Source organism: [Clostridium] scindens ATCC 35704, assembly GCF_004295125.1.
In the GTDB taxonomy this organism is placed as follows: Bacteria; Bacillota; Clostridia; order Lachnospirales; family Lachnospiraceae; genus Clostridium_AP; species Clostridium_AP scindens.
The window spans coordinates 3,143,928-3,374,613 of the sequence record NZ_CP036170.1; the positions used below are offsets into that span (position 1 = coordinate 3,143,928).

Annotated in this window: 215 protein-coding genes, 5 tRNA genes, 3 pseudogenes, 1 riboswitch and 3 other annotated features (2 of these 227 only partly in view); of the genes and pseudogenes, 42 read left to right on the forward strand and 181 right to left on the reverse strand. The window is 48.5% G+C overall.

Going from position 1 to position 230,686, the window contains the following annotated elements; translation table 11 throughout:
- The 9 genes from HDCHBGLK_RS16180 to HDCHBGLK_RS16220 form a co-directional block, all read right to left on the reverse strand.
- Positions 1-188: the 5' end (the start) of a sodium:solute symporter family transporter gene (locus HDCHBGLK_RS16180; RefSeq protein ID WP_039909671.1), read on the reverse strand. 1,342 nt of this gene lie to the left of the window's left edge; only the first 188 of its 1,530 coding nucleotides appear in the window; its start codon is at positions 186-188; the stop codon falls past the left edge of the window.
- Positions 189-645: 457 nt separating this feature from the next.
- On the reverse strand, positions 646-1,122 hold the full coding sequence (locus HDCHBGLK_RS16185; RefSeq protein ID WP_004606708.1) for a methylglyoxal synthase: 477 nt from the start codon (positions 1,120-1,122) through the stop codon (positions 646-648).
- 71 nt (positions 1,123-1,193) lie between these two features.
- A complete protein-coding gene (locus HDCHBGLK_RS16190; protein ID WP_004606707.1) occupies positions 1,194-2,066 on the reverse strand; it encodes an NAD(P)-dependent oxidoreductase in 873 nt (290 codons plus the stop codon).
- Positions 2,067-2,098: 32 nt separating this feature from the next.
- Positions 2,099-2,764 (reverse strand): LbetaH domain-containing protein, encoded by a 666-nt coding sequence (locus tag HDCHBGLK_RS16195; protein WP_004606706.1) that lies wholly within the window; start codon positions 2,762-2,764, stop codon positions 2,099-2,101.
- Between the two features lie 21 nt (positions 2,765-2,785).
- Complete coding sequence (locus HDCHBGLK_RS16200) at positions 2,786-4,825, reverse strand: DNA topoisomerase (protein ID WP_004606705.1); 2,040 nt, start codon at positions 4,823-4,825, stop codon at positions 2,786-2,788.
- Positions 4,826-4,843: 18 nt separating this feature from the next.
- Positions 4,844-6,958 carry a polyphosphate kinase 1 gene (gene ppk1 / locus HDCHBGLK_RS16205; protein WP_004606704.1) on the reverse strand — a complete coding sequence of 705 codons (2,115 nt, stop codon included), beginning with the start codon at positions 6,956-6,958 and terminating at the stop codon, positions 4,844-4,846.
- Positions 6,959-7,178: 220 nt separating this feature from the next.
- On the reverse strand, positions 7,179-8,264 hold the full coding sequence (gene asd, locus HDCHBGLK_RS16210; protein ID WP_004606703.1) for an aspartate-semialdehyde dehydrogenase: 1,086 nt from the start codon (positions 8,262-8,264) through the stop codon (positions 7,179-7,181).
- 18 nt (positions 8,265-8,282) lie between these two features.
- The gene (argH, locus tag HDCHBGLK_RS16215) at positions 8,283-9,662 is read right to left on the reverse strand and encodes an argininosuccinate lyase (RefSeq protein WP_004606702.1); all 1,380 of its coding nucleotides are present in this window, start codon (positions 9,660-9,662) and stop codon (positions 8,283-8,285) included.
- Between the two features lie 78 nt (positions 9,663-9,740).
- A complete protein-coding gene (locus HDCHBGLK_RS16220) occupies positions 9,741-10,349 on the reverse strand; it encodes an epoxyqueuosine reductase QueH (RefSeq protein WP_004606701.1) in 609 nt (202 codons plus the stop codon).
- 136 nt (positions 10,350-10,485) lie between these two features.
- On the opposite strand from HDCHBGLK_RS16220, the gene HDCHBGLK_RS16225 reads away from it, so the two are divergent.
- Positions 10,486-11,253, forward strand: a complete 768-nt coding sequence (locus tag HDCHBGLK_RS16225) for an ABC transporter ATP-binding protein (protein WP_004606700.1) — start codon at positions 10,486-10,488, stop codon at positions 11,251-11,253.
- A complete protein-coding gene (locus HDCHBGLK_RS16230) occupies positions 11,246-12,043 on the forward strand; it encodes an ABC transporter permease (protein WP_004606699.1) in 798 nt (265 codons plus the stop codon). The genes HDCHBGLK_RS16225 and HDCHBGLK_RS16230 overlap by 8 nt, the downstream gene beginning before the upstream one ends.
- Before the next feature lie 87 nt (positions 12,044-12,130).
- Here HDCHBGLK_RS16230 and HDCHBGLK_RS16235 read toward each other — a convergent pair whose 3' ends face one another.
- A complete protein-coding gene (locus tag HDCHBGLK_RS16235; RefSeq protein WP_004606698.1) occupies positions 12,131-14,797 on the reverse strand; it encodes a translation factor GTPase family protein in 2,667 nt (888 codons plus the stop codon).
- A gap of 263 nt (positions 14,798-15,060) precedes the next feature.
- Between HDCHBGLK_RS16235 and HDCHBGLK_RS16240 the strand changes: the two genes are divergently transcribed.
- Positions 15,061-15,133 (forward strand) — tRNA-Thr (locus tag HDCHBGLK_RS16240).
- A gap of 139 nt (positions 15,134-15,272) precedes the next feature.
- On the opposite strand, the gene HDCHBGLK_RS16250 is transcribed toward HDCHBGLK_RS16240, so the two are convergent.
- The 21 genes from HDCHBGLK_RS16250 to HDCHBGLK_RS16350 all read right to left on the reverse strand — a co-directional run bounded on the left by HDCHBGLK_RS16250 (position 15,273) and on the right by HDCHBGLK_RS16350 (position 33,706).
- Positions 15,273-16,154 (reverse strand): mechanosensitive ion channel family protein, encoded by an 882-nt coding sequence (locus tag HDCHBGLK_RS16250; RefSeq protein WP_004606697.1) that lies wholly within the window; start codon positions 16,152-16,154, stop codon positions 15,273-15,275.
- A 17-nt stretch (positions 16,155-16,171) separates the two neighbouring features.
- The gene (pgeF, locus tag HDCHBGLK_RS16255; protein WP_004606696.1) at positions 16,172-17,005 is read right to left on the reverse strand and encodes a peptidoglycan editing factor PgeF; all 834 of its coding nucleotides are present in this window, start codon (positions 17,003-17,005) and stop codon (positions 16,172-16,174) included.
- 24 nt (positions 17,006-17,029) lie between these two features.
- Positions 17,030-17,386, reverse strand: coding sequence for a YraN family protein (locus HDCHBGLK_RS16260; RefSeq protein WP_004606695.1), 357 nt, complete (start codon positions 17,384-17,386; stop codon positions 17,030-17,032).
- 18 nt (positions 17,387-17,404) lie between these two features.
- Complete coding sequence (locus HDCHBGLK_RS16265; protein ID WP_004606694.1) at positions 17,405-18,064, reverse strand: ribonuclease HII; 660 nt, start codon at positions 18,062-18,064, stop codon at positions 17,405-17,407.
- Complete coding sequence (gene lepB, locus HDCHBGLK_RS16270) at positions 18,057-18,626, reverse strand: signal peptidase I (RefSeq protein ID WP_009249299.1); 570 nt, start codon at positions 18,624-18,626, stop codon at positions 18,057-18,059. Before lepB (HDCHBGLK_RS16270) ends, HDCHBGLK_RS16265 begins: the two co-directional genes overlap by 8 nt.
- Before the next feature lie 38 nt (positions 18,627-18,664).
- Entirely contained in the window at positions 18,665-19,513 is an 849-nt protein-coding gene (gene ylqF / locus HDCHBGLK_RS16275) for a ribosome biogenesis GTPase YlqF (protein WP_004606692.1), read from the reverse strand.
- Between the two features lie 11 nt (positions 19,514-19,524).
- A complete protein-coding gene (gene lepB, locus HDCHBGLK_RS16280) occupies positions 19,525-20,118 on the reverse strand; it encodes a signal peptidase I (protein ID WP_004606691.1) in 594 nt (197 codons plus the stop codon).
- 64 nt (positions 20,119-20,182) lie between these two features.
- Positions 20,183-20,530 carry a 50S ribosomal protein L19 gene (gene rplS, locus HDCHBGLK_RS16285; protein WP_004606690.1) on the reverse strand — a complete coding sequence of 116 codons (348 nt, stop codon included), beginning with the start codon at positions 20,528-20,530 and terminating at the stop codon, positions 20,183-20,185.
- Between the two features lie 95 nt (positions 20,531-20,625).
- Positions 20,626-21,360: a tRNA (guanosine(37)-N1)-methyltransferase TrmD gene (gene trmD / locus HDCHBGLK_RS16290; RefSeq protein ID WP_004606689.1), complete on the reverse strand. Its 735-nt coding sequence runs from the start codon at positions 21,358-21,360 to the stop codon at positions 20,626-20,628.
- A gap of 47 nt (positions 21,361-21,407) precedes the next feature.
- On the reverse strand, positions 21,408-21,914 hold the full coding sequence (gene rimM / locus HDCHBGLK_RS16295; RefSeq protein WP_004606688.1) for a ribosome maturation factor RimM: 507 nt from the start codon (positions 21,912-21,914) through the stop codon (positions 21,408-21,410).
- Positions 21,915-21,982: 68 nt separating this feature from the next.
- Positions 21,983-22,213, reverse strand: coding sequence for a KH domain-containing protein (locus HDCHBGLK_RS16300; protein WP_009249300.1), 231 nt, complete (start codon positions 22,211-22,213; stop codon positions 21,983-21,985).
- A 24-nt stretch (positions 22,214-22,237) separates the two neighbouring features.
- The gene (gene rpsP, locus HDCHBGLK_RS16305; RefSeq protein ID WP_004606686.1) at positions 22,238-22,483 is read right to left on the reverse strand and encodes a 30S ribosomal protein S16; all 246 of its coding nucleotides are present in this window, start codon (positions 22,481-22,483) and stop codon (positions 22,238-22,240) included.
- A 65-nt stretch (positions 22,484-22,548) separates the two neighbouring features.
- Positions 22,549-23,898: a signal recognition particle protein gene (gene ffh / locus HDCHBGLK_RS16310; protein ID WP_004606685.1), complete on the reverse strand. Its 1,350-nt coding sequence runs from the start codon at positions 23,896-23,898 to the stop codon at positions 22,549-22,551.
- 1 nt (position 23,899) lies between these two features.
- Entirely contained in the window at positions 23,900-24,244 is a 345-nt protein-coding gene (gene ylxM / locus HDCHBGLK_RS16315) for a YlxM family DNA-binding protein (protein ID WP_009249302.1), read from the reverse strand.
- Positions 24,245-24,464: 220 nt separating this feature from the next.
- Entirely contained in the window at positions 24,465-25,358 is an 894-nt protein-coding gene (locus HDCHBGLK_RS16320; RefSeq protein ID WP_004606683.1) for a S8 family peptidase, read from the reverse strand.
- A 19-nt stretch (positions 25,359-25,377) separates the two neighbouring features.
- Entirely contained in the window at positions 25,378-26,088 is a 711-nt protein-coding gene (locus tag HDCHBGLK_RS16325) for a response regulator (RefSeq protein ID WP_004606682.1), read from the reverse strand.
- A complete protein-coding gene (locus HDCHBGLK_RS16330; protein ID WP_004606681.1) occupies positions 26,085-28,775 on the reverse strand; it encodes a sensor histidine kinase in 2,691 nt (896 codons plus the stop codon). Before HDCHBGLK_RS16330 ends, HDCHBGLK_RS16325 begins: the two co-directional genes overlap by 4 nt.
- 19 nt (positions 28,776-28,794) lie before the next feature.
- Positions 28,795-29,400: a potassium-transporting ATPase subunit KdpC gene (gene kdpC / locus HDCHBGLK_RS16335; RefSeq protein ID WP_004606680.1), complete on the reverse strand. Its 606-nt coding sequence runs from the start codon at positions 29,398-29,400 to the stop codon at positions 28,795-28,797.
- A 23-nt stretch (positions 29,401-29,423) separates the two neighbouring features.
- Positions 29,424-31,496 (reverse strand): potassium-transporting ATPase subunit KdpB, encoded by a 2,073-nt coding sequence (gene kdpB, locus HDCHBGLK_RS16340; RefSeq protein ID WP_004606679.1) that lies wholly within the window; start codon positions 31,494-31,496, stop codon positions 29,424-29,426.
- 12 nt (positions 31,497-31,508) lie between these two features.
- The gene (kdpA, locus tag HDCHBGLK_RS16345) at positions 31,509-33,251 is read right to left on the reverse strand and encodes a potassium-transporting ATPase subunit KdpA (RefSeq protein ID WP_004606678.1); all 1,743 of its coding nucleotides are present in this window, start codon (positions 33,249-33,251) and stop codon (positions 31,509-31,511) included.
- A gap of 50 nt (positions 33,252-33,301) precedes the next feature.
- Positions 33,302-33,706: a hypothetical protein gene (locus HDCHBGLK_RS16350; protein ID WP_004606677.1), complete on the reverse strand. Its 405-nt coding sequence runs from the start codon at positions 33,704-33,706 to the stop codon at positions 33,302-33,304.
- Between the two features lie 197 nt (positions 33,707-33,903).
- Here HDCHBGLK_RS16350 and HDCHBGLK_RS16355 point away from each other — a divergent pair, with 197 nt between their 5' ends.
- Complete coding sequence (locus tag HDCHBGLK_RS16355) at positions 33,904-34,539, forward strand: J domain-containing protein (RefSeq protein ID WP_004606676.1); 636 nt, start codon at positions 33,904-33,906, stop codon at positions 34,537-34,539.
- A 72-nt stretch (positions 34,540-34,611) separates the two neighbouring features.
- Positions 34,612-34,872, forward strand: a complete 261-nt coding sequence (locus HDCHBGLK_RS16360; protein WP_004606675.1) for a hypothetical protein — start codon at positions 34,612-34,614, stop codon at positions 34,870-34,872.
- Positions 34,873-34,944: 72 nt separating this feature from the next.
- On the opposite strand, the gene HDCHBGLK_RS19065 is transcribed toward HDCHBGLK_RS16360, so the two are convergent.
- On the reverse strand, positions 34,945-35,088 hold the full coding sequence (locus HDCHBGLK_RS19065; protein ID WP_004606674.1) for a hypothetical protein: 144 nt from the start codon (positions 35,086-35,088) through the stop codon (positions 34,945-34,947).
- A 130-nt stretch (positions 35,089-35,218) separates the two neighbouring features.
- Between HDCHBGLK_RS19065 and HDCHBGLK_RS16365 the strand changes: the two genes are divergently transcribed.
- Together HDCHBGLK_RS16365 and HDCHBGLK_RS16370 are read left to right on the forward strand one after the other, a co-directional pair.
- Positions 35,219-35,716, forward strand: coding sequence for a hypothetical protein (locus HDCHBGLK_RS16365; protein WP_004606672.1), 498 nt, complete (start codon positions 35,219-35,221; stop codon positions 35,714-35,716).
- On the forward strand, positions 35,709-35,993 hold the full coding sequence (locus tag HDCHBGLK_RS16370) for a hypothetical protein (RefSeq protein WP_004606671.1): 285 nt from the start codon (positions 35,709-35,711) through the stop codon (positions 35,991-35,993). Before HDCHBGLK_RS16365 ends, HDCHBGLK_RS16370 begins: the two co-directional genes overlap by 8 nt.
- A gap of 93 nt (positions 35,994-36,086) precedes the next feature.
- Here HDCHBGLK_RS16370 and HDCHBGLK_RS16375 read toward each other — a convergent pair whose 3' ends face one another.
- Together HDCHBGLK_RS16375 and HDCHBGLK_RS16380 are read right to left on the reverse strand one after the other, a co-directional pair.
- A complete protein-coding gene (locus HDCHBGLK_RS16375) occupies positions 36,087-36,563 on the reverse strand; it encodes an acyl-CoA thioesterase (RefSeq protein ID WP_004606670.1) in 477 nt (158 codons plus the stop codon).
- Entirely contained in the window at positions 36,560-37,054 is a 495-nt protein-coding gene (locus HDCHBGLK_RS16380) for a hypothetical protein (RefSeq protein ID WP_004606669.1), read from the reverse strand. Before HDCHBGLK_RS16380 ends, HDCHBGLK_RS16375 begins: the two co-directional genes overlap by 4 nt.
- 159 nt (positions 37,055-37,213) lie before the next feature.
- On the opposite strand from HDCHBGLK_RS16380, the gene truA reads away from it, so the two are divergent.
- Complete coding sequence (truA, locus tag HDCHBGLK_RS16385) at positions 37,214-37,951, forward strand: tRNA pseudouridine(38-40) synthase TruA (RefSeq protein ID WP_004606668.1); 738 nt, start codon at positions 37,214-37,216, stop codon at positions 37,949-37,951.
- Between the two features lie 96 nt (positions 37,952-38,047).
- On the opposite strand, the gene HDCHBGLK_RS16390 is transcribed toward truA, so the two are convergent.
- The 6 genes from HDCHBGLK_RS16390 to garR all read right to left on the reverse strand — a co-directional run bounded on the left by HDCHBGLK_RS16390 (position 38,048) and on the right by garR (position 45,136).
- The gene (locus HDCHBGLK_RS16390; RefSeq protein ID WP_004606667.1) at positions 38,048-38,797 is read right to left on the reverse strand and encodes a DeoR/GlpR family DNA-binding transcription regulator; all 750 of its coding nucleotides are present in this window, start codon (positions 38,795-38,797) and stop codon (positions 38,048-38,050) included.
- A 70-nt stretch (positions 38,798-38,867) separates the two neighbouring features.
- Entirely contained in the window at positions 38,868-40,271 is a 1,404-nt protein-coding gene (locus HDCHBGLK_RS16395) for a GntP family permease (RefSeq protein ID WP_004606666.1), read from the reverse strand.
- Between the two features lie 29 nt (positions 40,272-40,300).
- Positions 40,301-41,299 (reverse strand): 4-hydroxythreonine-4-phosphate dehydrogenase PdxA, encoded by a 999-nt coding sequence (pdxA, locus tag HDCHBGLK_RS16400; protein WP_009249310.1) that lies wholly within the window; start codon positions 41,297-41,299, stop codon positions 40,301-40,303.
- 34 nt (positions 41,300-41,333) lie between these two features.
- The gene (locus HDCHBGLK_RS16405; RefSeq protein ID WP_004606664.1) at positions 41,334-42,638 is read right to left on the reverse strand and encodes a four-carbon acid sugar kinase family protein; all 1,305 of its coding nucleotides are present in this window, start codon (positions 42,636-42,638) and stop codon (positions 41,334-41,336) included.
- 145 nt (positions 42,639-42,783) lie between these two features.
- A complete protein-coding gene (locus HDCHBGLK_RS16410) occupies positions 42,784-44,208 on the reverse strand; it encodes a four-carbon acid sugar kinase family protein (protein ID WP_004606663.1) in 1,425 nt (474 codons plus the stop codon).
- Between the two features lie 40 nt (positions 44,209-44,248).
- Entirely contained in the window at positions 44,249-45,136 is an 888-nt protein-coding gene (gene garR, locus HDCHBGLK_RS16415) for a 2-hydroxy-3-oxopropionate reductase (protein ID WP_009249311.1), read from the reverse strand.
- Positions 45,137-45,478: 342 nt separating this feature from the next.
- On the opposite strand from garR, the gene HDCHBGLK_RS16420 reads away from it, so the two are divergent.
- Positions 45,479-46,123: a GntR family transcriptional regulator gene (locus tag HDCHBGLK_RS16420; protein ID WP_004606661.1), complete on the forward strand. Its 645-nt coding sequence runs from the start codon at positions 45,479-45,481 to the stop codon at positions 46,121-46,123.
- Between the two features lie 221 nt (positions 46,124-46,344).
- On the opposite strand, the gene HDCHBGLK_RS16425 is transcribed toward HDCHBGLK_RS16420, so the two are convergent.
- Positions 46,345-46,749 carry a secondary thiamine-phosphate synthase enzyme YjbQ gene (locus HDCHBGLK_RS16425; protein ID WP_004606660.1) on the reverse strand — a complete coding sequence of 135 codons (405 nt, stop codon included), beginning with the start codon at positions 46,747-46,749 and terminating at the stop codon, positions 46,345-46,347.
- A gap of 20 nt (positions 46,750-46,769) precedes the next feature.
- Positions 46,770-47,627, reverse strand: coding sequence for a patatin-like phospholipase family protein (locus HDCHBGLK_RS16430; RefSeq protein WP_004606659.1), 858 nt, complete (start codon positions 47,625-47,627; stop codon positions 46,770-46,772).
- A 178-nt stretch (positions 47,628-47,805) separates the two neighbouring features.
- On the opposite strand from HDCHBGLK_RS16430, the gene HDCHBGLK_RS16435 reads away from it, so the two are divergent.
- Positions 47,806-49,440, forward strand: coding sequence for an ABC-F family ATP-binding cassette domain-containing protein (locus HDCHBGLK_RS16435; RefSeq protein ID WP_004606658.1), 1,635 nt, complete (start codon positions 47,806-47,808; stop codon positions 49,438-49,440).
- Between the two features lie 89 nt (positions 49,441-49,529).
- Here the strand turns inward: HDCHBGLK_RS16435 and HDCHBGLK_RS16440 are convergent, their stop codons facing one another.
- Genes HDCHBGLK_RS16440 through HDCHBGLK_RS16450 form a run of 3 tightly spaced genes read right to left on the reverse strand, consistent with a single transcriptional unit; the run spans position 49,530 to position 51,739 of the window.
- Positions 49,530-50,051 carry a hypothetical protein gene (locus tag HDCHBGLK_RS16440; protein WP_004606657.1) on the reverse strand — a complete coding sequence of 174 codons (522 nt, stop codon included), beginning with the start codon at positions 50,049-50,051 and terminating at the stop codon, positions 49,530-49,532.
- A gap of 25 nt (positions 50,052-50,076) precedes the next feature.
- Positions 50,077-51,081 (reverse strand): tryptophan--tRNA ligase, encoded by a 1,005-nt coding sequence (gene trpS / locus HDCHBGLK_RS16445; RefSeq protein ID WP_009249617.1) that lies wholly within the window; start codon positions 51,079-51,081, stop codon positions 50,077-50,079.
- Between the two features lie 22 nt (positions 51,082-51,103).
- Positions 51,104-51,739: a histidine phosphatase family protein gene (locus HDCHBGLK_RS16450; protein ID WP_009249618.1), complete on the reverse strand. Its 636-nt coding sequence runs from the start codon at positions 51,737-51,739 to the stop codon at positions 51,104-51,106.
- 113 nt (positions 51,740-51,852) lie between these two features.
- Here HDCHBGLK_RS16450 and HDCHBGLK_RS16455 point away from each other — a divergent pair, with 113 nt between their 5' ends.
- Positions 51,853-52,332: an S-ribosylhomocysteine lyase gene (locus HDCHBGLK_RS16455; RefSeq protein WP_009249619.1), complete on the forward strand. Its 480-nt coding sequence runs from the start codon at positions 51,853-51,855 to the stop codon at positions 52,330-52,332.
- 82 nt (positions 52,333-52,414) lie between these two features.
- Here the strand turns inward: HDCHBGLK_RS16455 and HDCHBGLK_RS16460 are convergent, their stop codons facing one another.
- The 11 genes and pseudogenes from HDCHBGLK_RS16460 to infC all read right to left on the reverse strand — a co-directional run bounded on the left by HDCHBGLK_RS16460 (position 52,415) and on the right by infC (position 67,970).
- Positions 52,415-52,663 (reverse strand): acyl carrier protein, encoded by a 249-nt coding sequence (locus HDCHBGLK_RS16460; RefSeq protein ID WP_004606653.1) that lies wholly within the window; start codon positions 52,661-52,663, stop codon positions 52,415-52,417.
- Complete coding sequence (locus HDCHBGLK_RS16465; protein ID WP_004606652.1) at positions 52,664-54,316, reverse strand: AMP-binding protein; 1,653 nt, start codon at positions 54,314-54,316, stop codon at positions 52,664-52,666.
- Positions 54,317-54,335: 19 nt separating this feature from the next.
- The gene (locus tag HDCHBGLK_RS16470) at positions 54,336-55,862 is read right to left on the reverse strand and encodes an HD domain-containing response regulator (RefSeq protein WP_004606651.1); all 1,527 of its coding nucleotides are present in this window, start codon (positions 55,860-55,862) and stop codon (positions 54,336-54,338) included.
- A gap of 24 nt (positions 55,863-55,886) precedes the next feature.
- Complete coding sequence (locus tag HDCHBGLK_RS16475) at positions 55,887-57,704, reverse strand: histidine kinase N-terminal 7TM domain-containing protein (protein WP_039909656.1); 1,818 nt, start codon at positions 57,702-57,704, stop codon at positions 55,887-55,889.
- Positions 57,705-57,708: 4 nt separating this feature from the next.
- On the reverse strand, positions 57,709-65,064 hold the full coding sequence (locus HDCHBGLK_RS16480; RefSeq protein WP_130574626.1) for a non-ribosomal peptide synthetase: 7,356 nt from the start codon (positions 65,062-65,064) through the stop codon (positions 57,709-57,711).
- A gap of 88 nt (positions 65,065-65,152) precedes the next feature.
- On the reverse strand, positions 65,153-65,509 hold the full coding sequence (gene crcB, locus HDCHBGLK_RS16485) for a fluoride efflux transporter CrcB (RefSeq protein ID WP_004606648.1): 357 nt from the start codon (positions 65,507-65,509) through the stop codon (positions 65,153-65,155).
- Positions 65,506-66,045: a cysteine hydrolase family protein gene (locus HDCHBGLK_RS16490; RefSeq protein ID WP_004606647.1), complete on the reverse strand. Its 540-nt coding sequence runs from the start codon at positions 66,043-66,045 to the stop codon at positions 65,506-65,508. The genes crcB and HDCHBGLK_RS16490 overlap by 4 nt, the downstream gene beginning before the upstream one ends.
- A gap of 77 nt (positions 66,046-66,122) precedes the next feature.
- A pseudogene (locus HDCHBGLK_RS20115) lies at positions 66,123-66,771 on the reverse strand (TrpB-like pyridoxal phosphate-dependent enzyme); the annotation flags it as partial.
- Between the two features lie 85 nt (positions 66,772-66,856).
- On the reverse strand, positions 66,857-67,213 hold the full coding sequence (gene rplT, locus HDCHBGLK_RS16500; protein ID WP_004606644.1) for a 50S ribosomal protein L20: 357 nt from the start codon (positions 67,211-67,213) through the stop codon (positions 66,857-66,859).
- 32 nt (positions 67,214-67,245) lie between these two features.
- Complete coding sequence (gene rpmI, locus HDCHBGLK_RS16505) at positions 67,246-67,443, reverse strand: 50S ribosomal protein L35 (RefSeq protein ID WP_004606643.1); 198 nt, start codon at positions 67,441-67,443, stop codon at positions 67,246-67,248.
- 32 nt (positions 67,444-67,475) lie between these two features.
- The gene (gene infC / locus HDCHBGLK_RS16510; RefSeq protein ID WP_004606642.1) at positions 67,476-67,970 is read right to left on the reverse strand and encodes a translation initiation factor IF-3; all 495 of its coding nucleotides are present in this window, start codon (positions 67,968-67,970) and stop codon (positions 67,476-67,478) included.
- A 343-nt stretch (positions 67,971-68,313) separates the two neighbouring features.
- Here infC and HDCHBGLK_RS16515 point away from each other — a divergent pair, with 343 nt between their 5' ends.
- From HDCHBGLK_RS16515 to mscL, 3 genes are all read left to right on the forward strand, one after another.
- Positions 68,314-69,669: a sodium-dependent transporter gene (locus tag HDCHBGLK_RS16515; RefSeq protein WP_004606641.1), complete on the forward strand. Its 1,356-nt coding sequence runs from the start codon at positions 68,314-68,316 to the stop codon at positions 69,667-69,669.
- Positions 69,670-69,906: 237 nt separating this feature from the next.
- Entirely contained in the window at positions 69,907-70,776 is an 870-nt protein-coding gene (locus tag HDCHBGLK_RS16520; RefSeq protein ID WP_004606639.1) for a LysR family transcriptional regulator, read from the forward strand.
- Positions 70,777-70,896: 120 nt separating this feature from the next.
- Positions 70,897-71,337: a large conductance mechanosensitive channel protein MscL gene (mscL, locus tag HDCHBGLK_RS16525; protein ID WP_004606638.1), complete on the forward strand. Its 441-nt coding sequence runs from the start codon at positions 70,897-70,899 to the stop codon at positions 71,335-71,337.
- A gap of 298 nt (positions 71,338-71,635) precedes the next feature.
- On the opposite strand, the gene HDCHBGLK_RS16530 is transcribed toward mscL, so the two are convergent.
- The 22 genes from HDCHBGLK_RS16530 to HDCHBGLK_RS16635 form a co-directional block, all read right to left on the reverse strand.
- The gene (locus HDCHBGLK_RS16530) at positions 71,636-72,499 is read right to left on the reverse strand and encodes a DegV family protein (RefSeq protein WP_039909654.1); all 864 of its coding nucleotides are present in this window, start codon (positions 72,497-72,499) and stop codon (positions 71,636-71,638) included.
- Entirely contained in the window at positions 72,480-73,901 is a 1,422-nt protein-coding gene (locus tag HDCHBGLK_RS16535; RefSeq protein WP_004606636.1) for an MATE family efflux transporter, read from the reverse strand. The genes HDCHBGLK_RS16530 and HDCHBGLK_RS16535 overlap by 20 nt, the downstream gene beginning before the upstream one ends.
- Before the next feature lie 181 nt (positions 73,902-74,082).
- Positions 74,083-75,444, reverse strand: coding sequence for a spore germination protein (locus tag HDCHBGLK_RS16540; RefSeq protein WP_009249629.1), 1,362 nt, complete (start codon positions 75,442-75,444; stop codon positions 74,083-74,085).
- 115 nt (positions 75,445-75,559) lie between these two features.
- Positions 75,560-76,078, reverse strand: coding sequence for a dCTP deaminase/dUTPase family protein (locus HDCHBGLK_RS16545; protein WP_004606633.1), 519 nt, complete (start codon positions 76,076-76,078; stop codon positions 75,560-75,562).
- 108 nt (positions 76,079-76,186) lie between these two features.
- Positions 76,187-76,960, reverse strand: coding sequence for an ABC transporter ATP-binding protein (locus HDCHBGLK_RS16550; RefSeq protein ID WP_004606632.1), 774 nt, complete (start codon positions 76,958-76,960; stop codon positions 76,187-76,189).
- Positions 76,953-77,834 carry an ABC transporter permease gene (locus HDCHBGLK_RS16555; protein ID WP_004606631.1) on the reverse strand — a complete coding sequence of 294 codons (882 nt, stop codon included), beginning with the start codon at positions 77,832-77,834 and terminating at the stop codon, positions 76,953-76,955. The genes HDCHBGLK_RS16550 and HDCHBGLK_RS16555 overlap by 8 nt, the downstream gene beginning before the upstream one ends.
- Positions 77,835-77,858: 24 nt before the next feature.
- Positions 77,859-78,875: an ABC transporter substrate-binding protein gene (locus tag HDCHBGLK_RS16560; RefSeq protein WP_009249630.1), complete on the reverse strand. Its 1,017-nt coding sequence runs from the start codon at positions 78,873-78,875 to the stop codon at positions 77,859-77,861.
- Between the two features lie 131 nt (positions 78,876-79,006).
- Positions 79,007-79,251, reverse strand: a binding site (T-box leader).
- A gap of 65 nt (positions 79,252-79,316) precedes the next feature.
- Positions 79,317-80,702, reverse strand: a complete 1,386-nt coding sequence (locus HDCHBGLK_RS16565; RefSeq protein ID WP_009249631.1) for an alanine/glycine:cation symporter family protein — start codon at positions 80,700-80,702, stop codon at positions 79,317-79,319.
- 404 nt (positions 80,703-81,106) lie between these two features.
- Positions 81,107-82,003, reverse strand: coding sequence for a tyrosine-type recombinase/integrase (locus HDCHBGLK_RS16570; RefSeq protein ID WP_009249632.1), 897 nt, complete (start codon positions 82,001-82,003; stop codon positions 81,107-81,109).
- A 113-nt stretch (positions 82,004-82,116) separates the two neighbouring features.
- Complete coding sequence (locus HDCHBGLK_RS16575) at positions 82,117-82,374, reverse strand: hypothetical protein (protein ID WP_004606627.1); 258 nt, start codon at positions 82,372-82,374, stop codon at positions 82,117-82,119.
- A 28-nt stretch (positions 82,375-82,402) separates the two neighbouring features.
- A complete protein-coding gene (locus tag HDCHBGLK_RS16580; RefSeq protein ID WP_004606626.1) occupies positions 82,403-83,260 on the reverse strand; it encodes a bifunctional 5,10-methylenetetrahydrofolate dehydrogenase/5,10-methenyltetrahydrofolate cyclohydrolase in 858 nt (285 codons plus the stop codon).
- 16 nt (positions 83,261-83,276) lie between these two features.
- Positions 83,277-83,900 carry a cyclodeaminase/cyclohydrolase family protein gene (locus tag HDCHBGLK_RS16585; protein ID WP_039909668.1) on the reverse strand — a complete coding sequence of 208 codons (624 nt, stop codon included), beginning with the start codon at positions 83,898-83,900 and terminating at the stop codon, positions 83,277-83,279.
- A gap of 34 nt (positions 83,901-83,934) precedes the next feature.
- Positions 83,935-85,341, reverse strand: coding sequence for a dihydrolipoyl dehydrogenase (gene lpdA / locus HDCHBGLK_RS16590; RefSeq protein WP_004606624.1), 1,407 nt, complete (start codon positions 85,339-85,341; stop codon positions 83,935-83,937).
- A 12-nt stretch (positions 85,342-85,353) separates the two neighbouring features.
- Positions 85,354-86,793 carry an aminomethyl-transferring glycine dehydrogenase subunit GcvPB gene (gene gcvPB, locus HDCHBGLK_RS16595; protein ID WP_004606623.1) on the reverse strand — a complete coding sequence of 480 codons (1,440 nt, stop codon included), beginning with the start codon at positions 86,791-86,793 and terminating at the stop codon, positions 85,354-85,356.
- Positions 86,794-86,796: 3 nt separating this feature from the next.
- Positions 86,797-88,107, reverse strand: coding sequence for an aminomethyl-transferring glycine dehydrogenase subunit GcvPA (gcvPA, locus tag HDCHBGLK_RS16600; protein WP_004606622.1), 1,311 nt, complete (start codon positions 88,105-88,107; stop codon positions 86,797-86,799).
- Positions 88,108-88,128: 21 nt separating this feature from the next.
- A complete protein-coding gene (gcvH, locus tag HDCHBGLK_RS16605; RefSeq protein WP_004606621.1) occupies positions 88,129-88,509 on the reverse strand; it encodes a glycine cleavage system protein GcvH in 381 nt (126 codons plus the stop codon).
- Positions 88,510-88,539: 30 nt separating this feature from the next.
- Positions 88,540-89,628 carry a glycine cleavage system aminomethyltransferase GcvT gene (gene gcvT, locus HDCHBGLK_RS16610; protein ID WP_004606620.1) on the reverse strand — a complete coding sequence of 363 codons (1,089 nt, stop codon included), beginning with the start codon at positions 89,626-89,628 and terminating at the stop codon, positions 88,540-88,542.
- A 552-nt stretch (positions 89,629-90,180) separates the two neighbouring features.
- Complete coding sequence (gene metA, locus HDCHBGLK_RS16615) at positions 90,181-91,101, reverse strand: homoserine O-acetyltransferase MetA (RefSeq protein WP_004606619.1); 921 nt, start codon at positions 91,099-91,101, stop codon at positions 90,181-90,183.
- A 5-nt stretch (positions 91,102-91,106) separates the two neighbouring features.
- Positions 91,107-92,486: an AI-2E family transporter gene (locus HDCHBGLK_RS16620; RefSeq protein ID WP_009249637.1), complete on the reverse strand. Its 1,380-nt coding sequence runs from the start codon at positions 92,484-92,486 to the stop codon at positions 91,107-91,109.
- Between the two features lie 104 nt (positions 92,487-92,590).
- Positions 92,591-92,911, reverse strand: coding sequence for a DUF1540 domain-containing protein (locus HDCHBGLK_RS16625; protein WP_004606617.1), 321 nt, complete (start codon positions 92,909-92,911; stop codon positions 92,591-92,593).
- Positions 92,912-92,984: 73 nt separating this feature from the next.
- Complete coding sequence (thrS, locus tag HDCHBGLK_RS16630) at positions 92,985-94,910, reverse strand: threonine--tRNA ligase (RefSeq protein ID WP_004606616.1); 1,926 nt, start codon at positions 94,908-94,910, stop codon at positions 92,985-92,987.
- Between the two features lie 34 nt (positions 94,911-94,944).
- Positions 94,945-95,370: an acyl-CoA thioesterase gene (locus HDCHBGLK_RS16635; protein WP_009248566.1), complete on the reverse strand. Its 426-nt coding sequence runs from the start codon at positions 95,368-95,370 to the stop codon at positions 94,945-94,947.
- A gap of 137 nt (positions 95,371-95,507) precedes the next feature.
- Between HDCHBGLK_RS16635 and HDCHBGLK_RS16640 the strand changes: the two genes are divergently transcribed.
- Both HDCHBGLK_RS16640 and HDCHBGLK_RS16645 read left to right on the forward strand, forming a co-directional pair.
- The gene (locus HDCHBGLK_RS16640; protein ID WP_039909242.1) at positions 95,508-96,689 is read left to right on the forward strand and encodes an IS91 family transposase; all 1,182 of its coding nucleotides are present in this window, start codon (positions 95,508-95,510) and stop codon (positions 96,687-96,689) included.
- A gap of 35 nt (positions 96,690-96,724) precedes the next feature.
- The gene (locus HDCHBGLK_RS16645; RefSeq protein ID WP_004607984.1) at positions 96,725-96,919 is read left to right on the forward strand and encodes a hypothetical protein; all 195 of its coding nucleotides are present in this window, start codon (positions 96,725-96,727) and stop codon (positions 96,917-96,919) included.
- A gap of 557 nt (positions 96,920-97,476) precedes the next feature.
- Here HDCHBGLK_RS16645 and HDCHBGLK_RS16650 read toward each other — a convergent pair.
- Positions 97,477-98,184: a YdcF family protein gene (locus tag HDCHBGLK_RS16650; RefSeq protein WP_004605195.1), complete on the reverse strand. Its 708-nt coding sequence runs from the start codon at positions 98,182-98,184 to the stop codon at positions 97,477-97,479.
- A complete protein-coding gene (locus tag HDCHBGLK_RS16655) occupies positions 98,184-98,690 on the reverse strand; it encodes an SEC-C metal-binding domain-containing protein (RefSeq protein ID WP_009248567.1) in 507 nt (168 codons plus the stop codon). Before HDCHBGLK_RS16655 ends, HDCHBGLK_RS16650 begins: the two co-directional genes overlap by 1 nt.
- A gap of 90 nt (positions 98,691-98,780) precedes the next feature.
- Here HDCHBGLK_RS16655 and HDCHBGLK_RS16660 point away from each other — a divergent pair, with 90 nt between their 5' ends.
- The gene (locus tag HDCHBGLK_RS16660; protein ID WP_009248568.1) at positions 98,781-98,999 is read left to right on the forward strand and encodes a hypothetical protein; all 219 of its coding nucleotides are present in this window, start codon (positions 98,781-98,783) and stop codon (positions 98,997-98,999) included.
- Here HDCHBGLK_RS16660 and HDCHBGLK_RS16665 read toward each other — a convergent pair.
- The 3 genes from HDCHBGLK_RS16665 to HDCHBGLK_RS16675 all read right to left on the reverse strand — a co-directional run bounded on the left by HDCHBGLK_RS16665 (position 98,969) and on the right by HDCHBGLK_RS16675 (position 101,168).
- Positions 98,969-99,154 (reverse strand): hypothetical protein, encoded by a 186-nt coding sequence (locus HDCHBGLK_RS16665; protein WP_004605192.1) that lies wholly within the window; start codon positions 99,152-99,154, stop codon positions 98,969-98,971. The two genes, HDCHBGLK_RS16660 and HDCHBGLK_RS16665, sit on opposite strands and share 31 nt — an antisense overlap.
- A 204-nt stretch (positions 99,155-99,358) precedes the next feature.
- Positions 99,359-100,639 carry an adenylosuccinate synthase gene (locus tag HDCHBGLK_RS16670; protein ID WP_009248569.1) on the reverse strand — a complete coding sequence of 427 codons (1,281 nt, stop codon included), beginning with the start codon at positions 100,637-100,639 and terminating at the stop codon, positions 99,359-99,361.
- Positions 100,640-100,739: 100 nt separating this feature from the next.
- On the reverse strand, positions 100,740-101,168 hold the full coding sequence (locus tag HDCHBGLK_RS16675) for a hypothetical protein (RefSeq protein WP_004605190.1): 429 nt from the start codon (positions 101,166-101,168) through the stop codon (positions 100,740-100,742).
- Between the two features lie 83 nt (positions 101,169-101,251).
- On the opposite strand from HDCHBGLK_RS16675, the gene HDCHBGLK_RS16680 reads away from it, so the two are divergent.
- Positions 101,252-102,376: a serine/threonine protein kinase gene (locus HDCHBGLK_RS16680; protein ID WP_004605189.1), complete on the forward strand. Its 1,125-nt coding sequence runs from the start codon at positions 101,252-101,254 to the stop codon at positions 102,374-102,376.
- A 76-nt stretch (positions 102,377-102,452) separates the two neighbouring features.
- On the opposite strand, the gene HDCHBGLK_RS16685 is transcribed toward HDCHBGLK_RS16680, so the two are convergent.
- Complete coding sequence (locus HDCHBGLK_RS16685; RefSeq protein WP_004605188.1) at positions 102,453-102,779, reverse strand: helix-turn-helix domain-containing protein; 327 nt, start codon at positions 102,777-102,779, stop codon at positions 102,453-102,455.
- A gap of 158 nt (positions 102,780-102,937) precedes the next feature.
- On the opposite strand from HDCHBGLK_RS16685, the gene HDCHBGLK_RS16690 reads away from it, so the two are divergent.
- Complete coding sequence (locus HDCHBGLK_RS16690; RefSeq protein WP_009248570.1) at positions 102,938-103,468, forward strand: DUF5067 domain-containing protein; 531 nt, start codon at positions 102,938-102,940, stop codon at positions 103,466-103,468.
- Between the two features lie 65 nt (positions 103,469-103,533).
- Here the strand turns inward: HDCHBGLK_RS16690 and cls are convergent, their stop codons facing one another.
- Positions 103,534-105,096, reverse strand: a complete 1,563-nt coding sequence (gene cls, locus HDCHBGLK_RS16695) for a cardiolipin synthase (protein WP_004605186.1) — start codon at positions 105,094-105,096, stop codon at positions 103,534-103,536.
- A gap of 164 nt (positions 105,097-105,260) precedes the next feature.
- Here cls and HDCHBGLK_RS16700 point away from each other — a divergent pair, with 164 nt between their 5' ends.
- The gene (locus HDCHBGLK_RS16700; RefSeq protein WP_004605184.1) at positions 105,261-105,575 is read left to right on the forward strand and encodes a hypothetical protein; all 315 of its coding nucleotides are present in this window, start codon (positions 105,261-105,263) and stop codon (positions 105,573-105,575) included.
- Positions 105,576-105,637: 62 nt separating this feature from the next.
- Here HDCHBGLK_RS16700 and pdxR read toward each other — a convergent pair whose 3' ends face one another.
- The 24 genes and pseudogenes from pdxR to HDCHBGLK_RS16815 form a co-directional block, all read right to left on the reverse strand.
- A complete protein-coding gene (pdxR, locus tag HDCHBGLK_RS16705; protein WP_004605183.1) occupies positions 105,638-107,035 on the reverse strand; it encodes a MocR-like pyridoxine biosynthesis transcription factor PdxR in 1,398 nt (465 codons plus the stop codon).
- Between the two features lie 8 nt (positions 107,036-107,043).
- Positions 107,044-108,711 carry a glutamine--tRNA ligase/YqeY domain fusion protein gene (locus HDCHBGLK_RS16710; RefSeq protein ID WP_004605182.1) on the reverse strand — a complete coding sequence of 556 codons (1,668 nt, stop codon included), beginning with the start codon at positions 108,709-108,711 and terminating at the stop codon, positions 107,044-107,046.
- A 142-nt stretch (positions 108,712-108,853) separates the two neighbouring features.
- Positions 108,854-109,030: a hypothetical protein gene (locus HDCHBGLK_RS18695; RefSeq protein WP_004605181.1), complete on the reverse strand. Its 177-nt coding sequence runs from the start codon at positions 109,028-109,030 to the stop codon at positions 108,854-108,856.
- Entirely contained in the window at positions 109,005-109,127 is a 123-nt protein-coding gene (locus HDCHBGLK_RS20120) for an NUDIX domain-containing protein (protein WP_233440704.1), read from the reverse strand. The genes HDCHBGLK_RS18695 and HDCHBGLK_RS20120 overlap by 26 nt, the downstream gene beginning before the upstream one ends.
- 112 nt (positions 109,128-109,239) lie before the next feature.
- Positions 109,240-109,413: pseudogene (locus tag HDCHBGLK_RS20125) on the reverse strand (MATE family efflux transporter); the annotation flags it as partial.
- A gap of 151 nt (positions 109,414-109,564) precedes the next feature.
- Positions 109,565-109,637, reverse strand: a tRNA-Thr gene (locus tag HDCHBGLK_RS16725).
- 81 nt (positions 109,638-109,718) lie between these two features.
- Entirely contained in the window at positions 109,719-110,330 is a 612-nt protein-coding gene (locus HDCHBGLK_RS16730) for a sigma-70 family RNA polymerase sigma factor (protein WP_004605178.1), read from the reverse strand.
- Between the two features lie 29 nt (positions 110,331-110,359).
- Complete coding sequence (gene rlmB / locus HDCHBGLK_RS16735; RefSeq protein WP_004605177.1) at positions 110,360-111,112, reverse strand: 23S rRNA (guanosine(2251)-2'-O)-methyltransferase RlmB; 753 nt, start codon at positions 111,110-111,112, stop codon at positions 110,360-110,362.
- A gap of 12 nt (positions 111,113-111,124) precedes the next feature.
- Positions 111,125-111,571 (reverse strand): Mini-ribonuclease 3, encoded by a 447-nt coding sequence (locus HDCHBGLK_RS16740; RefSeq protein ID WP_004605176.1) that lies wholly within the window; start codon positions 111,569-111,571, stop codon positions 111,125-111,127.
- Positions 111,556-112,962 carry a cysteine--tRNA ligase gene (gene cysS, locus HDCHBGLK_RS16745; protein ID WP_004605175.1) on the reverse strand — a complete coding sequence of 469 codons (1,407 nt, stop codon included), beginning with the start codon at positions 112,960-112,962 and terminating at the stop codon, positions 111,556-111,558. Before cysS ends, HDCHBGLK_RS16740 begins: the two co-directional genes overlap by 16 nt.
- Positions 112,949-113,662, reverse strand: coding sequence for a serine O-acetyltransferase EpsC (gene epsC / locus HDCHBGLK_RS16750; RefSeq protein WP_004605174.1), 714 nt, complete (start codon positions 113,660-113,662; stop codon positions 112,949-112,951). Before epsC ends, cysS begins: the two co-directional genes overlap by 14 nt.
- Positions 113,663-113,729: 67 nt before the next feature.
- Positions 113,730-113,968 (reverse strand) — a binding site (T-box leader).
- A 72-nt stretch (positions 113,969-114,040) separates the two neighbouring features.
- Complete coding sequence (locus HDCHBGLK_RS16755; RefSeq protein ID WP_039909271.1) at positions 114,041-116,122, reverse strand: sensor histidine kinase; 2,082 nt, start codon at positions 116,120-116,122, stop codon at positions 114,041-114,043.
- Positions 116,094-116,801 carry a response regulator transcription factor gene (locus HDCHBGLK_RS16760; RefSeq protein WP_004605172.1) on the reverse strand — a complete coding sequence of 236 codons (708 nt, stop codon included), beginning with the start codon at positions 116,799-116,801 and terminating at the stop codon, positions 116,094-116,096. The genes HDCHBGLK_RS16755 and HDCHBGLK_RS16760 overlap by 29 nt, the downstream gene beginning before the upstream one ends.
- Positions 116,802-116,837: 36 nt before the next feature.
- Positions 116,838-117,482 carry a DUF374 domain-containing protein gene (locus HDCHBGLK_RS16765; protein WP_233440706.1) on the reverse strand — a complete coding sequence of 215 codons (645 nt, stop codon included), beginning with the start codon at positions 117,480-117,482 and terminating at the stop codon, positions 116,838-116,840.
- Positions 117,406-118,674, reverse strand: a complete 1,269-nt coding sequence (locus tag HDCHBGLK_RS16770) for a glycosyltransferase (protein ID WP_009248578.1) — start codon at positions 118,672-118,674, stop codon at positions 117,406-117,408. The genes HDCHBGLK_RS16765 and HDCHBGLK_RS16770 overlap by 77 nt, the downstream gene beginning before the upstream one ends.
- Before the next feature lie 47 nt (positions 118,675-118,721).
- Positions 118,722-119,231 carry a DedA family protein gene (locus HDCHBGLK_RS16775; RefSeq protein WP_009248579.1) on the reverse strand — a complete coding sequence of 170 codons (510 nt, stop codon included), beginning with the start codon at positions 119,229-119,231 and terminating at the stop codon, positions 118,722-118,724.
- Between the two features lie 436 nt (positions 119,232-119,667).
- Positions 119,668-120,690 carry a GNAT family N-acetyltransferase gene (locus HDCHBGLK_RS16780; RefSeq protein WP_004605167.1) on the reverse strand — a complete coding sequence of 341 codons (1,023 nt, stop codon included), beginning with the start codon at positions 120,688-120,690 and terminating at the stop codon, positions 119,668-119,670.
- Positions 120,691-120,851: 161 nt separating this feature from the next.
- The gene (gene ispF / locus HDCHBGLK_RS16785) at positions 120,852-121,397 is read right to left on the reverse strand and encodes a 2-C-methyl-D-erythritol 2,4-cyclodiphosphate synthase (RefSeq protein WP_004605166.1); all 546 of its coding nucleotides are present in this window, start codon (positions 121,395-121,397) and stop codon (positions 120,852-120,854) included.
- 3 nt (positions 121,398-121,400) lie between these two features.
- Positions 121,401-121,796 (reverse strand): hypothetical protein, encoded by a 396-nt coding sequence (locus HDCHBGLK_RS16790; RefSeq protein WP_004605165.1) that lies wholly within the window; start codon positions 121,794-121,796, stop codon positions 121,401-121,403.
- A 187-nt stretch (positions 121,797-121,983) separates the two neighbouring features.
- A tRNA-Met gene (locus HDCHBGLK_RS16795) sits at positions 121,984-122,057 on the reverse strand.
- A gap of 21 nt (positions 122,058-122,078) precedes the next feature.
- A tRNA-Val gene (locus HDCHBGLK_RS16800) sits at positions 122,079-122,151 on the reverse strand.
- Positions 122,152-122,284: 133 nt separating this feature from the next.
- Positions 122,285-123,619 carry an NADP-specific glutamate dehydrogenase gene (gene gdhA, locus HDCHBGLK_RS16805; RefSeq protein WP_004605163.1) on the reverse strand — a complete coding sequence of 445 codons (1,335 nt, stop codon included), beginning with the start codon at positions 123,617-123,619 and terminating at the stop codon, positions 122,285-122,287.
- A 284-nt stretch (positions 123,620-123,903) separates the two neighbouring features.
- Positions 123,904-127,662 (reverse strand): phosphoribosylformylglycinamidine synthase, encoded by a 3,759-nt coding sequence (locus HDCHBGLK_RS16810; protein WP_039909270.1) that lies wholly within the window; start codon positions 127,660-127,662, stop codon positions 123,904-123,906.
- Positions 127,663-127,753: 91 nt separating this feature from the next.
- A complete protein-coding gene (locus tag HDCHBGLK_RS16815; protein ID WP_039909269.1) occupies positions 127,754-128,461 on the reverse strand; it encodes a TIGR01906 family membrane protein in 708 nt (235 codons plus the stop codon).
- Positions 128,462-128,557: 96 nt separating this feature from the next.
- Between HDCHBGLK_RS16815 and HDCHBGLK_RS16820 the strand changes: the two genes are divergently transcribed.
- Positions 128,558-129,448, forward strand: coding sequence for a LysR family transcriptional regulator (locus HDCHBGLK_RS16820; RefSeq protein WP_174722025.1), 891 nt, complete (start codon positions 128,558-128,560; stop codon positions 129,446-129,448).
- Between the two features lie 24 nt (positions 129,449-129,472).
- Here the strand turns inward: HDCHBGLK_RS16820 and HDCHBGLK_RS16825 are convergent, their stop codons facing one another.
- The 4 genes from HDCHBGLK_RS16825 to HDCHBGLK_RS16840 all read right to left on the reverse strand — a co-directional run bounded on the left by HDCHBGLK_RS16825 (position 129,473) and on the right by HDCHBGLK_RS16840 (position 134,628).
- Positions 129,473-131,854 (reverse strand): ATP-dependent DNA helicase, encoded by a 2,382-nt coding sequence (locus HDCHBGLK_RS16825; protein WP_004605159.1) that lies wholly within the window; start codon positions 131,852-131,854, stop codon positions 129,473-129,475.
- 64 nt (positions 131,855-131,918) lie between these two features.
- Positions 131,919-132,686: a TIGR03915 family putative DNA repair protein gene (locus HDCHBGLK_RS16830; RefSeq protein ID WP_004605158.1), complete on the reverse strand. Its 768-nt coding sequence runs from the start codon at positions 132,684-132,686 to the stop codon at positions 131,919-131,921.
- Positions 132,664-133,992 (reverse strand): putative DNA modification/repair radical SAM protein, encoded by a 1,329-nt coding sequence (locus tag HDCHBGLK_RS16835; protein ID WP_174722019.1) that lies wholly within the window; start codon positions 133,990-133,992, stop codon positions 132,664-132,666. Before HDCHBGLK_RS16835 ends, HDCHBGLK_RS16830 begins: the two co-directional genes overlap by 23 nt.
- A gap of 93 nt (positions 133,993-134,085) precedes the next feature.
- A complete protein-coding gene (locus HDCHBGLK_RS16840) occupies positions 134,086-134,628 on the reverse strand; it encodes a TetR/AcrR family transcriptional regulator (protein ID WP_009248587.1) in 543 nt (180 codons plus the stop codon).
- A 163-nt stretch (positions 134,629-134,791) separates the two neighbouring features.
- Here HDCHBGLK_RS16840 and glgB point away from each other — a divergent pair, with 163 nt between their 5' ends.
- A complete protein-coding gene (gene glgB, locus HDCHBGLK_RS16845) occupies positions 134,792-136,579 on the forward strand; it encodes a 1,4-alpha-glucan branching protein GlgB (protein WP_009248588.1) in 1,788 nt (595 codons plus the stop codon).
- 63 nt (positions 136,580-136,642) lie between these two features.
- Here the strand turns inward: glgB and HDCHBGLK_RS16850 are convergent, their stop codons facing one another.
- The 7 genes and pseudogenes from HDCHBGLK_RS16850 to HDCHBGLK_RS16880 form a co-directional block, all read right to left on the reverse strand.
- The gene (locus HDCHBGLK_RS16850) at positions 136,643-137,476 is read right to left on the reverse strand and encodes an Mrp/NBP35 family ATP-binding protein (RefSeq protein WP_009248589.1); all 834 of its coding nucleotides are present in this window, start codon (positions 137,474-137,476) and stop codon (positions 136,643-136,645) included.
- A 32-nt stretch (positions 137,477-137,508) separates the two neighbouring features.
- Entirely contained in the window at positions 137,509-137,886 is a 378-nt protein-coding gene (locus tag HDCHBGLK_RS16855; RefSeq protein WP_004605152.1) for a RidA family protein, read from the reverse strand.
- Positions 137,887-137,888: 2 nt separating this feature from the next.
- Positions 137,889-138,839, reverse strand: a pseudogene (locus tag HDCHBGLK_RS16860) (ornithine cyclodeaminase family protein).
- A 1-nt stretch (position 138,840) separates the two neighbouring features.
- Entirely contained in the window at positions 138,841-140,244 is a 1,404-nt protein-coding gene (locus HDCHBGLK_RS16865) for an MATE family efflux transporter (protein WP_039909266.1), read from the reverse strand.
- A gap of 124 nt (positions 140,245-140,368) precedes the next feature.
- Positions 140,369-142,528 (reverse strand): glycogen debranching protein GlgX, encoded by a 2,160-nt coding sequence (glgX, locus tag HDCHBGLK_RS16870; RefSeq protein WP_130574628.1) that lies wholly within the window; start codon positions 142,526-142,528, stop codon positions 140,369-140,371.
- 16 nt (positions 142,529-142,544) lie between these two features.
- Positions 142,545-143,168, reverse strand: coding sequence for a response regulator (locus HDCHBGLK_RS16875; protein WP_004605147.1), 624 nt, complete (start codon positions 143,166-143,168; stop codon positions 142,545-142,547).
- Entirely contained in the window at positions 143,165-144,253 is a 1,089-nt protein-coding gene (locus tag HDCHBGLK_RS16880; RefSeq protein ID WP_039909265.1) for a sensor histidine kinase, read from the reverse strand. Before HDCHBGLK_RS16880 ends, HDCHBGLK_RS16875 begins: the two co-directional genes overlap by 4 nt.
- 146 nt (positions 144,254-144,399) lie before the next feature.
- On the opposite strand from HDCHBGLK_RS16880, the gene HDCHBGLK_RS16885 reads away from it, so the two are divergent.
- The 3 genes from HDCHBGLK_RS16885 to HDCHBGLK_RS16895 are packed head-to-tail and all read left to right on the forward strand — an operon-like array spanning position 144,400 to position 147,629.
- Positions 144,400-145,329, forward strand: a complete 930-nt coding sequence (locus tag HDCHBGLK_RS16885) for an ABC transporter ATP-binding protein (protein ID WP_004605145.1) — start codon at positions 144,400-144,402, stop codon at positions 145,327-145,329.
- Positions 145,330-145,339: 10 nt separating this feature from the next.
- Positions 145,340-146,482, forward strand: a complete 1,143-nt coding sequence (locus HDCHBGLK_RS16890; protein WP_004605144.1) for an ABC transporter permease — start codon at positions 145,340-145,342, stop codon at positions 146,480-146,482.
- The gene (locus HDCHBGLK_RS16895; protein WP_004605143.1) at positions 146,469-147,629 is read left to right on the forward strand and encodes an ABC transporter permease; all 1,161 of its coding nucleotides are present in this window, start codon (positions 146,469-146,471) and stop codon (positions 147,627-147,629) included. Before HDCHBGLK_RS16890 ends, HDCHBGLK_RS16895 begins: the two co-directional genes overlap by 14 nt.
- Before the next feature lie 28 nt (positions 147,630-147,657).
- On the opposite strand, the gene dnaJ is transcribed toward HDCHBGLK_RS16895, so the two are convergent.
- From dnaJ to HDCHBGLK_RS16930, 7 genes are all read right to left on the reverse strand, one after another.
- Positions 147,658-148,848, reverse strand: coding sequence for a molecular chaperone DnaJ (gene dnaJ, locus HDCHBGLK_RS16900; protein ID WP_004605142.1), 1,191 nt, complete (start codon positions 148,846-148,848; stop codon positions 147,658-147,660).
- A 101-nt stretch (positions 148,849-148,949) separates the two neighbouring features.
- Positions 148,950-150,836 carry a molecular chaperone DnaK gene (dnaK, locus tag HDCHBGLK_RS16905; protein WP_004605141.1) on the reverse strand — a complete coding sequence of 629 codons (1,887 nt, stop codon included), beginning with the start codon at positions 150,834-150,836 and terminating at the stop codon, positions 148,950-148,952.
- 39 nt (positions 150,837-150,875) lie between these two features.
- Entirely contained in the window at positions 150,876-151,586 is a 711-nt protein-coding gene (gene grpE / locus HDCHBGLK_RS16910) for a nucleotide exchange factor GrpE (RefSeq protein WP_009248597.1), read from the reverse strand.
- Between the two features lie 17 nt (positions 151,587-151,603).
- Positions 151,604-152,647: a heat-inducible transcriptional repressor HrcA gene (gene hrcA / locus HDCHBGLK_RS16915; RefSeq protein ID WP_004605139.1), complete on the reverse strand. Its 1,044-nt coding sequence runs from the start codon at positions 152,645-152,647 to the stop codon at positions 151,604-151,606.
- Between the two features lie 186 nt (positions 152,648-152,833).
- Positions 152,834-152,998: a hypothetical protein gene (locus tag HDCHBGLK_RS16920; protein ID WP_174722020.1), complete on the reverse strand. Its 165-nt coding sequence runs from the start codon at positions 152,996-152,998 to the stop codon at positions 152,834-152,836.
- The gene (locus HDCHBGLK_RS16925; RefSeq protein WP_009248599.1) at positions 152,977-153,960 is read right to left on the reverse strand and encodes a lipoate--protein ligase; all 984 of its coding nucleotides are present in this window, start codon (positions 153,958-153,960) and stop codon (positions 152,977-152,979) included. Before HDCHBGLK_RS16925 ends, HDCHBGLK_RS16920 begins: the two co-directional genes overlap by 22 nt.
- A gap of 188 nt (positions 153,961-154,148) precedes the next feature.
- Positions 154,149-154,442, reverse strand: a complete 294-nt coding sequence (locus HDCHBGLK_RS16930; protein WP_004605136.1) for a hypothetical protein — start codon at positions 154,440-154,442, stop codon at positions 154,149-154,151.
- Positions 154,443-154,607: 165 nt separating this feature from the next.
- Here HDCHBGLK_RS16930 and HDCHBGLK_RS16935 point away from each other — a divergent pair, with 165 nt between their 5' ends.
- The 3 genes from HDCHBGLK_RS16935 to HDCHBGLK_RS16945 all read left to right on the forward strand — a co-directional run bounded on the left by HDCHBGLK_RS16935 (position 154,608) and on the right by HDCHBGLK_RS16945 (position 157,360).
- Positions 154,608-155,339 carry an ABC transporter ATP-binding protein gene (locus HDCHBGLK_RS16935; protein WP_004605135.1) on the forward strand — a complete coding sequence of 244 codons (732 nt, stop codon included), beginning with the start codon at positions 154,608-154,610 and terminating at the stop codon, positions 155,337-155,339.
- A gap of 1 nt (position 155,340) precedes the next feature.
- A complete protein-coding gene (locus HDCHBGLK_RS16940; protein ID WP_004605134.1) occupies positions 155,341-156,186 on the forward strand; it encodes an ABC transporter permease subunit in 846 nt (281 codons plus the stop codon).
- Between the two features lie 121 nt (positions 156,187-156,307).
- Positions 156,308-157,360: a helix-turn-helix domain-containing protein gene (locus tag HDCHBGLK_RS16945; protein WP_004605133.1), complete on the forward strand. Its 1,053-nt coding sequence runs from the start codon at positions 156,308-156,310 to the stop codon at positions 157,358-157,360.
- On the opposite strand, the gene HDCHBGLK_RS16950 is transcribed toward HDCHBGLK_RS16945, so the two are convergent.
- A complete protein-coding gene (locus tag HDCHBGLK_RS16950) occupies positions 157,357-158,025 on the reverse strand; it encodes a Crp/Fnr family transcriptional regulator (protein ID WP_004605132.1) in 669 nt (222 codons plus the stop codon). The two genes, HDCHBGLK_RS16945 and HDCHBGLK_RS16950, sit on opposite strands and share 4 nt — an antisense overlap.
- An 84-nt stretch (positions 158,026-158,109) precedes the next feature.
- Here HDCHBGLK_RS16950 and HDCHBGLK_RS16955 point away from each other — a divergent pair, with 84 nt between their 5' ends.
- Positions 158,110-158,703: an ATP-binding protein gene (locus HDCHBGLK_RS16955; protein ID WP_004605130.1), complete on the forward strand. Its 594-nt coding sequence runs from the start codon at positions 158,110-158,112 to the stop codon at positions 158,701-158,703.
- A 22-nt stretch (positions 158,704-158,725) separates the two neighbouring features.
- Here HDCHBGLK_RS16955 and HDCHBGLK_RS16960 read toward each other — a convergent pair whose 3' ends face one another.
- Genes HDCHBGLK_RS16960 through HDCHBGLK_RS16975 form a run of 4 tightly spaced genes read right to left on the reverse strand, consistent with a single transcriptional unit; the run spans position 158,726 to position 161,947 of the window.
- Positions 158,726-159,076, reverse strand: coding sequence for a metal-sensing transcriptional repressor (locus HDCHBGLK_RS16960; protein ID WP_004605129.1), 351 nt, complete (start codon positions 159,074-159,076; stop codon positions 158,726-158,728).
- Positions 159,077-159,102: 26 nt separating this feature from the next.
- Complete coding sequence (locus HDCHBGLK_RS16965; RefSeq protein WP_004605128.1) at positions 159,103-160,419, reverse strand: replication-associated recombination protein A; 1,317 nt, start codon at positions 160,417-160,419, stop codon at positions 159,103-159,105.
- A 32-nt stretch (positions 160,420-160,451) separates the two neighbouring features.
- On the reverse strand, positions 160,452-161,174 hold the full coding sequence (locus tag HDCHBGLK_RS16970) for a tRNA threonylcarbamoyladenosine dehydratase (protein ID WP_004605127.1): 723 nt from the start codon (positions 161,172-161,174) through the stop codon (positions 160,452-160,454).
- 32 nt (positions 161,175-161,206) lie between these two features.
- The gene (locus HDCHBGLK_RS16975) at positions 161,207-161,947 is read right to left on the reverse strand and encodes a polysaccharide deacetylase family protein (RefSeq protein WP_004605126.1); all 741 of its coding nucleotides are present in this window, start codon (positions 161,945-161,947) and stop codon (positions 161,207-161,209) included.
- Between the two features lie 126 nt (positions 161,948-162,073).
- Here HDCHBGLK_RS16975 and HDCHBGLK_RS16980 point away from each other — a divergent pair, with 126 nt between their 5' ends.
- Positions 162,074-163,456: an MATE family efflux transporter gene (locus HDCHBGLK_RS16980; RefSeq protein ID WP_004605125.1), complete on the forward strand. Its 1,383-nt coding sequence runs from the start codon at positions 162,074-162,076 to the stop codon at positions 163,454-163,456.
- Between the two features lie 51 nt (positions 163,457-163,507).
- Here the strand turns inward: HDCHBGLK_RS16980 and HDCHBGLK_RS16985 are convergent, their stop codons facing one another.
- Together HDCHBGLK_RS16985 and HDCHBGLK_RS16990 are read right to left on the reverse strand one after the other, a co-directional pair.
- Positions 163,508-164,077: a flavin reductase family protein gene (locus HDCHBGLK_RS16985; RefSeq protein ID WP_004605124.1), complete on the reverse strand. Its 570-nt coding sequence runs from the start codon at positions 164,075-164,077 to the stop codon at positions 163,508-163,510.
- 41 nt (positions 164,078-164,118) lie between these two features.
- Positions 164,119-165,765 (reverse strand): putative manganese-dependent inorganic diphosphatase, encoded by a 1,647-nt coding sequence (locus HDCHBGLK_RS16990; protein ID WP_004605123.1) that lies wholly within the window; start codon positions 165,763-165,765, stop codon positions 164,119-164,121.
- Between the two features lie 176 nt (positions 165,766-165,941).
- Here HDCHBGLK_RS16990 and HDCHBGLK_RS16995 point away from each other — a divergent pair, with 176 nt between their 5' ends.
- Positions 165,942-166,625: a S1 RNA-binding domain-containing protein gene (locus tag HDCHBGLK_RS16995; RefSeq protein WP_004605122.1), complete on the forward strand. Its 684-nt coding sequence runs from the start codon at positions 165,942-165,944 to the stop codon at positions 166,623-166,625.
- A gap of 110 nt (positions 166,626-166,735) precedes the next feature.
- Here the strand turns inward: HDCHBGLK_RS16995 and HDCHBGLK_RS17000 are convergent, their stop codons facing one another.
- The 6 genes from HDCHBGLK_RS17000 to HDCHBGLK_RS17025 form a co-directional block, all read right to left on the reverse strand.
- On the reverse strand, positions 166,736-167,155 hold the full coding sequence (locus tag HDCHBGLK_RS17000; protein ID WP_009248603.1) for a C-GCAxxG-C-C family protein: 420 nt from the start codon (positions 167,153-167,155) through the stop codon (positions 166,736-166,738).
- 14 nt (positions 167,156-167,169) lie between these two features.
- The gene (locus tag HDCHBGLK_RS17005; protein ID WP_039909263.1) at positions 167,170-169,089 is read right to left on the reverse strand and encodes an NAD(+) synthase; all 1,920 of its coding nucleotides are present in this window, start codon (positions 169,087-169,089) and stop codon (positions 167,170-167,172) included.
- A gap of 18 nt (positions 169,090-169,107) precedes the next feature.
- Positions 169,108-169,983, reverse strand: a complete 876-nt coding sequence (hslO, locus tag HDCHBGLK_RS17010; RefSeq protein WP_009248605.1) for an Hsp33 family molecular chaperone HslO — start codon at positions 169,981-169,983, stop codon at positions 169,108-169,110.
- Between the two features lie 15 nt (positions 169,984-169,998).
- Positions 169,999-170,757, reverse strand: coding sequence for a class I SAM-dependent DNA methyltransferase (locus HDCHBGLK_RS17015; RefSeq protein ID WP_009248606.1), 759 nt, complete (start codon positions 170,755-170,757; stop codon positions 169,999-170,001).
- 138 nt (positions 170,758-170,895) lie between these two features.
- The gene (locus HDCHBGLK_RS17020; RefSeq protein ID WP_004605117.1) at positions 170,896-173,172 is read right to left on the reverse strand and encodes a methyl-accepting chemotaxis protein; all 2,277 of its coding nucleotides are present in this window, start codon (positions 173,170-173,172) and stop codon (positions 170,896-170,898) included.
- Between the two features lie 16 nt (positions 173,173-173,188).
- A complete protein-coding gene (locus HDCHBGLK_RS17025; RefSeq protein ID WP_039909281.1) occupies positions 173,189-175,300 on the reverse strand; it encodes an efflux RND transporter permease subunit in 2,112 nt (703 codons plus the stop codon).
- Positions 175,301-175,495: 195 nt separating this feature from the next.
- On the opposite strand from HDCHBGLK_RS17025, the gene HDCHBGLK_RS17030 reads away from it, so the two are divergent.
- A complete protein-coding gene (locus HDCHBGLK_RS17030; protein WP_004605115.1) occupies positions 175,496-176,095 on the forward strand; it encodes a TetR/AcrR family transcriptional regulator in 600 nt (199 codons plus the stop codon).
- Between the two features lie 183 nt (positions 176,096-176,278).
- Here the strand turns inward: HDCHBGLK_RS17030 and HDCHBGLK_RS17035 are convergent, their stop codons facing one another.
- The 13 genes from HDCHBGLK_RS17035 to HDCHBGLK_RS17095 all read right to left on the reverse strand — a co-directional run bounded on the left by HDCHBGLK_RS17035 (position 176,279) and on the right by HDCHBGLK_RS17095 (position 188,175).
- Positions 176,279-176,608, reverse strand: coding sequence for a cupin domain-containing protein (locus tag HDCHBGLK_RS17035; protein WP_004605113.1), 330 nt, complete (start codon positions 176,606-176,608; stop codon positions 176,279-176,281).
- A gap of 78 nt (positions 176,609-176,686) precedes the next feature.
- Entirely contained in the window at positions 176,687-177,712 is a 1,026-nt protein-coding gene (locus HDCHBGLK_RS17040; protein WP_039909279.1) for a branched-chain amino acid aminotransferase, read from the reverse strand.
- 116 nt (positions 177,713-177,828) lie between these two features.
- Positions 177,829-178,341: an acetolactate synthase small subunit gene (gene ilvN / locus HDCHBGLK_RS17045; protein ID WP_009248609.1), complete on the reverse strand. Its 513-nt coding sequence runs from the start codon at positions 178,339-178,341 to the stop codon at positions 177,829-177,831.
- Between the two features lie 16 nt (positions 178,342-178,357).
- Entirely contained in the window at positions 178,358-180,079 is a 1,722-nt protein-coding gene (gene ilvB, locus HDCHBGLK_RS17050; RefSeq protein WP_009248610.1) for a biosynthetic-type acetolactate synthase large subunit, read from the reverse strand.
- 63 nt (positions 180,080-180,142) lie between these two features.
- Positions 180,143-180,412, reverse strand: a binding site (T-box leader).
- A 41-nt stretch (positions 180,413-180,453) separates the two neighbouring features.
- Positions 180,454-181,659: a glycosyltransferase family 4 protein gene (locus tag HDCHBGLK_RS17055; RefSeq protein ID WP_004605109.1), complete on the reverse strand. Its 1,206-nt coding sequence runs from the start codon at positions 181,657-181,659 to the stop codon at positions 180,454-180,456.
- Positions 181,656-182,147: a dihydrofolate reductase gene (locus tag HDCHBGLK_RS17060; protein ID WP_009248612.1), complete on the reverse strand. Its 492-nt coding sequence runs from the start codon at positions 182,145-182,147 to the stop codon at positions 181,656-181,658. Before HDCHBGLK_RS17060 ends, HDCHBGLK_RS17055 begins: the two co-directional genes overlap by 4 nt.
- A gap of 26 nt (positions 182,148-182,173) precedes the next feature.
- Positions 182,174-183,022, reverse strand: coding sequence for a thymidylate synthase (gene thyA, locus HDCHBGLK_RS17065; RefSeq protein WP_004605107.1), 849 nt, complete (start codon positions 183,020-183,022; stop codon positions 182,174-182,176).
- A 124-nt stretch (positions 183,023-183,146) separates the two neighbouring features.
- Positions 183,147-183,428, reverse strand: coding sequence for a DUF2325 domain-containing protein (locus tag HDCHBGLK_RS17070; RefSeq protein ID WP_004605106.1), 282 nt, complete (start codon positions 183,426-183,428; stop codon positions 183,147-183,149).
- A gap of 33 nt (positions 183,429-183,461) precedes the next feature.
- Positions 183,462-184,058, reverse strand: a complete 597-nt coding sequence (locus HDCHBGLK_RS17075) for a DUF3793 family protein (RefSeq protein ID WP_004605105.1) — start codon at positions 184,056-184,058, stop codon at positions 183,462-183,464.
- A 144-nt stretch (positions 184,059-184,202) separates the two neighbouring features.
- Positions 184,203-184,634 (reverse strand): MarR family winged helix-turn-helix transcriptional regulator, encoded by a 432-nt coding sequence (locus HDCHBGLK_RS17080; RefSeq protein ID WP_004605104.1) that lies wholly within the window; start codon positions 184,632-184,634, stop codon positions 184,203-184,205.
- 90 nt (positions 184,635-184,724) lie between these two features.
- Positions 184,725-185,246 carry a folate family ECF transporter S component gene (locus tag HDCHBGLK_RS17085; RefSeq protein ID WP_004605103.1) on the reverse strand — a complete coding sequence of 174 codons (522 nt, stop codon included), beginning with the start codon at positions 185,244-185,246 and terminating at the stop codon, positions 184,725-184,727.
- Positions 185,247-185,319: 73 nt separating this feature from the next.
- A riboswitch (THF riboswitch) is annotated at positions 185,320-185,421 on the reverse strand.
- A 56-nt stretch (positions 185,422-185,477) separates the two neighbouring features.
- The gene (locus HDCHBGLK_RS17090; protein WP_004605102.1) at positions 185,478-186,884 is read right to left on the reverse strand and encodes an MATE family efflux transporter; all 1,407 of its coding nucleotides are present in this window, start codon (positions 186,882-186,884) and stop codon (positions 185,478-185,480) included.
- Between the two features lie 4 nt (positions 186,885-186,888).
- Complete coding sequence (locus HDCHBGLK_RS17095; protein ID WP_004605101.1) at positions 186,889-188,175, reverse strand: homoserine dehydrogenase; 1,287 nt, start codon at positions 188,173-188,175, stop codon at positions 186,889-186,891.
- Positions 188,176-188,338: 163 nt separating this feature from the next.
- On the opposite strand from HDCHBGLK_RS17095, the gene HDCHBGLK_RS17100 reads away from it, so the two are divergent.
- The 6 genes from HDCHBGLK_RS17100 (at position 188,339) to folK (ending at position 192,711) form a co-directional block, all read left to right on the forward strand.
- Positions 188,339-188,411, forward strand: a tRNA-Gly gene (locus HDCHBGLK_RS17100).
- A gap of 206 nt (positions 188,412-188,617) precedes the next feature.
- Positions 188,618-189,910 carry a bifunctional folylpolyglutamate synthase/dihydrofolate synthase gene (locus HDCHBGLK_RS17105; RefSeq protein ID WP_004605099.1) on the forward strand — a complete coding sequence of 431 codons (1,293 nt, stop codon included), beginning with the start codon at positions 188,618-188,620 and terminating at the stop codon, positions 189,908-189,910.
- 48 nt (positions 189,911-189,958) lie between these two features.
- Positions 189,959-190,519: a GTP cyclohydrolase I FolE gene (gene folE / locus HDCHBGLK_RS17110; RefSeq protein ID WP_004605098.1), complete on the forward strand. Its 561-nt coding sequence runs from the start codon at positions 189,959-189,961 to the stop codon at positions 190,517-190,519.
- Positions 190,516-191,028, forward strand: coding sequence for an HD domain-containing protein (locus tag HDCHBGLK_RS17115; RefSeq protein ID WP_004605097.1), 513 nt, complete (start codon positions 190,516-190,518; stop codon positions 191,026-191,028). Before folE ends, HDCHBGLK_RS17115 begins: the two co-directional genes overlap by 4 nt.
- Complete coding sequence (gene folP, locus HDCHBGLK_RS17120; protein WP_004605096.1) at positions 191,025-191,849, forward strand: dihydropteroate synthase; 825 nt, start codon at positions 191,025-191,027, stop codon at positions 191,847-191,849. The genes HDCHBGLK_RS17115 and folP overlap by 4 nt, the downstream gene beginning before the upstream one ends.
- Positions 191,850-191,898: 49 nt before the next feature.
- On the forward strand, positions 191,899-192,711 hold the full coding sequence (gene folK / locus HDCHBGLK_RS17125; protein ID WP_004605095.1) for a 2-amino-4-hydroxy-6-hydroxymethyldihydropteridine diphosphokinase: 813 nt from the start codon (positions 191,899-191,901) through the stop codon (positions 192,709-192,711).
- Positions 192,712-192,749: 38 nt separating this feature from the next.
- On the opposite strand, the gene aspS is transcribed toward folK, so the two are convergent.
- The 10 genes from aspS to scfA form a co-directional block, all read right to left on the reverse strand.
- Complete coding sequence (gene aspS / locus HDCHBGLK_RS17130; RefSeq protein WP_004605094.1) at positions 192,750-194,543, reverse strand: aspartate--tRNA ligase; 1,794 nt, start codon at positions 194,541-194,543, stop codon at positions 192,750-192,752.
- Between the two features lie 36 nt (positions 194,544-194,579).
- The gene (hisS, locus tag HDCHBGLK_RS17135) at positions 194,580-195,851 is read right to left on the reverse strand and encodes a histidine--tRNA ligase (protein ID WP_004605093.1); all 1,272 of its coding nucleotides are present in this window, start codon (positions 195,849-195,851) and stop codon (positions 194,580-194,582) included.
- Positions 195,836-197,293, reverse strand: coding sequence for a coproporphyrinogen dehydrogenase HemZ (gene hemZ / locus HDCHBGLK_RS17140; RefSeq protein WP_009248620.1), 1,458 nt, complete (start codon positions 197,291-197,293; stop codon positions 195,836-195,838). Before hemZ ends, hisS begins: the two co-directional genes overlap by 16 nt.
- Positions 197,294-197,305: 12 nt before the next feature.
- Entirely contained in the window at positions 197,306-197,926 is a 621-nt protein-coding gene (locus HDCHBGLK_RS17145) for an MBL fold metallo-hydrolase (protein ID WP_004605091.1), read from the reverse strand.
- Between the two features lie 5 nt (positions 197,927-197,931).
- Complete coding sequence (locus HDCHBGLK_RS17150; RefSeq protein ID WP_004605090.1) at positions 197,932-200,277, reverse strand: RelA/SpoT family protein; 2,346 nt, start codon at positions 200,275-200,277, stop codon at positions 197,932-197,934.
- A 39-nt stretch (positions 200,278-200,316) separates the two neighbouring features.
- A complete protein-coding gene (locus tag HDCHBGLK_RS17155; RefSeq protein WP_004605089.1) occupies positions 200,317-200,841 on the reverse strand; it encodes an adenine phosphoribosyltransferase in 525 nt (174 codons plus the stop codon).
- Between the two features lie 89 nt (positions 200,842-200,930).
- Positions 200,931-202,691, reverse strand: coding sequence for a single-stranded-DNA-specific exonuclease RecJ (recJ, locus tag HDCHBGLK_RS17160; RefSeq protein ID WP_004605088.1), 1,761 nt, complete (start codon positions 202,689-202,691; stop codon positions 200,931-200,933).
- 84 nt (positions 202,692-202,775) lie between these two features.
- The gene (locus HDCHBGLK_RS17165; protein ID WP_004605087.1) at positions 202,776-204,950 is read right to left on the reverse strand and encodes a protein translocase subunit SecDF; all 2,175 of its coding nucleotides are present in this window, start codon (positions 204,948-204,950) and stop codon (positions 202,776-202,778) included.
- Positions 204,951-204,985: 35 nt separating this feature from the next.
- Positions 204,986-206,380 (reverse strand): thioether cross-link-forming SCIFF peptide maturase, encoded by a 1,395-nt coding sequence (gene scfB, locus HDCHBGLK_RS17170; protein WP_039909278.1) that lies wholly within the window; start codon positions 206,378-206,380, stop codon positions 204,986-204,988.
- 119 nt (positions 206,381-206,499) lie between these two features.
- Positions 206,500-206,643 carry a six-cysteine ranthipeptide SCIFF gene (gene scfA / locus HDCHBGLK_RS17175; RefSeq protein ID WP_004605085.1) on the reverse strand — a complete coding sequence of 48 codons (144 nt, stop codon included), beginning with the start codon at positions 206,641-206,643 and terminating at the stop codon, positions 206,500-206,502.
- Positions 206,644-206,881: 238 nt separating this feature from the next.
- On the opposite strand from scfA, the gene gap reads away from it, so the two are divergent.
- Complete coding sequence (gene gap / locus HDCHBGLK_RS17180) at positions 206,882-207,901, forward strand: type I glyceraldehyde-3-phosphate dehydrogenase (protein ID WP_004605084.1); 1,020 nt, start codon at positions 206,882-206,884, stop codon at positions 207,899-207,901.
- 150 nt (positions 207,902-208,051) lie between these two features.
- Here the strand turns inward: gap and HDCHBGLK_RS17185 are convergent, their stop codons facing one another.
- The gene (locus HDCHBGLK_RS17185; RefSeq protein WP_004605083.1) at positions 208,052-208,426 is read right to left on the reverse strand and encodes a TIGR04086 family membrane protein; all 375 of its coding nucleotides are present in this window, start codon (positions 208,424-208,426) and stop codon (positions 208,052-208,054) included.
- A 53-nt stretch (positions 208,427-208,479) separates the two neighbouring features.
- Positions 208,480-209,028 (reverse strand): stage V sporulation protein T, encoded by a 549-nt coding sequence (spoVT, locus tag HDCHBGLK_RS17190; protein ID WP_004605082.1) that lies wholly within the window; start codon positions 209,026-209,028, stop codon positions 208,480-208,482.
- A 178-nt stretch (positions 209,029-209,206) separates the two neighbouring features.
- Between spoVT and HDCHBGLK_RS17195 the strand changes: the two genes are divergently transcribed.
- Positions 209,207-209,653 (forward strand): GatB/YqeY domain-containing protein, encoded by a 447-nt coding sequence (locus HDCHBGLK_RS17195; protein ID WP_009248622.1) that lies wholly within the window; start codon positions 209,207-209,209, stop codon positions 209,651-209,653.
- Positions 209,654-209,886: 233 nt separating this feature from the next.
- Here the strand turns inward: HDCHBGLK_RS17195 and HDCHBGLK_RS17200 are convergent, their stop codons facing one another.
- From HDCHBGLK_RS17200 to pth, 3 genes are read right to left on the reverse strand one after another with little or no spacing between them, the layout of a single operon-like run.
- Positions 209,887-210,957, reverse strand: a complete 1,071-nt coding sequence (locus tag HDCHBGLK_RS17200; protein ID WP_004605079.1) for a peptidyl-prolyl cis-trans isomerase — start codon at positions 210,955-210,957, stop codon at positions 209,887-209,889.
- A 51-nt stretch (positions 210,958-211,008) separates the two neighbouring features.
- Positions 211,009-214,353 (reverse strand): transcription-repair coupling factor, encoded by a 3,345-nt coding sequence (gene mfd / locus HDCHBGLK_RS17205; RefSeq protein ID WP_004605078.1) that lies wholly within the window; start codon positions 214,351-214,353, stop codon positions 211,009-211,011.
- 3 nt (positions 214,354-214,356) lie between these two features.
- On the reverse strand, positions 214,357-214,941 hold the full coding sequence (pth, locus tag HDCHBGLK_RS17210; RefSeq protein ID WP_004605077.1) for an aminoacyl-tRNA hydrolase: 585 nt from the start codon (positions 214,939-214,941) through the stop codon (positions 214,357-214,359).
- A 140-nt stretch (positions 214,942-215,081) separates the two neighbouring features.
- Between pth and HDCHBGLK_RS17215 the strand changes: the two genes are divergently transcribed.
- Entirely contained in the window at positions 215,082-215,516 is a 435-nt protein-coding gene (locus HDCHBGLK_RS17215; RefSeq protein WP_004605076.1) for a hypothetical protein, read from the forward strand.
- A gap of 33 nt (positions 215,517-215,549) precedes the next feature.
- Here the strand turns inward: HDCHBGLK_RS17215 and HDCHBGLK_RS17220 are convergent, their stop codons facing one another.
- The 3 genes from HDCHBGLK_RS17220 to sigG all read right to left on the reverse strand — a co-directional run bounded on the left by HDCHBGLK_RS17220 (position 215,550) and on the right by sigG (position 217,348).
- Positions 215,550-215,813, reverse strand: a complete 264-nt coding sequence (locus tag HDCHBGLK_RS17220; protein WP_004605075.1) for a hypothetical protein — start codon at positions 215,811-215,813, stop codon at positions 215,550-215,552.
- Between the two features lie 33 nt (positions 215,814-215,846).
- Positions 215,847-216,494, reverse strand: coding sequence for an HAD family hydrolase (locus HDCHBGLK_RS17225; RefSeq protein ID WP_009248623.1), 648 nt, complete (start codon positions 216,492-216,494; stop codon positions 215,847-215,849).
- 77 nt (positions 216,495-216,571) lie between these two features.
- Complete coding sequence (sigG, locus tag HDCHBGLK_RS17230) at positions 216,572-217,348, reverse strand: RNA polymerase sporulation sigma factor SigG (protein ID WP_004605073.1); 777 nt, start codon at positions 217,346-217,348, stop codon at positions 216,572-216,574.
- Positions 217,349-217,974: 626 nt separating this feature from the next.
- Here sigG and HDCHBGLK_RS17240 point away from each other — a divergent pair.
- Positions 217,975-219,597: a Na/Pi cotransporter family protein gene (locus HDCHBGLK_RS17240; RefSeq protein WP_004605071.1), complete on the forward strand. Its 1,623-nt coding sequence runs from the start codon at positions 217,975-217,977 to the stop codon at positions 219,595-219,597.
- Between the two features lie 75 nt (positions 219,598-219,672).
- Here HDCHBGLK_RS17240 and HDCHBGLK_RS17245 read toward each other — a convergent pair whose 3' ends face one another.
- The 10 genes from HDCHBGLK_RS17245 to HDCHBGLK_RS17290 form a co-directional block, all read right to left on the reverse strand.
- Complete coding sequence (locus tag HDCHBGLK_RS17245; RefSeq protein ID WP_004605070.1) at positions 219,673-221,283, reverse strand: MBL fold metallo-hydrolase RNA specificity domain-containing protein; 1,611 nt, start codon at positions 221,281-221,283, stop codon at positions 219,673-219,675.
- 50 nt (positions 221,284-221,333) lie between these two features.
- A complete protein-coding gene (gene sigE, locus HDCHBGLK_RS17250; RefSeq protein ID WP_039909257.1) occupies positions 221,334-222,074 on the reverse strand; it encodes an RNA polymerase sporulation sigma factor SigE in 741 nt (246 codons plus the stop codon).
- On the reverse strand, positions 222,040-222,867 hold the full coding sequence (locus tag HDCHBGLK_RS17255) for a sigma-E processing peptidase SpoIIGA (RefSeq protein WP_004605068.1): 828 nt from the start codon (positions 222,865-222,867) through the stop codon (positions 222,040-222,042). Before HDCHBGLK_RS17255 ends, sigE begins: the two co-directional genes overlap by 35 nt.
- 354 nt (positions 222,868-223,221) lie before the next feature.
- Positions 223,222-224,463, reverse strand: coding sequence for a cell division protein FtsZ (gene ftsZ / locus HDCHBGLK_RS17260; RefSeq protein WP_004605066.1), 1,242 nt, complete (start codon positions 224,461-224,463; stop codon positions 223,222-223,224).
- Positions 224,464-224,600: 137 nt separating this feature from the next.
- Positions 224,601-225,371, reverse strand: coding sequence for a cell division protein FtsQ/DivIB (locus HDCHBGLK_RS17265; RefSeq protein WP_004605064.1), 771 nt, complete (start codon positions 225,369-225,371; stop codon positions 224,601-224,603).
- A 39-nt stretch (positions 225,372-225,410) separates the two neighbouring features.
- A complete protein-coding gene (locus tag HDCHBGLK_RS17270) occupies positions 225,411-226,427 on the reverse strand; it encodes an FtsW/RodA/SpoVE family cell cycle protein (protein WP_230104879.1) in 1,017 nt (338 codons plus the stop codon).
- A gap of 85 nt (positions 226,428-226,512) precedes the next feature.
- The gene (gene murD, locus HDCHBGLK_RS17275) at positions 226,513-227,865 is read right to left on the reverse strand and encodes a UDP-N-acetylmuramoyl-L-alanine--D-glutamate ligase (protein ID WP_004605062.1); all 1,353 of its coding nucleotides are present in this window, start codon (positions 227,863-227,865) and stop codon (positions 226,513-226,515) included.
- Between the two features lie 10 nt (positions 227,866-227,875).
- On the reverse strand, positions 227,876-228,832 hold the full coding sequence (gene mraY / locus HDCHBGLK_RS17280) for a phospho-N-acetylmuramoyl-pentapeptide-transferase (RefSeq protein WP_004605061.1): 957 nt from the start codon (positions 228,830-228,832) through the stop codon (positions 227,876-227,878).
- 66 nt (positions 228,833-228,898) lie between these two features.
- Positions 228,899-230,623, reverse strand: coding sequence for a peptidoglycan D,D-transpeptidase FtsI family protein (locus HDCHBGLK_RS17285; protein ID WP_004605060.1), 1,725 nt, complete (start codon positions 230,621-230,623; stop codon positions 228,899-228,901).
- Positions 230,624-230,685: 62 nt separating this feature from the next.
- On the reverse strand, position 230,686 holds a 1-nt sliver of the coding sequence (locus tag HDCHBGLK_RS17290) for a peptidoglycan D,D-transpeptidase FtsI family protein (protein ID WP_004605059.1). Its footprint extends 1,847 nt past the window's final position; a 1-nt sliver of its 1,848-nt coding sequence is all that appears in the window; its start codon lies off the right edge, out of view — the gene reads right to left on this strand; only part of the stop codon is in view: it crosses the right edge, with 1 base visible at position 230,686.

Here is a 230,686-nt window from a genome sequence, read left to right on the forward strand (position 1 = left end):
CCGGCATATCCGACAAACACAACCGCAGAGAAATATGAAGTACCATAAGCAAATGCTGTGAGCCACGGCCCAACAGAACGCCCTCCCAGCACGAATCCGTCTACGCTTCTTGCATGCTTCCTTGAATAAAGCCCTACCGCCACCATAACAACAAAAAATACAATCAGCAGCATCAACTTAATACCCATAATCTTTCCCTCACCTTTCATTCCAGTCTATTCGCCGCTTTAAACCGTTGCGCTTTAAAGCACTAAAGTTTAATGCCTACTTAGAATACCACACCCCAATCCCCCCTGTCAATACCAAATTAACTATTCTCCTCAGATTTCCTCCAATTGAATTTCCTGGAGGCTGTAGAGGTCAGGTCTTAGGAGGATGCACCCCGGCCTATTTTCGTCGAACAAGCCTTGAACTTTGTTACTGAAAATACAGCCCAAATATAGAATGGGGATTTTGCATCAGGCAAAATCCCCAAGAGCCTCTGAGATGGGAAATAATCAAAATTTCCTATCGAATAGACTCGGTTTCTATATTTAGGCTGTATTTGAAATTACAAAGTTCTGGCGAAGAGAGTCGAAGGCAGGCCGGGGTGCACCCTCCTAAGACCGTCCATCTACCGTCTCCCCCAATTCAATCGCCAAAATATTACTTCATCTTCTCCACCCGCTCCTGGATCGTCTTATTGAAATTCTCCACCCTGCGGCTGTAAGTATCATTCATAAACTTGGAATTCAGCATAAAGTCCGCGGTAGCCAGGTTGTTGGCAATCGGGATGTCATATACGACTGCGATTCTAAGCAGAGCCTTGACATCCGGGTCGTGAGGCTGGGCCTCAAGAGGATCCCACAGGAAGATCATGAAGTCAATCTGGCCTTCCACGATCTTGGCGCCAATCTGCTGGTCGCCGCCCAGCGGGCCGCTGTTGTATCCTTTGACCGGGAGGCCTGTCCTCTCCGCGATCAGTCTGGCCGTGGTGCCGGTTCCGCACAGAAAGTGGCTTTTTAGCACATCCTTATTCTTGTCGCACCAGTCTACCAGTTCCTTTTTCTTGCCATCGTGGGCTACCAGTGCAATATGCTTTGCTTTGCCTATTTCAAATGTTACATAATTATCTTCTAACATGTTATCACTCCTTTCATCGTGTACGTCTCTATCTTACTATACTTTCCCGGGCATTACAAGAACAGCGCCTCTTAGGCCTGGGATTCCTCATAGTATTTCATCAGGGCCTGGGTGCCCAGATCCCCGTAGCCTTCTGCCTCCAGTTCTTCATAGTTGGCCAGCACCTGGCTTAATACATCCAGGCTTAACTCGCTCATATTGGCTTCTGTAAGAGCCAGCTTCATATCTTTGATAAAATGCTTCATGAAGAAGCCTGGCGCATAATCCTCAGCCAGTATCTTCGGTCCGAAGATATCCAGCTGCTTGCTTCCCGCCGCCCCTGTAGAGACGGATCTAAGGACGGTTGGAAGATCCAGCCCCTTGGCTTTTGCATAGGTAATAGCCTCGCACACGCCGGAAAGGGTTCCCGCAATCATGATCTGATTGGCAAGTTTGGCATGTTGGCCGCAGCCCGCCTCTCCTTGATAGTTGATATTCGTGCCCATTGCCTCAAATAAGGGCCGGCAGGCTTCGTAATCTTCCCTCCGGCCGCCTGCCAATATGGACAAGGTTCCGGCCTTTGCTCCGGTATCCCCGCCGGTTACCGGGGCATCCAGCACATGGAATCCCTTTTTCGTCCCTGCTTCATATATCTTCTGCGCCAGCATCGGGCTGGTGGTCGTCATATCAATCAGGTAGGTCCCTTCCCTCGCGCTGTCTAAGATATTGCCTTCGTCAAAATAGACTTCTTCCACATCTTTCGGGAATCCGACTATGGTAATCACTGCCTCGCAATCTTTAACACATTCGCTGATCGATTCATGAAAGGCTGCCCCTTCGCTGATTACATCTTCCACCTTTGACTTGGTGCGGGCATAGATATGCAGTTCAAAGCCTGCCTTCATCAAATTTCTCACCATAGACTTGCCCATAATGCCTACGCCGATAAATCCTATTTTCTTCATCTGATATCCTCCTGTCCGAAAGGACGCTTATCTTATATCTTCTCCACTACTTCTCCCTGCTTCTTGTATATGCTCCCGGCCGGAACGTAGCCTCTTACGCTGGAAAGCGGATAGATATTGGTGCACTTCCCGACCACGCTTCCCGGATTGAGGACGGTTCCGCATCCGACTTCCACCTCATCCCCCAGCATAGCTCCGAATTTCTTGATTCCCGTCTCGATATTTCCATCCGGAGTCTTTAGAACTACCAGTTTCTTGTCTGATTTTACATTGGATGTGATGGAGCCTGCGCCCATATGGGCCTTATATCCCAGAATGGAATCTCCTACATAATTATAATGGGGAACCTGCACCTTATTGAACAGGACCACATTCTTAAGTTCTGTAGAATTTCCCACAACGGCGCCTTCGCCGACAATGGCATTTCCACGGATAAAAGCGCAATGCCTGACTTCCGCGTCCTTGCCGATGATTGCCGGGCCATGGATATATGCAGACTCAAATACCTTGGCTGACTTGGCGATCCACACATCTTCTCCCACCTTGTCGTATTCATCTTCCGGCAGGGCGGCCCCCAGTTCCAGGATGAAGCTGCTGATCTTCGGAAGCACCTCCCAGGGATACTCTACCCCTTCAAACAAGTCCTTTGCGATGGTTTCCTCAAGTGTGTACAAGCTGGCTACTGTTAATTCCTTCATGCTGCTTTTGTCTCCTCTCTGCTATTTAGATTCTTTCTTTGCTGCCTTCTTTGCCTGCGCCGGCTTCTTGTAAAACTGCGCGGTCCTGTCGTAGCAGGAGCGCAGCTGGCTCTGGTTATACAGGCCCTTGACCCCCTGGGTCCTGCTTACGATAAAATGCCTGAGTTTTTCCATATATTCATCCGGCGTGATCTCTCCTTCTGCAACGTATGTAAGCCCTTTCTCCCAACTGGCTGTCAGTTCCGGGTTCAGAAGCGACCGAATGGAGTTCTCCACCACGTCAAAGATCATCTCTCCCAGCATGGTAGGCGTCACAATCTGCGTCTTCTTATTCAAGGCAAGATATTTGTTATGGAAGAGTTTCTTTAAGATCTCGCCTCTGGTGGCGCTGGTTCCGATGCCGCTTCCTTTGATCTGGGCGCGCAGTTCCTCATCCTCGATCAGCTGCCCCGCATTCTCCATTGCCAGAATCAGCGATCCTGAATTGTAACGCTTCGGCGGCGACGTCTTCCCTTCTTTAATATCTAATGACTGGACCTGGAGAATCATGCCCTTTTTTAGGGCCTGTATTTTCTCAAAAAATGCCGTGTCCGTATCCTTTTCTCCGTTTTCCTCTTCTGCCTCCGCTTCGCTTTTCTTTGCCTGGGGAAGTCCTGCCACTTTCAGGTATCCTTCTTCTGCCAGCACCTTAAAATTGGAGAAAAAGGATTCTTCCTTGATCCCGGTCACAATGGCCACCTTCTGATAGACGGCCGGAGGATAGAAGATGCAAAGGAAACGCTTCACGACTACGTCATAGACCTGGCTGGCCAGATGGTTCAGAGAGCCCAGGGCATTAATGCCCTGGCCCGTAGGAATGATCGCGTAATGGTCGGTAATCTGCTTATCATTGACATATCTGGTCTTTTCAAGGCCCTTGTGGCTTCCCAGGGCCACAATATCCTGAAGGAACGGTACGGCCGGCCCATACTTCATAAGCCCATTCAGATTCTTATGGATCTCTTTTGCCACTGCCGTTGACAAGACTCTGGCATCCGTCCTGGGATAGGTGACCAGTTTCTTCTCGTACAATTCCTGTACGATGCGAAGCGTCTCGTCCGGACTGATCTTAAAACGCTTGGAACATTCATTCTGAAGTTCCGCCAGGTTAAATAAAAGCGGCGGGTTCTTCTTTTCCTTCTTCTTCTCAATGGATACGATCTGGCACTGGATGGGCTTCGGATCACTCAGATACGTGATCAGCTGTTCTGCTTTCTCCCGTTCTTTAAAGCCGTTTTCTTTGTAGAGGTCAAACGATTCAAACCATTTTGATCCCTTTACGGCCCTCCATTCTCCCTCAAAACTCTGCCCCGTCTCGCCAATCGTGCTGATCACCCGGTAGAATGGCGTCTCCACGAATTCTCTGATCTCCCGCTCTCTTCTGACCACCATGCCAAGGACGCAGGTCATGACCCGGCCCACAGAGACGACGGAATAATTGGTATGAAGATAATTGGAAATGCTGTTCCCATACTTCAAGGTAAGGAGCCTTGAAAAATTAATTCCCATCAGGTAATCTTCCTTTGCCCTCAGATATGCGGAAGCTGAAAGATTATCATATTCATCCAGGTTTTTTGCCTCCCGGATTCCCCTTAATATCTCCTCCTCGGTCTGAGAGTCGATCCAGACTCTCCTTCGCTCTTTACCATGGACTCCTGCCTGCTGCTCCACCAGACGGTAGATATACTCTCCCTCTCGTCCCGAGTCGGTGCACACGTAGATGGTGTCCACGTCTTCCCTGTTTAAAAGTCCGGCAACGATCCGAAACTGCTTGGACACTGCCGGAATCACTTCATATTTGAATTCCTCCGGTATAAAAGGCAGAGTCTCCAAACTCCACCTTTTCAGATTTGCATCATATTCTTCCGGATAGCTCATCGTTACCAGATGCCCTACGCACCAGGTAATGATGGCTTCCTCTGACTCCAGGTATCCGTCTGCTCTTCTTGTCTTTATCTTCAGTGCCTTGGCAAATTCCTGTGCCACACTGGGTTTCTCAGCAATATAAAGTGATTTCCCCATAAATATAATCTAACTCCTTTATCTCTTAAAGAACGCTCTGAGCCACGCTCCAATCGACTTTTCCTTTACAGGCGCGCTTCGCTTTGCGTGGATTGCTTCTTCCATGAACACTGCCTGCGAATCGATTGGCGGCTTTTCCTCGTCTTTCTTGCAAAACGTGCCGTCGCTTTGAAGCACTCTTGCCTTCACATTGTCACTAAGCATGACCCTCATATAGTGGTTGATCTGGCGCCTGATAATCTCATCAAGCACCGGGCATGCCACTTCGACGCGTTTCTCCGTATTTCTCGTCATCATGTCCGCAGAACCGATATAGATCTTCTGCTCTACGCCAGTACCGAAACTGAAGATACGCGGATGTTCCAGAAAGCGTCCTACCACGCTCATGACTCTTAAGTTGTCCGTGTATCCCGGTACTCCTGGAAGTATACAGCAGATTCCCCTTACAATCAAGTCTACTTTTACTCCCGCCTGGGATGCCCTTGCCAATTTCTCAATAAAATCCACATCCGTCAGCGAATTCATCTTCATCACGATACGGCCGGACGTTCCCTTGCGGATCTCCTCGTCCATAAGATAGAGCACCTTCTGCTTCAGGCTTGTGGGCGACACGATCAGGTGATCATAGATTCCATTCAGGTTGCCTATGGACATATTCTTGAAGAATTCCGCCGCATCCTTTCCGATCGTCTTGCTGCCCGTCATCAGGCACAGGTCCGTATAAAGAGCCGCCGTCTTCTCATTATAATTGCCGGTACCTATTTGGGTGATATACTGGATCTCATTCCGGTTGCGGTATGTGATCAGACAGATCTTTGAATGCACCTTATATCCCTCAAATCCATAGATGACCCTGCATCCTGCCTCCTCCATCCGCTCAGACCAGTCGATGTTATTCTGCTCGTCGAATCTTGCCCGAAGCTCGATCAGCACCGTCACCTCTTTTCCATTCTCTGCCGCGGCACATAGATATTCTACCAGCCTGGCCTTCTTAGCCAGCCGGTATATGGTAATCTTGATGGTCAGCACATTCGGATCTGTGGACGCCTCCTTGATCAGGCGCAGGAAGGGATTCATGCTCTCATACGGATAGAACAGCAGGATATCGTTCTTTTTCACCTGCTTCATGACGCTGCCTTCCTGCACATGGGCGGAATTCTGTGGTGAAAATGGGGAATAGATCAGGGAGCGCTTCATGGAATCCGGCAGATTCCCGCTGATCGCAAACACATAATCCAGCTTCATCGGCATCTTGGTCCTGAACACCTGGTTCGGCTTGATGTTGAACTTGTCGCAGAAATACTTTTCCATATCCGGGCTGAACTTTTCTGCCACCTCCAGACGCACCACCGCCATCCTGCGGCGCTTATGCAGCGTCTCCTTCATAAGATAGCGGAAGTCGTCGCTGACTTCCAGCGCTTCATCGTCCGGCGCGATATCCGCATTCCTGGTTACGCAGATGTAATTGACATCCGACACTTCATACTGTCCGAACACGATATCTACGTATTCCATCAGTACTTTTTCCATACGGATATAACGGATATCATGGCCCGGAAGATAGAGGATATCGGAGACAAATTCGGGTACCGGGACAATGCCAAGCATCGTCTTTTCCTTGATCTTGTCCTTATATCTGAGGCTGGCGGTCACATACAGCGCCTTATTAAGCAGGTGGGGAAACGGATGGTTCGCATCCACGATCTGCGGAGATAGAATGGGAAGAATCTGCTCCTTAAAGTATTTTTTCACGTATTTCTTCTCGGACTGCTCCAGTTCTTTAAAATCCAGTCCGCATACGCCATATGGATGCAGCTGCTTCTTAATGTCTGCATAAGTCTTGTCCCGCTCTTTGTAGAGAGGGGCTACTGCTTCGAATATCTTATCCAGCTGCTCCCTTGGAGTCATGCCGGAACGGCTGTCCACTGTGTTCGCATCCGTCTGCGCCATGTCGAATAGGCTTCCGACGCGGATCATAAAGAATTCATCCAGATTACTGGTGAATATCGCGACAAATTTCATCCGCTCCAGAAGCGGAACTGTCGGATCCTGCGCCTCCTCCAGAACCCTCTGGTTGAACTTAAGCCATGACAGTTCCCTGTTCTGCGTATAGTTTAAGATATCTTCCTTCATAATTTACACCCTCTTTTCCTATCATCTCATTCGTATGCCTCTATCATACCAGACAACAGGCTCTCCTTTATTAGATATAAGTTAAACTTTGGTAAATCCTTCAAAAATTTAGTCTGCGCATAATCTTTGTTTTATTTTAACACTAACCGGCATTGTTGAAAAGGGAAAAAGGAACCCGGATGCCTGCGCAAAAGGCCTCGGATTCCTTCTTTCTCTATCTTTATTTGCTCTTGATATATCCCTTTGCCGTCAAAGCCTCTGCGCAGAGCACTGCGCCGCCTGCCGCGCCGCGGACTGTATTATGGGAAAGGCCGATAAACTTGTAGTCATAGATCGTGTCTTCCCTGAGACGTCCGATAGACACTCCCATGCCGTTCTCATAGTCTACATCCAGCGTAACCTGCGGACGGTTATCTTCCTCCATATAGCGCACGAACTGCTTGGGTGCGCTTGGAAGATCGGCCTCTTGCGGAAATCCCTTATAACTCGTCAATTTCTCAATCAGCTGCTCTTTGGTCGGCTTCTTCTCGAAGTTAATGAACACGGCAGCCGTATGTCCGTTCAATACAGGAACCCGGATACACTGGCAGGTAATCTTTGGAAGCTGTGCTTTTACGATCTGGCCATCCTCTACTTTGCCAAGTACGCGAAGCGGCTCCTGCTCGCTTTTTTCTTCTTCTCCGCCAATAAATGGGATGATATTCTCTACCATCTCCGGCCAGTCCTTAAATGTCTTTCCGGCTCCCGAGATTGCTTGATAGGTAGTGGCAACCACCTCCTTGGGGCCAAATTCCTTCCATGCAGCAAGACATGGGGTATAACTCTGGATGGAGCAGTTTGGCTTGACTGCGATGAAGCCGCGCTCTGTTCCCAGACGCTTCTTCTGAGACTCGATCACATCAAAATGCTCCACGTTAATCTCCGGCACTACCATCGGAACGTCTGGCGTCCAGCGGTGAGCACTGTTGTTAGATACGACAGGGGTCTCTGTCCTGGCATAGGCTTCCTCAATTGCCTTGATCTCTTCCTTGGTCATGTCAACGGCGCTAAATACAAAGTCAACCGTTTCCGCCACCTTTTCCACTTCATTTACATTCAGGACAATCAGGCTTTTAACGCCTTCCGGCATCGGAGTATCCATCTTCCAGCGTCCGCCTACGGCCTCTTCATAAGTCTTTCCTGCTGATCTCGGGCTTGCAGCCACCGTAACGACTTCAAACCATGGATGGTTTTCTAGCAATGAGATAAAACGCTGTCCAACCATACCTGTTGCTCCTAAGATACCTACTTTTAATTTCTTTTCCATCGTCAATGTCTCCTTATCTTAATATTCCTCCATGTACTTTTTATACATGGCCAGTGTCTCTTCCATTGCCATCCTTCCCGGCGCCCCGGTCGTGATTCTCTTGTTCACGCAGGTCTCCAGGCTGATCGCATCGTATATATCTTTTTCAAAGGCCGGACAGATCTTCTGGTACTCTTCCAGAGGGAGTTCATCCAGCGCGATCTTTTTGTCAATGCATGTCAGTACCAACTGTCCTACAATGCCGTGGGCATCCCTGAAAGGCATCCCGTGATTCACCAGGTAATCAGCGGCATCCGTCGCATTGGTGAACCCATGTCTTGCACTGTCCTTCATGCGCGCTTTATTAAACTGCATGCTCCTTAGCATCCCCGCAAATAATGTCAGGCACCCCTTCGCAGTGTCTATTGCGTCGAACGCCCATTCCTTATCTTCCTGCATATCCTTATTATATGCCAGCGGAATTCCTTTCATAGTCGTAAGAAGCGCATTCAAGGCCCCGTATACCCGGCCGGTCTTGCCGCGGACCAGTTCCGCGATATCCGGGTTCTTCTTCTGGGGCATGATGCTGCTTCCCGTGCTGTAAGCATCATCAATCTCTACAAACTGGTATTCATTGGAATTCCAGATGATCACTTCCTCCGAGAATCTGCTTAAGTGCATCATAATGATGGAAAGGGACGACAGCAGTTCCAGAAGATAGTCCCTGTCGGACACTCCGTCCATGCTGTTTAGCGTAGGGCCTTCAAATCCCAGAAGCCTTGCCGTATATTCCCGGTCCAGCGGATATGTAGTCCCTGCCAGCGCGCCTGAGCCCAGCGGACACGTATTCATCCTCCGGTACAGGTCTGTCAGCCTTTCATGGTCTCTTTTGAACATCTCGAAGTATGCCCCCATATGATGGGCCAGCGTAATCGGCTGAGCCTTCTGCAGATGGGTAAATCCCGGCATGTAGGTATCAACATTCTCTTCCATAATGGTCAGGATTGCGAGCAGTATCTCTTCCACCAGATTATCCAGCATATGTACTTCATCTCTTATATAAAGCTTCATATCAAGAGCCACCTGGTCGTTCCTGCTCCTTCCGGTATGCAGCTTCTTGCCAGGCTCGCCAATCCGGTCGATCAAGGTAGCCTCCACAAAACTGTGGATGTCCTCATATTTGTCTGATATGACGAGTTTGCCCTGCTCCACGTCATCCAGGATGCCTTCCAGTCCCTCGATGATCTTTTCCTTCTCGATATCCGTAAGGATCCCTTGTCTCGCAAGCATCATCACATGCGCGATGCTGCCCCGGATATCCTGTGCATAAAATCTCTTGTCAAATGATATTGATGCATTAAAATTGTATACTAACTGGTCTGTTTCTTTTGTGAAACGACCTCCCCACAACTGTGCCATATGGATTTTCTTCCTTTCGTATTGAATCGTTGTCTACGATTTTATCATATTTCTGCATAAATTCAAACAATTATTGCATTATTTTACATTTCTTATGGAAAACTCGCATCCGCAGTAGTCCTGCCTGTAGAGTCCGAATTCCTTCGACAACTCGATGGAACGCTTATATCCGTTCCTTTTTTTGAAGTCTGACTGCAGGTATTTCACACCGTATTCATTCGCAAGCCTGGTTCCGATCTCGTTTAAACGGTCTGCATTCTTAAGCGGGCTGATGCTCAGCGTAGTCGTATAATATTCAAATCCGCCTTCTTTTGCAATCTTTGCCGCTTCCCGAAGTCTTAGCTCGTAGCACTTCAGACAGCGCTCGCCGCCTTCTTTCAGATGTTCCATTCCCCTTGCCATCTCATAAAACCGTTCCTTATCATAGTGCCCGGCAATAAATAATACCGGACGCTTCACCTTCATCTCGCCGATCAGCATCTGCTGCTCCAGTATCCTCTTGGTATATTCGCTCTCTGGAAATATATTGGGATTATAATAGAAAACCGTGATATTAAAATAGTCGCTCAGATATTCCAGCACATAACTGCTGCAAGGCGCGCAGCAGCTGTGCAGCAATAGGCTTGGCACTTTCTCTTCCTTTTTCAGGCGTTCGATCAGCCTGTCCAGTTCCTTCTGATAATTCATCCTGCCCCATCCCCTTGATAGTTCTTGGTGTTGTACTTATGAATTATAACTTCTTCTTACTATTCTGACAAGTGCAATCCGTCACTAATTCCCCATATCCACATAAAATAGTATATAGTCATTACAGGAGGTTCCTATGGAACAAGTATTAGAATTAAAACATATCCATTACGCCTACCATAACCTGGAAGGAGAAACGCCTGCTCTTATCGACATCTCCTTTGCATTGAACAAAGGGGAGTTTGTATCCATAGTAGGACCTTCCGGCTGTGGCAAATCTACACTTCTTTCTCTGATCGCAGGGTTGATCACTCCGGAAAAAGGCCTGATAAAAATTAATGGCAAGTACTTAAGAGAGAGTACCACGAATGTAGGATATATGCTTCAGCATGACGAACTCTTTGAATGGCGCACGATCTACAACAACGTAGTACTGGGGCTTGAAGTACAACACATGCTCACGGCCAGAACCCGGCAGCGTGCCCATGAACTTCTGAATGTCTATGGCTTGAGCCAGTTCGAGAATGCCCGCCCGTCCGAACTGTCCGGCGGCATGCGCCAAAGGGCCGCTCTCATCCGGACGCTGGTTCTGGAGCCTGACCTTCTGCTTCTGGATGAGCCTTTCTCTGCCCTGGATTATCAAACCCGGCTGAATGTAGGCGATGACATCGGACAGATCCTCCGCCAGGAGAAGAAGTCTGCCTTGCTGGTGACTCATGACTTGTCGGAGGCAATCTCTCTGGCTGACAGAGTCATCGTCTTATCGGGCCGGCCGGCTACCATCAGGCAGACGATCCCGCTCATATTCGATCTGGATTCCGATACGCCCCTGAACCGCAGGAACGCTCCGGAATTCAAGACCTATTTCAATCTCATCTGGAAGGAGCTGAACACCAATGAGTGACCTATCTGCAGGACAGAAAAAATACCTTCTCCAGCATAAGAAGCATAAAAGAATTGTCTGTGTTTCCAGGATACTGATTCTTTTAAGTTTCCTTTTTATCTGGGAATTCACTGCTAATGTGGGGATCATAGATTCTTTTATCTTCAGCAGCCCTTCTAAGATTGCGCTGTGCTTCTGGGGCATGGTGCTGGATAAAAGCATCTTCCTCCATATTGGAGTCACATTGTATGAGACCATCGTCAGCTTCCTGCTCGTAATTGCCATCAGCATTCTGGTGGCAGTTACGCTCTGGTTCAGCAGCAAGCTCTCCGAGATCCTAGATCCCTATCTGGTAGTCCTGAACAGCCTGCCCAAATCGGCGCTGGCGCCACTCTTAATCGTCTGGCTGGGGGCTACCAAGACTACCATTATCGTGGCCGGAATGTCTGTGGCGATCTTCGGCAGCATCCTAAGCCTTTATACCAGTTTTACCATCGTAGACCCAGGAAAGATAAAGTTAATCTATACCTTAGGAGGAAGCAGGTTCCATGCCCTGACCAAGGTCGTTCTCCCCAGCACGATTCCTACCATTATCAGTAATATGAAAGTCAACATCGGTCTATGCCTGGTAGGCGTGATCATCGGAGAATTCCTGGCGGCAAGAGATGGGCTTGGTTATCTGATCATTTACTCAAGCCAGGTCTTTAAAATGGATTGGCTGCTGATGTCCATCGTTCTGCTCTGCATTATGGCAATGGGGTTGTATTCGCTGATAAACCTTCTGGAAAGAATCTATCACAAGCGGGTATGACTTTGTTGCAAAGAGGGCGTTCTATGGCAAGGCGGCAAAAAAGCAGCTGCGGTTTCCCGCAACTGCCATACATATTAAATCGCTTCCTCATTCCAGCGTATCTTCGTTACGCATTCTGTCCACATATTCTGTCATCTCATCCGATGCCCCATCAAAAAGATAACGCTTTCCTTTTGAAGTCTTTTCCAGATGTTCTTCCCGCAGTTCTTGTTTTGCCAGTAAGATCTCGTTTTGCAGGCCTTGTGCCGATATCCGGTGTCCGCCCTGTCCCAATATGATCACCTGTTCCAGCGCATCTGACGTGGCAACGGTAACATGGTGCCTGCGTCCGATCTTGTGCGCCGTCTTCTCAATATACTGGTCCGCCGTCTCTGCTTCCTTCGTGTACACTACATAGATATTATGGTACTTGAATATGGTACCAGGATTTCCCTCCACCTTATAGGCATCAAATACGAGAATCAGCGTCATCTTCCGGAATCCCTGGTAATCGCTTAAGATATCCATCAGCCTGTCCCTGGCGCTCATGATATTGTCTTCTGCCAGTTGCTTTAGTTCCTCCCAGGCAAAGATAATATTGTACCCGTCTACCAGCAGATATGCTTCCTCATCTTCTGCTTTTTTCTTTCTGCCTGTACTCTGTCCGGAATGATAGCCTTCCGGGCTTGCTGCAATCTTCCTTCGCTGCGGCGCGCTCTTACGTCTGATGGGACCATACGTGCGCTCGAATATCTCCTTTAGTTCTTTCTCATCCCCTATGAAATCCCTGGATTCTTGTCCGGCTGTGTGCGGCGCGCTCACTGCAGCTTCTTGCCTTTGCTTTTCTCCCTGCGGCTTCCAGCCACTGTCCACATGCATCAGTTCTTCCACCTGATCCCACCTTGCCACATATCCTGCCCCATGAGCACAGAATACAGAGCCTGTAGGATTATCAAGGTCGCTCTCCGAATCATAGCCGATCGCTTCGATCACCTCTTTTGCATTGGCACATGGGGAATATCCTTTCAGCATGCAAAAGAGCCTCCCTCTGCCCCTGGTGTAAGATATGACTTCCGTCTGATAGTCCCGCATTGCAGCGACGGGGGCGCTGCCGGACAGCACTGACATATCTCCTTCCTTAACAGGCGGCTCAAAACGCCCGTTCATTCTCTGGATATCCGCCATTGCCCGGCCCACATTCTCCGTAGGCACTTCCAGGCGGAACGTATAGTAGGGCTCCAGCAGGATGCTCTGCGCCTTCTTAAGCCCCTGGCGCACAGCCCGGTATACCGCCTGCCTGAAATCCCCGCCTTCCGTATGCTTCTGATGGGCCTTGCCTGCAATGAGCGTTATCTTCATATCCGTGATCGCCGATCCGGTAAGCACGCCCAGATGCTCCTTTTCCTCCAGATGGGTTAAGATCAGCCTCTGCCAGTTTCCGTCCAGCTGGTCAACACTGACCTCGGAAGCAAACACAAGTCCGCTTCCTTCTTCCAGCGGCTCCAACAGAAGGTGGACTTCCGCATAATGGCGCAGCGGCTCGAAGTGCCCTACGCCTTCCACCGGGTAGCCTATGGTTTCCTTGTAGACGATGCTGCCCGTATCAAATTGCACGGCCATCCCAAAGCGGTCCCAGATCAGCCTTTTTAATACGTCTATCTGGACTTCTCCCATCAGTTTCGCATGAATCTCACCCAGCCTTTCATTCCAGACGATATGAAGCTGGGGCTCCTCTTCTTCCAGCAACTTAAAATTCCTGAGGCTGGCCTGTACATCGGCATCTTCCGGCAATACGATCCGATACGTCAATACTGGCTCCAGCACCGGCATATCCGATGCCTTCTCAATTCCCAGTCCCTGTCCGGGATAGGTGGTATCAAGCCCGGTAACCGCGCACACCATGCCCGCCTCTGCCTCCTGCGCCAGTTCATGCTTATTCCCGGAATAGATGCGGATCTGATCGACTTTGCTTTCCCCGATCACATCCTTTACCTTTAGTCTTCCTCCCGTGATCTTCAGATACGTCAGCCTGCTTCCCTGGCTGTCCCTTGCAATCTTATACACCTTAGCCCCGAATTCGTCCGGATATTTCTTTGCTGTTGTAAATGTCGCAAGCCCTTCTAATAATTCTTCCACCCTGGATAATTTCAGGGCAGAGCCAAAATAGCAGGGGAATACTTTCCGCTCTTCGATCAGCCTGGCAATGGCCTTCGTCTCAAGATGTCCGTCCGCCAGGTAATGTTCCAACGTCTTCTCATCGCACAGCGCCACCTGCTCGTAAAAATCCTGCTGCGCCCCTTCCTGCCCAAAGTCTATACACTCTCCGCCAAACCTGGCGTTAATCTGTTTCATAAGGCTATCCCGGTCTGTCCCTTCCTGATCCATCTTATTGATAAATAGGAAGGTTGGAATCTTATACCTATCCAGGAGCCGCCACAGCGTCTCTGTATGCCCCTGGATGCCGTCCGAGCCGCTGATCAATAAGAGGGCATAGTCCAGCACCGGGAGCGTGCGTTCCATCTCCGCCGAAAAATCCACATGCCCTGGGGTGTCCAGAAGCGTTATCTCTATATCGCCCGCCTGAAATACCACCTGCTTGGAGAAGATGGTAATCCCTCTCTCCCTTTCCAGTTCAAACGTATCTAAAAAAGCATTTCCATGGTCTACCCTGCCAAGTTTCCGCAGGCTGCCGCTAAGGTACAGCATTCCTTCCGACAGCGTGGTCTTCCCTGCATCCACATGGGCCAAAATACCTAAAACAATTTTTTTCTTCATCTATCTGTCTTCCCTGCTTGCTAGTTTATATCGTATTTCTTTCATTGACGAATCATAATAGTAAACGTGATCTTCCTTATGCCATTATCATAAGTCATAATAACTAATTTATTATAGTCTTTTTTTTATGCCCAAGTCAATATTCTTACAATTTTATCAGACATTTCACTCAAAAAACTAACTTTTAAACTTTTAAAAAAAGTTCTTGCAAATATTGTAAAATTCGTTATAATATTATTTGTGGCTGTTATGAAACGGCACATGCTGGAATAGCTCAGTCGGTAGAGCACTTCACTCGTAATGAAGGGGTCGTCGGTTCAAGTCCGATTTCCAGCTTTTTAATCAAAAATAGCGCTAGTCTTAAAAATCAGATTATTAAATGAGTTGATAAATGAATAGTTCTTCATTTATCAACTCGCTTTTTTTGCTTATAAGCCTTCCAGTTCTTTCATTTCCATTCCTGAACGGATGCATCTCAATTCCCTTTTGGCATATGGACCGTCAGTTGCGGATATGGTATCTCCACGCCATGCTCGTCAAGCGTCAGCTTGATGGTCTCCAAAAGCCGCCATTTGGTGGGCCAGAACTCCTCATTCTTCACCCATGCCCTGGCGCCAATTACGACGGCGCTGTCTGCCAGATCATCTACGAACACCACGATCTCATCATCTTTCAGGATGCTCTCGTCCTGGCGTATAATATTTTCAATCAGCATCTTCGCCTTTTTAAGGTCTGCGCTGTAGGAAATGGATAGTTTAAGGTCCAGCCGCCTTTCATCCTTTGCAGTGGCATTGGTAAGGCTGTTGTTGGTCAGCATTCCGTTGGGTATCACGATCGTCTTATTGTCGATGGTGCTGAGTTTTGTATAGAATATCTGAATTTCCTTGACGGTTCCTTCTTTTCCATTGGAATCCTCAATGATGTAATCTCCGACTTCAAATGGCTTCAAAAGCAGTATCAGCACGCCGCCGGCAAAGTTAGACAGGCTTCCCTGGAGGGCAAGACCGATAGCCACGCCGCCGGATGCGATCAGCGCTGCCACAGATGTGGTATCTACGCCGAACTTGGACGCAATGCTGAATATGAGCAGAAAGTATAATGCGAATTTTAACACGGAATCCACAAACTGCTCTACGCCCTTATCCGCGCTGGATCTCTCGATGGAGCGCCTTACGATCTTGCGTATCCATTTGATCAGAATCCGGCCGATGAAGAAGAATACCAGGGCCAGAAGAACCCGGATTCCAAAGCCGATCAGCGTTGGGATATTGTCTTGTATATATTGGGCAAAACGGCTGACTTCTTTCACCGTCTGCTGGGTCACTTCAGCAACTTCGTTGGTCGTCTCTGTTGTCATATTTATCCTCCTTGTCTCTACTTTAAGGCAAGAAATGCGCTCAGATTGCCCCTTTTCTCTCCTGTAGCCCGATGCGAGAACAGAACCTCTTGATTACAATGGGTGCACAGATTGGTAACTGCAAGATTCTCTTTGCGGATTCCTGCTTCCAGGAATACCTCTTCGTTGGCCCGCCACAGGTCCAACTGGTACTTTCCATTTTCTTTTCTATAGAACAGCCGGGGCCAGACTGCTTCATTAAAACTGTCTCGGAATCTGTCAATTACATCCTCGCTGACTTCATAGCAGTCCTGACAGATGGATGGACCGATGGCCGCAACGATGTCTTCCGTCCTTGAGCCATATTCCCTCATCATAGCCTGCACGGTAACCTTTCCTATCTTGCCCACCGTCCCTCTCCATCCGGAATGGCTCAGGCCGATGGCCTTTTTTACCGGATCGACCAGAAAAAGCGGAACGCAGTCCGCGTAGAAGGTTACCAGGCAGATCCCCGGCACATTAGTCACCAGTCCGTCCGTTTCCATAAATCTTCGCCCTCTGTCTTCAGCTTGGACCACTGCCACATTGGTGGTGTGGGTCTGATGCGTGTAGGTCATATCCTCCGGCTGCACGCCGATAGCCGCCCCAATTCTGCGCCTGTTCTCAGCTACCGCTTCAGGGTCGTCGCCCCTGGTGGTGCTGATGTTCATGGTAGCGCAACTGCCTGTGCTGACTCCTCCCAGTTTTGTCGAAAACCCATGCTTTACTGCGCCGGTTCCCTCAAGCAGCGGGTAGGAAAGGTATGGAACCCCATTCACCACATTCTCATCAAATATATGTTCTTCATTCTTATAGGTTAAGCCTAATCTCATGATTTTATCCTCTTCCTTGTCATGCTAGCCAATATAGTCAAAAGCATTCTTGTATAAAGTAATCTCGTCTCCTTCTATGCTGACCACGTCAAAGCGGCATTCGATTCCCTGAAGCCCCTTAGCGGCAAGGTAGTACAGGGCGCATTTTGAGATAATCCTCTGCTTCTTTTCGTCCACGGCCTCGGCCGGATGTCCGCTTCCCGGGCCGCCGCGGTATTTTACCTCGCAGAATACGAGGCATTTTCCGTCTCTTGCTATAATGTCAATCTCGCCCATCCTGCACCGGAAGTTATACTCCTGTATTACATATCCTCCGGCTTCCAGAAAAGCGCCGGCCTTTCTTTCATATTCCGTGCCGATCTTTCGTGTATTGAATCCCATGCTGCCGCCTTCTTCTTGCTATACAAAGTTCTTAATAAATGTAGCCCTGTGGATCGGGGAGGGCCCTAATTCCCTAAGCCCCGCGATATGCGCCTTGGTCCCATATCCTTTATTGCTGGCAAAGCCATAGCCCGGAAGTACCTGGTCATACTCCACCATCAGCCTGTCCCTAGTCACCTTTGCGATAATGCTGGCCGCCGCTATGGATACGCTCTTAGCGTCTCCTTTTATGATGGGCACCTGCCGTATGGAAACCTGCGGGATGGTAACGGCATCGTTCAGCAAAAGATCCGGCTCTACCTTAAGATTAGAGATTGCCATCCGCATTGCCTCATATGTTGCCTGAAGGATGTTGATCTCATCGATCCTTGCCGAGCCTACAATTCCGATGCCTGTGGCAACCGCCCTCTCCATAATCTCCTCATACAGCGCCTCCCGCTTCTTTTCCGAGAGTTTTTTGGAATCATTCAGATACAGGATGGAACCATCTTTAGGCAGGATCACCGCGCCTGCCACAACCGGCCCTGCAAGCGGCCCCCTTCCTACTTCATCAATTCCGCATATATACCGGCACGCCCCGTATTCCTTCTCGTATACGCTCATAGCCTCGGTGCGCGCCAGTTCCTTTTCCAGCCTCTCCTGCTGCTTTCTAAGCCTTTCCTCTTCCCGTTTATTCATGCTTGATCACTCCCATTTTGTCAAATGGATAGATGCGGATCCAGGCTCTTCCCATCAGATCCTTCCTCTTCAGGATTCCAACGCTTGGGTCCCTGCTGTCAGAACTGTGGTTCCGATTGTCCCCCAGGACAAAATACTCATCCTCCCCCAGGGTGATTGGCTCGGCAGCAATTCCCGCCGCCTCCATCACTTCCGTGCCATAGATATCGCCGACAAGCTGTTCGCCGTTGATATACGTATATCCGTCGATTACCTGGACCGTCTCTCCCGGAAGTCCGATGATGCGCTTGATATAGTATGTATTTTCCTCATACTTATAGGGAAATACAATAATATCATACCGCTTCGGCTCCTTGAAATGATAGGTCAGCTTATCTACGATCAAGTTGTCTCCATTGCTCAACGTCGTCTCCATGGATGAGCCGCTGACTCTCGTTCTCTGCCCTACAAAGGTGATAATCAGGTAAGTAAGGCCAATGATAATCAGTATATATAGAAGCCATCCTCCCAGTTCCCGGAAAATGCTTCTTTCTTTCGTCTCTTCTCTTGTACGTCTTGCCATCTGCTGCAATCCCCTTTCTGACTCCTCACTAGATTCTATCACACTTCCTGTGGATATTCCAGTGTAAGCCTTCCCAGTTTTCCATTCCGGAAATCATCCAGCAAAAGAAGCGCCGCCTTTTCCGTGTCCAGCTCGCTGCCCTTCAAGAGACAGTTTCTGCTTCTTGCGATGCCGGCAAGCATGACATAGGCGTCGTCTGATGGTTCCACGCTGTATTTTTCTTCCAGTACGCCCGGATAATTCGCATTCAGGAACTTGATCAGCTCGGCTGCCAGTTCTTCCGTATTCAGGATTTCGTCTTTGATAGAGCCGATAAAGGCCAGCCTTAATCCAACTTTCTGGTCTTCAAACTTCGGCCAGAGGATTCCCGGCGTATCCAGAAGTTCTACCTGCTTATTCAGGCGAATCCACTGCTTTCCCTTGGTTACTCCCGGCTTATTGCCGGTCTTTGCGCAGGCTTTCCCCGCCAGCGCATTGATAAAGGTGGATTTTCCCACATTGGGAATACCCACCACCATGGCCCGTACCGGACGGTTGAGGATTCCCCTCTTCCGGTCCCGTTCCATCTTCTCTTTGCAGGCCTCCTGGATAACACCCTGGATGGACTTCAATCCGCCGCCTTTTTTGGAGTTCAACTTGACAACGAAGAAGCCCTTCTCCCTGAAGTATTCCGCCCAGGCATCGTTCCACTTGTCCTCCGCCAGATCGGCCTTATTCAGAAGAATCATCCTCGACTTGTTCTTCCCCAGTTCATCAATATCCGGATTCCTGCTGCTCACCGGAATCCTGGCGTCCACCAGCTCGATCACCAGATCAATTAATTTTATATTCTCCTGCATCATACGCTTTGCTTTTGTCATATGACCCGGATACCATTGAAAATGCATACATTATCTCCTTATCTGATCAATCCAAAACTTTTCTTCGGGGATATGGTAAGCCATGCTTTCCCATATATATACTCCCGCTTTACATTGCCCACATCCGCATTCCTGCTGTCCTCGCTGTTTTGGCGGTCATCCCCCAGCACAAAATACTCGTCTCCTGCCAGATGTATCTTCTCGTTGGCAATTCCCACATCATCTATATCCGTCGTCTTGTAATCCTCTTCCAGCTTTTCCCCGTCAATATATATCCGGTTCTCGATAATCTCAACCGTCTCTCCGGGAAGCCCTACGATTCTTTTAATGTAATAGTGGGCATTTTCATTCCCCTTGGGCTTGAATACGATAATATCGCCTCTTTTGGGAGTCGTGGCATTGTATACGATACGGTTCACAAGGACGACATCGCCATTATGAAGCACTGGGTTCATAGAATCCCCTACGGTGCTGACTCTCTGGCCGAAATACCACACAGCCACGAAAGCCAGAAGGCATACAATGGCAATCTTGAATATCCAGATTCCGACAGCCGGAAGATATTCAAGGTTGATGCGGATTCTTTTTCTTCTTGGCCTTGAAAATCCCAGGCCCTTTCTTCTTCGTCTCATATTTTCCCCTTAAAACAGAAAAAGGACAATATACAATATGTACTTGTCCTTTTCTCATCGTCTCTTATTTTACTAATTCTTTTACTTTGGCTCTCTTGCCCACACGGTCTCTTAAGTAGTTCAGTTTCGCTCTTCTTACCTTACCTCTTCTAACTACTTCAACTCTCTCAACGTTTGGTGAGTGTACCGGCCAAGTCTTCTCAACACCGATTCCGTTAGAATTCTTTCTTACGGTAAATGTCTCTCTTGATCCGCCGCCCTGTCTCTTCAGTACGGTTCCCTCAAATACCTGGATTCTCTCGCGAGCGCCTTCTTTGATTTTGCCGTATACCTTTACCGTATCTCCAACATGGAATTCCGGAGCCTGCTCTTTTAACTGCTCGGCTTCAATATTCTTAATAATATCGTTCATTCTGTGTGACCTCCTTATTTACTTGGATGTTCTTAATACATGCGTACTAGAGGACCATCTCTCTCTTCACAACATGCTATAGTTTATCATATTTATTAATCTATTGCAAGACTTTTCTTGGCGATTTCCAGTTCTTTCTCTGTCAGATTAGCCTTCTTTAACAGATCCGGCCGGTTCTTTGCCGTGCGTATGATGGACTGTTCCCTTCTCCATGCTTCGATGTTGGCATGATGCCCGGAGAGAAGTACCTGAGGCACCTGCTTCTCATGCCATATCTCCGGCCTTGAGTACTGGGGATACTCCAGCAGATTATCCTGGAAACTTTCGAATTCCGCAGACACGTCATTGTGCAGTACTCCGGGAACCAGCCTTGAGATGGCATCTACCATTATCATTGCCGGCAGTTCGCCTCCGGTCAGCACATAATCGCCTATAGATACGTAATCCGTCACGATCTCTTCCAGTACCCTCTCATCGATGCCTTCATAATGTCCGCACAATAGCACCAGCTCTTCTTCCCTGGCATACTCCTCGGCCATCGTCTGGCAGAACGTCCTGCCCTGGGGGGACAGATACACGACTCTCGGACGCTTCCCGCTTTTCTGGCAGATTGCCTCATAGGTCTGATAGACCGGCTCCGCCTGCATCAGCATCCCTGCTCCGCCTCCATAGGGATAGTCGTCCACGCTGTTGTGCTTATTATACGCATAATCCCTTATATTAACCGCATCAATGCTTAGCAGTCCCTTTTCTATCGCCCTGCCGGTAATGCTGGTGTTCAGGCCATTCATTACCATGTCAGGAAATAACGTCATAATATAAAAATGCATGTTTCTTATCTCCTTAAATCACTACGTCTATGCCTTTGGCGGCAGGCTTACACAAGGCCTGCCATCACATGAATTTTCATCAGCCTGCCGGGGATGTCCACATCCAGGATACACTCCTTGATCGCCGGAATCAGCACTTCCCCGCCATCAGCCCGCCTGATCACATAGACGTCATTGGCGCCTGTCTCCATTACATCCTTAAGCGTCCCAAATTCCTCTCCTTCATCCGTAATGACCTTCATGCCGATCATATCTGCAATGAAATATTCGTCCTCTTCCAGTTCCACCGCGTCTTCGCGATTTACAAAAAGCGGGCATCTCTTATATCTTTCTACGTCGTTTATATTATCAATGCCTTTAAACTTCAGGATGACAAACTGTTTAAAAAATTTCACCCCTTCAATTTCCAAAGACAATGTCTCTTTCCCTGTATCCAGCATCACATCCTTCAGTTCCCTGAACCTCTTCGCATCATCCGTGGTCGGAAATACTTTGACCTCTCCGCGGATTCCATGCGTAGACGTAATGACGCCTACCTGTAATAACTCTTCCATATGAATCTCCTCTTTCCGGGACGAATAAGGACAGGCCTGTCCCCAAGTCTGTCCCTCTCATATTCGTATTAATCCATGATATCTACGATAACTTTCTTATCTTCCTTCGCAGCCGCTGCCTTTACCACAGAGCGGATTGCTTTGGCGATACGTCCCTGCTTCCCAATCACCTTGCCCATATCGGAATCGGCAACATGTACTTCCAGGATCATCGTCTTCTTATCCTCACGCTCATTAACAACAACGCTGTCAGGATCGTCGACTAACGCTTTCGCGATAACCTCAACTAATTCTTTCATATCGTGCACCTCCAAAGGCATGTCTTATTTCTCAATGCCAGCTGCTTTAAGAATCTTGCTTACTGCTTCTGTAGGCTGTGCACCATTGCTTAACCACTTCTTAGCTGCTTCCTCGTCAACCTTGATTGCGCTAGGATCACAGTTCGGATCGTAAGTACCGATCTCATCGATGAACTTGCCATCTCTTGGTGATCTGGAATCAGCAACGATGATTCTATAGAAAGGAGCCTTCTTCTGTCCCATTCTTCTTAATCTGATTTTTACTGCCATAGTATTTCACCTCCATAATATTTTTTCATTATCTATATAACGCGCGCCTGCGCGGTATACCAACTTTAGAACGGCAGGCGGAACTTTCCTTTTCTGCCGCTTTTTCCCACCATCTTCATCATCTTCTTCATCTCGCCGAATTGCTTGACCATCCGGTTGACTTCGCTGATGTCTACCCCTGCTCCTCTTGCAATCCTGTGCTTTCTGGAAGGATTCAGAAGATCCGGATTCCTTCTTTCCTCCGGCGTCATGGAATAGATCATGGCCTCCATCCTTGCCATATTCTTCTCTGCCTGGGCCGTCTGGTCTTCGTCCAGATCCTTCATCTTGCCCATGCCTGCGCCCAGCGCTGGCATCATGCTCATGATGCTGCCAAGGCCTCCCATGTTCTTCATCTGCTTTACGCTTTCCAAATAGTCTTCAAAATCGAACTGGGCTTTTTTCAGTTTCTGGGACATCTGCTTTGCTTTTTCTTCATCGATCTCGGCCTCCGCCTTCTCGATCAAAGTGAGCACGTCTCCCATTCCCAGAATACGGGATGCCATCCGATCCGGATAGAACTGTTCCAGATCAGAGAGTTTCTCTCCCATACCTACATATAGGATCGGCTTTCCGGTAACTGCCTTTACAGACAGCGCCGCGCCGCCCCTTGTATCGCCGTCAAGCTTGGTGACGATGACTCCGTCTACGCCAATCTTTTCATTAAACTCTTTGGCCACGTTCACCGCGTCCTGTCCTGTCATGGCATCGATCACCAGGATTGTCTGATGAACGTTCACCGCTTCCTTGATCTCTGCCAGCTCCGCCATCATATCTTCATCAATATGAAGGCGTCCGGCTGTATCCAGAATCACGATCCGGTTGCCGTTTTTCTGTGCATGCTCGATCGCCGCTTTGGCAATGTTGGACGGCTTATGGCTCTCGCCCATGGCGAACACTTCCACGCCCTGCTTCTCGCCATTAACCTGTAACTGCTTGATCGCCGCCGGTCGGTATACGTCACAGGCCACCAGAAGAGGGTTCTTACCCTTTACCTTATATTTCCCTGCCAGTTTGGCAGTGGTTGTCGTCTTTCCAGCTCCCTGAAGGCCCGCCATCATGATGACCGTGATGGCGCTTCCCGGCTGAAGCGCGATCTCCGTAGTCTCGGAGCCCATCAGCTTCACCAGTTCCTCGTTGACAATTTTAATCACCATCTGGCCCGGATTCAGTCCGTTCATCACGTCCTGGCCTATGGCCCGCTCCTGAACGTTCTTAATAAAATCCTTAACAACCTTGAAGTTGACGTCCGCCGCAAGCAGCGCCCTCTTGATCTCTTTGAGGGCTTCCTTTACATCATCTTCGGTCAGTCGGCCTTTACTTCTTAAGTTCTTGAAAATGTTCTGAAGTTTTTCTGTCAAACTGTCAAATGCCATTTTACAACTCCTCTATGATCTCGCCGGATATCCTGCGGATCTTCTCTATAATGTCATGGATATCGCTTTCTTGATATCCATCCAGCAAATCGTCAATCTGCTTCACCTTATCCTTGACAGCCACGAATTTTGCTACCAGCTGCAGTTTATCTTCGTAGTCCTTAAGCGTCTGATTGCATCTCTTGATCAGGTCATGCACGCCCTGGCGGCTGATGCCTGCCTCTTTTGCAATCTCTCCCAAGGATAGGTCTTCCAATACGAACTGTTCATAGATCTCCTTCTGATGCTTGGTCAGAAGTTCTCCATAAAAATCGTATAGCAATGCCTGTTCTAATATCTCATTCATTTTCTCACCTGTGTTATCATATAACAAAAAAATAAAGGTGTCAAGTATTTTTTCTTGACACCCCGTAAACCTTTTTATTAATTGCTTCCGTCTCCGGCTGCATGCCGCCGCCCCAAGACTTCCTCCTTTTGAGCCGTCGATATTGGCAAGCGGCACATCCTCGTCCTCGGAAGTCACCAGGCCGTTATCGTCTTCGTCATCTGTCTGGATCCCGTTCGCCTCATTTTTCTTTCAGCAGTCTCTCTACATTCAGAATTCCCCATCCATAGAAGGGCATCTTCTTTCCAGCCTTATCGCACCGCTCCCTCAGCAGCAGTTTAATCTCTACATTTCCCGCATCTGGATATTTGGACAGGTATAAAGCAATCGCCCCTGCCACTATTGGCGTTGCCATAGACGTCCCGCTTTTCATAACATAGGGCCTTCGATCCTTCGGATAACCTGCATTGCAGGACATAATCTGATAGCCCGGCGCCACCAGGTCAGGCTTTACGATGCACTGCTGCGTGGGACCAAGTCCGGAGCAGTTATTCTTTACCTTGGAATTACCCATTGCCCCCACGGTAATTACTTTCCGGCTGTTTCCGGGTACTGCCACCGTCCCTTCTCCCGGCCCGTAGTTACCGGCAGACACCACTACCGCAATACCCGCATCCCACAATTGCTCCACTGCATGCAGCAGTTCATTCTCCTTAGGCTCCTCCAGGCCTGTCTTTGCTCCCACCGATAGATTCACCACATGGATGCCATATTTAAGCCGGTTCTTAAAGATCCACCGGATTCCCTCCAGGATCTGCCGAATGCTCCCCTCCCCGCCTTCATCCAGAACCTTGACGATAACCAGCCTGGCCTTGGGTGCCATCCCCCCATAGAGGCCTCGATAGGCGCGCCCGTCCCCCGCCAGGATTCCTGTCACATGGGTCCCATGGCCGCTGTCGTCATATAAGCCATGCCGTCCGTTCACGCAATCCTTAAACCCTATGACCCTTCCGGTAAAGTCGGGGTGCATGGCAAGCCCTGTGTCCAGTACGGCCACGCATACGTCTCTGCCATTATTCATTGCTTCTATCGTATCACTGCACCAATAATGCACTGCCTGTTTCACATGATTCATGTTAAAATATCCTTTTTTATCAGGATATTCGAATCATCCGGTATCCGACACCAATATGCGTCTGAATATATTGGGGGTGGTTCTTGTCTTTCTCTATCTTCTTTCGAAGAGAAGCCATATAGACTCTTAAGGAAGACCTATCGCTCTCAATGGCATTGACCCATACTTTATCCAGGATGAACTGATAAGTAAGCACCTTCCCCACATTTTTTGCCAGAAGGCATAAAAGGCTATATTCCAAAGGCATAAGATGAATCTCATGATCTCCGATAGATACCGTTCCCGCACCATAATCAATCGTCAGTTCGCCATTATGGAAAATGCTTGCATTTCCCTCGTCCTTCTGCATCAGATATTGGACGCGCCGAAGCGTTGAGCGCAGCCTTGCCAGCAGTTCCTCTACGCTGAAGGGCTTCGTCAGATAATCGTCCGCCCCTGCGTCTAAGGCATCCACCTTGTCATGATCATCGCTACGGGCGCTGATCACGATAATCGGAGCCACGGACCAGGTGCGTATCTTCTTGATCACGTCCACGCCGTCCATATCCGGAAGTCCCAGATCCATCAGAATAATGTCCGGGCTTCCAGATGCCGCGGACATGACTGCCTGATTCCCATTGGCAGCAGCCATATACTTATAATTCTGCGATTCCAGCGTCGTCGTAATCAGGTTCCTTACAGGAGCGTCATCCTCCACCACCAGAATATACGGTTTTCCATTCGTCATCATAACTTTACATCCTCCACTTTCAGTTCAAACCGGAATATGGTTCCCTGGGGCACATTGTCATATACCTTGATCTTACTTCCATGGGCACCTACAATGGCCTGGCAGAGTGTAAGGCCAAGCCCCATGCCCCTCCTGCCGTCCGCCACGGAATGATTGACGGTATAGAACATGCGGAACAGTTCTTCCTTCTGGTCATCAGGAATTCCAGGTCCGTTATCTGAGACGGAGATGACCGCCCGATCCCCGAACCGCTTCGCCTTAATGCTGATTATGGAAAGCGGCGGCGTGTACTTGATGGCATTGTCCACCAGATTGATGATCACCTGCATCATCAGCCTCACGTCTACCCTGACCATCAGGAATTCATCGCAGTCCACTTCAATCTCCTGCTCTTTTCCCCTGCGGTTCACATGCCTTAGAGCCTCCATGATCACATCTTCCATGATCTCACCCTGTAGGTTCAGTTCCATGGAGCCATTCTCGATCCTGGTCACCGACAGTAGATTCTCAACCAGATTGATCAGCCACATGGAGTCATCGTAGATATCCTTATAGATCGCGTTCTTCTGCTCTGTTTTAATCTGCTCTCCATTTCCCAGCAAGGTCTCCGCATTTCCGGAAATGCTGGTGAGAGGCGTCCGCAAATCATGGGAAATGGACCTTAGAAGATTGGCTCTTAACTGCTCTTTCTGCAGTCTTACCGCGGACTCCTTGCTGGAGAGCATCCATTCCTCCTTCTCAAGGGCAAATGCGCACTCATTCAGAATCGCCCCCATGATCCCCTCTTCAAAAGCCGGAATCTCCCGCCGCTCCATATCGATTCCTACCACCGCGAAGACCTTGTCCGTGCTGCGCACCGCCATGCACAGACATCTGGCTCCGGGGAGGGTCTGCGTGGTATATCCGGCATGCTTGTTATTGCGGTAGCTCCACTGGGCTACTGCAAGTTCCGTATCATCCAGAATCTCTGGTGCATCCTCATGAACCTTATAGACAATCGGTGCATTATCTTTCTCCGGTTTTCCCAGATAAAAGTAAATATTCCGCTCCAGAAGCATCCCCAGCTGTTCCGCCGTCTTCGCGGCAATGTCCTCCAGTGTGGATGCGTCCTGCAGCTTCCTGCTGGTTTCCAGCAGGATCTCTGTCCGATACGCCTTGCGGGCATTCGATCTTGCGTAATCCTTGACCTTGCGGGTCAGCGTAGAACTGATAACCGCTGTAATAAACATGACTCCGAAGGTGATCAGATACCCCGGATCATTGACTTGAAGCGTCCGAAACGGCTCTGTAAAGAAAAAATTGAATACCAGGATACTCATCACGCTGGCAATAGCTCCCCAGATCTGCCGGCTGGCAAATATTGCGCAGGTCAGCACGCTCAGCATATACACCATGACGATATTCGCCGCGCTGAATCCAAATATACGGTTCAGGGCAAACGCTGCGATCGTGGAACCTGCAAGGCTTGCTATGCAGATCATCAGATCTTTTCCGGTATTCTTTCTGCCCTTAGCCTGCTTGCGTTTCTTCTTCCCTTTCAGGTACTTTTTATCATAGGCGTCCGGAATCAGGAAGATCTCCAGGGAGGGTGCCTGCCTGCTCAATTGCTCCGAGAAACTGTCCCGGATAAATAGCATTCTACGCTTGGTATACGTCCTTCCAAGCACCAGCTTGGAGACCCGGGATACCTTGGCATATGCTCCGATCTCTTCCACGATATCGCTTCCATAGGAAGTTACCACCTTGGCGCCCAGCTGTTCAGCAAGCCTGGTATTCTCATTTAACTGCCGGATATCTTCCTTGGTCATGCCGGAAGCATCTGGCGTCTCCACATACAAGGCGGTAAACTTTCCGTGGAATGCCCCGGCCATCCTTGCCGCCTGACGGATCACCTTCTGGTTGGAGGGAGACGGCGACAGGCAGATCAATATATGCTCCACCGTCTCTGCGCCCCCGTTGGATATGGCTTCCTGGGCCAGATTCACCCGGTCCGCCATTCTACGCAGGGCAATCTCCCTTAAAGACACCAGATTCTCTTTCGTGAAAAAATGGTACATGGCCCGGCTGGCCTGCTTCTCCCCATAGATCTTTCCCTGCTTCATGCGCTCCAGCAGTTCTTCCGGCTCGATATCCACCAACTCCACCTGGTCAGCCTCATCGAACACGGAATCGGGAATCCGCTCTCTTACCATAACGCCGGTTATACCCGCGATGGAATCGTTCAGGCTCTCCAGATGCTGTACATTGACGGTTGTATACACATTTATGCCTGCTCTTAAGAGTTCCTTGATATCCTGGTAGCGCTTCTCATGCCTTGAGCCGGCTGCATTCGTATGGGCAAGTTCATCCACCAGCAGAATCTCCGGCTTTCTTATTAGCGCCGCCTCCAAATCGAATTCTTTCAGTTCTATATTATTATAGGAAATCTTCCTGGGCGGAAGCATCTCAAGCCCTTCTGTGAGAGCCATGGTCTCCGGCCGGGTATGCGGCTCGATATATCCCGCCACCACATCAATCCCCGATTCTTTCGCCTTATGCGCAGACGACAGCATGGCATAGGTCTTCCCTATGCCTGCTGCGTATCCGAAAAATATTTTTAGTCTCCCTTTCCGTTTCTGCTCCTTCTCGCTTTCCATGATCTGCTTCAGGAACAGATCGGGATTTCTCTTATCTTCATATAAGCTCATCTTTTCCACCGCACCTATCTTACTTCAAAATGCCATCCAATGCAAGGTTGACTTCCAGCACATTGACCGTGTTCTCTCCAAAGATGCCTAAGAATCTGCCTGTCGTATACTTGTCAATGATCTTCTCCACCTCTTCTTCCTGCATATCCCGCTCTTTTGCGATCCTTGACACCTGGTACTTAGCTGCATCGGCGCTGATATGAGGATCCAGGCCGCTCCCCGAATTTGTGACCAGATCTACCGGAATGCTCTCCTCCTTCGCGTCTGGATTGGCCTTCTGAATCATGGCGATCCGTTCCTTCACTTGTTCTTCATAGTCCTGGCTTGCCGGTGATTTGTTGGAGGGACCTGCGTATATCGTGGCATTTCCTTTTTCATCCGTGAAGGTCTCCGTGTTCGTGCTCATGATACGTCCCCACATATATTCCTTGCCTGTAAATTCCTGCCCCAGAAGTTCGCTTCCATACTTGACCCCGTCCACTTCTATGATACTCCCATTTGCCTTGTCATGAAAGAGCAGCTGGGAAATTCCGGTAACCGCCAGCGGATATAGAATCCCACACAATATAGTAAATGCCGCCAGGACTGCCAATGCCTTTCCTGTTACTGATCTTAATATTTTCATATAACCCACACCTCTTTCTTCATTTATACCAGGAATCCTAATGCCACAATCAGCATATCAATCACTTTGATACACAAAAATGGCGCAACGATGCCGCCTGCTCCATAGACCAGAAGGTTCCTTCTAAGCAGTTTTCCTGCTGATACTTCCCTGTACTTGACGCCCTTAAGCGCCAACGGGATCAATGCGATGATAATCAGCGCATTGTATATGATTGCCGAGAATATGGCGCTCTGCGCGCTGTGCAGATCCATGATATTAAGCGCGGCCAGTCCCGGATACACCCCCATGAACAGAGCCGGGATAATGGCGAAATATTTTGCAAGATCATTGGCAATGCTGAACGTTGTCAGGCTCCCTCTCGTCATGAGCAGCTGTTTTCCAATTCGCACGATATCGATCAGCTTCGTCGGCGAGGAATCCAGATCTACCATATTGCCCGCTTCTTTTGCAGCCTGGGTTCCGGTATTCATGGCAACTGCCACATCTGCCTGTGCAAGCGCCGGCGCGTCATTCGTCCCATCTCCGGTCATTGCCACCAGATGCCCCTTCCTTTGCAGTTCCCGGATCATATCCAGCTTGCCCTCCGGCGTGGCCTGCGCCAGGAAATCATCCACGCCTGCTTCTGCTGCGATCGCCGCTGCAGTCATCGGATTGTCTCCGGTGATCATCACGGTCTTAATCCCCATCTTTCGAAGATCTGCAAACTTCTCCTTCACGCCGGACTTAATGATATCTTTTAAATAGATGACTCCGATTACCAGATGGTTCTTTGCGACGACCAAGGGCGTGCCCCCTTTTCCCGCAATCCTTTTCACAACATCTTCGCACTCTTTGCTGAAGATGCCTCCCCCTGCTTCCACATATTTTTTGATTGCCTCTGCAGCCCCCTTGCGGATTTCCATTCCTTTTGCATTGACGCCGCTCATGCGGGTCTTGGCGGTAAATGGGATGAATTCCATCTCTAAGTCCTCAAGATCCCTCCCGCGTATTCCAAATTCATCCTTGGCGAGAATGACAATACTGCGGCCTTCCGGTGTCTCATCCGGAAGCGAGGACAACTGGGCAGCGTCAGCCACCTCCAAAACGGTGTGGCCGTCTACTGGAATAAATTCGCTGGCCTGCCTGTTTCCAAGCGTGATGGTCCCTGTCTTATCCAGAAGAAGCGTGTCTACGTCCCCGGCCGCCTCAATGGCCCGTCCGCTCATAGCCAGCACGTTTGCCTCGTTCAGCCTGCTCATTCCCGCAATACCAATGGCGGACAGCAATGCGCCGATGGTGGTTGGAGCAAGGCAGACCAGAAGAGCGATCAGCGAAGTGATGGAAGTCGGATTCTCAATCCCCGCCTGATCTGCACAGAACAGGGAGTACGCGTACAGCGATACAGTAACCAAGATAAAGATGATCGTCAGGGCAATCAGGAATATCTCCAGCGCGATCTCATTGGGCGTCTTCTTTCTGGATGCCCCTTCAACCATTGCAATCATCTTGTCCAGGAAACTCTCTCCGGCCTCGCTGGTGACACGCACTACGATCCAGTCTGACAACACGGTGGTTCCTCCTGTTACTGCGCTTCTGTCGCCGCCTGCCTCCCGGATTACCGGCGCCGACTCTCCTGTGATAGCGCTTTCATCGACGGATGCAGCACCTTCGATGACTTCCCCGTCTGCCGGTATCTGCTCTCCGGCCTTGACGATAACCAGTTCCCCTTTCTTAAGGAACGCAGACTTTACATCTTCCACCTTTTCCTTCTTTGTAATGGAAGGGATCTTGTGGGCCGTCACATCTTTCTTGGATGCCCTTAAAGCGTCTGCCTGGGCCTTTCCTCTTCCTTCGGCAATCGCCTCCGCAAAGTTAGCGAAAAGGACAGTGAACCACAGGATGATCGCCACTCCGAAGATGAATCCTGCCGGCGCATCCTGGATTCCCACGAGTGACAATACAAACAGCCCAGTTGTCAGAATTGCTGAGACGTATACCAGGAACATGACCGGATTCTTCGCTTCTGTCATCGGCGATAGTTTTATGAATGAATCTTTGATGGCTCTTTTTATCATCTTTCCATCTGCAAGACTGGTTTTTTTTACTTTTTCCATACTTAATGCCTCCTACCCTATCATCTGTAAATGTTCTGCGATCGGCCCCAATGAAAGCGCCGGGAAGAAACTCAATGCTCCAACCAGCAGAACGATGAAGATCAATAATCCTACGAACATCGCATTGCAGGTTGACAAAGTGCCTGCTGTCGTCGCTACTTGCTTCTTCCTTGCAAGGCTTCCCGCAATGGCCAGCACTGCCATCATAGGCACGAATCTCACCAGAGCCATTATAAGCCCCAGAGAGATATTGAGAAATGGCGTATCTGCGCCAAATCCCGCAAATGCCGAACCATTGTTGCCCCCGGCTGATGAGTAGGCGTACAGTATCTCGGATAATCCATGTGCGCCCGTATTATTCAGGCTATCCAGATTCTGCGGAAGAACTGCGGCAATACCGCTTCCGATCAATATGGCTACCGGCGTGGCAAGGCATATGACGCAGGCCATCTTCATTTCAAAAGGCTCGATCTTCTTGCCCAGATATTCCGGCGTCCGCCCTACCATAAGGCCTGCTATGAAGACGGTCATGATGGCAAATCCAAGCATGCCATATAATCCGCAGCCGGTACCTCCAAATACGACTTCTCCAAGCATCATAAGAAGCATGGGAATCGCGCCTCCTAAAGGGGTATAAGAATCATGCATGGAGTTGACGGATCCATTGGATGCAGCCGTCGTAAATACCGCCCATGTAGAACTGGCTGCGATTCCGAACCGGGATTCTTTTCCTTCCATGTTACCGCCGCTCTGTCCATCTGTCGCCTCAATATTGACCTGCCCGTCTGCCATAAGCTGCGGCGTCGCATTCTGCTCGGCTATGGCAACGCCTGCAAGCGCCAGCACCAGCATGATCGCCATAGCCGCAAAAATGGCACGGCCCTGCCGCCTATCCTTCAACGCCTTTCCGAAGGTGAAGCATAATGAAACCGGAATCAGCAGGATGGAGATCATCTCCAGCATATTTGAAAAAGGCGTAGGATTTTCAAGCGGATACGCCGAATTGGTTCCGAAGAATCCTCCTCCATTGGTTCCCAGCTGCTTGATGGCAACCTGGCTGGCCGCCGGTCCCATCGGAACGGTTGCCTCCGTTATCTCTTCTCCATCCTCTGCCCGGACCGGTTCCAGAAGCCGGACCGTCTCATATTCCTTCATATTCTGAACGACTCCCTGAGAAGCCAGGCCCACGGCAACTACAATGGACAACGGAATCAGAACATATAATACGATTCTGGTAAGATCCGCCCAGAAACTGCCAAGCCCTTCCTTCTTCACTTTAATGAATCCGCGGATCAGTGCGAACAGCACTGCGATTCCTACAGTTGCGGATACAAAGTTCTGCACCGTAAGTCCGGCCATCTGTGAAAAGTATGACAGGCCAGTTTCTCCGCTGTATGCCTGCCAGTTGGTATTGGTCACAAAACTGACGGCCGTATTGAATGCAAGATCCGGACTCATACCGGGAATCTTCTGGGGATTCCAGGGCAGGAACCCCTGGCACATCAGAATGGCGAACAGCAGAAGGAAACTGAAGATGCTGAACATCCCAACGCTTGCCGCGTATTTCTTCCAATTCATCTGTTCATCTTGGTCCACCTTAAGTATCTTGTAGATGAGATTCTCCACCGGGGAGATAATTTTGCCAATCCATACTTTCTCTCCATTCATAACCTTTGCTATGTAGCCCCCCAGCGGGATGGCCAGGGCAACAAGTATTACAAGGTAAAGTACATATTGGATAATTGAATTTGTCATTTTTTTCTTTCCTCCTACAGCGTATTGCTTATATAGCAGCTATTTCTGTCCTATGCCGCCTGGACCTTCTTTTTGACCGTCCTCAGGCGTCTCAGAAAAAAACCGGATTTCTCTAAAAGGGTGGGCCGCCTCTCTGTCAGGCAGTCATCCGCCGTATAGGCCGGCTTAACATCCTTTTCGCTGTCATAGAGGGAATAGGCATCTATATTCTGGCTTGCTGGCATGAATGTCGGATCCAGCGACCATGCCGCGCGGAAATGCCGCATTGCATCGGGATGATGCCCCTGGCTCTCCAGCACGATTCCCAGCAGGTTATGGGGTACCGCGCTGTTGGGGTACCGTTCCATATATCTTGGGATCAGTTCCATACAAGAATCCCAGTCCTTTTCTTCTACATATTTTTTCACCTTCATGCATAGGTCTGTCATCACTTCGTCATTCACTTGCTTTTTCATATCGATTACCTCCTGATATCTTATCTTCCTTTCCTTAATCTCAAGATAGCATGGAGCATATAAAATGGGTGTTAAAGGGATGCCCGTTCGTATTAAAATGAAATTAAAAGATTTCTTTGAAATAAAATTGATTTATTGCCGGATTTGTCGTAAGATAATTATGTTCTAGGTCCATGTATTGATAAGGGGAGGATATAATGGAGAACAAGAATTATTATGATATTTTAGGGGTATCTGTGAAAGCCACGTTGGATGAGATTACTGCCGCCAAGAACCTTCTAGCCAAAAGATACCATCCTGACGTAAATATGAAACTGGGAGTTGACACGACGGAGCAGATGCAGGAGATCCTGGAGGCCTACCGCATCCTTTCAGATCCCAAGAAACGTTCCGAATATGACAGGGAGATTACCGGACGAACAGCTGTCATGCAAACCTTCGACCTGCGTAATGAGGAGGAACCCGAGGAGGATTGTGCCCCTACTTTTGTTACATACTGGAAGGCTGCCAGCGCGCTGTACGATATTATTGTAGAAAGCGACGCCCTTTTCAAGGAGAAGGACCGCTCCAGCCGGCTCGCCCAGCTGTCCATGCAGGCTATCAAATACGTCATCTTGCTGCGCGGCGCCAGCATTCCGGAAAAATACTGGCATCCTGATATTATGAACTGGCTTCTTTTCACCTGGTATAAAAACCGAAACCTTACCATTGCCTATCTTCTCACGCTTTACGATGACTATGTAAAAGAGAAAGTCCCGGTGGTTGAAAAGTTAAGGCTGCAGAAGAATGCCTTCCAGTTCCAGCACTCTGTAAAACGGCTGGTAAAATATTAAGTCAAATCATCTCACACATTGAAACCCCTCGCATATTATGTACTGTAAATATCATAAACGGAGGATTTCAATATGAGCGATTTAAGTGCTACGAACTGTGGATGTGGCTGTGATTCTGTAGGAAGAGGAGGAGACTGTGGGTGTGGCTTTGGCAACAACAGCTGTATCTGGATCATCCTGCTTCTTTGTTGCTGTGGCGGCTTCGGCGGCAACGGCAATGGATGCGGATGCTGCAATGACAGCTGTATCTGGATCATCCTGCTTCTCGTTTGCTGTGGCGGCTTCGGCGGCAACGGCAATGGATGCGGATGCGACTGCGGATGCGGATGCTAATCCTTTTCTGACTTAAAAAGAACCCTGCCTATAGGATTTTCCTATGGGCAGGGAAAAAGGAGACGGAGTATATCACTCCGCCTCCTTTCTTTTATCCTGATGTGAATTCTTTGACTCATCCTCTTTGAGTTTCTCTTCATCAAGACGTTTCTTCAGCATGCATTCCTCATCGATCTCGTACACCGCATTTCCTTCAATGATTAATTTCCTATTCATGGGCCTGTCTCCTTTACATACTTCATTCCTACCTTATAATATATGGAAATCTTTATATTTAGTTTGGGCATATTTCATAAAACCCATTCTCGTAACATATATATTTACAACGTTATTTTAAGGAGTGCCTATGGAACGAAAACCACCGAAGCCGATGACCCCTTTTGACAGCATGGTCACGCCGCCTTATCTGTATTCTTTAAAACTGCTGCTTCCATACACTCCCCAATCCATGCAGCGTTTTATGGCAATCTATATAAAGTTCCTGGAATTAAGGCACACTATGGAATATTTCCACGGATTTTCCTCCCACGGCCCTTCCTTTAGAATAATAGATGAACTGAAGCCTTTCATGGAACCGGGAGAAAAAGAAATGATGGAACAGATGGAAGCCATGATGAATATGATAGAAATGATGCAGGGAATGCAGGAAATGTCCGAGGCTGCTTCCCAGAATACGGATGGCTCCGCAAGCCAGGGCTTTGGCGCCTTTAATCCCATGGATCTGATGAAAGGCATGCTAAGTCCCGACCAGCAGGAAATGTTCAATACGTACAGCAGCATGTTTGACGAAGAAATGAATCAAGCCAATTCGGACAATCAGAAAGGAGAATCAGACAATGAATGATTGGATTAACCATCCCGCAATGAAGAATATCGACCCGGTGAAGCTGGAACTGATCAAGACCGCGTCCAAGCAGACCCAGGGCAAGTCAGGCAAGTCCCTGGCTCCCGTGATGATGGCGCTGATTACCAGCGCCAACAAAAAAGGCGTCCGTTTTACCCCTGACGAGATGTCCCTGATCATTGCCGTTCTCAAAGAAGGAAAGCCCAAAGAAGAACAGGATCAGATTGAGAACATGGTAAAGATGGTGACCACCTACATGAAAAAGGGCGGCGTCTAGGCAGTGTCCTGATACCACCGGGCAGCCCCGCCGCTTTCCAAGCATTTCAAAAAAAAGCAAGGCGTGCAGTTTATACGCCTTGCTTTTTTATATCTAGAAGCCTTCTTCTTTTCTCATCATACGGATTTCGCGTCTTTTTTTTGCTCTCTCCCACTCTTCCCGCTCTTCGTCAGTCTCCAGTTCAAGCCTTGGAACCTGGGTCGGCTTATCGTTTTCATCCAGTGCCACCATTGTAAAGTAAGCATGGTTAATTGGCGTGCGCTCCCCCTCCAGGGACTCCTTATAGGTATCCACCTTGACTTCCATGGAAGTATTCCCCACATATGTCACCTTCCCAATGATGACTACCACGTCTCTTTGGTAGGCGCCTCTTAGGAATCTTAAGTTATCAACAGAGGCGGTGATCACGTTCATATGGGTATGCCGTTTTCCCACCAGTCCGGCCACCTCGTCAATCCACTGCATCAGCATGCCCCCAAACAGGCGGCCTGCCGCATTCAGGTGGTTAGGCCGGACCATATGAACGGTCTGCACCATTGTTTCTGATACTTTTTTACTCTTTATACTCATTTATGACACTCCAATCCATATACTTTGGCAAGTTCCATGTATTCCTGCAGATTTGCTTCATCTTCGCAGAATATCGGAAATTTCAAATCATAGTTTCCCCACAGCATCGCTTTTTTATCAGCAAAATAAAATGTTGAAAACAGCCAGTTTCTGGCCGTGGCCACAACAAGAAAGTCCAGCATCCTTTCCTCTTCCAGCGGATAATATACCTGTCCGTCGGATGCTTGGAACGCTTCTGCCATTTTAAGCTGCGGCCCATTAAGGCATGCCCGGAATCTTTCCTGGGACTGCGCATCCAGGACCGGATAATAGAAGTCCGCAAAAACTGCCCCCTCATTTACGCTGTATAGTCTCCTGATGAAAACAAGCATATCAGATTCGTTATTTGCAGATATAATAGCGCTTCTGTATAACGCAAATGCCTCATCCAGCTTCCCGGCATGCAGGCATCCTGCCTCCAGCAGTTCTTCCTTCGATATTGAATGTACCATGACTTGCCCTTCCCTACTGTTTCCTACAATTTCTTTCTATTCTTTTCTTGCCAGGCTCTTTCATTATAGCACAAGATTTGATATACTTAAATTAATTTTATGTACTTTCCATTGTACAATTCTACAGATAGATGACACATAATCAAAGGAGAAAAGCGTATGAGGAACATCAAATTAACGATAGAATATGACGGCAGCCGCTACCAGGGCTGGACACGCCTTGGCAAGGAAGAATCCAATAATACGGTATCCAACAAGATAATAGAAGTCTTAAGAAAGATGAGCGGCGAATATCTAATCGAACTGAACTGCGGATGTCGCACGGAAGTAGGCGTCCATGCCTATGCCCAGATTGCCAATTTTAAGACGGAGTCCAAGATGGATGTCCTGGAGATCAAGCATTATCTGAACCGCTATCTTCCCATGGATATCGCTATCACGGAGGTTGAGGAGGTTCCGGAACGTTTCCACGCCCAGCTCAATGCCGCCTCCAAGACTTACGTCTATCGCATGACCATCGATGATGTCCCCAGTGTATTTGACCGGAAGTACACCTACCACTGTTTTAAGATACCTGACAAGCGGGTGATGCAGCAGGCCGCCATGCTTTTAATCGGAACGCATGATTTCAAGAACTTCTCCACCGCGAAGAAGAGCAAGTCCACGGAACGCCAGATATTTGAGATCGAGGTATATGGGGATACGGAGGAGATGCAGATTCTGATACATGCGGATGACTTCCTGCACAATATGGCGCGCCTCATCATAGGCACGCTGATGGATATCGGCTTTGGCACCAGAAGAAAGGAAGATATCGAGGAGATTTTCGCGGGAAGACAGCTGGCAAGCGCCCCCTGCGACCCAAAGGGACTTTATCTTCAGGAAGTCGCCTATTAAGGCAATCATAATAACGCCGTAACCGTAATCATCAGATTTACGGTTACGGCGTTTTGTCGGCTTACTGTCTAAGCCTCTGTCACTTGCGCCAAATATTTATTTTGCCTCAATAATTACGGCATTCATATGTTCCAGTCTTTCCAAATCTGCTTCGGCAAACTCTTTGTCTGTAATAACAGCGCTGTAATCTCCTAGAGTATTGATTCTTGTCATTGCCTGTCGTCCAAACTTGGATCTGTCTGCCGCCAGATAGGATTTTCTGCACTGTCTGGGCGTTTCCCTCTTTAGCCACATCTTATCTATCGTAGGAGTCATCACTTCAAAATCTTCATTGATGGATGCCGCGCCGAAAAAGCCCGCATCGAACTTAAAATCCGCCAGCATCTGGGTTGCATAATGTCCAAACATGCTTCCGGTAGATTTCTGTACACTGCCGCCACAGATAAAAAGTTCCGCGTCGCTGTCCTTAATAAGCCTGGCGATCTCCAGATCATTGGTAACGATCAGGATTCCTGGGATGTCTTTGATCAGTCTGGCGATCTCATAAGTCGTGGTCCCCGCATCCAAGAAAACCGTATCTCCTTCTGAGACATACGAAAAGCAGCATCTTGCAATCTTCTCTTTTTCTTTTTTATGGCTGGTCAGCTTATCCTCATAGGTAACTTCCTGCTTTGCCATCGCCCCTCCGTGGCATCGCTCTATTCTGTCATCCTGCTGTAATTTTACCAGATCCCTCCGAATGGTCATTGGGCTGACACTGAGTTCCTTTGCCAGTTCATCTACATGGACGCTTCCCTTCTTGCGGATGACATCCACAATCCTGGACTGCCTTTCTGCTGCAAGCATAGCCCCACTCCTCTCTTCAAAAGCAAATATACAGCGGAAGACTCTCTCCCGCTGTATCTATATTACTCTATTACATGAAAATATTCAATATTAATACTTCCACTACGCCGACCGCCCAGGCAACCGTAGATGTTAAAGACCATATTGTCAGCTGGTCTTTTGCCTCGCTTACTCCAAGCGTCCTGTTGACCACCCAGAAATAACTATCATTAAAGTATCCAAAGAACAGGGAGCCCACGCAGCATGCCACCGCGCCCAGCAGAGGACTTACGCCTGCCGCGATCACGATCGGGGCAGAGATGCTTGCGGCTGTTGTCATAGCGACCGTGCCAGAACCCTGGATGAAGCGCATTGCCGTTGAAATCAGAAGCGGAAGGATGATGATCGGAATCGCCGTCTTTGCAAGGCCTTCTGCCATATATGTACCAAGTCCGGAATCCTTGATGATCTGTCCAAGGGCTCCGCCGCCACCGGTAACCAGCATGATGATACCTGCAGACATCATTCCTCGTTCCATCTCCGTTACCGCCGTATGCCGATCCAGCTTCCTTCCCAATGTAAAGATTGCCACCAGAAGTCCAAGCCCTACCGCGATAATCGGCTGTCCAAGGAAAATGAGGATTTCCATAAATCCTTCTGTCTTTCCAAGTGCGCTGGCAACCGTATTGATCAGAATCAGCACGATAGGCACGATCAATGGCAGGAATGACTCTAATGTTCCAGGAAGTCCCTTTACATCCATTGAGAATGCATTCTCGTAATCCGGCTCCTGATAAGGAAGTTCTACGATCTCTCCCTCATCATTCGGAATCCGGTAATATTTCTTAGAAAGATACAGTCTCGCATAAGCGATACATGCAATTGCCATCGGAAGTGAGAGCACCAGTGACAGGAGGATAAATTTTCCTACATCAATGTCAAAGATTCCGCAGACTCCCAGCGGCCCCGGTGTCGGGGGAACCATGGAATGCGTGATGACAAGGCCCGCCGCAAGTGCGACTCCAAGCCCGATGATGGACTTCTTTGTTGCCTTTGAAATCGCTTTTGCGATAGGTGCAAGTACTACAAATCCTGAATCGCAGAATATCGGGATCGATACAAGGAATCCAGTCAGAGCTAATGCTTCCTCTTCCCTTTTCTTGCCAAATAACCTCAGAAATGTATGAGCCATTCTTTTTGCAGCTCCTGTTGCTTCAAACAACTGGCCCATCATAACGCCAAAGCCGATGATAATGCCAATGCTTCCCAGCGTTCCTCCAAAGCCGGTGGTAATGGAATTTACGATTCCAAAGGCCTTGCCATCTTCCAGCGTAATAGTGGAAAGCGGCATTCCGCCGACAATCCCAACGATAACTGTACAGATAATAAGTGCCAGAAACGCCTGTACTTTTGTTTTTAATACTAAAAATATCAGGATGGCAATACCGATTGCCAGTCCAACCAACATTCTTTCCCCACTAAGTCCGTTTACCATATTCGTTCTCCTCTTCCTTCATTAAAGAATTACTTTGTAAAATTTGGTGCGTATTTCGCCGCCAACAAGATGGCCTCGATCATGCTGACAGCGCTTACAATTCCTTTTCCGGCAATATCAAACGCTGTTCCATGATCCACAGATGTCCGAAGGATCGGCATTCCATTAGTAATCGCAATCGTTCTTTCAAAGTCAAGGGTTTTCGTTGCAATATGCCCCTGATCATGATAGAGGGACAATACGCTGTTATACTTGCCCAAGGCTGCCTGATGGAAGACCGAGTCCGCCCCAATAGGCCCGACTACATCATATCCTTCTGCTTTAAGTTCCTCGACCGCCGGAGTGATCTCATTAACTTCTTCCCATCCAAACAGACCATGCTCTCCACTATGCGGATTCAGTCCTGCGATTGCCATTGTCCCGTCCGTTACGCCCAGCCTCTTCAAGGCTTCCAGGCACCGTTTTACATAATCCTTGATTCGTTCTTTCGTAATCATATCCAGCATCTCTCGCAAGGATACGTGCCTGGTCAGGAAAAACACGCGCATTCCATTCGTCTCAAACATGGTCAGAGGATCCTCGGTGCCGGTAAGGGCGCCAAAAATCTCTGTATGGCCGATGTAGTTGATTCCGCCTGCGCGCAAAGACTCCTTATTGATTGGCGTGGTAGCGACAGCATCAACCTTGCCGTCATTTGCAAGTTCAATACTTTTTGCAATGTATTCATAGGCGGCCTTGCCGCACATTCCATTGACCTTGCCAAATTCAAAACCGGCCATATCAACATTGCCTAAGTCGATCAGATTGAGGATTCCCTCCCGGAAGTCTCCTTCTTTCGGCTCGTTGATAACATGGACTCTAAGATCCGCTCCTGTGATCTTAATGGCATTTTCCACGATCGTCTTGTCGCCAACGATAATGCATCCTGCCACATCCGCCACTTCTTTTGAAGCGACTGCCTTTGCGACAATTTCCGGCCCGACCCCTGCCGGATCCCCAATTGGTACTGCGATTAATGATTTTTTCATAATTCTTCGTCCTTTCATTGATAAAATTCAGATTCTATATATACAGTTTTTCTTTCAGATAGGTAATACATTGATTGATCGCATCCCGCCCGCCCTGGCTTCCGCCTTTGGTAATGATATGCACGCCTTCGAACTCTCCTTTCAGGAACTGTCCATAAGCGGCCAGCGGCAATACTTCATCCATCAGGCTCAGGCCGGCAGTCTTAAATCTCTGGCACACGGCAACTGTAACATCTCCGCCGCTGGTATAGAGCCCCTTAAATGCAGGCTCCGCCTTGAATATCCTATAAGTAATCTCTGCAAAAGCACTGTTAATTATTCCTGTCACGGTATCAAGGGTGCATTTGTCGCGTTCCATATATGGCTTGAAATCTATCCGGTTCTCAGGATAGATGCCATCGCCCGTCACGGTACATACCACATTCTTGTCGCATTCTTTAAGGATGGCTTCTGTTGCCCGGACAATTTCCTCCTCTCTTCTTTCCTGCCCCTCCAGCAATTCCTTCGTATTTACAAATACATTGTGGGTTCTCTGGGAGAGCCAGAGTTCTTCCATCTGTACCTTTGTATTTGGATTGACGCTACCCACCACAGCAAGAATCCTATTCTTTTCTTTCTTCTTGGCAGGCACGATCAGTTTTCTGGATAGCGTAGCTGTAAATACGCCGGGATCAACCGCCACAGTCTTTAATTTGCTGGTAATTACAGCATCTGCGATCAGATCCAGATCCTCCTGGGTCACACAGTCCAGAACCAATATCCTGCTTCCTTCTGACACGAGTTTATTCATCCGGTCAGCCAGATAGTGTTTTCCATGCATCATATCCCTCATCATTATGGAAGATACTTTGTACTTGCTTTGCTGTGCAAACAATACCGCCGCCTCGGATATCGTGACCGGGGTCTTCGGATCAAGAGCAATATCCGTCTTATGAAGCGGCATCCCATTGACCAGCATATATCCTCCGATTACGACTCTGCCTGAGGATGGAAAGCAGGGCGCAACGATAGCCACATATTCCTCCCCCAGACAATCCAGCATGGCATCCGTCTCGCTGCCAAGATTCCCTCGCAGCGTACTGTCAATACGCTTTGAATACACCTTGACATCCTTTCCCTTCAGCAGATTGCACACGTTATGTACCCGGTTGTACGCGATTGTCGGCTCCACTCCCCGGCTGTCCGTGGGATAGAGCACGCAGTCGCAGTCCGTCAGGGTTGACAGTTCAATCCGTTCCGTATTCATTACCGTGTAGGCTTTGTAGTTCATCTTCTTCAGAAGTACTCCGGTGGCATTCGCTCCTGTTAAGTCATCTGCTATTACAACACATTGAGGCATCAACTAGCTCCTTTCACATAACAAATGTTCTTTTATGTTTATATTGTACTTCCGATGTTCGTTTTTGTCAATTTAATCTAAATTTTATCAATATTTCCGTAAAAGCGCACAATAAAAACTGTTCGTTTATGTTCATTATGAACAATTACTTAATCATCAATACTTCAACCGCTTCTTTCAGCGTAGTGATTTCTCCTACGTTTCCCGGGAAGATTACATACGGAGTCATAGGAAACTTGCTTTCCTGCCCTGTCTGCCACACAGGAATCCCCGGCTTTATCTGTCCCAGCACATTGGCCTTTTTTACTGCAAGCGCTTTGGTTCCTACATCGCTGGATGTAATTCCTCCCTTTGCAATGACAAAGCTTGGCGTAACGCTTAAGCGGCCTACTAACGACTGGACTGCATCAGATATTTTTACAGAGAGCCGAAGCTCGTCTTCTTTGTCTCCGGTGTCAGCGGTGATCAGAGCGCGGCTTGTGTAGCAGCATACTGTCTTTCCTTCCCTGATGCATGCTTCTTCCTGGTCAAGACATCTTTGCACTTCTGCTTCAAATGCCGCGTCATCTTTTACAAGTGTGGCATCCAGTTCAATAAATTCAATGCCGTCCAGTTCTTTTAATGCCTCCACCTGTTTTGTCGTCTTGTCCGTATGGGAGCCTACGACTATGATTCCTCCCTTGTCCGTTTCCCGGACTACCATTTGGCCTCTGGTAAGAAGAGGCTGATCTGTAACCGCGCCCATTACCTTAACAATGGCTGCCGCTGTACGGAACATGAAGACTTTTCCTTTTGCCATTGCCCGGTAAAGCGCTGTGCAGAATACTTTTACATCCGCATAACCAACAGCATTTACCACGATCTTATTAAAATCCTTGACAGCCATCAGCTGCGCTTCAATCTTATCAATATCCATATTGTGGATATCTTCCAGGGATATGCAGGTTACATCCGCAGCCTTATATGCCCCTTTCGTCTTTTCCTCCACATATTCCGGCACGGTCGCAGCCGTATAACCGAAAGTCTTATCCTTTGCAAATTCTGTTTCATTGGCTGGAATCAGTTTCTCCCCATATTTGACATAATGTACGTTTTCAACCGTATATCTTCCTCCTTCTTTAAAGAATGGACAGAGAATCTCTCCGTCGATCGTCTTGCCCGTGTTCTTCTCATATTTATCCTTCAGAAGTTCCGTCTCCAGCGGATAATGGCCGCGCAGCGTGCTGTCGCTCCGGCTGATGAATATATATTCCTTCCCGGTCTCTTTTGCAACCTGGTCTACCACTGACGCGATCTCATTGTGGGCCTTCGTTGTCTGCTCTACCGTAAACCCTCTTGAGTTGGTCAGGACATAGAACAGGCTGTTCTCCTCGTCAAACCCCTGCCGGATGCTGTCTTTATCCCAGTTTGTGTAGACGGAGATATCATGAACCGTCTGCACGCCTGTCGGGTCGTCATCCAGCACCACAATCTTCTTATTGCTTGCCTCGATCTCTTTCTTTAACAGGCCGTCAATATAGGCCTCATCAATTTTCTTATATGAGGTCAATGCCTCTGCTCCAATTGACATATCTGTATCCTCCCGCTGCTACTATCTTAGTCCTATATCTTTAGTCGAATTTCTTTACTTCAACGTCTGCCAGTTTCTCAAAATACTGTACGATGCCGGCATGGTCATCTTCCATATGTCCATGGATTTTTAATGTCTGGAGAATCTCATAGAGTTGAGCGGTATATGGTATCGGTACATCCACCGCATGTGCGGTATTTACCACATTCTTAATATCCTTATGGTTAATTCGGATTGGACCGCCCGGCTTGAAATTGCGCTCTACGATCATCGGGATCTTAGCATCCAGAACCGCGCTTCCTGCCAGCCCGCCCCGGATCGCTTCATATACTTTCTGTGGATCTGCCCCTGCCTTGGCTGCCAGTACGAAAGCTTCCGATACAACGGCGATCGTATTATTTACGATAATCTGATTGGCAAGTTTGGTAACACTGCCGCTTCCGGAACCGCCGATTAACAAGGCAGAAGAGCCCAGGATATCAAAGTATTCTTTCAACGCCTGGAAATCTTTCTCTTCTCCTCCTGCCATAATCGCAAGTGTTCCCGCGACCGCTCCCGGCTCGCCTCCGGATACCGGTGCATCTATGAATCCGACGCCCTTCTCTTTCAGCCTAGTATAGCATTCCTTAGATTCTACCGGCGTAACCGAGCTCATATCGCATACAATGCTGCCCGCCTTTAAAGTAGACGCAACTCCGCCCTCATCAAAAAGAATCGATTTCACGATATCGCCGTTTGGCACGATTGTGAACACCACGCCGCATTCTGCCCCGATCTGCGCATATGTACCTTCTTTCGCACCGGCAGCCACAACGTCGGCAACAGCTTCTTTGTTCAAATCCGCTACCATCAGGTCAACGCCTGCCTTCACCATATTCTTTGCCATAGGCCTTCCCATAATTCCAAGTCCGATAAACCCTACTTTCATTTTCCTCTTCCTTTCTTTGTGTTCATTATTGTTCACATTGAAGCAATCTGTTCATTACTTCTGTTCTTATCTCCACTCTACTACATACCGGTATACCGGTCAAGTCCTTGTTTTCTTTTCTCTGTTTTAACAGTTTTCAGTCTTTATTTTTGTACATTCTGCATATAATCCTCCTTCCCCATTTGTTATTTTTTTAACATTTTATACAATCATTTTCAATTGCCTGTATCACTGTCTATTGACCCGTTTCTCTGTTTGTTGTATGATATTTACAGACTTTAGAAATGTATTTTTTACACTCATTTCGTTAAAAAAATGTTTATTATAACTTAAGGAGTACTTATGATACCGTTAAACGAACAAGCATACCAGCATCTTCAGAATCTCATTATAACCAACAGGCTTTCCTATCAGGAAATCTATTCAGAAACCAAATTATCAAAGGAACTGGGTATATCCCGTACTCCGTTCCGGGATGCCATCCATCGGCTGGCCCAGGAAGGCTATATTGATATTATCCCAAGCAAAGGCTTTATGCTGCACCAGTTGAGCCGCAAGGATGTCAATGAGACATTCCAGGTACGTTCAGCCCTGGAATCTTACTGTACCTTGCAGATTTCCAAGACTTTCCAAAGCCGGAATGCGAAGAAATTATTTAAGGAATTGGATGGGATTATGGAAAAACTGAAACGCGTACTGGATTCTACCCAGTCTATTAAAGAATTCTGCGAGTACGATTTCCAGTTCCACACGAAAATCATAGAGTATCTTGACAATGAACAGTTCTGTTCTATTTACAATACCTTCATGTACCGGATGCGGAGACTTGCAGAACTCTCCCTCTCCCATAAAGGAAGAATGAAAAATACTTATGAAGAACATCTTGCAATACTGAACGCCATGAAATCAGGCGATACAGAGAATATCTTTGATGTAACCTTAAAGCATATGGAAACTCCAAGAGGAATTAACTTGGAGGATCTATAAAAAAGGGAAGCCATCCTATCTGGCTTCCCGGAGTTCCTTCACATACAAACTATGTCATATTGGGGGAATTCCTCCTTAACAAGCCAGGCGAATACGCACAGTCGGTATGTATGCTCTGCCACGCTCTCCTGTCACCCGCCGGAGATCCAGGAATGCCGCGTGCGGCACTTTAATTTTTCTGCAAGCGCCAGAAATTCTGATAATGTGCGATAATCCATCTTCTATCCCTCTATAATCTTGACATAGAATGTACGGTTTCTGGGTCCGTCAAATTCGCAGAAATACACATCCTGCCAGATGCCAAGCACCAGTTCTCCGTCATGCAAGATCAAAGTCTGGGACGCCCCCATGAAGCTGGTCTTAATATGCGCGTGGGAATTGCCTTCCATATGCTGGTAATACCGCGTCCTGGTAGGAAATGATTCTTCAAGTCCATACAGCATGTCATGCACGACATCCGGATCCGCGTTCTCATTAATGGTAAATCCCGCCGTCGTATGGGGAGAATAGACAACGACAATTCCTTCTGATATGTGACTCTTTTTAATATCTTCCCGGATCATATTGGTAACTTTGGACATCTGCTGGGAATCGCTTGTCGCTATGTGGTGTTCGTAGAGATTCATCTTCTTTCCTCCTTGTTCTGCTAGGCTTCCAGGTATTCTATCAGCGCCTTGTATTCTTTCTTCATAGTCTTATAGCCATGCTCATAGAAATGCATCAGCGTATCATAATCCTTCTCAAGCCTTGACACCGTAGGGATCAGCGGCCTGAGCACGAATATTCTTCCTTCTTCCTCCAGCCGTTCCACCAGTTCCATCTGCCTGTTATACACATGGTTGCGCCGTATGGTGGTGCGCACCAGATTCGGATACTTCTTATAGGCTCTCCGGTACAGATTGGCTACCGCCTTCGTGGTAGGCTTCTTGCGGTATCCCGGATTCCTGGTCAGGATCAGAACAATCTTATCATTTCCTTTCTCCAGCGCTCTTTTAATCGGAATCGAATCCGCCAGCCCTCCGTCCAGATAGGGAATACCGTCCACATTCACGATGGGGGATACAAGCGGCATGCTGCTGGAGGCCCGGCACAGTTTCATAAGCCTGTCTCTGTCGCCCTCTTCCTTCATATATTCTGCCCGTCCAGTCTCACAGTTCGTAGTCACGATCTCGCACTCCATCTCCGAGGCAAAATAAGTATCAAAGTCAAAGGGAAACAGTTCATTGGGATACTTGTCAAATACCATATCCATATCTAACAGGCTCTTTTCCCGTATGAACTTAGTAAATCCATAATAATAGCTATATTCTTTCTCCTTGTGTATCATGCAGTCCCTGGTTCTGCCGGGCTGCTTTGAAACATAGTCCACTCCATTGCAGGAGCCGGCCGATACGCCGATCACATGGGACAGATACAAATCCTGCTCCATCAGATAATCCAGGGCGCCTGAAGTAAACACTCCCCTGGTAGCCCCTCCCTCAAGTACAATCGTTGCTGTCGTCATAATTTTATACCCCGCTTTCTTACTTGCTATTATATACCCATTTTCATAAGAAATGAAACTGTATCTTCTCCAAATCTCTCAATTTCCGGAAATTAATTGCTATTTTACATGATATTTGTTAAGATAGGCTGGATATATAATATGAAAAGATCAAATATATAAGGAGCATACAGATACTATGATCAGTACAAGCAATGTGACGCTACGGGTCGGCAAGAAGGCCCTGTTTGAAGATGTTAATATCAAGTTTACCGAAGGAAACTGCTATGGCCTGATTGGCGCCAACGGCGCGGGAAAATCTACCTTTCTGAAGATTCTCTCCGGACAGCTGGAGCCAACCAAGGGCGATGTCATCATCACGCCGGGGGAGCGTCTGTCTTTCCTCCAGCAGGATCACTTCAAGTATGACGAATATCCCGTCCTGGACACTGTAATGATGGGAAACGCCAGGCTTTATGAGATTATGAAGGAAAAGGAAGCCATCTATGCCAAAGAAGATTTCTCAGATGAAGATGGCATAAAAGCCAGCGAGCTGGAGGCGGAATTCGCCGCCATGAACGGATGGGGGGCAGAATCCGATGCCGCTACTCTTCTGAATGGCCTTGGCATTTCCACGGAATATCACTATGAGATTATGAAGAATCTGAATGGCCCGGAGAAGGTCAAGATCCTTCTTGCCCAGGCACTGTTCGGCAACCCGGACATTCTGCTTCTGGATGAGCCTACCAACCATTTGGATCTGGACGCCATCGCCTGGCTGGAAGAATTCCTGATCAATTTTGAGAATACAGTCATCGTCGTATCCCATGACCGGTATTTCCTGAACAAAGTCTGCACCCAGATTGCAGATATTGACTATGGAAAGATCAAGCTTTATGCCGGAAACTATGACTTCTGGTACGAATCCAGCCAACTTCTGATCCGTCAGATGAAGGAAGCCAACAAAAAGAAGGAAGAAAAGATCAAGGAACTCCAGGAATTCATCTCCCGGTTCAGCGCTAATGCTTCCAAGTCCAAGCAGGCGACTTCCAGAAAGCGGGCTCTGGAGAAGATCCAGTTGGATGACATCCAGCCATCCAGCCGTAAGTATCCGTATATCGACTTCCGCCCGAACCGCGAGATCGGCAACGAAGTCCTGTCCGTAGAAGGACTCAGCAAGACCATCGACGGCGAAAAAGTGCTGGATAACCTCACTTTTACCCTGAACCGTGAAGACAAGGTAGCCTTCGTTGGAAGCAATGAGCAGGCCAAGACCACGCTCTTCCAGATTCTTACCGGCGAGATGGAGCCGGATGAAGGAACTTATAAATGGGGCGTCACCACATCCCAGGCCTACTTCCCGCTGGACAGCGGAGAAGAATTTGAAAATGAGTATACCATCGTAGAATGGCTGACCCAGTACTCTGAGATCAAGGACGTAACCTACGTCCGGGGCTTCCTGGGACGTATGCTCTTCTCAGGGGATGACGGCGTCAAGAAGGTAAAGGTACTCTCCGGAGGCGAAAAAGTCCGTTGCCTTCTGTCCAAGATGATGATCTCCGGAGCCAATGTGCTACTCTTGGACGAGCCCACCAACCACTTGGATATGGAAGCTATCACGGCGCTCAATAACGGGCTGATCAAGTTCCCGGGTGTGATTCTGTTCACCTCCCATGACCATCAGATCGTGCAGACCACTGCCAACCGTATCATGGAGATCGTGCCGGGCGGCAAGTTGATCGACAAGATCACCACTTACGACGAGTACTTGGAAAATGACGAGATGGCCAGAAAGAGACAGACCTACACCGTCCAGAGCGAGGAAGACGATTAGGAATCAGAAAATTCACTATGCGGAAAGGCCGGATGAGAGGGCATAATATTGCCATCTCATCCGGCCTTGATTTATCTTTCTTATAAGTTCTATCTTCCTAGCCTCTCCTTCAGCATCTTATAGATCCGGTCAAACTCCCGCTGCATCCCGTCTCCTTTGACAGCGGATATGATCTCATGGCGTTTCCCCTGCCAGTCTGTAAGGAAGAGCACCTTTTTTACCTCTCCCTGGATCCCTACCTCCACCTTTTCCATATCTGCAAAAGCGTAGATAAATATGTCATCTTTATAAACCAGAATATAATCTCTGGCGATGATAACATGGCAGTCCGAAAATTCTGCCACGTCGGGAGCGATAAGCTGGCGGAAGAACTCTTCTTTATCCTCGATCTGATCCAGTTTGCCTTTCAACTCGCTCCTGGCTTTTATATTCGTCATTGCAAGAAACGCTCCGCCCACTGCCAGAATAACCGTAATTACAATATTGGAAAACAGGCAGATAAAGGCCACTGCCAGAAGGCTGCCCCAGACAATCATGCCCGTCTGCAGCCTCTTGGCCCTCTCCTGAATAAAATCATAGTATTTCTGCTCGCCTGCCGTCTGAATTCTCATCGTAGCACCCCTCTTTTCTGCCTGCCTAGCGAATTCGTTCCGGGAAGCCGATCTTCTTGTGGACTTTCCGCAGGGTCTTATTAGCGAAGTATCCTGCTTTTTCCGCATTCTCCTTAATAATTCCGTCAATATACGCCTTGTCTTTCTCAAGCCTTGCCACTTCGTCCTGCAGAGGCTTCAGCACAGACACTACTGCCTCTCCTACCGCCATCTTGAAGTCTCCATATCCTTTTCCATCGAACTCTTTTTCTACTTCTTCTGCCTTCTTGCCGGTACATGCGCTGTAGATATCAATCAGATTCTTGATTCCCGGCTGCGTATCCCGGTATAGAACCTGGGCCTCGGAATCCGTCACGGCGCGTTTGCACTTGCGCATGATGGTATCCGGATCATCCATCAGATAGATGCTGGCATTGGGATTCTCGTCGGACTTGGACATCTTCTTGGATGGTTCCTGAAGGCTCATGATTTTCGCGCCTACTTTTCCGATGTATGCTTCCGGTACGGTGAATACATCCCCATAAATATTATTAAACCGTTCAGCAATGTCTCTTGTGATCTCAAGATGCTGCATCTGATCCACTCCTACCGGCACCACATCCGCCTGGTATAGAAGAATGTCCGCGGCCATAAGCACCGGGTAGGTGAAAAGCCCGGCGTTGATATTATCCGCATGCTTTGCCGACTTATCTTTGAACTGGGTCATCCGGTTCAGTTCTCCCATATAGGTAAAGCAGTTCAGGATCCACGCCAACTCTGCGTGGGCGGATACATGCGACTGGTAGTAGATGCAGTTTTTCTTTGGATCAAGCCCTGCCGCTATATAGAGCGTAAGAAGCGCTCTTGCCCTCTTTCTCAAAGTGGCGGGATCCTGTCTTACCGTGATGGAATGCATATCTACAACACTGTAGAAACATTCATATTCATCACTCAGCGTAACCCAGTTCTTCAGTGCCCCCAGGTAGTTGCCAAGCGTCAGATTCCCGGTTGCCTGCATGCCGCTAAATAATACTTTCTTATCGTTAATCATCTTCTCTTCCTCCATGTCTTTTCTATTCTTCCCATGGCTCTATCTCATCGTCATAATAGGCCACATTCTCTGATATGATCCGGGGTATGCCGTCCGTCACTTCCACTTCCGTCACGGCACAGTTCTTGTGGACTCCCACGCCCCAGTACCTGGACAATTCCTCGCCCCGGATATTGTTCAGCAGGCCAGCCAGCGCTGCTCCATGAGTCGTGATTAATATGTTGCTCGACTGATACTGTCCTCTGCCGCAGATATCCTTTAGGAACTCGCCGGTACGCTCTCTGACATCTATAAAATCTTCCCCGCCGCAAGGGGCTTCATAGTGCACAGGATCATCAAAGAACCTCCGAAACTTCTCCGGCAATTCCCAGTTGCTCTTTGAGCAGCATTTGCCCTCATAATCTCCAAAGGACATCTCGATAATTCTCTGATCCTCCAAAATAGGCGTCTTTCTGCCTTCCAGAATCAGTCTGGCCGTCTCCTTTGCCCTGCCAAGCGGGCTGGTATAGCATACTTCAAATGGAATGCCCGACAGTCCCTTTGCCGTCTTCCTCGCCAATGATCTTCCAAAATCATTGAGCGGAATGTCCACCTGGCCTTGAATTCTCCTCTTCTTATTCCAATCCGTCTCGCCATGCCTGACAATATATAACTTCATCATATGCCTCCTTAACGTACCTTGTTAGTATATCATACCTTCGAATGTTTTTCATAGTAAATTCACGTCAAAAATGCTATAATAACAACGAAAAAGAAAAGGAGCGTGTAGTTATGGAAAAAATCACAAGTTTTACAATAGACCACCTTCGCCTGGTTCCAGGCGTGTATGTATCCAGGATCGACTATGTAGAAGGCCATCCGGTGACCACCTTTGACCTGCGCATGACCAGCCCTAATGACGAGCCGGTGATGAACACCGCTGAAGTCCATACCATAGAGCATCTGGCAGCCACATTTCTTCGCAACCATGAAGAGTATGCAGACAGGACGATCTATTTCGGTCCTATGGGATGCCGGACCGGATTCTATCTGATTCTGTCCGGGGAGTATCAGTCCCAGGACATCCTGCCTCTCATGAAGGAAATGTTTGCATTCATAGCAGGCTATGAAGGAGATGTTCCAGGTGCCAGCGCCAGAGACTGCGGCAATTATCTGGATATGAATCTTCCAATGGCAAACTATCTGGCCCGCAAGTATCTGAATGAAGTACTGGAGAGCATCACCGAAAACCAACTTCATTATCCCGAATAAAAGAACTGCGGCGAAGCAGGCCGGATGTCAATCATCCTTGCCGCGCTTCGCCGCAATTTTATTATGCAGCACTGCTCTTATCTCAGTCTTTCGCCTCCATTAGGCCGTGGTCAATAATATAGCGCACCACATCTTTCACCTGAACCATATTCTTAACGTCCCGTATATCGATCTCCTTATCGCATCTGGCCTCAAACGCACAGACCATGTTAGCCAGATCCATGGAGTTAAATGCCAGATCATTGACAAATTCCGTGTCCATGGTAAGATTGTCTATGCCTGTGACTTCGTAGACCACCTCCCGGAGGACCTCCAATACTTTTTCCTCCATCTATCCCGTCACCTCCCTGCGTTTTTTCTTCTGAATGGATGTCTTTTTAAATTCCGACTCTGTAAGCTTGACTGACTGGATCCTCTTATAATCAGGAAGCCGGTTATTCAGTTTTGTAATTTCCTCCTGAACCTGTTCCAGCAGCTGGAAGGTATCATTCGTGTCAGCCCGTTCCTCATCAATGCAGATGAGCGCGGACAAGGTGACATCGTCTATGGCGTTTCCGGCCGATGCCCCATATACCATGACTTCCTTGACCAAAGGAATCTCCTGGATATATCCTTCCAGTTCTTCCGGCACAACCTTCTTGCCATTGCTGAATACAATCAGGTTCTTTTTTCTTCCGCAGATATGAAGATAGCCTTTTCTGTCCTTGTAGCCGATATCTCCCGTATGGAACCACTCATCGGTAAAACTCTCCTCTGTCAGTAGGGAATTCTTATAATATTCTTTAAAGACAGATGGGCCTTTTACCAGAATCTCTCCGTCATCCAGCCGGATCTGCGTCTGCGGAATCGGAAATCCCACAGAAGCGGGGTTATTCTTTTTATTCATATTGCTGCCTATGAGCGGGCTGCATTCTGTAATTCCATATCCCTGGTAGACTCCGACACCGTACGCCTGCAGTTCTTCGGCAACCTTGACGCTTAACTGGGCGCCACCGCAGGGGATAAACTTAAGGTTCGGCCCTACCAGCTGCTCCAGCGCCTGCTCCTGATACGGACTGCATGGAAGATGCATTTTCTTCCTTCTCGTATACTTTTCAACCGCCTGCATCGCCTGTTCCCTGGTACCGGCAATTTCCTGGCGCCGGTGCACTTCTTTCAGAAGATTTTCCATAATCATCGGCACTGCAACCAGTGTATCCGGCTCATAGAGCCTTAGATCCCTCATCAGCGTCTTAAGCCCAGTATTCATGCAGATATCCGCCCCCTGTGATATCCCGTCCAGCACTCCGCACACGAGGGAGTAAGTATGATATAGAGGCAGCGGATTGAACAGCCGCTCTCCCACCTTCACCAGCGACTGGGTATGGCAGGCATTGAACATCATGTTGTACTGAGACAGCACCACCGGCTTGGATACGCTGGTGGTTCCTGACGTATAGACGATAGCCAGCGGATCGTCTTTTTCCACTTGCGGGCAGAATGAAAAGTCTTTCCACTGATTCTTCTTTTTCAGTTTCTCCCCTTCTTTAAGCAGGTGGTGATAGGAATTCTCTGCTCCTTCGCCGCGCATGATGACATACTGCATCTGGCTTTCCTTAAATACATCAAGGAATGCCGCATCCACAAACACGCAGCAGGCATCCGCAAATTCCGTCATTGCCAGAATCTCATCCCCGGCCTGGTCTATGTCCACTGCGATGGCTACGCCCCCAATGCAGCCTACTGCGCAAAAGACAACCACCCATTCATAGGAATTCTCCCCTACGATGGCCACGTGCTTCTTGGCCAGTTTCTTCGTCAATAGCGAACCGGCCAATGCCCGCACGTCTGCTACGAATTCCTCGAACTTCACACTGTGCGCCTGTCCTTTTAAGTCATAGGTGGTGATTACGCTTTTTCCACGGTGCCTCTGTTCTACATCCATCAGGCACTGGGGCAGCGTCTGGTATTCTGTTACCTGGTTATAAATGATTTTCTGTCCCATATTCTTTCCTCTTTATCTTTTATACATAAGTCCACTGTAATTCTTCGCTGATTGCATCATATCTTTCCAGCACCTTCAGAAATTCCTCCACCAGTTCTCCATCAAACTGCGTCCCTCTTCCTTCCTTCAACTGCCTTATACAATCCTCAAAGGGCAGCCTCTTTCGGTAATGCCGATCCGACATCATGGCATCAAACGCGTCTGCGATGCATAGGATCCTTGCCTCTTCCGGTATATCCTTTCCTTTCAGTCCTTTGGGGTATCCTGCCCCATCATAGCGTTCATGATGGGCGCATACGATAGCGCCCAAGTTATCAAACATGGTCATGCAGGAGAGGATCTCCTCCCCCACTCCCGGATGTTTCTTAATACTTGCATACTCTTCTTCCGTCAGTTTATCCGGCTTGCACAGTATGGCATCCGAGACTCCGATCTTGCCGATATCATGCAGCAGGCCTGCCACCCGTACCTGGTTGATAAATTCTTGATTCCTTCCCAGTTCCTTAGCCAGTTCCACGCAGTAGCGGGACACTCTGTCAGAATGGCCTCTTGTGTACAGATCCTTGGCATCCACCAGAAGCCTGAGCGCCTCCACCGTCTGCATATAACTGTTCTGTATCTTCGTGTTCGCTTCTGACAGGCACTTATTATTCGCGTTAATCAGCAGACGAAGCAGATTATTATGCAGCGCCGCACTTACCTGCTCCGCATAGACGCTCAGCAGTTCCATAAGAGTCGGATCCTTTTCGCCCGGCTTGCTGATCCCCAGGATTCCTAAGACGACTTCCTTCCGGTCCGATAGCGGGATCATAAGCCGACGGTCATCCGCTATTATCTGTCCGCGATCTATACTTTCATAGATGGCTGCTATATCTCCTTCATATTTCTCCTTTGCGATCTCTTCAAAGTCTTTGTCATAGCAGCCTTTTCCCTGAAATATATTTTCCGGCAGATCCAGCAGTTCTATATCCGTCAGTACATTATCCGGCTTGATCCAGACAAAAACATCCTTGCAGCCAGACAGTTCCGCCAGTTCTTCCAGTATCCCCTGTGCGATCTCTTCTATGGGAAGCATCTTGTGCATCGGCGGAATAGAAGAAAGAATCTGTGACAGCCCTTCCTTATAGCGGTATATGGTATTCATATGCTGAATAGACTTTACGCAGCTTTCCACCAAAAGTTCCAACTGATCATAGCGGTCGCTCTTCTCACAGTACCCCTGTATATCCAGTTCTCGAATGGTGTTAAGCGGCGGAGCTAGTTCTTTATGTCCAGTCAGCATGATCACGAATATCTTCCGGTCAAATTCCCGCAGTCTTGCCACCACTTCATCCCCACAGATAGGACTCATGATAAAGTCCAGCAGAAGGATGTCATAATGCCGAATCTTAAGCTGCTCCAGCGCCCGCAGCGGATTGGACTGGGTCTCTACTTCATAGCCCATAGACCGGAAATTTGCCCTCAGCGCATCCAGTATATTCTGATCATCATCCAGGATCATCAGTGTATATCCATTTTTCTTTTCTCCAGTTTTGTTTTTGCGCATCTTATTTACCCTCTTCTTCGTAACTTACTCGCCTTCCATTGGTATCGCGGCATAGAACGTAGCACCGCCTTCTTGATTATTCTCAAACCACATCTTGCCACCGAACTTTCCTCTGACAATCTCCTCCGAACTGTACAATCCTAATCCGGTCCCCTTAATACCTTTCGTCGTGTACATAGATCGGAACAGTTTTCTGCCTACTGTCTCGGATATTCCCGGACCGGAATCTCTTACCGAAAGGATGACTTCTTTCTCCTCTTTGACTGCCGTCAGAATAATGTTTCCCCCGTGCTCCTCCATTGCATCGCAGGCATTATCCACCAGGTTATTCAGGACTTGTACCAGATTGTTCACATCTCCCCTGATCACCGTGTTTTCCGGCAATTCGTCCTTAATCATAAGGTGGCAGCCGTTCTTGACCAGTTTGCCCTTCAAGAACATCTGTACCCTTTTAAGTGCCTCTTCAACGGTGAATTCGCTTTCCGAAGACGTGCTGAGGTTCGTGGCCATGCCTTTTACCGTGGTGATAATATCTGACATATACGAGCAGCATTCCTGGATTTTTCCCAGCCACTCTTTCATTTCCCCGGCAATCTCCTGATGATCCTCGAGGGTAACTTCCGGGTCGCCGATACTGTCATAATATTCCTTTACCAGATTATCCAGCGCCTTTACATCTCCCGAGATCGCCATGATAGGAGTCTTTAAATTGTGGGATATGCTGCCTATCATCTGTCCCAAAGAAATCAGCCGCTCTCTTTCCATGGCACGGCTTAAGTTCTGCTGCTTGCGCTTCATCTCCTCCTTAAGACTGGTAACGTCCCGGAACATGGCTATGACGCCAATCAGGCGGTATTTCTGCAAAATGGGCGTAAGTTCCACAGAGTAATAGATCTTCCCTTTATCGCCCAAAACTGCCTGCTCATAGGATATGGCATGAATGGACTGCTTGCACACGTCAAAGAAATTCAGAAGATTGTAGATGACATTCTTCTTCCGTTCTTCCAGTTCATCCACAATGACGTTCAGATAGGAATTCACGCTCATTTGATAGGAAGCTCCGAATATATCATCGAACACCGCATTCGAATATATGATGCAGCTGTCTGCCGAAAGGATGACATAGCCTTCCGAGATATTGTCCACCATATTCTGGAGGGCAAGCGGCTTGATGTTCAGGAAATTCAGGTAATAAACTGCAATTCCATGACAGACTATGGTAAACAGGAATGCAATCGGGGTTGCGGCGATCGACAGATACACAATCTTTAATGTGACCAGCACGTTTACCGCCAGTGGTGCCAGAAGCCCTCCGATATACAGGCTTACCTGTCCGAACACTCTTCTGTGGCGGTTCCGGAATCCGTAGCGCATCATGATGAATACAGACAGAATACAGTAGATATAATACTGACCTCCCGACAGGATAAACAGCGGCCCAAACCGAACCTCCGAAGCATAGATGGAAAAATGCTTATAAAACAGGTGGTGAAGCGGGTTCGTAAACACGATCAGCGAAGTAAAGACTGGTAGCACATAAATCAGCCAGTAACACCGGGGAATCTTCATCAGATTCTTCGTATAAGTGATGGATGTCATCAGTATGGTCACCACCATCAGCGCTGAGCAGCTGCAGGTGATCGCATCCAGCACCTGCAGGCTTCCCAGGCTGTTAGTGATGGTCATTCCATTGATTGCGATCAGCCAGATCAGAAGGCAGATTGCAGAAAATAAGTAAAGTTTCTGAACAGCCAGTAATTTCCCCTTAATTATGCAGCTGATAATGAAAAATGCCAAGACTGCCACGGCAATATCCATAATATGGGCTGTCAGTGTCGTCATAACCTCACTCACCTCTGCTTTCCATAAAACATATCTTTAATATCTCCGGATCCGGCTTTGGCCAATAGAATCCGATCTTTGCCAGTGCCTCCCGGGTCCTTCTGCAATCCATGATCATATGGGAGGCGGCCAGTTCGCCCGAGAACCAGCTTTGCGCAAACGCCTGCACATAAGGTGAATCCGACGAAGTTCCTGCGATCTCCAGTTCCCTCTCGAACTCCCGGCGTCCTACCGTTTGAATCTCCCCGCAGGCATCCAGTATCTCCCGGATGGATATTTCTTTCGGATTAAATATATGGAATGCTCCTCCTGTCTCTTCTGAGAGTCCTACAATGGCTTTGGCAGCCAGATCCACATAGGTGGTCTCCAGCCCTGTATCTCTTAGTTCCTCCGGCATCTTTCCGAATTCCAGTAATCCCTTTATCAGTCGGTAATATGCATTGCTCTCCTGGTTTTTCTGGAATTTCCCTGAGTAAGAATTACATACCACTCTTCCTACCCGGAATATTCTGGCCGCCAGCCCCTCTTCCTGAGCCTTCGTCACCTCATACTCGGCAAGCATCTTGCTCATGGTGTACGGATTCTCCATCCAGTTCTGGCCTACATCCAGATCCTGTTCCTCAAAGATGGCCTTTGCCTGCGGCGCATCCAGCAGATATTCCCCTGCCACGCTCACTGTAGAGATATGCATGTAAGATGCGCGGGCTTCCCTTGCGAATTCTATGGCTCTTTTGGTTCCTGTCACATTGGTCTTAAGCAGTTCATCCTCCGGCGCGAAATGCCTGACATCCGCCGCGCAGTGATATACCACGGCCACCTCGTCTGCAAGCCTTGCGAAGTTCTCGTCATCCAGTCCGAAATGTTCCTGGGTGAGGCTGCCGACTACAGGAATCAGAAGGTGCTGATGCTCCCGGCAGAATTCGGGGCCGAAATGCCACCGCAATGAATCAAACAGCCGTTTCTCGTCGCCTCTTACCAGGCAGCAGGCCTTCTTCCCGGCATCCGCCAGTTCCTTGACCAGATAGCTTCCCAGATATCCGGTTGCCCCTGTGACCAGCGCCGCGCCTTCTTTTACAGGAATGCTTTTCACTTCAGGCAGATACCTGGGGAGCCTGGCTAGTTCAGGGATATTCCCCGCTGCCTTCTTTTCTTCGATCCCCTCCTGCCTTTTGCACAGCCTGTCAATCTGCTCTCTCAGGGACGGATAATGATAGAAATCGTTGATGGAAAATGCCAATTGTCTCTGATGATACTGATTCAATATAATAATTGCCGTAAGGGAGGTCCCTCCCTGCTGGAAAAAGGATACTTCAGGATCTGGATCCTTTCCCAGAACCTCGCTCCAGATTGCAGTCAGCGCGCCTTCTTCTGTCACCTCCATCGTCTCGCAGGCCTCCTGGTTGGCCGCTGGCAATGCCTCCCATACCTTCTCTTTCTTCTCCATAGCAGCAAGCAGTTTTAAATCCGTTTTTCCGCTGGCCGTCCTTGGCAGTTCATCCAAAAGGATGATTTCGGAAGGAAGCATATAGTCCGGAAGCCGATCCTTAAGATAAGCGCGCATCTCCTTCTCCTGGTATTCCTTCTTTGGAACCACCGCGCCTCTAAGGAATCTGGGAATTCCATCCTTCATGATGGGAACCACCGCTGCCTCCTTAGCCAGCCCGGATTGGAGCATGACGGTTGCAATCTCCACTGGCTCAATCCTGTGTCCATTTAACTTCAGCTGGGTATCCACCCGCCCGATACACTGCCAGTTTCCATCAGCCCGCTGTCTTCCCCGATCCCCGGTCTTATACATCTTTTCCTTCGGATTCTGGATATCCGGGACGAAAACTTCGCTGGTCAGTTCCGGCTGGTTGATATACCCGGCCGACAGGCACTCTCCGGCAATATAGATCTCTCCCACTGAGGTGGGAAGCACCGGCTTTTTCTCCTCATCCAGAAGATAATAGCGGCAGTTCCCGATCGGCTTCCCGATATGAATGCTGCGCTCCATACGGATCTCTCCCTGACAGTTATGCACCGAAGTCTCCGTAGGTCCATAGATATTGAATATCCGCGCTTCAGTAAGGGCGCAGAGCCGGTCTTTTAGTTCCATGGTCCATGGCTCTCCAAGGAGGATGATGATCTGAATGTCCGCCAATGCCTTGCAGAAACTTTCATCGTTCATGCACATCAATATCCTTGACGGAGTCAGCTGCAATATGGAAACCTTGTCTGTTCGGATTCTTTCGGCCATCTTCCATGGAAGCATCATCTCTTCCTCATCGGCAATGCTGATTCCGTGTCCCTTTGCGGATGCCAGGATGGTCTCCGTCGTGAATACGTCAAATACGCAGTTGGATGCACATAAAATCTTCTGCTCCTGTCCTCCCAGAAGCGGATCTAAATGCGCCATCAAGTTGGACAGGGACTTATGAAGCATCATTACCCCTTTGGGCTTTCCGGTAGATCCGGACGTGAAGATGACGTTTGCTACATCTTCCGGAGAGTTTACGGGAAGCGCTGTTCTTGTCACCTCCTGCGGCCCTTCGTATCTTAAGACCTGGCAGGGTATATCCTCAAACGGCTCCGTCTCCCTGTCATACACGGCCACTTTCACGTCTGCCTGCCTGAGCATGTATCGTATCCGTTCCTTTGGGAAAGCCGGATCTACAGGAACATATGCGGCCCCAGCCTTCAGGATTCCAAACATCATTACCAGCATGTCGCCATTTCGCCTGGTCAAAAATGCCGCCTTATCTCCCGGCAGGACTCCTTTAACAAGCAGCATAGCTGCCAGATTATCCGACCGCTCCTTCAATTGCCGGAAGGTATAATGCCTGCCTTCTCCCCACTCCACGGCCCTCTTGTCCGGCATCAGATATGCCATATCATCCATTGCCTGATCTACAGTGGCGCAGTCATAGGGAGTCCGCATACGGTTTGGCTGTTCTACAAGCCTCAGCCGATCCTCGTATCCAAGCCATGGAATGTCTCCCACCATGGATACGCCTCCATTAAGGACTGCGCGTATTCCCTGGATCAGGCATCTTCCATAGAATGCAGCCGTCACTTCATCGAACAGGCAGGCCGCATATTCCATCGCGAACCGATAATGACCGTCTATACAGGTAGCCTCCAGATGCAAGTCGATCTTGACCGAATGCGTGTCATAAGGCACATAGGAAAGTTCTGCCTCGCCTAAGACCGTTGTAAGCCGTGATACAGGAGTCAGGCTGAATAGCGTGCTATACAGCGGATTGCGTCCCTGCTGGCGTTGCTCGTGGGCCAGGCCAATTATCTCTTCCAAGGAAATATCCTGGTAATCCTGAATTCCTGCAACCATTTTCCTGACCTTCCCAAAGTAATCTTCTATCGTCTGGCTCCCCTCGACATCCAGGAAGATTGGGAGCGTATTGACGAAAACGCCCGTCATCTTCTCAAGTCCCGGATTACGCCTTCCTGAAAATGGAGAGCCTATGGCCGCGGTATTTTCGCAGGCAAAACGCCCCTGCATCATAGCGAATACTCCCAGCAGGAACATATAGGGCGTAATCTTCTTATCCTTACAATACATCTTAAGGCTCTCATCCAGTTCTTCCGGCAGTTCAAATCCATATCTGCCTCCGGCCCCGTCGAATTCGGAAGGCCTGGGCCTGTCCGGCACGAAAGCGCTCTTTGGAATTTTCTCTGGAAGAATCTTCTTCCAGTATTCTCTGCATTTTACTCCGGCCGTCTCCATATTTTCATTTACCCACCACGCAAAGTCTACATAGGAAAGTTCGGGCAGATGAACCTCCTTCTGGCAATAGTAGTCATGAAGACGCTCAAATATGATCTGACTGCTGATTCCGTCCGATATAATATGGTGCATGTCAATGATGATATAAGGCTCATTTCCTTCCGCCTTCACCATTGCTGCCCTGAAAAGCGGCGCCTTTCCCAGATCAAACGGCCGGACAAACCGTTCCATGGCTTCTTCTATGCGGCCGCACTCCATCCATTCTAACTGAAAGTCAGCCTGGCTGCTTACCCTGGCAATCAGTTTTCCCTCCTGCATCTCAAACTGTGTCCGCAGCAATTCATCCTCTTCTATCATCCGGGCCGCTGCCTGCTCCAGGCGCCCAAAGTCCAGCCAGGCGCTGGCCTTGAAGGCTGCTGGCATATTGTAGCCTACCTTTGTGGCATCCTGACTGTGCATTACGAAGAATCCGGATTGTACCGGAGTCGGCGGATACCAGCCTCTCTCCCTTGCCTTCGGAATCCTGCGGCCTTTTAGGATGCTATCTTCAATACCAGCTCCGCGAAGGAGGCAGGCAAACCTTCTCACCGTGCTATTGGCATACAGATCCTGTATCTGAATCACTTTCCCGAATTCTTTCTCTGTCTCGGTCAGCATAAATACCGCATTCAGGGAATCCCCTCCGGACAAGAAATAATCCGAATGAATGCCAAGGCCGGGCTTTTCTAATATCCGCTGCCAGATGGCAAGAATCTTTTCCTCCCATTCATCAGCCGGGGCTTCTTCCATGTCGGGTAATTCCGGCTTCGGAAGCCTTCCAACATCAATCTTTCCATTACCGGTCACCGGCAATTCTTCTACCCTTGCAGCATATACCGGCTGCAGATACCTAGGCAGATAAAGAGCTCCATAGGAAAGAAGGGCCTCCCCTTCCAGTCCCTCTTTCGCCATATAATAGGCGATCAGCTGGTTCTCGTATACGGTCACTGCAACCGCGTTTACCAGCGGATGCCTCCCTAATACGGACTCTACCTCCGCCAGTTCGATTCTATGTCCCAGCAGTTTCACTTGGCTGTCATTGCGGCCAAGATACAGGATACTTCCATCTTCCGTCCATTTTCCGATGTCGCCCGTCCTGTACATGCGCTGCCCTTCCATAAATGGATCTTCTACGAAGCGTTCCCTGGTCAGTTCCTCCCGGTTATGGTACCCTCGCGCCAGGCATTCCCCGCCAATATACAATTCTCCGGCAGATCCCACTGGAAGCGCATTCCTGTTTTCATCCAGAATATAGATCCTGCAGTTAGCAAGGGGGCGTCCGATCGTAACCTGCCCTTTTCCGTCCACTGCCGCATGGCTAACAGCAACGGTTGCCTCCGAAGGACCATACTGGTTATAAAGGGTTGCCGGCGTATAATCCCGCAGTTTAAGATAAGTGTCCGGTACCAGGACCTCCCCGCCGCAGATCAGCGTCTCTATATGGGACAGGGAGCGCAGAAATACCTGATCATTCTGGTAGGCTTTAAGCCTGGAAGGAGTCAATGCCATGAATCCTACATCGTAGTCCATGATCAGCCTTCCCATCTTCTGCGCGTCATTCATCTCTTCTTCCGTGGCCATCACGATGGTGGCTCCATTCAGAAGCGCAATGACGCTCTCCAGCAGAAATGCGTCAAACCCCACATTGCAGATAGACAGTACTGCCCCCTTTGGGTACAGATCCTTTATAGCCTCCTTTAGATTCATCACGCTGTGCTGTTCTACTTCCACGGCTTTGGCGCTCCCCGTGGTTCCGGAAGTATACACAAGGTATGCCAGGTCTGACGGCTTTTCCTCTGGCGGAAGAATCTCTATCTTCTGGCTGCCATGCAATTCTTTCAGAGTCCTTGTCGCTATATCCGTGCCAGCCCAGGCCAGAGAATCGTCGGTGATACAAAGCGCCGCCTGACTGTCTTTTAACAAGTCCGCGATCCTTCTCTGAGGCTGCGCGGGGTCCATCAGCACCCAGCTGTTGCCGGACAGGATGATTCCGCACAAGGCTGCAAGCAGCCCTTCCTCCCGCCGTGACAACAGGGCAACGGTATGCCTGCCTTCCGGCAAAAACTGTCGGATTCCTCCTGCGATAAGGGCCGCATCATTCATCAGTTGTTCATAAGAAATCCGCTTTCCCCTGCAGATCAGCGCGATCTTTCCTTCATTCTCTCTTGCTGCTTCCAGAAGACCAGTTCCAATCCCGGCGTTCCTGTCATACCAGGCATTGGTTTTATTAAAGTCAAAGATTACACGTTCTTCCTCCTCTTCTTCCAGGATGGGAAGTTCGCCCACAGGCAGGTCCGGATTCTTCAGCGCCTCTTTCAGGATCTTTACCAGGCGGCCATGCAGCGCGTCAATCTCAGACGCAGAGAATATCTGGGTCAAGTAATCGTAATCCACTACGAACTGGTTGCTGGCATCCCTGCTGCTTAAGTGGATGCACAAGGTCTCGCTCTGGTAGCCGCAGTACATCCATCGGCCCTCCAGCGTCACGCGGGCCCCTCTTAGATGATCCATCTTGCCATTCTGGTAAGAAAGCGCTATCTCGAACAGCTGGTCTGATGCCACTTCATTTCCCGTGTTAGCCAATTTCTTAATGTCCTCGAAAGGCAGCCTCTGATGGTACAGCAGATGAAACCAATCGTCTTTTAACTTATCATTGAACTCGTTCCAGGTAGATGCCGTATCTAGTTCATTTACAAAGGGAAGCGTATTGACAAACATTCCTCCTGACTGCTTTTCCTTGTAGTTCAGCCTGTTGATCGTAGGAACCCCGATACAGAACCTCGCCTGTCCCCTTACCCGTCTCAAGTAGATGGCAAGAGCCATATAGAACACTGCAAACGGGGAAACCTTCTCCTGCTGGCAATACCTTGCGATCATGCGGTTCAGACGGCCGGGAAGCGGATAGGACCTGCGAAGTCCCACTGGGCTGATATGGGCACACTGATGCTCCTTTGCCAGTGCCGGCAAGATATCTCTTAACTGCTCCTTCCAGTAATCCCGGTCCCTCTGATAAACCTTCGACTGCCTATATTTCTGTTCAGATTCAATATGAAGCCTGTAATCAGGCGCAATCTGACACTGTGTCTCTTTATCCTGCAATAGTTGAAAATAGTTATAAATAATATGATTTGTCACAAGAGCATGCGACCATGCATCCGCAACAATATGATGGACTCTTGTCAATATTCCGCCTGAACTGTCTGATCGCTTAAATATAAGCATTTGACACAGCGGAGAATCACATAGCGTAAAATGTTCTCTTGCCACAGACTGATACCAGGTATCAATCCCCTGTTCATTCGTTCCTGTAAAATCGAAAAATTCCGCTCTCCCGGGAATCTCTTCCGAGATATATTGGCACGGTCTGCCATCCCTTACGGTAATTCTAAGCCGCAGGGTTGGAAATGCCTTGTATGCAAGTTCTATACATCTCTGAAGGTATTCAATATTCAAATTCCCCTCTATCTTAAGTGCCGTGCAGATATTATTCATGGGTAGGCCTGGATGTGCCGATTCCAGGTTCCAGATATTCTGCTGGCTGTATGATAAAGGAAAGAAATCTACTGGCGTCCTCTCATTTTCTCTTCGTCTCTCCATCGTCTGCCTCATCCTCTAGTAAATAAAAATCTCTCATTATCAGTAATGTATTTATTATATAACAAACCTATGGAAAGCACCAGATAATTTACGTCAATTTTTCTCCCAGCCACACCCCGGCGATGCATCCGACCACGCTGAGCAATATATAAAGCAGGGCAGGAACCTTCTGTCCTTGTTCAAGCATTCTTAACGATTCCAGGGAGAAGGTGGAAAAAGTAGTGAAGCCGCCGCATACTCCCGTCTTAAGAAACAAGACGGCGTAAGGGCCAGCCTCGCGCTTTGCCGCCAGGCCCACGACAACTCCGATAAGGACGGCCCCTGCCAGATTCGTCACCAGCGTCAGCACCGGAAAACCGCCTTTCCAGGGAATGAGACTGATGACATATCTGAAAATGGCCCCAATCGCCCCTCCAAGCCCTACCCATAGGAATCGGGCCATCATGCCTCCAGCACCTTGATCTGGCACATCTGCATCGCCTTTAACGCATTCTCATGGCTCTCTTTCGTAACTCCGGCGCAGCAGGCGGCATCCACAATGACCGGCACTTCCGGCAGGAACGCCTTTACAATCATGGCATTGGAGATTACGCAGATATCCGTACACAGGCCTACGAATGTAATGGATTCAATGCCAGTCTCCCCTTTCGCCTTTAAGTCCTGATCCTGGGCCCGAAGCAGGGGGCCTAACGCATCGCTTCCAAACGTACGCTTGTCAATGGGCATCTCTTCTCGCTCCGCTTCAATCTCCGGATGAAGTTCCCATCCTTTGGTTCCCTTGATACAGTGAGGAACCGGAAGGTTCCTGCCTTCCTGGGTATCCAGATATTTCTCGCTATGGGTGTCCCTGGTATAAAGGATACGTCCTTTAAATCCTTTGATCTTCTCCACTACTTTTGGCACGATCGCTACCGCTTCTTTCGTTCCCAGCGCTCCGTCAATAAAATCATTCTGCATATCTACTACCACTAAGATATCCATATTCCTGCCTCCTTTTCGGATTGTCTACTGCTTCTATTATATACGAGATCGCGCCAAAAGCAATTCTTTTTAATCTCCTACTGCATATTTCCCGGAAATCTTGGGATTCCATCAAATCCTTTTTTCAAGTCCTCATCGGAAGGAATGTAGTCGGTCATCTCTTTGTTGTGGAGCTTCTCGTATGCCACCATATCAAAGTAACCGGTACCGGCCAGCCCGAACACGATAGTCTTCTCTTCCCCGGTCTCTTTACATTTGAGCGCCTCGTCAATGGCAACTTTGATGGCATGGCTGCTCTCCGGCGCGGGGAGGATTCCCTCCACTCTTGCGAAACGCTCGGCAGCCTCGAATACAGCCGTCCGCTCCACAGACCGGGCCTCCATATATCCATCCGCATACAGCCGAGAGAGAATGGGACCATTCCGGTGTCGCAGAAATCATAGGCACATACGCCTCGGGTAAGGCTCGGGCAGGAAGCCGGCTCTGCGGCGATAAAGTGATATTCCTTCTCTCCCCTTAATTTCTCTCCCATGAATGGAGAGATCAGGCCTCCAAGGTTCGAACCGCCACTTCCACAGCCTCGGATATAGCACAACCCAAACTTCCAGTCGTGCCCGGATGCTCTTCCAGGATCTTGCGCCCTATCTGCGTCTCTTCTGATGGGGACGGCGTGACGCTGGCTCCATAGGTACGCATCACTTCCCTTCGGAAAGGCTTCTGCTCGTATTATTTCCTTCTTTTTCTTTCATTGCATAAAAAACCGGATACAACATGTGTATCCGGCCTTCATTCTCTTTCTTATCCGCTATAATTAAGCAACCTTAGCCTTTGCAAGTTCTGCCAGTGTTGCGAATCCTTCTGCATCGTTTACAGCCAATTCTGCCAGCATCTTTCTGTTCACGTCGATGTTAGCCAGTTTTAAACCGTGCATGAATTTACTGTAAGATAATCCATTCATTCTTGCTGCAGCATTGATACGTGCGATCCAAAGCTGACGCATCTGGCGCTTGCGCTGCTTTCTTCCTGCATATGCAGATGTGAGCGCTCTCATAACAGACTGTTTTGCAACTCTGTACTGCTTAGAACGTGCTCCTCTGTATCCTTTTGCTAACTTTAATGTCCTATTGTGTCTTTTCTTAGCGTTTAATCCGCCTTTAATTCTTGCCATGTCCTATTTCCTCCTTCAAATCATCCCACATCTTACAGATATGGAAGAACTTTCTTCATGTTCTTTACGTTAGTTGCATCAGTAATGATTGGCTTTCTAAGATTTCTTTTTCTCTTTGTAGATTTCTTAGTTAAGATATGGCTCTTATAAGCTTTATTTCTTTTTAATTTTCCTGTACCTGTTTTTTTGAAGCGCTTTGCAGCCGCTCTATTTGTTTTAATTTTTGGCATGATAAGTTCCTCCTTAGATTTTTAATTTATTTTTAACGTTTTTCAGTTAAAACCATACTCATACTTCTGCCTTCCAGCTTCGCCGGCTTTTCAACCACTGCCACATCCTCAAGCAGTTTTGCAAAATCATCCAAAATGTGCTTGCTCTGCTGCATATGTGCCATCTCGCGTCCTCTGAAACGCAGGGTAACCTTTACTTTATTCCCTTTGCTGATAAACTTCTTTGCATTATTCACTTTCGTATTAAGATCGTTGGTCTCAATATTCGGGGAAAGACGCACTTCCTTTACTTCAACGGTTTTCTGCTTCTTCTTTGCCTCTTTTTCCTTTCTTGCAAGTTCATATCTGTACTTTCCATAATCGATGATCTTGCAAACTGGTGGCTGGGCTTTTGGAGCAATCTTCACCAAGTCTAACTCTGCTTCCTGTGCAAGTTTCATGGCTTCTCTTGATGACATAATGCCTAATTGTTCTCCATCCTCTCCAATCACTCGTACTTCCTTGTCTCTGATCTGCCCATTAATCATTAAATCGCTAATTGTTGTGCACCTCCATCATAAAATAAAAATAAGTGAATAGTTTACAGACTATCCACTTGCATACCCGCATAAAATGACCCTTCACGAGCCTTTATACTCAATATCAGACCAATAGTCACCCGATCGTGCTATGGTGAGAGTGGATACTCTACTTTGTTTATTGCTTCACGCAAGTTATAATTTACCACACCCAATGTGGGATGTCAACTGGTTATTTTACATTTTTTCCGCAGAAGTTACTGTTCTTCTTGAAAAATTTGTCCATTCATGTAATAATAGAGCATAATCTATTTTTTTGGGATGACAGACTATATTGAGGAGGTTTTTAAACATGCAAAAAAGGAGCAACTTTTCCAGCAAATTGGGATTCGTGCTGGCTGCTTCCGGCTCAGCGGTAGGCTTGGGAAATATTTGGAGATTCCCTTACCTTGCGGCTAAATATGGGGGCGGAACATTTTTATTGATTTATCTGATCCTGGCGGTGACATTCGGCTTTGCGCTCATGACTGCCGAGATCGCGCTAGGACGTAAGACAGGATTAAGCGCTATTGGCGCTTTCAAGTCCCTGGATAAGCGTTTTGGCTTTTTAGGAGTACTTGCATCCATTGTTCCTATTATTATCTTTCCTTATTATTCCGTAATCGGAGGATGGGTAATCAAGTACTTTGCCGTATTCATCAGCGGCGGCTCAGCAGCCTCAGCCGGAGATACCTACTTCTCTGACTTCATCGGCGGCACTTTCGAGCCTTTGGGCTGGTTCTTCCTGTTCATGGCATTGACTGCGATCATCGTACTGTTCGGTGTTGAAAAAGGAATTGAAAAGGTCAGCAAAGTCATGATGCCGATCCTTGTCGTTCTTACCGTTATCATTTCCATATATGGCCTGACTCTGGATGGAGCTATGGAAGGCCTTGTATATTACATACAGCCGCATATGTCGGATGTATCAGCCAAGACGATCCTTGCCGCTATGGGACAACTCTTCTACTCCATGTCTCTGGCAATGGGAATCATGGTTACCTATGGCTCTTATATGAAGAAGGATAATAATCTGGAAAGTTCCGTTCGCCAGATCGAAATGTTCGATACCGGCATCGCTTTCCTTGCAGGCCTTATGATCATTCCTGCCGTATTCGCATTCTCCGGCGGTGACCGTTCCGCGCTCGGCGCAGGCCCTGGACTGATGTTCATTACGCTGCCGAAAGTATTTGCCAGCATGAAATTCGGAGGGGCGATCGGCACGATCTTCTTCCTGCTGGTATTCTTCGCGGCTTTGACATCCGCAATCTCCCTGATGGAGACCATCGTATCCATCTTCCGGGATAAGTTCCACTGGGGACGAAGGAATGCATGCCTTTTCGTGGCAGTTCTTGCGCTGATCTTAGGGGCTCCGTCTTCACTGGGCTTTGGACCGCTAAGCTTCATCAGCTGGATGGGCATGTCCGTACTTGATATCATGGACTTCGTAAGCAACAGCGTCCTGATGCCGATCGTCGCATTAGGCACCTGTATCTTTGTCGGATTCATTATCCGTCCAAAGACGATATCCGACGAAGTAAAAGAGACCGATGGCAAGTTCAAGGCAGAAAAACTGTTCAGTGTCATGATCAAATGGGTTGCCCCCATCTTCCTGGTACTGATACTTGCAAGTTCCGTAGCAAGCGGCCTTGGCTGGTTCTCAATTTAATAGATTAATCAGTTAGATTAGAAGGGCCTGATGGAATGAATACCTCCATCAGGCTTTTTTTATATCCTGTCCCTATTCCACAATCCACGCTTCTACGTCTGTAGCCTTGATCCCTCCTGCTGTCCATTTATTCTTATTATACTGCTTTTTTTCTCCCCCACAACTTGTTTTTGAACGGAAATACCTGTACTATAGAATTAGAACCTGTCGGAAACAGCATCAAAAGGAGTTGAGACAATGGATCTTAGAAAATGGAGCGTACTGCTCGCAGTCGTTGACTACGGAAGTTTTACCAAAGCCGGCGAGGAACTTAACTATACCCAGTCCGGCATTACGCATATGATGAAATCCCTGGAACAGGAAGTCGGATTTCCGCTCTTTAACAAAGGCCACCACGGCGTCTCTATCACGAAAGAAGGAAAAGCCCTTCTTCCGGCAATACGGAATCTTCTCTCAGCCAACGAGTCGCTGAATCAGGAGATATCCTTCCTCAAGGGAGCCAAGAAAGGTACCTTGACCATCGGGACCTATATCAGCTGTTCCATACACTGGATTCCCGAGATCATCCAAGAATTCCAGAAAGAGTACCCCGGCATATGTTTTGAGATCAGCGAGGGCCATGAAGGCGACCTGATCGACTGGGTGGAGAACCACAAGGTAGATATCGGGTTCATCAGTTATCATGAGCATCAGCCTTACGAGTTCATCCCGGTCTGCGACGATCCTATGATGGCCGTGGTACCGAAAGGCCACCCCTTTGCCCAATATGACGAAGTTCCCATCGAATGGTTTGAAAATGCGCCTTTCGTCTGCTCTGAGTATACTTACGGCAATGATGTCCACCGAATCCTGAAGACCGCCGGAATAAAGCCGGATATCAAGTATACCACCAGCACGGATTTCTCGATCCTGTCCATGATCGAGCACAACCTGGGCATCAGCATATTGCCTGAGCTTGTTCTTCGCGGCCAAAGCGGCAATTTTGAGACACGGCCTCTAAAGCCTCTCTCCTATCGGCGGCTGGGCATGGCTGTATCCTCCTTCCGGGATATGTCGCCTGCCATGAGAGTCTTCATCAAATATGCGCGGGACTATCTTCTGTCCTGACGTACTTTGCCCGTAATCCTCTCATCTCTACTCAAATAATAATTGCAATTCCTATGTTTCTACACTAAAATTGTAGAAAAAGGTTTTATCAGGAACCGTACATAAGAAAGGGAAAATACCATGGCAAAAAAAGGCTTTATCGGCGAATTTAAAGATTTTATCAGCCGCGGGAACGCAATGGACATGGCTGTCGGCGTTATCATCGGCGGCGCTTTCTCCGGCATCGTAACTTCATTGACTGAGGATATCATCTCCCCCATCCTGGGCTTATTCGGAGGCATAAATTTCGATCGGCTCTCTGTAAACATCCTGGGAGAGGTCACCTTGAATTATGGCAAGTTCATCACCGCTATCGTTAATTTCCTCATCATGGCATTGATCATCTTCTTCATCATGAAGGCAGTGAATACCTTAGAGGCTCAGGCAGCAAGATTAGCCCGTCTGGGAAATGAGCAAGAGGCTCCAGCGCCCACCACAAAGATTTGCCCTTTCTGCAAATCAGAGATTCCCATCGATGCCACCAGATGCGCCCACTGTACCTCTGAGTTGGAGCAGTCGTAAGAGATCTTTCACATGCTGCGCAAATCCGACGGGGCATAGCCTATAAGAAAAAAGACAGTCACAAACTTATTTGTAACTGTCTTTTTCGGTTGCCTTAGTTCTCGTGTCCTTCTTTATGAAAAAGGCTTGTTGCGCCATACAGCGCTCCTATAGCAACGATTGCCCATCCAATCAAATTCAACATCTGTCAGCACCTCCTCGCAGAAAAATTATTACTCTCTTCGTACTTTTAGTATAAATCTTTTTTCCACTCTTGTGAAATGAGGCTTATTTATGCTGACATTACACTTCTTAATGTTTATCTCGACTGTCCCATGCTGAACACGGCAACGACGCCCGGACCCGTATGGCTTCCGATAACCGTGCCAATATTGTTGATCAGGATATTGGTGACACCCATCTTCTCTTCCACCAATTCCGCTACATACTGGGCGTCTTCTATACAGTCTCCATGGGTGATCATGACGATGTCGTTTTCCCATCCTTCAGCCTGTTTTGCAGCCATATCCACAATCTTGTTCAGAGACTTCTTTCGGCCTCTCTCCTTGCCGATCACCTGAAGGTATCCCTGGTTATCCACATGAATGACTGGCTTGATCTGTACCATGGTTCCCAGAATAGCCGTCGTCTTGGATACGCGGCCTCCCCTTTGCAGATGGTTCAGATCATCTACCGTTACAAAATGGCAGACATGCAGTTTATTTTCCTCCACCCACTTTGCGACCTCTTCGATGGTCTTTCCTTCCTCTTTCAGTTTCAGTGCATAATAAAGCAGAATTCCCTCTCCCAGACAGGCGCAAAGCGAGTCAATCACGATGATCTTCCTGTTCGGATACTTATGCTTAAGTTCTTCTCCAGCGATACGCACGCTGTTATATGTTCCGCTCAGCCCGGATGAGAAGCCCAGATGCAATACATCCTTGCCTTCCTGAAGCATGGTCTCTAATGCGGCTTTGGCCTCGTCAGGATTCACCTGAGAAGTGACTGCCATCTTCCCCTCCCTGAGTTTTTGGAAGAATTCCTTGGACGACAGTCCGTTCATATCTTCATAGGTCTCTCCGTCAATCGTATATTTTAATGGAATAACCGGAACATTTCTCTCAGCGAGCCATTCCTTCGGCAAATCTACCGTGCTATTTACACTAATTATATAGTCGCTCATTATTTCCACCATCCTCTCCTTGGTCTGCACTAATCATATCATTGTTCCCCATATTACGCAAAACCTTTTTCACTGTAATGACAAATAACACGCTCGTCGCAAGCACCGAAATGATGTCTGCCACCGGCTCTGCTCTGTAGATGCCTATAACGCCCATGAACTTAGGCAGGATAATCGCAAGCGGAATCAGCAGAATCACCTTCCGAAGCAGCGCAATAAACAGGGACACTTTCGCCTGCCCCAGGGCCAGGAATGTTGACTGGCACGCAGACTGAATGCCAAAGATCGTGATACCGAAGAAATAAATCGGCATAACCTGGCAGGTCAGTTTCACCAGCTGGTCATTATTCGTAAATATTTCCGCATAAACGCCCGGTGCAAAGACGGCAATCCCTGCAAGAACGATCGTTGCCAGAAAGCAGACCGCGATCAGCCGGATTATTGCTCCTTTGACCCTGCTTTTATTTCCTGCGCCGTAATTATAGCTGATGATCGGCTGTACGCCCTGCGTGATTCCCTGTATCGGAATTACGATCAGCTGCATGATGCTCGTCATAATGGACATGGTTCCTACATACAAGTCCCCTCCGTACTTCTGAAGTCCGGAGTTTAACGTAATGTTAACCAGGCTCTCCGTGCTTTGCATGATAAATGGAGAGATTCCAAGCCCTCCGATATGCTTTACCACATCCCCCTTCAGGCGCATATTCTTTGCCTTCAGCCGAATCACGCTTTTCTTGGAGGTCAAAAACTTGATCACCCATGCCGCGCTGACGGCCTGGGAAATGATTGTCGCCAGAGCAGCGCCCTTTACCCCCATTCCAAATACAAAGATAAATACCGGATCCAGGCAGATATTGATAATTGCTCCGATCAAAACGGAAAGCATGGCAATCCTGGCTTCTCCCTGACCGCTGATAAATGTATTAAGCCCCACAGCGAACTGGACGAATATCGTTCCCAGCAGATAGATTCCAATATAACTTTCCGCATACTGAATCGTCGTCTCGCTGGCCCCGAATGCATACAGAACCGGAGTCTTAAATATCGAAAAGCCAATGGTCAGCACCACCGAGAAAATCACCAGCAGTCCTGCCGAATTGCCCAATATCAGTTCCGCCCGGTCATAATCGTGCTTTCCAAGCTGGATTGACGCAAGCGGCGCGCCGCCCATTCCCGCAAATGCGCTGAAAGCCGCAATCAGCATGATAATTGGAAACGTAACCCCAACCCCTGTCAGGGCCATATCTCCATATCCTTGGATATGCCCGATATAGATCCTATCTACTATATTATATAATACATTGATCAGCTGGGCTGCAACCGCAGGAACCGCAAGCGACACCATCAACTTCCCCAAACGCTCGCTGCCAAGCCTCTCATCCTTCGTCGTTTCTTGCATTATGTACACCTCTCTTTAAAAAATACGCATTGTTTATTATTTTAACACGGTCTGGGGATAATGTAAAATGGGATTTTTTTATTTTGGTGATCGCGGGCGGAGAGTGGGGAGGCGTTTCCAGAGCGTCGCAGGAAACGCCTCCCCACTCTCCGGCGTCCACGCACTTCCGCCAAAATCCCCCTTAATTCAGCTTCACATTGAGATAATTCCTGCCTGACAGCGTCTTATTAAAGCAGAGGCTTATGATTACTATGATGCAGCCTGCAGCGAATCCAACCCAATTAAAGAGCGCCGTAAGGATCAGAAGCTGAAGCCTCATAAATTTCAATGCATAGCCCAACTCGAAATTAGGCTGAGTATAGTTGGCCACGGCAACGAACGCCATATACAGCATGACTTCCGCATTAAACCAGCCGGACTTTACTGAGAATTCTCCCATAACCAGGCCGGCGATTACGCTCAGAGGCGTGCTCAGCATGCTGGGGGTATTGAGTGCTGCCAGCCGCAGCCCGTCAATGGCGATTTCCAAAATCAGCAATTGGAAGATCAGCGGTATATTAACCATATCTTTTACCGCCACGAAGTCAAATGCTTTCGGAAGCCAGTTGAGGTTCTGCATAAAAAGCAGGAACACTGGCGTCAGAAATACGGTCATAATGGTAATCAGCGTCCTGGAAAACTTCAGGTACAGCCCGGTCAGCGTGGGGAAGTAGTAATCATTGGCTTCCTCGATCATATCAAAGATAGAGGTCGGCAGAATCATGGCAGATGGAGAATTATCCACCATAATTACTACTTTTCCCTCAAGCAGGCATGCGGCAGCCGTATCCGGACGCTCTGTAAACTTGAATTTCGGGAATGGGTTATACCATTTTCTCTTGAACAGGCATTCCGCCAGGCTTTGCTGGTTCATCCTCAAATCATCCGTCCGGATGCTTTTGATACGCTGCTGCACCGTATTTAGCAGTTCCTGGTCTACCCGGTCGCCCATATAGCAGATAGCCACGTCGGTTCGGGAAGTATCGCCAACTTCTGTCATTTCCATAATCAGGTGAGGGTCCCGAATCCTTCTTCTCATCAGCGCCGTATTAAATACGATCGTCTCCACAAAACCGTCTCTGGATCCTCTCAGAGACTTATCCTTATCCGGCTCTTCTACGCTTCTTGCCGGATAAGTCCTGCAGTCAATCGCTATGCAGGCTTCGTAGCCTTCTATAAAGAGGCAAGTAACGCCGGATAAGACGTTTCTCAACACATCGTCAAAATCCCCCAGGATATCCACTTCCACATAGGGAATGCACTCCCTCGAAAACTGTGTGGCATCAGCCGGCATATTTTCCTGCGTTACCTTGAACAACGAATCCATAATTTTGAGCATAACCTCATCCTTGGTAAATCCGTCTATAAAATAAAAAGAAGCCATCCGGCCGCCAATCAGCATATCTCTTTGAATAATATCAAAACTATCCTTTACCGGAAGAACCTGATTCATATAGGCTGCATTCTCTTCCCTTGACGCAGTCACTTTCCTGTTATCTGGCATATTCCTACCTCCGCTCATTTACTTGCTTTGAGGAATAGACTGCCCAGATTTTCCGTTAAATATGCAGTCTGGGACGCTGCACTTAAAAAAAATGCCGCGTCCCAGTTTAGTAAATCTATTGGTTTGTAGTACTTCCAAATCCTCCGTTACGAACTGCTGTCACCTCATCATCTAATGTGATGCCGTATTCTACAAAGATTCCCTGCATGAACCCAGTCCCTGCCTGTAATTCCACTACCTTGCCCTCATTGGTATCGTTGGTGATCTTCGCGAAAATATGTCCCTCATTATCGGAATAAAAGTAATCGCTGTCAATGATGCCCACCGTATTATTCAGCTGCAGGCGGTATTTAAATCCAAGGCCGCTTCTCGGATAACATTTAAGTACCCAGTCATCTTCCATCTCCACACGGATTCCGGTCGGAATCTTTACCGTCTTTCCCGGATGCAGCACGATGGATACCGGTGTATAAAAATCATATCCCGCAGAGCCTGCAGTGGCTCTTTTGGGCAATTGGACGCCGTCATAAGCCTCCTTGATCTTCTCTTCTTCGATCGGCCCGAAGGAGTCCATGAATCCTTCTCGAAACTGTTCGAAACTTACCTTGTGGAACTTTGCAATTCTTCTAGCCATGTATATTTCTCTCCTGTCTCTTCTGTAATTTTTCGTTTGCGTCTGAAAATCATTTAATTATATTATCATCCGCTTCGCAAAGCGTCAATGCAATTAGGCCAAATTCATCTAATTTCCACATTCTATGCTGATCTCATTGAACAACTTCAGAATCTCATCCACGGTCATCTGCTGTTTCTCTTCTTCTTTTTTATCCAGGATCACCTGTCCCTGATGCATCATGACCAGGCGGTTGCCGTATTCCACCGCATATCTGAGGTTGTGCGTTACCATAATCGTCGTCAGTTTCTTTTCCCGGACAATCTGATCTGTCAATTCCATAATCAGTTCTGCCGTCTTAGGGTCCAGGGCAGCCGTATGCTCATCCAGGATCAGGAACTCGATAGGCGTCATGGTAGACATCAGAAGCGCCATCGCCTGGCGCTGTCCGCCTGAGAGAGAGCCTACTTTTACATCCAGCTTATCTTCCAGCCCCAGGTTCAGCTGGCTAAGCTGCTCCCGGTAGTAGGCAATGCGGGCCTTATTGGTCCCTCTTCCCAGTCCGTAGAGTTTCCCCTTGTTATCTGCCAGAGACAGATTTTCCAGTATCGTCATGGATGGGCAGGTTCCCATCGCCGGATTCTGGTATACACGGCCAATCCTCGCATTTCTCTTATACTCTTTTTCCCTGGTAATATCCTTGCCGTTGATCAGTATTTTCCCCGCCTCAAGCGGAATGCTGCCGCAGATGATATTCAGCATGGAGGTCTTTCCTGAGCCATTGCTTCCCACCACGGACAGGAAGTCTCCCTGTTCAATCTTCATGCTGAAATTATCGAACAGGCACATTTCGTTAATGGTACCGGGATTATAGTATTTGTGGATTCCGCTAAGTTCAAGCATTCTTATTCACCTTCTTCTTTCTTTCCATGCTGATGACCAGGATTACCAGGAACAGGACTGCCGTAATCAGCTTCATTGCCTGCGGCTCAAAATTGCGAAGAGCAACCGCTACGCAGGCCTTATAGATGATCGAGCCGATTAATACGGCAGACGTGGCCTTAAGGAATGTCATCTTCTTAAAGATGCTGGTTCCGATGATAACGCTTGCCAGGCCGATTACGATTGCCCCCGTACCCATGGATATCTCAAATACCCGTTCTTCTTGGGCAAATACGCAGCCTGCTAAAGACACCAGGCCGTTTGCAATGGCAAGGCCCAGAATCTTGACATTGCCTTGATCCTTTGCAAGGGATGTGACCAGCGTATCATTATCACCTGCCGCCCTGAGAAGAAAGCCGGATTTTGTCTTCAAATACAGATCCAGCAGCACTTTGCATAGGATTGCCAGTACCAGGACGATCAGAAGCGTCGTATATTCTGAGACGCTGTCTGGTATCACGCGCTTCATAAAATCATTCTTAAATATTGTTTCCTGGGAGAACAGCGGAACATTTGCCGTCCCTGCAATATACAGGTTGATGGTCCATAATGCCGTCATCATGATGATTCCTGACAGCAGGTCGCGCACCTTGCATTTTACATGGATCAGGCCGGTACAGATGCCCGCCAGCACCCCCGCTCCAAAGGAGAGCGGCAGGGTCAGATAAGGATTCATCCCTCTCGTAATCAAGGCCGCCGTGATAGCTGCTCCCAATGGAAAACTTCCGTCCACCGTCAGATCCGGGAAATCCAGTATCTTGTATGTGATATATACTCCCAGCGCCAATATCCCATAAATCAGCCCCTGTTCCGCAATCGTTACTATAAAATCCATGAAAATGCCTCCCAAATTCTTTCTTTACTCAGTAATAATATCGTCAAAACTTTCAACCGCGCCGGATGCAAGACCTTCCGGAACGGTAATGCCCAGATTTTCCGCAACCTTTGTATTTACGTAGAATCCTGGCTCTGTGATCAACTCAAAGTTCATTTCGGATGCCTTCTTTTCGCCCTTTAATACCTGTGCCGCCATCTGTCCCGTCTGCTTTCCAAGAGCAATATAGTCAATTCCTTCTGCCGCAAGGCATCCGATCTTCACCTGCTCGATCTCGCTGCCGAATACAGGAACCTTCTTATCATTTGCTTTTTCCAGGATGGTTGGAAGCGATGCGACCACCGTATTATCCGTCAGGTTCGTGATGCAGTCTACTTCGCTTAACAGGTCATCTGCCGCAAGCGCCACATCTGCGGTTGCCGTAATTCCCTTTGTGACCAGTTCAAATCCGTAATCTCCTGCCAGTTCCTCATATTCCGCAATGGCAGATACGGAATTGGCCTCGCTGGTCGTATACATAATTCCAAGTTTCTTGGCATCCGGAAGCATTTCACGCATCATTTCCAGCTGCTGCTTGATCGGAAGCTTATCGGATGTCCCTGTCACTTCCCCTACCGGCTTGCCATCCTCATCGGACAGTTCCGCCGCTACCGGGTCCGTTACCGCAGTATATACCACAGGAATATCTCTGTCCATAGCCGCATTGAACGCGCTCTGGGCGCTTGGCGTTGCGATGGCGCAGATCATATCCACTTTATCCGATACGAAGGAGTCAGATATCTGTCCTGCCGTCCCCATGTCTGCCGCGGCATTCTTATACTTGACCGTCAGGTTATCGCCTTCCTTAATGCCTTCCGCTTTCAGTCCCTTCAGGAACCCCTCCCGGCAGTTGTCCAGAGAGCCATGTTCGGCAAACTGCTCAATTCCGATCGTGTACTCTTTTTTTGAACTGCCCTCTGGCCCGGATGACTTTCCACATCCTGCTGTCATTGCTGCCACCATTGCTACTGTTAATAATCCTGCTACTACTTTTCTTTTCATTGTTTCATTCTCCTTTTCTTGTTTTTGATATCCGGACTGCAGATAGCCAGCCATCCGGTATTGCTGTTAGGAGAGAAAACTTGTGGGCCGCGGTTTTTTGTCAACACGCAAAAACCGCCTCAAACCACTAGGTTTGAGGCGGTAATAAACTACATTATCGCGGTACCACTCAAATTGACGAATCGTCCACTTTTCTCATGTACTAACATACACTCCTGATTGATAACGGGTTCGGTTCCCGACAAGCCATACTCTCTTACGGTTTCCGGCTGCCCTCGAAAGGCCATTCAATCATCAACTCCATACGGCAATCCCACCATCAGCCGCTCTCTTTGATGTCATTCGATAATCTACTCTTCTTTCTCAACGGTTTTAACTTATTCATATTATTAACTTTAATTCAACAAAGTGCATTTGTCAAGACAAAGTTTTGATTTTTCATTAGTCTTTTATTACTGGAACCGGAGTACTATCCACCTTATCCAGATCGTTTATGTACATCTTCGTTTCTTTTACGATGACATTAGATAACAGCAGTACGGCAACTAAGTTTGGAATTGCCATCAAAGCATTCAGGATGTCAGCCAGCGTCCAAACGATGTCAAGCGCTACTACCGGGGCAATTGCTGCAACCAGACAGTAAACAAGACGGTAAGGAACCAGACCCTTTCTTCCTGCCCAGTACTCAATGCATCGCTCGCCATAATATGCCCATCCAAGAATTGTGGAGTAAGCAAATGAAATGATGCCAAGTGTCAGGATGATTGGTCCAAGGTACGGAATCTGAGAGAATGCCATGGATGTAAGAACACCACCGTTGGAAATCTCATCCGCATTGATCGACGGATTCTTCATAATCGTTGTAACAAGTACAAGACCTGTCATAGCACAAACAACTACTGTATCCCAGAATGTTCCTGTAGAGGAAACCAGTGCCTGGCGAACCGGATTTCTTGTCTGAGCCGCTGCTGCTGCGATAGGAGCAGAACCAAGACCAGATTCATTAGAGAACAGACCTCTTGCAACACCAAACTGGATCGCCATTCTGATACCGGTACCGACAAGTCCGCCGGCCGCTGCGCCTGGCGTAAATGCAAGTTTGCAGATAACTCCAAGAGCCGGGATGATGAAATCATAGTTCATAATTAAGATAATAATACATCCTAATACATAGAAGATTGCCATGAACGGAACCAGTTTCTCGCATACGCTTGCGATGGATTTGATTCCGCCAAAGATAACGATTGCGGTAAGGATCGCTACGATGATTCCAACGATCCACATTGGGATTCCGAAGTTCTCATTACATACGGTCGCAATCGCATTAACCTGTGTAGCGCAGCCAATTCCAAATGAAGCGAATCCTGCGAAGATCGCAAACAGCATGCCCAGCCATTTTAAGTTGAGGCCACGGGACAATGCGTACATCGCTCCACCTTGCATACGGCCGTCTTCTGTCTTAACTCTGTACTTAACAGCGATCAGGGACTCCGAATACTTTGTCGCGATACCGAACACGCCAGTGAGCCAGCACCAAAGAACTGCTCCAGGACCGCCAAGCGCGATCGCGGTACCCACACCGATGATATTACCGGTACCGATGGTAGCCGCCAGCGCCGTAGTCAGGGCTCCGAACTGGGAAACCTCGCCTTCTGCGTCAGGATCTTTTGATACAGATAACTTGATACCTTTTGAAATGGTCTTCCTCTGAATGAATCCCAGGCGGATTGTCATGTAGATATGAGTACCCAGCAATAAGATAATGAGCCACCAGCCCCATACCAATCCATCAATCTTGGTTATAACTGCACTAATACTGTCTAGCATATTATTCCCCCTTCTCTTTCCTTTGCTTTTTAATATGCACTTCATGTTAAAAATAGTACTACGATAAAAACAAATGGCGGCGGCATATCTAAACCGCCCTCTGCATCACCTAAAAACATTGTACATGAATTTGTAGAAAATATCAACTATCGTTATAAAATTGACATTCAATTGGTCATAATGACGAAATAATAAAGATTATTCTTCATTTTTCAATTTGTTAATTAAATAACTAACACTTTTTTTCTCACAATTTAAGGTACTTCCAGAAACCTGCAGAGATTGAACAGGCACTCAGACTTTTATCCTGCCTGAGTGCCCGTTATGCAACTTTCACAAATTGTATTTTTTGAATAGTTTCTAATGCCTGTCCACTATATGTGGTACCGGCAGGCATCTCGCTCTTACGGGGGCTCTATCTTCAGTTTCACCAGCCTGCCTGCCTCTCTTTGCAATGCTTCTTTATAAGAAATGTTCTGATATCTCTTAATCTGGATTCCCGTTGTCCCCATCTGACGGGCTACCTGTTCTGGAGAAGCTTCGTATGCGAACAGGGTACATCCGCAGCTGTTCCGGATGCTCTGCGCGCTGTAAGAAGGTATGCCTGCTTCCTGGGCATATTTCTTCATCATTCTACTAATATACATGGTATTGAGCGGATTCCCTCTTCTATTATAAAAAAGATACGAATTGTCTTTTCTTTCTGCCAAATACTTCTCAAGAATCTGAAATGCATCTTCCGGGATATAGCATAAGCCCCTCCGGCCGGCTACCGATGCATAAATTCCGTCCCCATAGATGCCTATATCCTCCGGCTTAAGTCCTGCGATTTCCGTGGAGGCAAGCCCCGCCCGATACATCAGCACAATGATACAGTACGCCATCAGATCTTCCCTGGCAGCCTCAAGCAGCCGGTCGATGTGGGAAGGGGGAATATGTTTTACAAACTTTTCCTGCTTTGCCACCATCTTAAGGTAGGGATAATAGCCGTCCTGGTAACCCTCATCAACCTGATACCGCTCCCTATTCTCACAGATATACGCTGCAAAAGAATGGAGTTCCCGAAACTTTTTCGCCATGGTGCCGGGAAGAATCTCTCCTCTGGAGACACGTTCCTTAAGCCATCGGAAATATACCCCTGCATCCTCTCCATTGATTGCCAGAAAGTCTTTATGAAAATAATCCATAGCCTCATCAATATCCGTCTGGTAGGAAGCCTTTGAGGTGCTACTTTTAAAATGGACGGTAAAATCTCTCCAAATGGCTTGCTTTATGACTTTGGAAGCGTATATGCTTTTCATTGGCCCCTCCTCCTTGTCTGCCGTCCGCAAGGCGGACTTCGGCATTATGTTAATAGTATAATTCATACTATAACATATTAGAGAGGAATCGGCAATCTTTCGATTGCCTTATCTTATTTACGGATCAGATATTTTGTCTTTTGATAGTCCTTTTTATGCACATATATTTCATATTCGTACTGGAAGTCTATATTCTGACCAAAACTTCCGGCCCGTCCCCGGATTGTTCCCTCTAAAGCCCATGAGCCGGCATGATTGTTCACCTTCTGGGCATAATCAATCTGGTTTGCCTCCAGTATCTCTCGTATCCGGTTGAATTCCTGCAGATCAAATCCTATATAGACGTTTTCCCTGTTTAATGCCGTAATCATCTAATCCCTCATTTCCTATTCCAGAACATCATCTTTCCAAAGACAGATATTCCGCCGCCTTAAGCACGTGCTTTGCCAGTACGGAGGAAGTGACGCTTCCAACGCCTCTGGGTACCGGGCTGATATAAGATGTCACTGGCTCTGCCGCATTAAAATCCACGTCTCCGCACAGATTGCCTTTGGCATCCACATTGATGCCCACATCGACTACCACTGCTCCATCTCCTATCATATCCGCAGTGACCATCCTCGCCTTTCCTGCTGCTGCCACCAGGATCTCCGCCTCTCGGCAGGTAGCAGAAAGATCTTTGGTACGAGTATGGCAGATGGTGACCGTAGCATGCCTCTTCAGAAGCAGCATAGAAAGCGGCTTGCCAACCACCATGCTTCTTCCAATCACGGTCACTTTCTTGCCTCTGGGATCAATTTTATAATAATCCAGCATTTCCATGACTGCCTCCGGCGTGCATGGCGCATGGCCTGTCTCATCCCCGGAAAATACTTTTGCAATATTTACGGGACACATGCAGTCCACATCTTTTAGCGGATTGATCCGCGATACCACGGGCCCTTCATCCAGATGCCCCGGCAGGGGACGGAACAGGAGGATCCCATGTACCTTCGGATCCTCGTTTATCTTGAAAAAGGTCTTTTCAAATTCAGCCTGGGTAATCGTTTCGGGCAATTCTACTACCTTGCACTCGATCCCGATCATCTCCATCCGCTTTCTGGCTCCCCGCTCATAGGCAAGATCATCTGGCCTTGCCCCAACCCTTACGATTGTCAGGCTGGGAAGGATTCCTCTGTCTTTCAGCCTGCGTGCCTCGCCTGTCAAGTCTTCCTTCATGGTCTTGGCCACGTCAGCGCCTTTCATCAATATGCTCATATAAGATTCCTCCTGTCTACTGGATATGGCCAAGGACGTCCCGATAGATGATTTCCTTCCATTCCCTGCCTTCTGCAATCATAGATTCCGTCTTCTGGTTCAGTTTCTCTGCCCGCCCCCGGTCTTTCATCAATTTCGTATTGATAAACACATTGAGGGAGGCTCCTTCCAGCGCTGCCTGGGCAAATAATACTCCTACGCCCACGTCGCTGACCGCGATGCGGCTCCCCTTCTCTCCCAGGATCTTAAGAAGCCGCATTACCTCCAGCACCGTCTCCATAATCTCGATAGGAACCACGCTGGCATCATACAGCGCGCCTTCCATAATTCTGGCTTTTGCGTCCTTTTGTTCCTCCGTATCCTTCGGAAGCCCATAGGCTGCCGACAGGGGCGCGAATGCTTCGGCATCCTTGTCTGTAAGGTCAATCAATTTGTCTTGCAGCACCTTTAGCTGACTCCTGACAGACTGAATCTCCTCCTCAACATCTGCATACTTCTTCTTGCCCACAGTCAGATTCGCAACCATCATTCCAAGTGCCGAGGCAAACGCGCCTACTGCTGCCGAGGCTCCGCCGCCGCCCGGTACCGGCTCTGCGGAAGATAGCACCTCCAGGAATTCTGTCGTCTTCTTTTCTAGCATCATGTTGTCATTTCCTCCTTTGGCAGCGGATTCATCACCGCTTCTTTCTTGGCATCGCATGTACCGCTTCGCCTGTCGCGTCTTCCAACGCTTCCGCAACGCCTTCATTATAAGTCGGATGGGCTCTCATTGCAATCAGAAGCTGCCCTGCCGTCATCTTATTTGCTATGGCTGTCCCGAATTCCCCGATCATGTCCGTGGCTCTCGCGCACATCATCTGCGCGCCCAGTATCACTTCTGATCCGGCATCCACGATCACCTTGATAAATCCGCGCTCCTCTTTTGTTATCAGCGATTTCCCGTTGGCGCCCATAATGAATTTACCCGTCTTGATCTCGATACCGCTTTCGTTGGCATCTTCTTCCGTCATTCCAACGGAAGCGATCTCCGGGTCCGTATATACACATCCCGGCACGATATCCAGCCTGACCGTCGGCGTTTTTCCTGACAGTTCTTCCGCTACAAAGATTCCCTGAGCGCTTGCCAGATGCGCCAGCTGCATGCCTTTTACCAAATCCCCGATAGCATATACGCCATCCATGCTGGTCTGCATCCGTTCATCCACCACGATACGTCCGCGTTCCATCAAAAGAGAAACGCCATCTCCAAACAGCCCGTCCGTATTTGGACGCCTGCCTACTGCACATAGCACGTACTGGGCCACAACTTCTGTCTCTTTCTCTTTTTCAAGGAATCGGCAGGCATAGAGTCCGTCCTTCTCTACTATTTCCTGGACTGTCGCCGAGGTATGGATATCCACCCCTCTTTTCTTAAGAATCATCTTCAGATTCTGAGAGATCTCTTTGTCCATTCCCGGAACCAGCCTTGGCATAGCCTCCACAATGGTCACCCGGGTGCCCAAAGACGCAAATGCTGTGGCAAATTCTACGCTGATTACGCCTCCGCCAATGATGGTAAGGCTCATGGGCGCTTCCTTTAACCGCAATAACTCGTTGCTTGTCAGCACTCCTTTAAGGTCCATCCCCGGAAGGGGGAGAAGCATGGGCTTTGATCCTGCTGCCAGAATCACATTCCCAGCTTCAAAAGTACGAATCCCTTCCTCGGATGTAACTGTCACTGTCCGGTCTATCTCAAGCCTTCCTTTCCCATACAGCAAGGTCACTTTGTTCCCCTTTAGAAGCTGCTCCACTCCCCGGCATAAACGTTCCGTGGTTTCTTCTTTATAGGTAAGAACCTTGGCGTAGTCGTAACTCACCTCTTTCGCCAGTATTCCATATTTCTCGCCATCCAATGCCTGACGGTATAGCGAAGAAGCATGTATCAGCGCTTTCGCCGGAATGCACCCCCGATTCAGGCAGGTGCCTCCTACTGCGTCTTCTTCCACTACCGCCACCTGCAATCCTGCTTTCGCCGCCTTGATAGCCGCCACATATCCTCCCGGTCCTGCTCCGATGACGATCAAGTCAAATCTCTGTTCCATGGCTAGTCTCCTTTAAGTTCCTGATTCTTCCGGCCGGTATCTAAGTACCGGATGTCTCGCAGCGCCTACCTCGTCCAGCCTTGTCACCGGAGTCGTCACGGGCGCTTCATGAAGGCTGTCCGGATCCTTCCCTGCCAGTTCATACAATTCCCGGAAGACCTGTATCGCTTCATCCAGCGTCTCTTTGGACTCGGTTTCCGTCGGCTCTACCATCAGCGCCTCCTCCACGATGAGAGGAAAATACATGGTCGGCGGATGAATCCCGTGATCCAGAAGGCCTTTGGCAATATCCATGGCCGAAACTCCTGTCTGCTTCTTCAAATCCGCCAGGCTCATAACGAACTCATGCATACACACTTCATTGCATGCTATTGTATAAAGATCCTTTAACTTATGCATCATATAATTGGCGTTAAGAACCGCATTCTGGCTGGCTTCCAGCAAGCCTTCCCTGCCCAGAGTCAGGATATAAGTCAGTGCCTTTACGACTACCAGGAAGTTCCCATAGAAGTTCTTTACTTCTCCAATGCTGTTTGCCGGCTTTACAAAGGTTAATTCCTGATCGCCTTCTACCAGTACAGATGGAAGGAATTCAGCCAGGTTCTCCTTACAGCCCACCGGGCCGCTTCCCGGGCCTCCTCCTCCGTGAGGCGTGGAAAATGTCTTATGCAGATTCAGATGGATCACATCGAATCCCATGTCTCCCGGACGTACGACTCCCATAACCGCATTCAGATTAGCGCCGTCATAGTAGCACAGCCCGCCGCAATCATGCACGATACGGGTAATCTCCAGTATATTCTTGTCAAAGAGTCCTACCGTATTGGGGTTCGTCAGCATCAGTCCTGCAATGTCATCCCCTGCCGCCTCCTTCAGTTTTTCAATGTCCACGCACCCCTCCTTGCTTGAAGGAATGCTGACCACGGAATAGCCTGCCATGGCCGCGCTGGCGGGATTCGTGCCATGTGCGGAATCCGGTACGATGATCTTCGTACGCTTCGTATCTCCTCTGCTTATATGGTACGCCTTCATCAGCAGAAGCCCTGTAAATTCCCCATGGGCGCCGGCTGCCGGCTGGAACGTCATACGGCTCATTCCCGTGATCTCGCACAAATATTTTTCTGCCAGTTTCATGACCTCCATGCATCCCTGTACCGTATGCGCGGGCTGAAGCGGATGGATCTCTGTAAATCCTGGTAGGGCCGCCATATCCTCATTGATTTTGGGGTTATATTTCATAGTACAGGAACCAAGCGGATAGAACCCGTCATTCACGCCATGGGTCTTCTTGGCCAGTTCCGTGTAATGGCGGCTTAACTGGGTCTCCGACATCTCTGGCAGAGGCAATGCAAGTCCTCTTCTATCCTTTTCCTCAGGAAGCACTTCGTCAACGTCGCATGGCGGCAGAAGGGATAGTTCCCTTCCTGGCCTGCTTTTTTCAAATATCAGCATGCACTACACCTCCTTTAAGATGCGGATCGTTTCATCAATCTCTTCTTTACTGTTCATCTCTGTGCAGCACCACAGGATTCTCCTGTCATCCAGTGGATATCCTCCCAGAACCCCTTTCTCTTCCAATGCCTTTAGCGCCCTGGCTGATGAAGTCTGGGATACGGTGACGAATTCATGGAAGAATTCCGCCTTATTCTCAGTCTGATAGCCAATCTTCTTTAGTTCTGCTGCCATATAATGGGCTTTGGAAGTACACTGGATCGCCGCATTGTGAAGTCCGCTTCCTCCCATAGCTGCCAGATATACGCCTACGGCCAGCGCGCATAGCGCCTGGTTGGAGCAGACATTGCTGGATGCTTTTTCTCTCCTTATATGCTGCTCTCTTGCCTGAAGCGTCAGCACATATCCGGTCTTTTTATTTCTGTCTGTGGTCTGCCCGACGATCCTGCCCGGCAGTTTCCTGGTCATGCCTTCGATACATGCCATAAATCCAAGATACGGGCCTCCAAATGCGATGGATAGTCCCATGGGCTGTCCTTCCCCTACGGCCACGTCCGCTCCATACTCTCTGGGCGTCTTCATAATTCCGAGAGATATGGGATTTACTCCCATGATATATCTTGCCCCTGCGCCGTGAGCAGCCTTGCCGATTTCTTCCGCCGGCTCCAGGCTTCCATAATAATTGGGGTGCTGGATATAGACGCATGCCGTCTGATCATCGATTATCTCTTCTAAGAACTTCACATCCGTGATCCCGTCTTTTGCGGGTATCACCACAAGTTCCATCTCATTTCCAAAGCAATAGGTCCTGACCGTGCTTAAGACATCCGGGTGCACAGTGGAGGATATGAAAGCCTTCTTTCTTTTTCTCTCCCTGCACATAGCAACGGCTTCAGCTGCCGCTGTCGCCCCGTCATAGACGGAAGCATTGGATGCATCCATTCCGGTCAGCTGGCAGATCATTGTCTGATACTCAAAAATGGACTGCAGGATACCCTGGCTGACCTCTGCCTGGTATGGCGTATAGGCCGTCAGCAGGTTCTCCTTGGAGATCACGCTCTTTACAATGGAAGGTATAAAGTGCCTGTATGCTCCTGCTCCTCGGAAAATTGTCCCAAACACCTGATTCTTTCCCGCAATCTTCTGCATCTTCCTGCGTACTTCTAATTCGGACATTCCCTCCGGTATCGCAAGACTTCCCTTCACCTTTACTTCCTCAGGAATGTGTCCGAACAAATCCTCCCTGGCCTGAAAACCAATCTCTTCTAACATTTTCAGTTGCTCTAGTTCTGTATTCGGGACATATCTTCCCATGGCCTCGCACCGCCTTTCTTCTTACTCTTGCTCGCTGTCTACAAACTTCTCATATTCCGCGGCAGTCAGAAGTTCTTCTTTCTCCGTGATTTCTCCCACCTTGATAAGCCACGCGTCATAAGGCGTCTCGTTAATAGCTTCCGGCGTATCCAGAAGTTCCTCATTGACCTCGCATACGGTTCCTGATACCGGCGAATACACATCAGAGACTGCCTTGACAGACTCCACATCTGCAAATGCCTCTCCGACGGTGACCTCATCTCCCTCTTCCGGAAGATTTACGAATACCAGGTCGCCCAATTCTGACTGGGCATAATCTGTAAGACCGATTACAACGGTATCTCCTTCCTCCTTTACCCACTCATGTGATTTAGAATATAGCAATCCTTCCATTAATTCCATGACAATCGTCTCCTTTCATCTTTTCTATATTTATTTGCTTCTTTTATAAAATGGTAATGCCACCACGAAAGCCTCAACAATCCGTCCACGGACTTCTACTTCCACCTTGGTTCCCTCTTCTGTATATGCGGCATCCACAAGTGCCATCCCAATAGGATAGCCAAGGAATGGGCAGTGGGTTCCCGACGTGGTATGACCGATGACCTTTCCATCCACAAACACATCCTGATGCTCTCTTATGATTCCCCGTCCGGTTACTTTAAGTCCGATACGCTTTCTCTTTGGCTCTCCTTGCGCAATCAGCGCATCTTTGCCGACAAAGTCTTCTTTTGCCATCTTCACGGCAAATCCAAGCCCGGTCTCCAGAGGGGTTACCTCATCATCCATCTCATGCCCATAAAGCGGCATCGCCGCTTCCATGCGAAGCGTATCCCTTGCGCCAAGGCCGCAGGGAATCAGGCCTTCTTCTTTTCCGGCCTCAAGCAGGATATCCCATAATTTTTCGGCAAGGCCGGCATCCAGATATAATTCCACGCCATCCTCCCCGGTATACCCGGTCTTTGAAATAATGCACGGAATACCGGCTGCTTTTGCATCAAACACCGCATGATAGTATTTCTTTGGTATGTCCTCTTCTTTTGCGATCTTCCTGAGGATTTCCATTGCCTTAGGTCCCTGAAGCGCAAGCTGCGCATACTGGTCGGATACGTCCCTAAATGAGGCTTTCCCAAACTGATGCGCAAGCATCCATTGATAATCCTTATCCTTATTGGCCGCGTTTACTACGATAAAATATTGATTCTCTGCCTTCTTATATACAATCAGATCATCCACGGTACCGCCGTTCTCATTGCACATCGGGCTATACCTTGCCTGTCCGTCTTTCATATTATCAAAATTGTTGGTCAGGATCATCTGGAGATTCGCCAGCGCATCCTCTCCCTCGCATAGAATCTCTCCCATATGGGATACATCAAACAGTCCTGCCTGCCTGCGGACTGCCATATGCTCTTTGATTACACCTGTAGGATATTGTACCGGAAGAATATATCCCCCAAAAGGCACCATCTTCCCTCCGGCTTTTACATGCGCATCGTACAGCGGAGTCTTTAATTCCATTCATCTTCCTCCTTTTCATCTGATCTCTGCCCCAATATCCGGGTGGATAAAAAACAGGGAAATATAACCATCCCTCCCTGGATCTTATATCTCCCTGTCATCCTTTCCCCTAAGCATCGCTCAAATCACTTACCTTTAATTGTTTATTTTAATTTGATTTCATTATACTCATGAGGAAATATTCTGTCAATATTTGTTTTATTTTTCACACTATGATAATATTGACGCAATTTTCACAATTAAACAAAATACTTATCGGTTCATGATGTGAATTGCCCTATTCTGGGCTATGATAAATCTTCTGATAGTTTTAATTTGCGTGCCACATTTTCATCCTCCGATTTTTAATTAAATAACAACGGGCTTCATATGCAAAAACTGTCTTACGCCATTTGAATTTTTAATTTACGCCATATTACGCCATTTACATAAAAAGTTATAAAAAACTATAAGAAAATACATGAAATTCGTTTCAAAAAGGCATTACTTTTTATAGATTATGGAACATCCAAATATGAGAGAAACGTGTCAGCCATGCGGTTTGTGAGCATTTTAAAATGGCGTCCCTTCCAAATCATAAGGTGTAATCTGGTAAACGTAGTAATTCAGCCAGTTTGTATACAGATTGTTAGCTGTGGCACGCCACGTAAGGAGCGGCTTATTCTCTGGATTGTCATCCTCGTAATAGTTTTTGGGCATCTCGATCGGCAGGCCCTTGCTAAGATCCCTTTTATATTCCCCATCCAGGGTCACGCGGTCATATTCTGGATGGCCCATAACGAAGATCTGACGACCTTCCTCTGCCATTGCAAGGAACAGCCCGGCTTCTTCTGATTCAGCCAGCACGGTCAGGCGGGGGTCCGCATGTATCTTTTCCATCGGTACATCCGTATGTCTGGAATGCGGGGCGAGGAATACATCATCGAAGCCGCGAACCAGAGGAATCTTACGGTTCATCACCTTATGCCAGAACACGCCGAACAGTTTGTGATCCAGCGCCACCTTATCGATTCCATAATGATAGTAGAGGCCTGCCTGGGCTCCCCAGCATAGGTGGAGCGTAGATGTCACGTGGGTCTTGCTCCACTCCATGATTTCCTTAAGTTCCTGCCAATAGTCCACGTCTTCGAAAGGCATCTGCTCCACCGGCGCTCCGGTAATGATGAATCCGTCAAACTTCTTATCTCTTACTTCGCTGAACTTCTGGTAGAACTTATTCAGATGGCTGGTTGGCGTATTCTTGGACTCATGACTGGATACGGTGATAAATGATACGTCCACCTGAAGGGGCGTATTGGATAAGGATCTAAGTATCTGCAGTTCCGTGTCTTCCTTAAGCGGCATAAGGTTAAGAAGCCCGATCTCGATAGGCCGTATATCCTGATGCGTTGCCCGGTGCTCATCCATCACAAATATATTTTCTCTTTCCAATATCTCCTTTACTGGGAGATCATTCTGAACTCTGATTGGCATAGTCTTTATTTCCCCTTTTCTTTGTTATTGTTATTGACTTCGTTTCCATCTTCACCCTCCTCGGAATGGTAATACTTCCCATCGTCATCCACATAACTCATGGCATCATAGAAGTTGGAGTTGGCAGGCAGCTTCTTGCGCTCCAGGCGATAATTCATTATCATCTGCACAATATAATACAGCACGGCAAAGGTAGGAACACCCATAATCATTCCCACGAATCCGAATAGCCCTCCTCCAAGAAGGATCGCCACGATTACCCAGAATGCCGACAGGCCTGTTGAATTGCCCAGGATCTTCGGCCCCAGGATGTTGCCGTCAAACTGCTGCAGCAAAAGAATGAAAATGATAAAATACAGTCCTTTGATCGGATCCGCCAGCATAATGAGGATGGCGCTTGGAATCGCTCCGATATACGGCCCGAAGAATGGGATAACATTCGTCACTCCTACGATCACGCTGACCAGCACGGCATAAGGCATATTCAATATGGTGAGCCCGAAAAAGCACAGTACCCCGATAATGGCGGAATCAATGATCTTTCCAATAATAAAACCGCCAAATATCTCGTTGCTCTTAGTGGTCAGATGCAGCACCATATTGGCATGCCTGGGAGACAGGATCGCATAGACGCATTTCTTCGTCTGGCGGATAAAAGTCTCCTTGCTGAACAATATGTACACTGAAATGATGATTCCAATCAGTGCATTAAATATTTCGTTTAAGATATTGATCACGCCTACCGTCAGATTGGACATAATCTCATTGGCGCGCCCAAGAAGATCCGTCCTGAGCCACTTCTGCAGCATGTCGGTTCCTTCTTCAATAGCGGCCTTAATAAGCGTGCCGGTGGTAGAATCGTCGATCTTTATAGTGTTGAGTTTATCAACCAAATCATTGAGCTGTCCCGGAAGGGTGAACACCAGGTTCCGGATGCTTGAATAAAGTTCTGGAATCAGCATGTTGCACAGTGTCACCACCAATACCAGCAAAAGGATCAGGGACAGCAGGATTCCGATTCCTCTGGCAGTCTTCTTTGCCCTGCCCGGAGTCTTTACCTTCTTCTCCAGTACAGGGGCCAGATACTTGTCTGCCTTCTTCACGATCGGATTCAGCAGATAGGCGATGACGCAGCCATAGACTACCGGCTTAAGAACCTGGAATATCTTTGAGAACCCTTCGGACAGATTCGTCACTCTAAGCAGGGCAAAATAAAACAAGATGCTGGCGGCCACCACCAGAAAATACGTCATTCCCCTGCTAAACTGCTGCCGGAGTTTTGACGGGCCGCTTCCACCCAATTTCGGCCGGCTGGAATAATACGCGTTCTGGCCGCGATCTTTCTCCTTCTGTATGCTGTCCACGCTTGCTTCTTCTTTGTTCATTCTATCTTCCTCTTCTCTTACACAGATAAAATAATTATACCCTTTGAACAAATATGCGTCAACCAAAAAGGAAGCCCGAAGGCTTCCTTTTTCTGCTCTGCCTCTTAGTTGCATCCACACTTGAACGTGGCACATTCGGTCTGCTCGCACTGGCAGGCATTGCTTCCTTCCACGCTGATCTTTCCCGCGTGGCACTCGCATTTCTCATTATAGATACATTCTGTAGCCTTACAGTCGATGCTGCTGCATGCGGATGCCTGTCCATTTACATCGCTGTGGGAATCTCCCTTGCGCTCCTCGAAACTGTCGCAGCAGGTTTCTTCAGAACGCTTTGCTGAACTTCCTCCTACGATAATGCGCTCCAGGTCACAGTAGAAATTCTTGTTGTGCGTACATGTCTGTACTGTACATTTCAATTCTGGCATAATATTACCTCCTAATCATTCAAGAATATCGAGATTTATTATGCCCTGTTTTTTCATTTTTACTCTGTACTTCCTAATCCTCTTTCGTAACTTCGCGCTGAACCTTTGCCTGTATCTCTTCTTTGATCGCATCGATAAATGAGGCGATGTCCTTCTGGCCTTCATCCCCGGCAAATCTGCTTCTTACGGATACCAGATTCTGCTCTTCTTCTTTTGCTCCCACCACGAGCATGTATGGGATCTTGTTCATCTGCGCTTCCCTGATCTTGTAGCCGATCTTCTCAGCCCTCTCGTCCAGTTCCGCGCGGATCCCTGCTTCTTCTAACTGTTCCAGCACTTTCTTTCCGTATTCCAGATGCTTCTCAGATATTGGAAGAACCTTTACCTGAACTGGCGCAAGCCATGTCGGGAAAGCTCCGGCAAAATGCTCGATCAGAATTCCGATAAAACGCTCGATGGATCCGAATGCAACACGGTGGATCATGATCGGGCGGTGCTTCTCTCCGTCAGCCCCAGTGTACTCCAGGTCAAAACGCTGCGGCATCTGCATGTCAAGCTGGATGGTTCCGCACTGCCATGTCCTTCCGATGGAATCTTCCAGATGGAAGTCGATCTTTGGCCCATAGAATGCGCCGTCTCCTTCATTTACCATATAATCAAGCCCCAGATCATCCAGAGCGCCTCTTAAGCCTTCGGTCGCCATCTCCCAGTCTTCATCGCTGCCCATGCTGTTATCCGGCCGCGTAGACAGTTCTACATGGTACTTGAATCCGAACAGGCTGTAGATCTCGTCAATCAGCCGTGCTACGCCTTTGATCTCGTCCCTGATCTGCTCCGGAGTCATGAAAATATGGGCATCGTCCTGGGTAAAGCAGCGGACGCGGAACAGGCCGTGAAGAGCGCCTGACTTCTCGTGTCTGTGTACCAGGCCAAGCTCGCCCATGCGAAGCGGAAGGTCTTTGTAAGAACGCGGCTCGGACTTGTATACCAGCATGCCGCCCGGGCAGTTCATAGGCTTGACCGCATAGTCTTCTTCATCGATCATGGTGGTGTACATATTGTCTTTATAATGATCCCAGTGCCCGGAATTCTCCCACAGATGCCTGCTCAGGATAATAGGCGTGGATACTTCCACATATCCGTTTTCTTTGTGCAGTTCTCTCCAATAATCCAGAAGCGTATTCTTAAGAACCATTCCTTTTGGAAGGAAGAACGGGAATCCAGGGCCTTCGTCGCACATCATGAACAGGCCAAGCTCCCTGCCTAGTTTTCTGTGGTCACGCTTTTTCGCCTCCTCCATCATATGGAGGTATTCTTCCAGGTCTGCCTTCTTCGGGTAGGAGATGCCATAGATTCTGGTAAGCATCTTGTTCTTTTCGCTTCCGCGCCAGTATGCGCCTGCAAGACTTGTCAGTTTGAAAGCCTTAACCGCTTTTGTAGACATAAGGTGCGGTCCTGCGCACAGATCTACGAATTCGCCTTGCTTGTAGAAACTGATCTCCTCGCCTTCCGGCAGATCTTCTACCAATTCTACTTTATATGGTTCGTCATTTTCTTTAAAATATGCAATGGCTTCTTCCCTTGTCTTGGTAAAGCGTTCGATCGGCAATGCTTCTTTGACGATCTTTTTCATCTCCGCTTCGATTTTTTCCAGATCCTCCGCGACAAATGGCGTCTCGCGATCCAAATCATAGTAGAATCCATTGTCAATGGATGGGCCGATGGCCAGTTTTGTCTCCGGATAGAGACGCTTGATCGCCTGGGCCATAATATGGGATGTGGTATGCCAGAATGCGCCCCGTCCGTCTTCAGAGTCGAATGTCAGCAATTCCAGTTCGCAATCCTTGGAAACATCCGTCCTCAAGTCAACGATATCCCCGTCTATCTTTGCGCAGGTCGCTGCCCTTGCCAGCCCTTCGCTGATATCTTTTGCAATATCCAATACGGACATGCTTCTTTCATACCCTTTTTCAGAACCGTCTTTCAGTGTGATCTTCATAATCTGTAACCTCTCTTTTCTTTCTTGATATACTCTATTTATTTTTGTGGTCTTCCAGACCTTTTACAAACATGTTGTGGAACTCCAGACACGTCTGCTTCAGCGCAAGCGGCTTTCCTTCACGGTTAATAAAGCAATGCCTGGTGATTCCCCGGCAGTGGACCATCTGGGTCTTGTCCGAGATCACCTCGTATCCCACGGTCAGCTTGATGCCATTGTACTCCTTGACGAAGGTTTCTATGGTCACCGTCTCCCCGAAATGGACCATCCTCAGATAATCTGCTTCAACGGACAGTACCGGGCTTAGAATTCCCTTTTCTTCCATCTGGTCATACCCCAGCCCCATCTGTTCCATATAATCAGTCCGTGCTTCTTCAAACCAGCGGATATAGTTGGAATGATGCACAATTCCCATCTGATCTGTTTCATAATACTGTACCTTGTGCTTGTAAGGCTTCATCTTCCCCGTCCTTTCCTGCCTTTCGGGCATGTCATAGCATGGAATAAAAATAGTGTCTTCGACACTTCAACTCCCCTGCCCCTCAATCATGAGGGATAGGGGTTTCTTTTTGCTTCATTTTGCTTCATAATGGTCTTATGAATATCTTACAAAAAATTTTTATCGAACATTATGAAGAAATGATTTATCTTCAACATCCTCGTGATGCTATTGTTGAGAATGTAGAAAAAATGATTCATTGTGGCGATCCATCTTATGGTGGCGCCATGTATATTTGTCCCAATTGTGGTAATTTCAAATTTACTGCTTTTCGTTGTCATTCTCGCTTCTGTCCAACTTGTGGTAACATGTATTCCATTGACAGAACTACTGCTATGTCTTTTAAGATTATTGATGTACAACATCGGCATTGTGTTTTTACCATTGATGATTCTTTGCGGCCTTTTTTTCTTAAAGACCGTTCTCTTCTTAACTGCCTTTTTTCGGCAGTCAACAGCGTGATTTCTCGTATGTTCCATAAAGAAAATAAATCTGAATTATTTACTCCTGGATTTATTTGCGTCCTTCATACCTTTGGCAGAGATTTAAAATGGAATCCTCACATTCACTGCCTTGTTTCTGAAGGTGGTGTTGGTAATACTCTTTCCTGGCGACACTTCAAACATTTTAACTATCATTTTTTACGTGATGCGTTCCAAACTGCTCTTTTAAATGAACTCCATCAAAAAATAGGTCCAGCTTTCAAAAAAGTAAAATCTGCTATCTATGCAAAAGATAAAAATGGTTTTTATGTTCGCGCCATGCCTAACAAGTGTAATCCTTCTCAGGTTATCAAATATATCGGTCGTTATCTTGGCAGACCTGTTATTGCTACTTCTCGCATTGATTCTTACGATGGTGATTTTGTCACCTTCCATTACAACCGTCATGAAGACAATAAACTTATTACAGAAACTGTTCCTGTTTTGGAATTCATTGACCGCTTAACACAACACATCCCTGAAAAACATTTTAAAATGATTCGCTATTATGGTATTTACGCTCGTCACCGTAATTCTGACAATTTTTTACGAAAAGCCATTTCCAGAGAAAAACATAACTTTTTTCTTTCACTCAATAGGTGGCGTGATTCAATCTTACATTCTTTTGGTTACGATCCTTTAAAATGTCCGAACTGTGGAAAAACCATGCTATTTTTAGAACTATATTTTAATCATAATCCTGTTCCTTTGCATGAATTATACGAAAAGGCTATGCAAAAACATAGATGTCGTTCGCCTGCCTCGTTTTCATATCTTCCAAAACCTCTTTTCTCATGATAAACTCAATATATCTTAAGAACGGAGGCCACACTATGAAACGTATAACAGAAGCAGAACTCGCAAAGGAACTAAGGGAACAGTACATTAAAAATCCACCAGAAGGTATGACTTCTAAAGAAGTCCATGACATGAGTGACGACGAACTTCTGGATATGGATTATTTCTTACATGAATTTGATAACCTTGATGATGACGATTTTGGTGAAGAGGGCTTTTACATCTTTTAATCCAAACCGTCTGATTCACTATGCCCGCTTTTGAGCGGGCTATTTTAGTCCCCAAGTTCTCCGAAAGGAGAACTTTCCTATAAAGTAAAAAAGTCCCTTACAGCCTGCATGCTGTAAGGGACGAGTTCATCAAGTCTCGCGGTTCCACCCTGCTTGAACTGGCATATTCGCCAGAACCACTTCTTTCATGATGGTAACGGAATCACCGGACTGTTTTGCAGCCACTCGGAGGTAGTCTTCAGAAGGTTCCGTAATAAGGGGCTTGCAGCCTTTGGCTCCTCTCTCTGTAATTCTTCCCCAACCTACTCGTCTCGTCAACGTGTTTTGATATATGTTACCATTATAACACTGTCTTATTCTTTGTCAACACAGAGTTTCTGCAATTTCAGAATTTTCTCCTGCAAAGACTCCCGAACAGGCCGTGCCACAAGGTCCGGACACCCCAGGTAATACCCCTGCATATAATGCAGCACCACATTCCTCTTTTCCCTTTTCTCATCCTCCTATAAAAATGGCAACGTGTCATATGGATACTATAACACATTGCTTCCTCAAAATCAAAAAAACAGCCACATCTTCCACACGGCAAAGCATTCTCTGACCATGTAATTTACAAGCAGCGCCGGATGGCAGCTGGCCGCCAGCGGGTATGGATGGCCGTATCCAAGTCGCCTGGCATAAGCGCAAGCCCGGTACAGATGAAAATTATTGGATACGATTCCAACGTCAGCCTCCCCGCAGTTCATGTATCGTTTGGAGAACTTCAGGTTCTCCTGGGTCGTAGTGGATGCTTCCTCCTTGATGATACGATAAGACGCGATTCCCTGCGCGATCAAATAGTCTTCCATCGCCTGGGCTTCCGTAACGTCTTCTCCTGTGCCCTGTCCCCCGGATACAACCGCCCTGGTCCCAGGATGTGCCTTTAGATAAATCAAAGCCTTATTCAGGCGGCGGTACAGGGAATCCGTGATTTTTCGCCCTTCTACATGGGCTCCCAGAATAATCAGATAATCATATTCCTTCTGTCCCCGTGGAACCATTCCCATGACAATCCTAAGTTCTGTCACGACAAACACGGCTACAGGCAGAAGAAGCGCCTTCCTGGCCGCTGCTTCCATCCCAAGCCGGACTGCGGCATAATCATACAGCCAGAGCCCCAGGCCTGCCGCCAGCCAGAATCTTGAAAATGTGGAATCCCATTTCTTTAGCGCCACGCATAGGACGGCATAGTACAAAAGGCATGCTGCCCCCAGAAGCGTCAGCATTATCTACCACAACATTTCTTATACTTCTTGCCGGAGCCGCATGGACACGGATCATTACGCCCTACCTTCTTTCCCTTGCGGATAGTAGTGGACTCTTTCTGCTCCTTGTACAGTTTCTTCAGTTCTTCCTCCGAATAGATCTCCTTCCATTGTGGAAGTTCATACAGCCAGTCCGCTTTGGCTGCCACCATGTTCTTATATAATTTTTCCTTATCAAAGGCAAGGCTGACTACGGTATCTTCCTCCATCGTCTCAATCGGATTCTCTTCCTTCAGGCTTTCATTGATTCCATCCAGGAATCCAACCATGGTAAGCACTTCCTGGCCATACTTCTCTGCCAGTTCCTTGACGGTGCCCTTTACCTCCTCGTCCGGGTTGGACAGCAGCTTTTCATAGATTTCCTTCTCAATCTGGAAATAGGTGCCCCAGAAATTCTGCAACTGGCCCCTGTCTGCCTGCTCATCATAGGCAATATCTCTCCATTGATCTAATAATGTACGACTCATATTCATATACTCCTTTGTATTCATTTGCAATTTTCTCTTGCTCTTTATATAATATACTAAAGTCTTGATTGGATGTAAAGGATGATTCTGATGAAAAAAGTAAAACGTATTCTGGCTTTGGCAGGCGCAGTCCTTCTATTCTGCATGTATGCAAGCACCCTGGTGTTCGCCCTGACCGACCGTTCGCAGACAATGGGCCTTTTGAAAGCGTCCATTGCCTGCACCATAATTCTTCCAGTGTTAATATATGCCTATACTCTGGTATATAAGGTCACTCATCATGACCAGGATGATGATGACACCAAATAGTACTCAAAAGGCGTCAGTCCTCTTGCTCCCCGTAGCAGTTCTGACTCTTTTTTGGCGTGCTTTTTTTCCTTCTCCCTTATCTTTTTTCTCTTGGCAAGGTATTCTTCCATTGAAATCACTTCTGGCTCTGGATATTCCCAGTCTCTCTTATGCATAAACGATACCTCCATTTCCATTATTTATACTCGTTTTTTGTTAAAACTCCGAACTCCCGACTCTATTATTATATTGCTACGGTCCCCATTATATGACTCTTTTGTGTCAATACTATGGAAATTATCTAAAATAATGGTGATGGTTTCCTTAAGAATTTCAAAAGGCGCCCTGCCTAAGATTCCTTAGACGGGCGCCTGCATGTCTTACACATTCCTATATATAATATCATTTCTTCCCGGGCCATTCGATACCATGGTGATCGGGTATCCGATCTGCGCTTCGATGAATTCCACATACTTCCTGCAGTTTTCCGGAAGGTCTTCATACTTTGTGATGCCCCGGATATCGCTCTTCCATCCCGGAAGCGTCTGAAGCACCGGCCTTGCCCGATCAAGACGATGCGTGGTGGGGAAGTCCGTGGTAACCGCTCCGTCAATCTCGTAGCCTACGCACACCGGAATCTCATCTAAATACCCCAGCACGTCCAGAACCGTGAATGCCACGTCGGTCGTTCCCTGCATTCTGCATCCGTATTTGGAAGCCACGCAGTCAAACCACCCCATTCTTCTGGGGCGCCCTGTGGTGGCTCCGAATTCGCCGCCGTCTCCGCCGCGGCGTCTGAGCTCGTCCGCTTCATCTCCAAAGATCTCGCTTACAAATGCTCCCGCGCCTACCGCGCTTGAGTATGCCTTGCACACGGTGATGACCTTTCTGATCTCGTATGGCGGAATGCCTGCTCCGATGGCTCCGTAAGCGGCCAGCGTCGAAGAAGAGGTAACCATTGGATAGATTCCATGATCCGGGTCTTTTAGGGATCCCAGCTGGCCCTCCAGCAGAATCTCCTTCCCTTCCTTCAGCGCATTGTGAAGATACAGCGAAGTGTCGCATACATAAGGCTCCACCATCTTCTTATAGTCTTGCAGTTCTTGATAGAGATCGTCAGGATTAATCACTGGCTTGTGGTACAGATGCTCAAGCAGGACATTCTTCTGCAGGGCCACCCTTTTTACCTTGTCTCTTAGAAGTTCGTCGTCGAACAGCTCGCTTACCTGGAATCCAATTTTTGCATATTTATCCGAATAGAATGGAGCAATCCCTGACTTGGTAGAGCCAAAGGACTTCCCTCCCAGTCTTTCCTCTTCATAGGCATCAAAGTTCTTATGATAAGACATTACCATCTGGGCACGGTCTGATACCAGGATCTTGGGCATAGGCACGTCCTTGTCGATGATGGACTGGATTTCCTGAAAGAGAACCGGCACGTCAAGAGCCACGCCATTGCCGATAATGCTGGTCGTATGGCTGTAAAATACGCCCGATGGCAGCGTATGCAGTGCGAACTTCCCGTAATCGTTGATGATGGTATGGCCTGCATTGGCTCCCCCCTGAAATCTTACAATGATGTCCGCCTGCTGGGCGAGCATATCGGTAATCTTTCCCTTGCCCTCATCACCCCAGTTAGCGCCTACTACTGCTTTAACCATTTTCATTCCTCCTGCGATCTATAATACTTTAACCTTCAACTTTTGCATTATACTATATTTTTCCCCTCCTGTAAAATGCATTTTAATTCAAATATTTCTATTATTCGATGATATTTTCATGCATTTCATATAAAAGTTCGTTCACCGCTGAAAGGGATGCCTTCTTCTTAAGTCCGAACAAGATGATGCTGTCTCTTTTGTTCTTTACATACAGAATCGGATATTCCGATATCTTCAGCATCTTCTGCATCTCTTCTATGGACAGTTCCATCCCGAATCCAAGAGCAAGAAGCTTATCCCGGTTGGGCTTTCGCGTGCCGGAGAATATCTGGTATGCATAGATTCTGTCCAGCTGGGACTTGCGGATGACATCCGCCTTTTTAAGTCCTTTCATTTTCATCACTTCTTCCAGGTATTGGGGGAGTCCCATATCTACAAACTCCGGCCCTTCCTGCAAATATTCATCAAAACTTTTCTTCTGCTTTAAAAGTTCCAGCAGTTCATCCGTGGTTTTTCGGCTTGTCTCCATATTTTCACCTTTCGTTATTTACAAATGCACAACTTATGATAAAATAAATATCAGAAAATTGCAAGAACAAAGAATGGAGTACTATGGGGAATCTGAAAGCCGAATATCTGGAACAAACCTATATTGACCTTGCGCCTCTTAAGGATGCCGAAGACTGCCGCACCTATCTGACGCGCAGCCAGGTTGACGGAAGCCTGGCAGTACGCAAGGAAATCTGCGCCCTTCAGTACCCATTGTACCAGCAGTTAATCGACTTTTCCCATCCCAGTCTGGCAAGGGTGCTGGAGACTTATACCAAGGATGGAAGATACTTTGTACTGGAAGAATATGTCAGCGGGTCTACCATAGGCTCCTACTTAAAAAGAGGGTATCATTTTCAGGAACATGAAATCTTAAGCTTCATATCCCAGCTGTGCTCTGCCCTCTCCTTCCTTCATGCCCATAACATCATCCACCGGGATGTCACGCCGGAGAACCTGCTGATCTCCACGGACAATGTGCTCAAATTGATCGACTTTGGAATATCCCGAAGCAAAAAGGAGGGCCAGAGCCAGGATACCACTATCCTTGGCACGGTCGGATACGCGGCTCCGGAGCAGTTTGGCTTCGGGCAGACGGATGAGCGAACCGATATCTATGCCACAGGCGTCCTGCTTAACGTCCTGCTGACCGGCAGCCTTCCCAAGGATGATCTGCCTTTCGATCCTCGTTACCGCCAGATCGTCTTAAAGTGTACCAGCATATCCCCTGCGGACCGTTATTCCTCCGTATCCGAATTAAAGAGCCAGATCATGGCCATAAAGCCAACGCGGATATACCAGGCGGAAATCGTAGAGCCGTCGGGGAAAGCGCCGCGAAAAGACTCTCTGATCCGCCGCTTTTTCCGCCATGTACCGGGATTTCGTACCGGCAATCCGGGAAAGATGATCGTGGCCATCATCGGCTACTTCCTGATGCTCCTCTTCGTTGTCGTGAATGGCACCCGTCCTCTGGAGCCAGGAGATATCCGCTCAGAGTATTGGACCATCAATTATTTCTTTGTCGGCGTCTGGGCGGCATACGTGAACCTGGGCAATTACTGCGGCCACATAGAAGCCTATGATAAGGTAGGGCCTCTCACCAGGCTTCTGCTGCGGACGGCCGTCGCCCTGGCAGTCTTCCTTACCACCGGCCTTCTCCTTTATTTTGAAAACTATTGCCTGAAATAAAATGTTCCCCTTGTATGCTCGATGCATACCAAAGAAAAAAGGGACTTCTGTATATTATGTACAGAGGTCCTTTTTGCTATTTATCATTATAACTTAATAGAAGCTTCGTCAGATTGACCACAAGTTCCTGCTCTTTGGGGGTGGCTTCTGACAAAAGGCCGGTCCATATGTCTTTGTAAGGCACCTGGTCCTGGATGATAGATTCCTGAAGAAGATAGTCTACCGTAACGCCCAGGCAGTTTGTAATATTAATCAGGCTGTCCAGCGTCAGTTTCCGTTCTCCTCTTTCAATCTGTCCGATATAAGACGTGGAAAGATTCACCTCTTCGGCCAACCGTTCCTGGGTCATATTCAATTTTAAACGTTCTTCTTTTATTCTTCTTCCTAGGGCAATATAATCCATACGCTATTCCTCACATTCTATTATAAGCAATTTTACAATGATTGCACCATAGTTTTAATATGCTATTAGCGTTATTTATATTCTCTATTAGTTGTATTTTGATATGCAAAATGTTATACTTTAAAAAAGAAATTTTAGTAAAAGAGAGGGAATTCATTATGAAAAAGAGATTGTTAACCGTATTGCTTGTAGCATCCATGTGCCTGTGCCTGACCGCCTGCGGCGGGTCTTCCGACGATAAGAAGGATAACAAGAAGACAGAGGATACGGATGCCAAGAAAGATGACAAGAAAGATGACAAAAAGGATGAAGAGCCTGATGACGGAATCATCAACTTCGATGGCAAGGATTATAATGTGACTTACTCAAGGCACGAGGTGGGCACCGACTATGAAGGCAACCCCTGCCTGTTCTACTACTACAACTTCACCAACAATAAGAGCGAGGCTTCCAGCGTGATGGCCGTGGCTATGATCAAGGCTTTCCAGAACGGCGTTCAGTGTGACAGCGCATACATCCTGGAAGAGAATGAGGCGATCAACAATTATATGAAGGAGATACAGCCAGGCACATCCCTGGAAATCTGCCAGACCTTCAAACTGGCTGATATGTCTGAAGTAACGATAGAAGCATCTGACTTTGTTTCCTTTGACGACAAGAAGGACACCCAGATCATCACCCTTCAATAATCATCGCCCGGATATAATAAAACCGGCACGCAGGTTCTTAACAACTTCCTGCGTGCCGGTCTTTTTTACATCAGCGGGGCAACCAGCCTCATCACCTGTCCGGCTATCTTTGTCAGCATGCTCCGGTTCTTCACTTCAATCAGCGTCACCTTATGGCATCGGGCCAGCGTCTGCTGGAAATCCCGCTCAATCTTATCCACTTCGGAATTATTATAGATAAATGCCCCGCACTCAAAATGCAGATACAGACTCCGGTAATCCAGATTGATCGTGCCAACGGTGGCCGTGTCGTCATCGGATACAAACACCTTGGCATGGACGAAGCCCGGCGTGTACTCATAGATCTGGACGCCGCCTTCGATCAATTCCTTATAATAGGTCTTTGCAACCGCGAATGCATACCATTTATCCGGAATATGGGGCATGATGATAATGACCTCGATTCCGCTTTTCGCCACCCTGGTGAGGGTAGTGATCATCTCATTATCCAAAATCAGGTATGGCGTCATAATATGTACATACTTCTTCGCATGGTTCAGGATATGGAAATACACTTCCTCCCCAACATTCTCGTTGTCAAATGGGCTATCCGCATACGGGATGACATAGCCCAGTTCTCTTCTTAACCCCGGATACCTGGGCGTCAGGTATTTTCCATATCCTTCTGCCCGCCGTTCATCCACGTTCCACATTTCCAGGAACATCATGGTCAGGCTCTGTACCGCGTCCCCTTTCAGCATGATCGCGGTGTCTTTCCAGTGTCCGAACCGGACCTTCTGATTAATGTATTCATCCCCCAGGTTGATGCCGCCGGTATAGCCTACTTTGCCATCGATCACGCAGATCTTCCTGTGGTCGCGGTTGTTCTGGGTGGTAGACAAGAAGGGCTTAACGCTGTTTGCCATCTTGCACTTGATGCCATAACGCGCGATCTGTTCCGGATAATTATAGGGCAGCATGGAGATGGCGCACATCCCATCGTACATGAACCTCACTTCCACCCCTTCCCGGACCTTCTCCTTTAAAATGTCCAGGATAGCCCCCCACATATGGCCTTCTTCTACAATAAAATATTCCATGAAGATAAACCTTCGGGCCTTCTTAAGCTCTTCTACCATCGATTGGAATTTATACTCCCCAAGCGGGAAATACTTTACCTGCGTATTGCGGTAGGTAGGGAACCCCAGCTGATGCGACAGATAGTAGGACAGCTGGGCATTGGCCGACTTGCTAGCCCATATGGCGTCCACCACATCCTGATCCTGCTGCATGTAGGGCGCTGTCTCCAGCTTCAGCTTGCCCAGGCGGTCCTTCATAAACCTGGTTCCGAACTGCATCTTGACATATATGTAGAACAAGGTTCCAATTACGGGAAAAGCCAGCACGCACAGCATCCATGTCATCTTAAAGGCCGGATTGCCTTCAGAGTTGATGATGTATATCAATACGATGACTCCCAAGATAGTCAGAATCCCATAGATATAGGTCATATATTCTTCCAGGTAGAATGCCATTCCAAGAAAGACTCCTGCCTGAAGAAGAATCAGCAAAAGGATGATCCCCGTCCTGCTGAATACGATGCGGAAGAACCCTTTTTTGGCGGTTCCCGGCGCTTCATTCTTACTCATACTTTAGCCTCTTTCCTTTGCTTTTTGCGAAAATATATCATACAGTTTATCACAAATTCGGGCGTATCTCAACTTTCATGTATTTTATTTCGATTTTTAAGGAAAAATGATACGATATGTGCTATTATAATCCTATACTATAATCGAAAGGAGTTATAACTATCATGGCAAAATGGTGTAAAAAATTGTTAGGGCTTGCTGCCATTGGCACTGCCGTTGCCGGCCTTATCTATTACTTTAAAAAGAATGATACATGCGAAGATGATGAATTCTCAGAGGACTTCGAGGATGAGGATTTCGATCTGGACAGCGATTTAAAGCCAGTATCGGATCGTGAATATGTTCCATTGACACCCTCCGCAAACCCTGAAGATGGATCAGGGGAAGAAGATAAAGAGGTTCCAAAAGAGGAAGAAGCTCCAAAAGAAGAAGCAGATGCCTCCCAGGCAGCCAAAGACGATGATGAGGATGATGAATAGCCGTAATTATAAGGCAAGGGCGGGAAACTCTGAGGATTCCCGCCCTTCTTTCATGTACATTCCTATTCGATCCAGCAGTCTCTAAGGAGCCTTGCCGCTTCTCTGATCTGATCTTCCGTAAGGTTGGCATACCCAAGCAGTATGGTTGCCTTCTCCTCGCAGTTCTCCCTGATCCGGTAATCGGACAGTCCATATACGCGGATATCCGCTCGTGCCGCCCGGTCAATCAGTTCCTCCTCGGCCATCCCGTTTTGAAAGGTAAGAAGCAGATGCACGCCGGCATTCTCCCCTGATATGGTACAGATATCTGCCATTGGACGCAGTTCTTCGATCAAGACATCATGCCTGCTTTTATAAAGCGCTCTTGTCTTGTTCAGATGCCTTTCATAATACCCTTCTTCAATGAACTTCTGCACGATCAGCTGATCTACTTTGGAAACGGTAGAATTGACAAACCTGGCCTTCTGCTCATATGCCTCCAGTAATGGCTTGGGCAGGACCATATAGCTAAGACGGATCGCCGGGGCAATGGATTTGGAAAATGTGCCCAGGTATATGACTTTATCGCTGGCATCATAACCTTTGAGGGCAGGAATCGGCTTTCCTTTGTACCGGAACTCGCTGTCATAGTCATCTTCCACGATATACCTTCCCTGTTCCTCGCAGGCCCACTTAAGCAATTCCATCCGGCGGCGGATGGGCATGATAACTCCAGTAGGATACTGATGGGAAGGCGTCACATAGGCAATGTCGGCGCCTGACTTTTCAAGTTCTGTCACCTTCATCCCATTCTTGTCCATGGAAACCGGTATGCGGTTATAAGACATGCCCCCTGCCATCCGGTAGGCCTGCTTATAAGTAGGATCTTCGAATGCAATGGTATGGTCCATTCCCAGAATCATTCCCAGCAGCATCAGAATATAATCGCTTCCTGCCCCTACAATGATCTGATCCGGCGTACAATCCACTCCCCTTGCCTGATAGAGGTAACTGCAGATGGCGCTGCGGAAGCCGTACTCGCCCTGGGAATCACCGGACCGGAATAATTCCGTCCGGTCATCCAACAGGATATCCTTTGACAGCTTCCTCCACACATTATAGGGAAAACTTTTCAAATCCACGCCATTGGGCGTAAAATCATAGCGGTATCTGCGGGCTTCCTTCCTTTCCCTCTGGGGCTGCGGCTTATCCTTCTTCAGATGATACAGTTCGTCAATCTGGGCCACAAAAAATCCCTTATAAGGAACAGACTCGATATATCCCTCCGACAGAAGCTGCTCATAGGCCAGTTCTACCGTGCTCCTGCTTACCTCCAAGTGCTTCGACAGGAATCTGGTGGACGGCAGCTTCTCTCCATAAGGAATCCTTCCGCTCTGGATATCCGTCTTAATATAATCATAGATCTGTTCGTACAGGGGGATCCTGGAACGGGTATCCAGGCTGATCGTCAATTCATTCATAATTCCTCTTATTTCGGCAGTTTAAAGGAACTCTTCAGAGATACGATTCGGTTGAATACCAGCGCATCTGGTGCGGAGTCCTTGGAATCGATGCAGAAGTAGCCGTTTCTCACGAACTGGAAGCTGTCACAGGCCCCGGCATCCGCGAAACTGTCCTCTACATAGCAATTATTGAGAATCTTCAGGGAATCCGGATTCAGGTTCAAAGATCCATCCTCCTTGTTATATACGCCCTTCTCCTCATCGATCAGGTTCTCATACAGCCTTACTTGAGCCTGCTTTGCATAAGGCGCGGCCACCCAGTGGATCGTGCCCTTTACCTTCCGTCCGGTAAATCCGGATCCGCATTTAGTCTCTGGATCGTAGGTTGCATGGACGACCGTCACGTTGCCATTTTCATCCGTCTCATATCCTTCGCATTTGACAAAATATGCATGCATCAGACGCACTTCGTTGCCGGGGAAGAGGCGGAAATACTTCTTCGGAGGCTCGATCATGAAATCCTCCCGCTCAATATACAGTTCACGGCAGAAGGGAACCTTGCGCATTCCAAGTTCCGGATTCTCCATATTGTTGTCCACTTCCAGATACTCCACTTCCCCTTCCGGGTAATTATCAATCACCAGTTTGATGGGGTCAAGAACGGCCATCATTCGGGGCTTCTTCAGCTTCAGGTCCTCCCGGATGCAGTATTCAAGCATGGCATAATCCACGGAACTCTGGCTTTTGGATACGCCGCACATATCCACGAACATCTTGATGGATTCCGGCGTAAATCCCCGCCGCCTTAAAGCCGCGATGGATACAAGCCTGGGATCGTCCCAGCCATCTACGATGCCATCCTGCACCAGTTTCTTAATGTAGCGCTTTCCGGTCACCACATTGGTCAGATACAGTTTTGAAAACTCGATCTGCCTAGGCGCCGGATCAAACTCGCATTCCCTGACTACCCAGTCGTACAGAGGCCTGTGATCCTCGAATTCCAGAGTGCAGATGGAATGGGTGATCTTCTCCATCGCGTCCTCAATTGGATGGGCAAAGTCGTACATCGGATAGATGCACCATTTATCCCCTGTATTGTGGTGGGACATATGGGCAACCCGGTAGATGACGGGATCTCTCATATTAATATTCGGAGATGCCATATCTATCCTGGCCCGAAGCACCCTCTTGCCGTCCTGGCACAGGCCTTCTTTCATCTCTTCAAACAACTGCAGGTTCTCTTCTACGGACCGGTCCCTGTATGGGCTGTTCTTTCCAGGCTCCGTCAGGGTCCCCCGATAGGCGCGGATTTCTTCCGCGCTCAAGTCGCAGACATAGGCCTTTCCCTTCTTGATCAGTTTTATGGCGCATTGATACATCATATCGAAATAGTCGGATGCAAAGTACAGGTGATCCTTCCAGTCTGCCCCAAGCCATTTCACATCTTCCTTGATCGACTCTACAAACTCCATATCTTCTTTGGTCGGGTTCGTATCGTCAAATCTTAAATGGAAGGTTCCATTATATTTCTTTGCGAGCCCATAGTTCAAAAGAATAGACTTGGCATGTCCGATGTGAAGGTATCCGTTAGGCTCCGGCGGGAATCTGGTGCATACTTGCGTATAGACTCCTTCTGCCAGATCCTTATCTATTTCCTGCTCGATAAAATTTTTGGAAACTGTTTCTTCTTGCATGTTTTTCCTCCTTATAGGTACTTACATTCTGCCCCCTATATTATCATAAATAATGTAGCGAAACAAGGCGTTACAGACGTTTTTTAAGCAGCGTGAAGGCCTGTACGATTATCGACGCGTGGTCAACGGCGATCAGCCTCGGCTAAATCACTTTGAATTTCTTATCCCGGATCAGCCCGCATCCTGCCTCTTCCTCTACCAGCGCTTCGGTCTTAAAGACCCGCTCCTCGTTTTCCACTTTCAGGCTGTACGTGTTCCATACCCTACCGTCTTTTTGGACAGACTTCAGGCGCTCAAGGCTTACGCCGCACCCGTTCATAATCCCCGTAATTGGCAATCTGCTCCATGACAACACCCTTTACGCCGGTCTCTTCTTCTAATTCTCGCATGGCCGTATCTTCCAGATTCTCCCGCAAGTCGATAAAGCCTCCCGGCAGCGCCCACAGCCCGATGCTTGGATGGTTTCCACGGAATTCCTCCGAAATACACTTGAAGATAAGTGACCGCCTGCCCGAATACCTCCCCCGGCGTCCCCATGGCCCTAAGGATTGCCGGAGCCAGAAGGATGCCCGCTGCGGTCAGGATGATCCCTGCTCCCATCGCGATCGCAATCATCGTATGGACTGCCTTCCTTACGCCCTCCTTATCCCGGGCACCGAAAAATTGGGAGATGACGACGCCGGCGCCGGCAGACGCGCCAATGCAGAATCAGCGGAATGGAAAAAAACAGTATCTTCCGCCAAATTTTTTCATGCTTTTTTTCCTTTGTAAATATCTTTCCTTACGATTCGCCTCTTTTGAAGCAAAAAAAGACTTTCAGAAGATGTAATCTCCTGCAAGCCTTTGAATATCAAGCTGCCGAGCGGAATCGAACCGCCGACCTCCGCCTTACCAAGGCGACGCTCTACCGACTGAGCCACGGCAGCATGCATATGTGATATGCAACGTTAATAATATACAATATATTGGGTAGATTTGTCAATATCCTTTCGACGATTTTCCAACTTTTATTTTTCCAGTTCCTTTTCCAGTATCTTCTCCGTCTTGTTCTTAATCCGCTGGAGCGCATTGTCAATCGTCTTGGGGCTCTTGTCCAGGAGTTTTGCAATTGTCTTATAATCGGTACCCAGAAGATGCAGGTACAGCACCCGGTTCTCCAGGGCGCTGAGATTCTCTTCCAGCTTGCTTTCCAGCAGCATGGCATATTCCCTGCTGACCAACAGTTCCTCCGGGTTGCTCTCGCCTCCTGCTTCCATGGTCTCAATCAAGGATACCTTCTCATCATTCTTCTCATAGAGAGAGATATAAGTGTTCAAAGGACTGTGCTTTTTCCGCTTAGATGCCTCGATGGCCGAATACATCTGACGGGTAATGCAGAGTTTTGCAAAACTGTAAAACGACGTCTCCTGTCGCACATCATAATCCTGCACAGCCTTAAAAAGGCCGATCATGCCCTCCTGGATCAGGTCGTCATTCTCTCCGCCCAGCAGGTACATGGCGTTCGCTTCTTTCCGTACCAGGTTCTTATATTTTTCCATGACATAGTCGATCACGGTCTTGTCCCCGTCACGGAGCCTGCAAATCAACTGCTCGTCCGTCATCTGCTCGAATTTAGCCATACGTATCCTCTCTTTCCAGCCAGGAATCTCTACTTTCTTCTCTGTCTGACGATCTCATAGGCCAGTACGCCTGCCGCCACCGATGCGTTCAGGGAGTCGATGTCCCCATTCATCGGAATACGGGCGGTGAAGTCGCAGGTTTCCTTCACTAGGCGGCTGACGCCCTCGCCCTCATTGCCTATTATCAGGCCGATGGGGCCGGTCAGGTTCAGATCGTACATTTCCTCCCCGCCCATATCCGCGCAGACAAACCATAGCCCCTTTTCCTTCAGGGATTCCATCGTCTTGGCCAGATTGGTCACCTTGGCCACCGGCGTATAGTTAAGCGCGCCTGCGCTTGTCTTTGCCACCGTGGCTGTAAGCCCGACCGCACGGCGCTTCGGAATGATGACTCCATGGGCGCCTGCCAGATTAGCCGTACGGATGATAGCGCCCAGATTATGAGGGTCCTCGATATTGTCCAGCAGGATCAGAAACGGATCCTCCCCCTTGCTTTCTGCTAATTTAAGCATATCCTCCACATCCGCGTACTCGTAGGCCGCCGCATAGGCGATAACTCCCTGATGTCTTCCTGTCTCGGATATCTGGGACAGCCTTTCTTTGGTGACGAACTGAAGTATGGTATCATGCTTTTTGGCTTCCCGGACAATCGTCCTGATCGGCCCGTCCTGGCATCCATCCAGCACAAAGAGTTTGTCAATGGGCTTGCCGGAGCGGAATGCCTCCAACACCGCATTGCGCCCTTCTATGATATTTTCATTTATTTGCTTGTCTTCTTTCATTCTTAGAACTCCTTATATACATTCATCCATGCTCTCTAATCCTATTTTAACCAGTTCCAGCATTCTTTTCCACTCTTTTTTCAAATATAGATACCCCATCAGCGCCTCAAAGCCGGTAGCCCTCCGGTAATCTGTGATGGACTGGTTCTTGGCCGGCGACACGCTTTTGGCGTTTCTTCCCCTTTTAAAGACCGCATGCTCCTCTTCCGTCAGATGCTCCTGAATGGCGCGCATCATCTTAGACTGGGCGGATGCCTGAACCCTCATGCTGGTCTCCTTGTGAAGTTTCTGTACCTGCCTGTTACCTTCATTGACTACCAGCGACTTGATGATCAGGTCATAGATGCTATCCCCGATATATGCTAAAGTAAGAGGTGAATATTCCTTAATATCCACCTCTTTCATCTGGAACAGTTCCTGCATATAAGTGTCAAACTCCCACTTTACGCTTTTTTCCATTTTACCCCTTCTCTTGTGTCTTCCAGCACAATGCCTTTTGCCAGCAATTCATCCCTGATCGCGTCTGCCCTTGCAAAATCCTTTGCCTTGCGGGCTGCCTGGCGCTCTTCTATCATCTTCTCGATATCCTCGGCCAGCATTTCTTCCTTCTTATCCACGATCAATCCCAGCACGTCTGTCAGCTTCACCAGAAGATCGAAGAGGTTCTGAAGGAACTCCTTGGACTTATCGGCATCCGCCGTCGTATTAATATATTTGACCAGGTCGAACACGGACGCGATGGCATCTGCCGTGTTAAAATCATCATCCATTGCCCGTTCAAATTCCTGCACATATTCCGCCGTCTTTGCAAATGCCGCTTCTTCTTCCTGCGTCATAGACTCTGACTTGGCATTTCCAAGTAGAAACTTCAGGTTGTCAGCAGCATTGACGATCCGCTCCAGGCCGCTCTTGGACGCTTCCATCAGATCAGCGCTGAAATTCAGCGGGCTTCTGTAATGGGCGCTCAGCATGAAGAATCTCAGGATCTGAAGATCATACTGCTGGCTGATCTCCCGCACGGTGCGGAAGTTGCCCAGTGATTTGCTCATCTTGCGGTTGTCTATATTCAGGAATGCGTTATGCATCCAGTATTTCGCGAATTCCTTGCCATTAGCAGCCTCGCTCTGGGCGATCTCGTTTTCATGGTGAGGGAATACCAGGTCTTCCCCGCCTGCGTGGATATCAATCTGCTCGCCAAGGTATTTCTTGGACATCTCCGAGCACTCGATGTGCCATCCCGGACGGCCATCGCTCCATGGAGACTCCCATGCAGGCTCCCCTTCCTTCTTTGGCTTCCACAATACGAAGTCCAATGGATCTTCCTTCTCATCCTCGCCTGTTACCAGAAGGGAACGCTCTCCCGAACGCAGGTCATCCAGATTCTTGTGGGACAGTTTGCCATATTCTTCAAATTTCCTGGTGCGATAGTATACGGTGCCGTTCTTCTCATAGGCATATCCTTTGTCAATCAAGGTCTGGATCATGTCAACCATGCCGCAGATCTCTTCCGTAGCCATGGGATTCTTGGTGGCCGGTTTAATATTCATGCCATCCATATCCTTCTTGCATTCCGCGATATAACGCTTGGAAATCTCGTCGGAAGATACCCCTTCTTCGATCGCCCTTTTGATAATCTTGTCATCTACATCCGTAAAGTTGGAAACATAATTTACATCGTAGCCTTTGTATTCAAAATATCTCCTCACCGTATCAAATACGATCATGGGCCTTGCATTTCCGATGTGAATGAAGTTATATACGGTAGGCCCGCATACGTACATCTTTACCTTTCCTTCCTCCAAAGGCACGAATTCTTCCTTCTGCTTGGACAGCGTGTTATACAGCTTCATATCTACTTTCTTCCTCCTTGTCTAATACTTCTATATTTTCCTCTTTCATGCACTTCATACGTCTTTCCATCTCCTGAAGCCTGGTGTGCAGCCTGATATTGTCTGCCTGCAGTTCCCGGATGTCATTGCTGATCGGATCCGGAAGATGGATCTGATCCATGTCAAGCCTTGGGATCTTCTGATCGCCCATCTTCACGATTCTTCCCGGAACTCCCACCACCGTACAGTTGGGGGGAACCTCTTTGAGCACTACGCTTCCTGCGCCGATCTTCGAGTTTTCCCAAATGGTAAAGGACCCCAGGACTTTGGCTCCCGCGCTTACCATCACATTGTCCTTAAGAGTCGGGTGCCGCTTCCCCTGTTCCTTTCCCGTTCCACCAAGGGTGACTCCCTGATACAAGGTGACATTGTCCCCTATTTCTGCGGTCTCTCCGATGATCACGCCGCTTCCATGGTCGATAAAAAGGCCTCTCCCAATGGTCGCGCCCGGATGGATCTCGATCCCTGTCTTCCTCACCGCTCGCTGGGACACCCAACGCGCCAGGAAATAATGCTTTTTCAAATATAACTTGTGGGCCACCCTGTAACGCAGGATAGCCTTGAAGCTGGGATACAGGAACACTTCCATATTCGACTTGATGGCCGGATCCCGTTCCCGGATCACCTGAATCTCTTCCTTGATGTAGGATATCATGCCCATAAAACCCTCTCCTTCTAATCATAGGGAACTTTGTTCCCCATTGCATAAAAAAAACTCCGTCTCTTATGCAAGAGACGGAGTATATCCGCGGTTCCACTCTTATAGAGGACATTCGTGCACAAAAACATCCTCCACCTTGGTACACGTAACGTGTGTAATCCCGTACCTGGCTACTTGCCGCACGCGTTCGCCAAATCGACTCCCGGATGCACTTCACAGATACTTCCCTTAAAACTGCTTTCAGCCGGTGACAGTTTCTCTCTTTCAGTTCCATAGCCTGCTACTCTTTCCGTTCAGCGTCTTTTTTCTGTATAGGATATATAATATGTGAAAACGTAATATTTGTCAACACAATTTTCTTAAGGCATGGCCTTATATTTATTTTAATCGGAACCGCAGTTCTGCCTTGAACAGGTCTGCCTCTGTCGTTATCTTAAGCTTTCCGCCCTGCAATTCTGTAAAACTCTTGACGATCGCAAGGCCCAGGCCGCTGCCTTCCGTATTCCTTGCAGAGTCTCCCCGCACGAAGCGTTCTGTGATCTCTTCTGAATCAAAATTCAGTTCCGCAGCCGAGATATTCTTCATCCTTACGACCGCTTCCTGGCCTTCCTGGCCGATTTCTATATAGACCCTTGTATTCGGCATGGAATATTTGATGATATTAGCCAGCAGATTTTCAAAAATCCGGTAGGTCTTCTGGCTGTCCAGCGGGGCGATCAGTTTCTCCTTGGGATAGGCACAACGCAATTCCAGGCCTGCCTCCTGAATCTTATCTTCCAGTTCCAGCTTCACCTGCTTAAACAGGTTGGACACGTCTATGTCCATGATATCCAGCGTGACATTCTTGCTGCTGGCCTTGCTGATCTCGAAAAGATCCTCGATCAGCACCTTCAGCCGGAGGGACTTTCTCTCCAGAACCTGAATATAATCCTGGCGCTTTTCCTCGTCCTTTTCTTCCTTCAGAAGATTGACGTAGGTTATGATCGCCGTCAGCGGAGTCTTCAGGTCATGGGAGACATTGGTGATCAGTTCCGTCTTCATGCGCTGGCTCTTTACCTCTTCGTCCACCGCTTTTTTGAATCCTGACTGGATCTTCTGTATCTCTGCCTTAAATGGGTTGAATACGCCCAGATCGTCGGTAATGCTGGCATCCAGATTTCCTTCCGCGATCTCGTTGGTAGACTGAAGCAGCAACGCATACTTTTCCTTCAAATCATTAAAATATTTCCTCAGTACGAAGAACAGCAGCACCGAATAGATGATCAGCGCCATGATTCCAAAGAACCACATCGAGCAGATGAACACAAGAATCACAAAGTTGCAAGCAACAATCTTCAATATAGTCCTGTTATTCTTCTCGCTGAAATCAATGTTATCGAAGGAGTGGTAAAGTCGATCCAGCCATCCCTTCACCTTGCCCGCTATCCAATGCCATCCCCGCTTGATATATTTCCAAGATGGAACGAGGAAGGTGCGTTCCTTCACATAACGTTTTCCTCCAAGGGTGAACACCTGGCGGAGGCATCCCGCCGTCCAGTATACGATGCCGAATATCACGATCCAGCACAGTACATCGATAAACATCACGCGGCCTTCATTTCTGATAAACATGTAGCCGCAGTTGTTGCCAAGCGTTGCGGCCATCATGCCAAATACGATCGCTACTGCCTCAAAAGGCGCCCTGAACACCAATTCATTCCCTGTATTTAAAGATTTAAGAAATGGGTACAGAAAAGCTGCTATCGCTACGGCTGCCATAAGGATCGTAATCAGGCCTACTGCCTCTCCCGGCGTATAGAAGCCGCTGTAGTATTCATTATCCATATATTTATCAATATTTTCTTCGGTCATTGCGTAGATATAGGTTCTGTTCTTCGGTCTTTCCAGATCATGCTCGTTTTCAAGCCTGGAAAAAATATTGTCATACTTGGAATCGTCCATATTTCCGATCACTTTACGCAGCTCGATGCTCTGGTCCTCCTTGTATTCCCCCTTTGCAATCTTGGCATCAATGGTACCATTCTTATCATAGGTGATCACAATTCCAAGCGCATAAGAGGAAAGCGTCTTATCTGTCAGGCTGGTTCCGGAATTTGCCGTGCTTTTTGTCACTAGTTTCCCGTCCTCGTCTTCCACCCGGTAGTCAAGATACGGGTACAGTTCTTCAAAATCGTACAAAAATGTCGGCTCATTTTCCTCCAGCATTTCTTTGACTTCTTCTGCCGTATCTTCTCCGTCTTCCTCACTGTTCTCCATATTATAGAGAAGATACCCGGCTCCTATGAATTTCTCCATGAAATTGCTGGAACAGACGGCTGATTTGTCTATGCTTTCCTGGCCCTTCGCGGTCTGCCTGTAGTATCTTGGATATTGCTGTATCACAGCCATTGCAGGCACAAATATGGTTAATGCAATCAGTATGACTGCAAGTTTATGCTTGTTTTTCAATTTTGTATCCAACTCCCCACACCACCTTCAAATATTTTGGCTCTTTCGGATTGATTTCTATTTTCTCACGGATATTTCTTACATGGACCATAATGGTATCCGTATTTACCGCCCGCTCATTCCACACGCGCTCGTAGATCTCCTCCGCGGAGAACACTCTTCCCGGATTCTTCATCAGAAGCAGCAGTATCTTGTACTCCATAGGCGTCATCTTTACCGACTCGCCATCCACCGTCACCTCTACCGTATCTTCATTAATCTCAAGGCCCCCTATAGTATAGACGCTTGAGGAGGCTTCCCTCTGGTTCAGCTTCTCGGCAAACTTGCGGTAGCGCCTCAGTTGGGAATTGACCCTTGCCAGCAGTTCCATCGGGGTAAACGGCTTGGTCACATAGTCGTCGGCTCCCATATTAAGTCCCATGATCTTATCCACTTCTTCTGATTTGGCGGACAGGAAAATTACCGGAAAGTCGTACTTTTCCCTAAGCTTGATCGTCATCTGGATGCCGTCCATCCTTGGCATCATCACATCCACGATAGCCAGATGGATCTCTTCCTTCTCGATTATCTTCAGCCCTTCCACTCCATCCGCCGCCTGAAACACCTGGTATCCCTGGCTCTTCAGATATATCTCCACACCTTCGCGTATCTCCTTGTCATCTTCTACTATCAGCACATGATTCATTTCCATCTCTTTATATATTCCTTTCCCTGTCTTTTCAGTCGTCTATTCCAGCACGCCTGCTGCCATTATACTACATTCGGACTCTTTCTGGTATACCCTTATCCTAGGTGCCTTCTGACAGGAGGCAACGTCATAGTCGTCGAAGCGGACCGTGATCCGGGAAAACGGAAGCGGAATACGGTAGTGGTCCCAGCGATTTCGAAGGGAGATCTTTCTGGAGTAAGACAGGGTGACTCCGGTGAGCCTTGCATTACTCTTTTCTGACAGGAAATATATCAGTTTCTTTGGAATATGCCTTGGTCCCAGCGGGCCATCCATGGCGATCGCCACGCTCCTCGTATCATTTTCCATAGACTTTAGTATCTCCTTAAGCGTGCCCGCGTTGCAAAAACCATAGCCGATCCTTACCGCGTCCCCGCCGGCCTTTTCCAGAAGGTACTGGACATATTCCCCTCTTTCATCTGCGGTCACCAGGACAGAGACCTCCCCTCCCTGACGGGAAATATGCGATAGCACCAGGTTCATCGCAAAACTGTCCTCATGCCAGAACCCTACGATATTATGGAAAGCAAACTGCTCCGGCTGCTGATACTGGATGCGCACCGTTTTCTCAAGACACTTTAAATAGCCGTAGAAAAGACGACACAGTATGGCCCTTTTCATAGATCTGGCTTTCTCCATATCCATATTTTTCTTCTCTCCTTTCTAATACCCTGCGGTAATTCTCTTCTGCCTGGGCAGCAATATAACTCATCCGGTAATTTTCCGCCTTCTTCTTCGCCTCTATCTTAAGCCTCGCCATATTATCCGGATCGGATAGCATCCCGGCAACGCAAGAAGCAAATTCCTTCTCATCTTCTTTTGCCAGATATCCATTGCATCCGTCGCTTACGATGTCATCGACTCCGCAGGCGCTTATGGCTGCCACCGGGAGACCGGAAGCCATGGCTTCTGCCAGCACGATTCCCTGGGTCTCGGACTTTGAGGCAAATACAAAGGCATCGCAGGCCTGCAGATAGTTCCTGACTTCATCGTTGGGAATCTGGCCTATGAAACTTACCACATCCTCGATTCCTAACTCCTTAACGTAGGCTGCAATCCCTGCCCGCTCCGCTCCATCGCCCACTACCACCAGCCGGACATTCCCTTCTGTCTGCGACTTTAACTGGTACATGCAGCGCATCAGGAAGTACAGGTTCTTCTCCTTATCCAGCCGCGACACCGTGCATAGAAGATGTTCTCCTCCACCTAAATACCGTTTCCTGATGGCCTCCGCCTGTTCCTTATCTTCTTCAAAGGATTCCTTTGCAAGCCCTGTAGGAAGAACCCTGACCGGCGTCTTGATCTTCTGCCCTCTCAGATAGTCCGCCATTCCTCTCGACGGCGCAATAACCATATCGCAACGCTTCATGTAGTTGGCCATATAATAGGGCAGCATCTTCTTTCCCTGCCTGAGGATATGGCCCTTGATCGCCTCCTGACCGCTTTCTTCCGAAAAAAGTTTAATATAATGCAGATACTCTTCATATCTCGTATGGTAGGTATATACCAGCGGAATCTTATACTTCCGGCTAAGGTGGACAGCCACATTTCCGATCAGCATAGGCTGATGCACATGGATCAGGTCAAATTGGCGCCACCGGAATTCCTGATTGATGCGGGCATCCAGGATATTGGGGATAGCCATTCCGTTCTTCATCCTTTTTTCACAGGAGCGGTACCGTATGACATCCTCCTCCCAGTATTCGTCCTCATATTCCGGGGCGAATATGCACACTTCATGTCCTCTTTTGCGCAAACTCTGCGAAAGACGCTCAACGGATATGGGAACGCCTCCTATAAAAGGCTTGTAATTGTTTGTCATCATTGCGATCTTCATGTCGATTCCTCCCATTCTCATCTATTTCTATAAATCCCTATCACTCCCTAAGTCAGAAGATTCCATACAGAATCCCCCAGAAAATATCCGGCTCCGATAAACACCAGATTCCACAGCACCACTCCCATCAGCGAACTGATCGTATACTTGGCAAAATCCATGGAGATCATACCCGCCGGAATGGAAACCAACGTCCTGACCATTGGAAGAAGCTTGCTGACAAACACGCCTATCGGCCCCTTTCGCCGCAGAACATCAATATTTTTCTCCAGAAGTTCCCTGTGCTTTGGGAACTTCTTTATATAAAACCGGAAGAATGCGTCTCCGCCCAGCCTTCCGAGAAAATATAAAATCCAGCTGCCGAGCAGACCCGCCGCGGCTGACAACGCCATCACCGTCAGGAAACCAATCTGCCCCCGCGCCGCCCATATGCCTGCCAGCGGCATGATTATGCCGGCCGGGAAGCCCGGGAGATTCATATATTCCAGCAGAACGATCACAAACACGAATATGGCGCCATACTGCGTAAAATACTGTGTAAGTTCCTGTATTCCCATCTGTAGTACCTTCCTTTTTCCTGATGTTATAAGCATACCCGGGAATTCTTAAGAGACCCGCCAGGAAAATCTAAAGATATTCTAAAGATGACACGTAACATTTTTCACTTTTGCACGTAACATTTTTCAAAAGTGTTACGTGCAACCATTACACAACAGGTGCGTAAAATTGACATAACTCCTGTGCAAAATGAAAAAGCCCTGCCCCTAAATGGAACAACGCCTTTTTCTTATATATACGGTCAGCATGTCAAAACGAAAAGTAACATTTTCCCCGGCATGCTGCCTTCTATATTATTTTTCACACCACTATTTGCAATTTTACACAAGAGTTTGTACAAGATTACACACCAGTTAGATAAGTTGGACACGTAACATTTTTCACTTTTACACGTAACACTTTTGATAAGTGTTACGTGTCACACCACCTCACGTATCACACCACCTCATTCAGATATATCTTCGACAGGGGAATTATTTTTTTTAATTCTTCTTTCATCCGCTCCGACATCTGCACGTCTTTTTCCTGGCATGCTTCATCCACTGTCTTTGCTCCGAATATGAGGCTTGCAAGTGCTGCTATGGTAATGGTTCCTTCGCTATTTTCCGGCTTTCCTTCCATCAGCATGACGCCGGAGAACTCTGTGCCGGTCAAGAGCAGGTAACGATTATTTTCTTCTAAAATGGGGTCTGTCACCTGAAAGCAGACGCCCATAAGGGATCTGAGGCTTAATGACATCAAGATCCTGCGGACATCTACAATCCTAATCATAATCTTAGGAGGTCCTTCTAATACTTCTTCCTCTTCTGCTACTTTTTCCCCTCCCGGAATGCATATCTTACAATTCACAATCCCGCCGTCCTTGCGGAAAATTATGATTCCTCCTCCATCGCTTTTATACTCCTTTAAAAGCCTCTGGTAATAGGCTTCATCCCGGATCGCAAAGACCTGGAAATGTTCTGCCAGATACTTATTGGCAAATTCCGCCAGTTCCTTGCAGTCTGCGTCCGTGGCCTCTTTAATGCAAATGTCTTCCGAAGGCTCTTCCTGGCGATAATATCGTTTCTTTTGCTCATATACCGTCCGAAAGTCAAAGGGCAGATAGATGCTTTCTGACGCCGGCATCAAAAATGTGAAGGCTTCTCCCGCCTGATACATATCTTCAAGGGATTTTTTAAGAAGCGATGCCATATACCCTCTCTTCCGGTATTCTTTCTGAGTAGCAACGGCAACAATATAATTAGCATCTTTCCTGCTCCCATTCACCCACAAAGAATAGGGATTCAGATGCAGCATCGAACGAATCTTTCCATCTTCTTCTATCACATATATCTGGTTATCTTTTGTTTTCTCTGTATAATAATATTCTACAAACCTCGCACTATCCTCGCTGAATACTTCTTCATATAACGATTGGCTTGCCTGATGTTCCTGAAGTTCCAACTTGCGTAATCTCATTTTTTCACCTTCAAATATTTTAAATCAATTTATTCAAATGTCCTATCCTCGTTATTTCAAAGTTCGTCTAATCAGCCGGCCTTTTCCGCTTATTTTACACATGAGGGCAGCCAACCTCTACAACTCCTATCTTGCATAAGGGCAGCCGATCCGTGCAACTTCTATCTTGCATGAGGACAGCCGCCGCATCCGGCGCATCTTCCCTCTTCGGGTCCAACAGCATAACTATAGTTGGCAATCGCTTCCAGGCTTGCGATGGCCTGGGCGGATATTCCCTCGCCACTGCCGGTAAAGCCCAGCCCTTCTTCGGTGGTTGCCTTGATATTTACCTGGTCGATATCGATATGCAGCACATTTGCCACATTTGCTCTCATCGCTTCAATATAAGGAGCCATCTTTGGGCGCTGGACAATGATGGTTGCATCAATATTTCCAATTACATAAAGTTTATCTTCTACTAACTTCCCCACGTGCTCCAAAAGTTTCATGCTGGATGCCCCTTTGTATTCAGGGTCTGTATCGGGAAAATGCCGCCCTATATCTCCAAGTGCCGCTGCCCCCAGAAGCGCATCCATAACGGCATGCACAAGGACATCCGCATCCGAGTGCCCTAATAACCCTTTATCATAAGGTATTTCCACTCCTCCAAGAATCAGTTTTCTGCCCTCTGTCAACTTATGAACATCGTATCCCATTCCAACACGCATATCCTAATCCTCTTTTCCCGAATTATCCTGCTCGATAGTCTGCTCTTCCCCGCAAGAATTTATTCCATCTGATTCATCCGATGTCTCGCTTTCCTTTACGGAAATATTTTCCTTTTCCTCCACAGAAACAGTATCATCTGACGGCTCTGCATCTTCTTCAGACGCCCCATCCTCTTCTATTGCGTCCTTAAACGGATCTCTGTATTCATGCTTGATATACTTCTTCAGGTTAAACAGACAGCAGGCTGCGCCAATTATTAAAAACAGCACCCCTACGACTGTATACAGAATATAATTCTCCGGTTTTTCTTTCATGGCATCCGTGACGAGTCCTCCACCAAGATAGGCAAGATAGCCGCCCGCAATTACCATCAGCATAATTCGCCCTTTCGTTTGCATATCTATGTTCCTCCTTTTGCTTCTTTTTCCTATGTGTATTGTTTTACATGCGACTGACGCTTTTCTTCCACATGTTTTGTATTATATATGATTTGACATTTTTTGTATAGTGATGATTGCATAAAAAGGGCTTGTCTTAAAAATTACAAAAAAGAAAAAGCCTATGCTTATAGGCTTTTTCTTTCAGTAGCGGGAACTGGATTTGAACCAGCGACACCACGGGTATGAACCGTGTGCTCTAGCCAACTGAGCTATCCCGCCATATGCAATTTTAGGTATATATGGGACCAATAGGGCTCGAACCTATGACCCTCTGCTTGTAAGGCAGATGCTCTCCCAGCTGAGCTATGATCCCATATTCTTGCGGGTCCTTATCTCGAACCCGCTTTGCTATTATACTATTGAAATCCATTAATTGTCAACACTTTTTTTAATTTTTTTACAAAATCCGAAAATAAATTCTATGTGGTGCAGAGGATACACCTGTATTAAACGATTCCCTGAGCGTTCATAGCCTCTACAACCTTCTCAAATCCTGCAATATTGGCGCCAATGACATAATTTCCTTCTGCATCATAGCGTTTTGCGGCATCTGCCATATTGTGGCAAATATTTACCATGATGCCCTGAAGCTTGGAGTCTACTTCTTCAAAAGACCAGCTTAAACGCTCGCTGTTCTGGGACATTTCAAGAGCGGATGTGGCAACGCCGCCGGCATTCGCCGCCTTTCCTGGAGCGAATAATATGCCATTCTGCTGCAGATATTGCGTTGCTTCCAGCGTTGTAGGCATGTTTGCGCCTTCCGCTACTGCAATGCATCCATTCTCCACCAGCATCTTTGCGTCTTCCAGATGAAGTTCGTTCTGGGTTGCGCAAGGAAGGGCAATGTCAACCTTTACAGACCATACGCCGCGTCCTTCATGATATTCTGAATTCGGACGGTAGTTCTTGTATTCCGTCAATCTTGCACGCTTCACTTCTTTGATTTCTTTCAATGCTTCTACGTCAATTCCATCCGGATCGTATACCCATCCATTGGAATCACTGACCGTCACTACTTTTGCGCCAAGCTGGAAAGCCTTCTGGGTAGCATAGATCGCAACATTTCCGGAACCGGATACGGCAACCGTCTTTCCCGCAATATCATGCCCATTGATCTTCAGCATCTCTTTTGTCAGGTACAAAAGGCCGTATCCTGTTGCTTCTGTCCTCGCAAGAGATCCACCGTAACTTAAGCCTTTTCCGGTAAGCACGCCTTCATATACGCCCCGGATTCTCTTATACTGGCCAAACATATAGCCGATCTCTCTGGCGCCTGTTCCGATATCTCCAGCCGGAACATCCGTGTCAGCGCCAATATATTTACAAAGTTCTGTCATAAAACTCTGGCAGAATGCCATTACTTCTCTGTCTGATTTGCCTTTCGGATCAAAGTCGGAACCGCCTTTTCCGCCTCCAATAGGAAGGCCTGTCAATGAATTCTTGAAAATCTGCTCGAAACCAAGGAACTTAATGATTCCAAGGTTGACAGATGGGTGAAGGCGAAGGCCTCCTTTATAAGGTCCGATCGCGCTGTTAAACTGAACGCGGTAGCCTGTGTTCACCTGGACTTGCCCCTTGTCATCTACCCATGGCACGCGGAATTTAAACTGTCTCTCCGGCTCGACCAGTCTCTCCAGCAGAGCATCCTTTTTGTACTTTTCTTCATTAGCCTCTACCACTACTCTCAATGATTCCAATACTTCTTTTACTGCCTGGTGGAATTCCGGCTCTGCTGGATTCTTTGCCACTACTTTTTCCAGGACTTCATCAACATATGACATACTTTTCTACCTCCTAAAACTTAATAACAAAACGGGCAGACAAAGTCTACCCGCCTGTACGATGCTTTTGTCCTTTAATATTGTAAAGGAATTCTATATAGAACACAAGAATTTTTTTAAAAATTTTTTCCATTTCTGCAATTTTAAATTCGTTTTCCTGCAAACAGATGATTTTTTTGTGCAGTTTTTCCCACGCCTATCGGGAGTATCTGCAACAACACATCGACCATGTTTCATTTTGCATCTCTTAGCATTCTAGACATCGTGGTATTTTAAGCATCCAATTATTTAAAGTACTTGACACCGGATTCAAAGATCTTCAGATCCTGCTCTCCATAAATGTTCATGGCTACGGAGCGGGCACGTCTCTCTGAATGGGCCATCTTGCCAAATACCCGGCCGTCCGGACTCGTGATTCCTTCGATCGCGCAGTAGGAGCCATTTACATTCCATTCCTCATCCATACTGATATTTCCGTTTAGATCACAATACTGAGTTGCAACCTGCCCATTTGCAAAAAGTCTATCGATCCATTCCTTGCTGGCCACGAATCTTCCTTCTCCGTGGGATGCAGGATTGGTATATACGCCGCCTAGTTCTGCCTGTGCAAGCCATGGGGACTTGTTGGTCACTACCTTGGTATAGACCATCTTGGAAATATGGCGGCCTATGGTATTATAAGTCAAGGTCGGAGACTCCTCTGTCTGTCCGGTGATCGCCCCATTTGGAACCAGCCCAAGCTTAACCAGAGCCTGGAAGCCGTTGCAGACGCCCAAAACCAGTCCATCTCTTTCATTGAGAAGCTTCTCTACCGCCTCTTTCATCTTTGCATTCTGGAATGCGGTTGCAAAGAACTTGGCAGAGCCATCCGGCTCGTCGCCTGCGCTGAATCCGCCTGGGAACATGATCATCTGCGCCTGGCCGATCGCTTCCTCGAATACGCTGACAGAATCCAGGATATCCGTTGCGCTCATATTCTTGAATACCTTGGTGATTACGTTCGCTCCTGCCCGTTCAAATGCCCTTGCGCTGTCATACTCGCAGTTGGTTCCCGGGAATACCGGTATGAATACGGTTGGCTGGGCGATCTTATGGCTGCAGATATGGATGTCAGAAGTCTTATATAGTCCCGTCTCAATCTTCTCTTCCTGTCCTTCTGCCCCGGAATTGGTAGGGAATACCGGCTCAAGCGTTTCCTTCCATGCGCGCTCTGCCTCGGCAAGGCTGATCTTTTCATTTCCGTAAGAGAATGTGGCATCTTCCGTTACTTCTCCGATTACCGTATACGTAATGCCAAGTTCCCCTACCTTGTCTGCCGGCACTTCCGCGATGATATCGCCAAAAGCAGGGGCAAAGAGATCTCTTGCATCTATATTGTGCTCGATCTTTACGCCCATCCCATTGCCAAAGGCCATCTTGCTTACAGCCGCGATGACGCCGTGCCTGTCGAGGGCATAGGCTGCCACAATCCTGCCGCTGTGAATATCTTCCGTGAACTTCGCATATTGCTCCATCACTTTTTCATATTTGGGAATATCGTACTCGTCCGTCTCGATGCTGAGCCAAACCAGCTTATTTCCTGCCTGCTTCAGTTCCGGCGTAATGATATCCTTTTCCGCAGCCACATCCACTGCAAATGATACCAGGGTCGGAGGTACGTCGATATCCTCAAACGTTCCAGACATGCTGTCCTTGCCGCCGATAGACGGAAGCCCGAATCCAAGCTGGGCATTGTAGGCGCCGAGAAGTGCTGCAAAAGGCTGGCTCCATCTGTGCGGATCCTCTGTCATCCTGCGGAAGTATTCCTGGAATGTAAAACGAATCTTCTTGTGGTCTCCGCCTGCTGCCACGATCTTAGCCACGGATTCCGTCACTGCATAGATGGCCCCGTGGTATGGGCTCCAGGTAGAAAGGTAAGGATCGAATCCATAACTCATCATCGTCACAGTGTCGCACTCTCCCGTCTGTATCGGCAGTTTGGCAACCATAGCCTGCGTCTCCGTCATCTGGTACTTTCCTCCATGAGGCATAAATACGGAAGACGCCCCGATAGAGCCGTCGAACATCTCCACAAGGCCTTTCTGGGAGCATACGTTCAGGTCTTTCAATGTATCAAGCCATTTTTCCTTCACATTCTTTACTTCTTCTCTTCCAAGAATGCTGTCCGCACGACTTGGAATATCTACGGCAACGCTGGTCTCCTGGTGCGCCCCGTTGGTATCCAGGAAGGCGCGGGAAAGATTGACGATCTCTTTGCCTCTCCATGACAGCACAAGCCTTGGCTCCTCCGTTACTACCGCTACTTTGGTAGCCTCCAGGTTCTCTTCCTTTGCGTACGCCATGAATTCGTCCACATCTTTCGGATCAACCACTACCGCCATACGCTCCTGGGACTCGGAGATGGCAATTTCCGTTCCGTCCAGGCCCGCGTATTTCTTCGGAACCTTGTCAAGGTCTACTCTCAGGCCGTCAGCCAGTTCCCCGATTGCCACGGACACGCCGCCCGCGCCGAAGTCGTTGCACTTCTTGATCAGCCGACTTACTTCTTCCCTTCGGAACAGACGCTGGATCTTACGCTCCGTAGGCGGGTTGCCCTTCTGTACTTCCGCGCCGCAAGTCTCAATGGACTCTTCCGTATGTACCTTGGAAGATCCGGTCGCGCCGCCGCAGCCGTCACGTCCTGTACGGCCGCCCAGAAGGATGATGATATCGTCGGGATCAGACGTCTCCCGGATGACCGCACGTCTCGGCGCTGCTCCCAGGACTGCTCCTATCTCCATTCTCTTAGCCACATAATTCGGATGATAGATCTCCTTTACCGCTCCTGTGGCAAGACCGATCTGATTTCCATAAGAACTGTATCCGTGTGCCGCCTCTCTTACCAGTTTCTTCTGAGGAAGCTTGCCCTTCATCGTGTCATTGACGGACACGGTAGGATCTGCCGCGCCTGTCACGCGCATTGCCTGGTATACATAGGTACGCCCGGACAACGGGTCACGGATCGCTCCGCCCAGGCAGGTTGCCGCTCCGCCGAAAGGCTCGATCTCCGTTGGGTGGTTGTGGGTCTCATTCTTAAAGTTCACCAGCCACTCTTCTTCCACGCCGTCTACCTTGATCGGCACGACGATACTGCAGGCATTGATCTCGTCAGACTCTTCCTGATCTTCCAGCTTGCCTTCCTTCTTCAGTTTGCGCATCGCCATCAGGGCCAGATCCATCAGGCACACGAACTTGTCCTCCCTGCCTTTGAATATCTCGCTGTGGTCGCTTAAATACTGCTTATAGGTATCTTCTATGGGCTCCCTGTAATCGCCCTCGCCAAAAGACACATCCTTAAGCTCTGTTGAAAACGTCGTGTGGCGGCAATGATCAGACCAATAGGTGTCCAGCACGCGGATCTCTGTCATAGAAGGATCACGGTCCTCTTCCTTGCGGAAATAATTCTGAATATGAAGAAAATCCTTAAAGGTCATTGCTAGCCCCAGCGAGCCATACAGTTCCATTAACTGATCTTTTGCCATGTCTTTGAATCCCTCAAAGATAATGACATCTTCCGGCTCGTCAAACTTTGTCAACAGTGTCTCCGGCTTCTCGGTACCGGTTTCCCGGGAGTCCACAGGATTGATGCAGTGCTCCTTGATCGCTTCGAACTGTGCATCCGTAATATTCCCTTCAATCACATAGGTGGTAGCCGTCTTAATGACAGGCTGTTCGTCTTCTTTGATAAACTGCACGCACTGTACCGCGGAATCCGCACGCTGGTCAAACTGCCCCGGAAGGAACTCTACGGAAAATATCCTGCTTCCCGGCGCACTCTGGAACTCCTCTTCATACAGAGTGTCAACCGGCGGTTCTGCAAATATGCCGTTGCATGCTTTCTTAAAAGTCTCTTCGGAGATATTTTCCACATCATAGCGGATCAATACCCGGACATTCTGAATATCCTTAATCCCCAGATAACTCTTCAACTCATGCTTCAGTTCCTCCGCCTGCACCGCAAATCCTGGCTTCTTCTCGACGTACACTCGTTTTACATTGCTCATAAATCTTCCTCCATCCATGAATTTTACGCTTTTTATGGTTCTATTGTATCATATGTTTTGTTATTAATTAAATTAATATAACTTAACCTTCTTATAATCTATGCTTATTATTATCCTTCATTGCCACCCTCCATATACGGAAGATTCCCCACAGAATCATCAGCATGACAATGAAGGCAATTCCTATCCGTAGTACCATATCCGAAAAGAATCCTTCCGGAAGCATCCGTATCATATAGTCTGTAGCTGAATCAAACATCCAAAGGTCATTAGTAAAGAATATTTCATGGAAAATAGTAAAGCACTTTGTAAAATCTATGGCAAACGCAATTCCCAAGAAGGCAACAATGGCTAGAAATATGGCAAGGGCAGCCGAATATGCCCTGGGTATCAGCACTTTCCAGTCCGCATTCGTCAGAATCAGGAGTGCCAGAAGGACCAGCGCCAGCATAAGGCAGGCAGTCCTAACCTTAAGCCCTCCAAGAAACAGATTTCTTACGTCCGCCATATGAAGCCTGTCCTGCTCATTGAAGAAATCCTTCTTCTCGCCTTCCACCGTAGTTATCACGGACAGTTCCTCCTCCTCGCCGATCAGATATGCCATCATATGCTCCGTCACCCGCATGACATCATTCATCTTCATTCCAAGCGCATCGCAAACTGTATACTTTTCATACTCCTTCTGATAAAACTTATACTCCGAGTCCCCATAAATAACCAGCTGGAAACTGGTGATCAATACCGATATAATGATAAGCAGCATGGCCGCCGCTGCCATCAATTGCTGTGTTTTTTTCATGTCTTGACTCCTCCACCCCCATTCTATCATAATAGGAGTTGTAATTCACTCCCTTTTCGCTTATAATACTTAGTAATTTTATAAGGAGGACTTATGATGGATGTTAATTATGAATTATATAAAGTATTCTACTTTGTAGCCACAACCCTCAGTTTTTCAGAAGCTTCCAAGCAACTGTTCATCTCCCAGTCAGCGGTCAGCCAGTCCATCAAGGCTTTGGAGAAGAAACTGGACCAGACTTTGTTCATCCGCAGCACCAAAAGGGTACGCCTGACCCCTGAAGGGGAGATTCTGCTGCGCCATGTGGAGCCGGCGATGAACCTGATCAAGCGGGGAGAGGCGCAGTTGATGGAAACCAATTCCAAAGGCGGACAGATAAGGATCGGGGCGAGCGACACCATCTGCCGGTACTTCCTGGTACCCTATCTGGAAAGATTCCACAAGGAATTTCCCGGCGCCCATATCAAGGTCACCAATGCCACCTCCATCCGCTGCGTGGAACTGCTGGAAAGCGGCCAGGTGGATCTGATCGTAGTCAACTACCCCAATCCTTACCTGGGAAATATTACCGGTGTCAGAAAGATCCGGAAATTCAGGGATGTCTTCCTCGCCAATGAGTCTTTCGCCGAACTCAAAGGCATGAAACTGGATCTGGAACAGCTGCTTAAGTATCCTATCCTCATGCTGGATAAACGGAGCACCACCAGCGAATTCCTTCATTCCCTGTTCCAGCAGCGCCAACTGGATTTGGTGCCGGAGATCGAGTTAAGCAGCAATGACCTGCTAATTGATCTTGCCAGCATCGGCCTGGGGATCGCCTTCATTCCTGATTACTGCCTGCAAAGAAAAAGTGACAGCCTCTTTATCGTTGAGACTAGCGAGGAACTTCCCTCCCGTGAATTGGTCATTGCCTACAATGAACAGATTCCGGCCTCCAAGGCCACCTTGGAATTCTTAAACTTCTTTCCCGGGGCAAAGTTTTCTTAGCAAACTGGCTGTTTTTGGGAGGGCTCAGGCCTTGTCCATCCCATCCCAGAACGTTTCGATCATCCCGGTCACGTTCCTGGCATTGCACCATCCATACTGGCTCCATTCCCGGGGGAAGGTCTCCTGATACCTTCCGTCCCGGAACCGCTCATCCAGAAGCAGGATGATACCGCAGTCCTGATCGGTCCGTATGACCCTTCCAGCAGACTGCAGGACCTTGTTCATGCCTGGATAGAGATAGGCATAGTCGAATCCTCTTAGCCCGTGGGAATCAAAATATGTTTTCAGCAGTTCCCGCTCCCTGCATACCTGGGGCAGTCCTGTCCCTACGATAATGGCTCCGATCAGCTTGTCCATAGCCAGATCGATGCCTTCTGAAAAGATGCCGCCCATCACGCAGAAGCCCATCAGGCTATTGTCTTTGTCTTCCTCAAAATTCTCCAGGAATATCTCCCTTGCCTCCTCCGACATATACCTGGACTGCATCACATACTCGATCTTACGGCCCCCGTAGCAGGGTACGCTCTCCAGCAAAGATACAAAAACTCCATAGACCTCTTCCATAAAATAGTAGGAAGGAAAAAAGGCAATATAGTTTCCTTTCCTGCTTCTTGCTACCTGGATCAGATATTCGGCATACCGCCGGTACATTTCCTCTCCACGGCTTGTATACTTGGTGCTGACATCCGTGCCGATCAGCAGAAGGCGCTTCCTTGCGTCAAAAGGAGACTCTGCATAGATGGCGTAATCCTCCTTCGAATTGCTCAAAAGTTTCTTATAATAGTGGATAGGGAGCAGCGTTGCGGAGAAGAATACGGTGCTGTTTCCCCTATCCAGGAACTGGGCGAGGCAGTTGGCCGGGTTCACGCAGAACAGACGCAGTTTGAACCTTCCATCCTCCTCCAGTTCCGAATAGATCAGATAATTCTCATCCAGTCCCTCATGAATGTTCGCAAACATACGTACGGCAAAATATAATTCCAGCACTTCCTTGCGTATCTCCTCGTTGCGGCACTCTTCCAAGTAACGTTCCATCTCCGTCATCAGCGCAAGCAGTTTCAGGTAGATATGGGCTACGCTGTCCAGTATCTGGTAATCCTCGCACTCCCGCTTCAGCGCCAGAAGCTGCTTGTTGCACTCATCCAGCCGGCTGGCCAGTCTGCTGTCCTCGGCTTTTACCAGACGCTTGATCTTAAGGAAATCCTCTTTATAGATGCTGGCGCTGTACATCTCCCTCCCCCGTTCCACCAGATTATGAGCCTCGTCGATCAGGAACAGATACTCGCCTTTATTTCCCTCGCCGAAAAACCGCTTCAAGTGCGCATTGGGATCAAAAACATAATTATAGTCGCAGATGATTGCATCCACCCACAGCGACACGTCCAGCCCCATCTCGAACGGGCACACGTTCCATTTTCTCGCCTGTTCTTCTATCACCTCCCGGCTCATCTCATCTGTGGAGGCCAGCAGTTCATACACCGCGTCATTCACCCTGTCAAAATGCCCCTTGGCGTAAGGGCAGTCATCCGGATTGCAGTTTGTCTCCTCGCAGAAGCAGATCTTCTCCTTGGCGGTGAGCACGATCACTTTCATGCGCAGATCCTGGGCTTTCAGGGAGTCAAATGCCTGCCACGCCACCGTTCTGGTAATCGTCTTGGCCGTCAGGTAGAATATCTTCTCTCCCAGCCCTTCCCCCATGGCTTTTACAGCCGGGAACACCGTGGAGATCGTCTTTCCCACTCCTGTAGGGGCCTGTACGAACAACTTTTTCTTGCGAAGGATGGTGCGGTAGACGCTGGTGACCAGCTCCTTTTGTCCCTCCCGGTAAGAAAAGGGAAATTCCACCTGCCGTATGGATGCATTCCGCTTCTTCCTCCACTCAATCTGATAACGGGCCCATCTCTCATAAGAAGCTGTCAGTTCCTGAAACCAGGCTTCCAGTTCCTCGAAGGCATATGTGCTTTGAAATCGCTTGATCTCCTCCGTCTCCATATTACAGTAGGTCATCTGCACGCCAATCTCCTCCAGGCCATTCTGCCTGGCATAGATATAGGCGTAGCACTTTGCCTGGGCCAGATGCACCAGGATGGGCTCTTTCAATGTATCCAGTTCCTTGAAGATCCCCTTGATCTCGTCCACCACGGGTCCCTGCGGCGTATCCATGATTCCGTCTGCACGCCCCTCTATCAGCAGCAGGAATCCATTGCAGGCAACCTCCTGCTTCAGGGAGACCTCTGCATGATAGTCAGCACCCATCTGCCGCTGGATCTTCCGGTGGATCTTGCCTCCAAGCAGCATGGCGTCCTTGTCAGTCCCTGCTATTCTATTGTCAATATCGCCGCCGCGCAGTATAAATTCCACCAGGCTGCGCACGGAGATCCGAATCACTGGCTGTTCCAAATCCATAGTCCTTTTCGTCCTTCATCTACATTTCTTCCTATTGTATCATAGATTTTCCTTCTGTCGCAGCCTAATTCGTAAATTCCACCATATTGGGGCGAAACCGCAAGGGCAGGTGCTGCAGCTGGCACCTTCTGTTGGTGCGGGATTCTATGGCTATAGTCTTGCAGAAGTCCTTCCACAATCTGGAATACCGGGCTTCCTTTTCCGACACTTCAAGGCTCCCCTTCCTATCCAGCATATCGTCCCATATCAGAATCCATTTCTTCTTTGCCTCATGCACCACGAACATGTCATGGCTCTTGTCATGAATCATCCAGTTCTCCAGTGGCAGACGGTTCGCAAAATGAGGAGCCAGGCAGGTAAGCACCTGGGACTTGGGCGTAATCTGCGCGTACAGGACGCCGTTTTTTAATTCCTGGAATCTCAGGAAGCCTTTCAGCGCATGAGCCTCCCCTCCCACGGTACGGCTCAGTTCAAATACCTTCTCCACCTTAGGATGGCTTAAGTGCTCCATGATCCTGGTGCTGTCGGGAAGCGTCCTTGCCGCCAGCATGGTGCCAAGGATCGCGTCCCCCTTGTCTTTATCCGCCGCCAGCACGGCATGATAGATGTCCCAGTATGCCTGTCTTCCCAGATGCTTCTTGATCAAATTCTCCACGGCGATCGCTTTATGCTCCGTCTCTTCCACTTCCACATAGTCGCAGAACAGTTGCTGCTCCAGCATCCCACGAAGGGCGATGGCGCAGTCTGCTTCCCCCCGGCCTGTCTTCCAGGCATCATAGATGCCGGAGAATATCCCCGTCACCGTATCGCTACACACATAGACCGTCTTCATAGAACTTCCCTCCGAACCTTACATCGTCGAACAGGGACAGCTGCCGATAACTCATGCCGTCAATCCCTTCCGGCAGCCTCTCCCTCGCATTCAGCAGATTTCTCGTAATATAGTCTTCCTCAATCTTGGTCGGATACATCATCTTTCCGCCGCAAGTGATAAAATACAGCGCCCGCTTAAGCACTACGCCCATCTTCTTTATATCCTGGAAGTTAAGGTTCCCCAATCTCCTGGCCTTGACAATCCGGGTGGCCGACTTATAGCCGATCCCCGGCACCCGCAGAAGCATCTTATAGTCTGCCCGGTTGATCTCCACCGGAAAATACTCCAGATGCTTCAGCGCCCAGTTGCACTTGGGATCAAACAGCACGTTGAAGTTCGGCGATTCCTCCGACAGCAGCTCGTCCGCCTGAAAATGGTAGTACCGCAGCAGCCAGTCCGCCTGATACAGCCGGTGCTCCCTAAGAAGCGGCGGCCCCTTGTCCGTACGCGCGGGTAGCGTGGCATCCTCATTCACATGGACAAAAGCCGAGAAAAACACTCTTTTTAACTCAAACTTCTGATAGAGGGCCTCCGTCACCTGCATGATCTGGTAGTCCGTCTCAGGGGTCGCCCCGATGATCATCTGGGTACTCTGCCCTGCCGGAACGAACCTGGGCGCATTGCGGTATACCTGGATCTCCTGCCGGTTCTGGGCCGCCTTGCTCTGCACCAGGCGCATGGGGGCCAGGATATTCTTCCTGCTCTTATGAGGCGCAAGAAGTCTCAGGCTCTCTGCCGTAGGAAGTTCCAGGTTGACGCTCATCCGATCCGCCAGAAACCCGATCCTGTGCACCAGTTCCTGGTTGGCGCCCGGAATGGCCTTTACATGGATGTAGCCCTGGAAATTGCATTCCCTGCGCAGCTTATACAACGTGGCATAAATCAGTTCCATCGTATAGTCCGGGCTATTCAGAATACCGGAACTTAGGAACAGCCCCTCGATATAATTGCGCCTGTAGAACTCCATGGTAAGCGTGCACACTTCATCCGGCGTAAAAGATGCGCGCCTGACATCATTGGTCCTCCTGTTGATGCAGTATTTGCAGTCATAGATGCATTCATTGGTATAAAGAATCTTAAGAAGAGAGATGCACCTTCCATCCGCCGAGAAACTATGGCAGATTCCGGTCTGCTCGCAGCTGCCCATGCCGGTCCCGTCATTGGCCCTGGCAGTCCCGCTGGAAGTGCAGGCCACGTCATACTTAGCAGCGTCCGTCAGAATATTCAGTTTCTCGTACATCGTCATGGACTCTTGGATCCTCATAATCATCCGCCTTTCATAAAACGCAGTAAGAACATACGTTTGTTTTCTACCATTATACAAACATATGTTCTTTCTGTCAATAGGACTCCTATGCTAATATTCAGCCTCATATAGCGGCTTTACCACTTCTGTCAGGTCGCTGATCACGGAGATCAGCGTCTGCATATCCTTATCCCGGTTCCTTTGGAACGCATGATACCCGCCCTGTATGCAGTAGCTTAGAATAATATTCCTGACCCTGTCCTTACGGTACTCCGGATGCTTTCTGAATATCATTTCCTTGATGCTGGTCTCGATCCTGTCCGCGAGATGATTCCTCTGGCTTCCGGAAAAAAGTATGGTGATCAGCGAATTCTGGGACAGATAGGCCAGAAATAATTCCCTTGTGAATTCTGCCGGATTCTCCATAATATATTCCGGATGCGAGATGCTATTGGTAATGGAGGAGACGACTTCCTCTTCCATCCGCTCCGACAAGTCATAGATATCCTTATAATGAGAATAAAAAGTAGACTTATTGATGTATGCGTGCTCGCACAATTCTTTAATGGTGATCTTCTCCAGGGGCTTCCTGGAGCGAAGTTCGATAAAGGCATTGCGTATCCCTTTTTCCGTTTTCTCAATCCGAAGATCCATGGCATTTCCCCCTTGTAATCCGACGGTTTTATGAATCCGTCGGTTATACGCCTCTTCTCCTATATTGTTGGTGGATGGGCGCTTTTCCATCTTGTATAATCATTATAAATCAGATAATCAACTACTGTCTATTATTTTAGGAAAATAAATTGGAGGGTCATTTATGGACTATTATGGATTTTACACTGGAAAAATATTCGACGCCTACCGCTATCTTGGCGCCCATGTAGAAGAGGAAGGCGTCACCTTTTGCACCTTTGCCCCCAGCGCCCAGCGCATCTCGCTGATCGGAGAATTCAGCGGCTGGGAAGAATGCCCCATGCACAAAGTCTATGACGGCAACTTCTGGGAATGTTACATCCCGGATGCCAGACCCGGCATGATGTACAAGTACCGCATCTACCAGCAGTCCGGATCCTTTATCGATCACTGCGATCCTTACGGATATGGCATGGAACTGCGTCCGAAGAACGCATCCATCATCCGGGATCTCTCTTCCTACCGCTTCAAGGATTCTAAGTGGATGGAGCAGCGTACGGATCACAGGAACCAGCCTTTGAATATCTACGAACTGCATTTCGGCTCCTGGAAGAAGCCTTCAAAGGAAGAAGAGGACTGGTATTCCTATGCCGAACTGGCAGATAAACTGTTGCCTTACCTCAAGGAAAACGGCTATAACTATCTGGAAATCATGCCGTTAAGCGAGCACCCTTGCGATGAATCCTGGGGATACCAGAATACCGGATTCTACAGTCCTACCTCCCGGTACGGAACCGCCCAGGAACTGATGGAGTTCATCGATGCCTGCCATCAGAACGACATCGGCATCATTATGGACTTTGTCCCCGTACATTTTGCCGTAGATGGCTATGCGCTTGCCAACTACGACGGCACTGCGTTATATGAATACCCCAATATGGACGTGGGACGAAGCGAGTGGGGCAGCTGCAACTTCATGCATTCCCGCGGCGAAGTTCGAAGCTTCCTACAGTCTGCCGCCAATTACTGGCTCACCGATTACCATGTGGACGGCATCCGCATGGATGCCATCAGCAACATCATCTACTGGCAGGGAGATCCGGCCAGAGGCGTGAACAAGTCAGCCGTAGACTTTATCCGGGAGATGAACCGGGGCTTGAAGCAGATGCATCCTTCTGCCATCCTCTCGGCGGAAGACTCCACCTCCTACCCCTGCGTGACAAAAAGCACGGCCGAAGGCGGCTTAGGATTCGATTATAAATGGGATATGGGCTGGATGAATGACACCTTGGAATACTTCCGTACCGCCCCCGAGTACCGTACCAGGGATTATCACAAGCTGACCTTCTCCATGCACTATTATTACAGCGACTCCTTCCTGCTGCCCTTATCCCACGATGAGGTCGTCCACGGGAAAGCAACCATCCTCCAGAAAATGTACGGGGAGTATGAAGAGAAGTTTCCACAGGCCCGTGCCCTGTATATGTATATGTACGCCCATCCAGGCAAGAAGCTGAACTTTATGGGAAATGAGTTCGGACAGCTGCGGGAATGGGATGAGAAGCGGGAGCAGGATTGGGATATCCTGAAATACCCCATACATGACGCCTTCCATCGCTTTATGAAGGATTTGAACAAACTCTATCTGAAGCATCCGGCCCTTTTTCGCTGCGACTATGCTCCTGAAGGGTTCTCCTGGCTGGACTGCCATCAGGAAGAACGCTGCATCTACGCTTTTGAGCGAACCGACGGAAAGGAGCGTATCGCCGCCGTCTTTAACTTGTCTGATCAGATTCAGGAAGGCTACCGGCTTCCTGTAAAAGCCGCCGTCCATGCTTCCATCCTCCTGGCCAGCGATATGGAGGAATATGCCGGCGGGCGAAAGTATGAGGATCTGGAATTAGCGGCCGATGCAGGGACCATCCAACTCGATCTTAGCCCCTACAGTGCTCTCTATCTTCTTCTCCAATAGCAGGAAAACGGGCGGTGGATGACAAGGCAATATGCTTGTCGTCCACCGCCCATATTTTTAAATCTAAAACTTATTAACCGCTGCCGCAAGGTACTCATTGCTGACTTCCGAGAACCGCTCATTCTCCACGGCCTCTGCGAGCACCGCATCAATCGGCATCTTTCCCAGTACCGGAATGTCCAGTTCCTCTGCCACCTCATCCACATGGCTCTCTCCAAATACGGAAATCTTCTTTCCGCAGTCCGGGCATACCAGATAACTATAATTCTCCACGATCCCCAGTACCGGAATGTCCATCTTCTTCGCCATATTGTAAGCCTTCTTGACAATCATCTGTACCAGATCCTGGGGAGATGTGACGATCACGACTCCATCTACCGGAAGGGACTGGAATACGGTCAATGGAACATCGCCTGTTCCGGGAGGCATATCCACGAACAGATAGTCCAGGTCTCCCCACATGACATCCGTCCAGAACTGGGTTACGACTCCTGCGATCACAGGCCCTCTCCAGATAACCGGATCCGACTCGTTCTCCAGCAGAAGATTGACGGACATGATCCTTGTCCCGTCCTTAGCCTCGCATGGGAACATCCCTGCTTCGTTTCCCTTGGCCCCCTCATGGATGCCGTACATCTTAGGTATGGATGGCCCGGTAATATCTGCATCCAGGATGCCTACCGAGAATCCCTGCTCTCTCATCAGTCTTGCCAAAGAGGCCGTCACCATAGACTTTCCTACGCCTCCCTTGCCGCTGACAACCGCGATCACCTTCCCTACGTGTGAAAATGGGTTCGCTGGCTCCTTCATATCCTGTGGCTTGCTGCTGCAGGAATCTGCATGCGCGCAGCCGGCGCAGTCAGATGGAGAGCAGCCATTTTGTTGTTCTTCTGACATGATCTATATACCTCTTTCCAAATTAAATTACTCTATTCTTCTACTGCCGCAATAACCTCGATCTCGCACAGCAGGTTCTTTGGCAGCGTCTTTACTGCTACGCAGCTTCTGGCTGGCTTGGATGTAAAGTATTTTGCGTAAACTTCATTAAATGCCGCAAAGTCTCCCATATCCGCAAGGAAGCATGTGGTCTTTAACACCTTGTCAAAGGAAGTTCCTGCCTCTTTGAGGATCTCGCCGATATTCTTGCATGCCTGTTCTGCCTGTCCCTCAATCGTGTCCGCCTCTACCGTATCCGTCGCCGGATTGATTCCAATCTGCCCTGCGGAATAGAGGATTCCTCCATGTACATATCCCTGTGAATATGGTCCTAATGCCTTTGGCGCTTTCTCTGTTGATACTACCTTCATAATTACCTCTCCTTTGCCTGTTCTAATATTTTTTGTGCGATACATACGTCAAAAAGCCCCATTCCCACTGATTTGAAATAGGTGGTCTTTCCGTCGCCTGCTTCTTCATCCGCTCCTGATGCCAGATACTCATGCATCAGCATGACCCGATCCATGGAAAGGCGCCCCTCCGAGATCGGCTGGCTTAAGTCCCCGCATTCTTCGCATGCATAAGGGAGCTCTATATATACCTTATCCACAAGGTCCCAGATCACATCCGGTATTTCCCGCATATCAGGAGTATAGGAACCGATCGCGATAATGCATTTCCCTTCCAATAACGCTCTGTCATTGGGAAGCACCGGTGTCGTAGAAGGCGTTGTCGTGCAGATGATATCGCTTTTTTCCGCTAATTCTTCTACTGTCTTACATTGTACTACCTTTGTACCTTCCTTATCAATAGCTTTTTCCAATCTGTCCAGATAATCTGTCAGGTCCCGGCTGCTGTGATTATAGACGTACACAGTATGGATATCCCTGGCCGCTCATGCATAAAGCGCCTGGTGAAATCCCTGCACTCCCGCGCCTATAATGCCCACCGTATGGCTGTCCTTTGCCGCCAGATGCCGGATTCCCACGCCTCCCACGGCACCGGTCCTCCATGCGGTAACAGTCTGTCCATCCAGTAGGGCCAGCGGCTTGCCGGTCTGATAGTCGTTTAAAAGCATCACGCCGTCAATGGACGGCAGGCCCAGTTTGGCATTGTCGGGGAAGATGCTCAATATCTTGGTCCCGATCATTTCCTTTGTATAGCAGGGCATGTACATCATAGTCTTATTGGCATCCTCCACGGCCTGCCTGGGCGGCATGTAATAGTCCCCCTCTCCGAATATCCGGTAGGCCTCCTCAATCTGGTCCATCATCTGATTCAAGTCTATCAGCGATTCGATTTCCTGCTTCTCTAATACGATCATGCTATGCTCCCTCCAATTCTTCTTTTTCCCTGGTTACATTTTTTAGCCATTTATAACTGAGATACCGCTTTATGGTAATTGGCACCTTTATCAGTTCGTCACTCATCAATATGACATAGACCACAGGCACGCTTGCATGAAACACGAATGCGGCCACTGCGCCCACCAGTATGGAGAATCCCCACATGGTAGACACGTCCATGATAAGCCCGAACCTGGTATCCCCGCCAGAGCGGAAGATTCCTACCACCATCGTGCAATTTAAGGACTGGGCGATCGTGAAATAGGACATGACGAAGAACATAAATGTCAGATATCCCTTTGCATCCGGACTGAGCGCCAGCGTAGCGTTGGCAATAGGCGCGGCTGCCAGGATCACCAACGCGCCTGCTGCTCCCAAAACCAGGCTAAGATAGATGAACCGCTTGGCATACGCCTTGGCATGCTCCAGTTTCTGCTCTCCGATGGTCTTGCCAAGGCAGATGGCTGTAGCATGGGAGATGCCGAACACCACGACAGTCGCCAGCTGCCTGGCTACCTGAGCCACTGAATTGGCTGCTACGGCCGAGCTTCCAAGGTGGCCGATGACCGCCGTGTTGGCGGAGCTTCCCAGTCCCCACATCAGTTCATTGAGGACCACCGGCATCGCGTACACCATATAGTCCTTTAAAAGCACCTTGTCCACATGCACCATGTCTCCGATCCTGATTCGCACCACCCGGTTCTGAAAATATGCATAGCACAGCACGATGACCATCTCCACGATTCTGGCACACAGCGTTCCGATGGCGGCGCCGCGGATTCCCAGAGCCGGGAATCCCAGAAGCCCGAAGATCAGCAGTGCATTCACGGCAATGTTTACGATCAGCGAGACGCTGTAGACAAAGGTGGCAATCAATACCCTCTCTATACTTCTCATGATATTTAAGTATACCTGCGTCACTGCCATGAACAGATAGGAGAAGCCGACAATCCTCAAGTACCGGATGCCCTCTGCAATGACCGCCGGATCTGAACTATAGATGCGCATCAGCGCCTCCGGAATAAAGAGGGCAGCCGCCGCAAACGCCACAGCCGTAAACAGCCCTGCCGCAAGCCCCATCCCCAGCACCTTCTCGATGGTCCTTGTATCCTTCTTTCCCCAGTACTGGGCCGTCAGAACCGTAGCCCCGGAAGTAATGCCCATGAAGATCAGCGTCATGATAAACTGAATCTGTCCGGCCAAAGATGCGCCGGAGAGCACCTTCTCCCCCACTCGTCCCAGCATGATCACGTCTGCTGCCGTCACCCCCACATTAATCAGATTCTGAATGGCCATAGGGATGACCAAGGCAAATACATTCCTGTAAAAACTTCCCCAATTTATATTCAGGCGTTTTGCTGCCTCCTGTCCTGGTCTCTTCATTCGTAAGTCCTCCAAATTTTCCAGTCTGATAATCATTGTACCAAAACAATGGCAGGATGGCTAGAGCATCCCAATCTTTTTCATACCTGACACCAGCCCTTCAAAGCGCCGGATCCGGAACCGCTCAAGGTTCCTTCGCCCCACTTTCTGTAGATAAATAATGACCTCCTACCAGCACCATCACAGACCTCTCCCCGGCAAGGACCTTATCCTGCGCCACAGGCACCGGTTCTTCGTGGTATCCCACGCCTTCCTCGCCGGTATTCGCCGCAATGCTCCACTTCATATCTCCCGGCAGGGTGGGAAGCGTGACCGTCATGGCCTCCCAGTAGGCATTGATCAGAATATAGACGATGTCGTCTTTCTTTCTTTTGCTGTCAAATCCCGCAAACATTGCTGCTATGACCTTGGCATCCCCCCCAAAGTCTCCTTCAAAAGGCCGCACCCCATGAAGACTCACATCCATAAGGCCGCATGTCGCCGGGCTGCACAGTCCATGGATGGCAGGATGCTTCTTGCGGAAATGGATCATATACCGGAAGAACTGGTAGATATCCTGGTTCTTCTTAAGCAGTCCCCAGTCAAGCCACGAGATCTCATTATCCTGGCAATACGGATTGTTGTTGCCGAACTGGGTATTGCAAAATTCGTCTCCCGCAAGGAACATGGGCGTCCCTCTGCTTGCAAGGAGCGTTGCGCAGGCATTCTTGATCATCCGCTTTCTCAGATGGAGGACCTCCGGATCGCTGGTCTCGCCTTCCACCCCGCAGTTCCAGCTGCGGTTATCGTTGCCGCCGTCCGTATTGCCCCAGCCGTTTGCCTCGTTGTGCTTCTCGTTATACGAGTACAGGTCGTACAGCGTGAACCCGTCATGGCAGGTGATAAAATTGATGGAGGCATCCTTTCCCCGGATATCCGGATCGTAGATATCCGGCGATCCGATCAGGCGCTTGGCCGCATACTTGCCGCACCATAAGCCTCCCTTCAGATATTCCCTCATATCATCCCGGTACTTGCCGTTCCACTCGCACCACCGCTTAAATGCAGGGAAGTCTCCCACCTGGTATAATCCCCCGGCGTCCCACGCTTCGGCAATCAACTTCGTATCAGCAAGAATCGCATCCTGGGCCAGCGCCTGAAGAAGCGGAGGCTTCCTCATCGGCGTACCGTCTTCGTTGCGTCCAAGGATGGACGCAAGGTCGAACCGGAATCCGTCAATCCGGTAAGTCGTGACCCAGTACCTGAGACAGTTGATGATCATCCTCTGGACCACCGGATGATTGCAGTTCATGGTATTGCCGCAGCCACTGAAATTATAATAGTATCCATCGGGAGTCAGCAGATAATAAATATTGTTGTCAAAGCCTTTAAAAGATATGAAAGGCCCATTCTCGTTTCCTTCTGCCGTATGATTGAATACAACGTCCAGAATAACCTCGATTCCGTTCTCATGCAGGGATTTTACCAGCTGCTTCAGTTCCGTCCCCTCCCGGTTATACTCTACGGCAGATGTATAACTGGTGTTGGGCGCAAAAAAACTGACGGAATTATAGCCCCAGTAATTCAGAAGTTCTCTTCCATCCACCACCCTCCGGTCGCTCAGCTCATCAAATTCGAAGATGGGCATCAGTTCAATGGCATTGACTCCCAGATCCTTTAGATAAGGGATCTTCTGTCGGATTCCCTCAAAGGTTCCAGGCGCGCTGACTCCAGGATCCATCATGGTGAATCCCCGGACATGCATCTCGTAGATGACCAATTCCTCCATTGGAATCTTGGGCCATACTTCCGTGCCCCAGTAGAAATTGTTCCTCACCACCCGGGCCCGGTATCCGTCATCGCTGACCTTCCGTCCCCAGGTACTCTGCCCGGTCACTGCTTTGGCGTAAGGATCCAGAAGAATATTCCTCTTATCAAAGAGAAGGCCCTCCTTGGGATTATAAGGCCCATCCAGCCTGTACGCATATTCGAATTCCTCCACATTCAGGCCGAATACCACCATGGAATAGACATTTCCAATCTTATAATTGTCCGGAAATGGAATCACCGCATAAGGCTCGGACTCCTTCCTGTGATAGAGGAGCAGTTCGCAGGAAACTGCCCCCTGGGACTGCACCGTAAAGCAGACTCCCCTGGGGATCGGGGTCGCTCCATCGAACATATAGAAGCCCGGCCTTACATCGAATCCGTTGACCCGGTCCAGGGGTTCCATATGCTGTATCTCCATGTCCAGGGGCGTGGTAGCCGTCAATAGTTCCATCGTCTTATCCTGTTCGCTGTTCATAGGCATTCCTTTCTTACTACCTCGTAGTATTCAGATAATAGACCGCCAATTGCGTGCGGTCTCTTAGTTCTAATTTGTCCAGTATGCTGCTGATATAATTGCGCACCGTACCCTCGCTTAAGAACAGGCGCTTCGCAATCTCTTTATTGCTCAGACCCTCCGCCACCAGGGAGATTACTTCCAGTTCCTTCCCGCTGATCTCATGCGCCTCCCAGTCAAAGGTCTTCTTCTCCTGCAGAAGGCCCGGTATCTTGGCGATAATCTCAGTCCCAAATACCGTCTGGCCTGTTTTTACCGCCTGCAGTGCCGGTAGGATGCTGTTGTAATCCTGCTTCAGCAGATAGCCCTTCACGCCATATTTCAGCGCCTTTACAATGTATTCATCGTCGGAAAAGGTAGTAAGAAGCAAGATCTTTGCTTCGGGATACTCCTTTAGTATCTCCCGGGAGGCAGCCAGCCCGCTTACATTCTTCATGCGGATATCCATCAGAAGCACATCCGGCTTGTGCTCCCGGTACAATCTTAGCGCCTCGCCTCCATCCTGTCCCATGCCAGATACCCGGATCTCTTCCTTGGACTCCAGTATCGTCTTCAATGCGCTGGATACCAGCACGTCATCATCTATAATTACAATATTCAAATCCCTACCTCCTCTTTCTTCGGCACCGTGATGTAGATTCGGAATCCCCGCTCCTTTCGGATCTGTATGGTTCCGTCCAGCGCCTCGATCCGCTCCTTCATATTCTGTATCCCGATTCCCCGGGCACCATCCTTTACTTCTTCCGAACCGCTGACGCTTCCGTTATCCTCGATTACCAGCTGGTACAGCCCCGGGTGCTCTCTTGCAAGAACGCTCACCCGGGTAGCGTTGCTGTGCTTTATGACGTTGTTAAGCGCCTCTTTTACAATCATGATAAAACTATACCTGATCTCCCTTGGGACATCGTATCCCATATCATATTCCAGATGGGCCTTACAGAAGGTGAAATCGCCCACCAGCTCCCCCAGAACTTCCTTCATATTGATGGACTCGTCGTGAAGGTCGTGGACGCTTTGACGCACGCTGCTCATCGCGGCATTCAAGGTAACCTCCAGCTGGAGCAGCGGTTCTTTTAAGTTCTCTTCCCTGCTGATGGCCTTCATGGCTCCCACCATAAGAATCGACCTGGACAGCATATGGCCCACATTATCATGAATCTCCCTCGCGATCCGGTTGCGCTCCCTCAAGGTGGCTGTATAGATCTCATAGTCCTGCTTCTCCAGCAGATTCTGGTTCTTCTCCTTCAGTAGAAGATTCAGTTCTGCGCCGTCATCCCTGGTCTTTCGATACTTATGCTCCAGTTCTTCAAACTTTCCGGTCTGATACTGGATCAGCATAGCCACCGCGCATCCAAGCGCTATAAAGCACATAATGTCTGGCTCCTTTGGTCCATAAGAATTCAGATAAAGCCCCGCCAGGACAGCAATCAGTATATACTGTCGGTAATCCAGCAGGCCATATAATACGAGCGGGGTGAAGAGCAAGAACTGCGGGATTACGATTGATATTGCAAGAAAAACGATGGCGGATGCAAGATTCCACTTCCGGGAATCCCGATAGAGATTGGATGCCCCATAGATAATGGCCGCAAGAAAGGCGACGAGAAATGCCGTATCAGCCGGCACCAGCAATACGGTGGCAAAACAATATATCAGCAAGACTGTCTGGTCGATCGTTCTCTTCATAAATATACGTTTCCTCATAAATGCCCGGATGGGCATGACATTTGTCACTTGCCATCCTGACAACTGACACTTACATTATAAACGCCAGGGCTTTATACTACAAGTAACAAATCACAAAACAGAAAGATCCATAAGGAGGAACACCCATGATCCACATTGAAAATCTGGTAAAACGATATGGAGACCTGGTGGCGCTGGACCACTTAAGCCTTAATATACAGGAGGGAGAAATCTTCGGCCTGCTGGGTCCCAATGGGTCCGGCAAGACTACCGCCATCAACTGTCTGCTCGCGCTGTTAAAATATGACAAGGGCACCATCACCATATTCGGAAAGCCCATGCGTCCCAACAGTTATGACATCAAAAAAGACATCGGGGTAGTCATGCAGAACGTGGCAGTCTTTGAACAGATGACCGTCCGGGAGAACATCGACTACTTCTGCGGCCTGTACGTCAAAGACAAGGAAAAACGAAGAAGCCTGGTGGAGGAAGCCATCGCGTTTACCGGCCTGGAAGACTTCGAGAAAATGAGGCCGAAGAAACTATCCGGCGGGCTCCTTCGCAGGCTGAATATTGCCTGCGGCATCGTGCACAAGCCTAAGCTTATCATCCTGGATGAGCCTACCGTAGCCGTAGATCCCCAGAGCAGGAACAAGATCCTGGAAGGCATTATGGAACTGAACCGCCAGGGTTCTACCATCATCTACACTTCCCACTACATGGAAGAAGTAGAGCAGATCTGCTCCCGCATCGCCATCATTGACCACGGAAAGGTCCTCGCCACAGGAACGACGGAGGAATTAAAGAGGATGATCAAGACCGGGGAGACCATCACCATCGAGGCCATCTCGCTGACTGACTTGGAACTGGCCGAGATTCGCCAGCTGCCTCATGTATTCGATCTCTCTTACGAGGAGCAGATACTGAAGATACGCTTAAGCAGCGCCAAGCATAACCTGGTGCGCGTACTGGATTATCTGAAGGAAAACGACGTCTCCTTCGGCCGGGTATTCTCCGAACTCCCCACCTTGAATGACGTATTCCTTGAAATCACCGGCAAAGAGTTAAGAGATTAGGAGGCACGCTATGCTACACTTACTGAAATACCGATTCATACAGACTGTAAGAGACTATCCCATCATGTTCTGGGCGCTGGCCTTTCCTCTGATCCTTGGAACCTTCTTCTACTTCTCTTTCGGCAGCGCCGGCCTTGATGGAACCGGAGACTACGAGTGGGATCCTATCAAGGTGGCCATAATCGAGGAAGACTTAAGTTCCAAGAATGCCGAATCTTTCCAGGCCTTCCTTGAGAAACTGGAGCCCGACACGCTGGACATCCAGGATATTTCTTCCGAATCTGACGCAATCAAAGCCTTGAAAGAAGAGACCATCCTTGGAATCTATTACGTAGACGATATCCCTTCTCTCTCCGTAGGGAAAAACGGGATCAATGAAAGCATCCTGTCTTCCCTTCTGAAAAATTATAACCAGAACGCGGCCATGATCCAGAAGATCGCAATGACTCATCCTGAAAAGATGGGCGCGGCTATTGAGGCAATGAAGGATTATCATCCGGAGACCAGGAACGAATCCCTGGGCGGAAAAACGCTGGACCCTAATGTGCAGTATTTCTTCGCATTGATTGCCTACGCGTGCCTCTCCGGAGCGTTTCTGGGCGTCCGCTCCAGCCTTGACAGCCAGGCCAACCTGTCTGCGCTTGGCGCCAGGCGCAGCATAACCCCTACCCATAAACTGAAGCTGATCCTGATAGACATGACGGTGCTGTTCATCATCCATTTCATTAACATCCTGGTTCTCAACCTGTATCTTATAAAAGTGCTGGGAATCAGCCTTGGAGATAATATCGGCGCGCTGCTGGTCGTGGACTTCATGGGAAGCATGATCGGCGTAAGTTTAGGAATCGCCTTCGGGTGCCTCGGCAAACTGTCTACGGATATGAAGCTGGGACTTACGGTCGCCATCACCTTGATTCCGGGATTCCTGGCTGGGCTGATGTTCGGCAATATGAAGAATATCATCGAACTTCACTGCCCAATCATCAACCGGCTGAATCCGGCCGCCGTATTAAGCGATGCCTTTTACTGCATGAGCGTATATAATGACGCGCATCGCTTTGCAAGAAGCATCGGCATTCTTGCCATCATGAGCGCGCTGTTTCTGCTCATTGCATACCTGGGCATAAGGAGGGAACGATATGACAGTATTTAAAGGTTTTATGACTATCACCAAACGCAATCTTAATATTTTATTCCTGTATATCGCCATCTTTCTGGCCATATGCTTTGCCATCCAGAAGATGGATGTCCAGAACACCGCCAAGTCCTACAGCATGGAAAGCCTAGATATCGCGGTCATCGACCGGGACGGCGGGGAACTGGCTAAGGGAATGGCCTCCTACCTGGAACAGTACCATACCATTAAAGACATGCCCGATGACAAGTCGGTCATCCAGGACCGCCTCTTCTACCGGGAAGTCAATTATGTAGTGACGATCCCGAAGGATTTTGAAAGCAGATGCCTGAATGGAACAGAGACGCTTCCCGTCATCAAGGTTCCCGGGAGCACTACCGGCTACTATGTAGACCAGCAGATCGACACCTTCCTGAATAACGTGCGGGTCCTGACTGCCAGCGGATTCTCTCTTCCCGAAGCCATTGCCGAAGTGAAGGAGAATGCAAAGGAGCCGGCGGACATAACGCTGATCGATAAGAATGGGCATGGGGGCCGACGGACGATGTACTCCTTCATGTACCAGTATATGCCTTATATCCTCCTGTCCATCCTGTGCTATTCCTTGACCTATATCATGATCGCCTTTAATAAGCCGGATGTCAAAAGGCGGATGCTGTGTTCCGCCGTATCCGGCAAACGGCAGAACGCCCAGCTGATATTAGGCTATGCGGTCATCGGCCTTGCAGTCTGGGTGTTGTGCAACATGCTTCCGGTTCTCATGTATGGAAAGGAATTTTTAAAGGATCCGCACCTGCCCCACTATCTGTTCAACAGTTTCCTGCTGATGCTGGTATCCCTTTCGATCTCATTCCTGGTGGGAAGCCTGGTACGCAAGGAGGAGATGATCAGCGCAGTGGTCAACGTAGTCTCCCTTGGCCTGTCCTTTATCAGCGGGGTGCTGGTAAGCCTGGAGGTGTTAAGCAAAGGAATCAAGACCGTTGCACGCTTCCTTCCGATCTATTGGTATGAGACCGGCAACAACTTGATCGCCAACAACCACACGTTCAGCAGCACCCAGCTGAAATCCCTGTATACAGGGTACGTCATCCAGATTCTGTTCGCCCTGGCATTCTTATTCATAGCCCTGGTGATCATCCACAACCGGCGGCAAAGCGCGAATTAGCAAGAGAAAGAAGGAGCCTTTGATGAACTTAATCATCAAAGGCTTCCTTTACTTTATCCATAAATCCTTTTTTCTTCTTGCCGCTCTTGGGCTCGGAATCGCTTTCAGACGCGGTTCCCAGCGTATTGCCGGTCAGCTCGTCAAATCTTCGAAGCGCTTCTTTCGCCTCCTGGCTTAGATGTTCCGGGGTCTGGATTACCAATGTCACATAGTGATCGCCCCGTACCTGGGAATTGCGAAGGGATGGAACCCCTTTTCCTTTCAGCCGCACTTTCGTATCCGTCTTCGTGCCTGGCTTCACATTATACAGAACTTCCCCGTCTACCGTCTTGATCCGGATATCCGCGCCGATCGCCGCCTGGGCAAATGAGATTGGCACAGTGGAGAAGATATGCATATCCTGGCGCTGGAATATCGGATGCCTGGATACGTTAACCTCTACCAGCAGATCCCCTCTTGGGCCGCCGTTTACGCCCGGTTCTCCTTTTTCGCGGATACGCACGCTCTGTCCATTGTCAATGCCGGCCGGTATCGTAACCGCAATCTTCTTCTTATTGGATACATATCCCGTTCCACTGCAATCCGGACATTTTTCCCGAATGATCTTGCCGGTTCCGTGACAGTCCGGACAGGTCTGAACATTCTGCACAGTTCCAAAGAAGGACTGCTGCGTATATACTACCTGGCCTTTGCCTCCGCATTTTGGACAGGTTTCCGGGGAGGTTCCCGGCTTCGCGCCTGTGCCGCTGCACTTCGGGCATGGATCTTTTAAGATGACCTCGATCTCTTTCTCACAGCCGAATACTGCCTCTTCAAAAGTAATCCTTACGCTCTTGCGGATATTCATGCCCTTCATAGGGCCCTGGCCTGCACGGCCCCTGCGGCTGCCGCCGCCGAACAGGTCGCCGAATATGTCGCCAAATATATCGCTGAAGTCCGCCCCGCCAAAATCAAATCCGCCGAATCCGCCGGCGCCTCCAGCGCCTCCTTCAAAGGCAGCATGGCCGAACTGGTCGTACTGGCGCCGTTTCTCCGGGTCACTCAAGACTGCATAGGCTTCGGACGCTTCTTTGAACTTCTTCTCTGCTTCAGCGTCTCCGGGATTCATATCAGGATGGTATTTCTTGGCAACCTGTCTGTATGCTTTTTTTAATGTGGCGTCGTCGGCATCTCTGCTGACGCCAAGCACTTCATAGTAATCTCTCTTTGATTCTGCCATCTTTTATCCCTTTCTTTCATGTACATAAGGAAGTTCCGCGAGACTAAGCTTAAGAATATATAATCTCGCTTGAGTTTCGCGGAACAGTATTCGCACTGGGCTTATACTTCCTTATAGTCACCGTCTACAACATCGTCTCCCTGGAAGCCGTCCGGTGCAGGGCCTGCTCCCGGATTCGGGCCTGCTCCCATGTTCGGGTCTGCTCCCTGTGCTCCGGCTGCTGCTCCGGCCTGTTCATACATCTTAGTAAATAATTTCTGCGCGCTCTCCATCAGTTTCTCTTTGCCTGCCTTGATCTCGGCAATCTGCGCGTCTGATATGTCATCCATGTTTACTTTTTCAAGGATTTCCTTCAATGCCTTGCAGTCCGCCTCAACGGTAGCCTTATCTGCAGCATCAATCTTATCTCCTACATCGCCCAGGGCTTTTTCCGTCTGAAATACCAGGGCGTCCGCATCATTCTTTGTATCAATGCCTTCCTTGCGCTTCTTATCCTGCGCCTCGAATGCCGCTGCTTCTTTTACCGCCTTGTCGATCTCGTCATCAGACATGTTAGAGCCTGCCGTGATGGTGATATGCTGCTCTTTGCCTGTTCCAAGGTCTTTTGCGGATACATTTACAATGCCGTTCGCATCAATGTCGAATGTAACTTCGATCTGCGGTACTCCGCGTGGAGCCGGCGGGATTCCGTCCAGCCTGAACTGTCCCAGAGACTTGTTATCTTTGGCGAACTGTCTCTCTCCCTGTACGACATTGATATCTACGGCTGTCTGGTTATCTGCCGCTGTGGAGAAGATCTGGCTCTTCTTGGTAGGAATCGTCGTATTTCTTTCAATCAGTCTTGTTGCAACGCCGCCCATCGTCTCGATTGACAGTGACAGCGGAGTTACATCCAAAAGAAGGATATCGCCTGCACCCGTATCTCCGGCAAGCTTGCCGCCCTGAACGGATGCACCAAGCGCTACGCACTCATCCGGGTTCAGAGATTTGCTTGGCTCTTTGCCTGTCAGACGCTTCACTTCTTCCTGGACAGCAGGGATACGTGTGGAACCGCCAACCAGAAGTACCTGGCCCAGTTCGGAAGCGGTAATGCCTGCGTCAGAAAGTGCTCTCGTTACCGGCTCGGATGTCTTTGCCACAAGGTCATGCGTCAGTTCATCAAATTTTGCCCTTGTCAGGTTCATATCAAAATGCTTCGGGCCTTCTGCTGTTGCTGTAATAAATGGAAGGTTGATATTTGTGGTCGTTGCAGAAGACAGTTCCTTCTTTGCCTTCTCTGCCGCTTCTTTCAGTCTCTGAAGCGCCATCTTATCGGCAGACAGGTCTACGCCTTCCTGCTTCTTGAATTCAGCAATCATATAATCCGTGATCTTCTGGTCGAAGTCGTCGCCGCCCAGCCTGTTGTTACCTGCGGTAGATAATACCTCGATGACGCCGTCGCCGATCTCGATGACGGATACGTCGAATGTACCTCCGCCAAGGTCATATACCATGATCTTCTGTTCTTTCTCATTGTCAAGTCCGTAAGCAAGCGCTGCCGCAGTAGGCTCATTGATGATACGCTTTACATCAAGGCCCGCAATCTTGCCTGCATCCTTTGTAGCCTGGCGCTGAGCGTCATTAAAGTACGCTGGCACAGTAATAACCGCCTCTGTTACCTTTTCTCCCAGATATCCTTCCGCGTCTGCCTTAAGCTTCTGAAGAATCATTGCGGAAATCTCCTGTGGAGAATATTTCTTATCATCGATCGTCACTCTGAAATCAGAGCCCATCTCTCTTTTAATAGAAGAGATCGTCCTCTCCGCGTTTGTAACTGCCTGACGTTTTGCAGGCTCGCCCACAAGACGTTCCCCTGTTTTTGTAAATGCTACGACAGATGGCGTCGTTCTGGCGCCTTCCGTATTTGCGATGACCGTTGGCTGGCCACCTTCCATAACAGCCACGCAGCTGTTCGTGGTTCCTAAATCAATACCAATGATTTTGCCCATTATAAAGACCTCCTGTTTTATTTTCTAAATTATCTGGAATTAGTTTGCTACTTTTACCATGCTGTGCCTCACTACGGAGTCACGGTACATATAACCTTTCTGGAATTCCTCGGCTATGATATTCTCGCCAAAGTTCTCATCTTCCACATGCATCACTGCATTGTGGAGATTCGGGTCAAATTCTTTGCCTACCGCTTCGATCGGCTTAACGCCCAATTCTCCCAGCACGGTCATTAACTGCTTATACACCATCTCCATTCCCTGGATAAATGGGTCTTCCTTGTCTTCTTCCTTGACAGCGTCAAGCCCTCGCTCAAAGTTGTCGACTACCGGAAGCATCTTTTCTATGATATCTTTCGCTCCTATCTCGTACATCTGGGATTTCTCCTTTTCCGTACGCTTGCGGAAGTTATCAAACTCTGCCATTTGACGAGTGAGCCTGTCAGTCAGTTCCTCAATCTTCTCGTCCTTTTTATCTTTCTTATTCTTCTTGCCAAATAACTTCTTGCCGGATTTTTTATCTTCGTCTTCCTCATCCGGCTCTTCTTCCTCATCCGGCTCTTGTTCCTCATCCGGCTCTTCTTCCTCGTTATCGGAGACCTCTTCGTCTTCGGAAGCCTCTTTGGCGTTCTCTTCTTCTGCCTGATCTTCCCCGGGCTCGCCTTCCGGCAGTTCCCCGGCCGACTTTTTGGCTTCTTCCACAGCCTCTTTTACCATTTCTTCCTGGCTCTTTTCCTGATTATTCTCCAAGGGTTCTTCCACCTTTCCTATTCTTTTCTATGAAACATTTCATCCAATTCGCTTTGCAGCCGCTTCATGGATTTTAATACATGCTCATAATCCATTCTCTTTGGCCCGATAATACCTATGGTTCCCTTCATGCCGTCGCCTAATTCATAAGTGGCGGTGACAACGCTGCAATCCTTCATGGTCTTGACCGGCGTCTCATCACCGATGTAAACCTGAATGCCAGTATTATCTTCCTGCGATAACGTCTGCGTTACCAACTCGCTAAGCTGCTGCTTTTCCTCAAAGGCGCTGATAATCTCCTGGGCGCTTTGATTATCGCTGAGTTCCGGATACTTGAAGATGTTCGTGGCTCCGCTTGTATAGATCTGCATATCATCATCCACCTGGATGACATCCGCCACCGCATCCAGAACGTTTCCAACCACCTCGCTGTGTATGCCTGCCTGCTCCTTCAGCCTTGCGATCAATCCAAGATTGATTTCCTCGATAGACATGCCATTCAGCGTCGTGTTCAAAAGCATATTCAATTTCAACAGATTCTCATTGCTGATTGGCTCGTCAATGTCAATAATCTTATTCTTGATTACATTGCCTCCAAGCACGATTACCGCGATGATCTGCTCATCGTCTACCATGGACAGCTGAATGAACTTAAGTTTGTTCTCATTGTTCATGGGCGTAGATACCATCGTTGCATAATTCGTACTGTTAGCCAGGACCTTTGCTGCCTGTCTTAGAAGTTGATCCATCTTATCTGCCTTATCCAGCATCTGTTCCTGCATCTCGCTCAGTTCCTGTTCTTTTTCTTCCATCAGCATATCTACATAGAGTCTGTAGCCTTTATCCGAAGGAATGCGTCCGGCCGACGTGTGAGGCTGCATGATATAGCCCATCTCTTCCAAGTCCGCCATCTCGTTACGGATGGTTGCAGAACTTAAGTTCAGATCCGTATACTTCGATATGGTTCTGGAACCAACCGGCTCGCCTGTCTCCAGATAGTTCTGGATAATCGCATGAAGGATCTTAAGCTTGCGGTCACTAAGTCCATGTTCTGATACCATCTATCCTCCTCCTTTCGGATTTTGCTGTTAGCACTCTACATTTTCGAGTGCTAACATCTTCGATTATTAATTTAGCACTCCCTTTTTCTTTTGTCAACACTATTTATACAATTTTTATAACTAACTCCTGGCTGAGTTCGTTTCCATAGATGACCTGGGGAATTCCCACCTCATTTTGCGCGGCATTCAGAATCTCCCGAAAGCGCGCCCCATCCTTCCCGCCCGCGGGCAGATGGATTGCAGATACCCGGCGCGCTCCCAGCGAATGTCCGTACAGATGCAAGTGTCTCCCAAACGGATCAGAACCCCTGCATTGTCTACCTGCCGGATTAAGATATCTCTGCAATCCAATCGATTACCTCCTTCACCTGCTTCTGCCTTTCTATGGCGGATTCTCCTTCTGCCGCGTCCGTGGCGGCGTCTGACAGATCATAACGCCTGCCTCTGAATGCCTTCTCGATCGCCTGCGGCAGGCCTATGTCCAATGCATCCGTATATACCTTTATCTCCTTGATGACGAGGTTTTCCAAGTGCATCTGAATCTCTACTTCTCCCCAGCCGAACCGTTTCTGGTGGATGATCTCGCACGCCGGAGACTGTCCATATACCCATTCCCAGGAACAATAGGATTCATAGATCTGCCGGATCTTCTCTTGATCCTCCCTGCTTAATTTCAGAATCTGCGCCGTACCATATTCCTTCTGGAAACTTTCCGCCATCTGCTCCATAATTCCCTGTGTCGTGATTTCCTGGTTCAAGTCCCTTAGGTTGCACACCCTGGATCTGACGGAATCGACGCCTTTCGCCTTCATTTTCTCTTTAGATGGCGTCAGATAGCGGGTCATCCTCTCCTTGTCCACGTCCACCATCAGCGTTCCGTGCTGCACATTGCAGCTGGCCGTCTTAGAATACGCATTGCCGGAAAATTTAAGTCCTTCCTTGGTCAGTATATCATTCCGGCCGGAAGCCTGCGTCTCAATTCCGTAGAATCCGCACGCATCCGCGATGATCCCGGACTGTCTTTTCAAGTCATACATCTCTGGAGACGCAAGAAATGTGAAGCAGACATTTCCCATATCCTGGTAGACCGCACCACCCCCCGTCGTCCGACGGGCCACATAGCCGCCTTCCTCTTCCAGAAGCCTGGCTCTGCATTCTTTCAGGATATTCTGATTCTTTCCTATTACTACAGTATGCTCATTCTGCCACAGGTACAAAATGACATCCCCTTCTTTTACCAATGTCTGCAAGTGGGCTTCCACTGCCAGATTGTATCTTGGATCATTCGATTCTGCCCATATGATGTAATTCATATTTTCCCTCCTCATTATTATATATAAATGCTGTCCTTATTGCTCTTCACCAGCCCTTTCTCCAATTGTATAACAGCATTATAGTACAGGTAAAAACAGCACAATGTCCATGCATTGTGCTGTTTGACTGATAAAACTGCAATATTATGTGATTTTCATTTAGGCCTTCGCATCATTGTGCAACGGCGCTAGCTTAATTCGACTTTCTGCGCTTCTTCCGGCTTAAAATCATTCTCCAAGTCATAGATGTTGTGCCCTGTAGATTCACTGAGCACTCTGCCTTCCAGAGAATAGCAGCGGATGAATCTCTTTCCGTCCACGCTTGACCAGTGCTCCACGTCCCAACTCATGTATCCGTCCTCGTCGCTTTTCTTTTCTTTCAGATACAGATCCACTTGGCGTCCGTCCTTCATCTGCTGAATCAGTCCCTTGGTTCCGTCCACTTCCACTTCTACCTTATTTACTTTGTCATAAATCTTCATAGCATTCCCTCCGCTAATCTCATATTAACTTACGGTATGATTATACCTTTAATAAGAGGAAAAAACAATACTTGTGAATCCGCTCTTGACAAATCGCTTTTTCTATCGTATTATTGTACTAAGTTTATAATACAGTAATACATTAGTACAGAAGGAGGCAATCTCATGACTGCAATATTAAGAACCAATCATCTGACCAAACGATATAATAACCGGGCGGTCGTAAATGACCTGTCCATGACGATCCATGAAGGAGATATCTATGGTTTCATCGGCAAGAACGGCGCGGGCAAGACCACCCTCATCCGTATGATTACCGGACTTGCATCTCCCAGCGACGGAAATATCCTGCTGTTCGGAAGTCCCGAACTTAAGGAAGGCCGCTCAGCCATCGGAACCGTCATCGAATCTCCCGCCTTTTATCCGGGTATGACCGCAAGGCAGAACCTTATTGTCCAGTGCAAACTGCAAGGCATCCGTGACGAATCCCAGGCAGATGCCATTCTGACTCTGGTGGGGCTTGATGATACCGGACATAAGAAAGCCAAAGACTTCTCTCTGGGAATGCGCCAAAGGCTTGCAATCGCCATTGCCCTGATTGGAAGTCCCAGACTTCTGATACTGGATGAGCCAACCAACGGTCTGGATCCGGAAGGAATCAAAGAGGTGCGCGAATTAATCCTGAAACTGAACCGGGATCGTAAAATCACCGTATTGATTTCCTCCCACATCCTGGGAGAACTGTCAAAATTCGCGACTCGCTATGGCATCATCCATCACGGAAAGTTAATTGAAGAATTTACGGAAAATCAACTGTGGGAACGCTGCAGTTCCAAAGACGGTACCAGGCAGATGGACCTGGAAGATTATTTCTTAAGCAGAATAGGAGGAAGATAGCATGCTGAACTTACTAAAAAGCGATTTCTACAAACTCGGGAAGGCAAGATACTTCTGGGTATGCCTGATCCTTACCGCGGCCCTGGCTGCAGGGACCGTCTTCTTAATGGACTTTGCCTATAAGATGGCCGGGGAGCAGATGACCCAGCAAGTGGAACAAAAGCAGCAGGCCATGGATGAAAACGGAATCAACGTGACTACCGAGGGCGTTCCGGCAAGCCGCGAGGAACTGTCAGCCTCCCGTCAGATGGTAACCTTTTTTGCAGGCAATACCACGCTGATCCTAGCAGTTCTCATCTCTCTTTTCGTAGGCAGCGAATTCAATCACGGTACCATCAAGAACATTGCCTCCAAGAATTATGGCCGCTCCCAGATCTATGCTTCCAAACTGGCTGCCGGCGTTCTCTGCGGAATCCTGTTCACCTTTATCTATGCTGCTGTCTCTATGGCTGCGGCAACTATCCTGTGGGGATTCGGGGATGTGAACGCAGGCTTCTGGCCGGATGCCCTTAAGTCTGTCGGACTGGAACTATTGCTGACAAGTGCCTTTGTATCTATCTTCGTAATGTTCAGCATGCTGATCCGCCAGAATGGAGGCTCGCTTGCCGCTAATATTTGTTTTCTGGAGTTTGTGTCGCTGATCGTGATGCTGGGAGAGATGCTGATCAAAAAGATCAGTGGAAAAGAAATTATCCTGAGCAATTATCTGATTGACACGAATATGAACGCCATCACGGCAGGCCTTAATAAAGCCATCGCTGTACGAAGCCTGTGCGTGGCTTTTGGCTTTTTCCTGGCTGCCATGCTGATTGGAATGTTAAGTTTCCAGAAGCGCGACATCAAATAAAATTAACCGCTGGTTCATTTATTGTTCCGTCAGTTAACTTTCCCTCCATTGTCTGAAGTCGGAGGCTCTGCTATGATATTCTTAACCCGAAGATGCACAGATAAATAGGAGGAACTATGATATGAAAATTAATGAAATGATACGTACCAGACGCAAGGAAATGAATCTGACCCAGGAGCAGGTGGCTTCCCGCCTTGGCGTGTCCGCTCCGGCCGTCCACAAGTGGGAAACGGGGAACTCTTATCCGGACATCACCCTGCTTCCTGCCCTGGCAAGACTTTTGGGCACGGACCTTAATACCCTGCTCTCCTTTCAGGAGGATCTAAGCAGGCAGGAGGTGGATCAGTTCTGCGCTGATCTTTGCCAGATGATTGAGGCGAAAGGGTTCGCGGCCGGCTTTGAGGCTGCTATGGATAGGACTGCCCAGTATCCCAACTGCGATGCCCTGGCTTACCTTGCTGCTGCCACGCTGGAAGGCTGCCTATATCTATTGTCTGCTGAAGATGCCGGACCATACCAGAAACGCATAGAAGCACTTTACGAACGGGCTTCTCACGGTGATGATGCAACGATACGGGGCCTGGCCAGATCCATGATCATCAGCAAATCCATGGCCCGTGGAGAGTATGAAAGGGCGCAGGAACTGCTGGATGAGGACAAAGAAATTTCAAAATCGCTCTTCCATCATGTATTTCTGCAAAGCAATCTCTACCTTCAGCAGGACAGGCTCGAAGAAGCTTCCGAACTGCTGGAGCGGGAATTGCTCGGCAGCGCCGGCAACATCCAGTCAACGCTTCTCATGATGCTGGACATTGCGCTAAAGGAACAGGATATGCACGCAGCTTCTTATATAGCCCAAGTCTCTGAACAGACCGCTCATCTATATGACCTCTGGTCCTATAACTCCTATGTGGCAGGCTTCCAGCTGGCCGTATCGGCAAGAGATGAATCGGAAACGCTAAGATATCTCCAAAAACTTTTAGAAGCGTCTCAAACCAGCTGGGATATAAGTGCCTCCCCGCTATACCGCCACCTGCCGGAAAATGGAGGGGCATTCCTGAAGGACCACTTCCCCGCAGGCCTGGCAAACTCCATGAAAACAGATGAATGCCTAACGTTTCTCCACGACAATCCAAAATTCTGGGAACTGGTCAAAAAGTATGCTAATGATTAGTCCTGGCCGTACAGCCAGAATTCGAACTTCTTATAATCCAGGAGGCCCTCGCCTCTTAACTTGCTAAGTTCCGCAGACATGGCGCTTCTTTCTACACAGAGATAATCTGCCAGTTCCTGCCTGTTAAATGGAATAAAGAAGTGCCGGCTTCCAGCCTTTTTGGACTGTGACGACAGATAAGACAGCAATTTTTCCCGCGTACTCCTTTTTGAGATATGGCCAATCTTCTCACTGAGCATCACATTCTTTCTTGCCAGAATATATACCATGTTCTCAACCATCTTCTGATGAAAGGGGCAGGCCGTCGGGCAGACGGAAAGGATGCGGCCAGCCTCGAGAAAGAGCACCTTGCTCTCAGATATGGAAGTGATGCTGACCGGGCTGTTCTTTATGCCCGCACAGGCATACGCTGCGCCGAATAGTTCGCCCGGCTCCAGCATCTCCTGAATATTCCGGTTTCCGAATACATCTTCATTCTCCACCTGCACGCACCCCTTTAGGATTACCCCTACCTTCTTAAGCGTCTCTGCTTCTGTAAGGATCCGCTCATTTTTTCCATATGTCTTCATCTGTCCGTCCAGGCAGGATATCATCTCTTCCATGTCCTGCTCGTTTACCCCTGTAAATAACGGAGACATCTGTAAAATTTTTATGTCATTTTTCATATTTTACCTCTTTTGTTGGAAATACAACATATCTTCTGATTTTATTATAGTAGACTAAGCCTATCAAATCAAGGAGGTAAGACGATGATCAGAAAAATCATTCGAATAGATGAAGAGAAATGTAATGGATGCGGCGCCTGCGCAGATGCCTGCCACGAGGGCGCGATCCAGATGATAGGCGGGAAAGCCCGTCTGACCCGCGAGGACTACTGCGACGGCCTTGGAGATTGCCTGCCGGCCTGTCCCGCGAACGCCATCACCTTTGAAGAGAGGGAAGCCCCGGCCTACGATCAGGCAGCCGTAAAAGAACATCTGGCGAAGACCCAGAACCAATGGCCCGTACAGCTCAAACTAGTTCCCACCCAGGCTCCTTATTTTGACGACTCGGATCTGCTGATTGCAGCCGACTGCACCGCCTATGCTTATGCTGACTTCCATAGGCAGTTTAGTAAAAACCGGATTACCTTGATCGGCTGCCCCAAGCTGGATGCCGTCGATTATACGGAAAAACTTGCCGAAATCCTGAAATCCAATGACATTCGAAGCCTTACCGTCGTGCGCATGGAAGTCCCCTGCTGCGGCGGCATCGAATACGCCGCAAAAGAGGCGCTTAAGGCAAGCGGCAGATCCATCCCCTGCCAAGTAGTCACCATCGGGATCAATGGCACGATCCTCTAGTTAAGCTATCCTTTCAGATATTTTATTTCATGAATTTGTCTATGGCCTGGTTCAGCCGCTCAATGGCTTCCAGGTCATTTTCTTCCACCGCTTCCACGATGCAGTGGTTCATGTGGTTCTTTAAGACCACCTTGCCCGTATTATTGATGGCCGAGCGCACTGCTGCCAGCTGAATCAGCACGTCGCTGCAGTCGGCATCCTTCTCTACCATCCGTTTTACGGATTCCAGGTGGCCGATGGCTTTTGACAGGCGATTGATGACCGCCTTCTTTTCCTGCTGGCTATGCACATGGCCATGGTGCTTAAGCTGATGATCTTCCAGTCCATCCTCATGGCTGTGGGGCGTCATCTGCTCTTTCTCTGTATGTTCCATAGTGTTTCATCCACCTTCTTATGCTTCTATCCTTTTTTCAAATACTCCATCCACCTTTTGATCTCTTTTTCCTGCCCCATGTCCCCTGGCTCATAGAACCTGGCATCCTTGATCTCTTCGGGAAGATACTGCTGCTTCACATAGTGGTGGGGATAATCATGGGCATACTTATAGCCGATGCCGTGGCCCAGATTCTTAGACCCTTTATAATGAGCATCCTGAAGATGGGCCGGTACGCTGGTCTTCTGGCTCTTTACGTTTTCCATAGCCCCGAAGATCGCATTGGTGGCCGAATTGCTCTTAGGCGCGGTTGCCACGTATAAGACTGCCTGGGACAGAATGATCTGCGCTTCCGGCATTCCAATCCGCTCTACTGCCTGTGCCGCGGACACCGCCACAGTTAGCGCCATGGGGTCTGCATTTCCCACATCCTCGGAAGCGCAGATCATAATCCTCCTTGCGATGAACTTGATATCTTCTCCCGCATACAGCATCTTCGCAAGATAGTATACGGCAGCATCCGGGTCAGACCCCCGCATGCTCTTGATAAATGCGGAGATGGTATCATAGTGGTTGTCTCCTGTCTTATCGTAGCGGACTACCCTTTTCTGGATGCACTCCGATGCCACAGGGAGCGTGATATGAATCTTTCCGTCATCGCTCCTTTCTGTGGTAAGAATCCCCAATTCAACGGCATTCAACGCATTTCTTGCGTCTCCGCCCGAGATGTCAGCCAGAAATTCCAGCGCGTCTTCCTCGATCACCGCATCGTAACTGCCCATGCCCTTTTCGACGTCATAGACCGCGCGGCGGATCACCGTCTTGATATCTTCCTTGTCCAGAGGATGCAATTCAAAGATGCTGGAGCGGGAGATCAATGCGCCGTTTACCTCAAAATATGGATTCTCAGTGGTTGCGCCTATTAAAATAATGGTCCCGTCTTCCACGAATGGGAGCAGATAATCCTGCTGGCTTTTATTAAACCGGTGAATCTCATCCACGAAAAGGATGGTTTTCTTCTGGTACATGCCCAAGGTTTCTTTGGCCCGGCCCACCACTTCCTCCATGTCCTTTTTCCCGGCAACCGTGGCATTGATCTGGGTAAACACGGCGCTGGTAGTATTGGCGATCACCTTGGCAAGCGTCGTCTTCCCGGTTCCCGGCGGTCCGTAAAATATGATAGAACTTAACTTGTCCGCCTTGATCGCACGGTAAAGCAGCTTGTCTTTTCCTATTATATGCTGCTGCCCCACCACCTCTTCCAGCGTGGACGGTCGCAGCCTGGAAGCCAGCGGCGCTTCCTTGTCCAAATTCTTTTCTCTAACGTAGTCAAATAAATCCATCTTCCGTTCCCTCTTTCACAATCTAACGCCTGTTATTCCAATTCTGCAAGCAGATCCCGTATGGCTTCGCCTGCAATCAGAAGCCCCGCTACCGGCGGAACGAAGGATATGCTCCCCGGAAGGGCTCTGCGGCATCCCGCGTCTTCTTCTGTCTCCCGGTCTGATACATCCACAGGCATTTCCTTGGAATACAATACCTTCAGATGCCGGATTCCCCTTGCTTTCAGTTCTTTACGCATCACCTTGCAAAGCGGGCACACGGAGGTCTTGCTGATGTCAGTAATCTCAAACAACTCGCCGTGCAGCTTATTCCCGGTTCCCATGCTGCTGATGATCGGGATCCCGCATTCCAATGCCTTCTGTGCCAGGGCAATCTTGGCCGTCACCGTATCGATGGCATCGATGATATAGTCAGGCCGCTCTTTTAATATCTCTTCTAGATTCCCCGGAAGAATGAATGTCTCATAGGTAGACACCTGCGTTTCCGGGCAGATATCTGCAATCCTTTCTTTCATCACTTCCGTCTTATACCGGCCAATCGTACTGTGGTAAGCGATGGACTGCCGGTTGATATTGGTCAGCGAGACCTTGTCATTGTCTACCAGTATCAGCCTGCCAACCCCGCTTCTTGCCAGCGCCTCTATGCAGTGGGAGCCCACGCCCCCCACGCCAAGCACCATGATGCAGGTTCTGCGAAGCTTTCGGAGTCCTTCTTCTCCAATTAATCGTTCTGTTCTTGAAAATTCATTTATCATTTCTTTCTACCATCTATACCTTTTCATTTTATCTAATCCAGGATCAATTCATCCACGGTTACAAACTCGAACCCCTTCTCCTTAAGGATATCTACAATGCGAAGGGCAGCATCCACGCTGGAATCATAACAGTCATGCAATAGAATAATATCATTTTCCTCGGCTTCCGTCACTACTTTATTCACAATTTCATCCACATTCTCCGTGGTCCAGTCCAGCGGATCTATGCTCCATATGACCGGCATCACTTCCAGGTCTAATTCCAGCCTGCGCTGCCATATCCCAAAAGGCGGCCTCATGTATTCCACATGCTTTCCCGTAATTGAGAAGATTGCCTCATCCGTATCCAGGATCTCTTTTTTAGCCTCGTCGTCCGATACCTTGGCGATATCCACATGGTTGTATGTATGGTTTCCGATCAGATGCCCTTCTTCAAACAGCCGTTTCACAAGTTCGGGATTTTCCTTGGCATTCTTTCCGATCAGAAAGAAAGTGGCTTTTACATTTCTTTCCTTCAGTCCGTCCAAGAGCCTTCCCGTACAATGGACGCTTGGCCCGTCATCGAATGTAATGGCGATCTTCGGAGCCTCCGCTACCATAGTAGAACTTACATACTCCACCGCATCCGTCACGGCTCTCTCCTCTGCGGCTTCCTTTGCAGGCTTGTTTTCATTCTGCCCGGTATGCATGGATATTCCCAGCAGGTTGAACAGGCAGAAGGTATATAGCAGCCCGCATAATATCTTTATTTTATGCCTCTTGATTCTCTCCATCCGGCACTACCTCTGATGATCTGCGCTTCATTTCATGTATATGAGGATATGCAAAGCAGTATGTAAGCCATTGCAATATATATTGGAGAATGTTATAATAGCCAATGTTATTTAGGAGGAAAAAATATGTCAGATATACAGACGAAAGAATATCCCGAAAGGGAAAATAAAATGGGAACCATGCCGGTTCCGAAACTATTGATCACTATGTCTCTGCCCATGATGATCTCCATGCTTGTGCAGGCACTGTACAATATTGTAGACAGCATGTTTGTTGCCCAGCTCAGCGAGGACGCCCTGACCGCAGTGTCGCTTGCCTTTCCGATTCAGACGCTGATGATCGCGGTAGCATCCGGTACTGGCGTCGGCATCAATGCGCTGCTTTCCAGGAATCTGGGAGAAAAGAATTTTGAAGGCGCTGACAGTGCTGCCAAGAATGGCCTGTTCCTTGGAATTGCAAGCTGTATCGTATTTGCCGTAGTTGGACTTCTGGGCTCCCACTTCTTCTTTGCCTTGCAGACGGATAACCAGACCATCGTCAAATATGGCACGGAATATCTTACCATCATCACGCTGTGTTCCGCAGGGATCTTCCTGCAGATTACCTTCGAGCGTCTGATGCAGTCAACCGGAAAAACCATTTACAACATGATTACCCAGGGAACCGGAGCCATCATCAATATCATCCTGGATCCCATCATGATCTTTGGACTGTTCGGCTTCCCCAGGATGGAAGTCGCCGGGGCAGCCCTGGCTACCATAACCGGACAGGTGGTGGCAGTGTCCATGTCCTTTTATTTTAATGCTACCAGGAATAAAGAGATCAATATCAGCCTGAAGGGATTCCGTCCCCACGCTAAGACCATTGCCATCATCTATGAAGTAGGCGTTCCGTCTATTATTATGCAGGCTATCGGATCTGTCATGACATTTGGAATGAATAAGATCCTGCTCATGTTTTCTTCTACGGCTGCTGCTGTATTTGGCGTGTACTTCAAGCTGCAGAGTTTTATATTCATGCCGGTATTCGGACTGAATAACGGCATGATTCCGATCATCGCCTACAATTACGGCGCCAGGAATAAGAAACGTATCACGCAGGCCGCCAAGTTAAGCGTCCTGATCGCCGTAACGATTATGATCATAGGTCTGATCATCTTCCAGACCTGCTCTGGATTCCTGCTTAAGAATCTGTTCGACGCTTCCGAGAACATGCTGTCCATCGGCGTGCCCGCGCTTCGGATCATCAGCCTCAGTTTCCTGTTTGCGGGCTACTGTATCATCGTAGGCTCTGTCTTCCAGGCGCTTGGCAACGGCGTTTACAGCCTGATCGTATCTGTTGCCAGGCAGCTCCTGGTAATCCTTCCGGTTGCCTATCTGTTTGCCAGATTTTTCGGACTTTCCATGGTATGGTGGTCCATCCCGATCGCGGAGATCGTCTCCGTTATCCTGTCCACCCTACTCCTTCGGCGCATCTACCGGCTAAAGGTAAAGCCATTGGAAGGCTGATACAGCAAAAAGGATATGTCCGCCACAAAGTGGCAGGACATATCCTTTTTGCTATCTCTTCTTTTTCACGCTCCATCCGAATTTCCCAAGGGGCTTCCCAAGGCTTAAGTATTCTCCATGGGAATAGGTCAAAAGTCCTGTGGAATTCAGTTCGAATTTCCCGTTCTTTTTCATATATGCTTCATCTACCTGGACGGCTGCCACTTCTGCCAGAAACATATGATGCGTTCCCAGTTCCTTCACTTCTGTCACCTTACATTCGATATTCACCGGACTTTCCTGTATAGTCGGTGCATAGCGCAGTTTCTCGGCCGCACCTTTTGTCAGATGCATCTTTGTCCATTTATCTACATCTTTCCCGGATCTGACGCCGCACCAGTCTGTAGCATAGGCCAGCGACTCTGTGGTCAGGTTGACCACGAATTCGCCGGTCTCCTTGATCATGTGATAGGAATACCGCTCCGGCCTGACGGAGATATAGAGCATGGCTGGATCTGAACAGACTGTTCCTGTCCATGCCACCGTCAATATATTGGCATTTCCTTCCTTATCCGCCGAGCTTACCATCACCGCGGGCAACGGATACAGCATATTGCCCGGCCTCCACACCTGTCTTCCCATTCTTTCATTCCTTCCTGTCTTTTTCAATATTTCCTGTATGCCTATTGCTGAAGCGCTCCCACCAGAGTCGGAATCAGCTGTTTCTTTCTGGATACCACGCCTTTCAGGATAATCTTATCCGTATCCTCTCTCAGATCATAGGCATCTATGATATACGCCTTTGCCCCATTGCCGAAGCACAGCAGTTCCGTAGATTCATCCAGGATATCCGTCAGCATGAAATAGATCATCTGCAGCTTATGAGATTCCAATACCTTCGGCATATGCGGTATCAGGGTCTTCTTGATTTCTTCTAACTCATCCCGGTTCATGGAGTTAATCTGCCCCACGCCGAACACGATGTCATTGACCGTAAACTGCTTGAAGTCCTGGAAGCAGATGTCCTCCGCGCTCTTTCCCTTCAGGCTGCTTCCTGCCCGGAACATCTCCTGAGCCATCTGCTCCAGGTTGATGCCTGCAATCTTGGCCAGCCTCTTTGCTGCCCTCTCGTCCACAGCAGTACAGGTAGGAGAACGGAACAGCAGGGTATCGGATATAATCGCGGAGCACAGAAGCCCGGCGATGGTTGGCGTGATCTTAACGCCGGCCTCCTCGTACATCTGATAGACGATCGTCGCCGTACAGCCAACCGGCTGGTTCCGAAAGAACACCGGCCCTATGGTCTCAATATTCCCCAGTCTGTGATGGTCAATGATCTCCACGATATCAGCTTCTTCGATGCCGTCCACTGCCTGGGACTTCTCATTGTGATCCACAAGGATCACCTTCTTCTTGCTTACATCCATGAAGCGCCGCCTGGAGATAAAGCCCTTAAAGCGGCCATGCCGGTCCAGTATGGGGAAATCGCGGAACTTTTTCTTTGTCATGACTTCCTTGATATCTTCCACGTAGTCGCTCATACGGAAGGTAACCAGAGGCATCTTGCTCATAAAATGCTTGACCGGGATGCTCTGGTTGATCAGCCTGGCTGCCGTAAATGTATCATGAGGCGTGCTGATAATGACGATACTTCTTTCTTCTGCCTTCTGCACCAGTTCTTCCGATACCTTGGCTCCCTGGCAGACCACCAGGCAGCTGGCATCAATATCTACCGCGCAGGCCTGGGATTCGTACCGGTTCCCCAGTATAACCAGATCATCCTTCTCAATGAACTCTGCCATCAAGTCCGGATTGGAGGCTCCGATCGCCACCTTCCCCTTTGTAAAATAGCCGTGCTCATTGCCGGTGACCAAGGTGCCGTCCAAGGTCCTGATGATATTCTTATACTGCGTCTTGGCGTCTGAAAGTACCCGGTTATCATAGACATCCATATAAGACGTGGCAATGTCCCCTGTCGAGATGACGCCGACCAGTTCCTCATCCTTCAGGATCGGAATGGTCTTTACATTGTTTTCCTTCATCTTTGCCCAGGTGTCTTTGATGGACACATTTGGCTCAACTCCATCAATCTTATGTATGTCCATGTCCTTGACCTGAAGTTTGACATTCTGAAGCAGATCCGGCGCGTCCACCTTGAATTTCTGCAGCACGTAATGCGTCTCTTCATTGATCTGCCCCGCTCTTTTCGCAACGTATTCATTCCCCGTAACTTCGCGTTTCAAGTGCGCGTATGCAATGGCCGAGCAGATGGAATCCGTATCCGGATTCTTATGTCCCACAATGTATACCTTGCTTGATTTCTTTCCCATAGTTCAACATCCCCTAATCATAAGTTCTTAAAGTAAGAGTGCCATCTTTTTAGGGTTTCGTCAACCACAAATTCCAGAATATGTGTTTTTTTCTTTGAACATACCTGCCATTATATGCTATACTAGAAACAGCATGTGAAAGCATATGAGTCTTACTATTAGGAAGGGATAATACTATGAGCGAAGAATTATTACAAGAAGAAGCAAAGCAAGAAGAAACAATGGCAGATCTGGAGGAATATTTCGACGATGCCAATCCATGGAATCTGGTGCAGTCATATATGGACAACAAGACCGTTCTTCCGGTAAAGGTAGAAGGTATCGTTAACGGCGGCGCCATTGCCATGGTAGAGGGACTGAGAGGATTCATTCCTGCATCCAAACTGTCCTTATCTTATATCGAGGATCTGGAGACGTATCTTTTAAAGGATATCGAGGTCAGGGTCATCGACGTAGACCAGGCAAACAACCGCCTCGTGCTGTCTGCTCGTGAAATCCTCAAGGAGAAAGAGAAAAAAGCCATGGAAGAAAAGATTGCCAATGTCAAAGTAGGCAGCGTTCTGACCGGCAAGGTAGAAAGCCTGCAGAACTACGGCGCATTCGTACGCCTGGAAGACGGGCTGTCCGGCCTGGTGCATATCTCCCAGATCAGCCAGAAGCGCGTGAAATCACCGAAAGACGTGCTGACGGAAGGCCAGGAAGTAGGCGTTAAGATCATTGGCGTAAAAGACGGCAAGATCAGCCTCAGCATGAAGGCTTTGGAAGAGGTACAGGAAGAACCGGTAGAAAAAGTGGAGATTCCTAAATCTGAGAACATCGGAACCAGCCTTGGAGATCTGTTCAAGGATCTCAAGTTCTAAGAAACGAACAGAAAAAGAATAAGGCCGGAATCCGCGCCTGCCATGGCGTCAGATCCCGGTCTTATTTTCTTAAAATGCTTTTGCCTGCCCTTTGTCAATTTTCTATTCTGCTACGACTCTTGTCCAAATTCCATCTCATCAATCAGCGCAGCCGCGTCCTCCACGCATTGGGTACAGCAGATCAGCGGCTGAGGCCCATCCATGTTCTTAAGATCCCGGCAATAGATGGAACCGTTCTTTTCCGTAAACTTCCTGGCAGCCTCCCGGAATCTGGCATAGGTATCCATCTTGGTCTTCAGAGGATGTTCCATATCGCCGGCGCTGTTTGCCAGGCTTATCACCAGGAACATTCCCGTTACGGCCCCGCAGGTATCCCGAAGGCCTCCCATGCCAAGGCCGAACCCTTCGGTCAGCCGGAAGACATCCTCCTCCTTGACGCCCAGTTCCTCGCAGTATGCGCAGGCCACTGCCTGGCAGCAATTGTAACCTTGCTTAAACTTTTTGACAGCAAGTTCTTTATTGCCCTTCATTCCATTCATCTCCTTTACTTCTTGCGTTCCTTTTCTAATTCTTCCAGCCATACATCTGAGCAGGCATCGCTTGGCATTCTCCAGTCTCCCCTCGGCGAGAGGGCCACGGTTCCCACTTTTGGGCCATCCGGCAGGCAGGAACGCTTGAACTGCTGGGTGAAGAATCTCCGGCAGAAAGTGTGAAGCCACTTATAGATGGTCTCCTCATCGTACTCTCCTTCAAAGGAGCGTTTTGCAATCCGGTATATCTTTCCCGGCTCATATCCGAATCTGAGCAGATAGTACAGGAAAAAGTCATGTAATTCGTATGGCCCTACCAGATCTTCCGTCTTCTGCGCGATCTCTCCGTCCTTTGGAGGAAGCAGTTCCGGGCTTACGGGCGTGTCCAGCACATCATAGAGCACGGCTTTTAGTTCCGCATCCTCGCAGGAGTCCGCATAGTAGTGCACCAGATGCCTTACCAGAGTTTTGGGAACGGATGCATTTACTCCATACATGGACATATGATCTCCATTGTAGGTTGCCCATCCCAAGGCCAGTTCCGACATGTCTCCGGTACCGATCACGATTCCGCCTGCCTGGTTGGCCACATCCATCAGCACCTGGGTCCGCTCCCTTGCCTGGGAGTTCTCATAAGTGACGCTGTGATCGTCAAGATCATGGCCAATATCCTTAAAATGCTGCTCGACGGATGCTCCGATCGGGATCTCTCTCAATGTGGCTCCCAGCTTGCGGGACATCTTGCAGGCATTCTGATACGTCCTGTCTGTTGTCCCAAAGCAGGGCATGGTCACCGCAACGATGTCTTTTCGCTCCATCCCGAGGGCATCGAATGCCTTTGCAGTCACCAGCAGCGCCAGGGTAGAATCTAAGCCGCCGGAGATTCCGACTACCGCGCTTTTCGCCCTTGCATGGGAGATCCGCTTCTTAAGCCCCATGGCCTGGATCATCAGAATCTCCTCGCAGCGCCGCGCTCGCTCGCCTTCTTCTTCCGGCACGAAGGGCCTGGAAGGAAACGTCCTGGTAAGCGCGGTCTCCTCCTTGCAGATCGTAAATGGTACGCGGATCAGCTTCGGCTCTTTCGCAGTCTGGAAGGTGGTATTCTTCCTTCTCTCCCCAAGCAGACGCTTGATGTCAATCTCTGTGTAGATAACGCCATTTTCAAAGCGCCTGCCTTCTTTCAGCACGCTCCCGTTCTCGGCGATCAGATTATGTCCGCCAAATACCAGATCCGTGGTAGACTCCCCTTCTCCCGCATTTGCATAGAGATATCCGCAGATCAGGCGGGCGGACTGGCCTTCTATCAAATTTCTTCTGTAGGTGGATTTTCCGACGGTCTCATCGCTGGCGGAGCAGTTTGCGATGATCACTGCCCCTTCCCTTGCGGCCTCTATGCTGGGAGGAACGCTGGACCAGGCATCTTCGCAGATCTCTGCGGAAACCACCAGCGATTCCATGGAATCTGCCACGAACAGAAGCTGTGGTCCAAAGGGCATCTTCTCTCCATCAAACAGAATCTCCCTTGCCACAGACGGTCCCTCGGTAAACTGGCGCATCTCATAGAATTCTCCATAGTTTGGAAGGAAGCTTTTGGTGGTCAGGCCTAAGATCTTTCCCTGGTTCAGGGCAGCCGCCACGTTGTACAGTTTTCCCTCCACCGCCACAGGAACGCCGACAAAGATCAGCGCGTCCTTTCCTTTTGTATGGCTCGCGATCTTATGGAGGGCTGCCCTAGCCTCTTGAAGCAGTACTTCCTGGGTAAACAGGTCGCCGCAGGTATATCCCGTCACGCACAATTCCGGGAATGCCACCACCTTGGCTCCTTCCTTGACAGTCTCGTCAATCAGGCCGCAGATCTTTTCTGTATTATAGGTAACATCCGCCACCCTGATATCCGGAGTGGCTGCCGCTACCTTTACAAATCCATGTCTCATCTTCATCCTCCCGCTTTCTTATTTGCTCCGTTTTATAATTTCTTTCAGTTCATCCACTGAATACTTATATGCCGCATTACAGAAATGGCATTTTACTTCAATCTCTTCCCCGTCATCGATCATCTTCTGGATCTCCTTTTTGCCTACGCTTACGATCGCCTTTTCTACCCGTTCCTTGGAGCAGTTGCAGTAAAACCGGGTCGGAACCGTATCCGTAATCTCAAGGTCCAAGCCTGCCAGAAGTTCCTCCAGCAGTTGCTGGGGCGTATAGCCTCGATCCAGCAGTTCAGTCACGGAGGTGATATTCTTAAGATTCTCCTCCAGCCTGGCGATCGTCTCCTCCTGCGCAAATGGCATCAGCTGGATGATGAATCCGCCGGCGCGGCGCACCGTATTGTTCTTATTCATCAGCACTCCAAGTCCCACAGAAGACGGCACCTGCTCAGAATTGGCAAAGTAATAGGTCAGATCCTCCGCGATCTCGCTGCTGACCAGGATCGTCTGTCCGGAGTATGGCTCTTTGAGCCCCATATCTTTGATTACCTGTAAAAGTCCGATGCCGACAGCGCCTCCTACATCCAGCTTCCCGTTTTTAGCCGGAAGCAGCACATCAGGATTATTGACATAGCCTTTTACATTGGCCTTGCTGTCCGCTGTAACGGTTATCCCGCCCAGAGGCCCGTCCCCCCGGATCTGGAGGGTCAGCATGTCCGTATCATTCTTCATCATGCTCCCCATCATAGCGCCAGCGCTCAGCAGACGTCCAAGAGCCGCCGTAGCCACAGGGCTGGTGTTATGATGCTCCCTTGCCGTCTCTACCATTTCTCTTGTTGTAGCGGCAAATGCCCGGATCTGGTTATTTGCCGCTGTCGCTCTTACAATATAATCTTCCATTCTCATACTCCTTTTTTATTTTCCATATTCCTGGGCAATCACGCAGATGCGCTCGCTGTCATACATGGGCACATCCCTGGTATAGGCATCATAAGCCGTAAGGTATCTAAGCCCTGCCCGCTCGATCAGATTCTTTATCTTTTCCAAAGTGTACGCCTTCTGGTAATGCGCCTCCTGGTATTTCCGGTACAGTTCAGGATCTTCCTGGCTCTGCACAAACAAGGTCAGTTCATATTCATTGATCCCCTGCTCCTCATCATAATAATTATCCCAGATAAAACTACATTCCTCCCGCTCTTCCGCGAACGTTCCATCTCCCAATACTTCCCGGTATTTATATTCTGTATTAAAGTCAAAGATAAATATACCCTGGGGATCCAGATAATTATTCACCAGACGGAATACTTCCTGTAATTCTTCTTCATCCGTCACATAATTCACGGAATCGCAGACGCTTAGCACCGCCCTCACCGTGCCATACAGTTCGAACTCCCGCATATCCTGCAGCAGGTACAGGATGTCATGGCCGCTGTTCAGGCGCTTTTCCATGGCAATTTCCAGCATATCCTCGGAATTATCCACGCCTATCATATCATAGCCCTTTGCTGAGAGCAACTCTGTCATGCTTCCTGTTCCGCAGCCAAGTTCCAGCACCAGCCCGTCACTTATCTGGTACTCCTTCAACATTCTTTCTATATAATCTGCCCACTCGTCATAAGGCACATTGTCCATAAACGTATCATATACTTCGGCAAAATTCGTATATGCTTCCATCCCTTCACTCCTTTTATCCTGACACTCCCACACCATATATAGTATAACAGAATTATCCAAAAAGTGTATAGAATTATGCACAGAAGATGCCCGGAAAATCAAGAGTGATTCCCCGGGCATCCTGCCTGCGTGCTATGATTATTTCTCTGTGACAAATACGAACTTCACTTCTCCGTCCATGCCGTCAGAAATACCGGCAAAGTTCTTATATTCCTTGGAGGCATCCAGCATGCCATTGAGCTTATCAAGCATTCCGGATATATCTCCGTCAAATGCGCTGACCAGTTTCTTAATGCCATCCTCGTTGAACTGGATCATGCCTTCGCTTAAGGCTCCTGCTCCGTCATCCAGCTGTGTCACGCCGTCTACCAAAGCGCCGGACCCGGACTTTAACGCGCCGATTCCTGATGCGAGCGCTCCTGCTCCGCTGTTTAGATCCTTTGCCCCGGAGGAAAGTTTTGTCGTTCCTGTCACAACCTCTCCCGCTCCGGCTGACAAGTCATTCAGGCCCTTGGACAGCGCCAGTACGCCGCTCTTTCCATCTTTGCCGCGAAGCAGCATGCCTGTGCCGCCTTTGAGGCTTGCCACGCCATTATTCAACTGCTCTACCAGGCCGCCCTCGCCATTGACCTGGGCATCCAGGGCTGCCGTGCCATCCCTTAAGCATGTGAACTGGCCTTCCACGCTGGTATTAAGCGCCGCATTCAATTGGGAGGAGCCTGCTTTTACCGTCTCGCCTGCCGTTGAACTTAAGGTTCCATACAAATTGGCAATTCCTGCGCCAATTACTCCCGCTTCTGGGTTTTCTGGGCTGGGAGTTTTGAGGGTTGCGCTTAGGCCAGACAGTCCATCTGCGACCTTCTGTGCAGTATCCCCTATAGTCGCCTCCAAAGATACGCTCTGGGTTACCGGCACCTGCTGCGGTGCCTCTAACTGGCTGATGATATTTTCAATGGCCTGCGCATTTTCCTCCGTCTTAAGCGCCCTTAACTGGGCGATGGCATTGCTGTTGTCATTAAAAGCCGCCACAGAAACCTCCGTGTTAACGGTAACCTGGCCGTTGTTCTTTACATAATTTGCAACCTGCTGCGCCGCTCCTGCCAGCTGGCCTGCCGTATTGGATGCGTCCTGAATGCCATTCTTTAACTGTCCTGCTCCCTGGGCCGCCGCATCAACGCCTGCATCCAGACTCTTAGCCCCGTCTCCTGCCTGGGCCGCGCCCTGGCTTAATTGCTTCACGCCTTCAGATAACCGCGGAATCCCCTGACCTAACTGGTTCTGCATATCGGATACGCCCTGGTCCAGCGCCTGTACGCCCGGAACCAGCTGCTTCGCCGTGCTGTCCGCAGCATTGGCGGCTCCCGCGGCCACCTGGCCTGCGCCGTCCTTTAATGCGCCTGCTCCCGTCTGGAGCGTATTGGTTCCATCCTTCAATGTCTTGCTGCCGGTTGAGAGTTGGTCTATTCCATCAATCAATGTCCCGGAGGAGGCCAGCAGCGTGTCAAGCCCGGCTTTGAGTTCGCCGGAGCCGCTGACCAGCTGGTCGGCAGCGCTTTTCAACTGTCCCATGGAATCATTCAGGTCATCCAGGCTGTCAAACTGGTCTGTATCCAGCTGGTTGAATAAGTCATTGGTCGCGACGGTAATCCCTTCTATGGTGTCATAATCCGTCACGTCCGCCTCCACCACGAAGGAATCCGGAATATCCAGATCCTCTACGCCCAATTCTTCCTTCATCTTTGGAATTCCCATGCCAATAGCCAAGTCTTTGCTTCCGTCGGATACGATCTTTCCATTGTCAATGGTCACATTGGAGAACTTCTCCGTATCCAGCATCAGGCCGGTCACCATAAGAAACGGCGTGTATGCCTGATTCTTATCTGCCGTGGTGTTCTCATACTCATAGTGGATGGACAGATGTCCGCTCTTTCCTTTCAGTTCTTTTTCGCTGATATCCTTTCCGTCCAGTTTATAGGAGATCCGGATGCCTACCGGAAGTTCCTTATCCGTTGTTCCCTGATAGCAGATATCCTTATGATCCCCGGACCATACCAGGCTATCTCCCAACTGCTTGAACTTCTCATCGCCCTTCACATTTTCAATTTCCTTAAGATCAGACACATCCTGGATCTGCTTCTGGCTGCTGACATTTTTCAACTGGTCCGAAACCGTGACGCTTGTCACCTGCCCGCTGCCGTCCACTTTAGCGAATACGGTCTCATCTTTTCTGGCATTAGCGCCAGAAACGTTCTCAGAAGCCGACTCCTCTTTTTGATCCGACGCTGTCTTGGCCTCAGATACCACTGCGCTATTTTCTTTTGCGTACACGTAGGAAGGCGTCCCTTTCACGCTGCTTACTACCAGTGACATCATCAAAGCGAATGTCAACAATGCTCTATATTCTCTGTTCTTCATGATTCCTACCTCCTGATTAAGCTTTTACTACGCTATCTTTTACTTTATTCGTCTTCTTTACCTTGCCTCTCATATCCAGAGTCGTCTTGCAGATCGCCCCGTCAAATACCATCAGCATGGATGGGAGTATGAAGATAACCGTAAACATGCTGATGATCGCTCCCCTGGCCATCAACGTACATAAGGCTGAGATCATATCAATGTCCGAATAAAGCCCTACTCCGAATGTAGCCGCGAAGAATCCAAGGGCTGACACGATGACGGATGAGATGGACGTAGAAAGCGCTATGCGGATTGCCTCTTTCTTTCCCTGTCCTCTGCACCGTTCCTTCTTATAGCGGGTCGTCATCAGGATCGCATAATCAACCGTAGCCCCCAATTGGATGGTGCCGATTACAATGGATGCGATGAACGGCATCTTGGTTCCCGTGTAATAAGGAATCCCCAGGTTGATGAAGATCGCAAATTCAATGACTGACACCAGGATCACCGGCAGCGATATGGACTTGAATACCAGGGCAATGATAATAAAGATTGCCACTATGGATATGGCGCTTACTACTTTGAAGTCCTTATCCGTGATCGTAATCAGATCCTTCGTGCAAGGCGCCTCGCCGATCAGCATGGCGGACGAATCATGTTTCTTAATAATGTTGTTTAACTTCGTACACTGCTTATTGACCGCGTCTGTCGCCACCTTATACTCTGACTGCACTAGGATCAGCTGATAATTTCCCTCCCGCAGCGCGTCTGTCAATTCATCCGGGATCATATCCCGCGGAATCGCAGGCCCCAGAAGGCTGTCAAGTCCCAGCGCAAATTTAACGCCCTTAACGTCGGACATCTCATCCAGCATGGCTTTGGCCTCCTTCGGAGCAAGATCTGCATCCGCCAGCACCATATGGGTGGCATTCATGTCGAACTCCTTGGACAGTTTTTCATTGGCCTTGATGCTGTCCAGATATTTCGGAAGGGTGGCATCCAGATTGTAGTAGACCTCTGCCTTGGTATAGCCCCAAAGCGCCGGTCCCAGCACGATCAGGAAGATAGCGATAAATACGCCGTAATATTTGGAAATCATCCTGGCCGGCTTTTCCATCTTTGGCATCAGCGATCTGTGGCTCGTTTTCTGAATTGCCTTGTCAAAGATCAGAATCATGGACGGAAGAAGCGTCACGCAGCTGATAACTCCAAAGATTACGCCTTTTGCCATAACGACACCCAGGTCTTTTCCAAGAGTGAAACTCATAAAGCAAAGGGCAATGAACCCTGCCACCGTGGTAATGGAACTGCCGACCACCGAAGAAAACGTGTTGGATATGGCATGTGCCATGGCCCGTTCCTTGTCATCCGGGAACCGCAACTGATTCTCCTGGTAGCTGTGCCACAGGAAGATGGAGTAATCCATGGTAACGCCCAGCTGCAGCACCGCGCTCAGGGCTTTGGTAATATAGGATATCTCTCCAAGGAAATAGTTGGTTCCCATATTGTATAGGATTGCCATTCCGATGCTTGCAAGGAAGAATACCGGGATGATCCAGCAGTCCATGAATAAGGACAGCACTACGCAGGATAAGACGACCGCGATCAGCACATACAGCGGAGTCTCCTTTTCAGACAATGCCTTGATATCGGTCACCACCGCCGACATGCTGCTTAGATAGCACTGCTTGTTCGTAATGCTCCTGATTTCTGTAATGGCATCCATGGTACTGTCGGCTGATGTGGTATCATCAAAGAATATGGCCATCAGCGTGGCATCCTTCGTATTGAATACGTCTTTGATCTCGCCTGGCAGCGCGTTGATCGGAAGTTCGGACACATCGGCAATGGAATCATACCAGATGACCTCCGCCACTCCGTCCACCTTTTCTATCTTATCCTTGACCTTGGCCTCCTGCTTTGTGGTCATGCCTTCCACGACCTCCATCGCAAATGCGCCTTTGCCAAAGTCCTTCATCAGGATATCCTGCCCTTTCATCGTCTCGATATTATCCGGCAGATAGTACAGGATATCATAATTGACTCTTGTCTTCAGGTACCCCAGCGCTGATGGAATCAGCAGCAGCAGGCCAAGTATAAATACGACAACCCGGTACTTTACTATCTTCTTCCCGATTTTCACCATCATGACTAACCCTTCCTTCCATTCTTTTCGTAGTTTGTATCAATTATGACCGATAGTCATTTATTACTGTAAGAACTATACACCTAAAATGACTAACAGTCAATACTTTTTTTGACTTTTAGTCATTTTTCTGTTATACTAATAGCAGACAAAGGAAAACTCTGGTTATAATAGAAGCCAAGGAGCACGGATATTATGGGAAAAGTAGACGAAAACAAGAAAAAAAAGAAGGAAGCGCTTTTTAATACCGCCTATGAACTGTTTACCACCAAAGGCATCAACTCCACTGCTATCTCCGATATCGTAGAAAAGGCCGGGGTTGCCAAAGGTACCTTCTATCTGTATTTTAAGGACAAATACGATATTAAGAACAAACTGGTAGCCCATAAGACCCATGAATTATTCGACAAGGCAGGGGATGCTCTGGAAAAATCGAACATCCGGGGATTGGAAGAACAGTTGATCTTCATTATCGACAATATCATCGATGCCTTGGTAGATAACAAGCCCCTTTTGAACTTTATCTCCAAGAATCTGGTGATGGGCGCCTTGCGCTCCGCCCTGATTACGGGCGAGGATTCGGATGGAGATTTCTATGACAAGTTCTTAGGCCTGGTCATGCAGGATGAGTATGACTATGAAGACGTAGATGTCATGCTCTTTACCATTGTGGAACTGGCCGGTTCCGCCGGATATAATTCTATCCTCTTCGAGGAGCCGCTGCCAATCGAGCAGTACAAGCCCTTTCTGTATCGGACCGTACGGCTGATTATCGCAAGCCACCGGACGAATTAGACGGCATGGCCGTCGCCTGCAATAAGTGCGGATGCAAAAAAGTTGGGCGCAAAGAGCCAGCCGGAAGTCAGGGACATTTATCGTCTCCGTCCTTCCGGCTGGCTTTTTATTCGTTCTCTTTAAAACTGCTTCTTCTTCACGATCCTAAGGGAGATGCCATCTTACTGCTGTTTTTGGCAACTGCTAGAATACGACCATCAGCAGCATCTTAAACCGCTCCTCCCCGTAGACCGCATGAGGCTTCCTGGCTGGCATGACGATGCTCTGCCCTGCTTTTAGGATATGCTCCCTGCCATCAATCGTAAAGCGCCCGGTACCCTCCAGCACGGTAACCATAGCGTCCCCGCCGGATTCGTGGGTGCTGATCTCCTCATCCTTTTCAAATGCGAACAAGGTCACGCTTACCGCGCTATTCTGCACCAGCGTTTTGCTGACTACCTGGCCCTCCTGATACACTACCAGATTTTTCAGTTCCAATATCTCTTCCTTATCAATATTCTTATATCCTACCATTGTCTATCCCTTTCTTATGATATTTTTTTAACGGGACACGTAACAAAATTGCATTTTGTTACGTGTCCCGTTATTTTCTTAACAAATTCTGCAGACCCATCCTTCCGGCGCCTCGATCTGGCCCATCTGGATTCCTGTCAGTGTCTCATACAGTTTCTTCGTAACCGGTCCCATCTCTTCCATTCCGCTGGGGAAGCAGATCTCCCTGCCATGGTCCACTACTTTTCCTACCGGGGAGATGACCGCCGCCGTGCCGCACAGCCCGCATTCCGCGAACTCTTCCACCTCCGCCAAAGGCACTTCCCGCTCCTCTACTTGAAGCCCCAGGTAATGCTCTGCCACGTACATCAGGGACCGCCTGGTGATGGACGGAAGGATCGTGTCGGACTTCGGCGTTACCACCTTGTGATCCTTGGTCACGAAGAGGAAGTTGGCTCCGCCGGTCTCCTCCACCTTCGTCCTGGTCGCCGCATCCAGGTACATGTTCTCGTCGTATCCCTCCCGGTGCGCCGTCATGATGGCATGAAGGCTCATTGCGTAGTTAAGCCCGGCCTTTACATGGCCGGTTCCACGCGGCGCCGCCCGGTCGAAGTCGCATACCTTGATGGTGATCGGCTTTACGCCGCCCTTGAAGTACGGGCCTACCGGCGTGGCAAATACGCGGAACTGATACTCGCTTGCCGGCCTAACGCCAATCACCGGACTGCTTCCGAACATATAGGGCCTAATGTAGAGGGTCGCGCCCGAGCCATAGGGCGGCACGTACGCCGCATTGGCGGCCACCACCTGCTTGACGGCCTCAACGAACCGATCTTCCGGAAACGCGGGCATCTCAAGCCTCTGGGCGGAATCTGCCATCCGCTTGGCATTCAGGTCCGGCCGGAACGTGACGATATGGCCGTCCTCCGTCGTATAGGCCTTCATTCCTTCAAAGCAGGTCTGCGCATACTGCAGCACCCCTGCGCATTCACTAATCACGACATTGGCATCGGAGGTAAGAGTCCCTTCGTCCCACGCTCCATCCTTATAGTTGGAAACGTATCTCTTATCTGTGGGCAGGTATCCAAAGCCCAGACTAGACCAGTCAATGTTTTTCTTATCCATTTTAAATTCCTCCGTCCTTTTATAACTTATTTTCCTTTTTTTATTATAATACCGGCTTTTCCAAAATTCAAGAGCGCACTCTGTTTTTTTCATTGAAACAATCTGTATTAGATCTGCTAGCGCTCCATCATGCTGATGGATTCGATTCCAACGCTTCCTCCCCGGACTACTTCGATGCTGGCGAATTCTTCTTTCATCAGCTTGATTACCGCATCGTTCTTGGTGGCCGTCTGCACGAATTCCAGCAGAATACTGTCTTTGCCATAGTCGATCACCTTTGCCTTGAATGTCTCTGCTATCTGGAAGCACTCCACCTTGTCTTCCGGCATGCATTTGCGCACCTTTACATAGAGAATCTCCTTCATCCGGACAAATACATCCGTAAAATCAATGACCTTTATTACTTCCACCAGCCGGTTCAACTGCTTCTTAATCTGCTCAAAGGTCTCATCGTCGCTGACCGTCGCGATGGTCATACGGGACACGGTAGGATCCTCTGTAGTTCCCACCGTCAGACTGTCCAGATTATATGACTTTCCCGAGAACAGGCCCGAGATCTTTGACAGTACGCCTACCTGATTTTCTACATACAGCGAAATCCAACGCTTCTTCATTCCATTTCCATTCATATTCATATCCTCCCTTCTAGCAATCCAGTATCATATCTTCCAAAGTCCCGCCCGGCTGAATCATCGGATATACCAGATCTTCCGGATCTATCTCGAATTCAATGACGGTCGGCGTCTTCGTGCTCTTCATTGCTTCCCGGAACGCGGGTTCGATCTCTTCCTTTTTCGTCACCCTGATTCCCTTTGCTCCATAACTTTCCGCCAGTTTCACGAAGTCGGGCGTGTAAGCTGGGCATTCTACCTCCCCGCATTTGCCGCGGCATGCCGCTCCCGAGCGCAGGCAGGTCATGGAATAGCGCTTTCCATAGAAGAGTTTCTGCCACTGGCGTACCATTCCAAGGTTATTATTGTTGAAAATACAGGATATGATCGGAAGTTCTTCCAGTACGGCCGTTGCCAGTTCCTGGATATTCATCTGCATTCCGCCGTCCCCTGATATGGAAATGACCGGCATGTCAGGATTGCCGATCTTGGCTCCGATGGCTCCCGGAAGCCCATAGCCCATGGTTCCGAGCCCTCCGGACATCAAAAGCTGCTTATTGGCATCCAATTCCATGAACTGGGCAACAAACATCTGATGCTGGCCTACATCCGTAACAACGATGGCTCTTTCAAATACACGGTTCATCGTCTCCAGGATATCTTGTGGCGTCATGATTGGCTTCTTCTTCATCTTCATAGGGTGCTCCAGCTTCCACTGGCCCACTTGCTCCAGCCATTTCTGCGTATTGCACTCCGTCACATATTCCAGCATCTTTTCAATCGCCTCTTTTGCGTCTGCTACGATGGGCACGTCAACCTGCACGTTTCTGGAGATGGCTGCCGTATCGATATCAATATGCACGATCTGAGCACGGGGGGCAAATGAATGTAGTTTTCCGGTAATGCGGTCATTGAACCTCGTGCCGATCGAAAACAGCAGATCGCATTCATTGACAGCCATGTTGGAAGCATATGCCCCATGCATTCCCAGGTTTCCAATATACAGCGGATTGCTGGTAGGTATGGCGCCTCTTCCCATTACGGTAGTGACTACCGGAACCCCTGTCTTTTCTGCCAGCCGGGTAAATTCCTGGTTGGCATGAGCGATATTTACGCCGCCGCCTGCCAGGAAAAGAGGACGCTGCGCCTTCCCAAGCATCTTGATGGCCCTCTTTAACTGCCCGATATGTACATGCGTGCTCGGCTTATAGCCTCTGATATTGACCTCCGTTGGATAATCTGCGCTTCCAAGCTCGGCCATTACATCCTTCGGCAGATCAATAAGTACCGGTCCCGGACGCCCTGTCCTAGCGATATAGAACGCCTCCTTGAGAATCCTTCCCAAGTCTTCCCGGTTACGCACGGTCACCCCGTATTTGGTAATGCTTCTGGTAATCCCGACGATATCAACCTCCTGGAACGCATCGTTTCCGATCAGATGCCTTGCCACCTGGCCGGTAAAGCATACCAGCGGCACGCTGTCGTAGTTGGCCGTCGCAAGGCCTGTTACCAGGTTGGTTGCCCCAGGCCCGCTGGTTACCAGGCATACGCCAACCTTTCCTGTAGAGCGCGCATAGGCATCTGCCTCATGTACAAGCGCGATCTCCTGTCTTGGCAGGATGACCTTGGTATAATCCTGCTTGTATAATTCATCGCTAAGATCAATGGTACAGGCGCCCGGATAGCCGAACATGGTATCTACGCCTTCCTCCCTCAATGCTTTTACCAATAATCTGTTCCCGCTGATTTTCTTCATATACATACCTCCTGTTTGCAAATGACGTGTGCTGCGTAGCGAAAAAAACGCCCTAAGCCTGACGCTTAGGGCGAATAATGCATCCGTGTTACCACCTAAATTCAAAGAGTCTCCTCTTTGCTCTCTGCCGATACGGGAATCCTGCTAAAGCGCACTTCCGATATCGCTCCCATATAACGCTGGGAATGCGTTGAAGTCTACTCGGATCAGATAACTGTCCTTTCGGTCCACTGCTCAAAGGCTACTTCCATAACTTCATCACGAAGACTCCCACCGTCCATCTTCTCTCTTGGCATCAGAATATTATGTACTCCTCCTTGTCATAGCATTTCTCTGATAATTAATGCCATTATAGTAGATTTACCTTATAGATGTCAACTGCTTTTCAATATTTCCTTACAAATATTCTTCCAGGACAGATGGGACAGATCCACCCTTTCCTGTCCTTCTTCCCTGGCGCATTCCTCTATCTTGCCAGCCAGCTGCCTCTCAAAGGCCGGCAGCGACTCTGATACCGCCTCGTCGGTATTGCGCATGACAGGCAATGGCACATACTTCACCACTGCGCCAGGCGCCTGCTCTTTCAGCCAGTCCCGGATCCCCGGAAGGTCTGTGACTACCACCTTGTCCCCGCAGGCAATGGCTTCAATCACTGTCAGCGGAAGCCCGTCAAAAAAGGATGGCAATACAAAGATATCGCTTCTTTGATACGCCTTTGCCAGTTCCGGCTGGGGAAGTTTCCCCAGAAACTCTACCGGATAAGGCGCCTTCGACGCCAGTTCTTCAATCTCCTGGTACTCCGTTTTATTTCCTGCCCCGCCTGCAAGCGAAAGTTTCAGCCCCTCCCTTGGATAAGGCAGATAGGATAGGCTCTTGATCAGACTTTTGACCCCCTTTTTCTCTGCAATCTTTCCTGCATAGATCAGGCGGATCGCTCCGTCCTTTCCCCGGGCTGCGTTATCAGGCTTTTCCGGGCCGCAGAAAATCTCCTGGCTATACCCCATCCCCAGAATCCGGATCTTCCCGGAATCTATCCCGAATATCTCCATCACGCCCTCCTTCTGGGCTGACTGAGGAACGAAGATGGCATCCAGCCCTCTGATCTGCTCCCGGATATAGTCTCTCCAAAGTCCTGTCTTTTTCATCTGCCGCAGATCCGTATTATGGCAGAATCCATAGACCTTCTGCTCTTTGAACCGCTCCCTTGCCATTGCGGTCAGCAGGTACAGGTGATGGCACAGGATCAAGTCCGGCTCAAGCGCATCCACCGCTTTTTCGATAGCTTTTAGAAATGCATCTTGAAACTGCCGCGTCATCTCCCACGTCATGTCACAGTAGCGCGTACTTCTATAGGGCATCTCATCCGACATCCCGACGATGGGATAGGGAAGTTCCCTGCTCTCAAACAGCACCGGGAAGAACCCTACGCCTTCCGGCAATTCTATCCGGTCTTCTTCATATACGCCTGCCACTACCGCCTGTTCGTGCCCGTCTCTAGCAAACTGCCGCACCAATTCCGTCAGATAGACGCCGCTTCCCGTACTGTTAGGCTTCTGAGCCGTAATGCTTAGAATCTTCATGATATCCTCTCGTAAATCGTAAATACATATTCCAGATCAAAATAGGTCTGCTCATCGCTGATCTTGGTCATCTCCCATTGCGGATCCACATCCAGGTCCGGAAAATGGGTATCGGCATCATATGCATGGTCTATCCTGGTAACATAGGCCTTGCTGCAGTAGGGAAGCAGCTGGCGATAGATGCTCTCCCCCCCAATCACAAAGATATCTTCCGATGCATATTTCTTCAATTCCGCAAGCATCTGTTCTATTGTATGGACAATGACCGCGCCGTTCGCCTTATAGTTCTGATCCGTAGTCAGCACGACGTTCACCCGGTTCTTAAGAGGCTGCCCTCCCGGGAAGCTTTCCAGCGTCTTTCTTCCCATGGCAACCACCTTTCCCTTGGTCGTCTCCCGGAAAAACTTCATATCCTGCGGAATGCTCACCAGCAGTTTGTTGCCATTCCCAATGGCCCAGTTCTTATCGACTGCAACTATCAAATTCATCCTACTATTCCCTCCTGTCTCTTCTCTCATACCGCAACCGGAATGTCCTTGATCTGCTCATGCGTCTCATAGCCGATCAGCTTCACATCGTTCCTCGTGAATTGGTAGAAGTCTTTTATTTCCGGATTCAGCCAGAATTTCGGCGCCGGAAGCGGCTCTCTTTTTATCAGTTCTTCAATCATCGGAACATGCCTGTCATAGATATGGGCATCCGCGATCACATGCACGAACTCGCCCACCTGCATATCGCACACCTGGGCAAGCATATGAAGCAGTACGGCATACTGGCATACATTCCAGTTATTTGCCGCCAGCACGTCATTAGAGCGCTGGTTAAGAATTCCGTTAAGCGTCAGCCTGTCGCTTCTCTGCTCCTTGGTCACATTAAACGTCATACTGTAGGCGCAGGGATACAGATTCATCTCATGGAGATCCTGATGCACGTAGATATTCGTCATAATCCTCCGGCTGTAAGGATTATGCTTCAAATCGTAGATCACCCGGTCTACCTGATCAAACATCCCCTCTTTATACTTGTGCTTTACTCCCATCTGATAGCCATAGGCTTTTCCGATCAAGCCGTCTTCATCCGCCCAGCTGTCCCAAATGTGGCTGTGCAGTTCGTGAATATCATTGGACTTCTTCTGCCAGATCCACAGCAATTCATCCGTACAGCTTTTAATAGCGGTCCGGCGAAGGGTCAGGGCCGGGAACTCTTTTGAAAGGTCATACCGGTTCACCACGCCGAATTTCTTGATGGTATAGGCCGGAGTCCCGTCCTCCCATACCGGACGCACCTTCTCTCCTCTGGTATCTGTTCCGTGGTCAATAATATCCCGGCACATATCAATAAATACTTTATCTGCATAACTCATCCGCTAAATCCTCCTTTTGTTGCCTTTTGCAGGAGCCTTTCGCCCGCGTATACCACATTGTATCATGTTTCGACCGTAAAAAAAAGAGGGACTGTTCCCTCTTAAACATCTGACGGCCCTTCGCTTACCGGCAGCACTCCATCAGCACATTTTCCAAAGCGCTGGCGCTGCTGCTGTGGGCGCGCTCAACCGGAATATTATAGCGCTGTGCTTCCTTTAATGCACAGTGCACCATCTTATGGGCCACCGTTGAAGTAAATAGAATGATCAGATCCGGCTGTCCGATCTGCGTCTTGAGGTTTCCCGACATTCTGGTAAACACCTTTGCCTTGCATCGGTAGCGTTTGCATATCTGCTTATACTGCTGTTCCATCCGTTCATTTCCGCCTATAATCACGACGCTCATAAATCACCAATCCTTCCTTTTCGCCTTTGCCATCTATGCTGCCTTGCATACAATATCCCGAATCCGTTTTCCGGCCAGAAACTCATTGACTGCGCTGATCTTCGCCTTATCGTAGGCCAAAAATATCATTTTGGCTCTTTCCGGGTTATGATAGACCTTCCAGTAGCCGGTCATCAGGCAGTCCTGTCCTCTTTTGTCGATAAAGCATTTGACATCGTCAATCGGATAGTCCAGAAACGCCCCGATTTCATGGGGAAAGCCCATACCGTCACAAGTATATTGACAGACCCTTGCAGAGAGTTTTTGAAGAATCCAGTCCAAATCTTTCCTGTCGTATCCATACGACTCCAGAAATCTTCTGATCTCCCTGCGTCCCAGGTATTTTTTTAATACGGCCTCCCGGTAAATAAAGACCATGCATCTTTCCTGGCTGACTGTAAGAATCTTAGCATCAATCCCGGTTCCGTCAAGCACCCGCCAAAATTCCTTTAAATGCCGCCTGTCAACATTTGTGATACTGGCGACCTTTATTCCTTTTAAAAACGGAGCGCACTGAAGGATCAGCTGGAACCCGAGACGCATCCTGATATCCTTGTTAGACAGCATGTAAGAAACAACCTCTACTGGCATGATACCTCCTTGGTTCTTTTATTTTTTTGATTTTGATTATCATTTGCATTATTAATATATCACATTCATCCTGATTCTGGCAATACCTTCCTACCTAGTATTTTCTCAAATCCGTTCATTTATTACACAAATATAGCCGAACCATTACGGTTCGGCTATATTATAAAGCACCCTCTCCAGCATCTTTTCCAGTGCTGCCACCTCTTTTTTATTCATTCCCAAAGTCAGCCTTTTATCAATCTTCTTCCGATCCGCCTCCATCCGCTTCTGGATATCATAGGCCTTTTCAGTCAGGTAGATATTCTTACACCGCTTATCCTTGTTGCTTGGCACGGATAATATATACCCCTTTTCATCCAGGCGCTTCAGCAGGCCTGTCACCGTGGGATTCTGTAGACTTAATGCTTTCTCGATATCCTTCTGGTTCACCTCTTCTTCCCTGGTGTGGAACAGGTAATCCAAAACGGCGCACTGGGAGGCTGTAATCCCCAGCGTCTTCAGCCTGTTATTAAAATCTTTCTCATATACATTGTTAATCTGCTTAAACATAAAACCAATTGGCATCCGTTCTTTCATCTATTCATCCCCTTGTAACCGGACTCTCCTCTGCTGCTAAATATAGCATGCTATATTTAGCCCCTCTTGTCAAGATGCCAAATGGATTCTTTAGCCCGCCTGAAAACTGCCGGTTGCTACCCTTGTCACCGCGCTTTTGTAAATCACATATGAGATAAGGGTACATACGGTAGCATTTACCAGATACTGCGGAATACGGCTTGCTACCAGCGCAAGGTAAGGAGAGCCGTACAGCATGGACAGGGCCCAGGACGCGATAAACAGGGTCGTCATCATGTATGAGCCCCCTATAAGAATCCCAAGCCTGGCGATTCCGACCTTCTTAAGGAACCAGGGCCTCCCAAGCCCGATCAGGATGCCAAGCACGATCGGGGAGATCATAAGCGGAGGATAGAAGCCAGTCCCGGCGATCAGACATCCCAGCGTATCCGCAATGCCTCCCACCAGCGCCCCTTCCACGGGCCCGAACCACAATCCGGCCAGTATAATGAACACGCTGCCAAAACTGATTCTGATCGTCAATGCGCTGAAACCCAGGAATCTTGTTGCCACTATATCAAGCGCAATCAATACCCCCATCATGGAAACGTTTCTGATATTCAGTTTTTTCATAAAAATAATACCTCCTTTGCAGTAGTCCTTAAAGCTACGCACAGCAGGTATTACAGTCTATCTGTCTATGTGTAGCAGCGGGATGCGAAAAACGTACCGCAAGTAATCCTTACTTTTCGTCCCGCCGGCAACTCCCCGTCCGGCTGGCACTTAACGCACGTTTTCCTACTCTGCTTTGTCTTTATCTATTCGTTACGGCTTCATTCTATCACATCCCGATGCGTAAAGCAATTAGAAATTCTCCGCCTGCTCCTTTGGCGCCTGCTGGCTTTCCAATTGCTTCATCCTTCGAAGTTCCCTAAGCGCAAAGCCAATCGCAACAAAGGCTGCTGCTCCATCCGCGATCGGTCCGGCATACATCACGCCATCGATTCCCATAAAAAGGGGAAATAGGAGGATCAGCGGCAGCAGAAATATTACCTGCCTGGTTAAAGATACCATGATTCCCAGCCTGGCCTCCCCAATGGATGTAAAAAAGCCGGAGGACATAGGCTGGATACCGTTGATGAAGGTCATAAGCATAAAGATGCGGAAGTACCGCTCTGCAAAACGGAAGTACTCCTGGCTTCCTGTCCCGAACACACTCACCAGCTGGCGAGGGAAGAACTGGAAGCATAAGAAAAATACGATGCCAACCAGCAAGGATATCTTGAATGCCATCATAAAGGTCTTCCTTACACGGCTAAATCTACCTGCCCCATAGTTAAAGCCCCAGATTGGCTGGCACCCCTGTGATATTCCGATGCAAATTGCCATGAACACCATATTGACTTTTGAGATAACGCCCACGCATGCCAACGGTATATCCGTCCCATATACGGAAGACGCCCCATAATGTCTCAACGTATTGTTCATCGTGATCTGCACGATGGCCATAGCGATCTGGTTGATACAGGCGGCCAGGCCAAGAGAGGCGATCGCCTTTAGCATCGCTCCCTTCGGCCTCAGCATATCTCTGGTCAGTTCCAGATTGCGGAATTTACAAAAATATATAATCACCAGAAAGCCGGATATGACTTGTCCGATCACGGTCGCCCCGGCCGCTCCCTTGATTCCCCATTGAAACCCAAAAATAAACAAAGGCTCCAGGATTGTATTGATGATTGCCCCTGTAAGCATGCAGGCCATCGAATAAGTAGGGCTTCTGTCTGCCCGGATCAGATGGTTGCCGCCTGTTGTCAGAATGAGGAAGGGAATGCCAAATGCGGTGATTCCTGTATAATCCTGGGCAAGGGGCAGCACGTCCGGCGTAACGCCGAACAGATGCAAAAGCGGGTCTAAAAATACCAGGACAATTATGCCAATAGAAATGCCGCTGATGATCAACACTGCCAGCCCGGTTCCTACAATCTGGCTGGCCTTTTTGCTATTCCCTGCCCCGGATTCCAGATTATAGTTTGACGCGCTTCCGATTCCAAGCAGAAGCGCTGTTGCCGTGCAGATGATAGATATCGGAAACGCGATATTCGTCGCCGCATTTCCCAGCATCCCCACGCCTTGTCCGATAAAGATCTGATCCACGATATTATATAGCGAGCTGACCAGCATGCTAATGATTGCCGGTATCGCAAACTTTGCAATTAATTTCCCGATCCTCTCGGCTGCCAGAGGATTTTCCTGTACTGCTGTCTCACCCATTTTATTAATACTCTCTAATCACGCTGCTTATTTCGCGGGTCGTATCCATATCCTTCAGATGCTCGATCGCATCCTCCATATGATATTCCTTTACCGCTTCTGTTACAATGACAAGTTCTGCCACTCCATCCGTAATTACCTTCTGGATCACCTTGGATATGCTTACCTTATGCACGCCAAAAACGCTGGCAATGGCAGCCAGCACGCCCGGCTTATTATCTACCTGCATGCGCAGGAAGAACTTGTTCTTAACGTCCTTGAATTCCTTCACCAGCGTATCCCTGTAGCAGGTACAGCTGATTCTGCCGGTACACTGATACCGGATATCCCTGGCCACATCGATCACGTCACCCATAATAGCGCTTGCCGTAGGAAGTTCTCCCGCTCCGCGTCCATAGAACATCACATCGTCCACGGCATCTCCGTGCAGGAATATGGCATTGAAGGAATCTCTGACGGATGCAAGGGGATGATCCTGGGCAATGATCATAGGATGCACGGCCACTTCGATCCCCCATTCTGTATTATGGGCAACCCCCAGAAGTTTTATTACGCTGTCGAACTCTTTAGCATAGCCAATATCCTTCGCGGATATCTTTGTGATTCCTTCTGTATATACATCTGAAAATGTGACCCTGGAATGAAAGGCGATAGAAGCCATGATCGCCACCTTCCGGCCTGCATCCAGACCTTCGATATCCGCGGTCGGATCTGCCTCCGCATATCCAAGTTCCGTGGCTTTTGCCAGCGCCTCCTCAAAATCCATCCCTTCCTCAAACATCTTGGTAAGGATATAGTTGGTCGTCCCATTGACAATACCGATTACCTCGTCAATCTCATTGGATGCCAGACATTGCTTCAGCGGACGTATAATCGGAATTCCTCCGGCAACAGCCGCCTCAAACAGGAAATCTACCTGGTTCTTCTGGGCCGCATCCAGAAGTTCCCTTCCGTACTCTGCCACCAGATCCTTATTTGCCGTTACCACGTTCTTTCCCGCATTGAGTGCTTCCAGGATCATCGTTCTGGCCGGCTCGATACCGCCCATCACCTCGATGACGATCTCTATCTGCGGATCTTCGATAATCTCTTCCCACTTATCTGTCAATAAGGACGCATCCACGCCCGCTCTTTCCTTTTTTATATTATGGACAAGTATCTTTACAAGTTCCAGGCTGGCGCCTGCCTTATCAAGCAGTTCTTCCTTCTGGCGCTCAAGCAGCTTATACACGCCGCCTCCAACGGTTCCAAGGCCCAGCAGTGCAAGTTTTACGCTTCTTTTTTCTTCCATATATTCACATCCCTTGCTCTATTCGTATTGGATTAGTATACCACAGAGATGCCGGATTTTTCAATTTCTTTCTTTTTCTAGATTTTTTCAAAAAAGTTGTTGACAAATTATGGCTCATATAGTATATTAATTATTGTTCTGAGGAACACAAAACACAAGATATGCGACAGTGGCTCAGTTGGTAGAGTACGACCTTGCCAAGGTCGGGGTCGCGGGTTCGAGCCCCGTCTGTCGCTCTTTTAAAAGGAATTGCATGGATATGCAGTTCCTTTTTTATATTTATTTTCCGGCTGACTTGTAAAAAGTAAATTCCGTATGATAAACAGTGCCAACAGGGTGGTCTGGTCAACCGGGGCATTCTTCTTTTCCCTCTTGTAGTAAACCCATTTTAGTGTTATGATTGACAACAGTGACAATAAAATAAAGAAAGGAAACGAAGAACGTGACCTATAAAGAAGCAAGGGTATATTTGGACAAAGTGTCGAAATACGGAAGTGTACTTGGTTTGGATGCGATTCGGGAGCTGTTGTGCGAACTTGGGAATCCTCAGGAAAGCCTTAAGTTCATACATATTGCCGGCACGAACGGAAAGGGATCTGTACTTGCATACACTTCTACCATATTAAGCGAGGCAGGATACCGAACCGGACGATACGTATCGCCAACAGTGGTTTCCTATCTGGAACGCATTCAAGTGGATGAAGAATGGATCCCGGAAGATGCGTTTGCCAGACTGACAGAGATTGTTCAAAGAGCTATTGTGCGCATGGAAGCAGCAGGGAAGCCAAGCCCGACTGTATTTGAAGTGGAAACCGCAATAGCCTTTTTATATTTTAAAGAAAGGAACTGCGACATCATCGTCCTGGAATGTGGACTCGGTGGGGAACTTGACGCTACGAATATCATAGAGAATACTGTATGTGCGGTATTCACATCAATCAGCCGCGATCACCTTGGAATCCTTGGCAATACTTTGGAAGAAATTGCACAGACGAAATCAGGAATTATCAAACCGGGATGTACGGTTATAACTACTATGCAGCAGCCAGAGGTCATGCAGGTATTAGAGAATCAGGCAAAACGCCTGTCCTGTCCTTTCTTTGTAGCAGATAAGCAGTACTCGATGATCTCTCACGAAGATTTTACAGGGCAGACCATTTCTTATAAAGATTACGAGAAGTTCCACTGTCCTCTTGCCGGACGATATCAACTGGATAACGCAGTGCTTGCGCTTGAGATTATGAGAAGGCTTCCCACGCTTGGATATCCGCTGTCTCAGGAAGCCATTCGCCTGGGATTAGAGAAAACGGCATGGCCCGGCCGTTTCACTTGCCTGATGAAAAAGCCGCTCTTCTTCATTGACGGAGCGCATAACGAAGATGCCGCCAGAAGGCTTAGGGAATCTGTTGAAACTTATTTTCCGGGGAAACGGCTCATATATATCATGGGGGTTTTTCAAGATAAGGAATATGAAAAGATTGCAGCCATTATGGCACCGTTAGCCAAGTCTGTGCATACTGTGAACCTTCCGGATGAACACCGCACGCTTCCGGCAGAGGAATTGGCCCGGGTCATGCAGCGCCACTGCCCTTCAGATGTGATTGTACAGGCAGAGCCAAGCATCCAAGAAGCCGGGCGGCATGCATTGTCAGAGGCCGACAACAAAGATATCATTCTTTCGTTCGGCTCTCTCTCCTATCTGGGACAAATAATAGAAACTGTTGGAAAATACTAAAATTAGTATTGCATTTAAAAATAGATACATTGAAAAGGATATAGAATTATGATAGATCAACAAAAAATCAAACAAGCCGTCACGCTTCTGCTAGAAGGCATCGGCGAAGACGTAACCCGCGAGGGTCTGATAGATACTCCTGACCGGATTGCACGAATGTATGAAGAGATATACGGCGGCATGGAGGAAGACGCCGCCACACACCTGAGCAAAGTATTCCATGTAGACAGCAGTGAGATGGTGATTGAAAAAGACATCCCTTTCTATTCTACCTGTGAGCATCATATGCTTCCATTCTACGGGAAGGTACACATTGCCTACATTCCTGATGGAAAAGTCGTAGGCTTAAGCAAGCTTGCACGCACCGTGGAAGTATTTGCAAGACGCCTGCAATTACAGGAACAGTTAACCGGACAGATCGTGGATGCACTTATGACGCATATGCAGCCCAAAGGTGTCATGGTCATGGTTGAAGCGGAACATCTGTGCATGACCATGCGCGGAATCAAGAAACCGGGAAGCCAGACGGTAACCGTTGCACGCCGGGGCGAGTTTGAGACGAATCCTGTGCTGGAAGAACTTTTCTTCCGGATGCTGGGGAGATCATGAATCATATGGAGAACACGATGTTAAGAATTTCTTATATCCGCAAGCATCCCCTATATATATCTTCTTACCAAAGACTGCAAGAACTGGAGCAAGAACGTATCTTCTGCTGCCATCAGATGAATCATCTGCTGGACACAGCCAGAATTGCTTACATTCTGAGCCTTGAAAGAGGAATTGGAATTTCCAAAGAAGCAATCTATGCAGCGGCAATTCTGCATGACATCGGGAAAGGCAGGCAGTATGAGTCAGGAATCCCACATGAACTTGCAAGCGCTGATATTGCTGAACAGATACTTGCCGAACTGCCGGAAGAACTTATGTTTACTTCGAATGAAAACGAACAGATTCTTACGGCAATCCGTGGACACCGGAAGCTTCGCGAGAACGCTGAACCTCTGGAAGCACTATTATATGAAAGCGACAAGGCCTCTCGCGCCTGTTTCGCCTGTCCGGCAGAAACGGACTGTAACTGGAGTACTGAAAAAAAGAATAAGGAGATTAGAATATGATAATTGGCAAAAAAGAATTTGACACGCAAAAACATACTTATATTATGGGAATCCTGAATGTTACGCCGGATTCCTTCTCAGACGGCGGCAGATTCCAGACTCTGGATGCAGCCCTGGCTCATGCCGGTGAAATGGTTGCAGACGGCGCTGATATCCTGGACGTAGGAGGCGAGTCCACCAGACCCGGACATGAACAGATTACCGACGAGGAAGAGATTGCACGTGTCGTACCCGTCATTGAAAAATTAAAACAGGAATTTGATATCCCGATATCAATCGATACCTACAAAAGTTCCGTAGCTGAAGCTGCACTTCAGGCAGGTGCAGACTTGGTGAATGATATCTGGGGATTAAAGTATGATGAACATATGGCATCTCTGATCGTAAAGTATGATGCAGCCTGCTGCCTGATGCATAACCGTAATGAGGCGGTTTATCAGAATTTTCTTGCAGATTTCATGGATGATATGCGTGAATGTATCCGCATTGCCACTGAAGCCGGCATCAAAGGCGAGAAGATCATCCTTGATCCAGGCGTAGGATTCGGCAAGAATTATGAGATGAATCTGGAGATTATCCGTGAAGTCGGCAGGATGCAGGAACTAGGATACCCGATTCTCCTTGGAACCTCCCGCAAGTCTGTCATTGGTCTGACTCTTGATCTTCCTTCAGACCAGCGTGAAGAAGGGACGCTTGCAACTACAGTCTACGGTATACTGAACGGATGCTCCTTTGTCAGAGTTCATGATGTCAAGGCAAACCGTCGGGCTATTGATATGATGGAAGCAATCCTGAGAGAGCATGGAATCAAATCTATATAAGAGCATTCTTATAACTTTATAGTATTTTCAAATACAAAGGAAAGATATTATGGATAAGATTAAGATACAGAATTTAGAAGTCTTCGCAAATCACGGCGTTTTTCCTGAAGAGAATGTACTGGGGCAGAAATTCATCGTCTCAGCAGCCCTCTATACCGACACAAGAGCAGCCGGGAAGACGGATAATCTGACCGCATCCATCCACTACGGAGAAGTCAGTCAGTTTATTGATCATTTCTTAAAAGAGCATACATACAAACTGCTTGAACGCATCGCAGAAAGTCTGGCAGAAGCATTGCTTTTGCAGACTTCAGGGCTTGAAAAGATCCAGTTAGAGATTAAAAAGCCATGGGCGCCTGTTGGTCTTCCCTTGGAAACCGTTTCTGTTGAGATCGAACGCGGCTGGCACACAGCCTATATCGCACTTGGCTCTAACATGGGTGACAAAGAGCAATATCTGAATCAGGCTGTAAAGTCTCTGAATGAGGCTTCCTGCTGTAAAGTGGCCAAAGTCTCCTCATTCCTTGTGACACCGCCTTATGGCGTCACTGATCAGGATGATTTTCTGAACGCCTGCCTGGAACTTCGCACATTACTGACACCGCGGGAACTGCTTGACGAACTCCATCGAATCGAAAAAGAAGCCGGAAGGGAACGCATCATCCACTGGGGTCCGAGAACTCTGGATCTGGATATAATCTTCTATGATGATCTGATTCTACATGAGGAAGACTTCTGTATTCCTCATGTAGAAGTGCAGAAACGTGACTTTGTACTGAAGCCGCTTCATGAGATCGCACCTTATAAACACCATCCCTGCAGCCATAAAACGGTTCGGGAGATGCTTGAGGAGCTTGTGTAAATATCCCTTCGTCCACGCAGATGAAGTTGTCTTCGTTCTTATACCAGATCCTCTTCTTTTAACGCCAGCCCTAATTCATCCAACTGCTTTGTGTCAACCAGATTTGGCGCCGCGGTCATCAGGCAGGAGGCATCCTTTACCTTCGGGAATGCCATTACGTCACGGATGCTGTCTTCCTTAGCCATCAGCATCACCAGGCGATCAAGCCCATAGGCCAGCCCGGCATGCGGTGGAACGCCGTATTTGAAGGCATCCAGCAGGAATCCGAACTGCTCCTGCGCCTGCTCCTTGGTGAAGCCCAGTGCCTCGAACATCCGCTCCTGAACGTCATCCTGGAAGATACGCACGCTTCCTCCGCCAATCTCATTGCCGTTCAAAGTGATATCATAGGCTTTCGCGCGCACACGGCCAGGATCGCTCTCCAGATAGTTAAGATCTTCCTCCATCGGCATCGTGAATGGATGGTGCATAGCTACATAGCGGTTCTGCTCCTCGCTCCATTCCAGAAGCGGGAATTCTGTAATCCACAGGAACTTATACTCGTCCTTGTTGAGAAGTTCCATCTGCCTTGCCAGTTCCAGCCTTAAGCTGCCAAGAACATCCCAGACCACTTTATTCTTATCGGCGGCGAAGAGCAGCAGGTCTCCGGCTTCACCATTCATTGCCCGGATCAACGCATTCATCTGCGCTTCGGTCATGAATTTGGCGAAGGAAGATTTGACATTTCCGTCTTCCTGGATTGCAATATAGGCCAGCCCCTTTGCCCCAAAGCCTTTGGCAAAGTCTACCAGTTTGTCGATCTTCTTTCTGGCCATGCCTCCCTGGCCTTTGGCATTAATGCCGCGCACAGTGCCGCCATTTTCGATGGCCCCTTTAAATACGACAAACTCGCAGTCCTTCACGACTTCCGTCACATCGGTCAGTTCCATTCCAAAACGGGTATCCGGCTTATCTGAGCCATATCTGTCCATTGCTTCCTGCCAGGTCATCCTTGGAATTGGCAGAGCGACTTCCACGCCCAGCACATCTTTGAACAGTTTTGCAAGAAGTCTTTCATTGACATCGATAACATCATCCACATCCACAAAAGACAGTTCCATATCGATCTGCGTGAATTCCGGCTGCCGGTCAGCGCGAAGGTCTTCATCCCGGAAGCATTTGGCAATCTGGAAGTAACGGTCGCATCCAGAACACATCAACAACTGCTTGAACAACTGTGGAGACTGCGGAAGTCCATAGAACTGCCCTGGATGCACGCGGCTTGGCACCAGGTAGTCTCTTGCGCCTTCCGGCGTGCTTTTTCCTAAGATCGGCGTCTCAATCTCCAGAAATCCTTCCTCGGAAAGGAACTGCCTGGTCAATGTAGCCACTCTGCTTCGAAGCAGAAGGTTTCTTTGAAGGTCAGGCCTTCTTAAGTCCAGATAGCGGTATTTCAGGCGAAGTTCCTCCTTCGTCTTGGAATTCTCCTCGATCGGGAACGGAGGTGTTTCTGCCTCGGATAGTATCCGAAGTTCCGTCGGGATCACCTCGATCTCGCCGGTAGCCAGGTTCTCATTGACCGCCCCAGAGCGCTTTGAGACCGTGCCCGCAATTGCAATCACATATTCTGAACGCAGTCTCGCTGCCTTTTCAATCAGCGCCGCATCCGTGCTGCCTTCCTCAAAGACTACCTGGATGATGCCACTGCGGTCCCTGACATCGATAAATACCAGGCCTCCTTTGTTCCGGTTCTTCTGTACCCATCCCATGATCGTGACTGTCTCGCCTGCATTGGCTATGGACAGTTCCCCACATCTATGTGTTCTCTTTAACCCATTCATTGACTCTGCCATATTGCTTCTCTCCTCTTATCCTATTCTTTTGCCACTTTACAACTGATCTACAGAATCTGCATAGCAGTCGATGATTTCTTCATAGCCTTCTGCCTGCAGCTGTTCCTTCTGGAACTTCTTGTTCTTCTTCATGTTGACAATCAGCACCTGTTTTCCTGCTTCCCGGTCCGTTTTTGCCATGGCTAATACCTTGAGCATTCCTTCCTTGGGCATGTTCTTTTCAAGAAGGTATGCCTTCTTAGCGCCTTTTCTTGGAACCTCGTATCCATTTTCCAGCAGCAGCATGACGATTCTCTCAAATCCAATAGAGAATCCGCAGGCCGGCGTATCCTGGCCGGTAAACTTCCCGATCATCTTGTCATAACGGCCGCCGCCTGCCACGGAACCGCCGAAGTCGTCCATCGTCACCTCGAATATCGTCCCTGTATAATAGGACTGTCCTCTTACCAGCGTAGGATCAAAACGGATACCAAACTTTGCTTCCTTGGCTTCTTCCACGCTTGAGATAATCGTCTCCATCCCCTCAGCCGTCTCTGATGAAAGGCAGCAGCCAAGTTTCTCTTTCAGATAACGGATACCTTCCACATCCGGCGTTACCTCGTCGAACAGACCAAGATAGGTATCCACGCTTTCTTTGCCATACCCCAGTTCCTGCAGTTCCCCGGCCACGCCTTCTTTTCCAATCTTATCCATCTTGTCAAGGACAATGAAGACTTCGTCATAATCTTCTTCTTTAAAACCGCTGTAGGCGGCCATTGCCTTCAGGATGTTCCTGTCATTGATGCATACGGTAAAATTCTGAAAGTTCAGTTTCCCCAGCATGGCCGTGGTGGCGAGAATCAATTCGATCTCTGCCAGTATGCCCGGCTCGCCTAAGATGTCGATATCGCACTGCATAAACTGGCGGAACCTGCCCTTCTGCGGACGGTCAGCCCTCCATACATTTCCAATCTGCATCGCCTTGAATGGCGATGGCAGCTCGCTCATATGATTTGCATAATATCTTGCAAGGGGCACGGTCAAGTCGTACCTCAGTCCTCCGTCAACCAGATCATTTTCCTCTTTTGCCTCGTCTATCTTCAATTTCTCGCCGCGCTTTAAGATCTTGAATATCAGTTTTTCATTGTCCCCGCCCTGCTTGCTGCAGAGATTCTCGATATGCTCCACGCAAGGGGTTTCCATTGATGAGAATCCATAAGTCTTGTAGGTTTCTTTTATGAGGTGGATCACGTAATCACGAATCTCCATTTCTTTTGGAAGCATGTCCTTCATTCCGGTAACCGGTTTCTTCTTTAACGCCATAGCCATTCTCCTTTTCGTTCTATCATTTCATCAATCCGGTCTATATAGGCATCGATCGCCTTTACATTCTCGATCCGCATCAGCCGCGTCATCTTTTTCTTTCTGCTGCCAGGCATGGGTATTATGCCTTTTAGTACGATCTTCGTGGATGCGCCTGCGCCAGCGGCAACTATGGATTGCTTTTCCTCCATAATAAGTATATTGTATATTCCCGCTTTGTCAACCTTTGCATAGCCAACATTTTCGAAATTCCCCGCAATATTCTTCTGGCGATACAAATAATATGGGGCCAGTCCCATCTGCCTTGCCAGGCGCTCTGCTGACCGAATCATGCCTGACATGACTTCATTTGTCTTCCCGTCCTCCCGCTTCAGATCCTCCATATCCATCCTTGCCGCCCTTTTGATGGCAAGGGAATGCACCGTCAGGCTGTCCGGCATAAGCCGGCCAATCTGCCTCAGGGTATCTTCCATATCATGGAGATCCTCTCCCGGAAGACCTGCGATAATATCCATATTAATATTGTCAAACCCCAGTTCCCTCGCCATGCCATATGCCGTTATGATCTGCTCTACGCTGTGCCTGCGCCCGATGGCATCCAACGTCTTTTGCTGCATGCTCTGCGGATTAATGGAGATCCGGGTGACGCCGTGACGTCTGATCGCTTCTAGCTTCTCCCTGGTAATGCTGTCCGGCCGTCCGGCCTCCACCGTATATTCCAGAAGATGCTCCCTTGAGAAGTTCTCGTCAATACAGCACAGGAGGCGTTCCAGCTGTCCCGCCGTAAGCGTGGTAGGCGTGCCCCCTCCGATGTAGATAGTATTCAGTTTCTTTAAGGAGGACTTCTGAGCGATAAACTTCAACTCTTTGCACAAGGCATCCAGATAATCCTCCACCCTGCTTTCCCAGTCGGCTAAGGCCCCGGAACTAAAGGAGCAGTAGCTGCACACGGTGGGACAGAACGGGATGCCCACATAAAGGCTGTACCCATTGTCATAGTCCAGCCGCTCTAGCAGTTCCTTCTCCCTTCCGGCAATCTCCCATGCCAGGGAAGCCTTCTCTTTGCTTACCATATAGATCTCGTGAAACCAGGAGACAAATGCCTTCTCATCCATCCCCTCATCCAGCTTCTTCATGGCAATCTTCGTAGGCCTGACTCCGGTAAGAATCCCCCAGGAAAGAGAGTTCCCCGTCTCTTCTTCAAGCAGGTGATATAACTTTACGTCTATATGCCGTTTAACTTCTGCTTCTTTTCCTATCCCTGAATATTCGGCGGGCATATCCGCCGCGCCTGTCGTGATCTTGCGCCCATTCTCCAGCAGTACCGTTACATAATTAGAGGCTTTTTCCTCCACCCGGCACACAGCCTGTGCCGCTGGATAAAAAGCCTTAATCATATGGTACGTATTATAAGTATATGCCTCGCTGTTACATATAATCCGAATCATTCTTATACCCCGCTACAGAAATGGATTGTGCGTCTTCTCATGCCCAATCGTAGTCTCGCCCATATGCCCCGGATATACAAGGGTCTCATCCGGAAGGACCATCAGTTTCTCCTTCACGGCCCGCACCAGGTCGGACATGCTTCCGCCCGGAAAATCCGTACGTCCGATCGAATTCTGGAACAGCGTATCCCCGCTGAATAAGACTCCTTCGGATCTGACATAATAGCAGCATCCTCCCTTGGTATGGCCCGGCGTGTGGAACACCTCAAAGTCATAGCCAGCCAGTTTCAGAATCTGTCCTTCCTTGATGCTCTTAGCTCCTTCATAAGTATATCCCCCGGTATAGACAGAAGACTGGTTTAACTTCGGATCCGTCATAGCATCCGCGTCTTCTTCATAGACATAGACCGGCACATGGAATTCGTCCACGAATCCGTCAATTCCCATAATATGGTCAAAATGGGCATGCGTCAGTAGAAGCGCCTCTATCTTAATTCCTTCCGATTTGATGTGGCTTAGAAGATAGGACGGACAGGCAGCCGGATCAACCACGACCGCCTGTCTTGTCTCTTCATTTACCGCCAGATAACAATTAGTGCTGATAATTCCAGTAACAAATCTCTCTACTTTCATCTTTTCTATCCTGTCGTCCTTTCAATATCAATTACGCCCTCCACCTGACGAAGTTTCTTCACAATTCTTGTCAGTTCTTCCCTGCCATGCACGATAAATCCCGTCTCAATGGTAGCGGTTCCCTGCTTGCTGGTGCGTACATTCATGGACTTCACATCCACGTCTCCTTCCGTAAAGATCTTTGACATCTCCATCAAAAGCCCTTGCCTGTCATGGGCATACATCTTGATCTCAGCCAGATACTGCCCGCCGGCCTTCTCTGCCACGTCGCTTTCCCACTCCGCATCAATCAGGCGGGCGCGCTCGGATTCTGTCAGATGGATCATGTTCACGCAGTCCGTGCGATGGATGGAAAGGCCTCTGCCTCTGGTAACAAAGCCCACAATCTCATCCCCGGGCACCGGATTGCAGCATCTGGAGAAACGTACTGCCATATCGTCAATTCCTTTGACCACGATTCCACTCTTGGACTTGGCAATATGCACCTTATTCTTGGACGCTTCTGCAACCCGCTCCAGAACCACTTCATCCGTGATTTCCTGCTTGTGCTCTTTGTCATACTCTTCCACAAGCCGGTTTACCACCTGGCCTTCCTTAAGCCCTCCGTGCCCAATGGCAGCCAGCACCGCTTCCCAGTCCTTGAATCCGTATTTCTTCTGCACCACGTCCTGATATTTCGGATTCATGATATTGCTCAAATTAATGGATTTGGCTTTGCAATAAGAGGCAATCATCTCTTTTCCCTTGATGATATTGCTTTCCTTGAATTCTTTCTTAAACCATTGATTAATCTTGTTCTTTGCCTGGGTGCTCTTGACGATTCCCAGCCAGTCCCGGCTCGGGCCTCTGGAGTTCTGGGAGGTCAGGATCTCGATCCTGTCCCCGTTCTGTATCTTGTATTCAATATTCACCAGCTTGCCGTTTACCCTGGCGCCTACCATCTTATTTCCCACTGCGCTGTGGATGGCGTATGCGAAATCAATCGGCGTAGAGCCATTGGGCAGATTCTTCACATCGCCTTGGGGCGTGAAGCAGTATACATCCTCTGCAAACAGGTCCAGATCGCCCTTGATCAGGCTTAAAAACTCCCGATTATCCGACATGTCTCTCTGCCATTCCAGTATCTGGCGCAGCCAGCTAAGCTTCTCTTCTTCCTGCGCCTCCACGCTCTTCTTGCCATCATTGGATTCTTTATATTTCCAATGGGCCGCGATACCGTACTCTGCCGTCTTATGCATTTCCTGCGTCCTGATCTGGATCTCAAAAGGCTGCCCCACGGAACTCATCAGCGTCGTATGCAAGGACTGATACATATTGGGCTTGGGCATCGCAATATAGTCTTTGAAGCGTCCCGGTATCGGCGTATACATCTCATGGATGACACCTAGCGCCGCATAGCAGTCCTTTACGGAGTCCACGATAATCCGCACCGCGAACAGGTCATAGACCTGATCCACCGTCTTATCCTGATTAACCATCTTCTTGTAAATGCTGAAGAAATGCTTGACGCGCCCGTTCACATCCGCCTTGATGCTGGCGTTCTTCATGTGGGTGGACACTTCATCCACGATCTGCTGGACGAATTCTTCCCGCTCCGTCTTCCTTGCGTTAATCTGATTTACAAGATCAAAGAATACTTCCGGCTGCGAATACTTAAGAGCCAGGTCATCCAGTTCCGTCTTAATCTTGGATATGCCGAGCCGCTGGGCAATCGGCGCATAGATATCCATGGTCTCTTTGGCTTTCTCCTTCTGCTTGGCCGGCGTCATAAACTCCAGCGTCCGCATGTTGTGAAGGCGGTCGGCAAGCTTGATGATGATGACCCGGATATCCTTTGCCATTGCCAGGAACATCTTCCTTAAGTTCTCTGCCTGTACCTCCAACTTGTCGGAAGAATAGGAAAGCCTTCCCAGCTTGGTGACGCCGTCTACCAGAAGCGCCACTTCCTCGCCAAATTCCCGTTTAATATCCTCTTCGCCTACTTCCGTATCCTCAACAACGTCATGAAGCATGCCGGATACGATCGTCTCTTTATCCATCTCCAGGTCAGCCAGTATGATGGCTACCCACAGAGGATGCACGATATACGGCTCTCCGGACTTGCGGCACTGCCCTCCATGGGCTTTTTTCGCAAGCTGGTATGCCTTTTCAATCATAGAAACATCCGTAGAGGGGTGATACCTTCGGATGCGGGCAATCAACATTTCATATAAGCGATCCGGATTTTCATAGTCTCCCGGCGCTTTAACGGCATGACCGTCAACGACTTCCAGTCCTGCGGAGGCATCTGCCGTCAGCGATTCTGGCGCAATACGCCCGTCAATTGCCTCATATGTGGTTTTTTCTGACATATTAACGCCTCCTTCCTGTTACATATTTTTCTTTTGTTATTATTTACCAGGATATGCAATTACAGACTCAACGTCATATCCTTTTAATTTATCTCTGCCCTTAAGACCCTCCAGCTCCATCAAAAATACGGTCTTTACGACTTCTCCTCCCAGGCCTTCCACCAGTTTGATCATAGCCTCATTGGTTCCCCCCGTGGCGATCAGATCATCAATAATAACCACCTTCTGGCCAGGCTTTATCGCGTCACGGTGCATCTCCAATTCGGCAATGCCATACTCCAGCTCATATTTGATTGAAACCGTCTCACATGGAAGTTTTCCCTTTTTCCGGATTGGAATGAATGGCTTATGAAGGTTATAGGCAATGGGAACTCCAAAGATAAATCCTCGGGACTCCGGCCCTACGACCACATCGAACTCCACATCTTTTAATTTTTCCTGCATAAGGTCTATGGCAAGCATCAGCCCGTCGGCATCCTGAAGCACGCTGGTCACATCCCTGAATATAATACCTGATTCCGGAAAATCCGGAATACTCCTTACGTATTCTTCAATCGGTTTCATACACAATCTCTCCATTCTCACTAAAATACCTTATAAGTATAGCATTAGTCTACGTAATTTTCAAACAATTCTAGACATTTCTCGCACCATTATTGGTAGTGCGTAATCACAATCTGAACCGTACGCTTTCCCATATATTCATTAATGTCGGGATAATAAGTGACGGACAGCTTCATCTGGCCTCCTCTTCCTTTCATCAGAAGATCCACAGCCTCTTTCCCATACCGCTCTTCCAGAAGGGAAAGCATCTGCTCTGCTCCCCGGAAGCACACGGCCTCCCTTGCCGTCTGACTGGAATCTTTTACCTGAAGTTTCAGTACATTTCTATTCTTGCCAAGAATCCGCCCGCTTATAAGTTCTACATTTCTGGCGGCAAAGACCGGCTTTGTATTCCCCTTTCCGAAAGGTTCCAAAAGAGTCAGTTCCTCCACCAGTTCCTCTGTCACGCAGGAAAACGGCAATTCCATATCTATCACTACTTTTTCTGCCATGTCTTTTGGCTCCAGCCGGCAGTTATCATTGAGCGTCCTTCGAAGTTCTTCTATGTTTTCCTTGGCAAGGGACATTCCTGCCGCCAGCTTATGTCCTCCGAACTTGGTGAGGAGATCCCTGCAGCGGCTGAGTTCTTCATACATATTATATGCCTCTATGGAACGGCCCGAGCCTTTGATACCCTCTTCGGCATCCGTCAGTATGATGGCAGGCCTGTAATACCGCTCCCGGATCCGGCCTGCCACGATTCCGGCCAGGCTTTCATGGCAGCCGGGCAGATAGAGGACCAGAACCCGGTCTTTCCCTGCCTTCGTCGTGTCCACGATCTGTCTTGCCTGTTCCACCGCGATATCCGTCATCTCTTTGCGGCTGTCATTCAGCGCCTTCAGATCCCCTGCCAGTATGTCCGCCTCTTTTCCGGATTTCGCCCGCAGCAGATTAAGCGTCCGCTTTGCCGTATCCAGCCTTCCGCTGGCATTCATACAAGGCCCAAGTACGAATCCGATATGATAGGCGCCGATTCGATCCTTATCCACTCCCGTGCACGCGATCAAAGAGCGAAGTCCGGGACTATGCGTCCGCTTCAGCATCTGCAGGCCTTCCTTTACGAAAATCCTGTTTTCGTTTTCCAGTTCCATCACATCGCCCACTGTAGCGATCGCCACATTTTCGATCAGATAGTCCAGATCCTCCGCGTCGCCGCCCGTGGCCTCCCACAGGGCTTCCACCAGTTTATAGGCGATGGCTGCCCCGCACAACCCTTTAAATGGATATTCGCACCCCGGCTGCTTTGGATCGATTACAGCATCTGCAGGCGGAAGCAGATATTTTTTCCCGTCCTCTTCTTCCTCGAAGGGCACCTCGTGATGATCCGTCACCACGATCGTCATCCCAAGGCGCTTTCCGCAGGCAATCTCCTCCGCCGCCGCAATGCCATTGTCGCAGGTAATGATGGTATCTATTCCATCCTGATACGCCCGTTCAATCAATTCGATGTTCAGTCCATATCCATCCTTCATGCGGCTGGGTATATCACTGTCTGCCTCAGCCCCCAGTTTCTCCAAGCCCTCCAGCAGTATGTAGGTGGCATTCACTCCGTCAATATCGTAATCTCCGATGACCCGGATCCGCTTCTGCTCGGCAATCTTCTCCCTTAAGATGTCCACTGCCTTGTCCATATCCTTCATCAGCATGCCGTCATACAGGTCGGCAATTGTGCCATTCAGGTACTGCGCGATTGCCTCATCGCCGATCACATCCCTGTTACGGATTAAGCAGGCCAGCCTGGGGCTGATCTGAAACCTTTTCCCAATCCCTTCAAAATCCGCGCCTTTTCTTAGAAGCACCCATTGTTCCATCCTCTATCCTCCCTATGTATCTTGAAAGTAAAAAGCAGCCACGTCATATAAATATGGCTATGGCTGCTTCATCGTTTCACTCTATTATTTCTTTTTCTTCTTGCTTGTCTGGGCAGCTGGTTTCTTGCCAGTCTTTGTCTTCATAACATACCACAGGGCTCCTGTGATGCACACGGACGAATATGCTCCGCATACAATGCCCACGATCAGCGGCAGCGCAAATTCACGGATGGAGCTTACTCCCATTACGTACAGCACTGCCACCATAATGAATGTGGTCAGGGAAGTATAAATACTTCTGGTAAGCGTCATTGTAATACTCTTATTTACCACTTCTGCAAGATCCGTGGACTTGGTCTGGTAATGAAGTTCCTCGCGGATACGGTCAAATATGACGATCGTCGCATTAATGGAATATCCCACGATGGTCAGCATGCAGGCGATAAATGTATTCCCCACCGATATTCTCGCAACCGCATAGAATGCAAGCACGACTAAAACGTCATGTAACAGAGCGGTTACCGCGCTGGTTGCAAAGCGTATATCCTTGAATCGGAACCAGATATACAGAAGCATGAATATAGTTGCGACAATAACCGCGACAACCGCGTCCTGCCGCATCTCGTTACTTACTGTAGAACTGATATTCTCTGCAGTAATCTTGGACTCATCCACGCCGAAATTATCTGCCATAGCCTGATTCAGTTTTTCACGCTGGTCAAGTTCCAGCGTAACCGTCTTGATAATCACCTGGTTGGTACCTGCCACCTTCTGCGTCTGGACATTGTGATCGCCGGTCACTTTTTCTACTACAGGCACGATCTCTTTGTCAATCTCTTCAATCGTGTAATCTTCATTAAATGTCACATTGGTTGATGTTCCACCTTCAAACTCAAGGCTGTATGCAAATGCCCCATTCCCCTTGGATGAATTCACGCCCATGAAGATCAGTCCTGCGGCGATGACTGCCGTAGATACGGTAAAGAACCATTTCTTCTTTCCGAGGAAGTTGATGGTTTTCCTCTCCTTCTTAGCACGATAGTATAGTTTTTCTTTGCGAAGCCCTACCGCATAGAACGCATACACGATCATACGGGTAATAACAAGGGCGGTAAACATGGATACGATAATACCGATTGCCAGAGTCTGGGCAAATCCCTTTACCGTTCCCGAGCCCTTGAACCAGAGGACAGCAGCCGCGATCAAGGTGGTGATGTTGCCATCCACGATTGCTGACATAGCCTTCTGGAAACCAGTCTTTAATGCATTCTTCACGCTCTTTCCGCGGGACATCTCCTCACGCACCCGGGCGAAGATGATGACGTTTGCATCCACCGCCATACCGATACTCAGGATGATACCCGCAATCCCCGGCAAGGTAAGGGTCACGTTAAACGCATTTAATATAAGAAGCACAAGTTCCGTATAAATAACCAGCGCAAGGCTTGAAGCAAGTCCCGGCAGATAATATACAAATATCATAAAGATAAATACAATAGCAAGTCCGATCGCGCCGGCCTTCAGACTGGTGCTGATTGCCTGTTCTCCCAGCTGGGCGCCTACCACGTTGGAGCGTAGTTCTTCCAGTTCCAGCTTCAATCCGCCGATACGGATGGTAGATGCCAGGTTTTCCGCCTCATCATACGAGAAATTTCCTGTGATATATGCCTGCCCTCCGGTAATCGCCGTCTGGACTCTCGGGCTGCTGATCGCCTCTCCGTCATAGATGATGGAAATGGTCTTTCCTACATTGGCCTCTGTGGCATCCGCGAACTTCTTTGTCCCTTCCTTATTCAGACTCAGTTCCACGGAGTACTCCTTATTGCCCATATCATCCTCGCCGGCCTTGGCCGTAGCGGTCTTGACATCGGATCCGGTAATGACCGTCTCTCCATCTTCCGTCCTGAACTCAAGGGAGCCTGGCTTTCCAAGTTCATCCAGGATCGCATTGGCATCCGTAACGCCCGGAATCTCAATGTTAATCCGGTCGTCGCCTTCCTGGTACACGCTCGCTTCTGTGCTGTACTGTTCCACACGCTTCTGAAGCTTATAAATGGTGTCGCTCATCTCTTTTTCTGTCGGATTGTCATCCTTAACCTGATAGGTAATGCTGACGCCGCCTGCCAGATCCAGGCCAAGCTTGATGTTCTTCATTGCGCCGGTTCCAGTCTTGCCAAAACCGACCAGAACCGTAAAGCCAAGCAGCACGACCAGCACGACGGTCAGAATCAGGCTCAGTATGCCTTTGTTCTTCTTCATGGTTTACTTCCTTTCTGTCTCTTCTTAATCCCTTTTTATTCTTCTGCAAGCGCCGCTTTCATCATAATTGCGCATTCCACGCGCTTACGCTGCATCTCGCAGCCAATATCATATGTATCATGGATGGTCCCGTGGAAATTGTAAGAATTCGCCATACATCCGCCGCTGCAATAGAACTTGGCAAAACAGTCCCTGCACTTATCTTTGGAGTACACGTTGCAGCTGCGGAAATCATCCGCAATCTCCGGCCTTACGATTCCTTCGTCCACATTTCCCATCAGGAATTCTACCTGTCCCACGAACTGATGGCAAGGATAGAGATCCCCCCAAGGCGTCACGGCCAGATATTCCGTCCCGGAGCCGCATCCGGACAGCCTTTTCGCTACACAAGGCCCACCGTCTAAGTCTATCATAAAATGGAAAAAATTAAAACCTTTTCCTTCCTTTTCACGTTCAATCATTATCTTTGCCAGTTTATCATATTCTTCATTAATCACCGGGATATCTTCCTCCCGGATCGCGTAGGGATCGCTTTCCTCTCCCACCACCGGCTCTATGGACATCTGCTTGAACCCCAGATCCGCGAAATGCAGGATATCGTTGGAAAAATCCAGGTTATCGCGGGTAAACGTTCCCCGCACATAGTATCGCTCCTGGTTCCTGCTCTTTGCCAGTTTCTGGAACTTGGGAACGATCAGGTCATAACTTCCCTTTCCATTGCGGAAGGGACGCATACGGTCATTGACATCCTTGCGGCCGTCCAGGCTTAAGACTACATTGTCCATCTCCTTGTTCACGAACTCCTGCACCTCGTCGTTTAACAGAACGCCATTGGTGGTAATCGTAAACCGGAAATGCTTGTCGTGGATCTTTTCCTGCTCTCTTCCATAAGCCACCAGGTCTTTCACCACCTGCCAGTTCATCAGCGGTTCTCCTCCGAAGAAATCCACTTCCAGATTATGCCTGTTGCCGGAATTGGCAATCAGGAAATCCAGCGCTTTCTTTCCCACTTCGAAACTCATAAGGGCACGTCTGCCATGGTACTCCCCTTCTTCCGCGAAGCAGTATTTGCAGGCCAGATTGCAGTCATGGGCAATATGAAGGCATAATGCCTTTACTACCGTCTTTCGCTTCTTCACTTCCTCGATCATGCATTCATAGGCATCCTCAGCGAATAGCCTTCCTGCTTCCGTCAGTTCGATTACGTCCGCCAGAGCATCTTCAATCTCGCCCTCTTCGTACTTCTGTCCCAACTCTTTCTTAAGGCCCTTAAGCACGCATGGCTCTTTTAGAGTCTTAGCGGTATGGGCTTCATTTTCTTTGCTTAATTTCGCAATCACGTCATAGCACAGTTCGTCCACTACATGGACCGCGCCGCTGTACACATCCATGACGATATTGTATCCATTATTCTGGTATTGGTGAATCAAGGCTATATACCCCTTTCCTATATACATTATCAGGGGCCGTCCCCTGCATCCATTCTTATGAACAACAAGAAACAGCGACCCTTAAGACCGCTGTCCCGAGTATTCCATATAATCCAAAACTATTTCTTCTGTTCGCAAGTCTGGTTTCCTACTGTACAGGAAGTCTTACATGCTGACTGGCAAGATGTCTGGCATTCTCCGCATCCGCTCTTCTTTAAATTGCTATTCATAGTCTGTGTATTTAATGTTTTTACATGTTTCATGCTCTATTCCTCCTTACCTTTGCTTAACTTATGTTATTATACCATTTCATTATTATTTTCGCAATCATTTTATATCTCTTGTTAAAACTTTAATTACTCCCCATTCTATGGCCTTTTTACGGTAGTTATGATACACTATCGGTGGATTACAGCGTGAACGCCAGGTACTGCTATCTATAGCCATAGTCTTTTAAAAAGCAATATTGCAAATGTATGTCTTATAGGAGGTAATTGTACAATGGCAATTCAAATTGGCATCAACGGATTCGGCCGCATCGGCAGAGTCGCATTCCGTATCGCCATCAGTCAGCCTGAACGCTTCCACTTGTGTGGAATCAATGTCCGTAACGCAAATCTTGATTATATGGTATATATGATCCGGTACGATACCATATTCGGCCGCTTCCGCGGTGAACTTGGCACTTACGAGAAGGGGATTACCGTAAACGGAAAGAAGATCCCTGTCTTTTCCGAAAGCGATGCTTCCTGCATCCCATGGGAAAGCTGCGGTGCCGAATATATTATCGATGCAACCGGCGCTTTCTGCACTACTGCAAAGGCAATGTCCCATATCAAGGCCGGGGCAAAAAAGGTCATCATCTCGGCGCCAGCCAAGGATGATGAGACCCCTACGTTCGTCATGGGCATCAACCACACCAATTACACGCCGGATATGAAGGTCATATCTAACGCTTCTTGCACTACGAACTGTCTGGCGCCCATCTGCAAAGTCCTGGAGGATAATTATGGCATCGAATATGGCCTGATGTCCACAATCCACGCGGCAACCGCCAAGCAGAAAGTAGTCGACAGCCGGTCTTTGAAGGATTGGCGCACCGGCCGGGCAGTTTTTGGCAATCTGATTCCTTCCACAACCGGAGCAGCGAAAGCAATATCCTTGGTCATCCCTTCTCTGAAGGATCGGATGAACGGAATCTCTTATCGGGTTCCTACCTCGGACGTCTCCATCGTCGATCTAAACGTAGCGCTTAAGAGCCCCTCATCCTACGAGGATATTTGCAGCAAAGTCCACGAGGCCTCCATGACATATTTGTCCGGCATCCTGGATTATGTAGATGACGAAGTCGTGTCCTCTGATTTTATCGGAGACTCCCACGCCTCCATCTTCGATGCACGGGAAGGGATACAGGTTAATTCCCATTTCTTTAAGCTGATCTGCTTCTATGATAATGAGTGGGGCTATACCAGCCAGATTTTCAGACTCATAGAATACATGGACCAGATTCATCAGCAATAACAATTTCATATCGTTTCTATGGCAGCGATAGATAGCCGAAGTTACTGTAATCAACTTTCTGTAAGGGACATATGCATTCGTAATTACGATTATGAACCATACAAAACTATGTCAAAAGAGACAGACACTTTTTTGGAGTGTCTGTCTCTTTTACGATATCATTCCGCCGACCATTCCGCCGCCCGCGCATAAGATAAATGTGGTCACGAGATTGGCTCCGTCCCCGTTCAGCGTATGATACACCCCCAGCGTGATCAGCAGAAGCAGGGCAAAATACGCGATGCCAAGACCAAGGCCCCATATGAACCGCTTCACTTTGGCCATCTTGCCAATCAGAATTCCTCCGATCAAGGTCGCCATGACATAGATTGCTACGATCGCCGCCGATACCATCTTCTCGTTCAGCTCCATCTTATATAGCGCCATCGTAAGCAGCAAAAGCAATATCCCCGTAACAATATAAGAAGCCAGCAGCGCCTTCAGCACCCACATAACCTTTGAGTCTTTTCGAACCTGTCTTTCCATCCCATCCCTCCTTGTCTATCACAAGTTATGATGGAACTTCCAGGTTTATTCCACTATTGTTCCATTTGCTTTCCTAAAAATCCTGCGGCGCAGGCTGCCATCTTCTGTTCCAGTTCTCCCAGTTTCTTCTTCGCGTCCTTGGATAGCAGGATGACGCCGCCTATCACATCTCCTTCGCAGATGATGGGGCAGATGATCTCATATTCGTATTCTTCTTCCTGGCTGTCGGTTATGGCAACATACTTCTTATCGCCAAGGGCGGCCATTATCTGGTTTCTGTCTCCCAGCTGCTTCTCCAGCGGCCTGCTGATATATTTATCCTGCAGATCCTTTTTGCCAGTGCCTGCAGCTGCAATGATCTGATCCATATCGCAGACGCATACCAGGCAGCCCATCGTCTGAGCAAGGCTCTCTGCATACTGTTTTGCAAATGCAGAGAGTTCTCCGATGGGAGAATACTTCTTTAGTATGATTTCCCCCTCTCTGTCCGTAAATATTTCCAGAGGGTCGCCTTCCCTGATTCTAAGAGTTCTTCTTATTTCCTTTGGAATAACCACCCTTCCCAGATCATCTATCCTTCTTACGATTCCAGTAGCTTTCATATAAGTTCTCCTCCGTTTACAAATCTATCCATTTTCTTGTATGGTGGTAGTCTTTGTAAAATCAAGTTTTTTATACCTGCGGCCAAAATAAATGTCATTTATATATCCTACTTTGGGCTGGATATTTAAAGCACAGTTCTGTATAATAATAAGAAGTATGATATTAGGAGGGATAAAGATGAGCAAGATTGAAGAAGTCCGAGGCGCTATGGTGAAAGCCATGAAAGCCGGAGACAAGGAAACCAAGGAGACTCTGTCCATGCTGCTGGCCGCCCTTAAGAACAAGGCCATTGACAAGCGGGAAGACTTGACGGAAGCAGAGGAAATCCAGGTGATCTTAAAAGAAATAAAACAGACAAAGGAAACACTGGATATGACCCCTGCGGATCGCACCGAGATTATTGACGAGTGCAACAAGCGCCTGTCCGTATTGGAACAGTATGCCCCGAAGATGATGGACGAGTCAGAGATCAAGGACGTGATTGAGGCTACTTTAAAAGAAATCGGCCTGGATGCGCCAACCGCTAAAGATAAAGGAAGGATTATGAAAGTTCTGATGCCAAAGGTAAAAGGTATGGCCGACGGCAAATTGGTTAACGAACTTCTAATGACCTATATGGGATAAAATTATGAAACGGAAAAGCAAGCAGAAGCTGATTTTTCCTGTCCAAATTCCCTGGATCAGATACATTCAAGAAGCTTCAGGAATTTATCGAGACGGATTGGTCCTATGAATGGTAGCATCGTGCAGCAGCTTTTATACTCACTGGCAAAGGCTGGAGCGGAGGTTGCATTGCATCCCCCGCTCCAGCCTTCGCCGTCCGGTATAAAAAAGTTCCAGCACTATATCCAAAAACCTTACTGCCCCTCGCTATCCGTATCCACCTGATCATCCGTCTTAACATCATTCGCATACGGCTCCTGATCTTCTACCTTCATAGTAACGCTAAGATCATTAAAATCAACTTTTTTCCAAACACTCTTGTTGACCTTGATATCCGCCTTCTTAAGCCACTTCTCGCAGGTCTTGGTGTAGAGGTCCGTCTTTCTGTCATTTACGATAGACTGCTTCTTGGTATCCGTAGCCTCTCTGTCAAACAGGCTGGTAACCTTTCCAACATAGCATCCATTCTCAGCCTCGATCATCTCTGTCACTTCGCCTTCTCCCAGCTTATCAGCCGCTGCGATCAGGTCTGCTGACGGGGTGGATGAATCCTTGTCAAATGTTATTGTGCTTGCTTCCACGCCTTGTTCTGTGGCAAATGCGCCGAAGTCTTCCGCCGTCTTGGCTGCTTCCGCAAAATCCTCTGCCTTGCTCTTGACCTTTGCCTTCTCTTCATCAGACAGATCTACGGATTTGCCATCCGCATCCTTAGTCGTATAAGGGAACAGTACATACTGCATGCTCTTCTGGGCTGCCTCTTCATCGGATACTTCCGTATCAGCGTCGGCCTGAATTGCCTCCGTCATCTTCTGCTGGATCGCCATAAGCGTCATCACGCGCTTCACCGTCTTTAACGAGCCACTGATTTTTTCTTTGTCTTCCAGGGCGTTTGCCTCGTCAAACTCTTTTGCAGTACTCTCAATGGCATTCTTTTCCTTGTCAGACAGAGAGACCTCATAGTCTCCCATATGCTCTTCCAGAAGAATCATAGTCTCCAGCTGCTTTAGCACGGAGTCTTTTACGGATTCTTCGTAAGTCTGGCCTTCCATCGCTTCGGAATTCCACATGTCTTCTCCCAGATATCCTGCGTAATAGGTCTCATACTGGGCCTGTGTATATCTTGCATAGAAATTAGCAATGTCGGCTGTTATCTCTTTGTCGCCTACCACGGCAACCACATCGTCGTCTTTAAACGATCCGCAGCCGGTAAGGGAAGTCGCTGCAAGCATCCCTGCCATTGCGAGTATCAATATCTTCTTTTTCATGTTCTTGTATACCCTCCTTAGTACCGTTAACTTCTCTATTATATCCTTTTTTTACTGGTCAATCAATCCTTTAATTCCAATTAGCACATTTTTCACAACCGCCAGCACATCCGTATTTTTCTCTTTTTTATTGCGACTCTTCTTCTCATATAAGAAGCAAGGATTCTCTGCATCTGCCTTAAAGGCCAGATCCCCTTTAAACTGCTCCAGGAGTCCGGGAATCTTCTGGGGCTGGACTTTGGCCTTTTCATACATGGAGAAGGTGAATCTTTCTCCCTTCTGCTCTACTGCCGTCACGTAGGCGCTGTGAGCAATCGCTTTCAGGCTTGCGACAGCCAGGAGAGTCTCCACCTTTTTGGGGATATCTCCGAAACGGTCAATCAGCTCTTCCAGCATGTCTTCCATCTCTTCTTCATTTTCAATGGCCGCCACCCGCTTATAGATATCCAGTTTCTGATACTCGTTGGGAATATAGGAATCCGGGATATATGCATCCACATTCAGATCCATCGTAGTGTTGAAAGTCTCTTCTTCCATCTCGCCTTTTAAATGCTTCACCGCCTCATTAAGCATTTTGCAGTATAGGTCGTATCCCACGGCTTCCATATGGCCATGCTGCTCAGCGCCTAGAAGATTGCCGGCCCCCCTGATTTCCAGATCACGCATGGCAATCTTGAATCCTGATCCCAAGTCTGTGAACTCTCGGATCGCAGCCAGCCTTTTTTCCGCAACTTCCCGGAGCAGTTTATCCCTCCGATAAAGTAGAAAGGCATAAGCCATTCGGTTAGAACGCCCTACTCTTCCCCGCAGCTGATAGAGCTGGGACAGGCCCAGATGATCGGCATCATGGATAATCATCGTATTTACATTGGAGATGTCCAGCCCGGTCTCAATAATCGTTGTGGATACCAGCACGTCTATCTCTCCGTTGATAAAGTCGTACATTATCCTCTCCAGCTGGTGCTCCTTCATCTGGCCGTGGGCGTATTCCACCGTGACATCCGGAACCAGTTTCTGGATATGGCCTGTTATCTCTGCTATATCCTCCACTCGGTTATAGACATAATATACCTGCCCCTGCCTTCCGGATTCTCTTTCGATCGCTTCTCTTACCATCTCGTCATTATACTCCATGACGTAGGTCTGGATCGGCATCCTATCGTTGGGAGCCTCTTCCAGCACGCTCATATCCCGGATTCCGATCAGGCTCATATGAAGCGTCCGCGGAATCGGCGTTGCCGTCAGAGTTAATACATCCACATTTTCCTTCAGTTTCTTAATCTTTTCCTTATGCTGGACGCCGAAACGCTGCTCCTCATCGATGATCAGAAGTCCCAGGTCCTTGAATTTCAGATCGTCGCTTAAGACTCTGTGGGTGCCAATCACAATATCCACCAAGCCTTTCTTGGTATCCTCGATGGTCTTCTTCTGCTGAGCCGGAGTCCGGAATCTGCACATCAGATCCACCCGGACCGGAAAGTCCTTCATCCTCTGGGCAAATGTATTGTAATGCTGCTGGGCCAGGATCGTGGTGGGTACCAGATAGACGACCTGCTTATCCTCCTGCACTGCCTTGAAGGCCGCCCGGATGGCAATCTCCGTCTTTCCATATCCTACATCCCCGCAGATTAGGCGGTCCATAATCTTATGACTCATCATATCCTGCTTGACGGCCTCGATGGCAAGCAGCTGGTCTTCTGTCTCTTCAAAGGGGAACATTTCCTCAAATTCCCTCTGCCAGACTGTATCCTCTCCATATACGTAGCCTTCCTGCTCCTGTCTTGCGGCGTACAGCCTGACCAGATCTTTGGCAATCTCCCTTACTGCCCCTCGGACTCTGGTCTTGGTCTTCGTCCATTCCTGCGTGCCCAGACGGTTTAATTTGGGTTTCTTGGCATCCGCGCTTGCATATTTCTGAATCAGGTCCAGCTGGGTAGCCGGGATATATAGATTGCCTCCCTGGGCATAGGATATCTTCATATAGTCCTTGGATATCTTATCTACCTCGATCTTCTCGATGCCCTGGTATATCCCCAGGCCATGGTTCTCATGAACCACATAATCTCCAACCTTCAGTTCCGCAAAACTCTGTATCTTTCGCCCTTCATAGGTCTTACGCTTCTTCTTTTTCTTCGTCTTTCCGAAGATATCCGTCTCCGAGATCACCGTAAACTTCAGCATCGGATACTCATAGCCATATGCCACATGCCCATAAGCCGTCATAATCTCGCCCGGCGCCACTTCCCGGTCCAACTCATCGCTATAATAACTGCTCAGATTATAATCCCTTAGATCCTCTGCCAGACGCTTCGCCCTGGTCCTGGATCCGGATAGAAGAACCACCCTGTATCCATTCCTTTTCAGACGCTTCAAATCCTGCGTCAGCATGTCAAAACTGCTGTTATAAGGATTGACGCTTTTCGTCTGAAGGCTGAAGGAGGCCTTTGTCTCCAGTCCCCTGCATTTCATATCCAGGGCAAAAAAGCCGACGCTGCTATAAGCGTTCATTTTTCTTAAGATCTCTTCCGTATGATACAGCTGCACTTCCGCGTCCGTGACTTCGTATCCGCTTTCCACCCTCTTTTTCTGGGCTTCCAGAAACTCTTCTTCCACCCCCTGCCCTTTTTCGATCAGGCGGACCGGCTCATCTAAGAACAGGATCGTCTCTTCCATTGGAAAATAATCCAAAAAGGAAACCCCCTTCTCTCCTTCCTGCGGAAATTCCACCGCCGGACAGATCGACACCTCTTCCAGATTCTCGATAGATCTCTGGGTCTCCACATCAAAAGTACGGATCGAATCCACTTCATCTCCCCACAGTTCTATCCGGATCGGAAGTTCTTCTGTAAGGGGATAGACATCCAGTATGCCGCCCCTTACCGCAAACTGGCCGGGAGCCTCAATCTGCACTTCCCTGTCATAGCCAAGCGCCACCAGCCTGGACTGCATCTCTTCCAGATGAAAGGTACTGTCATTTGCAATCCGCACCGTCTTTTCAACAATTACATCCTTGGGCAGAAGGGTGTCCATGAACGCATCGAAACTGGTAATCACCGTAGCCTTTTCGCCTGCCGCCACCGCCTGGATCACTTCCATCCTCTGACTTACCAGTTCCTTGCTCCTTAAGTCTGCCTGGTAAAAGAGCAGGTCTTTGGCCGGATACAGATGGGTATTCGGATCCAGGAATCGATACTCTTCATAGACTTGTTTTGCCTTGGATTCACTTGAACAAGCGATGACTCTGTAATTACAGCCATCGCTCAACGCATACATCATATGGGTTTTCTGGGAATTCACGCATCCGCAGACTCGTATCATCCCCGCGCCTTTTCTTATGTCCCTGCTAATCTCTTCAAATTCTGCTAATTCATTCAGTGGCCTGATTAAGGCTTGCATATCTTAGGCCTCCTTAGGCTTTACTTTTCTGTTAAACTTATTCATGGCCTCTTCCATCTCTCCTCTGAGGATCATCTCCACCGCTTCCACAGCCTTCTGGCATCCTTCCTCCATGATGGCGCGCTCTTCTTTCGAGAAACGACTGAGGACATAGTCTGCCAGATCATATTTCTTCGGCTTTTCTCCCACACCGACCTTGATTCTTGGAAATACTTCCGTCCCAAGATGGCTGATAATATTCTTCATTCCATTATGGCCGCCGGCGCTTCCTTTTTTACGGATTCTAAGTTGTCCGACATCCAGACTGATATCATCGTAGACAACCAAAAACTCGCTTTCTTCATCAACCTTATAATAATCCACCAGGCCGCCCAGGCTCTCGCCGCTAAGATTCATGTAGGTCTGCGGCTTAGCCAGAATTACTTTCTTCCCCTCTATGATTCCTTTTCCGATCAGGGCTCTATTCTTCCTGCCGTCTACAGATATATTATATTTGCCGGCAAGCGTATCTATGACATCGAAGCCGGCATTATGCCGCGTGCCTTCGTATTGTAATGTAGGATTTCCAAGTCCCGCTATAATAAACATTCTTCTCACCTCAGTTTCTATTCCTTTCCATTCTACAAGAAGCCGTCCTATTTGTCACGTAAAAGAAATGAATAATTTGCTGTCTTTTTTCATACATTATAGAAAGTAATAAATATCATACACAATACAGGAGGGTCTCAATGAGTTCCAAAACAAAAATCGTCGTATTGCATATGAAGGAGATTATTTACACGGCAGTCTTCGCCGCACTGGCAATCATACTTATCCTGCTGCTGGTATTCATGTTCCTTCCAAAAAATAAAGAGTCCAAAACCAACGAGGAGAAATACATGCCAGGAGTATACACATCCACCGTCACGCTCAACAACACCGCCCTTGAGGTGGAAGTGACCGTGGATGAGACACATATCAATTCCATCCGCTTCTCCAACCTGGATGAGTCGGTAACTACCATGTTCCCTCTGATCCAGCCGACTATCGAGGACATTGCTGAACAAGTATATGACTCCCAGTCTCTGGATAACATTCAGTTGTCCGAGGATAGCCCCTATACTTCCCAGATTATTGTAAATGCCATTGACGAGGCATTGAAAAAAGCCGAAACTACCAAGTAGTTGCGGCTTTTTATATGTTCTTCATAATGATTCCTATCCTTCTACGATCAGATATCTTCCACCCGGAAGCGGGAATACTTCTGATGCTTCCTCAATCTCTTCAAGAGACATGCTGTCTACATCCAGACCTTCCTCTTCTAGAAACTCCTTCACTTCGCCGATGTTCTCCACGACCGCTGCCATGCAATCCTCCAGGAATGCTTCCGCCTCTTCCAGCGTCTCCGCAACCGGCTCATCAAACAACTGCGCCTGGTTTTTCAAGAACGTCTTCAGGCACTCCTCATCGTACTCATACATTTCTCTAACCTCCCTTAATTTCTTTTCCTTGCTTCATACGAACTGCATCAGTTCTTCCGGACTGTCTATGATAGTTCCCGCGCCTGCAGCCCTCAATACTTCTCTTGACCGGAACCCCCAGGATACGCCCACCATGCGAACCCCTGCGTTTCTGCCTGTCTCCACGTCCACTTCGGAATCCCCCACATACAGGCATTCTTCCCTGCCCGCCTGCATCTCCTCCAGCAGTCTATAGATTCCGGCAGGATCTGGCTTTCTCGCAATTCCTTCCTTCTGGCCCTGCACGCAGTCAAACACATCCTCGCCAAAGATACGCTCTACCACTTTCTTCGTCTGCCGATGGGGCTTGTTGGAGAGAACCGCCAGCTTTATTCCCTTGTCTTTCATCTGCATAAGCGTTCCGGTGATGCCTTCATAGGGTGTTACAAGATATGTACAGTTTTCATCAAATATACGTCCGTATACCTCCATTCCTTCCTCAATTCTTGAAAGTTCCCTATCTCCAGCTGCCTCCAGGGAACGTTCCATCAGATATCTCGCGCCGTTGCCTACAAAACTGCGGCACTCATCGGTAGTGATCTGAGGAAGTCCCATCTCTTTTAACGTCTCTTTCACCGAAAAAGCCAAGGATTCCAGTGTATCGGTCAAAGTTCCGTCAAGATCAAATATACAAGTTTTCATAATACATATATCCTCCATGCAATAATCATAGTATGACTATAGGAAAAATTCAAGGGGAATTTCGTAATCCATTCCCCTTAAGTGAGATATTGGCGCATCAGCCGCAGCGCATTCTTTTCCAGGCGGCTTACCTGAGCCTGGGAAATCTTGATCTCGTCGGCAACTTCCATCTGCGTCTTGCCCTCAAAGAACCGCAGTTTGATAATATACCGTTCCCGTTCCCCTAAGTGCTGCATCGCCGCTTCCAAAGACAAGTCCTCCACCCATTTTTCTTCCTTATTCTTTGTGTCGCTGATCTGATCCATTACATACAGGGCATCGCCTCCGTCATTATATACCGGCTCCTGAAGGCTCATAGGAACCTGAATGGCGTCCAGGGCAAACACGATGTCCTCTTTGGATATTCCGATCTCTTCCGCAATCTCCTGGACTGTGGGCTCTTTTAGGTTCTGCTTGATATAATTCTCTTTTGCATAGATCGCCTTATAAGCCGTATCACGAAGCGACCGGCTGACACGGATGGAATTATTGTCCCGCATATAGCGCCTGATCTCGCCAATGATCATGGGCACCGCATAAGTAGAAAACTTCACATCCAGTTCCGTATTAAAATTATTGATCGCCTTGATCAGGCCGATGCAGCCGATCTGGAACAGGTCATCCGGATTCTCATTGCTTCCTCCAAACCGCTTTATCACGCTGAGCACAAGGCGTAGATTTCCTTTGATATATTCTTCCTTCGCCTCTGCATCCCCTGCTTTTATGCGCGCAAACAAAGCTTCCTTTTCCTCTTCTTTCAGGATTGGAAGCTTTGCCGTATTCACACCACATATTTCAACTTTTCCCTGTGCCATTGTCAGAACCCTCCTACTAGATGAATGAATAATTAATATCTAGTAAAATGATTCTCCATAAGTTCTTTTGTTATTCTTTACACCGCCAAAATAAAAAAAGTTTTAGACCTTGACAAAACATTGAAACCCCAAAAGCCACATGCTATAATTATAAAAATTATTGAAATCATTCTGAAAGGCGGCCCTTATGAAAAGATTCAAGATGCTACTACTCTTATTGCTTATCTTTTTTGCCGGGCTGTTTTTTGTTTCTATTGATAACAATTCTCATAATATTTCCTCTTACAAAGAGCACCCTGACACCTATACAGAGGGCTATGTCTGCCATCCGGCAACGATTACGCCTTATACGAAAGCCTCAAGCGTATATCCGGGCCCTCAAAAAAAGACTTCTTTCAGAAGAGGAAGTTCCTTTATGCTGCGTATGCCTGTCCTGCACGCATGCTGCCGAATCCCTTTCCTCCTTGGCCTTCCTGCAAAATACAGGCGTCTTCTGCAACTGATTGGCAGCCTCTTTGCCTCTATGATTTTCATGCTTCAGATCTGGATCATTCACCAGGTAGATGGAAAAAAGCGCTCTCCTTTATATGAAACCGGCAATTTAATATAAAGGAGAATAGAATACTATGGAAATAAACGATCTCTTAATGCTGCCCGGCGGGCTGGCCCTATTCTTGTATGGCATGCAGATGATGAGTACCGGGCTTGAGACCGCCGCAGGCAACAAGATGAAGACGATCCTTGAGAAGCTGACCTCCAATCGCTTCAAAGGTGTTCTGGCAGGCGCTGCCATTACAGCTGTCATCCAATCTTCTTCCGCCACCACCGTCATGGTCGTAGGCTTCGTCAATTCCGGCCTAATGACTTTAAGCCAGGCCGTATGGGTAATTATGGGAGCCAATATAGGAACCACGATCACCGGACAGCTGATTGCGCTGGATATCGGGGCAATCGCGCCTTTGATCGCATTTATAAGCGTTGCAGTCATATTGTTTTCCAAGAATGATAAAGTAAAGCATATCAGTTCCATTTTTGCAGGCCTGGGCGTACTGTTCATCGGAATGGATATGATGGGCGAGGCGATGGAGCCGCTGCAGTCATCTCCTGCTTTTCTGAACATTATGACCACCTTCCAGAATCCACTTGCGGGCATACTGATCGGCGCCGTATTTACTGCTATAATCCAGTCCTCCTCAGCTTCGGTGGGAATCTTGCAGGCTCTGGCAGCCACGGGGGCAATCCCCTTATCCGGCGCTGTCTATATCCTGTTCGGACAGAATATCGGCACTTGCATTACCGCTGTCCTGGCTTCCATCGGCACAAAGGTCAACGCAAAGCGTACCACGGTGATCCATCTGCTGTTTAACATCATAGGCACGCTGATTTTTACCTGCATCTGCATGGCAACACCTTTCGTATCCTTTATGGAGACGCTGACTGGCAATCCTGTAGCACAGATAGCCAACGTTCACACCACGTTTAATATTGTAACTACGCTGATCCTTCTGCCTTTTGGCGGCCTCATGGCCAAGGCGGCCGTCCGGCTGCTCCCGGACACAAAATCCAGCGAGCCCCAAAGAAGGAAGCTGGAATACATCGCGCCTTTTGAAGGACATTATTCCATGGGACATGCCGCCGTTGTCCTCTCCCAGCTTAGCAATGAAGTGTCCAGAATGTCCGGCATGGCAAGAGACAATGTAGAAGCCGCTTATAACGCGCTTTTAAATGATGATGCGAAAGCCCTGGAAGCCATTGAGGAACAAGAGTCCTACATAGATTACCTGAATGAGGAGATTGCAAAATATATCGTAAGCCTGATGTCTGTGGAGATGTCCGAGAAAGATTCCAAGTGTATCAATAATTATTACATGATCATCAGCAATATAGAAAGAATCGGAGACCATGCGATGAACATCGCTGAATATCTGAAGTCCTTGAAAAAATGGTCCGTTCGCTTCTCCGACAACGCCATCTCGGAGATACGCAAGATGAAGCAGGTGAGTCTTAAGCTCCTGGAATGTCTGGAACGCGCGGATGGAGAAAACAGCCAGTTTCTTCTGGAGCAGGCCGCGAAATATGAAAATCTCATCGATGATATGCAGAAGAAATACCTGAAACGGCAGATAAAAAGGATTCGCAAAGGAAATTGCAAGGCCGAGGCTGGCATCCTTTTTTCCGAACTGCTCACGGACTTTGAGCGAATTGGTGACTATGCCCTTAATCTGGCTGAATTATATGCTGATATGTAAAAAAGACAAATAATGGATTTGCAGCAGGCTGCTGCAAATCCATTATGATTCCCGATGGCCCGCATGGGAGGCGCATCAGTCGCGATCCCATTTATCCGCAAGATTATGGATCTGATTCTCAAACTTTGCAAGGTCCTTGTTTGCAAGGCCTTCATTCTTATATACCACGTCAAGCAGCCGCTTCGCCGCAGCGACCACTCGCCCAAACGCCGCCGTCGCCTTGGCTCTTGCCGGCTTCTCCGCCGCCTTCTTTGGCATCTTCACGCCTTCGCTTAGGATCTCATTGGAAGCAAGATCCACGCATCCGCCTGAATATGGCGCAAATGTCGGACAGCCTATCGTGTCTTCCACCAATTTCGCGAAGTGATCCGTCACCGTATCTTCGCCGTGCACTACGATCACCCTGTCAGGCTTGTGTGTAAACCCTTTCAGCCAGTTCAGCAGCCCGTTCATATCTGCGTGGCCGCTGATTCCTTTCACATCCACGATCCGTGCATTCACCGTAATATTCTCGCCAAAGAGCTTGACGCTCTGCGCGCCCTCGATCAGCTTGCGTCCCAGCGTCCCAACTGCCTGGTAGCCTACGAAGCATATCGTACACTCGCGCCGCCACAGATTATGCTTCAAATGATGGCGGATACGGCCAGCCTCGCACATTCCAGATGCAGAAATGATAACCTTGGGCTTATCATCAAAATTGATCATCCTGGACTCGTCGCTTGTAATCGTGGTCTTAAGTCCAGGAAAGATCAGCGGATTTATCCCTTTTTCCACCAGAGCCATCGCCTCTTCATCAAAGCAGGATTTCACATTCTTATTAAATACGTTGGTGGCTTCAATCGCCAGCGGGCTGTCTACATAGACTTCAAAGCCCTGGTACTGGGGCAATAGCCTTTTTTCCTTGATCTCTCTGATAAAATATAGCAGTTCCTGGGTTCTGCCAACCGCAAAAGATGGAATGACCACATTGCCGCCCTTATCAAAGGTCTCCTTCAATATCTTCGTAAATTCTCCGATATAATCCGGCACCTCATCGCCATGGGTCCTATCTCCGTAAGTGGATTCGATCACCACGTAGTCTGCCTCGGCTACCTTCTGCGGATCTCTGATAATGGGCTGGTTGGTATTTCCTACGTCTCCTGAAAATACCACCTTTTTTGAAATCCCATCTTCCGTAATCCACACTTCGATACTGGCGGATCCAAGCAGATGCCCCATATCATTGAACCGGACTTCTATGCCTTCGCATAATGTGATCTTTTGCCCGTAATCGCAGGGCGCCAGCAATTTGATGGCTGCATCCGCATCTTCCATAGTATAGAGCGGCTCATATGTCTCCTCGCCGCTTCTCTTAGCCTTGCGATTCCTCCATTCTGATTCTGATTCCTGGATGTGCGCGCTGTCTCGCAGCATGATGTTGCACAAATCTGAAGTAGCGAAGGTCGTCACAACATCGCCTTTGAATCCCTGCCTGCAAAGAAGCGGAATCTTTCCGGAATGATCGATATGCGCATGGGTCAGAAGAATATAGTCAATCTCCTTTGCCGTCACAGGAATTTCCTGATTCTCATACAGATCAGGCCCCTGCTCCATACCACAGTCGATCAAGATATTTTTCCCGCATGCTTCCAACAGATGACAGCTTCCAGTTACTTCGTGGGCTGCACCAATACAGCTAAGCCTCATATACCCAACCCCTTTTTTTCTTCTATTGTATCATCTTTTCAGGGCCTGCGCTATGAATACTTTACCATCTCCCGTTTTAACCGCTGCATGATCTTTTTCTCAAGCCTTGAGATGTAAGATTGGGAGATCCCCAGCATATCTGCTACTTCTTTCTGGGTCTTCTCCTCGCCATCCGGCGTTCCCAGCCCAAACCTCATCTTGATAATGGTTCGCTCTCGCCCGGACAGGCGGCTGATGGCTTTGACCAGAAGTTTCCGTTCCACTTCGTTCTCCAAATCTTTATAAATGGTATCCTCGTCCGTCCCCAGAATATCCGAGAGCAGCAGCTCATTCCCGTCCCAGTCCACATTCAGCGGCTCATCGATGGATACCTCCATCTTTGTCTTGTTATTCCTGCGAAGATACATCAGGATTTCATTCTCTATGCACCTGGAAGCATAGGTTGCCAACTTGATATTCTTCTCCGGATTAAACGTATTAATTGCTTTTATCAATCCAATCGTGCCTATAGAAATTAAATCCTCTACACCGACTCCTGTATTGTCGAATTTCTTCGCGATATACACCACAAGTCTCAGGTTATGCTCGATCAGCGTCTTCTTTGCTTCCTCTTCGTCCTCCGATCCCAAGTCATTGATAGCCGCCGTCTCTTCCTCGGTATTAAGGGGCGCAGGCAGTATATCGGAGCCGCCTATGTAATGGACATCCTTCTTGTCCGGGAAAAGCAGCGCTTTGAAGTCGGGTATTACCTTTAGTTTAAATTGATGCGGTACTGCTACTTTTATTATCATCATCTATTCCTCCTACCAAAATCTCAGGATTTATAATCATCTTATATTTATCAGCGGTCATCTCATTCTCGCAAATAGCCGCCATCGGTTCTGCAATCCATTGCTTTTTGTCATTGCGTATGCACATCTTATCCAACGTCACAAGAGGCATGACCCCATCCTTCTTGCCGATGGAATGATAGGGAATGTAGCGTAATTTGACTGCCTCGCTCCCCGCGAGAAGTTCTCTTGCCACATCCTGATCCAGAATGCATACCGGCTTTCCTGTCAGTTCATCCCTCAGGCTGTTTCCCGTATCAATCAACGCCTGTACCTGACATTTCCTTCCATTCATATAAAGGTCTGCCTGGCATCTGTACTGGTTCTGCCTGGAAAGATAGGAAATCAGGCTCCAGATGCCGGACACCACATAGTAACTGGCTACTGCCAGCACAAAGAACAGGCTTCCGATCCGCATATACTGTCCGAGGAATTGAAACACCCCACCTGTCAGGAACCCGCTGATATACAGCAGTATCCAGGCCTTCAGCATATCTGATCCCCACTTGACTAAAAGCCCTGCCCTGATCATTAAAACATTCACCATGCCATGGAACAGTACGAATTTGACAAACGTATAGGGAACTGGAAGAATTATAACCAGACAAGTCAGTGCTGATCCCAGGAGCGCTCCTAATGCAATGCGTCCATGCCTGGCTGGACATTTCAGCATCTTCCTTACAGCCACAAGAAGGATATAATCCATCGTAAAGTTCACCGTGAAAAACACGTCTATGTACAATTCATAATACACGTTCCACCTTCTTTCTCTTTGGGTATACTAAATCGATTTGGTACGTGGGCAAGATTCATTATACGAGTTGCTCCAAAAAGATTTTGTCAGATGATGGAGTCCATTTTTATTTTCGTTCGACAGCACCTTCAAGACACAAGATATAGATTCCCATAAGATGATTTTTTCGGATTTGTCTTATGCTGGCATACAACACTTTGTATCCCTCATTGGCATAAAAGAAAGAATTTTGTGGAATAAAAAAAGAATTTCTTGACAAAACTTGTCGCAATAAGAGGATATATAGAAAAATAGAACGAAAAAAAGAAAAAAAGCCAGATGCATGAAAATCATGCATCTGGCTTCCTATCATTATTATTTCTTAAAGAAATCCGGTATCTTGATAGACTGTTCCTTCACCTTGCTGGTTGGGGTTCTTGGAGTCTCTAAGGATGGCGTAGTCCCTCCTACCGAACGCTTTGCCGCAGTGGTAGTGCCGCCGCCTTTCGTGGGCGCCATGCCAAAGTCAATCCTTGGAGATGCCTGGGAAGTCTGCGCCGGCTGTACCGGCCTTTCATATCCCTGGGCATGCGTTGCCGCTGTATGAGGCACGGAAGAAACTCTTGGGTTTTCAAGTCTTGCTTTCAGTTTAGAAGCGCTTCCTCCCACATTATGAAGGCCTGTGGCAATAACCGTAATGGTCGCCTCATCAGCCCTGGAATCATCATACATAGCACCGAAGATGATGTTAGCATCCTCTCCTGCCAGTTCCTGTACGTACTCTGCCGCATCCGATGCATCCATAAGGGTGATATCGCCGGATACGTTGATGATAACATGAGAAGCACCGGCAATGGTTGTCTCAAGAAGCGGACTGGCAACAGCCTGCTTAACTGCCTCAAGAGCCTTATCATCGCCACGTCCCTGTCCGATACCGATATGCGCGATTCCTTTGTCCGTCATAACCGTCTGGACATCGGCAAAGTCAAGGTTAATAAGAGAAGGTACATTGATAAGGTCTGTAATACCCTGGATACCTTGCTGCAATACTTCATCCGCCTTCTTAAGGGCCTCCGGCATGGTGGTGCGTCTGTCTACCACTTCCAGAAGTTTATCATTCGGGATAACAATCAGAGTATCCACGCTTTCTTTTAATTTTTCAATTCCCGCAAGGGCATTATTCATACGTGTCTTTGACTCGAAGCGGAAAGGCTTTGTCACAACGCCTACCGTCAGCGCTCCCTGTTCTTTCGCAATCCGCGCAACCACAGGCGTCGCTCCGGTACCAGTGCCGCCGCCCATGCCGCAGGTTACGAATACCATATCCGCGCCTTTTAATGCGGCTGATATCTCCTCTGCGCTTTCTTCTGCTGCCTTTTCTCCAATCTCGGGCCTTGCGCCTGCTCCCAGCCCCTTGGTGATCTTGTCCCCAATCTGCATAAGCGTCGGAGCCTTACATAACTGCAATGCCTGTTTATCTGTATTAATGGCTATAAATTCAACACCGGCAATCTGCTCGTCGATCATTCGGTTGACGGCGTTATTACCGCCCCCTCCGACTCCAACAACAATTATTTTTGCCGCTGCTTCTGATTCGTTCGTTTTAATTTCTAGCAAGGGTTTCTCCTCCTTTGTTATCCTTATTATATATTATACATCCCGTATATAAAGCAAATGAAAAAAGTTCAGTCTGCCATATATAGTATATAATATAGACTTTTGTATAAAATATCAATAGAATTACAGTATTTTTCTTATTTTTCTTCCGGAAATTCTCCAATATCAAAGGTAATTGTCTCAGTTGTCTCGGAATAATTTTCTAAATGAAGAGTTCCTTCCTGATCTCCCAGTTTTTCCATGATTGGTGCAATCTGCGCAATCTGCTCGGAAGATACGTTTTTCCCTAGGCTTACGCATACTTTTCCGATATGCAGATAGATCTTGTCATCCTTACATACAATACGATCCGTAGACAGATGATACTTCACGACTTCCTTGGACGTCTCCAGTATTTCTTCAAATATCCTGGTATCATCGCTCCTTAACTGCTTGTACAGCTTAATATCCTTTACCTCGATCCCCTCGATGCATGGCAGGCCCTCGATCAGGGAAGACGACTCTGAAACCACCAACCCCGCCTTGTCAAAATATGCATAATCCTCTCCATTGCGCACATATCCTACGATGGGCTTCTCCTTCACTGTAACCTTGAGTACCCAAGGAGCCTTAAGCCCAACTTCCATGCTTTCCAGGCATGGGAGCTGCTCTCCGTATCCCAGCGCGTATTTTCCAAGAATATACAGCGTATTAATGGAATACTTATCACTTTGCACCGTATCGGCGATCTCCTGATCCGTGCAGTATTCATTGCCGCTGATCTCTATCTTCTGTACATAAAAAAGAATCAGAACGCCCAGCGCGATAATCGCGATTCCCAGCAGAAGGACCACCAGCGCGTACAGGCGGTGGGACTTCTTCTTTCTTTTTCCCGGCTTTTCCTCTTTCTGACGCTTTTCTTTTCCCATGGTATATACTCCCTTTTTATTCTTTTCATCTTATCTGTTCTATTTTACCAGAGAAGACACGCTTAGTACAAGCCCCATTTCCAAAAGCAGGAACACCAGCGACGTTCCCCCGTAGCTGACGAAGGGAAGCGTAATTCCCGTATTGGGTATGGTATTGGTTACCACTGCTATATTAAGGATGACCTGGATCATCATATGCGCCATGGCTCCCGTCGCGATCAGGGCTCCGAACAAGTCCCTGGAGTGGGTGGCGATCACGAAAAATCTCCAGATAAGGATCAGGAACAGGATTAAGACAAATCCTGCCCCGAACAGTCCCAGTTCTTCGCAGATAATCGAGAAGATCATATCATTCTGAGCCTCCGGGACGAAACCCAGTTTCTGGACGCTCTGGCCAATCCCCCGTCCAAACAGGCCTCCGGAGCCAATGGCATAGAGTCCCTGCAAGGTCTGGTATCCTTTCTCATATGCCTCCGGATTCCTCCAGATGGCAAGGCGCTCCAGACGGTAACTCTCAAGCGCCAGGAAGATCGTCATGAATCCAATGCCCAAAAGCCCCATGAACACAAACTGCCCGTACTTAGGGCTGGCCACGAATACCAGGATGACTCCGATGCCCAGAATGATGATGGCCGTGCTCAAGTTGCTGGCTCCTACAAGGCCGACGATGGGCAGGATCATAGCCATAACCTTGATCATCGTACGCATCTTTCCCATATTCTTTATATCCTTCGTTATCACATGGGCCAGAAACAATATCACCGCAACCTTGGCAAATTCGGAAGGCTGAAAAGAAAAAGGCCCCAAAGACAACCATCTTTTGGACCCATTATACTCATCGCCTACAAATAAGACTGCAACCGACAAAAGGATTGCCGTAAAGTATCCCAGCACAGCCACATGCCTCCACCAGTGATAGTCCATATTGGCCACCACAAACATCCCGGCAATACCCAGAAGCATGGCAAAAGCCTGCTTCTTCAGATAGTAAAATGAATCATGGAACTTTACTTCTCCGTTGTATGCACTCGTACTATACAGGATCACCAAGCCCATGATGATAAGAAGAAGTAACGCAGCAAGAAGCGTATAATCATGCTTCGAATTTCTTTTTTTAGATTGTGCCAATCTATGCCACTCCTTATAAGGAATTTACAATCTCTTTGAACTTCTCTCCGCGTACTTCATAACTTGGGAACATATCCCAGCTTGCGCATGCCGGCGATAGCAGTACTGCATCCCCTGGCATGGCGATCTTCGCTGCCGTAAGCACCGCCTCTTCAAATGTATCTGCAAACAGGTAATCCTTGAATCCGCAGGCATTTGCATCTTTTGCGATCTTCTCTTTCGTTGCCCCAAGAAGCACCAGTTTTTTCACTTTTCCGTCAAAACTTTCAATCCAATCCGTGTAGGCGGAATCCTTGTCGTATCCTCCTCCGATCAGCACCGTCGGCCTGTTCATGGCCTGGATGCCCTTGATCGCGGCATCTGGGTTGGTACCCTTGGAATCATTGTAATAGGCGACCCCGTTCTTCTCCGTCACATATTCGATCCTATGCTCTACTCCCTTGAACTCCTTGATGCTTTTGCGGATGGTCTCCATAGGCACGCCATAAACATAAGCCATGGCAACGGCTGCCATTACGTTCTCGTAATTATGGGTTCCAAGAAGCTGCAGTTCATCTACGCGGCATACGCTGACTTCTTCGCCGTCCCTATAGATGATATTGCCATCCTCAAGATAGATTCCCTTTTCTAGTTTACGCTGGCTGCTGAAATATAGAACCTGTGCTTTGACTTTCTTTCCAAATTCTCTTGTCAGGCCGTCTTCATAATTCAGGATGCAATAGTCCTGCGGGCCCTGATTTCTGGCAATATTCTTTTTCGCGTTCACATAGGCTTCCATGGTATGGTGTCGATTGAGATGATCCGGCGTAAAGTTAAGAATCGCGCTCACCTTCGGGCGAAAGTCCACGATGCTTTCCAACTGGAAACTGCTCATCTCGGCTACCGTAATCGTATTTTCATTCATCTGTCCTGCCACGGCCGTATAGGGATTGCCTATATTGCCGACAATGTATACATCATCCTGGTAATTCTTCATGATCTCGCCCAGCAGGGAGGTCGTCGTGGTCTTCCCATTGGTGCCGGTGATCGCCAGAACATCGCCTTTGCCAAACGCATAGGCAAGTTCTACCTCGCCGATCACCTGGATGCCCCGCTTTCTCATCTCTTCCACCACGGGAAGGTCTGTAGGAACGCCGGGACTTAAGATTACCATATCCAGGCCATCCAGCAGATCTTCCGGAAAACTTCCCAGTACCACCGATGTCTTCGGGCCTCCCCCAAGGCTGCTTAGCAGTCCTGCTTTATCCAATTTCTCATTGCCGTCATACAGCACCACCTGCGCGCCATGCTGCGCAAGCAGCTTTGCTGCTCCTATTCCACTGATTCCAGATCCAAACACCAGGAATTTTCTCTCTTTTACTTCCATAGATATCCTCCTACATAGCCATTAATGCAATCAGGCACAGGATTGCCGTAATAATAGAAAATACTGCCACAACCTTTGTCTCAGACCATCCGCACAGTTCAAAATGATGATGTATCGGCGCCATCTTAAAGAACCTCTTGCCGCCGGTCTTTTTAAAATATGTCACCTGGATTATGACAGATACCACTTCCACCAGATACACCAGGCCTACAATAATGATAAATATGGGCATCTGCAGCATATATGCCGTGGAAGCCACGAATCCTCCCAACGCCAGGGATCCCGTATCTCCCATGAACACGCTGGCCGGATATACATTGAACAGCAGGAAGCCAAGAAGCGCTCCTACCACCGCGCACGTAATCGGCGAGATGCCACTCTTGGTTCCGATTGCAACCACCGTGAAGAATGTGGCTACCAGCACGGTAACGCTGGAAGCAAGGCCATCCAGGCCGTCTGTAAAGTTTACGCCGTTTACGGTTCCGATTACCGCAATGAACATGACCGGAACTGCAAGCCAGCCTATATTCAGATATTTTCCGCCGGAAAACGGAAGCAGCATCGCAAGGGATACATCCGTAAATTTCAGGATATAGAATGCAAAGATGGCGGTAACAACAATCTGCAGGGCCATCTTCTGCTTCGGGTATAATCCGTCCGAGCGCCTCATCACCACTTTCAGGTAATCATCCAAAAAGCCAATCAAGCCAAATCCCAAGGTTACAAATAATATAGGAAGGATTTTGGGATAATCCTTGATGTAGAACACAGAAGTAATCACAATACTCAGAAGTATAATGACGCCTCCCATGGTAGGCGTCCCTGCCTTCTTAAGATGGGACTTTACGCCGTCTTCCCGCTCTGTCTGGCCCATCTTAAGCCTTCTTAATATCGGTATGATCACCGGCCCCATAATTACGCACAATGCAAAGGATATCAACACTGGTATAAATACTTTATAATCCATAATCCACCTCTTCGTCTCTTTTGTTAATCAGGCAATTTCTTAACCTTACCTAGTATACTTCATTTCCTATTGTTTTTCAATGCCAAGATAGGGCAATATATTCTCAAATATGTTCCCTATGACAGGCGCTGCGATCGTCCCGCCATAATAGACTCCCTGCGGATTATATATGACGCACATCCCCAGCACCTGCGGGTTATCCGCAGGTGCAAACCCAATGAACGAAGAGATATATTTATTGGCGCTTCGTGGCAGCGTCTGGGAGGTAGCCGTCTTCCCGCCTATCCGGAAACCTTCCACCTTGGCGTTTTTCCCGGATCCTTCGGATACCACGCTCTCCAGAAGCATGCGCATGGTAGCGGAAGTCTCTTCTGATACGATATTCTTTTTTTCTTTGTAGCGGAACTCTTCTATTTCTTTTCCTTTCGAATCCAGGACCCTTACCCCGAAGTGGGGCGTCACTCTTCTTCCCCCGTTGATTAAGGAACTGACCGTAGTTGCCATCTGCATCGGGGTAATCTGGAAAGACTGGCCAAAACTCATCGTCGCCAGTTCCACAAGCCCTATATTCTCCTTCTTATGCATGATCGTTCCTGCCTCGCCCGGAAGGTCTACGCCTGTCATATCCATCAGCCCGAACTGCCCGAAATAGTCGTAGAACCGGTCCACTCCCAGCCTCAGCCCGATATCAATGAATACAGGATTGCAAGAATTCTGAATGCCCTGGACAAAAGTCTCTGATCCATGCCCTCCTACTTTATGGCAGCGGATCTTGCGATCCTCCACCACCCGGTATCCGGGACAGCTGAATGTATCATCCAGATGAACCACGCCTTCCTCCAGGCAGGCGGATGCAGTGATGATCTTAAAGGTGGAGCCTGGCTCATAGGTATCATTGATACATCCATTCCTCCACATCTGGTTCAAGGCTTCCTGCTTCTTTTCATCCGTCATAGAATCGCCGCTTTCTCCCGAATTCAAGGTGAAGGGCTCGTTCAGGTTGAACTCAGGCACATTTACCATGGCAAGTATCTCCCCGTTCTGCGGATTCATAAGCAGGATAGCCACCTTGTCTGCCTGCTTTTCTTCCATTACCTTTTCCGCCATCTGCTGGGCATACATCTGGATATTATAATCCAGGCTTACCTGAAGCGTATTTCCCGCTACCGGCTCCACCCTGTCTTCCGCCACCCCGTCAAGTTCCACGCCTCTGGCATCCGTTGTCGTCAATATCGTTCCATTAATTCCCTTTAAATATTCCTCATACTTTACCTCGAGTCCGATAATTCCCTGGTTATCTCCGCCGGTAAATCCAAGGACCTTGGAGGCCAGTTCGTTATAAGGATAGTATCGTTTGAAATCTTCATCCACCTTCACGCCTTCCAATTCCAGGTTTCGAATCTTATCCCCGGTAGCCTTATCCACATTCGCCTTGATCCGCTCCATAGAAGACACCTTCTCCACCCTGGCTCGCACCGTCGTCTCGTCCATCTCAAGGGCAGCGGAAAGTTCCCGGATTACGGTTTCCGGATCTTTTACCTGGCTATGGATCACAGAGATGGTACAGACCGTCTTATTAGTAGCCAGGACGGTGCCTCCCGCATCCACAATCTCTCCTCTGGCCGCCTTGATCTCCCGCTCCCTCTCATGAAGGGCTTCCGCCTTCTTCTGGTAGTACTGGGCATCAAATACCATCAGATAGACCAGCCTCCCCACCAGCGCCAGAATGATTGCAGCCGCGCAGATGAATACTACGAATATCTTTTTCTTGTTATACGTTTTATTCTTCATATTGAAAAAACCTCACAAAAGCCGTTTCTATAATTTATTATGGCTTTTGTAAGGTTATTCAGC

What these genes read in the sequence shown, in the direction of transcription:
- metA (WP_004606619.1), bottom strand. Translation starts at nt 91,101, where the DNA reads ATGCCAATCAGAGTTCAGAATGATCTCCCAGTAAAGGAGATATTGGAA.
- folK (WP_004605095.1), top strand. Translation starts at nt 191,899, where the DNA reads ATGGATAAGATTAAGATACAGAATTTAGAAGTCTTCGCAAATCACGGC.
- crcB (WP_004606648.1), bottom strand. Translation starts at nt 65,509, where the DNA reads ATGATGGCCCGATTCCTATGGGTAGGGCTTGGAGGGGCGATTGGGGCC.
- HDCHBGLK_RS17055 (WP_004605109.1), bottom strand. Translation starts at nt 181,659, where the DNA reads ATGAAGATTCTAAGCATTACGGCTCAGAAGCCTAACAGTACGGGAAGC.
- hrcA (WP_004605139.1), bottom strand. Translation starts at nt 152,647, where the DNA reads ATGGTATCAGAACATGGACTTAGTGACCGCAAGCTTAAGATCCTTCAT.
- scfA (WP_004605085.1), bottom strand. Translation starts at nt 206,643, where the DNA reads ATGAAACATGTAAAAACATTAAATACACAGACTATGAATAGCAATTTA.
- HDCHBGLK_RS16690 (WP_009248570.1), top strand. Translation starts at nt 102,938, where the DNA reads ATGAAAAAGAGATTGTTAACCGTATTGCTTGTAGCATCCATGTGCCTG.
- HDCHBGLK_RS17040 (WP_039909279.1), bottom strand. Translation starts at nt 177,712, where the DNA reads ATGGATAAGAAAAACATTGACTGGTCTAGTCTGGGCTTTGGATACCTG.
- folP (WP_004605096.1), top strand. Translation starts at nt 191,025, where the DNA reads ATGATAATTGGCAAAAAAGAATTTGACACGCAAAAACATACTTATATT.
- HDCHBGLK_RS16665 (WP_004605192.1), bottom strand. Translation starts at nt 99,154, where the DNA reads ATGCATAAGAGAGACTGGGAATATCCAGAGCCAGAAGTGATTTCAATG.
- HDCHBGLK_RS17245 (WP_004605070.1), bottom strand. Translation starts at nt 221,283, where the DNA reads ATGAGGCTTAGCTGTATTGGTGCAGCCCACGAAGTAACTGGAAGCTGT.
- HDCHBGLK_RS17150 (WP_004605090.1), bottom strand. Translation starts at nt 200,277, where the DNA reads ATGTCAGAAAAAACCACATATGAGGCAATTGACGGGCGTATTGCGCCA.
- HDCHBGLK_RS16545 (WP_004606633.1), bottom strand. Translation starts at nt 76,078, where the DNA reads ATGGCTAGAAGAATTGCAAAGTTCCACAAGGTAAGTTTCGAACAGTTT.
- recJ (WP_004605088.1), bottom strand. Translation starts at nt 202,691, where the DNA reads ATGGAACAATGGGTGCTTCTAAGAAAAGGCGCGGATTTTGAAGGGATT.
- mfd (WP_004605078.1), bottom strand. Translation starts at nt 214,353, where the DNA reads ATGCAAGCCTTAATCAGGCCACTGAATGAATTAGCAGAATTTGAAGAG.
- HDCHBGLK_RS16475 (WP_039909656.1), bottom strand. Translation starts at nt 57,704, where the DNA reads ATGACGACACTGACAGCCCATATTATGGATATTGCCGTGGCAGTCTTG.
- HDCHBGLK_RS17220 (WP_004605075.1), bottom strand. Translation starts at nt 215,813, where the DNA reads ATGTATGAGTACGATGAGGAGTGCCTGAAGACGTTCTTGAAAAACCAG.
- HDCHBGLK_RS16225 (WP_004606700.1), top strand. Translation starts at nt 10,486, where the DNA reads ATGGAACAAGTATTAGAATTAAAACATATCCATTACGCCTACCATAAC.
- HDCHBGLK_RS16970 (WP_004605127.1), bottom strand. Translation starts at nt 161,174, where the DNA reads ATGATAAATGAATTTTCAAGAACAGAACGATTAATTGGAGAAGAAGGA.
- pdxA (WP_009249310.1), bottom strand. Translation starts at nt 41,299, where the DNA reads ATGAAAAAATCATTAATCGCAGTACCAATTGGGGATCCGGCAGGGGTC.
- ylxM (WP_009249302.1), bottom strand. Translation starts at nt 24,244, where the DNA reads ATGAATGAGATATTAGAACAGGCATTGCTATACGATTTTTATGGAGAA.
- HDCHBGLK_RS17215 (WP_004605076.1), top strand. Translation starts at nt 215,082, where the DNA reads ATGAGTTCCAAAACAAAAATCGTCGTATTGCATATGAAGGAGATTATT.
- HDCHBGLK_RS16435 (WP_004606658.1), top strand. Translation starts at nt 47,806, where the DNA reads ATGATCAGTACAAGCAATGTGACGCTACGGGTCGGCAAGAAGGCCCTG.
- HDCHBGLK_RS17165 (WP_004605087.1), bottom strand. Translation starts at nt 204,950, where the DNA reads ATGAAGAAGAACAAAGGCATACTGAGCCTGATTCTGACCGTCGTGCTG.
- spoVT (WP_004605082.1), bottom strand. Translation starts at nt 209,028, where the DNA reads ATGAAAGCTACTGGAATCGTAAGAAGGATAGATGATCTGGGAAGGGTG.
- HDCHBGLK_RS16740 (WP_004605176.1), bottom strand. Translation starts at nt 111,571, where the DNA reads ATGGAAAAAAGCGTAAAGTGGGAGTTTGACACTTATATGCAGGAACTG.
- HDCHBGLK_RS16370 (WP_004606671.1), top strand. Translation starts at nt 35,709, where the DNA reads ATGAATGATTGGATTAACCATCCCGCAATGAAGAATATCGACCCGGTG.
- HDCHBGLK_RS16895 (WP_004605143.1), top strand. Translation starts at nt 146,469, where the DNA reads ATGACAGTATTTAAAGGTTTTATGACTATCACCAAACGCAATCTTAAT.
- dnaK (WP_004605141.1), bottom strand. Translation starts at nt 150,836, where the DNA reads ATGGGCAAAATCATTGGTATTGATTTAGGAACCACGAACAGCTGCGTG.
- HDCHBGLK_RS16450 (WP_009249618.1), bottom strand. Translation starts at nt 51,739, where the DNA reads ATGAAGTTATATATTGTCAGGCATGGCGAGACGGATTGGAATAAGAAG.
- HDCHBGLK_RS16455 (WP_009249619.1), top strand. Translation starts at nt 51,853, where the DNA reads ATGGAAAAAATCACAAGTTTTACAATAGACCACCTTCGCCTGGTTCCA.
- cls (WP_004605186.1), bottom strand. Translation starts at nt 105,096, where the DNA reads ATGAGTAAGAATGAAGCGCCGGGAACCGCCAAAAAAGGGTTCTTCCGC.
- HDCHBGLK_RS16230 (WP_004606699.1), top strand. Translation starts at nt 11,246, where the DNA reads ATGAGTGACCTATCTGCAGGACAGAAAAAATACCTTCTCCAGCATAAG.
- HDCHBGLK_RS16675 (WP_004605190.1), bottom strand. Translation starts at nt 101,168, where the DNA reads ATGGAGACAAGCCGAAAAACCACGGATGAACTGCTGGAACTTTTAAAG.
- glgB (WP_009248588.1), top strand. Translation starts at nt 134,792, where the DNA reads ATGGACTATTATGGATTTTACACTGGAAAAATATTCGACGCCTACCGC.
- HDCHBGLK_RS16585 (WP_039909668.1), bottom strand. Translation starts at nt 83,900, where the DNA reads ATGCTAGAAAAGAAGACGACAGAATTCCTGGAGGTGCTATCTTCCGCA.
- HDCHBGLK_RS17145 (WP_004605091.1), bottom strand. Translation starts at nt 197,926, where the DNA reads ATGAAAGTAGAGAGATTTGTTACTGGAATTATCAGCACTAATTGTTAT.
- rlmB (WP_004605177.1), bottom strand. Translation starts at nt 111,112, where the DNA reads ATGAAAGAAGACAAGCAAATAAATGAAAATATCATAGAAGGGCGCAAT.
- rpmI (WP_004606643.1), bottom strand. Translation starts at nt 67,443, where the DNA reads ATGCCAAAAATTAAAACAAATAGAGCGGCTGCAAAGCGCTTCAAAAAA.
- HDCHBGLK_RS16885 (WP_004605145.1), top strand. Translation starts at nt 144,400, where the DNA reads ATGATCCACATTGAAAATCTGGTAAAACGATATGGAGACCTGGTGGCG.
- HDCHBGLK_RS16930 (WP_004605136.1), bottom strand. Translation starts at nt 154,442, where the DNA reads ATGAAGATTTATGACAAAGTAAATAAGGTAGAAGTGGAAGTGGACGGA.
- sigE (WP_039909257.1), bottom strand. Translation starts at nt 222,074, where the DNA reads ATGATAATAAAAGTAGCAGTACCGCATCAATTTAAACTAAAGGTAATA.
- HDCHBGLK_RS16760 (WP_004605172.1), bottom strand. Translation starts at nt 116,801, where the DNA reads ATGGAAATGAATCATGTGCTGATAGTAGAAGATGACAAGGAGATACGC.
- glgX (WP_130574628.1), bottom strand. Translation starts at nt 142,528, where the DNA reads ATGAACAGCGAACAGGATAAGACGATGGAACTATTGACGGCTACCACG.
- HDCHBGLK_RS16195 (WP_004606706.1), bottom strand. Translation starts at nt 2,764, where the DNA reads ATGAAGGAATTAACAGTAGCCAGCTTGTACACACTTGAGGAAACCATC.
- HDCHBGLK_RS17155 (WP_004605089.1), bottom strand. Translation starts at nt 200,841, where the DNA reads ATGAAACCGATTGAAGAATACGTAAGGAGTATTCCGGATTTTCCGGAA.
- HDCHBGLK_RS17285 (WP_004605060.1), bottom strand. Translation starts at nt 230,623, where the DNA reads ATGAAGAATAAAACGTATAACAAGAAAAAGATATTCGTAGTATTCATC.
- HDCHBGLK_RS16420 (WP_004606661.1), top strand. Translation starts at nt 45,479, where the DNA reads ATGATACCGTTAAACGAACAAGCATACCAGCATCTTCAGAATCTCATT.
- HDCHBGLK_RS16555 (WP_004606631.1), bottom strand. Translation starts at nt 77,834, where the DNA reads ATGGATTTTATAGTAACGATTGCGGAACAGGGGCTGATTTATGGGATA.
- HDCHBGLK_RS16850 (WP_009248589.1), bottom strand. Translation starts at nt 137,476, where the DNA reads ATGTCAGAAGAACAACAAAATGGCTGCTCTCCATCTGACTGCGCCGGC.
- HDCHBGLK_RS16540 (WP_009249629.1), bottom strand. Translation starts at nt 75,444, where the DNA reads ATGCCAGATAACAGGAAAGTGACTGCGTCAAGGGAAGAGAATGCAGCC.
- gcvT (WP_004606620.1), bottom strand. Translation starts at nt 89,628, where the DNA reads ATGGAATTAAAGACTCCGCTGTACGATGCGCATGTAAAAGCCGGAGGG.
- HDCHBGLK_RS16960 (WP_004605129.1), bottom strand. Translation starts at nt 159,076, where the DNA reads ATGGAACATACAGAGAAAGAGCAGATGACGCCCCACAGCCATGAGGAT.
- gap (WP_004605084.1), top strand. Translation starts at nt 206,882, where the DNA reads ATGGCAATTCAAATTGGCATCAACGGATTCGGCCGCATCGGCAGAGTC.
- ispF (WP_004605166.1), bottom strand. Translation starts at nt 121,397, where the DNA reads ATGCGTGTTGGAATGGGATACGATGTTCATAAGTTGACAGAGGGCAGA.
- HDCHBGLK_RS17090 (WP_004605102.1), bottom strand. Translation starts at nt 186,884, where the DNA reads ATGGGTGAGACAGCAGTACAGGAAAATCCTCTGGCAGCCGAGAGGATC.
- HDCHBGLK_RS19065 (WP_004606674.1), bottom strand. Translation starts at nt 35,088, where the DNA reads ATGAATAGGAAATTAATCATTGAAGGAAATGCGGTGTACGAGATCGAT.
- HDCHBGLK_RS16190 (WP_004606707.1), bottom strand. Translation starts at nt 2,066, where the DNA reads ATGAAGAAAATAGGATTTATCGGCGTAGGCATTATGGGCAAGTCTATG.
- HDCHBGLK_RS16700 (WP_004605184.1), top strand. Translation starts at nt 105,261, where the DNA reads ATGGCAAAATGGTGTAAAAAATTGTTAGGGCTTGCTGCCATTGGCACT.
- HDCHBGLK_RS16790 (WP_004605165.1), bottom strand. Translation starts at nt 121,796, where the DNA reads ATGCAAACGAAAGGGCGAATTATGCTGATGGTAATTGCGGGCGGCTAT.
- HDCHBGLK_RS17000 (WP_009248603.1), bottom strand. Translation starts at nt 167,155, where the DNA reads ATGAAGGGCAATAAAGAACTTGCTGTCAAAAAGTTTAAGCAAGGTTAC.
- HDCHBGLK_RS17080 (WP_004605104.1), bottom strand. Translation starts at nt 184,634, where the DNA reads ATGAAAGAACGGATGCCAATTGGTTTTATGTTTAAGCAGATTAACAAT.
- HDCHBGLK_RS16650 (WP_004605195.1), bottom strand. Translation starts at nt 98,184, where the DNA reads ATGCTGACGCTTCTGGGGGCAGCATGCCTTTTGTACTATGCCGTCCTA.
- HDCHBGLK_RS16460 (WP_004606653.1), bottom strand. Translation starts at nt 52,663, where the DNA reads ATGGAGGAAAAAGTATTGGAGGTCCTCCGGGAGGTGGTCTACGAAGTC.
- HDCHBGLK_RS17225 (WP_009248623.1), bottom strand. Translation starts at nt 216,494, where the DNA reads ATGAAAACTTGTATATTTGATCTTGACGGAACTTTGACCGATACACTG.
- HDCHBGLK_RS16950 (WP_004605132.1), bottom strand. Translation starts at nt 158,025, where the DNA reads ATGAAAAATGACATAAAAATTTTACAGATGTCTCCGTTATTTACAGGG.
- HDCHBGLK_RS16925 (WP_009248599.1), bottom strand. Translation starts at nt 153,960, where the DNA reads ATGAATTACATCATATGGGCAGAATCGAATGATCCAAGATACAATCTG.
- HDCHBGLK_RS17035 (WP_004605113.1), bottom strand. Translation starts at nt 176,608, where the DNA reads ATGGTAGGATATAAGAATATTGATAAGGAAGAGATATTGGAACTGAAA.
- murD (WP_004605062.1), bottom strand. Translation starts at nt 227,865, where the DNA reads ATGGAAGTAAAAGAGAGAAAATTCCTGGTGTTTGGATCTGGAATCAGT.
- HDCHBGLK_RS16625 (WP_004606617.1), bottom strand. Translation starts at nt 92,911, where the DNA reads ATGCCAGAATTGAAATGTACAGTACAGACATGTACGCACAACAAGAAT.
- HDCHBGLK_RS16530 (WP_039909654.1), bottom strand. Translation starts at nt 72,499, where the DNA reads ATGAGCGACTATATAATTAGTGTAAATAGCACGGTAGATTTGCCGAAG.
- HDCHBGLK_RS17060 (WP_009248612.1), bottom strand. Translation starts at nt 182,147, where the DNA reads ATGAATTTGATAGTTGCAGTCGATAAGAACTGGGCCATTGGGAATGGC.
- HDCHBGLK_RS16430 (WP_004606659.1), bottom strand. Translation starts at nt 47,627, where the DNA reads ATGACGACAGCAACGATTGTACTTGAGGGAGGGGCTACCAGGGGAGTG.
- ilvN (WP_009248609.1), bottom strand. Translation starts at nt 178,341, where the DNA reads ATGAATGGAAATGGAATGAAGAAGCGTTGGATTTCGCTGTATGTAGAA.
- cysS (WP_004605175.1), bottom strand. Translation starts at nt 112,962, where the DNA reads ATGAAGCTGTATAACACGCTGTCCAAGCAGAAGGAAGAATTCGTGCCT.
- HDCHBGLK_RS16830 (WP_004605158.1), bottom strand. Translation starts at nt 132,686, where the DNA reads ATGAAGACGGTCTATGTGTGTAGCGATACGGTGACGGGGATATTCTCC.
- HDCHBGLK_RS16645 (WP_004607984.1), top strand. Translation starts at nt 96,725, where the DNA reads ATGAAACGTATAACAGAAGCAGAACTCGCAAAGGAACTAAGGGAACAG.
- HDCHBGLK_RS16835 (WP_174722019.1), bottom strand. Translation starts at nt 133,992, where the DNA reads ATGAGGATCCAAGAGTCCATGACGATGTACGAGAAACTGAATATTCTG.
- HDCHBGLK_RS16440 (WP_004606657.1), bottom strand. Translation starts at nt 50,051, where the DNA reads ATGAGAATTCAGACGGCAGGCGAGCAGAAATACTATGATTTTATTCAG.
- HDCHBGLK_RS16635 (WP_009248566.1), bottom strand. Translation starts at nt 95,370, where the DNA reads ATGAAGCCTTACAAGCACAAGGTACAGTATTATGAAACAGATCAGATG.
- kdpC (WP_004606680.1), bottom strand. Translation starts at nt 29,400, where the DNA reads ATGAAAATATTAAGATCAGTAACAGGAAAGGCATTGGCAGTCCTGGCG.
- HDCHBGLK_RS16250 (WP_004606697.1), bottom strand. Translation starts at nt 16,154, where the DNA reads ATGACAACAGAGACGACCAACGAAGTTGCTGAAGTGACCCAGCAGACG.
- gcvH (WP_004606621.1), bottom strand. Translation starts at nt 88,509, where the DNA reads ATGGAATTAATGGAAGGATTGCTATATTCTAAATCACATGAGTGGGTA.
- HDCHBGLK_RS16390 (WP_004606667.1), bottom strand. Translation starts at nt 38,797, where the DNA reads ATGCTTGCAGCAGAAAGGCAGTCCAGGATTGTGGATGTCATCCGCAAG.
- HDCHBGLK_RS16470 (WP_004606651.1), bottom strand. Translation starts at nt 55,862, where the DNA reads ATGCGCAAAAACAAAACTGGAGAAAAGAAAAATGGATATACACTGATG.
- pth (WP_004605077.1), bottom strand. Translation starts at nt 214,941, where the DNA reads ATGTTTATTATAGCGGGACTTGGAAATCCTACATTACAATACGAAGGC.
- HDCHBGLK_RS17265 (WP_004605064.1), bottom strand. Translation starts at nt 225,371, where the DNA reads ATGGGAAAAGAAAAGCGTCAGAAAGAGGAAAAGCCGGGAAAAAGAAAG.
- HDCHBGLK_RS16820 (WP_174722025.1), top strand. Translation starts at nt 128,558, where the DNA reads ATGGATGTTAATTATGAATTATATAAAGTATTCTACTTTGTAGCCACA.
- HDCHBGLK_RS16730 (WP_004605178.1), bottom strand. Translation starts at nt 110,330, where the DNA reads ATGGCTAAATTCGAGCAGATGACGGACGAGCAGTTGATTTGCAGGCTC.
- HDCHBGLK_RS16355 (WP_004606676.1), top strand. Translation starts at nt 33,904, where the DNA reads ATGGAGAACAAGAATTATTATGATATTTTAGGGGTATCTGTGAAAGCC.
- HDCHBGLK_RS16880 (WP_039909265.1), bottom strand. Translation starts at nt 144,253, where the DNA reads ATGAAGAGAACGATCGACCAGACAGTCTTGCTGATATATTGTTTTGCC.
- gdhA (WP_004605163.1), bottom strand. Translation starts at nt 123,619, where the DNA reads ATGTCATATGTTGATGAAGTCCTGGAAAAAGTAGTGGCAAAGAATCCA.
- HDCHBGLK_RS16375 (WP_004606670.1), bottom strand. Translation starts at nt 36,563, where the DNA reads ATGAGTATAAAGAGTAAAAAAGTATCAGAAACAATGGTGCAGACCGTT.
- HDCHBGLK_RS16490 (WP_004606647.1), bottom strand. Translation starts at nt 66,045, where the DNA reads ATGGATATCTTAGTGGTAGTAGATATGCAGAATGATTTTATTGACGGA.
- pgeF (WP_004606696.1), bottom strand. Translation starts at nt 17,005, where the DNA reads ATGAGATTAGGCTTAACCTATAAGAATGAAGAACATATATTTGATGAG.
- HDCHBGLK_RS16200 (WP_004606705.1), bottom strand. Translation starts at nt 4,825, where the DNA reads ATGGGGAAATCACTTTATATTGCTGAGAAACCCAGTGTGGCACAGGAA.
- kdpB (WP_004606679.1), bottom strand. Translation starts at nt 31,496, where the DNA reads ATGGAAAAAGTAAAAAAAACCAGTCTTGCAGATGGAAAGATGATAAAA.
- garR (WP_009249311.1), bottom strand. Translation starts at nt 45,136, where the DNA reads ATGAAAGTAGGGTTTATCGGACTTGGAATTATGGGAAGGCCTATGGCA.
- HDCHBGLK_RS16395 (WP_004606666.1), bottom strand. Translation starts at nt 40,271, where the DNA reads ATGGTAAACGGACTTAGTGGGGAAAGAATGTTGGTTGGACTGGCAATC.
- asd (WP_004606703.1), bottom strand. Translation starts at nt 8,264, where the DNA reads ATGGAAAAGAAATTAAAAGTAGGTATCTTAGGAGCAACAGGTATGGTT.
- HDCHBGLK_RS17075 (WP_004605105.1), bottom strand. Translation starts at nt 184,058, where the DNA reads ATGCCAGTAGAGGTTGTTTCTTACATGCTGTCTAACAAGGATATCAGG.
- HDCHBGLK_RS16365 (WP_004606672.1), top strand. Translation starts at nt 35,219, where the DNA reads ATGGAACGAAAACCACCGAAGCCGATGACCCCTTTTGACAGCATGGTC.
- HDCHBGLK_RS16995 (WP_004605122.1), top strand. Translation starts at nt 165,942, where the DNA reads ATGAGCGAAGAATTATTACAAGAAGAAGCAAAGCAAGAAGAAACAATG.
- HDCHBGLK_RS16655 (WP_009248567.1), bottom strand. Translation starts at nt 98,690, where the DNA reads ATGAGTCGTACATTATTAGATCAATGGAGAGATATTGCCTATGATGAG.
- ilvB (WP_009248610.1), bottom strand. Translation starts at nt 180,079, where the DNA reads ATGAAGAAAATCAGCGGGAACAGATTATTGGTAAAAGCATTGAGGGAG.
- hisS (WP_004605093.1), bottom strand. Translation starts at nt 195,851, where the DNA reads ATGGCTATGGCGTTAAAGAAGAAACCGGTTACCGGAATGAAGGACATG.
- HDCHBGLK_RS16480 (WP_130574626.1), bottom strand. Translation starts at nt 65,064, where the DNA reads ATGGAGAGACGAAGAGAAAATGAGAGGACGCCAGTAGATTTCTTTCCT.
- HDCHBGLK_RS17185 (WP_004605083.1), bottom strand. Translation starts at nt 208,426, where the DNA reads ATGGAAAGACAGGTTCGAAAAGACTCAAAGGTTATGTGGGTGCTGAAG.
- HDCHBGLK_RS16670 (WP_009248569.1), bottom strand. Translation starts at nt 100,639, where the DNA reads ATGGTTAAAGCAGTAGTAGGCGCTAACTGGGGTGATGAGGGCAAGGGA.
- lepB (WP_009249299.1), bottom strand. Translation starts at nt 18,626, where the DNA reads ATGGCAAGACGTACAAGAGAAGAGACGAAAGAAAGAAGCATTTTCCGG.
- HDCHBGLK_RS16965 (WP_004605128.1), bottom strand. Translation starts at nt 160,419, where the DNA reads ATGGATTTATTTGACTACGTTAGAGAAAAGAATTTGGACAAGGAAGCG.
- HDCHBGLK_RS16770 (WP_009248578.1), bottom strand. Translation starts at nt 118,674, where the DNA reads ATGAAGATCGCAATGATGACAAACAATTACAAGCCTTTTATAGGAGGC.
- HDCHBGLK_RS16840 (WP_009248587.1), bottom strand. Translation starts at nt 134,628, where the DNA reads ATGGATCTTCGGATTGAGAAAACGGAAAAAGGGATACGCAATGCCTTT.
- mraY (WP_004605061.1), bottom strand. Translation starts at nt 228,832, where the DNA reads ATGGATTATAAAGTATTTATACCAGTGTTGATATCCTTTGCATTGTGC.
- HDCHBGLK_RS16550 (WP_004606632.1), bottom strand. Translation starts at nt 76,960, where the DNA reads ATGCTTGAACTTAGCGGAATCCACAAATACTATAATCCCGGTACCATT.
- HDCHBGLK_RS17095 (WP_004605101.1), bottom strand. Translation starts at nt 188,175, where the DNA reads ATGGAAGAAAAAAGAAGCGTAAAACTTGCACTGCTGGGCCTTGGAACC.
- HDCHBGLK_RS16685 (WP_004605188.1), bottom strand. Translation starts at nt 102,779, where the DNA reads ATGGATTATATTGCCCTAGGAAGAAGAATAAAAGAAGAACGTTTAAAA.
- thrS (WP_004606616.1), bottom strand. Translation starts at nt 94,910, where the DNA reads ATGAAGATCACACTGAAAGACGGTTCTGAAAAAGGGTATGAAAGAAGC.
- kdpA (WP_004606678.1), bottom strand. Translation starts at nt 33,251, where the DNA reads ATGACAAATTCAATTATCCAATATGTACTTTACCTTGTAATACTTGTT.
- HDCHBGLK_RS16975 (WP_004605126.1), bottom strand. Translation starts at nt 161,947, where the DNA reads ATGGAGAGAATCAAGAGGCATAAAATAAAGATATTATGCGGGCTGCTA.
- HDCHBGLK_RS16235 (WP_004606698.1), bottom strand. Translation starts at nt 14,797, where the DNA reads ATGAAGAAAAAAATTGTTTTAGGTATTTTGGCCCATGTGGATGCAGGG.
- HDCHBGLK_RS17025 (WP_039909281.1), bottom strand. Translation starts at nt 175,300, where the DNA reads ATGGTGAAAATCGGGAAGAAGATAGTAAAGTACCGGGTTGTCGTATTT.
- HDCHBGLK_RS17200 (WP_004605079.1), bottom strand. Translation starts at nt 210,957, where the DNA reads ATGAAAAAGAAGATATTGATACTCGCAATGGCAGGGATGCTTGCAGCG.
- infC (WP_004606642.1), bottom strand. Translation starts at nt 67,970, where the DNA reads ATGATTAATGGGCAGATCAGAGACAAGGAAGTACGAGTGATTGGAGAG.
- HDCHBGLK_RS16350 (WP_004606677.1), bottom strand. Translation starts at nt 33,706, where the DNA reads ATGAAAAAGCAAGTGAATGACGAAGTGATGACAGACCTATGCATGAAG.
- HDCHBGLK_RS16265 (WP_004606694.1), bottom strand. Translation starts at nt 18,064, where the DNA reads ATGAATAAACGGGAAGAGGAAAGGCTTAGAAAGCAGCAGGAGAGGCTG.
- HDCHBGLK_RS17240 (WP_004605071.1), top strand. Translation starts at nt 217,975, where the DNA reads ATGGAAATAAACGATCTCTTAATGCTGCCCGGCGGGCTGGCCCTATTC.
- dnaJ (WP_004605142.1), bottom strand. Translation starts at nt 148,848, where the DNA reads ATGGCAGAATCAAAGAGAGATTACTATGAAGTGCTTGGCGTCAGCAGA.
- HDCHBGLK_RS16380 (WP_004606669.1), bottom strand. Translation starts at nt 37,054, where the DNA reads ATGGTACATTCAATATCGAAGGAAGAACTGCTGGAGGCAGGATGCCTG.
- HDCHBGLK_RS17085 (WP_004605103.1), bottom strand. Translation starts at nt 185,246, where the DNA reads ATGAAAAAACTGAATATCAGAAACGTTTCCATGATGGGGGTATTGATT.
- HDCHBGLK_RS17270 (WP_230104879.1), bottom strand. Translation starts at nt 226,427, where the DNA reads ATGGGCTTGGTGATCCTGTATAGTACGAGTGCATACAACGGAGAAGTA.
- HDCHBGLK_RS17115 (WP_004605097.1), top strand. Translation starts at nt 190,516, where the DNA reads ATGAATCATATGGAGAACACGATGTTAAGAATTTCTTATATCCGCAAG.
- hemZ (WP_009248620.1), bottom strand. Translation starts at nt 197,293, where the DNA reads ATGATTCGGATTATATGTAACAGCGAGGCATATACTTATAATACGTAC.
- HDCHBGLK_RS16985 (WP_004605124.1), bottom strand. Translation starts at nt 164,077, where the DNA reads ATGGGAAGACAGGTGTGGAGGCCGGGCAATATGCTGTATCCGTTGCCC.
- HDCHBGLK_RS16330 (WP_004606681.1), bottom strand. Translation starts at nt 28,775, where the DNA reads ATGAGCTTATATGAAGATAAGAGAAATCCCGATCTGTTCCTGAAGCAG.
- HDCHBGLK_RS16955 (WP_004605130.1), top strand. Translation starts at nt 158,110, where the DNA reads ATGATCAGAAAAATCATTCGAATAGATGAAGAGAAATGTAATGGATGC.
- HDCHBGLK_RS16320 (WP_004606683.1), bottom strand. Translation starts at nt 25,358, where the DNA reads ATGAATCATGTGAAACAGGCAGTGCATTATTGGTGCAGTGATACGATA.
- epsC (WP_004605174.1), bottom strand. Translation starts at nt 113,662, where the DNA reads ATGGGCATGATATCCTACATCAAGGAAGAGATTCAGGTGATCCGGGAA.
- HDCHBGLK_RS16780 (WP_004605167.1), bottom strand. Translation starts at nt 120,690, where the DNA reads ATGAGATTACGCAAGTTGGAACTTCAGGAACATCAGGCAAGCCAATCG.
- HDCHBGLK_RS18695 (WP_004605181.1), bottom strand. Translation starts at nt 109,030, where the DNA reads ATGAACGGGTGCGGCGTAAGCCTTGAGCGCCTGAAGTCTGTCCAAAAA.
- HDCHBGLK_RS16185 (WP_004606708.1), bottom strand. Translation starts at nt 1,122, where the DNA reads ATGTTAGAAGATAATTATGTAACATTTGAAATAGGCAAAGCAAAGCAT.
- HDCHBGLK_RS16260 (WP_004606695.1), bottom strand. Translation starts at nt 17,386, where the DNA reads ATGGGATTCAATACACGAAAGATCGGCACGGAATATGAAAGAAAGGCC.
- HDCHBGLK_RS16825 (WP_004605159.1), bottom strand. Translation starts at nt 131,854, where the DNA reads ATGGATTTGGAACAGCCAGTGATTCGGATCTCCGTGCGCAGCCTGGTG.
- HDCHBGLK_RS16425 (WP_004606660.1), bottom strand. Translation starts at nt 46,749, where the DNA reads ATGAATCTCTACGAACACCACATAGCGACAAGCGATTCCCAGCAGATG.
- lpdA (WP_004606624.1), bottom strand. Translation starts at nt 85,341, where the DNA reads ATGGAACAGAGATTTGACTTGATCGTCATCGGAGCAGGACCGGGAGGA.
- HDCHBGLK_RS16640 (WP_039909242.1), top strand. Translation starts at nt 95,508, where the DNA reads ATGAATATCTTACAAAAAATTTTTATCGAACATTATGAAGAAATGATT.
- thyA (WP_004605107.1), bottom strand. Translation starts at nt 183,022, where the DNA reads ATGAGTTATGCAGATAAAGTATTTATTGATATGTGCCGGGATATTATT.
- HDCHBGLK_RS16465 (WP_004606652.1), bottom strand. Translation starts at nt 54,316, where the DNA reads ATGGGACAGAAAATCATTTATAACCAGGTAACAGAATACCAGACGCTG.
- rplT (WP_004606644.1), bottom strand. Translation starts at nt 67,213, where the DNA reads ATGGCAAGAATTAAAGGCGGATTAAACGCTAAGAAAAGACACAATAGG.
- gcvPA (WP_004606622.1), bottom strand. Translation starts at nt 88,107, where the DNA reads ATGGGAAGATATGTCCCGAATACAGAACTAGAGCAACTGAAAATGTTA.
- lepB (WP_004606691.1), bottom strand. Translation starts at nt 20,118, where the DNA reads ATGAGACGAAGAAGAAAGGGCCTGGGATTTTCAAGGCCAAGAAGAAAA.
- HDCHBGLK_RS16660 (WP_009248568.1), top strand. Translation starts at nt 98,781, where the DNA reads ATGAAAAAAGTAAAACGTATTCTGGCTTTGGCAGGCGCAGTCCTTCTA.
- HDCHBGLK_RS16980 (WP_004605125.1), top strand. Translation starts at nt 162,074, where the DNA reads ATGTCAGATATACAGACGAAAGAATATCCCGAAAGGGAAAATAAAATG.
- HDCHBGLK_RS16810 (WP_039909270.1), bottom strand. Translation starts at nt 127,662, where the DNA reads ATGAGCAATGTAAAACGAGTGTACGTCGAGAAGAAGCCAGGATTTGCG.
- HDCHBGLK_RS16680 (WP_004605189.1), top strand. Translation starts at nt 101,252, where the DNA reads ATGGGGAATCTGAAAGCCGAATATCTGGAACAAACCTATATTGACCTT.
- gcvPB (WP_004606623.1), bottom strand. Translation starts at nt 86,793, where the DNA reads ATGCTGATATTTGAAAAAAGCAGGCCAGGAAGGGAACTATCCCTTCTG.
- truA (WP_004606668.1), top strand. Translation starts at nt 37,214, where the DNA reads ATGAGGAACATCAAATTAACGATAGAATATGACGGCAGCCGCTACCAG.
- HDCHBGLK_RS16935 (WP_004605135.1), top strand. Translation starts at nt 154,608, where the DNA reads ATGACTGCAATATTAAGAACCAATCATCTGACCAAACGATATAATAAC.
- HDCHBGLK_RS16855 (WP_004605152.1), bottom strand. Translation starts at nt 137,886, where the DNA reads ATGAAGGTAGTATCAACAGAGAAAGCGCCAAAGGCATTAGGACCATAT.
- HDCHBGLK_RS17005 (WP_039909263.1), bottom strand. Translation starts at nt 169,089, where the DNA reads ATGAGACATGGATTTGTAAAGGTAGCGGCAGCCACTCCGGATATCAGG.
- HDCHBGLK_RS16940 (WP_004605134.1), top strand. Translation starts at nt 155,341, where the DNA reads ATGCTGAACTTACTAAAAAGCGATTTCTACAAACTCGGGAAGGCAAGA.
- folE (WP_004605098.1), top strand. Translation starts at nt 189,959, where the DNA reads ATGATAGATCAACAAAAAATCAAACAAGCCGTCACGCTTCTGCTAGAA.
- HDCHBGLK_RS17020 (WP_004605117.1), bottom strand. Translation starts at nt 173,172, where the DNA reads ATGAAGAACAGAGAATATAGAGCATTGTTGACATTCGCTTTGATGATG.
- HDCHBGLK_RS16580 (WP_004606626.1), bottom strand. Translation starts at nt 83,260, where the DNA reads ATGAGCATATTGATGAAAGGCGCTGACGTGGCCAAGACCATGAAGGAA.
- HDCHBGLK_RS16535 (WP_004606636.1), bottom strand. Translation starts at nt 73,901, where the DNA reads ATGCAAGAAACGACGAAGGATGAGAGGCTTGGCAGCGAGCGTTTGGGG.
- HDCHBGLK_RS17030 (WP_004605115.1), top strand. Translation starts at nt 175,496, where the DNA reads ATGGGAAAAGTAGACGAAAACAAGAAAAAAAAGAAGGAAGCGCTTTTT.
- HDCHBGLK_RS17070 (WP_004605106.1), bottom strand. Translation starts at nt 183,428, where the DNA reads ATGAGCGTCGTGATTATAGGCGGAAATGAACGGATGGAACAGCAGTAT.
- HDCHBGLK_RS16620 (WP_009249637.1), bottom strand. Translation starts at nt 92,486, where the DNA reads ATGAACAAAGAAGAAGCAAGCGTGGACAGCATACAGAAGGAGAAAGAT.
- pdxR (WP_004605183.1), bottom strand. Translation starts at nt 107,035, where the DNA reads ATGAATGAATTGACGATCAGCCTGGATACCCGTTCCAGGATCCCCCTG.
- hslO (WP_009248605.1), bottom strand. Translation starts at nt 169,983, where the DNA reads ATGGAAGATTATATTGTAAGAGCGACAGCGGCAAATAACCAGATCCGG.
- HDCHBGLK_RS16890 (WP_004605144.1), top strand. Translation starts at nt 145,340, where the DNA reads ATGCTACACTTACTGAAATACCGATTCATACAGACTGTAAGAGACTAT.
- HDCHBGLK_RS16765 (WP_233440706.1), bottom strand. Translation starts at nt 117,482, where the DNA reads ATGGATATGGAGAAAGCCAGATCTATGAAAAGGGCCATACTGTGTCGT.
- HDCHBGLK_RS16410 (WP_004606663.1), bottom strand. Translation starts at nt 44,208, where the DNA reads ATGTCAATTGGAGCAGAGGCATTGACCTCATATAAGAAAATTGATGAG.
- HDCHBGLK_RS16405 (WP_004606664.1), bottom strand. Translation starts at nt 42,638, where the DNA reads ATGCCTCAATGTGTTGTAATAGCAGATGACTTAACAGGAGCGAATGCC.
- aspS (WP_004605094.1), bottom strand. Translation starts at nt 194,543, where the DNA reads ATGGCAGAGTCAATGAATGGGTTAAAGAGAACACATAGATGTGGGGAA.
- rimM (WP_004606688.1), bottom strand. Translation starts at nt 21,914, where the DNA reads ATGGAAGAGTTATTACAGGTAGGCGTCATTACGTCTACGCATGGAATC.
- sigG (WP_004605073.1), bottom strand. Translation starts at nt 217,348, where the DNA reads ATGGCACAGGGAAAAGTTGAAATATGTGGTGTGAATACGGCAAAGCTT.
- HDCHBGLK_RS16865 (WP_039909266.1), bottom strand. Translation starts at nt 140,244, where the DNA reads ATGAAGAGACCAGGACAGGAGGCAGCAAAACGCCTGAATATAAATTGG.
- HDCHBGLK_RS16220 (WP_004606701.1), bottom strand. Translation starts at nt 10,349, where the DNA reads ATGAATTATCAGAAGGAACTGGACAGGCTGATCGAACGCCTGAAAAAG.
- rplS (WP_004606690.1), bottom strand. Translation starts at nt 20,530, where the DNA reads ATGAACGATATTATTAAGAATATTGAAGCCGAGCAGTTAAAAGAGCAG.
- HDCHBGLK_RS16560 (WP_009249630.1), bottom strand. Translation starts at nt 78,875, where the DNA reads ATGAAAAGAAAAGTAGTAGCAGGATTATTAACAGTAGCAATGGTGGCA.
- rpsP (WP_004606686.1), bottom strand. Translation starts at nt 22,483, where the DNA reads ATGGCAGTAAAAATCAGATTAAGAAGAATGGGACAGAAGAAGGCTCCT.
- HDCHBGLK_RS16300 (WP_009249300.1), bottom strand. Translation starts at nt 22,213, where the DNA reads ATGAAAGAATTAGTTGAGGTTATCGCGAAAGCGTTAGTCGACGATCCT.
- HDCHBGLK_RS17015 (WP_009248606.1), bottom strand. Translation starts at nt 170,757, where the DNA reads ATGGAAGCATATACGAATTTTGCCGAAGTATATGATACGTTTATGGAC.
- ppk1 (WP_004606704.1), bottom strand. Translation starts at nt 6,958, where the DNA reads ATGAAGGAAGATATCTTAAACTATACGCAGAACAGGGAACTGTCATGG.
- HDCHBGLK_RS16570 (WP_009249632.1), bottom strand. Translation starts at nt 82,003, where the DNA reads ATGAAAAGCATATACGCTTCCAAAGTCATAAAGCAAGCCATTTGGAGA.
- HDCHBGLK_RS16815 (WP_039909269.1), bottom strand. Translation starts at nt 128,461, where the DNA reads ATGAAAAAAACACAGCAATTGATGGCAGCGGCGGCCATGCTGCTTATC.
- HDCHBGLK_RS16325 (WP_004606682.1), bottom strand. Translation starts at nt 26,088, where the DNA reads ATGATGACGAATGGAAAACCGTATATTCTGGTGGTGGAGGATGACGCT.
- ylqF (WP_004606692.1), bottom strand. Translation starts at nt 19,513, where the DNA reads ATGCATTTTCAATGGTATCCGGGTCATATGACAAAAGCAAAGCGTATG.
- HDCHBGLK_RS16710 (WP_004605182.1), bottom strand. Translation starts at nt 108,711, where the DNA reads ATGCAAGAAGAAACAGTTTCCAAAAATTTTATCGAGCAGGAAATAGAT.
- HDCHBGLK_RS16575 (WP_004606627.1), bottom strand. Translation starts at nt 82,374, where the DNA reads ATGATTACGGCATTAAACAGGGAAAACGTCTATATAGGATTTGATCTG.
- HDCHBGLK_RS16565 (WP_009249631.1), bottom strand. Translation starts at nt 80,702, where the DNA reads ATGCTAGACAGTATTAGTGCAGTTATAACCAAGATTGATGGATTGGTA.
- HDCHBGLK_RS16360 (WP_004606675.1), top strand. Translation starts at nt 34,612, where the DNA reads ATGAGCGATTTAAGTGCTACGAACTGTGGATGTGGCTGTGATTCTGTA.
- HDCHBGLK_RS16990 (WP_004605123.1), bottom strand. Translation starts at nt 165,765, where the DNA reads ATGGGAAAGAAATCAAGCAAGGTATACATTGTGGGACATAAGAATCCG.
- argH (WP_004606702.1), bottom strand. Translation starts at nt 9,662, where the DNA reads ATGGCACAGTTGTGGGGAGGTCGTTTCACAAAAGAAACAGACCAGTTA.
- HDCHBGLK_RS17195 (WP_009248622.1), top strand. Translation starts at nt 209,207, where the DNA reads ATGAGCAAGATTGAAGAAGTCCGAGGCGCTATGGTGAAAGCCATGAAA.
- ffh (WP_004606685.1), bottom strand. Translation starts at nt 23,898, where the DNA reads ATGGCATTTGACAGTTTGACAGAAAAACTTCAGAACATTTTCAAGAAC.
- mscL (WP_004606638.1), top strand. Translation starts at nt 70,897, where the DNA reads ATGGCAAAAAAAGGCTTTATCGGCGAATTTAAAGATTTTATCAGCCGC.
- HDCHBGLK_RS16775 (WP_009248579.1), bottom strand. Translation starts at nt 119,231, where the DNA reads ATGGGAATACAGGAACTTACACAGTATTTTACGCAGTATGGCGCCATA.
- trpS (WP_009249617.1), bottom strand. Translation starts at nt 51,081, where the DNA reads ATGATTAACGATAAGAAAGTATTATTTAGCGGCATGCAGGCAACCGGG.
- trmD (WP_004606689.1), bottom strand. Translation starts at nt 21,360, where the DNA reads ATGCATTTTTATATTATGACGTTATTTCCTGACATGGTAATGAATGGC.
- HDCHBGLK_RS16945 (WP_004605133.1), top strand. Translation starts at nt 156,308, where the DNA reads ATGAAAATTAATGAAATGATACGTACCAGACGCAAGGAAATGAATCTG.
- HDCHBGLK_RS16520 (WP_004606639.1), top strand. Translation starts at nt 69,907, where the DNA reads ATGGATCTTAGAAAATGGAGCGTACTGCTCGCAGTCGTTGACTACGGA.
- HDCHBGLK_RS16515 (WP_004606641.1), top strand. Translation starts at nt 68,314, where the DNA reads ATGCAAAAAAGGAGCAACTTTTCCAGCAAATTGGGATTCGTGCTGGCT.